Annotated in this window: 212 protein-coding genes, 1 tRNA gene and 1 pseudogene (2 of these 214 running past the window's edge); 99 read left to right on the top strand and 115 right to left on the bottom strand. The window is 69.8% G+C overall.

What is annotated here, in order from left to right; translation table 11 throughout:
* Positions 1-428, bottom strand: the 5' end (the start) of a protein-coding gene (gene fbaA / locus AB0L91_RS10285) for a class II fructose-bisphosphate aldolase (protein WP_355274735.1). Its footprint begins 610 nt before the window's first position; the window shows 428 of its 1,038 coding nt (coding positions 1-428); the start codon lies at positions 426-428; its stop codon lies off the left edge, out of view.
* A 167-nt stretch (positions 429-595) separates the two neighbouring features.
* Here fbaA and AB0L91_RS10290 point away from each other — a divergent pair, with 167 nt between their 5' ends.
* Both AB0L91_RS10290 and AB0L91_RS10295 read left to right on the top strand, forming a co-directional pair.
* On the top strand, positions 596-1,258 hold the full coding sequence (locus AB0L91_RS10290) for a VTT domain-containing protein (protein ID WP_365011234.1): 663 nt from the start codon (positions 596-598) through the stop codon (positions 1,256-1,258).
* Positions 1,259-1,262: 4 nt separating this feature from the next.
* Complete coding sequence (locus AB0L91_RS10295) at positions 1,263-1,961, top strand: DedA family protein (protein WP_355274738.1); 699 nt, start codon at positions 1,263-1,265, stop codon at positions 1,959-1,961.
* A 3-nt stretch (positions 1,962-1,964) separates the two neighbouring features.
* On the opposite strand, the gene AB0L91_RS10300 is transcribed toward AB0L91_RS10295, so the two are convergent.
* The 3 genes from AB0L91_RS10300 to AB0L91_RS10310 all read right to left on the bottom strand — a co-directional run bounded on the left by AB0L91_RS10300 (position 1,965) and on the right by AB0L91_RS10310 (position 4,283).
* Positions 1,965-3,056, bottom strand: a complete 1,092-nt coding sequence (locus AB0L91_RS10300; RefSeq protein WP_355275407.1) for a glycoside hydrolase family 76 protein — start codon at positions 3,054-3,056, stop codon at positions 1,965-1,967.
* A 200-nt stretch (positions 3,057-3,256) separates the two neighbouring features.
* Positions 3,257-3,940 (bottom strand): TrmH family RNA methyltransferase, encoded by a 684-nt coding sequence (locus tag AB0L91_RS10305; RefSeq protein WP_365008849.1) that lies wholly within the window; start codon positions 3,938-3,940, stop codon positions 3,257-3,259.
* Positions 3,941-3,965: 25 nt separating this feature from the next.
* Positions 3,966-4,283, bottom strand: a complete 318-nt coding sequence (locus tag AB0L91_RS10310) for a DUF4190 domain-containing protein (protein WP_365008850.1) — start codon at positions 4,281-4,283, stop codon at positions 3,966-3,968.
* Between the two features lie 84 nt (positions 4,284-4,367).
* Between AB0L91_RS10310 and AB0L91_RS10315 the strand changes: the two genes are divergently transcribed.
* A complete protein-coding gene (locus tag AB0L91_RS10315) occupies positions 4,368-4,814 on the top strand; it encodes a hypothetical protein (protein WP_365008852.1) in 447 nt (148 codons plus the stop codon).
* Here AB0L91_RS10315 and AB0L91_RS10320 read toward each other — a convergent pair.
* The 8 genes from AB0L91_RS10320 to clpB form a co-directional block, all read right to left on the bottom strand.
* The gene (locus AB0L91_RS10320) at positions 4,798-5,739 is read right to left on the bottom strand and encodes an alpha/beta fold hydrolase (RefSeq protein ID WP_355274747.1); all 942 of its coding nucleotides are present in this window, start codon (positions 5,737-5,739) and stop codon (positions 4,798-4,800) included. The genes AB0L91_RS10315 and AB0L91_RS10320 overlap by 17 nt on opposite strands.
* Positions 5,740-5,807: 68 nt before the next feature.
* Entirely contained in the window at positions 5,808-6,506 is a 699-nt protein-coding gene (locus AB0L91_RS10325; RefSeq protein ID WP_365008855.1) for a lysoplasmalogenase, read from the bottom strand.
* Between the two features lies 1 nt (position 6,507).
* Complete coding sequence (locus AB0L91_RS10330) at positions 6,508-7,566, bottom strand: beta-ketoacyl-ACP synthase 3 (RefSeq protein WP_357342224.1); 1,059 nt, start codon at positions 7,564-7,566, stop codon at positions 6,508-6,510.
* A gap of 68 nt (positions 7,567-7,634) precedes the next feature.
* Positions 7,635-8,198 carry an orotate phosphoribosyltransferase gene (gene pyrE, locus AB0L91_RS10335; protein ID WP_019049751.1) on the bottom strand — a complete coding sequence of 188 codons (564 nt, stop codon included), beginning with the start codon at positions 8,196-8,198 and terminating at the stop codon, positions 7,635-7,637.
* Positions 8,199-8,274: 76 nt separating this feature from the next.
* Positions 8,275-9,081: an SDR family NAD(P)-dependent oxidoreductase gene (locus tag AB0L91_RS10340; RefSeq protein WP_355274757.1), complete on the bottom strand. Its 807-nt coding sequence runs from the start codon at positions 9,079-9,081 to the stop codon at positions 8,275-8,277.
* A gap of 19 nt (positions 9,082-9,100) precedes the next feature.
* Entirely contained in the window at positions 9,101-10,216 is a 1,116-nt protein-coding gene (locus AB0L91_RS10345; protein WP_355274760.1) for a hypothetical protein, read from the bottom strand.
* 107 nt (positions 10,217-10,323) lie between these two features.
* Positions 10,324-11,109 carry a DUF5666 domain-containing protein gene (locus AB0L91_RS10350; RefSeq protein WP_355274763.1) on the bottom strand — a complete coding sequence of 262 codons (786 nt, stop codon included), beginning with the start codon at positions 11,107-11,109 and terminating at the stop codon, positions 10,324-10,326.
* A 62-nt stretch (positions 11,110-11,171) separates the two neighbouring features.
* On the bottom strand, positions 11,172-13,745 hold the full coding sequence (gene clpB / locus AB0L91_RS10355; protein WP_355274766.1) for an ATP-dependent chaperone ClpB: 2,574 nt from the start codon (positions 13,743-13,745) through the stop codon (positions 11,172-11,174).
* 208 nt (positions 13,746-13,953) lie between these two features.
* On the opposite strand from clpB, the gene AB0L91_RS10360 reads away from it, so the two are divergent.
* Positions 13,954-14,943: an NADP-dependent oxidoreductase gene (locus AB0L91_RS10360; protein WP_365008861.1), complete on the top strand. Its 990-nt coding sequence runs from the start codon at positions 13,954-13,956 to the stop codon at positions 14,941-14,943.
* A 7-nt stretch (positions 14,944-14,950) separates the two neighbouring features.
* On the opposite strand, the gene AB0L91_RS10365 is transcribed toward AB0L91_RS10360, so the two are convergent.
* Genes AB0L91_RS10365 through AB0L91_RS10380 form a run of 4 tightly spaced genes read right to left on the bottom strand, consistent with a single transcriptional unit; the run spans position 14,951 to position 17,982 of the window.
* Positions 14,951-15,709, bottom strand: coding sequence for an ESX secretion-associated protein EspG (locus AB0L91_RS10365; protein ID WP_365008863.1), 759 nt, complete (start codon positions 15,707-15,709; stop codon positions 14,951-14,953).
* A gap of 34 nt (positions 15,710-15,743) precedes the next feature.
* Positions 15,744-17,048, bottom strand: a complete 1,305-nt coding sequence (locus AB0L91_RS10370; RefSeq protein WP_365008865.1) for a hypothetical protein — start codon at positions 17,046-17,048, stop codon at positions 15,744-15,746.
* Positions 17,049-17,423 carry a hypothetical protein gene (locus AB0L91_RS10375; protein WP_365008868.1) on the bottom strand — a complete coding sequence of 125 codons (375 nt, stop codon included), beginning with the start codon at positions 17,421-17,423 and terminating at the stop codon, positions 17,049-17,051.
* Between the two features lie 10 nt (positions 17,424-17,433).
* Complete coding sequence (locus AB0L91_RS10380; protein ID WP_365008871.1) at positions 17,434-17,982, bottom strand: DUF3558 domain-containing protein; 549 nt, start codon at positions 17,980-17,982, stop codon at positions 17,434-17,436.
* Between the two features lie 123 nt (positions 17,983-18,105).
* Between AB0L91_RS10380 and AB0L91_RS10385 the strand changes: the two genes are divergently transcribed.
* Positions 18,106-18,414 (top strand): hypothetical protein, encoded by a 309-nt coding sequence (locus AB0L91_RS10385; protein WP_365008873.1) that lies wholly within the window; start codon positions 18,106-18,108, stop codon positions 18,412-18,414.
* On the opposite strand, the gene AB0L91_RS10390 is transcribed toward AB0L91_RS10385, so the two are convergent.
* Positions 18,404-19,012 carry a maleylpyruvate isomerase family mycothiol-dependent enzyme gene (locus AB0L91_RS10390; RefSeq protein WP_365008874.1) on the bottom strand — a complete coding sequence of 203 codons (609 nt, stop codon included), beginning with the start codon at positions 19,010-19,012 and terminating at the stop codon, positions 18,404-18,406. The two genes, AB0L91_RS10385 and AB0L91_RS10390, sit on opposite strands and share 11 nt — an antisense overlap.
* A 69-nt stretch (positions 19,013-19,081) precedes the next feature.
* Between AB0L91_RS10390 and AB0L91_RS10395 the strand changes: the two genes are divergently transcribed.
* Positions 19,082-19,522, top strand: coding sequence for a MarR family transcriptional regulator (locus AB0L91_RS10395; protein ID WP_365008877.1), 441 nt, complete (start codon positions 19,082-19,084; stop codon positions 19,520-19,522).
* Positions 19,523-19,579: 57 nt separating this feature from the next.
* Here the strand turns inward: AB0L91_RS10395 and AB0L91_RS10400 are convergent, their stop codons facing one another.
* Positions 19,580-19,747, bottom strand: coding sequence for a hypothetical protein (locus AB0L91_RS10400; RefSeq protein ID WP_365008878.1), 168 nt, complete (start codon positions 19,745-19,747; stop codon positions 19,580-19,582).
* Between the two features lie 271 nt (positions 19,748-20,018).
* Between AB0L91_RS10400 and AB0L91_RS10405 the strand changes: the two genes are divergently transcribed.
* On the top strand, positions 20,019-21,179 hold the full coding sequence (locus AB0L91_RS10405; RefSeq protein ID WP_365008880.1) for an FAD-binding oxidoreductase: 1,161 nt from the start codon (positions 20,019-20,021) through the stop codon (positions 21,177-21,179).
* A gap of 38 nt (positions 21,180-21,217) precedes the next feature.
* Positions 21,218-21,973: an FAD-binding oxidoreductase gene (locus AB0L91_RS10410; RefSeq protein WP_365008881.1), complete on the top strand. Its 756-nt coding sequence runs from the start codon at positions 21,218-21,220 to the stop codon at positions 21,971-21,973.
* On the opposite strand, the gene AB0L91_RS10415 is transcribed toward AB0L91_RS10410, so the two are convergent.
* The 6 genes from AB0L91_RS10415 to AB0L91_RS10440 form a co-directional block, all read right to left on the bottom strand.
* Positions 21,970-23,139, bottom strand: a complete 1,170-nt coding sequence (locus AB0L91_RS10415) for an FAD-binding oxidoreductase (RefSeq protein ID WP_355274800.1) — start codon at positions 23,137-23,139, stop codon at positions 21,970-21,972. The genes AB0L91_RS10410 and AB0L91_RS10415 overlap by 4 nt on opposite strands.
* A gap of 604 nt (positions 23,140-23,743) precedes the next feature.
* Positions 23,744-24,145 (bottom strand): helix-turn-helix transcriptional regulator, encoded by a 402-nt coding sequence (locus tag AB0L91_RS10420; protein WP_365008884.1) that lies wholly within the window; start codon positions 24,143-24,145, stop codon positions 23,744-23,746.
* Positions 24,145-25,326, bottom strand: coding sequence for a molecular chaperone DnaJ (gene dnaJ, locus AB0L91_RS10425; RefSeq protein WP_355274804.1), 1,182 nt, complete (start codon positions 25,324-25,326; stop codon positions 24,145-24,147). The genes AB0L91_RS10420 and dnaJ overlap by 1 nt, the downstream gene beginning before the upstream one ends.
* Positions 25,327-25,350: 24 nt before the next feature.
* On the bottom strand, positions 25,351-25,872 hold the full coding sequence (gene grpE, locus AB0L91_RS10430) for a nucleotide exchange factor GrpE (RefSeq protein WP_357344169.1): 522 nt from the start codon (positions 25,870-25,872) through the stop codon (positions 25,351-25,353).
* Positions 25,873-25,913: 41 nt separating this feature from the next.
* Positions 25,914-27,758 (bottom strand): molecular chaperone DnaK, encoded by a 1,845-nt coding sequence (gene dnaK, locus AB0L91_RS10435; protein WP_355274807.1) that lies wholly within the window; start codon positions 27,756-27,758, stop codon positions 25,914-25,916.
* A 262-nt stretch (positions 27,759-28,020) separates the two neighbouring features.
* Positions 28,021-28,488, bottom strand: a complete 468-nt coding sequence (locus AB0L91_RS10440) for a MarR family transcriptional regulator (RefSeq protein WP_365008888.1) — start codon at positions 28,486-28,488, stop codon at positions 28,021-28,023.
* 111 nt (positions 28,489-28,599) lie between these two features.
* On the opposite strand from AB0L91_RS10440, the gene AB0L91_RS10445 reads away from it, so the two are divergent.
* Genes AB0L91_RS10445 through AB0L91_RS10465 form a run of 5 tightly spaced genes read left to right on the top strand, consistent with a single transcriptional unit; the run spans position 28,600 to position 31,605 of the window.
* A complete protein-coding gene (locus AB0L91_RS10445; RefSeq protein WP_365008890.1) occupies positions 28,600-30,288 on the top strand; it encodes an MFS transporter in 1,689 nt (562 codons plus the stop codon).
* A 57-nt stretch (positions 30,289-30,345) separates the two neighbouring features.
* Complete coding sequence (locus AB0L91_RS10450) at positions 30,346-30,660, top strand: hypothetical protein (protein ID WP_365008891.1); 315 nt, start codon at positions 30,346-30,348, stop codon at positions 30,658-30,660.
* 31 nt (positions 30,661-30,691) lie between these two features.
* Entirely contained in the window at positions 30,692-31,030 is a 339-nt protein-coding gene (locus AB0L91_RS10455) for a type II toxin-antitoxin system RelE/ParE family toxin (RefSeq protein ID WP_365008892.1), read from the top strand.
* Entirely contained in the window at positions 31,030-31,308 is a 279-nt protein-coding gene (locus tag AB0L91_RS10460) for an XRE family transcriptional regulator (RefSeq protein WP_365008894.1), read from the top strand. The genes AB0L91_RS10455 and AB0L91_RS10460 overlap by 1 nt, the downstream gene beginning before the upstream one ends.
* 60 nt (positions 31,309-31,368) lie before the next feature.
* Positions 31,369-31,605, top strand: a complete 237-nt coding sequence (locus AB0L91_RS10465; RefSeq protein WP_357342198.1) for a hypothetical protein — start codon at positions 31,369-31,371, stop codon at positions 31,603-31,605.
* On the opposite strand, the gene AB0L91_RS10470 is transcribed toward AB0L91_RS10465, so the two are convergent.
* The 3 genes from AB0L91_RS10470 to AB0L91_RS10480 all read right to left on the bottom strand — a co-directional run bounded on the left by AB0L91_RS10470 (position 31,598) and on the right by AB0L91_RS10480 (position 38,699).
* Entirely contained in the window at positions 31,598-33,070 is a 1,473-nt protein-coding gene (locus AB0L91_RS10470) for a dynamin family protein (protein WP_365011237.1), read from the bottom strand. The genes AB0L91_RS10465 and AB0L91_RS10470 overlap by 8 nt on opposite strands.
* Before the next feature lie 83 nt (positions 33,071-33,153).
* A complete protein-coding gene (locus AB0L91_RS10475; RefSeq protein ID WP_365008897.1) occupies positions 33,154-34,992 on the bottom strand; it encodes a dynamin family protein in 1,839 nt (612 codons plus the stop codon).
* Positions 34,993-35,009: 17 nt separating this feature from the next.
* Positions 35,010-38,699: an IniB N-terminal domain-containing protein gene (locus AB0L91_RS10480; RefSeq protein ID WP_365008899.1), complete on the bottom strand. Its 3,690-nt coding sequence runs from the start codon at positions 38,697-38,699 to the stop codon at positions 35,010-35,012.
* A 283-nt stretch (positions 38,700-38,982) separates the two neighbouring features.
* Here AB0L91_RS10480 and AB0L91_RS10485 point away from each other — a divergent pair, with 283 nt between their 5' ends.
* From AB0L91_RS10485 to AB0L91_RS10510, 6 genes are all read left to right on the top strand, one after another.
* Entirely contained in the window at positions 38,983-40,782 is a 1,800-nt protein-coding gene (locus AB0L91_RS10485) for an Hsp70 family protein (RefSeq protein ID WP_365008901.1), read from the top strand.
* The gene (locus AB0L91_RS10490) at positions 40,772-43,273 is read left to right on the top strand and encodes a LuxR C-terminal-related transcriptional regulator (protein WP_365008904.1); all 2,502 of its coding nucleotides are present in this window, start codon (positions 40,772-40,774) and stop codon (positions 43,271-43,273) included. Before AB0L91_RS10485 ends, AB0L91_RS10490 begins: the two co-directional genes overlap by 11 nt.
* 43 nt (positions 43,274-43,316) lie before the next feature.
* The gene (locus tag AB0L91_RS10495; protein ID WP_365008906.1) at positions 43,317-44,426 is read left to right on the top strand and encodes a hypothetical protein; all 1,110 of its coding nucleotides are present in this window, start codon (positions 43,317-43,319) and stop codon (positions 44,424-44,426) included.
* A gap of 118 nt (positions 44,427-44,544) precedes the next feature.
* On the top strand, positions 44,545-45,906 hold the full coding sequence (locus AB0L91_RS10500; RefSeq protein ID WP_365008908.1) for a S1 family peptidase: 1,362 nt from the start codon (positions 44,545-44,547) through the stop codon (positions 45,904-45,906).
* Positions 45,907-46,061: 155 nt separating this feature from the next.
* A complete protein-coding gene (locus tag AB0L91_RS10505; RefSeq protein WP_355274836.1) occupies positions 46,062-47,324 on the top strand; it encodes a S1 family peptidase in 1,263 nt (420 codons plus the stop codon).
* Between the two features lie 91 nt (positions 47,325-47,415).
* On the top strand, positions 47,416-48,270 hold the full coding sequence (locus AB0L91_RS10510; protein ID WP_365008911.1) for an NRDE family protein: 855 nt from the start codon (positions 47,416-47,418) through the stop codon (positions 48,268-48,270).
* A gap of 57 nt (positions 48,271-48,327) precedes the next feature.
* Here the strand turns inward: AB0L91_RS10510 and AB0L91_RS10515 are convergent, their stop codons facing one another.
* A complete protein-coding gene (locus AB0L91_RS10515) occupies positions 48,328-49,026 on the bottom strand; it encodes a hypothetical protein (protein ID WP_365008913.1) in 699 nt (232 codons plus the stop codon).
* Between the two features lie 506 nt (positions 49,027-49,532).
* Here AB0L91_RS10515 and AB0L91_RS10520 point away from each other — a divergent pair.
* From AB0L91_RS10520 to AB0L91_RS10530, 3 genes are all read left to right on the top strand, one after another.
* Positions 49,533-52,730 carry a (Fe-S)-binding protein gene (locus AB0L91_RS10520; RefSeq protein WP_365008915.1) on the top strand — a complete coding sequence of 1,066 codons (3,198 nt, stop codon included), beginning with the start codon at positions 49,533-49,535 and terminating at the stop codon, positions 52,728-52,730.
* A gap of 170 nt (positions 52,731-52,900) precedes the next feature.
* Complete coding sequence (locus AB0L91_RS10525) at positions 52,901-54,079, top strand: histidine kinase (protein ID WP_365008917.1); 1,179 nt, start codon at positions 52,901-52,903, stop codon at positions 54,077-54,079.
* The gene (locus AB0L91_RS10530) at positions 54,076-54,726 is read left to right on the top strand and encodes a response regulator transcription factor (RefSeq protein WP_365008920.1); all 651 of its coding nucleotides are present in this window, start codon (positions 54,076-54,078) and stop codon (positions 54,724-54,726) included. The genes AB0L91_RS10525 and AB0L91_RS10530 overlap by 4 nt, the downstream gene beginning before the upstream one ends.
* A 4-nt stretch (positions 54,727-54,730) precedes the next feature.
* On the opposite strand, the gene AB0L91_RS10535 is transcribed toward AB0L91_RS10530, so the two are convergent.
* Both AB0L91_RS10535 and AB0L91_RS10540 read right to left on the bottom strand, forming a co-directional pair.
* Complete coding sequence (locus tag AB0L91_RS10535; RefSeq protein WP_365008922.1) at positions 54,731-56,296, bottom strand: alpha/beta hydrolase; 1,566 nt, start codon at positions 56,294-56,296, stop codon at positions 54,731-54,733.
* A 91-nt stretch (positions 56,297-56,387) separates the two neighbouring features.
* On the bottom strand, positions 56,388-56,912 hold the full coding sequence (locus AB0L91_RS10540; protein ID WP_365008925.1) for a YdcF family protein: 525 nt from the start codon (positions 56,910-56,912) through the stop codon (positions 56,388-56,390).
* Positions 56,913-57,143: 231 nt separating this feature from the next.
* On the opposite strand from AB0L91_RS10540, the gene AB0L91_RS10545 reads away from it, so the two are divergent.
* Both AB0L91_RS10545 and AB0L91_RS10550 read left to right on the top strand, forming a co-directional pair.
* Positions 57,144-58,466: a UDP-glucose/GDP-mannose dehydrogenase family protein gene (locus AB0L91_RS10545; protein ID WP_355274858.1), complete on the top strand. Its 1,323-nt coding sequence runs from the start codon at positions 57,144-57,146 to the stop codon at positions 58,464-58,466.
* 87 nt (positions 58,467-58,553) lie between these two features.
* On the top strand, positions 58,554-59,915 hold the full coding sequence (locus AB0L91_RS10550) for an Hsp70 family protein (protein ID WP_365008929.1): 1,362 nt from the start codon (positions 58,554-58,556) through the stop codon (positions 59,913-59,915).
* A 3-nt stretch (positions 59,916-59,918) separates the two neighbouring features.
* On the opposite strand, the gene AB0L91_RS10555 is transcribed toward AB0L91_RS10550, so the two are convergent.
* The 3 genes from AB0L91_RS10555 to AB0L91_RS10565 all read right to left on the bottom strand — a co-directional run bounded on the left by AB0L91_RS10555 (position 59,919) and on the right by AB0L91_RS10565 (position 64,215).
* Positions 59,919-61,196 (bottom strand): YibE/F family protein, encoded by a 1,278-nt coding sequence (locus tag AB0L91_RS10555; RefSeq protein ID WP_365008931.1) that lies wholly within the window; start codon positions 61,194-61,196, stop codon positions 59,919-59,921.
* Positions 61,197-61,658: 462 nt separating this feature from the next.
* A complete protein-coding gene (locus AB0L91_RS10560; RefSeq protein ID WP_218716750.1) occupies positions 61,659-62,912 on the bottom strand; it encodes a pyridoxal phosphate-dependent aminotransferase in 1,254 nt (417 codons plus the stop codon).
* 40 nt (positions 62,913-62,952) lie between these two features.
* Positions 62,953-64,215: an XRE family transcriptional regulator gene (locus tag AB0L91_RS10565; RefSeq protein WP_365008933.1), complete on the bottom strand. Its 1,263-nt coding sequence runs from the start codon at positions 64,213-64,215 to the stop codon at positions 62,953-62,955.
* Positions 64,216-64,417: 202 nt separating this feature from the next.
* On the opposite strand from AB0L91_RS10565, the gene AB0L91_RS10570 reads away from it, so the two are divergent.
* Positions 64,418-64,930, top strand: a complete 513-nt coding sequence (locus AB0L91_RS10570) for a hypothetical protein (protein ID WP_357342167.1) — start codon at positions 64,418-64,420, stop codon at positions 64,928-64,930.
* On the opposite strand, the gene dcd is transcribed toward AB0L91_RS10570, so the two are convergent.
* Both dcd and AB0L91_RS10580 read right to left on the bottom strand, forming a co-directional pair.
* The gene (gene dcd, locus AB0L91_RS10575; RefSeq protein ID WP_355274869.1) at positions 64,843-65,442 is read right to left on the bottom strand and encodes a dCTP deaminase; all 600 of its coding nucleotides are present in this window, start codon (positions 65,440-65,442) and stop codon (positions 64,843-64,845) included. The genes AB0L91_RS10570 and dcd overlap by 88 nt on opposite strands.
* A gap of 128 nt (positions 65,443-65,570) precedes the next feature.
* Positions 65,571-66,056 carry a hypothetical protein gene (locus AB0L91_RS10580; RefSeq protein WP_365008936.1) on the bottom strand — a complete coding sequence of 162 codons (486 nt, stop codon included), beginning with the start codon at positions 66,054-66,056 and terminating at the stop codon, positions 65,571-65,573.
* A 283-nt stretch (positions 66,057-66,339) separates the two neighbouring features.
* Here AB0L91_RS10580 and AB0L91_RS10585 point away from each other — a divergent pair.
* A tRNA-Gly gene (locus tag AB0L91_RS10585) sits at positions 66,340-66,413 on the top strand.
* A gap of 45 nt (positions 66,414-66,458) precedes the next feature.
* On the opposite strand, the gene AB0L91_RS10590 is transcribed toward AB0L91_RS10585, so the two are convergent.
* The 6 genes from AB0L91_RS10590 to AB0L91_RS10615 form a co-directional block, all read right to left on the bottom strand.
* Positions 66,459-66,899, bottom strand: a complete 441-nt coding sequence (locus AB0L91_RS10590; RefSeq protein WP_365008939.1) for a hypothetical protein — start codon at positions 66,897-66,899, stop codon at positions 66,459-66,461.
* A 204-nt stretch (positions 66,900-67,103) separates the two neighbouring features.
* The gene (locus AB0L91_RS10595; protein WP_355274879.1) at positions 67,104-67,601 is read right to left on the bottom strand and encodes a flavin reductase family protein; all 498 of its coding nucleotides are present in this window, start codon (positions 67,599-67,601) and stop codon (positions 67,104-67,106) included.
* A complete protein-coding gene (locus tag AB0L91_RS10600; RefSeq protein ID WP_365008941.1) occupies positions 67,594-68,112 on the bottom strand; it encodes an NAD(P)H-dependent oxidoreductase in 519 nt (172 codons plus the stop codon). The genes AB0L91_RS10595 and AB0L91_RS10600 overlap by 8 nt, the downstream gene beginning before the upstream one ends.
* Before the next feature lie 32 nt (positions 68,113-68,144).
* A complete protein-coding gene (locus tag AB0L91_RS10605; protein WP_365008943.1) occupies positions 68,145-69,431 on the bottom strand; it encodes an acyl-CoA dehydrogenase family protein in 1,287 nt (428 codons plus the stop codon).
* The gene (gene sfnG / locus AB0L91_RS10610; RefSeq protein ID WP_365008945.1) at positions 69,431-70,546 is read right to left on the bottom strand and encodes a dimethylsulfone monooxygenase SfnG; all 1,116 of its coding nucleotides are present in this window, start codon (positions 70,544-70,546) and stop codon (positions 69,431-69,433) included. Before sfnG ends, AB0L91_RS10605 begins: the two co-directional genes overlap by 1 nt.
* Before the next feature lie 90 nt (positions 70,547-70,636).
* Positions 70,637-70,954, bottom strand: a complete 318-nt coding sequence (locus tag AB0L91_RS10615) for a hypothetical protein (protein WP_355274888.1) — start codon at positions 70,952-70,954, stop codon at positions 70,637-70,639.
* Positions 70,955-71,090: 136 nt separating this feature from the next.
* Here AB0L91_RS10615 and AB0L91_RS10620 point away from each other — a divergent pair, with 136 nt between their 5' ends.
* From AB0L91_RS10620 to AB0L91_RS10630, 3 genes are all read left to right on the top strand, one after another.
* Positions 71,091-71,825 carry a crotonase/enoyl-CoA hydratase family protein gene (locus tag AB0L91_RS10620; RefSeq protein ID WP_365011239.1) on the top strand — a complete coding sequence of 245 codons (735 nt, stop codon included), beginning with the start codon at positions 71,091-71,093 and terminating at the stop codon, positions 71,823-71,825.
* Positions 71,826-71,997: 172 nt separating this feature from the next.
* A complete protein-coding gene (locus AB0L91_RS10625; protein ID WP_365008949.1) occupies positions 71,998-73,104 on the top strand; it encodes a DUF4185 domain-containing protein in 1,107 nt (368 codons plus the stop codon).
* A gap of 22 nt (positions 73,105-73,126) precedes the next feature.
* Positions 73,127-73,816: a class I SAM-dependent methyltransferase gene (locus AB0L91_RS10630; RefSeq protein ID WP_365008951.1), complete on the top strand. Its 690-nt coding sequence runs from the start codon at positions 73,127-73,129 to the stop codon at positions 73,814-73,816.
* Here AB0L91_RS10630 and AB0L91_RS10635 read toward each other — a convergent pair.
* Complete coding sequence (locus tag AB0L91_RS10635; protein WP_365008954.1) at positions 73,796-74,260, bottom strand: flavodoxin family protein; 465 nt, start codon at positions 74,258-74,260, stop codon at positions 73,796-73,798. The genes AB0L91_RS10630 and AB0L91_RS10635 overlap by 21 nt on opposite strands.
* Positions 74,261-74,303: 43 nt before the next feature.
* Complete coding sequence (locus AB0L91_RS10640) at positions 74,304-74,897, bottom strand: alpha/beta family hydrolase (RefSeq protein WP_365008957.1); 594 nt, start codon at positions 74,895-74,897, stop codon at positions 74,304-74,306.
* 231 nt (positions 74,898-75,128) lie between these two features.
* On the opposite strand from AB0L91_RS10640, the gene AB0L91_RS10645 reads away from it, so the two are divergent.
* On the top strand, positions 75,129-76,964 hold the full coding sequence (locus tag AB0L91_RS10645) for an acyl-CoA dehydrogenase (RefSeq protein ID WP_355275414.1): 1,836 nt from the start codon (positions 75,129-75,131) through the stop codon (positions 76,962-76,964).
* Positions 76,965-77,033: 69 nt separating this feature from the next.
* Here the strand turns inward: AB0L91_RS10645 and AB0L91_RS10650 are convergent, their stop codons facing one another.
* On the bottom strand, positions 77,034-78,167 hold the full coding sequence (locus AB0L91_RS10650) for a helix-turn-helix transcriptional regulator (RefSeq protein WP_365008959.1): 1,134 nt from the start codon (positions 78,165-78,167) through the stop codon (positions 77,034-77,036).
* Positions 78,168-78,281: 114 nt separating this feature from the next.
* On the opposite strand from AB0L91_RS10650, the gene AB0L91_RS10655 reads away from it, so the two are divergent.
* The 3 genes from AB0L91_RS10655 to AB0L91_RS10665 all read left to right on the top strand — a co-directional run bounded on the left by AB0L91_RS10655 (position 78,282) and on the right by AB0L91_RS10665 (position 80,801).
* Complete coding sequence (locus AB0L91_RS10655) at positions 78,282-78,614, top strand: Rid family hydrolase (protein WP_365008962.1); 333 nt, start codon at positions 78,282-78,284, stop codon at positions 78,612-78,614.
* A complete protein-coding gene (locus AB0L91_RS10660; protein ID WP_365008964.1) occupies positions 78,611-79,954 on the top strand; it encodes an FAD-binding oxidoreductase in 1,344 nt (447 codons plus the stop codon). Before AB0L91_RS10655 ends, AB0L91_RS10660 begins: the two co-directional genes overlap by 4 nt.
* A 133-nt stretch (positions 79,955-80,087) precedes the next feature.
* Complete coding sequence (locus AB0L91_RS10665; protein WP_355274908.1) at positions 80,088-80,801, top strand: helix-turn-helix domain-containing protein; 714 nt, start codon at positions 80,088-80,090, stop codon at positions 80,799-80,801.
* A 242-nt stretch (positions 80,802-81,043) separates the two neighbouring features.
* Here the strand turns inward: AB0L91_RS10665 and AB0L91_RS10670 are convergent, their stop codons facing one another.
* On the bottom strand, positions 81,044-82,024 hold the full coding sequence (locus tag AB0L91_RS10670) for a DJ-1/PfpI family protein (RefSeq protein ID WP_355274910.1): 981 nt from the start codon (positions 82,022-82,024) through the stop codon (positions 81,044-81,046).
* Positions 82,025-82,121: 97 nt separating this feature from the next.
* Here AB0L91_RS10670 and AB0L91_RS10675 point away from each other — a divergent pair, with 97 nt between their 5' ends.
* Positions 82,122-82,700 (top strand): cysteine hydrolase family protein, encoded by a 579-nt coding sequence (locus AB0L91_RS10675; protein WP_365008967.1) that lies wholly within the window; start codon positions 82,122-82,124, stop codon positions 82,698-82,700.
* Positions 82,701-82,754: 54 nt separating this feature from the next.
* On the opposite strand, the gene AB0L91_RS10680 is transcribed toward AB0L91_RS10675, so the two are convergent.
* The 6 genes from AB0L91_RS10680 to AB0L91_RS10705 all read right to left on the bottom strand — a co-directional run bounded on the left by AB0L91_RS10680 (position 82,755) and on the right by AB0L91_RS10705 (position 90,075).
* The gene (locus AB0L91_RS10680; protein WP_365008969.1) at positions 82,755-84,056 is read right to left on the bottom strand and encodes an acyltransferase; all 1,302 of its coding nucleotides are present in this window, start codon (positions 84,054-84,056) and stop codon (positions 82,755-82,757) included.
* Between the two features lie 44 nt (positions 84,057-84,100).
* Positions 84,101-85,648, bottom strand: a complete 1,548-nt coding sequence (locus AB0L91_RS10685) for a hypothetical protein (RefSeq protein ID WP_365008971.1) — start codon at positions 85,646-85,648, stop codon at positions 84,101-84,103.
* 181 nt (positions 85,649-85,829) lie between these two features.
* Positions 85,830-86,192: a hypothetical protein gene (locus AB0L91_RS10690; RefSeq protein WP_365008973.1), complete on the bottom strand. Its 363-nt coding sequence runs from the start codon at positions 86,190-86,192 to the stop codon at positions 85,830-85,832.
* Positions 86,193-86,868: 676 nt separating this feature from the next.
* Positions 86,869-87,357 carry a hypothetical protein gene (locus AB0L91_RS10695; protein WP_365011241.1) on the bottom strand — a complete coding sequence of 163 codons (489 nt, stop codon included), beginning with the start codon at positions 87,355-87,357 and terminating at the stop codon, positions 86,869-86,871.
* A 493-nt stretch (positions 87,358-87,850) separates the two neighbouring features.
* Positions 87,851-88,720: a MaoC/PaaZ C-terminal domain-containing protein gene (locus AB0L91_RS10700; protein WP_355274923.1), complete on the bottom strand. Its 870-nt coding sequence runs from the start codon at positions 88,718-88,720 to the stop codon at positions 87,851-87,853.
* Positions 88,720-90,075, bottom strand: a complete 1,356-nt coding sequence (locus AB0L91_RS10705) for a 3-oxoacyl-ACP reductase (protein WP_355274925.1) — start codon at positions 90,073-90,075, stop codon at positions 88,720-88,722. The genes AB0L91_RS10700 and AB0L91_RS10705 overlap by 1 nt, the downstream gene beginning before the upstream one ends.
* 171 nt (positions 90,076-90,246) lie before the next feature.
* Between AB0L91_RS10705 and AB0L91_RS10710 the strand changes: the two genes are divergently transcribed.
* On the top strand, positions 90,247-91,569 hold the full coding sequence (locus AB0L91_RS10710) for an acetyl-CoA C-acetyltransferase (RefSeq protein ID WP_355274928.1): 1,323 nt from the start codon (positions 90,247-90,249) through the stop codon (positions 91,567-91,569).
* Between the two features lie 65 nt (positions 91,570-91,634).
* Here the strand turns inward: AB0L91_RS10710 and AB0L91_RS10715 are convergent, their stop codons facing one another.
* The 4 genes from AB0L91_RS10715 to gnd all read right to left on the bottom strand — a co-directional run bounded on the left by AB0L91_RS10715 (position 91,635) and on the right by gnd (position 95,074).
* Positions 91,635-91,862 (bottom strand): hypothetical protein, encoded by a 228-nt coding sequence (locus tag AB0L91_RS10715; protein ID WP_365008978.1) that lies wholly within the window; start codon positions 91,860-91,862, stop codon positions 91,635-91,637.
* 112 nt (positions 91,863-91,974) lie between these two features.
* Positions 91,975-92,931 (bottom strand): alpha/beta hydrolase family protein, encoded by a 957-nt coding sequence (locus tag AB0L91_RS10720; protein ID WP_365011243.1) that lies wholly within the window; start codon positions 92,929-92,931, stop codon positions 91,975-91,977.
* Between the two features lie 129 nt (positions 92,932-93,060).
* Positions 93,061-93,762, bottom strand: a complete 702-nt coding sequence (locus tag AB0L91_RS10725) for a hypothetical protein (RefSeq protein WP_355274932.1) — start codon at positions 93,760-93,762, stop codon at positions 93,061-93,063.
* Between the two features lie 280 nt (positions 93,763-94,042).
* A complete protein-coding gene (gnd, locus tag AB0L91_RS10730) occupies positions 94,043-95,074 on the bottom strand; it encodes a phosphogluconate dehydrogenase (NAD(+)-dependent, decarboxylating) (RefSeq protein WP_355274933.1) in 1,032 nt (343 codons plus the stop codon).
* A gap of 337 nt (positions 95,075-95,411) precedes the next feature.
* Between gnd and AB0L91_RS10735 the strand changes: the two genes are divergently transcribed.
* A complete protein-coding gene (locus AB0L91_RS10735) occupies positions 95,412-97,280 on the top strand; it encodes a VanW family protein (protein ID WP_365008982.1) in 1,869 nt (622 codons plus the stop codon).
* A gap of 7 nt (positions 97,281-97,287) precedes the next feature.
* Here AB0L91_RS10735 and AB0L91_RS10740 read toward each other — a convergent pair whose 3' ends face one another.
* The 3 genes from AB0L91_RS10740 to AB0L91_RS10750 form a co-directional block, all read right to left on the bottom strand.
* A complete protein-coding gene (locus tag AB0L91_RS10740) occupies positions 97,288-98,589 on the bottom strand; it encodes a DUF5685 family protein (protein ID WP_365008985.1) in 1,302 nt (433 codons plus the stop codon).
* A gap of 131 nt (positions 98,590-98,720) precedes the next feature.
* Positions 98,721-99,320, bottom strand: coding sequence for a TetR/AcrR family transcriptional regulator (locus AB0L91_RS10745; RefSeq protein ID WP_365008987.1), 600 nt, complete (start codon positions 99,318-99,320; stop codon positions 98,721-98,723).
* 85 nt (positions 99,321-99,405) lie between these two features.
* A complete protein-coding gene (locus tag AB0L91_RS10750; protein ID WP_355274938.1) occupies positions 99,406-100,584 on the bottom strand; it encodes a glycoside hydrolase family 3 N-terminal domain-containing protein in 1,179 nt (392 codons plus the stop codon).
* 113 nt (positions 100,585-100,697) lie between these two features.
* On the opposite strand from AB0L91_RS10750, the gene AB0L91_RS10755 reads away from it, so the two are divergent.
* The 4 genes from AB0L91_RS10755 (at position 100,698) to AB0L91_RS10770 (ending at position 106,807) form a co-directional block, all read left to right on the top strand.
* Positions 100,698-101,165, top strand: a complete 468-nt coding sequence (locus AB0L91_RS10755; RefSeq protein ID WP_355274941.1) for a universal stress protein — start codon at positions 100,698-100,700, stop codon at positions 101,163-101,165.
* A 57-nt stretch (positions 101,166-101,222) separates the two neighbouring features.
* The gene (locus tag AB0L91_RS10760) at positions 101,223-102,338 is read left to right on the top strand and encodes an isochorismate synthase (RefSeq protein ID WP_365008990.1); all 1,116 of its coding nucleotides are present in this window, start codon (positions 101,223-101,225) and stop codon (positions 102,336-102,338) included.
* Positions 102,339-102,405: 67 nt separating this feature from the next.
* The gene (locus tag AB0L91_RS10765) at positions 102,406-102,576 is read left to right on the top strand and encodes a DUF2613 domain-containing protein (protein ID WP_181698846.1); all 171 of its coding nucleotides are present in this window, start codon (positions 102,406-102,408) and stop codon (positions 102,574-102,576) included.
* A gap of 52 nt (positions 102,577-102,628) precedes the next feature.
* The gene (locus tag AB0L91_RS10770; protein WP_365011245.1) at positions 102,629-106,807 is read left to right on the top strand and encodes an alpha-(1->3)-arabinofuranosyltransferase; all 4,179 of its coding nucleotides are present in this window, start codon (positions 102,629-102,631) and stop codon (positions 106,805-106,807) included.
* Here AB0L91_RS10770 and AB0L91_RS10775 read toward each other — a convergent pair.
* Entirely contained in the window at positions 106,804-107,988 is a 1,185-nt protein-coding gene (locus AB0L91_RS10775; protein WP_365008992.1) for an acyltransferase, read from the bottom strand. The two genes, AB0L91_RS10770 and AB0L91_RS10775, sit on opposite strands and share 4 nt — an antisense overlap.
* A 145-nt stretch (positions 107,989-108,133) precedes the next feature.
* Between AB0L91_RS10775 and AB0L91_RS10780 the strand changes: the two genes are divergently transcribed.
* Positions 108,134-109,327 carry a DUF3068 domain-containing protein gene (locus tag AB0L91_RS10780; RefSeq protein ID WP_365008995.1) on the top strand — a complete coding sequence of 398 codons (1,194 nt, stop codon included), beginning with the start codon at positions 108,134-108,136 and terminating at the stop codon, positions 109,325-109,327.
* A gap of 376 nt (positions 109,328-109,703) precedes the next feature.
* Here AB0L91_RS10780 and AB0L91_RS10785 read toward each other — a convergent pair whose 3' ends face one another.
* Positions 109,704-110,882, bottom strand: a complete 1,179-nt coding sequence (locus tag AB0L91_RS10785) for a polysaccharide biosynthesis protein (protein WP_365008998.1) — start codon at positions 110,880-110,882, stop codon at positions 109,704-109,706.
* 189 nt (positions 110,883-111,071) lie between these two features.
* Here AB0L91_RS10785 and AB0L91_RS10790 point away from each other — a divergent pair, with 189 nt between their 5' ends.
* Positions 111,072-113,324 carry a hypothetical protein gene (locus AB0L91_RS10790; protein WP_365009001.1) on the top strand — a complete coding sequence of 751 codons (2,253 nt, stop codon included), beginning with the start codon at positions 111,072-111,074 and terminating at the stop codon, positions 113,322-113,324.
* Here AB0L91_RS10790 and AB0L91_RS10795 read toward each other — a convergent pair.
* Positions 113,290-114,459: a glycosyltransferase family 4 protein gene (locus AB0L91_RS10795; protein WP_357342122.1), complete on the bottom strand. Its 1,170-nt coding sequence runs from the start codon at positions 114,457-114,459 to the stop codon at positions 113,290-113,292. The two genes, AB0L91_RS10790 and AB0L91_RS10795, sit on opposite strands and share 35 nt — an antisense overlap.
* A 155-nt stretch (positions 114,460-114,614) precedes the next feature.
* On the opposite strand from AB0L91_RS10795, the gene AB0L91_RS10800 reads away from it, so the two are divergent.
* Complete coding sequence (locus AB0L91_RS10800) at positions 114,615-115,487, top strand: class I SAM-dependent methyltransferase (protein WP_355274961.1); 873 nt, start codon at positions 114,615-114,617, stop codon at positions 115,485-115,487.
* On the opposite strand, the gene AB0L91_RS10805 is transcribed toward AB0L91_RS10800, so the two are convergent.
* The gene (locus tag AB0L91_RS10805) at positions 115,415-115,711 is read right to left on the bottom strand and encodes a hypothetical protein (RefSeq protein ID WP_355274964.1); all 297 of its coding nucleotides are present in this window, start codon (positions 115,709-115,711) and stop codon (positions 115,415-115,417) included. The two genes, AB0L91_RS10800 and AB0L91_RS10805, sit on opposite strands and share 73 nt — an antisense overlap.
* Before the next feature lie 211 nt (positions 115,712-115,922).
* Between AB0L91_RS10805 and AB0L91_RS10810 the strand changes: the two genes are divergently transcribed.
* Complete coding sequence (locus AB0L91_RS10810) at positions 115,923-117,371, top strand: aldehyde dehydrogenase (RefSeq protein ID WP_355274967.1); 1,449 nt, start codon at positions 115,923-115,925, stop codon at positions 117,369-117,371.
* Between the two features lie 4 nt (positions 117,372-117,375).
* On the opposite strand, the gene AB0L91_RS10815 is transcribed toward AB0L91_RS10810, so the two are convergent.
* Complete coding sequence (locus tag AB0L91_RS10815) at positions 117,376-117,555, bottom strand: hypothetical protein (protein WP_355274970.1); 180 nt, start codon at positions 117,553-117,555, stop codon at positions 117,376-117,378.
* Positions 117,556-117,846: 291 nt separating this feature from the next.
* Entirely contained in the window at positions 117,847-118,797 is a 951-nt protein-coding gene (locus AB0L91_RS10820) for a helix-turn-helix domain-containing protein (RefSeq protein WP_365009007.1), read from the bottom strand.
* Positions 118,798-118,911: 114 nt separating this feature from the next.
* Between AB0L91_RS10820 and AB0L91_RS10825 the strand changes: the two genes are divergently transcribed.
* On the top strand, positions 118,912-119,667 hold the full coding sequence (locus AB0L91_RS10825; protein ID WP_357342120.1) for a phosphohydrolase: 756 nt from the start codon (positions 118,912-118,914) through the stop codon (positions 119,665-119,667).
* Positions 119,668-119,720: 53 nt separating this feature from the next.
* Here the strand turns inward: AB0L91_RS10825 and AB0L91_RS10830 are convergent, their stop codons facing one another.
* From AB0L91_RS10830 to AB0L91_RS10840, 3 genes are all read right to left on the bottom strand, one after another.
* Positions 119,721-121,553: a phosphoenolpyruvate carboxykinase (GTP) gene (locus tag AB0L91_RS10830; RefSeq protein ID WP_365009010.1), complete on the bottom strand. Its 1,833-nt coding sequence runs from the start codon at positions 121,551-121,553 to the stop codon at positions 119,721-119,723.
* 252 nt (positions 121,554-121,805) lie between these two features.
* Positions 121,806-123,278, bottom strand: a complete 1,473-nt coding sequence (locus AB0L91_RS10835; RefSeq protein WP_365009013.1) for a hypothetical protein — start codon at positions 123,276-123,278, stop codon at positions 121,806-121,808.
* A complete protein-coding gene (locus AB0L91_RS10840) occupies positions 123,265-124,374 on the bottom strand; it encodes a hypothetical protein (protein WP_365009016.1) in 1,110 nt (369 codons plus the stop codon). Before AB0L91_RS10840 ends, AB0L91_RS10835 begins: the two co-directional genes overlap by 14 nt.
* 166 nt (positions 124,375-124,540) lie before the next feature.
* On the opposite strand from AB0L91_RS10840, the gene trmB reads away from it, so the two are divergent.
* From trmB to AB0L91_RS10855, 3 genes and pseudogenes are all read left to right on the top strand, one after another.
* Positions 124,541-125,374 carry a tRNA (guanosine(46)-N7)-methyltransferase TrmB gene (gene trmB / locus AB0L91_RS10845; protein ID WP_355274985.1) on the top strand — a complete coding sequence of 278 codons (834 nt, stop codon included), beginning with the start codon at positions 124,541-124,543 and terminating at the stop codon, positions 125,372-125,374.
* Complete coding sequence (locus AB0L91_RS10850; protein ID WP_365009020.1) at positions 125,371-126,093, top strand: NYN domain-containing protein; 723 nt, start codon at positions 125,371-125,373, stop codon at positions 126,091-126,093. Before trmB ends, AB0L91_RS10850 begins: the two co-directional genes overlap by 4 nt.
* Positions 126,094-128,610: pseudogene (locus tag AB0L91_RS10855) on the top strand (MMPL family transporter); the annotation flags it as partial. It lies immediately after the preceding gene.
* Between the two features lie 2,034 nt (positions 128,611-130,644).
* On the opposite strand, the gene AB0L91_RS10860 reads toward AB0L91_RS10855, so the two are convergent.
* The 5 genes from AB0L91_RS10860 to AB0L91_RS10880 all read right to left on the bottom strand — a co-directional run bounded on the left by AB0L91_RS10860 (position 130,645) and on the right by AB0L91_RS10880 (position 136,922).
* On the bottom strand, positions 130,645-132,270 hold the full coding sequence (locus AB0L91_RS10860; protein WP_365009022.1) for a DUF2339 domain-containing protein: 1,626 nt from the start codon (positions 132,268-132,270) through the stop codon (positions 130,645-130,647).
* Between the two features lie 859 nt (positions 132,271-133,129).
* Positions 133,130-133,795 (bottom strand): DUF1707 domain-containing protein, encoded by a 666-nt coding sequence (locus AB0L91_RS10865; protein ID WP_365009024.1) that lies wholly within the window; start codon positions 133,793-133,795, stop codon positions 133,130-133,132.
* A gap of 49 nt (positions 133,796-133,844) precedes the next feature.
* Positions 133,845-134,501, bottom strand: a complete 657-nt coding sequence (locus AB0L91_RS10870) for a response regulator transcription factor (RefSeq protein WP_218718521.1) — start codon at positions 134,499-134,501, stop codon at positions 133,845-133,847.
* A gap of 14 nt (positions 134,502-134,515) precedes the next feature.
* Complete coding sequence (locus tag AB0L91_RS10875; protein WP_355275002.1) at positions 134,516-135,694, bottom strand: DUF5931 domain-containing protein; 1,179 nt, start codon at positions 135,692-135,694, stop codon at positions 134,516-134,518.
* On the bottom strand, positions 135,675-136,922 hold the full coding sequence (locus AB0L91_RS10880; RefSeq protein WP_365009028.1) for an AI-2E family transporter: 1,248 nt from the start codon (positions 136,920-136,922) through the stop codon (positions 135,675-135,677). The genes AB0L91_RS10875 and AB0L91_RS10880 overlap by 20 nt, the downstream gene beginning before the upstream one ends.
* A gap of 72 nt (positions 136,923-136,994) precedes the next feature.
* On the opposite strand from AB0L91_RS10880, the gene AB0L91_RS10885 reads away from it, so the two are divergent.
* Positions 136,995-138,515, top strand: coding sequence for an adenylate/guanylate cyclase domain-containing protein (locus tag AB0L91_RS10885; RefSeq protein WP_365011246.1), 1,521 nt, complete (start codon positions 136,995-136,997; stop codon positions 138,513-138,515).
* Between the two features lie 4 nt (positions 138,516-138,519).
* Positions 138,520-139,602 (top strand): YbhN family protein, encoded by a 1,083-nt coding sequence (locus AB0L91_RS10890; protein ID WP_357342110.1) that lies wholly within the window; start codon positions 138,520-138,522, stop codon positions 139,600-139,602.
* A gap of 2 nt (positions 139,603-139,604) precedes the next feature.
* Here the strand turns inward: AB0L91_RS10890 and AB0L91_RS10895 are convergent, their stop codons facing one another.
* Together AB0L91_RS10895 and AB0L91_RS10900 are read right to left on the bottom strand one after the other, a co-directional pair.
* Positions 139,605-139,961, bottom strand: a complete 357-nt coding sequence (locus AB0L91_RS10895; RefSeq protein ID WP_365009031.1) for a DUF3054 domain-containing protein — start codon at positions 139,959-139,961, stop codon at positions 139,605-139,607.
* Between the two features lie 84 nt (positions 139,962-140,045).
* Positions 140,046-141,683: an NTF2-like N-terminal transpeptidase domain-containing protein gene (locus AB0L91_RS10900; protein ID WP_355275013.1), complete on the bottom strand. Its 1,638-nt coding sequence runs from the start codon at positions 141,681-141,683 to the stop codon at positions 140,046-140,048.
* 439 nt (positions 141,684-142,122) lie between these two features.
* On the opposite strand from AB0L91_RS10900, the gene AB0L91_RS10905 reads away from it, so the two are divergent.
* Positions 142,123-142,704, top strand: a complete 582-nt coding sequence (locus AB0L91_RS10905; RefSeq protein ID WP_365009034.1) for a hypothetical protein — start codon at positions 142,123-142,125, stop codon at positions 142,702-142,704.
* A 15-nt stretch (positions 142,705-142,719) separates the two neighbouring features.
* On the top strand, positions 142,720-143,169 hold the full coding sequence (aroQ, locus tag AB0L91_RS10910) for a type II 3-dehydroquinate dehydratase (protein ID WP_355275016.1): 450 nt from the start codon (positions 142,720-142,722) through the stop codon (positions 143,167-143,169).
* On the opposite strand, the gene AB0L91_RS10915 is transcribed toward aroQ, so the two are convergent.
* On the bottom strand, positions 143,166-143,612 hold the full coding sequence (locus AB0L91_RS10915) for a nitroreductase family deazaflavin-dependent oxidoreductase (protein ID WP_355275426.1): 447 nt from the start codon (positions 143,610-143,612) through the stop codon (positions 143,166-143,168). The two genes, aroQ and AB0L91_RS10915, sit on opposite strands and share 4 nt — an antisense overlap.
* Positions 143,613-143,792: 180 nt before the next feature.
* Here AB0L91_RS10915 and AB0L91_RS10920 point away from each other — a divergent pair, with 180 nt between their 5' ends.
* From AB0L91_RS10920 to AB0L91_RS10930, 3 genes are read left to right on the top strand one after another with little or no spacing between them, the layout of a single operon-like run.
* Positions 143,793-144,722: an ABC transporter ATP-binding protein gene (locus tag AB0L91_RS10920; RefSeq protein ID WP_365009036.1), complete on the top strand. Its 930-nt coding sequence runs from the start codon at positions 143,793-143,795 to the stop codon at positions 144,720-144,722.
* Positions 144,719-145,561 (top strand): ABC transporter permease, encoded by an 843-nt coding sequence (locus tag AB0L91_RS10925; protein ID WP_357342100.1) that lies wholly within the window; start codon positions 144,719-144,721, stop codon positions 145,559-145,561. Before AB0L91_RS10920 ends, AB0L91_RS10925 begins: the two co-directional genes overlap by 4 nt.
* Positions 145,551-145,787: a helix-turn-helix transcriptional regulator gene (locus tag AB0L91_RS10930; protein ID WP_232995771.1), complete on the top strand. Its 237-nt coding sequence runs from the start codon at positions 145,551-145,553 to the stop codon at positions 145,785-145,787. The genes AB0L91_RS10925 and AB0L91_RS10930 overlap by 11 nt, the downstream gene beginning before the upstream one ends.
* Before the next feature lie 52 nt (positions 145,788-145,839).
* Here the strand turns inward: AB0L91_RS10930 and AB0L91_RS10935 are convergent, their stop codons facing one another.
* A complete protein-coding gene (locus tag AB0L91_RS10935; RefSeq protein ID WP_357342098.1) occupies positions 145,840-146,766 on the bottom strand; it encodes an NAD(P)-binding domain-containing protein in 927 nt (308 codons plus the stop codon).
* 94 nt (positions 146,767-146,860) lie between these two features.
* Between AB0L91_RS10935 and AB0L91_RS10940 the strand changes: the two genes are divergently transcribed.
* The gene (locus AB0L91_RS10940) at positions 146,861-147,232 is read left to right on the top strand and encodes a helix-turn-helix domain-containing protein (RefSeq protein ID WP_365009041.1); all 372 of its coding nucleotides are present in this window, start codon (positions 146,861-146,863) and stop codon (positions 147,230-147,232) included.
* Between the two features lie 6 nt (positions 147,233-147,238).
* Here AB0L91_RS10940 and AB0L91_RS10945 read toward each other — a convergent pair whose 3' ends face one another.
* Positions 147,239-148,366, bottom strand: coding sequence for a glycerate kinase (locus AB0L91_RS10945; protein WP_365009043.1), 1,128 nt, complete (start codon positions 148,364-148,366; stop codon positions 147,239-147,241).
* Positions 148,367-148,449: 83 nt separating this feature from the next.
* Here AB0L91_RS10945 and AB0L91_RS10950 point away from each other — a divergent pair, with 83 nt between their 5' ends.
* Entirely contained in the window at positions 148,450-148,761 is a 312-nt protein-coding gene (locus AB0L91_RS10950; protein ID WP_355275028.1) for a GNAT family N-acetyltransferase, read from the top strand.
* On the opposite strand, the gene AB0L91_RS10955 is transcribed toward AB0L91_RS10950, so the two are convergent.
* Positions 148,755-149,516 carry a 1-acyl-sn-glycerol-3-phosphate acyltransferase gene (locus AB0L91_RS10955; RefSeq protein ID WP_365009046.1) on the bottom strand — a complete coding sequence of 254 codons (762 nt, stop codon included), beginning with the start codon at positions 149,514-149,516 and terminating at the stop codon, positions 148,755-148,757. The two genes, AB0L91_RS10950 and AB0L91_RS10955, sit on opposite strands and share 7 nt — an antisense overlap.
* 106 nt (positions 149,517-149,622) lie before the next feature.
* Between AB0L91_RS10955 and AB0L91_RS10960 the strand changes: the two genes are divergently transcribed.
* From AB0L91_RS10960 to AB0L91_RS10970, 3 genes are all read left to right on the top strand, one after another.
* Positions 149,623-150,261, top strand: a complete 639-nt coding sequence (locus tag AB0L91_RS10960; protein ID WP_365009047.1) for a YqgE/AlgH family protein — start codon at positions 149,623-149,625, stop codon at positions 150,259-150,261.
* Positions 150,262-150,329: 68 nt separating this feature from the next.
* Positions 150,330-150,839, top strand: a complete 510-nt coding sequence (locus AB0L91_RS10965) for a sigma-70 family RNA polymerase sigma factor (protein WP_365009049.1) — start codon at positions 150,330-150,332, stop codon at positions 150,837-150,839.
* The gene (locus AB0L91_RS10970; protein ID WP_365009050.1) at positions 150,836-151,534 is read left to right on the top strand and encodes a zf-HC2 domain-containing protein; all 699 of its coding nucleotides are present in this window, start codon (positions 150,836-150,838) and stop codon (positions 151,532-151,534) included. Before AB0L91_RS10965 ends, AB0L91_RS10970 begins: the two co-directional genes overlap by 4 nt.
* A 51-nt stretch (positions 151,535-151,585) precedes the next feature.
* Here the strand turns inward: AB0L91_RS10970 and AB0L91_RS10975 are convergent, their stop codons facing one another.
* From AB0L91_RS10975 to AB0L91_RS10985, 3 genes are all read right to left on the bottom strand, one after another.
* Positions 151,586-152,365, bottom strand: a complete 780-nt coding sequence (locus AB0L91_RS10975) for an ABC transporter permease (protein WP_355275035.1) — start codon at positions 152,363-152,365, stop codon at positions 151,586-151,588.
* Positions 152,362-153,321, bottom strand: a complete 960-nt coding sequence (locus tag AB0L91_RS10980; RefSeq protein WP_365009053.1) for an ATP-binding cassette domain-containing protein — start codon at positions 153,319-153,321, stop codon at positions 152,362-152,364. Before AB0L91_RS10980 ends, AB0L91_RS10975 begins: the two co-directional genes overlap by 4 nt.
* 119 nt (positions 153,322-153,440) lie before the next feature.
* A complete protein-coding gene (locus tag AB0L91_RS10985; protein WP_365009056.1) occupies positions 153,441-153,968 on the bottom strand; it encodes an EXLDI protein in 528 nt (175 codons plus the stop codon).
* A gap of 175 nt (positions 153,969-154,143) precedes the next feature.
* On the opposite strand from AB0L91_RS10985, the gene AB0L91_RS10990 reads away from it, so the two are divergent.
* The 5 genes from AB0L91_RS10990 to AB0L91_RS11010 are packed head-to-tail and all read left to right on the top strand — an operon-like array spanning position 154,144 to position 158,965.
* Entirely contained in the window at positions 154,144-155,817 is a 1,674-nt protein-coding gene (locus tag AB0L91_RS10990; protein WP_365009058.1) for a thiamine pyrophosphate-binding protein, read from the top strand.
* Complete coding sequence (locus AB0L91_RS10995; RefSeq protein WP_365009060.1) at positions 155,814-156,473, top strand: SRPBCC family protein; 660 nt, start codon at positions 155,814-155,816, stop codon at positions 156,471-156,473. The genes AB0L91_RS10990 and AB0L91_RS10995 overlap by 4 nt, the downstream gene beginning before the upstream one ends.
* A 2-nt stretch (positions 156,474-156,475) precedes the next feature.
* On the top strand, positions 156,476-157,489 hold the full coding sequence (locus AB0L91_RS11000; protein ID WP_365009061.1) for a 3-oxoacyl-[acyl-carrier-protein] synthase III C-terminal domain-containing protein: 1,014 nt from the start codon (positions 156,476-156,478) through the stop codon (positions 157,487-157,489).
* On the top strand, positions 157,486-158,529 hold the full coding sequence (locus AB0L91_RS11005) for an aminotransferase class I/II-fold pyridoxal phosphate-dependent enzyme (RefSeq protein ID WP_365009063.1): 1,044 nt from the start codon (positions 157,486-157,488) through the stop codon (positions 158,527-158,529). Before AB0L91_RS11000 ends, AB0L91_RS11005 begins: the two co-directional genes overlap by 4 nt.
* Before the next feature lie 4 nt (positions 158,530-158,533).
* Positions 158,534-158,965, top strand: coding sequence for a hypothetical protein (locus AB0L91_RS11010; protein WP_365009065.1), 432 nt, complete (start codon positions 158,534-158,536; stop codon positions 158,963-158,965).
* A gap of 45 nt (positions 158,966-159,010) precedes the next feature.
* Here the strand turns inward: AB0L91_RS11010 and AB0L91_RS11015 are convergent, their stop codons facing one another.
* From AB0L91_RS11015 to AB0L91_RS11050, 8 genes are all read right to left on the bottom strand, one after another.
* Positions 159,011-159,406: a hypothetical protein gene (locus AB0L91_RS11015; protein WP_365009068.1), complete on the bottom strand. Its 396-nt coding sequence runs from the start codon at positions 159,404-159,406 to the stop codon at positions 159,011-159,013.
* Between the two features lie 67 nt (positions 159,407-159,473).
* Positions 159,474-159,743 carry a hypothetical protein gene (locus tag AB0L91_RS11020; protein WP_365009069.1) on the bottom strand — a complete coding sequence of 90 codons (270 nt, stop codon included), beginning with the start codon at positions 159,741-159,743 and terminating at the stop codon, positions 159,474-159,476.
* Between the two features lie 69 nt (positions 159,744-159,812).
* Complete coding sequence (locus AB0L91_RS11025; protein ID WP_365009070.1) at positions 159,813-160,103, bottom strand: hypothetical protein; 291 nt, start codon at positions 160,101-160,103, stop codon at positions 159,813-159,815.
* 24 nt (positions 160,104-160,127) lie between these two features.
* Positions 160,128-160,409 (bottom strand): hypothetical protein, encoded by a 282-nt coding sequence (locus AB0L91_RS11030; RefSeq protein WP_365009072.1) that lies wholly within the window; start codon positions 160,407-160,409, stop codon positions 160,128-160,130.
* Between the two features lie 81 nt (positions 160,410-160,490).
* The gene (locus tag AB0L91_RS11035) at positions 160,491-160,982 is read right to left on the bottom strand and encodes a DUF3558 family protein (RefSeq protein WP_365009074.1); all 492 of its coding nucleotides are present in this window, start codon (positions 160,980-160,982) and stop codon (positions 160,491-160,493) included.
* 23 nt (positions 160,983-161,005) lie between these two features.
* Complete coding sequence (locus tag AB0L91_RS11040) at positions 161,006-163,456, bottom strand: hypothetical protein (RefSeq protein WP_365009076.1); 2,451 nt, start codon at positions 163,454-163,456, stop codon at positions 161,006-161,008.
* Positions 163,449-163,748, bottom strand: coding sequence for a hypothetical protein (locus AB0L91_RS11045; protein ID WP_365009078.1), 300 nt, complete (start codon positions 163,746-163,748; stop codon positions 163,449-163,451). The genes AB0L91_RS11040 and AB0L91_RS11045 overlap by 8 nt, the downstream gene beginning before the upstream one ends.
* A gap of 85 nt (positions 163,749-163,833) precedes the next feature.
* Positions 163,834-164,241, bottom strand: coding sequence for an SdpI family protein (locus AB0L91_RS11050; RefSeq protein WP_357342060.1), 408 nt, complete (start codon positions 164,239-164,241; stop codon positions 163,834-163,836).
* Positions 164,242-164,400: 159 nt separating this feature from the next.
* On the opposite strand from AB0L91_RS11050, the gene leuS reads away from it, so the two are divergent.
* Entirely contained in the window at positions 164,401-167,250 is a 2,850-nt protein-coding gene (gene leuS / locus AB0L91_RS11055; protein ID WP_365009080.1) for a leucine--tRNA ligase, read from the top strand.
* Positions 167,251-167,304: 54 nt separating this feature from the next.
* Here leuS and AB0L91_RS11060 read toward each other — a convergent pair whose 3' ends face one another.
* Complete coding sequence (locus AB0L91_RS11060; protein ID WP_365011249.1) at positions 167,305-168,096, bottom strand: polysaccharide deacetylase family protein; 792 nt, start codon at positions 168,094-168,096, stop codon at positions 167,305-167,307.
* A 262-nt stretch (positions 168,097-168,358) separates the two neighbouring features.
* Positions 168,359-169,048 carry an SDR family oxidoreductase gene (locus AB0L91_RS11065; RefSeq protein ID WP_365009081.1) on the bottom strand — a complete coding sequence of 230 codons (690 nt, stop codon included), beginning with the start codon at positions 169,046-169,048 and terminating at the stop codon, positions 168,359-168,361.
* 191 nt (positions 169,049-169,239) lie between these two features.
* Between AB0L91_RS11065 and AB0L91_RS11070 the strand changes: the two genes are divergently transcribed.
* Entirely contained in the window at positions 169,240-169,743 is a 504-nt protein-coding gene (locus AB0L91_RS11070) for a DUF6069 family protein (protein WP_357342054.1), read from the top strand.
* 54 nt (positions 169,744-169,797) lie between these two features.
* Positions 169,798-171,138, top strand: a complete 1,341-nt coding sequence (locus AB0L91_RS11075; protein ID WP_365009083.1) for a glycogen debranching protein — start codon at positions 169,798-169,800, stop codon at positions 171,136-171,138.
* Position 171,139: 1 nt separating this feature from the next.
* Here AB0L91_RS11075 and AB0L91_RS11080 read toward each other — a convergent pair whose 3' ends face one another.
* Positions 171,140-171,823 carry a pentapeptide repeat-containing protein gene (locus AB0L91_RS11080; RefSeq protein WP_365009085.1) on the bottom strand — a complete coding sequence of 228 codons (684 nt, stop codon included), beginning with the start codon at positions 171,821-171,823 and terminating at the stop codon, positions 171,140-171,142.
* A 160-nt stretch (positions 171,824-171,983) separates the two neighbouring features.
* Here AB0L91_RS11080 and AB0L91_RS11085 point away from each other — a divergent pair, with 160 nt between their 5' ends.
* Positions 171,984-172,724: a glycoside hydrolase family 25 protein gene (locus AB0L91_RS11085; protein ID WP_365009087.1), complete on the top strand. Its 741-nt coding sequence runs from the start codon at positions 171,984-171,986 to the stop codon at positions 172,722-172,724.
* 5 nt (positions 172,725-172,729) lie between these two features.
* On the opposite strand, the gene AB0L91_RS11090 is transcribed toward AB0L91_RS11085, so the two are convergent.
* From AB0L91_RS11090 to AB0L91_RS11105, 4 genes are all read right to left on the bottom strand, one after another.
* On the bottom strand, positions 172,730-173,161 hold the full coding sequence (locus AB0L91_RS11090; protein WP_355275067.1) for an AbfB domain-containing protein: 432 nt from the start codon (positions 173,159-173,161) through the stop codon (positions 172,730-172,732).
* Between the two features lie 162 nt (positions 173,162-173,323).
* A complete protein-coding gene (locus AB0L91_RS11095; protein ID WP_365009088.1) occupies positions 173,324-175,390 on the bottom strand; it encodes a PhoX family phosphatase in 2,067 nt (688 codons plus the stop codon).
* Positions 175,391-175,523: 133 nt separating this feature from the next.
* Positions 175,524-176,324: a hypothetical protein gene (locus tag AB0L91_RS11100; RefSeq protein WP_365009089.1), complete on the bottom strand. Its 801-nt coding sequence runs from the start codon at positions 176,322-176,324 to the stop codon at positions 175,524-175,526.
* A 41-nt stretch (positions 176,325-176,365) separates the two neighbouring features.
* Positions 176,366-176,875: a lipoprotein LpqH gene (locus tag AB0L91_RS11105; protein WP_365009090.1), complete on the bottom strand. Its 510-nt coding sequence runs from the start codon at positions 176,873-176,875 to the stop codon at positions 176,366-176,368.
* Between the two features lie 132 nt (positions 176,876-177,007).
* Between AB0L91_RS11105 and AB0L91_RS11110 the strand changes: the two genes are divergently transcribed.
* The 4 genes from AB0L91_RS11110 (at position 177,008) to AB0L91_RS11125 (ending at position 182,367) form a co-directional block, all read left to right on the top strand.
* Entirely contained in the window at positions 177,008-178,360 is a 1,353-nt protein-coding gene (locus AB0L91_RS11110; RefSeq protein WP_365009091.1) for a hypothetical protein, read from the top strand.
* Positions 178,360-179,439, top strand: a complete 1,080-nt coding sequence (locus tag AB0L91_RS11115) for a hypothetical protein (RefSeq protein WP_365009093.1) — start codon at positions 178,360-178,362, stop codon at positions 179,437-179,439. The genes AB0L91_RS11110 and AB0L91_RS11115 overlap by 1 nt, the downstream gene beginning before the upstream one ends.
* A gap of 172 nt (positions 179,440-179,611) precedes the next feature.
* A complete protein-coding gene (locus AB0L91_RS11120) occupies positions 179,612-181,126 on the top strand; it encodes a tetratricopeptide repeat protein (RefSeq protein ID WP_365009095.1) in 1,515 nt (504 codons plus the stop codon).
* On the top strand, positions 181,123-182,367 hold the full coding sequence (locus tag AB0L91_RS11125) for a CHAT domain-containing protein (RefSeq protein WP_365009097.1): 1,245 nt from the start codon (positions 181,123-181,125) through the stop codon (positions 182,365-182,367). Before AB0L91_RS11120 ends, AB0L91_RS11125 begins: the two co-directional genes overlap by 4 nt.
* A gap of 4 nt (positions 182,368-182,371) precedes the next feature.
* Here AB0L91_RS11125 and AB0L91_RS11130 read toward each other — a convergent pair whose 3' ends face one another.
* From AB0L91_RS11130 to AB0L91_RS11150, 5 genes are all read right to left on the bottom strand, one after another.
* Positions 182,372-183,442 (bottom strand): alpha/beta hydrolase family protein, encoded by a 1,071-nt coding sequence (locus AB0L91_RS11130; RefSeq protein ID WP_365009099.1) that lies wholly within the window; start codon positions 183,440-183,442, stop codon positions 182,372-182,374.
* Positions 183,443-183,572: 130 nt separating this feature from the next.
* Positions 183,573-183,869: a hypothetical protein gene (locus AB0L91_RS11135; protein ID WP_365009101.1), complete on the bottom strand. Its 297-nt coding sequence runs from the start codon at positions 183,867-183,869 to the stop codon at positions 183,573-183,575.
* Positions 183,870-183,964: 95 nt separating this feature from the next.
* The gene (locus AB0L91_RS11140) at positions 183,965-184,690 is read right to left on the bottom strand and encodes an amino acid ABC transporter ATP-binding protein (protein WP_355275086.1); all 726 of its coding nucleotides are present in this window, start codon (positions 184,688-184,690) and stop codon (positions 183,965-183,967) included.
* Entirely contained in the window at positions 184,687-186,477 is a 1,791-nt protein-coding gene (locus AB0L91_RS11145) for an ABC transporter substrate-binding protein/permease (protein ID WP_365009103.1), read from the bottom strand. The genes AB0L91_RS11140 and AB0L91_RS11145 overlap by 4 nt, the downstream gene beginning before the upstream one ends.
* Positions 186,478-186,548: 71 nt before the next feature.
* Complete coding sequence (locus AB0L91_RS11150; RefSeq protein WP_357342030.1) at positions 186,549-187,343, bottom strand: LLM class F420-dependent oxidoreductase; 795 nt, start codon at positions 187,341-187,343, stop codon at positions 186,549-186,551.
* A gap of 145 nt (positions 187,344-187,488) precedes the next feature.
* On the opposite strand from AB0L91_RS11150, the gene ugpC reads away from it, so the two are divergent.
* The gene (gene ugpC / locus AB0L91_RS11155; RefSeq protein ID WP_365009105.1) at positions 187,489-188,571 is read left to right on the top strand and encodes a sn-glycerol-3-phosphate ABC transporter ATP-binding protein UgpC; all 1,083 of its coding nucleotides are present in this window, start codon (positions 187,489-187,491) and stop codon (positions 188,569-188,571) included.
* 18 nt (positions 188,572-188,589) lie between these two features.
* A complete protein-coding gene (locus AB0L91_RS11160; protein WP_365011251.1) occupies positions 188,590-189,363 on the top strand; it encodes an NAD(P)-binding domain-containing protein in 774 nt (257 codons plus the stop codon).
* 20 nt (positions 189,364-189,383) lie between these two features.
* On the opposite strand, the gene AB0L91_RS11165 is transcribed toward AB0L91_RS11160, so the two are convergent.
* A complete protein-coding gene (locus AB0L91_RS11165; protein ID WP_365009108.1) occupies positions 189,384-189,920 on the bottom strand; it encodes a helix-turn-helix domain-containing protein in 537 nt (178 codons plus the stop codon).
* 93 nt (positions 189,921-190,013) lie between these two features.
* Between AB0L91_RS11165 and AB0L91_RS11170 the strand changes: the two genes are divergently transcribed.
* The 5 genes from AB0L91_RS11170 to AB0L91_RS11190 all read left to right on the top strand — a co-directional run bounded on the left by AB0L91_RS11170 (position 190,014) and on the right by AB0L91_RS11190 (position 193,736).
* Entirely contained in the window at positions 190,014-191,183 is a 1,170-nt protein-coding gene (locus AB0L91_RS11170) for a thiolase family protein (protein ID WP_365009111.1), read from the top strand.
* Between the two features lie 85 nt (positions 191,184-191,268).
* A complete protein-coding gene (locus AB0L91_RS11175) occupies positions 191,269-192,231 on the top strand; it encodes an o-succinylbenzoate synthase (protein ID WP_365011253.1) in 963 nt (320 codons plus the stop codon).
* Between the two features lie 81 nt (positions 192,232-192,312).
* On the top strand, positions 192,313-192,834 hold the full coding sequence (locus tag AB0L91_RS11180; RefSeq protein WP_365009114.1) for a hypothetical protein: 522 nt from the start codon (positions 192,313-192,315) through the stop codon (positions 192,832-192,834).
* A gap of 39 nt (positions 192,835-192,873) precedes the next feature.
* Positions 192,874-193,305: a MarR family transcriptional regulator gene (locus tag AB0L91_RS11185; RefSeq protein WP_365009117.1), complete on the top strand. Its 432-nt coding sequence runs from the start codon at positions 192,874-192,876 to the stop codon at positions 193,303-193,305.
* 8 nt (positions 193,306-193,313) lie between these two features.
* Positions 193,314-193,736: an organic hydroperoxide resistance protein gene (locus tag AB0L91_RS11190; RefSeq protein ID WP_355275434.1), complete on the top strand. Its 423-nt coding sequence runs from the start codon at positions 193,314-193,316 to the stop codon at positions 193,734-193,736.
* Between the two features lie 197 nt (positions 193,737-193,933).
* Here AB0L91_RS11190 and AB0L91_RS11195 read toward each other — a convergent pair whose 3' ends face one another.
* Positions 193,934-194,461: a TIGR04338 family metallohydrolase gene (locus tag AB0L91_RS11195; protein WP_365009118.1), complete on the bottom strand. Its 528-nt coding sequence runs from the start codon at positions 194,459-194,461 to the stop codon at positions 193,934-193,936.
* Between the two features lie 75 nt (positions 194,462-194,536).
* On the bottom strand, positions 194,537-195,334 hold the full coding sequence (locus AB0L91_RS11200) for a DUF2786 domain-containing protein (RefSeq protein ID WP_365011254.1): 798 nt from the start codon (positions 195,332-195,334) through the stop codon (positions 194,537-194,539).
* 199 nt (positions 195,335-195,533) lie between these two features.
* Between AB0L91_RS11200 and AB0L91_RS11205 the strand changes: the two genes are divergently transcribed.
* The 6 genes from AB0L91_RS11205 (at position 195,534) to AB0L91_RS11230 (ending at position 202,323) form a co-directional block, all read left to right on the top strand.
* Positions 195,534-196,811: an ABC transporter substrate-binding protein gene (locus AB0L91_RS11205; RefSeq protein WP_355275109.1), complete on the top strand. Its 1,278-nt coding sequence runs from the start codon at positions 195,534-195,536 to the stop codon at positions 196,809-196,811.
* Positions 196,812-196,895: 84 nt separating this feature from the next.
* Complete coding sequence (locus tag AB0L91_RS11210) at positions 196,896-197,834, top strand: sugar ABC transporter permease (protein ID WP_365011256.1); 939 nt, start codon at positions 196,896-196,898, stop codon at positions 197,832-197,834.
* 92 nt (positions 197,835-197,926) lie between these two features.
* The gene (locus AB0L91_RS11215) at positions 197,927-198,733 is read left to right on the top strand and encodes a carbohydrate ABC transporter permease (protein ID WP_255587778.1); all 807 of its coding nucleotides are present in this window, start codon (positions 197,927-197,929) and stop codon (positions 198,731-198,733) included.
* A 127-nt stretch (positions 198,734-198,860) separates the two neighbouring features.
* Complete coding sequence (locus AB0L91_RS11220; RefSeq protein ID WP_365009121.1) at positions 198,861-201,224, top strand: transglycosylase domain-containing protein; 2,364 nt, start codon at positions 198,861-198,863, stop codon at positions 201,222-201,224.
* Between the two features lie 203 nt (positions 201,225-201,427).
* A complete protein-coding gene (locus AB0L91_RS11225) occupies positions 201,428-201,889 on the top strand; it encodes a GyrI-like domain-containing protein (protein ID WP_355275112.1) in 462 nt (153 codons plus the stop codon).
* Between the two features lie 2 nt (positions 201,890-201,891).
* Positions 201,892-202,323, top strand: coding sequence for a GyrI-like domain-containing protein (locus tag AB0L91_RS11230; RefSeq protein WP_365009123.1), 432 nt, complete (start codon positions 201,892-201,894; stop codon positions 202,321-202,323).
* Between the two features lie 71 nt (positions 202,324-202,394).
* On the opposite strand, the gene AB0L91_RS11235 is transcribed toward AB0L91_RS11230, so the two are convergent.
* The 4 genes from AB0L91_RS11235 to AB0L91_RS11250 form a co-directional block, all read right to left on the bottom strand.
* A complete protein-coding gene (locus AB0L91_RS11235; RefSeq protein WP_355275116.1) occupies positions 202,395-203,504 on the bottom strand; it encodes an inositol-3-phosphate synthase in 1,110 nt (369 codons plus the stop codon).
* Positions 203,497-204,054, bottom strand: coding sequence for a PadR family transcriptional regulator (locus AB0L91_RS11240; protein WP_110037815.1), 558 nt, complete (start codon positions 204,052-204,054; stop codon positions 203,497-203,499). The genes AB0L91_RS11235 and AB0L91_RS11240 overlap by 8 nt, the downstream gene beginning before the upstream one ends.
* A gap of 152 nt (positions 204,055-204,206) precedes the next feature.
* Positions 204,207-204,998, bottom strand: coding sequence for a DUF1707 domain-containing protein (locus tag AB0L91_RS11245; protein ID WP_365009126.1), 792 nt, complete (start codon positions 204,996-204,998; stop codon positions 204,207-204,209).
* Between the two features lie 7 nt (positions 204,999-205,005).
* Positions 205,006-206,079 carry a DUF1707 domain-containing protein gene (locus AB0L91_RS11250; protein WP_365009128.1) on the bottom strand — a complete coding sequence of 358 codons (1,074 nt, stop codon included), beginning with the start codon at positions 206,077-206,079 and terminating at the stop codon, positions 205,006-205,008.
* Between the two features lie 123 nt (positions 206,080-206,202).
* Between AB0L91_RS11250 and AB0L91_RS11255 the strand changes: the two genes are divergently transcribed.
* The 3 genes from AB0L91_RS11255 to AB0L91_RS11265 all read left to right on the top strand — a co-directional run bounded on the left by AB0L91_RS11255 (position 206,203) and on the right by AB0L91_RS11265 (position 211,367).
* Positions 206,203-206,622, top strand: coding sequence for a DUF5318 domain-containing protein (locus AB0L91_RS11255; RefSeq protein ID WP_218718591.1), 420 nt, complete (start codon positions 206,203-206,205; stop codon positions 206,620-206,622).
* 777 nt (positions 206,623-207,399) lie between these two features.
* A complete protein-coding gene (locus tag AB0L91_RS11260; RefSeq protein WP_365011258.1) occupies positions 207,400-209,616 on the top strand; it encodes a transglycosylase domain-containing protein in 2,217 nt (738 codons plus the stop codon).
* A gap of 71 nt (positions 209,617-209,687) precedes the next feature.
* Positions 209,688-211,367 (top strand): glycosyltransferase 87 family protein, encoded by a 1,680-nt coding sequence (locus AB0L91_RS11265; RefSeq protein WP_365011260.1) that lies wholly within the window; start codon positions 209,688-209,690, stop codon positions 211,365-211,367.
* A 4-nt stretch (positions 211,368-211,371) separates the two neighbouring features.
* Here the strand turns inward: AB0L91_RS11265 and AB0L91_RS11270 are convergent, their stop codons facing one another.
* Positions 211,372-212,898 (bottom strand): TerD family protein, encoded by a 1,527-nt coding sequence (locus tag AB0L91_RS11270; protein WP_365009131.1) that lies wholly within the window; start codon positions 212,896-212,898, stop codon positions 211,372-211,374.
* Positions 212,899-212,928: 30 nt separating this feature from the next.
* Positions 212,929-214,290 carry a TerD family protein gene (locus tag AB0L91_RS11275; RefSeq protein WP_365009134.1) on the bottom strand — a complete coding sequence of 454 codons (1,362 nt, stop codon included), beginning with the start codon at positions 214,288-214,290 and terminating at the stop codon, positions 212,929-212,931.
* Positions 214,291-214,457: 167 nt separating this feature from the next.
* On the opposite strand from AB0L91_RS11275, the gene AB0L91_RS11280 reads away from it, so the two are divergent.
* The 4 genes from AB0L91_RS11280 (at position 214,458) to AB0L91_RS11295 (ending at position 217,737) form a co-directional block, all read left to right on the top strand.
* Positions 214,458-215,081, top strand: coding sequence for an AIM24 family protein (locus AB0L91_RS11280; protein ID WP_355275125.1), 624 nt, complete (start codon positions 214,458-214,460; stop codon positions 215,079-215,081).
* Between the two features lie 9 nt (positions 215,082-215,090).
* Positions 215,091-215,795, top strand: a complete 705-nt coding sequence (locus AB0L91_RS11285; RefSeq protein ID WP_357342010.1) for an AIM24 family protein — start codon at positions 215,091-215,093, stop codon at positions 215,793-215,795.
* Positions 215,796-215,799: 4 nt separating this feature from the next.
* Entirely contained in the window at positions 215,800-216,564 is a 765-nt protein-coding gene (locus AB0L91_RS11290; RefSeq protein WP_218718410.1) for an AIM24 family protein, read from the top strand.
* Positions 216,565-216,687: 123 nt separating this feature from the next.
* Positions 216,688-217,737 carry an alpha/beta hydrolase family protein gene (locus AB0L91_RS11295; protein ID WP_365009139.1) on the top strand — a complete coding sequence of 350 codons (1,050 nt, stop codon included), beginning with the start codon at positions 216,688-216,690 and terminating at the stop codon, positions 217,735-217,737.
* Between the two features lie 46 nt (positions 217,738-217,783).
* Here the strand turns inward: AB0L91_RS11295 and AB0L91_RS11300 are convergent, their stop codons facing one another.
* The 4 genes from AB0L91_RS11300 to AB0L91_RS11315 are packed head-to-tail and all read right to left on the bottom strand — an operon-like array spanning position 217,784 to position 223,684.
* Positions 217,784-218,587: an HAD family hydrolase gene (locus AB0L91_RS11300; protein ID WP_365011262.1), complete on the bottom strand. Its 804-nt coding sequence runs from the start codon at positions 218,585-218,587 to the stop codon at positions 217,784-217,786.
* Between the two features lie 38 nt (positions 218,588-218,625).
* Positions 218,626-221,217 carry a phosphoribosyltransferase gene (locus AB0L91_RS11305; RefSeq protein WP_365009141.1) on the bottom strand — a complete coding sequence of 864 codons (2,592 nt, stop codon included), beginning with the start codon at positions 221,215-221,217 and terminating at the stop codon, positions 218,626-218,628.
* Positions 221,214-222,425 (bottom strand): HpcH/HpaI aldolase/citrate lyase family protein, encoded by a 1,212-nt coding sequence (locus tag AB0L91_RS11310; RefSeq protein ID WP_355275134.1) that lies wholly within the window; start codon positions 222,423-222,425, stop codon positions 221,214-221,216. The genes AB0L91_RS11305 and AB0L91_RS11310 overlap by 4 nt, the downstream gene beginning before the upstream one ends.
* 41 nt (positions 222,426-222,466) lie before the next feature.
* Positions 222,467-223,684, bottom strand: a complete 1,218-nt coding sequence (locus AB0L91_RS11315) for a hypothetical protein (protein WP_365009145.1) — start codon at positions 223,682-223,684, stop codon at positions 222,467-222,469.
* A gap of 192 nt (positions 223,685-223,876) precedes the next feature.
* On the opposite strand from AB0L91_RS11315, the gene AB0L91_RS11320 reads away from it, so the two are divergent.
* Together AB0L91_RS11320 and AB0L91_RS11325 are read left to right on the top strand one after the other, a co-directional pair.
* The gene (locus AB0L91_RS11320; RefSeq protein WP_355275138.1) at positions 223,877-224,452 is read left to right on the top strand and encodes a TerD family protein; all 576 of its coding nucleotides are present in this window, start codon (positions 223,877-223,879) and stop codon (positions 224,450-224,452) included.
* A gap of 68 nt (positions 224,453-224,520) precedes the next feature.
* Positions 224,521-225,621: a DUF475 domain-containing protein gene (locus tag AB0L91_RS11325; RefSeq protein WP_355275140.1), complete on the top strand. Its 1,101-nt coding sequence runs from the start codon at positions 224,521-224,523 to the stop codon at positions 225,619-225,621.
* A gap of 71 nt (positions 225,622-225,692) precedes the next feature.
* On the opposite strand, the gene AB0L91_RS11330 is transcribed toward AB0L91_RS11325, so the two are convergent.
* Positions 225,693-227,081: a hypothetical protein gene (locus tag AB0L91_RS11330; protein ID WP_365009147.1), complete on the bottom strand. Its 1,389-nt coding sequence runs from the start codon at positions 227,079-227,081 to the stop codon at positions 225,693-225,695.
* A gap of 170 nt (positions 227,082-227,251) precedes the next feature.
* On the opposite strand from AB0L91_RS11330, the gene rpsF reads away from it, so the two are divergent.
* The 4 genes from rpsF to rplI form a co-directional block, all read left to right on the top strand.
* Positions 227,252-227,539, top strand: coding sequence for a 30S ribosomal protein S6 (gene rpsF / locus AB0L91_RS11335; protein WP_022565973.1), 288 nt, complete (start codon positions 227,252-227,254; stop codon positions 227,537-227,539).
* A 94-nt stretch (positions 227,540-227,633) separates the two neighbouring features.
* Positions 227,634-228,194: a single-stranded DNA-binding protein gene (locus AB0L91_RS11340; protein ID WP_218718404.1), complete on the top strand. Its 561-nt coding sequence runs from the start codon at positions 227,634-227,636 to the stop codon at positions 228,192-228,194.
* Between the two features lie 31 nt (positions 228,195-228,225).
* Positions 228,226-228,477 carry a 30S ribosomal protein S18 gene (gene rpsR, locus AB0L91_RS11345; protein WP_019050001.1) on the top strand — a complete coding sequence of 84 codons (252 nt, stop codon included), beginning with the start codon at positions 228,226-228,228 and terminating at the stop codon, positions 228,475-228,477.
* Positions 228,478-228,494: 17 nt separating this feature from the next.
* Positions 228,495-228,901 carry the 5' portion of a 50S ribosomal protein L9 gene (gene rplI / locus AB0L91_RS11350; protein WP_355275146.1) on the top strand. 46 nt of this gene lie beyond the right edge of the window, so 407 of the gene's 453 nt are visible here — the first part of the coding sequence; it begins with the start codon at positions 228,495-228,497; the stop codon falls past the right edge of the window.

Here is a 228,901-nt window from a genome sequence, read left to right on the forward strand (position 1 = left end):
ATCTCGAGGTTCTCGTCGATCGGGATGGCCGAGCCGTCCCACATGTGCGACTGGAACAGCGGGTTCAGGCCGTTGTTCACCCGCTCCTGCGAGATGGCCAGCAGCGGACGCACGTAGGTGTCCAGCTTGTCCTTGGGGCAGTGGTCGGTGTGCAGCGCGATGGTCACGTCGTACCTGGCCGCCACCACGTGCGCGAACTCGGCCAGCGCCACCGCGCCGGTGACCATGTCCTTCACGCCGAGACCGGAGCCGAACTCGGCGCCACCGGTCGAGAACTGGATGATCCCGTCGCTGCCCGCGTCCGCGAAGCCCTTGATGGCGGCGTTGATCGTCTCCGACGAAGTGCAGTTGATAGCCGGGAATGCGAACGAGTGCGCCTTGGCCCGGCCGAGCATCTCGGCGTAGACCTCCGGAGTCGCGATAGGCACAGCAGTGACCTCCGTGTGTGGGGAGCGAAAAACCAATTCTGTCAGGCGTCAGCCTACTGTGGGCCACTCATGTCACAGATTCGCCCGGTACTGTGGGGGCCGTGACTTTGCTGGCGGTATCCGATGCGGTGACGAACAACCTTGCGTTGACCCAGTTGCTGGACCCGATGTATCTGCTCCAGGAGACCTGGCTCAAGAACGCGGTCCTACCCGCCATCCTGGCGATCGTCTTCATCGAGACCGGTCTGCTGTTCCCGTTGCTGCCCGGTGACTCGCTGCTGTTCACCGGCGGCATGCTCGCCGCGCAGCCGAACCCGCCGGTCTCCATCTGGGTGCTCGTGCCGCTGGTGATCCTCGTCGCGTTCGCCGGTGACCAGTGCGCCTACTGGATCGGCCGACGGATCGGTCCGGCGATCTTCCGCAAGGAGGACAGCCGCTTCTTCAAGAAGCAGTACATCACCGAGACGCACGAGTTCTTCGAGAAGCACGGCCCCAAGACCATCATCCTGGCCAGGTTCGTGCCGATCGTGCGCACGTTCATGCCGGTGCTGGCCGGGGTGTCCAAGATGGACTACCGCAAGTACGTGGCGTTCGACATCGTCGGCGCGGTGCTCTGGGGTGGCGGCGTCACGGTGCTCGGCTACTTCCTCGGCAACGTGCCCTTCATCCGCGACCACATCGAGGGCATCTTCCTGCTGATCGTGTTCGTCTCGATCCTGCCCGCGATCATCACCGTCGGTAAGAAGGTGCTCGACAAGCGTCGCGGTACCGAGCCCACCGAGGACGCGCCCGCCGCCGAGCTGGCCGCTTCGGCGAACGAGATCCGCTGAGCAAGTGACCGCAGTACCGTCGACCCTGGCTCTGGGCAGCTTCGATCCACTGATCTCGGCAGGCCCCGCCGTGGTCTGGACGGTTGTACTCGTCTTCGTCTTCCTCGAATGCGCCTTCATCATCGGGCTGTTCCTGCCCGGTGACTCGATGCTGATCACCGCCGGCATCGTGATGGCCTCGCACGCCAACGGCGAAGCCCAGGTCTGGGCCTTGTCGCTGGGCACCATGGTGGCCGCGATCGCGGGTAACCAGGTGGGCTATGTCGTTGGCCAGCGCACCGGGCATCACCTGGTCGCGCGCAAGAACGGCCGCTATATCAACACCAGGAATCTGGCCAAGGTCACCGCGCTGCTGGAGAAACACGGCTTCCTCGCCGTGCTGGTGGCGCGCTGGATTCCCTGGGTGCGCACGCTGTGCCCGATGGTGGCTGGCGCGGCCGGGATGGACCATCGCCGCTACACCGTCGCCAGTACTCTCGGGGCGATCATCTGGGCCCCGGTGCTGCTGCTGATCGGCTACTACGCGGGCGAGTTCCTCGAGCAGGTGCCGTGGCTGATGCCCGCGGTGATCGGCACGATGATCGTCGGCCTGATCATCGGCACGATCCTCGGCCTGCGCCACTACCGCCAGGAGATGGCCAAGCCGGCCGAGGACTTCGATGTCGAGCGGGCGCCCAGCGTCGTCGGCGAGGCCGAACGCTGACGCTCACAGCCCGGCGGCGGTGACCTGGTAGGCGGCTTCCATCAGCATCCAGCCGGACAGCTGCACCGACAGGTCGCGTTCCGGCACGACCGAGGCCGTCACGGAGCCGCCCGCCGTGAACTTGCCCGCACCGGCCGTGCCGCCGGGTAAGCGGGCGGGCTTGCTCCAGTCGTGGCCGAACAGCGGTTCGCCCTCGACCTCGAGCCGGTTGGCCCAGGCCGCGGTGGCGGACGCCTTCACGATGGCCGCCGCGGTCCGCCGATCGGTCTCCTGCTGCTTGCCCTCGCCGGGCAGCATCAGCGCGACGACCGCCAGGTAGCGGGCCAGGATGCCGTTGAACAGGCCGCCGTCGCCACCGCCGCCACCGGAGATCACCAGGCGGGTGGTCATGTGCTCCTCGACGGCGGCCAGCAGGCGGCCGACCCGCGCGATGTGCCGCTCGTCGTCGTCGATGTGCACGGCCAGCTCGGTCTCCAGACCGAGCACGACGCCCTGGCAGTAGCTGAACACCGGCCGCTCGATCTCGCCGGACGGCAGGTGGATGCCGTCGAGGATCAGACCGGACTCGGGATCGCGCAGGGTGGCGTCGATCCAGTCGGCCATCTCCTGCGCGCGCTCGACCCGGCCCAGCCGCAGCAGCGCGATGCCCGCCGGGCCGTTGGCTGGCGCGTTGAAGAAGTCCGAGCGGACCCGCCACGGGATGCCGCCGCCGGTGTCCGGGTCCCAGGCGCCGTAGAGCTGCTGTTCGAGCGCGGCCAGGCCGCGCCGGGCCTCGGTCAGGTCCTGGGTGCGCTCGGCGCGTTCCAGCGCGATCGCGAGCCAGGCCATGTCGTCGTAGTAGCGGTTGGTCCAGCCGGTGATGTTGCGCATGCGGATGGCGCGGGCGATCGCGCCGATCCGCCTGCGCCGGGCGGGGGTGGGCACCCGGTTGGCGGCGTCGACCGCGATGTCGAGCAGGTGCGCCTGCCACCAGTAGTGCCAGCCGGCGAAGGCGCGTTCGCGCCGGGTGGCCGGCCAGCCGACGACACCCAATTCCGTTCCGGGACAACCCCACAGCATGCGCAGGTGCCGCGAGATGATCGCGGACTCGGCCATGTCGGCACGCTCGGACCACAGCGCCGGTGTCGGCACGGATCCGGCGCGATCAGTGGGCTGTGGGCGCCGGCCGCTGCGCGAGGTCATAGCACCATGGTGCCAGTTGCTGCCCGGTTTCCGCGCCCGTTCTGTTACCGATTCGAGGCTGATTCGATCACAACCGGGCCGATACACACATGGACACGGTCAGGAACCGACCGCTACCAGGCCAGCGAGAGGTCGGCGTGTTGCCTGATCCAGGCGTGCATGGCGATCCCGGCGGCGACGCCGGCGTTGATGCTGCGCGTTGAACCGAACTGGGCGATCGAGACCGTCAGCGCCGCAGCATCTTTCGCGTCGTCGCTGACGCCGGGCCCTTCCTGGCCGAACAGCAGCAGGCAGTCGCGGGGCAGTCGCGCGGTCTCCAGCGGGACGGCGCCGGGCACATTGTCGACCGCGACGACGGTCAAACCCCGCCCCGCGGCGAATCCGCGCAGCTCGGCCAGGTCGCTGTGGTGCACCAGGTGCTGGTAGCGGTCGGTGACCATGGCGCCGCGCCGGTTCCACCGCCGCCTGCCGACGATGTGCACCGCGGCCGCGGCGAAGGCGTTGGCGGTGCGGACCACCGTGCCGATATTGGCGTCGTGCCCGAAGTTCTCGATGGCCACGTGGAAGGGGAAGCGGCGCGCGTCGATGTCGGCGACGATCGCCTCACGAGTCCAGTACCGGTAGGCGTCGACGACATTGCGCCGGTCACCCTCGGCCAGCAGCACCGGGTCGTAGCGTTCGTCGGTGGGCGCCGGGGTGCCGTACTCCTGCTCCCACGGCCCGAGCCCGTGCGGATGCTCGCCCCATTCGGTCGGACCCGCGACCTCGACCTCGGGCGATGGCACTGACTCGTTCACCCGGAGAATGCTAGGTGGACCTCGGCTAGGCCGTTGATTCGGCTGCCCCCACGAGGACGAACACCACCACACTCGCCACCGTGACGAGCAGCCCCACCACGAGCACCGCGGTGCCGACGATCCCCATGATGTAGCCGGCGTACGCCTGCGAACGGCCACCGACCCGGCCCTGCGACGCGTCGATCTCCGCGAGCACGGAGCGGCCCTTCGCCCAGGCGAACGGCGCGAGGATGCCGCACAGCGCGAGTCCGAGGATGCCGAGGATCAGCGCCGTGGTCGCCTGCGGATGATCCGGCGGCGGCCCGTAGCCGGGATATCCCTGCGGCGGGGGCTGAGTGCTCATGCGCGAATCGTAATCCCGGACGCCCCGAAGCGGGCGGTGACGCGACCTATCCTGGAGGCGTAGGGCTCACGGGTGGTTGTCGGTATGGAGCACACGCGCATTGTTCAGGCGCTGACCTGCGTCGTCGCGATGTATCTGGTCGCGCTCGCGGTCTGGCTCGGCTGGCTCGCCCCGCGTACGCCGCCGGGCACGATGCCCTACCAGGTCCTCATCATGGTCGGGTTGTTCGGTTCCTGCGCCGGTATCGCGATGGCGATCGCGTCCATGCCGACCAGGGCCGACCGCAAGCTGCGCAGGCACGGGCTGGAGGGCTGGGCGCGCATCGACGGCATGCGCCCGCTGGCGCGCACCGATCATTCCAGTGAGCTCACCGAATTCGACGTCGAGCTGACCGTGCCGGGGTCGGCCACCTATCACGGGAAGATCGTGGTCGACGTGATGCCGGTCGACAAATCCCGGATGACGATCGGCCAGACCATCCCGATCCGCGTCGACCCGCTGAACAGGAACCGCATCATGCTTGTGCTGTAGCCCCCGGCGTCGGCAGGCCGACGATCGGTTTGCCGCGGCGCAGGGTGCGTTGCCAGCGCTGGAAGTCGAAGACGGCGGGTTCGGTGCTGTCGATGAAGGCGCGGATCAGTTTCACGAAACGGTCCGGGTCGTAGTGGTGCGGGAAATGTCCAGCGCCGTCGAAGATCTCGAGCATCGAGCCGGGGAACGCGCGGTGGGCGCGTTCGGCGTGGCCGGAGGGGATGACGGTGTCGCGGGTGCCGCCGATGATGAGCGTCGGCAGGTGCGCGGCCAGGTAGCCGCGGTCGAGCATGGTGATGGACTGTCCGTGCCGGTCGGCGGCGGCGCGAATGGTGCGCAGGAACGCGTTGCGCGCGCCGGTGTCGGACAGCTGGCCGTAGAGGCGAAGCACGTAGTCGACGTCCGGGCCGAGACCGAGGCCACCGAGCCCGTTGACCACCGGGATCGCCGCGCGCACGACGGTGCGCACCGGCCAGCTGGTCACCGCCATCAGTCCGGGACCGGCGCCGGGCAGCGTGGCCAGCCGGAACGCCGGATGCACCCCCGCGCCCATCCCCGCCGGGCAGACCAGCGCCAGCCGCTCCACCTTCTCCGGGAACTGGTAGGCGAACTGCATCGCGACGCCGCCGCCGAGCGAATGCCCGACCACGGTCACCCGCTCGAAGCCGAGCACGCTGAGCAGGTCACGCATGCCGTTCGCGTAGGCGGCGACGGCGTAGTCGGCCCGGGGCTTGTCCGATTCCCCGTGGCCGAGCAGGTCGGGCGCGAGCACGGTGAAGTGCTCGGCGAGCGCGTCGAACACCGGCGCCCAGGTCCCCGAGCTGTCGGAGATGCCGTGGATGAGCAACAGCGGCGGCCCCGACCCCGCCATCCGGAACGCGCGGCGATAGCCGTGCACCTCGATGAACTGCACTTCCCCGGTCATCTTCGAAGCGTGCGCGGCCGGTGTTGCCGCCCGAGGACGCCCAGGTAAGCGCTGTGTGACAGGGAGTATCAGGCACCGCGCCGAGGCGTGCCCACCTCCGGGTCGGTGAGGAGATACTGCGCGGCCGCATAGGTGGCCAGGATGACGCCTTCGCTGATCCGGCGGGTCCGGTCGTCACGCGCGAACAGGCGGCGCAGCACGATCAGGCCGTCCGACACCGTGAACAACAGCGCGCCGACGCCCAGCCTGCTGCGCGGGTCACCGTTCGGGATGTTCAGTCCGGCGACATTGCGCGCCCCGGGCGCCAGGGCCGGATCGGACGCCAGCGTCGCGGCGGTGCCGAGCGTGGCGCCGTAGGCGGTCAGCGGCACCGCGAGCACCGGGGCCTTGGCCCGCAGCAACCCGGCCGCACCCGCCCACGCCGCCAGCCGGGGCGCGGCGATCGCGGCACGCGGCCTGGCACCGCGCCGCCACCACAGCATCGAGTAGCCGGTCTGCATGACGGCGAACGAGGACGCGCCCGCGATCAGGCGCTTGTCGTCATCGGGGTCGATCAGCAGCACGTCACCGACGGTGGCCGCGGCCAGCGAGCCGAGCAGGATGCGGCGTTCGGCCGGATCCAGCTCGACCCCGCTGGTGACGGTGTCGGCCGCCAGCAGTGGCATGAGCAGTGGCTTGGTCAGCCATTGCAGCCGTTCGCGACCGGTGACGGCACCGAAGACGGTGACCGCCGCCGCCGCGAGATATCCGGCTCGCAGCGGTCGCACGTCAGAAGCTCGTTTCCTTCGGCGCGGGCGGCAGCGTGACGACCTGGCCCGCGTAGCTCAGTCCGGCGCCGAACCCGAGCAGCAGTGCCAGCTGCCCACCCTTCGCCTTGCCGGTGACCAGCATCTCCTCCATCGCCAGCGGGATCGAGGCGGCCGAGGTGTTGCCGGTGTGCTCGATGTCGTTGGCCATCGGGATGCCGTCGGCCAGGCCGAGGTTCTTCTTCATCAGCTCGTTGATCCGCGCGTTGGCCTGGTGCGGGATGAACACCTCGATGTCTTCCTTGGCCACGCCGGAGGCGTCCAGCGCCGCCGACAGCGCGCGCGGCAGCGTCACCGCGGCCCAGCGGAAGACCTTGGGGCCCTCCATGTGCAGCGACATCCGGCCGATCGGCTCGACCGCGGGGTCGGTGCCCTGCATGGCCTGGGCCTTGTTCATGTACGCGAGGAAGTCGACGTCCTGGGCGATGGCCTCGGCGTTCTCGCCGTCGCTGCCCCAGACCGTCGGCGAGATGCCGTTCTCCTCGGCCGGCCCGACGACCACGGCGCCCGCGCCGTCACCGAAGATCATCGCGGTGCCGCGGTCGGTCGGATCGAGGCCGACGGTCATCGTCTCGGCGCCGATCACCAGCACGTATTCGACCGAACCGGCCCGGATCAGGTCGGCGGCGACGCCGAGGCCGTACCCGAAGCCGCCGCAACCGGAAGTCAGGTCGAAGGCCGCGACGCCGTTGAGACCGAGGTCGGAGGCCACCGAGGGCGCGCCGTGCGGGGTGAGCTTGAGCCAGCTCGAGGTGCACAGCAGCACCGCGCCGATCTTGTCGCGCTCGATCGGGGTGTTCTTCAGGGCGCGATCACCCGCGGCGACGGCGATCGACCGGATGGTCTCGTCGCCGCTGATCCAGCGGCGGTTGTGGATACCGGTGCGCTCGAAGATCCACTCGGGCGTCGAGTCGAGCTGTTCGCACACTTCAGCATTGCTGACGATGCGCTGCGGTCGGTACGCACCGATCCCGAGCATCGCAACGTTGTCACGACTCTTGTTAACTGCAATGCTCACCACAGGTGACTCACACGTCCTTCAGACTTACCGGACGACCACATCGTCATCCAGGTTTGGCGTTGTTCAGGCTAACCCAGAGCAAGGTCATCGAGACCGAGGATGGACCGATACTCCAGTCCCTCCGCGGCGATGACCTGGTCAGCACCGGTTTCCCGGTCGACGACGGTGGCGACGCCGACCACGATCGCGCCCGCGTCGCGCAGCGCGCGAACCGCGGTCAGCGGCGAGTTGCCGGTGGTGGTGGTGTCCTCGACGACCAGCACCCGTTTGCCGACGATGTCGGGGCCCTCGATCTGGCGCTGCATACCGTGCGCCTTGGCGGCCTTGCGGACGACGAACGCGTCGATCGGACGACCCGGCGCGTGCATGACCGCCATCGCGACCGGATCGGCGCCCATGGTGAGTCCACCGACGGCGTCGAAGTCCCAGTCGGCGACCAGCTCGCGCAGCAGCGAACCGATCAGCGGGGCGGCCTGGTGGTGCAGCGTCGCGCGGCGCAGGTCGACGTAGTAGTCGGCCTCCTTGCCCGAGGACAGCGTCACCTTGCCGTGCACGACCGCGAGCTCGCGCACGAGCGCGGCCAGCTGGTCGCGATCCGCCTCGGTGAGCGCCTGACGTGCCTGGTCGATCATCGTTTGCGTGTCCTTTCGGTCATGAGCCGGGCCGGTGATAACGCTACGCGCTGCTTCTCGGCCCAGCGCTCATGCCCTAGGTCCGTCCGCGCGCGTTGAAGAGTCCGCGATTGAGGCGGGTCACCAGGGTGCGCGGGACGAACCCCGCCACCGCGGTGAGCACCTTGTACTGCACACCGGGCACGCTGATCACCTTGCCGGAATCCAGATCCTGCAGGCACCCGTCGACGACCTGGTCGACGTCGAGCCACAGGCGCTTCGGCAGCGAACCCATCTCGATGCCTGCGCGCTCGTGGAACTCGGTGTGCACGAACCCGGGGCACAGCGCCTGGACGCGGACACCGGTGCCCGCCAATCCACCCGCCAACCCCTCCGAGAAGGATACGACGTAGGCCTTGGAGGCCGAGTAGGTCGACCCCCGGCCGGGGATCAGGCCGGCCACACTCGCCACGTTCACGATCGACCCGCTCGCCGCGGCGATCATCGCGGGCAGCGCGGCCCTGCTCAGCTGGAGCACCGAGGTGACGTTGACGTCGAGCTGGGCCTGCAACTCGGCGGGCTCGAGCGTCCAGAACTCGCCCGAATGCGCGAAACCCGCGTTGTTGACCAGGAATTCGAGGCCCTGGGCGGCGCGCTCGGCGACCCTGGCGCGGTCCTCGTCGTCGGCGAGGTCGGCGACGAGTACCTCGGCGGAGGTCGCGTAGCGGCGGCCGAGCTCGTCGGCGAGCGCGCGCAACCGCTCCTCGTTCCTGGCGACGAGCACCAGGTCGTAGCCGAGGCTGGCGAGGCGGTGGGCGAATCCCTGCCCGATCCCGGACGTCGGTCCGGTGATCATGGCGACGGGACGGTGCACGCCGGGTAGTCGCACGGGACTATCGGTCATCGCTGGTCGATTCCACTGGTCACTTCGGTACCGGACCCTGATACGGGCGGAACCCCGGATGGAACGGCCCGCCGGGCTGTCCCGATTCGGCGTCGTCGCCCTGCGGCAGCGGCGGTTCCACGCGCGGCCGCGGTTCGGGGACGACGGCCAGCGACGGGCGCTTGGGCGGCTCGCCGAGGGGACGGCGGCCGGGCGCGGGCTGATCCTCGAAATCGGGATCGTCGAGGTCGGGGTCGTAGTCGTCGGCGGTGTAGGCGGGCCTGCCCGCCGGGCGACGGCCGTACTCGTAGTCGTCGGGCGCGGCGGCGGCCTGCGGCGCGGCGCCGCGCGAGCCGTAGCCCGGCTCGTCGCGATAGCGATCGGCGTCGTCGTCGAGGTCGTCGTCCGGGCCGGGGAACCGGGCGCGGCCGTGGTCGGAGTAGTCCTCGGCGACCGGGCGGCCTGCCGCGAACTCGCTCGGCGACCGCTCGTCGTCGAAGTCGTCGTCCTCGTCGTAGGCCGGTCGCGGGGGCGCGGTCAGCGGCTGGTCGGCGTTGCTGCGCGGACGGGTGAATTCGCTCGGTTCGGCGACCGGCGGCAGCACGTGCAGCAGGCCGGACAGGCGCAGCACCGCGTCGATCGCGGTCTCCCAGTCCTTGGCGCCGCTGCCGACGGGCAGCATGCCGAGGGTCCAGTTGCCCTCGCTCCACAGCATCTGCACGGTGTCGGTGAGCGACTCGATGAAGCCGACCATCCGCTGGTCGACCGCGTGCCTGGCGATCTCGGGATCGGTCGCGAAGACGACGCGGTCACCGATCGCGCCGAGCAGCTCCAGATCGTGGTCCTTCGGCGGCGACGCGGTCTTGAGCCGCATGTCGACGTCGATCTCGGAGCCGATCTGCCTGCGCACCGCCACCAGGGTCGCCGCGTCCTCCAGGTCGAACAGCACGAACTTCTCGCCCTTGCGGATGCCGGAGACCACGTCGACCGCGGAGAGGTAGCCGAGCTTGGCCAGTGCGCCACGACGCCACGTCGAGGCGAGCGCCGGCTCGACCGAGACGTAGGTATAGCCCTGGGACTTCGCCCAGACCTGGCGGGCGTGCCCGGTCCGCTGTCGCTGGACCCGATCGAAATACAGCAGTACGACCGCACCCACGAGTGCGATCGCCGCTAACCCGAACCACATAGCCGTCATCGTCGCCTAGCCTATCCAGCCGTCGCCGTGATCGCCCGGCAGTGCCGGGCTTTCGACGCGCGGGTCGCTCATCGGGGGCCGCTTGGTAACGCCGTACTGATGATGATCTTGGCGTGGATCGACCCGTCTGGGTTCTTGTCGCCCTGCACCATAACCATGTCGCCGACGGGCAGCTCGCTCGCCTTCGTGCTGGTCAGCGAGATCACCTGGGTGGCATCGTCGATCAGCACCCGGACCGTCGATCCGCCGAGGGTGCTCATGGTGATCTCGGTGCCGGTGTTGGCGGTGATGCTGCCCATCGTGGCGCCGAGATCGTCGCCACCGCCGAGGCCGGGCAGCCCGGGCAGGCCGCTCGCGCTGGGCGGCACGACGGGAGTGGTCTGCCGGTTGGTCGGCGGCACCAGCACCTGGCTGGTCGTCGCCCCCGATGCGGTGTTGTCGTCATCGGACTTGTTGCCGCTCAGCACCAGGCCGGCGAGCACGCCGCCGACCGCGATCAGCGCGAGCACGCCGAGGCCGAGCGCGATCCACAGGCCGGTGTGCCGCTTCGGCGGTTCGCCCTGGTCACCGTCCTGTGGACGGGGCGGATAGCCCGGTGGCGGGGCGCCGGGGTAGCTCTGGCCGTAGCCGGGGGGCGGCTGGTGCGGTGGTGGTTGCGCTGCGGGATAACCACTTTCGTAGGCGCCCCACTGCGCGTCGTGCGGAGGTAGTGCCTGCGTCGGGTTCGACGGCTGCCCCCACTCGTCGAAGCCACCGCCGCCGTACGGCTTGGTCGAATCCATGCCCGGCGAACCCAACCGTTCGGTCGGCGAATCCTCCGGGCGTTGCCCCCACGGATCGTTCGGGTTCGTCATGAGCTCCAGCGTAGGTCAGCGCGGTGCGTTGGGAGGTCCCTACGCACCGCGCTGTGGATTATTCACGAGCTGTGGACAGCCTCCCGGCCGACGACCAGCTTGTCGGCGGCGTCGTCCACGCTCACCCGCACCGTGTCGCCGTCGACGACCGCGCCGGAGAGCAGTTCCTTGGCCAGGCTGTCGCCGATGGCCTGCTGGATCAGCCTGCGCAACGGTCGCGCGCCGTAGGCCGGGTCGTAGCCGCGCACCGCCAGCCACTGCTTGGCCTCGTCGGTGACATCGAGGGTCAGCCGCCGCTGCGAGAGCCGCTTCTGCAACTGCCGCAGATTGATGTCGACGATCGACTCCAGCTGCTTCGCGTCGAGCGCGTGGAACATCACGACGTCGTCGAGCCGGTTGAGGAACTCCGGCTTGAACGCCCGCCGCACCGCCTCCATCACGTGCTCCCGATCGCCGCCCGCACCCAGGTTGGAGGTGAGGATGAGGATCGTGTTGCGGAAGTCGACCGTGCGGCCCTGGCTGTCGGTCAGCCTGCCCTCGTCGAGGACCTGCAGCAGGATGTCGAAGACATCGGGATGGGCCTTCTCGATCTCGTCGAACAGCACCACCGAGTACGGCCGCCTGCGCACCGCCTCGGTGAGCTGGCCGCCCTGGTCGTAGCCGACGTAGCCGGGCGGGGCACCGACCAGGCGAGCCACCGAGTGCTTCTCGCTGTACTCGCTCATATCGATGCGGACCATGGCGCGTTCGTCGGCGAACAGGAAGTCGGCCAGCGACTTCGCCAGCTCGGTCTTGCCGACGCCGGTCGGCCCGACGAACAGGAACGACCCGGTCGGGCGGTTGGGATCGGCGACCCCGGCCCGTGCCCGGCGCACCGCGTCGGACACCGCCTGGACGGCTTCCTCCTGCCCGACGACGCGCCCGGCGACCTCGGTCTCCATCCGCAGCAGCTTGGCGGTCTCGCCCTCGAGCATCCGGCCGACCGGCACGCCCGTCCACGACGACACCACATCGGCGATGTCGTCGGGGGTGACCTCCTCGTTCAGCATCACGTCGCCGTCCGGCGCCGCGCCGCTGACCTGCTCGGCCGTGGCGAGCTCCTTCTCCAGCGCGGGAATCCGGCCGTAGCGCAGCTCGGCGGCCTTGCCCAGGTCACCGTCGCGCTCGGCCCGCTCGGACTCCCCGCGCAGCGCCTCGAGCTGCTCCTTGAGCCCGCGCACCGAGTCGATCGCGTTCTTCTCGTTCTGCCAGCGCGTGGTGAGCTGGCTGAGCTTCTCGCGGTCGTCGGCGAGTTCGGAGCGCAGCTTCTCCAGCCGCTGCTTGGAGCCCTCGTCGGTCTCCTTCTCCAGCGCGACCTCCTCGATCTCGAGGCGGCGCACGGCCCGCTCCACCTCGTCGATCTCGACCGGGCGGGAGTCGATCTCCATGCGCAGCCGCGAGGCCGACTCGTCGATCAGGTCGATCGCCTTGTCGGGCAGGAACCGGGAGGTGATGTAGCGGTCCGACAGCGTCGCGGCCGCCACCAGCGCGGAATCGGTGATCCGCACGCCGTGGTGCACCTCGTAGCGCTCCTTGATGCCGCGCAGGATGCCGATGGTGTCGGCCACCGACGGCTCACCGACCATGACCTGCTGGAACCGGCGCTCGAGCGCCGCGTCCTTCTCGATGTACTTGCGGTACTCGTCGAGCGTGGTCGCGCCGACCAGGCGCAGTTCGCCGCGCGCGAGCAGCGGCTTGATCATGTTGCCCGCGTCCATCGCGGAGTCGCCGGTGCCGCCCGCGCCGACGATGGTGTGCAGCTCGTCGATGAAGGTGATGATCTCGCCCGCGCTGTTCTTGATGTCGTCGAGCACGGCCTTGAGCCGCTCCTCGAACTCACCGCGATACTTCGCGCCCGCGACCATCGCGCCCAGGTCGAGCGAGACGACCTTCTTGTTGCGCAACGACTCCGGGACGTCGCCCTCGATGATCCGGCGCGCCAGACCCTCCACGATGGCGGTCTTGCCGACGCCCGGCTCACCGATGAGCACCGGGTTGTTCTTGGTGCGCCGCGAGAGCACCTGCACCACGCGGCGGATCTCGGTGTCGCGCCCGATCACCGGGTCGAGCTTGCCGGCGCGGGCGGCCTCGGTGAGGTCGGTGGAGTACTTCTCCAGGGCCTGGTAGCTGGCCTCCGGGTCGGGATTGGTGACCCGCGCGCTCCCGCGCACCGTGGTGAAGGCATCGCGCAGCGCCTCGGGGCTCGCGCCGTGCCTGCGCAGCAGCTTGGCCACCTCGGAGTCGCCGTCGGCGAGGCCGACCAGCAGGTTCTCGGTCGAGACGTACTCGTCGCCGAGTTCGGTGGCCAGTCGCTGCGCGGCGGCCAGGGCGGCCAGCGCCTCGCGGCCGAGCTGCGGTGTGGTGGTCGCGCCGGTCGCGCGCGGCAGCCGGTCGACGATGTCGCCCGCTTCGCGCTCGACGGTCGCCGGGTCGACACCGATGGCCTTCAGCAGCGGGGCGGCGATGCCATCGGTCTGATCCAGCAACGCCACCAGCAAGTGCGCCGGACGGATCTCCGGGTTGCCTGCCGCCGAAGCGGCCTGAAGGGCGGCGGTCAGCGCCGCCTGTGTCTTGGTGGTGGGATTGAACGAGTCCACAGATCTCCTCCGGGGTAGGTCAGGTATCGACTGGTTCAACGCTCACAAAGTTGAGTCTGTTCCACTCAACTTCAACTTTTTCCGGCGGACACCGAATCGGTGTTCACGCTACGCCGCGACACCACCGAAGACGATCAATCACCGCACGTCGCAAGGCTGTCCGCCTAGGATTGCCGTGCCCGGACCACCCGAGAAGAGGAGCCGACCGATGCGCGCGATCGTGGTTCAGAAGTTCGGTGCCACTCCCGAACTCGCCGATATGCCGGTGCCGGAGCCCGGGCGCGGAGAGGTGCAGGTCGCGCTGGACGCCGCCGGCGTCAACCCGTTCGACCTGAAGATGGCCGACGGCATCCTCGAGGGCAAGATGCCCACCGACTTCCCGATGATCCTCGGCGTCGACGGCGCCGGCACGATCTCGGCGGTCGGCGCAGGCGTGCGCTCGTTCGCGGTCGGCGACCGGGTGGTCGGCAAGTTCCTCACCGCCCCCGCCGGGCACGGCAGCTGGGCGCAGTACGCGACCCTGCCCGAGGACGCCACGCTGGTGCCCATCCCCGACGGCGTCACCTCGGTCGCGGCCGCCGCGCTCCCCGTCGCGGGCGTCACCGCCCAGGACCTCGTCGACACCGCGCAGATCCGGCCCGGCCAGACGGTGCTGATCGTCGGCGCGACCGGCGGCGTCGGCTCCTTCCTGGTCCAGCTCGCCAATATCGCGGGCGCGCACGTCATCGCCACCGCCCGCGGCGACGCCACCGACCAGGTCGCCCGCCTCGGCGCCGCGGAAACCATCGACTACACCCAGATCCGCCCCGCCGACCCCAACCTGGTCGACCCCGACCCCGCCACGAAACGCGACTCCAGCATCACCGGCGCCGTCCGCTTCACCCACCCCGACGGCATCGACGTCCTCTTCGACCTGGTCAGCAGCCCCGCCGACTTCGCCACCCACGCCACCCTCGTCCGCCGCGGCGGCCGCGCCTACTCCACCACCTGGGCCGCCGACGAGAACGCCCTGCGCGAACACGACATCACCGGCGGCAACTTCGAATCCAAGGGCCGCGGACCGGAACTCAGCCGCCTGCTCGCCCGCGTCGCCTCGGGCGACGTGGTCGTCCCCGTCGAAGCGACCGTCCCCCTGGAAGCCGCCCCCGCCGTCCTCGGCGCAGGCCGCGCCCGCGGAAAAACCGTCCTGGCCATCTGATCGGTGGTCAGTGGGGGCGGTAGGTGCCGGTGCGGGCCTTGGTGGCGGTGGTGGTGAGGATCGAGGCGAGGGTGGTGTGGAGGCGGGTGGGGGTGGTGGGCTTGGCGATGAAGGTGGATTCGCCGTAGAAGACGTAGCGGCCGTCGTTGGTGAGGTCGTGGAGCTGGAAGTCGTCGCGGCCTTCGGTGTGGCGGTTGTCGACGCTGGCGTGGGCGTAGACGCCGATGTGGGTGAGGGTGTCGGTGGGTTTGGCGAGGAAGGTTTCGAGTTGTTCGCGCGGGGTGGGGTTCCAGCGGTCGCGGACGTGCGGGCGGGGAGCCGCGAGTTCGGCTGCGGTGACTTTGATTTCGCGGCCGGTGCCGGGGCCGACCTTGGGGAGGGTGGACAGCACGGCGGCGGCCAGGTCGTCGGGGGCCATCAGGTGCAGGGCGATGTCGCCCGGGTCGGATTCCTCACCGGGCGCCTGAACGGCCAAGGCGGCGTAGGTGTCCCGGGTTCCGCCGTGCGCGCGGATCGTTCGCGTGCTGCCGCACGCGCCCGCCACCTCGACGCGCGCGTGCGGCGCCAGCAACGCGGCCATGGCGGCGTCGAGGTCGCTGTCGAACTCGGCCATCATGTTCTCGGCGGCCTTGCCGCGCAGCCGGAGGATCTCCGCCCGGGATTCGACGCCGACGTAGCGGTGGTGCAGCGGGTACGGCAGGACGTCGCGGCCCGCCGCTTCCCACAGGGTGCGGAAGTCTAGAGCGGTGAGATGCCAGGTACGCACGGGAGATCTACTCTGTTCCATCAGGTTTCGCGATTCAGTCGGCGCCGATGACGGGCGGCACCAGCTTGGGCAGGTTGTCCAGACCGGTGAGTTCGTCACCGTGTTCCTGGGTGACCAGGTAGTCGGGAATGCCCCTGGTGGATTCGTCGTCCTTGCCACCACCCCTGGCGCCAGGGGCGCCCATGCCCGGCATGCCGGCCCGGCCCGCGGCACCGCTGCCCGCGCCCGCCGCCCGCGCGCCCGCTGTCGTGGTGCCCGCGGCCGCGCCGCCACCGGGGACCGCGCTGCCCGGCGCGGGCGAGCCCGGCGAGCCGGAGCCGGGAGTTCCCGCGCCGCCGGGTGATCCGGACGGTGAACCGGATCCGGGTGTGGTTCCGCTCGGCGTCGTGGATGCCGGCGTGGTCGCGCCGGGGTCGGTCGACTGGGGTGCGGTCGACTCGTCGTCGGTCGTCGTGTCGTCGCCCGCGGTCGTGTCGTCGGTGGTGGTGTCGTCGTCGGCCGGGGTGGTCGACGCCGGAGTCGTGGCCGCGGGGTCGGTCGCCGGTTGCCCGGTGCCCGGGGTGGTCGAATTCGGGTTGTTCGAGTTCGGCCTGGTCGACCCGCCGGTGTCATCGGGATCCCCGCCGCCGTTCTCGACGGTCTTCGGAATGGGTATGACCGGAACCTTAGTATCGGATTCGATAATCACCGGGGCGTAGACCGATGTCAGGACGCGAACCGCCTCGACCCGCGCATTCTCCTGTGCGACATCATCATTGCGCCAGGCGCGGCCGGTGAAGAGGCCACCGAAATTGTCCAGACCGCTGCGATGTTCGGGCTCGAACGGAACCAGCCGTTTCGTCGGTTCGAGGCCGGTGCGCAGTTCGTCCAGCTTGCTCCTGGTGAGCGCGGCGGCGGTGGTGACCTTCTTGCCCGTGGCGTCGTAGGCCGCGACGGTCTGCGCCGCCGCGGTCGCTGCCGCGCCGGACCAGACATCGGGTGCCATGCCCCGGGTGATCTGCTTGCGGAACTCGTCGAGCGAGGTGCTGTTGCGGGTGGAGATCTCGTTCCACGCGCTGATCAGATCGTTGACGGCGTCGAGGTCGATCTTGTCCACCTTCGCCCGCAGCTGGGCGACGGGGCCCTGGAAGTCGTCGGTCTTCGTCACCATCGCGGGACGGAATTCACCGTCGAACCCGAGTTCGGCGGCCCGCTGCCGGTTGGTCGTGCGCTGGTCGTTGTACCGGTCCTGGATGTCCGCGATGTCGGAGGCGTCGAGTTCGCCGTCGTCGCCGAACGGGGACATGACGAAGTTGCGGAGGCCGCCGAAGAGGTCGAGTCCGGCGATATTGGGCTGCATCTACTTCACCTGCTCGGTGGTGTAGTCGAGGGCGTTGGCGTTTTCGATGTCCTGGCCGGTGAGGTGTTTGAAGGAGAGGGAGAAGACTTCGCGCAGTTGTTTGACGGCTTCGATGTCTTTCATGATGACGGCGTCGACGGAATTGTCGTCGCCGGTAGCCTGCCGGAGGAACTGCTTCTCCAGCTGCCTGGCCATGTCGAAGTCGCCGAAGCCGCTGACGGCCTGCGCTCGAATAGCCACGGCGCGTAGCGAATCCAGATCGGTGAGCCGCTTATCGCACGCCTTGTACATGTGGTACGCGGCCGCTTCGTCGTTCAGATAGACCTCGCCCGCGCGCGCCTTTCCGAGCAGATCCGAATACGGGGATTCAGCCATGTCCGCCCCCTCATCTCGGGAAGGTCGGAACGAGGGTCTCCCCCACGCGCGCCAAGGACACGCACGGATCCGTCAGCCCGTCCAGACTCGCGCGATTCAGGACCTGCAACTGCACGACGCCTTGCGAGACCGGGAACACGACGTTGCAGTCGAGCTTCTTCGACGCGCCTTCGACGCGGAACTCTTCCCCGGTTCGCCCGGCGATCGTGACGGTGCGGAAGTCGACATTGCCGGGCTTGGACTTGAACTGATCCACAGCCTTATTCGTGGCGTAGACGGTGACGGCGAACGTCGGCCCGTCCCATCCACAGATCTCCCACCCCGACTGCGAAACCCCGGCAACCCCCTTCTCCTCCGAGGCCGGATCCACCCCCGCTGCTGTCAGCGCGTCATCCGAGATCTCCGTACACGGGTTCCACAGCGTCGGCTTCGCCGTCGTGGTCGCCCCCTTCGACGAACTCTCCCCCGAGTCGCACGCGGCCAGCCCGACCACCGCAAGGCCCGCCACGATCAATGCTGTACCTGCGCGTTTCAATCCCCGCCCCTTCTCGCCGTCCACTGCTCTGACCTGGGAGATTAGCATGGGAAAGAGTGGTTGAGCCCGGCCGCGTAGGTTGGTCGACCATGAGTGGACTTCGACTTTCGGCGCCGTTCGACGGGCGCGATCCCGGGGGGCAAACCGGTGGTGAATCGGCCCGGGCTCGACCCGCTGATCCGCGATCGGGTGCTGGCCTATCTCGCGCACGCGCCGGTGGTTTTGAGCGCACGCGGCTATGACGCCGACGACTTCGACGCGCGGGTTCGGGATGTACCGTCGAACTTCCACACCGACGGGGTGTTCGTGTGGCCGGGGGCGGTTCCGCATTACCTGCGCAAGTACGGGGTGCCGCCGGAGCCCGCGTTGGTCCAGCACATCGTCGGCAAGAAATTCGAGATCGGGGAGGTCGGGGAGGACGCGCGGCAGGCGGCGGTGCGATTGGTCACCGGCTGACCCGGCGGCGGACCAGATCGCTGACGTCGCGGCCGGTGAGGAGCAGGAGCAGGTCGAGGGTGGTGCCGCGGAGCTCGGGTCCGGAGCCGACGGTCCAGGGCGAATCCTCGGCGACGAGGGTGACCTCGGCGAGGCGGCGCTCGGCCCAGAACGGCCAGCCCATGGTCCAGACCCGTTGGGCCGCAACGGCCGCCGCGGCGGGATCGACGGTGATGGTGCGACCGAGGGGCCGGGCGATGTCCTGGGCGTGCACGATGACGTCGTAGTGGATGTTGCGGTAGTTGGTGACGACGGGCAGGCGGCGGGAGTCGGCGACGGCCGACAGGTCGGCGGCGAGGTCGGGGGTGGCGTCGGCGTGGTGGACGGCGATGTCGTGATTGAGGCGGTGGAAGCTGCCGCGGGCGCGGGCCGCCTCGCGGAGCATGCCGAGGGGGCCGGGCGGTTGCGGAGCCAGCGCCACGTGGGCGGCGACGTCGCGGATGCGCCAGCCGTCGCAGAGCGAGGGGCTGTCCAGCTCGGCGGGAGTGAGGGTGGTGAGCAGGTCGACGATGGCGCGGCGCTGCTCGGCGATGATCCGCCAGTGTTGATCGACATCCACGGTCGGCCTCCAATTCGTCAGCCTTTCTGACTAATATAGTCAGTGAAGCTGACCGGATCAAGGAGCGGGATGACCGACGACGACGCACTCAACCTCGGGGTTCTGCTCTTCGTTCCCTATCGGGAGATGGAGCGGCGGGTGCTCGTCGCGCTGACCGAGAACGGATTCGCGGATCTGACGCAGGCGCAGGCGCGACTGGTCGCGCGGATCGGGCCGGAGGGGTCGCGGCTGACCGACCTCGCCGCGCAAGCGCAGGTCACCAAGCAGACCGCGGGGGTACTGGTGGATCAGCTCGTACGGGCGGGCTATCTGGCACGTGAGCCCGACCCGAGCGACGGCCGCGCCAGGCTGCTGCGGCTGGCGGAGAAGGGGCAGCAGGCAGTCGAGGTGGCGAATCGCGCGGCAGTCGAGGTGCAGGCAGAATGGGTCGCGCACCTGGGGCCGAGGCGTGCCGCCACCCTGCGAAAGTCCCTCGTCGCACTGCGGGAGATCACGGACTCGTACCGTTAGATCCAATGCCCGAGTCGGCCCCGATCCAGCAGGCCGACAGAGTGCCGAATCGGGCCGTCAGTAGTCGAGGCGCTCGGCGCCGAAAGCCGCTTCGATCTCCGCACGCTCCTCGGACGCTTCACCGACGTCAGTGAAGCGCGCGAGACGCGCTTTCAACTCAGCCGTGCCGATGTCGCGCTGTGGGCGGATCGGGCCTTGCTCAGCAGGGGTGAACAGCCTGGTCACATCGCCAATCATCGCAAGTGATGCGCTGTGTTGCTGGAGGTCGTGCGGGCCGCACGTGGATCGAGGTTCGGGCCCGAGCAAGATCACCGACCCATATCGATCACGGCGACAGCGTGCCAACCCGCGATCGACGGCTTACGATCCGTCCGGCGAATGGGACGGTGACGAGCATCCCTGCACCCAGCGGCATGTTTCGGGGGATACTTGAGGAGGTGCCCGTCGCGAGGCGGGGCCACATCGCAGCAATTTCAGGGAAAGGGAGCTTGACGACGTGGATGCGCGTTCGCTTGCGCTGGTCCGCGCCGATTTCCGCGGGGTGTCGGAGACGCCCGGTGGTGCAGAGCGGCTGATCAGCGCTTTCTACGGTCACCTGTTCGCGCAGAACCCGGCGTTACGGGAGCTGTTCCCCCCCGCCATGGACATGATGCCCAAGCGTCTGGCCACGGCGCTGCAGTATGTCCTGGACAATCTGGAGGACTTCGAGCGCGCGCAGAAGTTCCTCGAGCAACTGGCCCGCGACCACCGCAAATACGGGGTCGAGGCGGACCACTACGACATGGCGGGCCGGGCGCTGCTGTCGGCCCTGCGTTCCTTCCACGGCAACCGGTGGACCAAGGAACTGCACGAGGGCTGGAGCGATATCACCATCCTCGTCTCGGCCTCGATGGCGATCGGCGCCAACGAGGACAAGTCGCAGCCGTTCTGGGGCGCGACGGTGGTCGGGCATCGCAAGGTGCTCGACGATCTGGCCATCGTGCGACTACAGGCCGACGGGCCGATTCCGTTCAAGGCCGGTCAGTACGTGCCGGTGCAGGTGCCGCAGCGGCCGAACATGTGGCGCTACTTCTCCCCCGCCATCCCCGCCAACCCGTACGGCGAGATCGAGTTCCACGTGCGCCGGATCAGCGGCGGCTGGGTGAGTCCCGCGATCGTCAACGACACCAAAGTCGGCGATCGGTGGAAGATCGCCGGTCCGCTCGGCGGCCTGCACGTCGACCGGGAATCCGGGCGCGACGTGCTGTTCATCGGCTCCGGCACCGGGATCGCGCCGCTGCGCGCGCAGCTGATCGAGATGAGTCAGCGCGGGATCAATCCGCGCGTGCACTTCTTCGTCGGCGGCCGCTTCCCCGGCGACCTCTACGACGTCGACAACATGTGGCAGCTCTCCCAGTCCAACCCCTGGCTGACCGTGGTGCCGGTGTGCGAGGAACGCGACGATCCGTGGTGGTATCCGCAGCGTCCCGCGTCGACGCCGACCGGCATGTACCGTCGCCTGGTCGGTAATCTGGGTGCGGTGGTGACCAGCTTCGGCGCGTGGGCCGACCGGCAGATCCAGCTCGCCGGCTCGCCCCGGATGATCGCCGACACCCGCCGCGCCCTGATCCGGGCCGGCACGCCGCCGCAGATCATCGCCGCCGACCCGGTCGGCTGAGAACCCGTCCCGCACCACCCGTTTCGCGAAAGAGACCGATGAGCGAGATTCCCGCCCCGGCCTGGACGGCGACTGTCGTCGGCCACCACCGTCTGCGCAACGACATCGCCGTGATCCGGCTGATCGGCGACTTCGTGCCGTTCGCGGCGGGCGGTTCGGTCGAGGTGGAGGTGCCCCAGCATCCCGGCGTGCGGCGCAGGCTCTCCCCCGCGCTGCCGCCCTCGCTGGACGGCAAGCTGGAATTCCACGTGCGCACGGTGCCCGGCGGCTGGTGCTCGAGTTCGATCGTCGCCGACACCAAGCCCGGCGATCAGTGGCGGATCAACGCACCCTACGGCGTCTTCCACGTCGAGCCCGAGACCACCGAGGTGGTGATGATCGCGGGCGGGACCGGTCTGGCGCCGATGCGCGCCCAGATCCTGGAGCTGGCCCGGCGGGAGAATCCGCCGCGCACGTACCTGTTCTACGGTGGCCGCTCCCCGCGCGACCTCTACGCCTCGGACATGCTGTTCCTGCTGTCCGGTGAATTGCCCTGGCTGACGGTGATTCCCGTGGTCGAGAGCCCCGACGATCCGTCGATCCGCGACGAATGGCACGAGCACTCCCGCGTCGACATCGGCTTCGCCCCTGCCGAGATGCTGCACGGCACGCTCGCCGACGTGGCCGCCGCGCACGGCCCGTTCGGTCAGCAGCAGGTCCTGGTCTGCGGCTCCCCCGCCATGGTCCGCACCACGGTCGACCGGCTGATCGAATCCGGCACTCCCCCGGCGAACATCACCGCCGAGGGGGCCTAGAACAGGGGGTCGTGGCGGATCGACTTGGCCTGGGTGCCCGCGGCCATCAGGCGGAACTTGGTGGTCTGGACCATGGAGGGCGAGCCGACGATCTGGACGTCGCGGTCGGCCCAGGGGCCGTAGCTGGCGACGACCTTGCCGATCTGGCCGGTCATCCGGGGCTCGAGGCCGGGGAGTTCGGCCTGGGGTTCGCCGGAATCGTAGAACCACCAGGGGTTCTCGTCGCTCTCGCTGACCGGGGTGACGGTGAGCCACTTGTTGGCGATGGCCAGCTGGCTCAGGACCTGCAGGTCGTAGAGGTCGCAGGGGTGGTGGCCGCCGACGAACAGGTGGACCTTCGGGTTCACCCGGCGCTGGGCCATCGCCATGATCTGCGCGCGCAGCGGCGCGATGCCGGTGCCGCAGCCGACCATCAGCATCTTGCGCTTGGTGTTGCGGGGCACGCCGAGCCCGCCGAGCGGCGATCCGAGCAGCCACTGGTCGCCGACGGTGGTGTGCGAGACCATGGCCGGGCTCACCCAGCCGCCGAGCACGCTGCGCACGTGGAACTCGATCTCACCGTTGGCGTTCGCCGGGTTGGCCGGGGAGAGATAGCGCCACATCCGGGGCCGCGCGGGCACCTGGACGCTGAGGTACTGGCCCGCCGCGTACTGCATCGGCTGATCGAGCTGGACCCGGATGACCGCGAGATTGCGCAGCACCTCCCGGCGTTCGACCACGGTCGCGCTCCAGGCGGCGGGCGTCGTCTCCTTGTCGGCGGCGCTGATCATCGCGCCGCTGATGGTGGCCAGACCCTCGTCCCAGGCGCTGGCGACCTCGTCGGTCCACATCTCGGTGCCGGCGAACTGGCGCATGGCCGACTTCAGCGAGTTGGCGACCGCGACGTAGTGCGCGGGTTGCACGCCGTACTTGCGGTGATCGCGCCCGAGCTGGGCCAGGAAGGGAAGCAGCTTGTCCGGCTCTTCCAGCCGGTCGAGCGCGTAGGAGATCGCCTTGACGAGCCGGTCACGCTGGGAGTCCATGGCGGCCGGGAAGTAGTCGCGGACGCCGGGATAGTCCGTGAACAGGATCGAGTAGAACGACCTGGCTAGCTTCTCGGGCCCACCGTCTTCCGCAGCAACCGCCTTGAACGTAGTTCGGATCAAAGCGACAGTCCGCGAATCCATATGTGTCACAACCTCGTTTCGCCATCGAACGCTAGCCGCGCCGGCGAGTGACGGGCTGGGAGGACACTCGTCAGCAGCCGATGCGAGAAGTCTAGGCGAGGTTTGCCAGCTTCGTAATCGTACTCTTAAACATCACGAGTGTAATTCTCTAAAAACCATACGGTACTCATCAGTATCACCTGAAAACATACCTCAAGATCGTTAAAGACGGGTGAACGCTACCTCACACTTTGCTGATCTTGCCCGCAAAAGCATCAATCCCGCACCGATGTGCCTGGTAGAGCGACCCTTCCGCTACGAATCCGCAGCCTCGAAATCCGACGCGCCGTGCCGCGACACGCGGGAAGGGTGGGTCGGAGCGCCGGGTTTCTCCTGCGGAAACAGGCTCCGATTGGTCCGAATTCAGCGTCCTTCCAGCAAACTTCCGTGATGGTTCCGAGATATATCCCCACCTCACAGCGTTGCACCGGGTGACAGCCGGAGCAAGATCACGAATAAAGAGGTTGCTGGAGAATCACCAGCCGATCGCCGGGGATTGACCGAGCCCTCGGCCCGCGACCGCGGGAGCGGATCGCGAACCGGGGGCCCGGTCGAAACGTGGAACTCAGCGCCGGTGCCGTGGCTGCCAGACCACGAGCGCGGTGCTGCGCTGGGGCGGTGACAGGTCGGGCCGGTAGCCCGCCCGCAACTGCTCCAGCTCGGCGCTCATCTCCTCGACGCGCTGTTGCAGCGCCTCCACCTGATTGGTGAGCTCGATGATGCGCTTGATGCCGGCGAGGTTGACGCCCTCGTCCTGCGACAGCCGCTGCACTTCGCGCAGCAGCTCGACGTCGCGGGCCGAGTACCGGCGTCCGCCACCCGAAGTGCGTTGGGGGGTGACCAAACCCAGCCGGTCGTACGTGCGCAGCGTCTGCGCGTGCATACCCGCCAGCTGAGCCGCCACCGAGATCATGAAGAACTCGGCACGCGAGGTCCCACCCGACGCGGACTTCGGATTATCCGACATCAAGCACCCGCCCATCCTGCACGCGGATCGAAGCCACCGGCCCGCTCGGCCTCCTGATAGCGCTTGAGCGCATCGGTGGCGTCGGAGTCCAGGTTCTGCGGAACCGCGACCTTCACCGTGACCAGCAGGTCACCGGCGCCGCCCGCCGCGCCGCGCTTGGGCACACCACGACCGCGTACCCGCAGGATACGCCCGTCGGCGGTACCCGGCGGCACCTTCACGCCGACCCGGCCGTCCAGCGTCGGCACGGAAACAGTTGTCCCCAGCACCAATTCGCTGTAGCTCACCGGGAGCACCAGGGTGAGGTCGTCGCCCTGACGGCCGAACACCTTGTCCTGGCTGACGTGCACGGTCACGTAGAGATCGCCCGAGGGCGCCCCACGCAGGCCCGCTTCGCCCTGCCCGGCCAGCCGGATCTTCTGCCCGTCACTGACCCCCGGCGGGATCCGCACCGTGATGGTGCGGGTCCGGTTCTGGATGCCGGTGCCCGAGCAGTCGGTGCAGGGGTCGTCGATGATCGACCCGGTGCCGCGGCAGTCGTCACAGGGCTCGCTGAAACCGAACGCGCCCTGATTGCGGCTGACCACACCGGAACCGTTGCAGTGCGGACACACTCGCGGGCTGGTGCCCGGCTTGGCGCCGCTGCCGTGACACGTGGTGCACGGCGACGGGCTGGTCATCCGCAGCGGAACGGTGACGCCTTGGGCCGCCTCGCGGAAGCCCAGCGTCGTCTCGGTCTCCACATCGGAGCCACGGCGCGGGCGGCTCGCGCCACGCGCGCCGCCCCGGTTGAACAGCCCGCCCAGCAGATCGCCGAGCCCACCGTCGCCCGCACCGGCGCCGCCGGCCTGGCCGAAGATGTCACCGATGTTGAAGTCCTGCGAGAAGCCGCCGCCTGCGCCGGGGGTGAACCCGCCGCCGCCGTAGCCGCGCCCACCGCCGCCCGCGAACAGGCGACGCGTCTCGTCGTACTCCTTGCGCTTGGCCGGATCCGACAGCACGGCGTTGGCCTCGCTGACCGCCTTGAACCGCTCCTCGGCCTTGGTGTCACCCGGGTTGGAGTCCGGGTGCAGGTCGCGGGCGAGCTTGCGGTAGGCCTTCTTGATCTCGTCCTGCGAGGCGCCGGAGGAGACACCCAGCTCCTTGTAGAAGTCCTTCTCGATCCACTCCCGTTGGCTCACCGGGCATCTCCTCCTCTCGAGTTGTTATTGAGTGTCGCCGTCGGCATCCGAATCCGATGCCCCCACGGCCTCGGCATCGGTTACCCCGACCAGCGCGTGCCGAAGCACCCGGTCGCCGAACCGATAGCCCTTGCGCATGACCAGGCCGATCACCGGATCCGCGCCCGAACCCTCGTGCTGCACGGCCTCGTGCAGCGTGGGGTCGAACGGGTCACCGACGCCACCGAATTCGACGAGACCCTGCTTGGTCAGCGCGGTCTCCAGCTTGTCGGCGACGGCCTTGAGCGGGCCGGTCTCCAGGTCGCCGTGCGCCCTGGCCCGGTCCAGATCGTCGAGCACACCGAGCAACTCGGTCACCACGGCGGCCTTGGCCGCGTCGATGTTGGCCTGACGATCCCGCTCCACCCGGCGGCGGTAGTTCGCGTATTCCGCGGTCAACCGCTGCAGGTCGGCGGTGCGCTCGGCCAGCTCGTCGCTGACCGGCGCTTCGGCCTCGCCGTCGGTGGACGGCTCCGCCGCCGCGTCGGCGGCGGAGTCGGCATCGATGACGATGTCTTCGATCAGCTCCTGCTCGGAGTTGGCCTCGGTCACTTCTTCTCCGTGTCGACCGGCTCGTCCACGACCTCGGCGTCGACGACGCCGTCGTCATCGGCGGGGCCCGCGCCGTTGCCCTCGGCGGCGGCGTCGGCGGCCTGCGACTCGTAGAGCGCCTGGCCAAGGGCCTGCGACTCGGTCGCCAGCTTCTCCACCGCGGTCTTCACGGCCGCGATGTCGGTGCCGGCCAGGGCGGTGTTCGCCTCGGCGATGGCCTCTTCCACCTTGGACTTGATGTCGGCCGGGACCTTGTCCTCGTTGTCCTTGATGAACTTCTCGGTCTGGTGCACCAGCGACTCGGCCTGGTTGCGGGTCTCGGCCTCCTCGCGGCGGGCCTTGTCCTCGGCGGCGTGCGCCTCGGCGTCCTTGACCATCCGGTCGATCTCTTCCTTGGACAGGCCGGAGCCGTCCTGGATCTTGATCTTGTTTTCCTTACCGGTGCCCTTGTCCTTGGCGGTCACGTGCACGATGCCGTTGGCGTCGATGTCGAAGGTGACCTCGATCTGCGGCACGCCACGCGGGGCCGGGGGCAGGCCGGTCAGCTCGAAGGAGCCGAGCAGCTTGTTGTGCGAGGCGATCTCGCGCTCGCCCTGGAAGACCTGGATCTGGACGGACGGCTGGTTGTCGTCGGCCGTGGTGAAGGTCTCCGAGCGCTTGGTCGGGATGGTGGTGTTGCGCTCGATGAGCTTGGTCATCACGCCACCCTTGGTCTCGATGCCCAGCGACAGCGGGGTGACATCGAGCAGCAGGACGTCCTTGACCTCACCCTTGAGCACACCGGCCTGCAGGGCGGCGCCGACGGCGACGACCTCGTCCGGGTTCACGCCCTTGTTCGGCTCACGGCCACCGGTCAGTTCCTTGACCAGGTCGGAGACGGCGGGCATCCGGGTGGACCCACCGACGAGCACGACGTGGTCGATGTCGGCCACGTTGATGCCGGCGTCCTTGATCACCGACTGGAACGGCGCGCGGGTGCGGTCCAGCAGATCGGAGGTGATCTTCTGGAACTCGGCGCGGGTCAGCTGCTCGTCGAGGAACAGCGGGTTCTTGTCCGCGTCGACGGTGATGTAGGGCAGGTTGATCGAGGTCGACTGGCTCGACGACAGCTCGATCTTGGCCTTCTCGGCGGCCTCGCGCAGGCGCTGCATGGCCATCTTGTCCTTGGTCAGGTCGATGCCCGAGGACGCCTTGAACTTGTCGACCAGCCAGGACACGACGCGCTCGTCCCAGTCGTCGCCACCGAGGTGGTTGTCACCGGAGGTCGCGCGGACCTCGACGACGCCCTCGCCGATCTCCAGCAGCGAGACGTCGAAGGTGCCGCCACCGAGGTCGAAGACCAGGATGGTCTGCTCTTTGTCGCCCTTGTCCAGGCCGTACGCGAGCGCGGCCGCGGTGGGCTCGTTGACGATGCGCAGCACGTTCAGGCCGGCGATCTGGCCGGCTTCCTTGGTGGCCTGACGCTGGGCGTCCTCGAAGTAGGCCGGGACGGTGATGACCGCGTCGGTGATCTCCTCACCGAGGTACGCCTCGGCGTCGCGCTTCAGCTTCATCAGCGTGCGCGCGGAGATTTCCTGCGGGGTGTACTTCTTGTCGTCGATCTCGACGTTCCAGTCGGTGCCGATGTGGCGCTTGACCGAGCGGATGGTGCGGTCGACGTTGGTGACGGCCTGGTTCTTGGCAGGCTGACCGACGAGAACCTCACCGTTCTTCGCGAAAGCGACGATCGACGGGGTGGTGCGCGAGCCTTCCGAATTCGCGACGACGACCGGCTCGCCGCCTTCGAGAACGGAGACGACAGAGTTCGTGGTCCCGAGGTCGATTCCGACCGCACGAGCCATAGTGATTCCTCCTGTTTGACGAACTTGGGGGTAACAGTCTCAGTAACACTGAGTGTGGTGGGCTCAATCCTGCCCTCGAGATCCATCCCGAGTCAACCCAGACTTGAGTGACACACGCTCAATGTTGTCGATCTGCACAACCAGCAGCTGCGGCGATTCATTCCCGCCGCCCGAAAAAACTTCCCGACCCCGGGCCATTCTTGCGCCGACCTCGCTCAACCGCAGCACCCGACACCACATCGTGACCGGCTGGAGACCTCCGTCAGCGAGTGAGGCCGGGGTGGATGCCGGGACGCAGGCCGTTGCCCGCGGCGGTGCGCTGGAGGAGGTCGAGGAAGGCGGCCCGCTCCGCGGGGGCGAGAGGGGCGAGGAGTTCGGTGTCGAGGGATTCGACGACGGCTTCGGCCCGCGCCAGGAGGGCGTGGGCGGCGGGCAGGAGGTAGACGGCGTGGGCGCGGCGGTCGGTGGGGTGCCGACGGCGTTCGACCAGGCCGCGGGCCTCGAGATCGTCGACCAGGGTGACCATCACGTTGCGGTGGATGTCGAGCGCCTCGCCGAGTTCCTGCTGGGTGCGGCCGTCGTGCTGACCGAGCAGCTTCAGCATGCCGAAATGCCGGGGCTTGATATCGAGCGGGGCGAGCAGGTCGGCGAACCGGTACGCGGTATGGAAGCCCAGCTGACCGACGAGGAAGGCGGCGTGGGCGGACAGCGGGGCGGCGGCATCGGTCACACAGCGAGGATACCCAATCCATGCACGAGTAGTGATTGCACTCTTGTGTGATTATCACTTGAGGTGCATAGTTTGAGAGGTCTCCACCACCGACCAGAAGAGAGACCTCCCGTGACTTCCCCAACCACCACAGCGGACCCGCGCCGCTGGATCGCGTTCGCGGTGGTGCTCGCCGCCGGGTTCATGGACCTGCTCGACGTGACCATCGTCAATGTGGCGGTGCCGAGCATCCAGAGCGATCTGCGGGCCGAGTACTCGCAGATCGAATGGATCATCGCCGCCTACGTCCTCGCCTTCGCCGCCGTCCTCATCACCGGCGGACGGCTCGGCGACATCTACGGCCGCAAACGCGTCTTCCTGCTCGGCATGGCCGGTTTCACCCTTGCCTCGGCGGCGTGCGGACTCGCCATCGACCCGGATGTGCTGATCGCGGCCCGATTCGCGCAGGGCGCGATGGGCGGGCTGATGGTGCCGCAGATCCTCGCGATCATCCAGACCACCTTTCCGAAGGAGGAGCGGGCCAAGGCGATCGCCGTCTACAGCGGCGTCGGCGGCTCGGCCTCGGCCGTCGGGCTCGCCCTCGGCGGCATCCTGGTGCAGGCCGATCTGTTCGGCCTCGGCTGGCGGACGATCTTCCTGGTGAACATTCCCGTCGGCATCGCCGCGTTCGTCGCGGCCTGGTTCGTGATGTCGGATTCGAAGTCGCCCGCCGCGCCCAGGCTGGATCCGGTGGGCATGGTGCTGGCCATGGCCGCGGTGCTGCTGCTGGTGTTCCCGCTGGCCGAGGGTCGCAGGCTCGGCTGGCCCGCGTGGACCTTCGCGATGATGGCGGCCGCCGCCGGCGTGTTCGTGGCCTTCCTCTTCTATGAGCGCTCGCTGACGCGGGCCGGGCGCTCGCCACTGGTCGATCTCGGACTGTTCCGGTCCCGGCCCTTCGCCGTCGGCCTCGGCTCGTGGCTGCTGTTCTGGATCGGCATGGGCGGGTTCTTCCTGGTGTGGACGCTGTTCATGCAGGCCGGGCTCGGCTGGACACCGATGCGCGCCGGACTCACCGCCGTGTTCTTCGCGGTGGGGGCCGGAGTTGGCGCCGGAGTCTCGGTGGGCGTGCTGGCCGCGCGGTTCGGGCGCCGGGTGCTGATCATCGGCGCGCTGATCAACGCGGCCGGGTTCGGGATCTACGGCGCGATGGCCGTGCGCTACGGCAGCGAGTTCGCCTCGTGGCAGATGGTGTTGCCGCTGATCGTCACCGGCGCGGGCTTCGGCATGGTGGTCGCCCCGACGATCGACCTGCTGCTCGGCCAGGTGCCGCTGCGCGAGGCGGGCTCGGCGTCCGGACTGCTCAACACCGGGCAGCAGCTGGGGACCGCGCTCGGTGTCGCGCTCGTCGGGGTGCTGTTCTTCACTGTGCTCGACCATGATTCGGACCGGGGCGTAGCGGCGGTGACGCCGCAGATCCGCGCGGAGCTGGCCGCCGACGGCGTGCCGGTGTCGGTGCAGGATCAGATCGTCGCCGGGTTCGGGGCGTGCGTGGGCGACCGCTCGGCCCAGGCCGATCCGACCGTGGTGCCGGACAGCTGCCTGCCACCGACGAATTCTCCTGGTGGCGAGGAGGTCTCGCGGCTGCTCGCCGACGCCGGGGCCGAGGCCAACGCGGTGAACTTCGCCGAGACCTTCCGGTACACGCTGTATTACGGCATGGGCATCCTGCTGCTGGTCTGCCTCGGATTCTTCGCGCTACCGAAGGAGGCCAAACTGGAACAGCGCCCACTCGACCCCGAACCGGAAATCGTCACGGTATGAAACCCAGGGTGGGCGTGCGGGACAGCGCGCCCACCCGCTCCCGATCGGAGGAAGCACATGTACACCGTGGATCTGCTGATCGTCGGCCGCAGCCGTCGCGTCGTCGACACCGCCACCGCCTACCTCGCCACCGTCGACATCCACGCCATCGGCGCGACCGAGGACGACGAAGCCCTCGCCATCCTCGACCGGGAGCGGGTCCGGATGTTCGTCATGGGCGGCGGTGTGGAAACGGAATCCCGAAAGACACTGACAGCCAGGGCCGAGGAACGCGGGACGGCGATCATCGCCGCGAAGCGCGCCGGACGAGAGGTCGAACAGTACCTCGCCGAGGAAGTCGTCCCCCTACTCCGGGGCCAAGCTCACCGTTGACCGATATACAAGTTTTTATATACTTGGTTCGGTGAAGCGAATCGAGTTCGTTGGCACAGCGCTCGACGACCTGCGCGAGTTCCCGCTCGATGCACGACGCGGGTGCGGCTACCAACTCGATCGCGTCCAACGCGGCCTCGAACCGACGGACTGGCGGCCCATGCGGTCCGTCGGCCTCGGGGTATGCGAGATTCGGGTTCGCGAGGATTCCGGCGCCTACCGCGTCATCTACCTCGCGAGACTCGCTGACCGCATCCTTGTGTTGCACTGCTTTCAGAAGAAGACTCAGAAGACAGCGGCTTCTGATCTGGCCCTGGCGACGAAGCGGTACGCACAGGCCGATGGTGCGAGCAGGAAGGGAGAACGCTGATGGCGAACGAGACGTTCGACAGCGTGTGGGATGCGATCGAGGACACCCCACAGGAGGCCGAGAACATGCGGCTGCGGTCACGACTGATGAGCGCGTTGACCGAACATATCGAGGGGTCGGGCTGGACACAGGTCGTCGCGGCCGAACGACTCGGCGTGACCCAGCCGCGAGTCTCCGACCTGACCCGGGGAAAGATCGACCTGTTCAGCCTGGACGCACTGGTGAACATGGTCGTGGCCGCCGGGATGCACATCGAACTGAGCGTGCACGCTGCCTGAGGCAAGTGCCCCGGGGATTGGGGGCAGGGCGTGGGTGGGTTGGTGGGTTAGTTTCGGGGGATGTGGAAGCGTGGGATCTGTGGGTTGCTGGTGAGTGGTGCGGTGGTTTTCGGGGGCGCCGGGGTGGCGTCGGCGGAGACCGGGGTGGTGGCCGATGACGGGTGCACGTTCTCGTCGGTGGGTGGGTCGTGCAGTGACCCGGGGCCGGTGGGGCACGCGTTGATCGCGGTCAGGGAGTTCGCCAAGAGCCTCGGTTACGGGACCGGGAGTTCCTCGGGGACCGCGTACTTCATCTGACCGGGCGGGAGAGTTCGGCCAGGATTCCTTCGGCGCTGCGGGCCGCCGCGCGGCAGGCGGTGGCGGTGGCCTGATCGGCCAGCGGGTGCGCGGCCCTGGTGCGCCAGGTGCGCACCGCGCTGAAGGCGGTGGCGCGGACGGTTTCCAGGTCCACGTCGGCCGGGAGGCCGAGTCGCAGGTGGGCCGCCACGCCGGCGCCGCCGAGGATACGATGCAGGTCGGCGAGAACCGGTGCGGGCAGCGGGAGTTCGTCGGTGCGCAGGCGGCCGAGCAGACGCAGTTCGGTGAAACCGTGCACGTCGGCGAGCCGGGCCCGCACCCGGGGGCGGAGCTGGTCGGCCTCGGTGCCGGAGTAGGCGACGAGGATCCGGTCCAGGGTGCTCAGCGCCGAATGCGCCTTCAATTCCTCGGCGCGCTGGCCGAACTGGACCTCGAGCACCGAGCGCAGTTCATCGATACCGCTGCGCGCGGCCAATTCCGCGGCCAGCGAGGCGGAATCCCGCACACCGAGGCGAATCAGCATGGTGGCCATGCGGATACCGAACAGGCCGAAGCGATCCGCCAGCTGCGCCCGCAGTTCCGGCGCCACCGGCAGCGCGATATCGGCGCGGGCGAACCGGTCCGCCGAGAGCAGGGCGACACCGAGATCCTCCGCGGGGACCGTAGCCAGCGCCTCGAACGCGGCGAACTCCGGCTGCCGCAGGGTGGACGCGGCGAACGCGAGCAGCCCAGCCACCGGAATCACCGCCTGGCACAACCCGGTTCGCTCCAGCTCACCCGCGAAGCGGGCCGCCACATCGCGCGCGGAATGCAACGCGTCGATGCGGCCCGCGCCGATCTCGTCGGCGCGCGACACCACGCCGATCACCCCGAGCGGTCCGGCGCCACCGGCACCGGCGCCGATCTGTTCGAGGAACTGCACGTCGGTGGCGTCGAGGCGGCGCAGCAGGTAGACCACGGCGTCCGCGCCGGGCGCCGTGATCGCCGACCCGCGCGGGTCGGTCCCGGCGGCGGCGGGTGTGAGCAGCCGCGCGGTGCGCAGCGACACCTCACGCGACAGCGACGAGGTGCCGGGGGTGTCGATGATCGTGGTCTGCGCCAGCGCGGCCGACGGCCAGCCGACCTCGAGATGATCGACCTCGCGGGGGCGCCCGCCCTCCCAGTTCAGGGCGTTCAGGTCGAAGGTGAGGCCGTGCGCGCCGCTGCCGCGGCGCACGATCACATTGGCGCGGGCGCCGTCGGCCGCGTGCGCGGTGACGGTGGGGGTGGCGCCGTCGCGGTACCAGGTGACCACGCGGGTGCATTCCGTGGCGTCGGTCGGGGCGACGGCCTGCCCGACCAGCGCGTTCAGCAGCGTCGACTTGCCCGCCTTGATCGAACCGGCCAGGGCGACGCGCAGCGGCTCCCGCAGGCGGTACTCGCACTCGGCGAGCAGGGCGCGCGCGTACTCGTCCCGGCCGAGCATCCGCGCCGCCGCGCCGACCAGCTCGTGCGCCTCGGCCAGAATCCTGGGTGCGGCCTGCGGTGCGGCGGTGTCGAAACGGTGGGTCACCCAGATACCGTACCGTCGGCCCGTCCCAGCTCGGCTTGCATGGAATCCGCGTAGCGGCGCAACTCCGCGACGGCGGTCAGCTGGCGTTCGAGCACGACGGTGCGCTCGGCTCGGTGCGTCGCGGCCATCGTCGCCGCGTCCTGCGCGGCCCGCAGCGAGGCATCGATCGAGCGCAGGGTGCGCTCGGCAACCCCGGCGAAGTGATCGCGCAGGGCACGGTGGATGCGGTGCAGGCGGTCCTTGGTGTCCTTGCTCGCCTGGAACGCCACGTCGTCGAGGAAGCGGCGCACCTCCGCGTTGCCCTCGATCCGGCGGCGGGCCAGGCGCGCGGTCTTGTCGTCGCGATAGGCCTTGCCGCCCACGATCAGGCCGGCGCCGAGAGAGATCGGGTTCAGCATCGCCAGACCGGCGAAGGTGGTGGCCAGGCCGACCATCAGGACGCCGCCGTAGGAACCACGCATGCCGACCAGCACCTTGCTGGCGAAACCGATGTCCGGTTCGAGGTCGGCCAGGGAACCCGAGCCCGCCAGATTGCGCTCGTCGTCCATGCCGGTGTGGACATCGGGCAGGTCGACGGCGCCGACCTCGGCGAAGTGACCGGCGATGCGTTCGGCGAGCAGTTCGGCCCGGCGATGGGTGAGCAGCAGGTTGTCGCCCAGCGCGGTGTCGACGGCGCCGGTGAGCCACTCGGCGATCGCGCCCCAGTGCCTGCCGGGGTCGTGGTCGTCGATCCACTCCTGACCGGTGCGGGCGACGCCGCGCAGGCGCTCGCGCAGGTCGTGGTCGACGTCGCCGACGAGGTCGGTGATGCCGTCGGTCAGCGTCTGCTGCCAGCTCGCGGTGCGGCGCTGGAGATCCTCGGCGGCCGCGCGCGCCGCCTGGAGCTCGGTGACGGCGGCCGAGCCGAGTGCGGGATCACGCAGCGCGACCAGCTCGCTGCCGAGCGCGAGTGCCAGATGTTCGGCCGCCGAAGACAATTCGCGGGCGACCGCCTGACGGGTGGCGACCTGATCGCGGGCGACCACCCGGTCGCGCAGGAAGCCGAAGAGCGCGCCGAAGCCGGACTCCGCGCCGAGCTGCGCGTCCTGCAGGCGCAGCGCGTGCGCGCGCAGCAACGCCGACACCGGGATCAGCGAGACGTCGGTTTCCGCGCGGGTCAGGTGCGCGCGATCGGCCTCGAGCACCTGGTGCCAGTGCGGATACAGGTCGGTCTTGGTGAGCAGCACCGCGACCGTGGGGCACAATTCGCGGATCTGCCGGAGGAAAGTGAGCTCGGGGGCGGTGAGCTCGGTGGAGGCGTCCGACAGCACCAGCACCGCGTCGGCGGCCGCCGCGATGCCGAGAACACCTGCGGCGCTCGCATTTCCGTGACCACCGACGCCCGGGGTGTCGATGAGTACGACGCCGTCGGCCAGCAGCTGGTTCGGCAGTTCGGCCTCGATCCGCACCACCTGCTTGCCCTGGGCCAGCCGGCTGCGCGGATCGACGACGCCGATCTCGTCGAACGGGATCTCCACCCGCGACTCGTCGACGCCCGGCGCGGTGAGGACCAGGAACGCGCGCTGCTGCTCGCCGTAGGCCAGTTGCAGCGGGAGGACGGTGGTGGTGTCGTCACCGACCCGGCACACGTCCAGCCCGAGCAGCGCGTTCACGAACCGGCTCTTGCCCTGGCCGAGCTGGCCGGTGACGACGATCCGGTGCCGCGGATCGCGCACCCGGACCGCGACCTTCTCCAGGCGCCCGACCAGGTCGTCACGACCAGCGGCGCGGGCCGCTGCGACGGTGTCGGTCAACACCGTCGTCAGCGGCACCGCGTTCGGTGCGAGAGTCCCCATCGCAGCGCCCGTTTCGCTCAGTGGAACAGTCCGTCGGTGTGGGTGTCCACACCGGTCTCGGCGACAGTACTCGACTCGCCGAACAGCGACGCGTCGCCTCCACCGAGGGCCGAACCGTGCAGGCCGGAGCCGAACGCACTGGACACATCGACCGAGGACCAGGTGTCGGCCGCGGTCGTCACCGCCCCCTGCGCGGTGCCGCCGAGCGCGCCCGACGTGTCGGTGTGCGATGTTCCGGTGAGGTCGCCGGTCACGGCGGTGCTGCCCTGGGTCGCCCCGCTCACCGTGCCGCCGAGCTGCGCGCCGGTGCCCGCCGCGCCGGACAGGCCCGCCTGCGTGCTGCCCGCGACCGAGCCGGACAGGCCGGTGCTCGCGTCCACCGCGCCGCCGAGGCCGGACTGGGCACCGCTGGCCACCGAACCCGTCAGGCCCGTGCCCGCGTCCACCGCGCCACCGAGGCCGGACTGCGCACCGCCGGCCACCGAACCCGTCAGGCCCGTGCCCGCGTCCACGAAGCCGCCGAGACCGGCCTGCGCGCCACCGGCGGCCGAACCCGCAAGGCCGACACCGGTTTCCGCCAGACCCGACAGGCCGGACTGGGCGCCACCGGCCACCGAGCCCGTCAGGGCCGTGCCCGCGTCGACCGCGCCGCCGAGACCGGCCTGCGCGCCGCCAGCGGCCGAACCCGCAAGGCCGACACCGGTTTCCGCGAGGCCCGACAGGCCTGTCTGGGCGCCGCCGGCCAGGCCGAGGCCGGAATCCACGGCGCCGCCGAAGCCGGCCTGGGCGCCGGTGGTCAGGTCGGTGCCGAGGGTCGCGGCGGTGTCGAAGCCGGCGCCGGTCGTGGCGGACAGGCCCGTTTCCAGACCGGAGGAGACCTCGCCGCCGCCGGTGAGCAGTCCGTCGAGCCCGAAGCCGCCGCCCGCGCCGCCGGTCAGGCCACCGATCAGGCCGGTTCCGGCCGACGCGGCACCGCCCAGCCCGGTCTCCAGACCGGTCCCGAATTCCGCACCGGCGCCGACGGCGCCGTCGAGACCGGTGATCGCGGTGGTGGTCGCCGCCGCGCCGAGGCTGCCCGCGGCCTGCGCACCGGCCGAGGCTGCCGCACCCAGCCCGCCCGCCGCGGTGGTCGCGCCGCTCACGCCGGCGTTCAGCCCGCCGCCGAGCTGCGCGCCCGCCTCCGCGCCGAGACCGGCGGCGCCGTCCACCAGGCCGTCGACGCCGGCGGTGAAGTCACCACCGGCACCGACGGCCCCGGTCAGAGCCGTGTCCAGCCCGGTGCCGAGCGCACCACCGGCACCGGCCGCACCGGTCAGCGCACCGTCGAGTCCGGCACCCGCCGCACCCGTCAGCGCACCGCCCACACCGGCGCCCACATCCACAGCTCCGCCCAGCCCCGCCGCGAGATCGGTGCCCGCGCCGACCGCCCCGGTCAGCGCACCACCGACCCCGGCGTCGACCGCACCGCCCAGCCCCGTCTCGAGACCGGCACCCGCACCCAGCGCACCCTCGAGACCGGCGCCCACCGACCCGCCCACACCGGCGGCGACATCGGCTCCGGCGCCCACCGCACCGTCGAGACCGGCACCGACGGCACCGCTCAACGCACCGCCCGCACCGGCGGCGAGGTCAGCACCCGCGTCGACTGCGCCACCGAGACCAGCACCGACCGCGCCGCCCAGCCCGGTCTCGAGACCAGCGCCCGCACCCAGCGCTCCCTCCAGGCCCGCACCTACGGCACCGCCCACACCGGCGGCAGCATCGGTTCCGGCGCCCACCGCACCACCGAGACCGGCACCGAGCGCACCGTTCAGCGCACCGCCCGCACCGGCACCGAGGTCAGCGCCAGCATCGACGGCACCGCCGAGACCTGCACCGAGCGTGCCGCCGAGCCCACCGCCGACGGCGCCGTCCAGCGCACCACCGAGTCCGGCACCGGCACCCAGCGCACCTTCGAGGCCCGCACCGACCGAACCGTTCAGGCCAGTCGCGAGATCGGCGCCCGCACCCAGCGCCCCGTCGAGACCCGCACCCGCGCCCAGGGCACCTTCGAGACCGACGCCTACCGCACCGTTGAGGCCGGTCGCGAGATCAGCGCCCGTACCGAGTGCGCCATCCAGACCGGCGGCAAGATCAGCACCCGCGCCCACAGCACCGTTCACAGCGCCGTCGAGACCGGCACCCGCGTCGATCGCACCGTTCAGCGCGCCGCCCGCACCGGCAGCGAGGTCAGCACCGGCGCCGAGTGCGCCGTCGAGACCCGCACCCGCACCCAGGGCACCCTCGAGGCCCGCACCGACCGCACCGTCCAACCCGGTCGCGAGATCAGCACCCGCACCCAGCGCTCCATCGAGACCCGCGCCCAAGGCACCCTCGAGGCCCGCACCGACCGCACCGTTCAGGCCGGTCGCGAGCTCCGCTCCCGCACCGAGTGCGCCATCGAGACCCGCGCCCACACCGGCCGCACCGTTCACGGCGCCACCGAGACCAGCGGCAAGATCAGCACCCGCGCCCACAGCGCCATTCAGCGCACCGTCCAGACCCGCACCGGCACCAGCCGCGCCATTCAACGCGCCGCCAAGACCGGCCGCAAGATCAGCACCCGCGCCCACAGCGCCATTCAGCGCACCGTCCAGACCCGCACCGGCACCAGCCGCGCCATTCAACGCGCCGCCAAGACCCGCGGCGAGATCAGCGCCCGCGCCTACCGCACCGCCCAGACCAGCGCCGGCCCCGATCGCGCCGTTCAGCGCGCCGTCGAGACCGGCAGCGAGATCAGCGCCCGCACCGACAGCGCCGTTCAGCGCACCGCCGAGGCCCGCACCGGCACCAGCAGCACCGTTCAGCGCGCCACCCAGACCGGCTGCGAGGTCGGCGCCCGCGCCTACTGCGCCGTTCAGGGCACCGTCCAGACCCGCGCCGGCCCCGATCGCGCCGTTCAGCGCGCCGCCGAGACCGGCCGCGAGGTCGGCGCCCGCGTCCACCGCGCCGTCGAGACCGGCGCCGATCGCGCCGCTCAGGCCCGCGCCGGCGCCGATCGCGCCGTTCAGGGCACCACCGAGACCGGCGGCGATGTCGGCGCCCGCGCCTACTGCACCGTTCAAGCCTGCGCCGATCGCGCCGTTGAGGCCCGCGCCCGCACCGATCGCGCCGTTCAGGGCACCGCCTAGGCCGGCGGCGAGGTCGGCGCCCGCGCCTACGGCGGCGTCGAGGCCGATGCCGGTGCCGAAGGCGGCGGCGATGTCGGTGGCCAGTTCGCCGCCGACGTTCACGCCTGCGCCGATGTCGGTGTCGATGTCGACGTTCGCGCCGGTGACGGCCGACAGGGCGGCTTCCAGGCCCGCGCCGACCTGGGCCGCGGCGCCCGCGACGGCCGAGGCGGCCGCGCCCAGGCCGACGTCGAGGCCGATGCCGAGCTGGGCGTCGGTGGCGGTCGCCGCTGTCACGGCGGCGGCCGCGGTGGCCGTCGAGGCGAGGGCGGCGGTCGTGCCGGCCGCGGCGCCGGCCGCGACGATCGCCTGCAACTGGGAGCCGCCGCTGACCAGCGCGGATTCCGCCACCATCGGGGCGACGGCGGAAATATCCTCGGGCGTCACGTCGAGCCCGGCCACAGTCAGGGCCTGGCACGGGTTCGCGCAGTAGCTCGCGGCGGCCTGGGGGTCGCGCAGCAGGTTGAGGATGAATTCCAGAATCGCATTCGGTGTCATCGAGATCAGCTCCTCCAGATCATGGGCGATCCGTTGTCGTCGGAATGTCTTTCACGCTAGGTCCGCGAGCCGTTACAGGTAACGGGGCGAATACCTAGTTCACGAGGGGCGTCCCCCATTAGGGGCGCACCGCCGATTAGGGGAATTTCCCCGTACTTCCCCCGGCACAGGTAACAGCTGTCCCCTAGCAACCGACAGTTCGAGTGGGACGCCGACCACCCCGGCGATCTCGCTGTACTCACCTTTTCCGGTCCGCCGGAAGTCCTGCGAACGGGGTTGTCCAATGACAGAGCGGCTGGCGCTCGGCATTACCGTCGGGGCCGCGAATTCGGTCGCCGCGGCCACGACGGCCGACGGGTCCGGAACCACCGTTCGCGCGCACCACAGTGCCCTGCTGCTCGGCGCCGACGGCTCGACCGGCTTCGCCGACGCCGCCCAGCACGGGCGCGGCGTGGTGGTCGACGACTACCTGTCCCGCGTCGGCGACCCGGTAGACCTGCTGGCAGAGGACGGTTCCAGCCACGACGCGGCCGATCTGGTCGCCGCCGCGACCCACGCGCTGGTCACCGAGCTGGCGGGCCGGGCGAGCACCGAGGCGACCATCGTGGCCTGCTACCCGGCGTGGTGGTCGGAACCGACCGTCGAGACGACGCGAGCGGCGCTCACCCGCGCGGGCCTGCCCGAGGTGACGCTGGTGCCAGAGCCGATGGCCGCGGTGCGCCGCTACGAGATGGAGAACGGTCTGCTCGACGACGGCGCGCTGGCCGTCTACGACCTGGGCGCGAGCGGCCTCACGGTCACGGTGTTACGCACCGGCGACCAGGCGGGCATGCTCGGCGCACCCCTGCACAGCACGGCGATTGCCGGTACGGAATTCGATCTGCTGACGATGCGCTATGTTCTGGCTAACGCGCTGGACGGTCAGGATATCGATCCATTCGACCCCGTTGTCGAGGCGGAATTATCGGCCTTGCGAGCCCGCTGCAGAAATGCGAAAGAAGAGCTCTCCAGAATTACCGCGACGGTGATCCCGGTGGGTCTGCTCGGGGCCGCGCACACCGCACAGGTCCGGCTGACCCGCGGTGAACTCGAAGACCTGCTGCGCCCGACCCTGTTCGATTCGATGAACCTGCTGCACGACGCGGTGCGCCGCGCCGGACTCGCCATGGGCGATATCAGCCGGGTGCTGCTCACCGGCGGTGGCGGGGCGATCCCGCTGGTCGCCGAGCTGATCTCGACCGAGTTCGGGCTGCCGGTCGCCGCCTGCGCCGACCCCGCGTCCTGCACCGCGCACGGCGCGGCCGAAATCGCCCTGGACGTGGCCGCGGTCTCCGTGCCCACCGAGGCCATTCCCGCCGCCGTCGTGGCGCTGCCCGCGGTGGCGGCCCCGGTCGTCGACGACATCGCGCTCCCGGCGGACGAACCCGCCCCCACCAAGATGTTCACCGCCAAACGGGCGGCGATCATCGCGGCGGCCGCGGTGACGATGGCCGCGCTGGCCACCGGCACCCTCGCGCTCGGCGGGGTCACCACCCCGTCCACGCCGAGCGGGCCCGTCGCGACGACGAGCGGGGCGCCCGTGCCCGGTGCCACCGCCGCCACCAGCACGGGTGGCGCGTCCGGTGCGGTCAACGGCACCGACTCGACCGTCGCCGACCCGACCCGTCCCGGCGCACCGAGCACCGCGACGCCGCCGGGCCAGACTCAGGCGGGCACCACGCAGCCGGGGACGCCGGGCAGCTCTCCCGCGGCCGCGGGCAGCCCGGCACCGGCAGGCACGCAGGCGGGCGACAGCCCGGCACCGGCCCCCGCGGCCGGACAGCCCGCTCCGGCCCCCCAGCAGCCCGCCGAACAGGCCCCTGCCCCGGCACCGGCTCCAGCGCCCGCTCCGGCCCCAGCGCCCGCCCCCGCCCCGGCCCCGGCACCGGCACCGGCGCCCGCCCCGGCACCCACCAGACCGACGATCCCGCCCATCAAGGTGAACCCCGGCGACCTGCTCGACGGCGTTGGCGGCGCGGTCGACGAAACCCTCGAGACGGGCACCCAGCTGCCGGGCCAGATCCTCGGAGGAAATGGTGGCTGACATCGCCCTCGACTCCCTGCCCAGCGCGCGCACCGTCATCCGCGAACTCGATACCGCCGACAAGCAGCCGGTGCTGCTGATGATCCGCGGCCGGGCCGGAACCGGAAAGTCCGTGCTGCTCAACGCGGTTCGCTCACATCTGCGCGATCGCGGCATCCCGATGACCGACTCGGTGCACGACGACGCGACCGACCGGGCCGTGCTGATCGCCGACAACGTGCACCGATACAGCGCCGTCGACCTGCGAAACCTCTGCGCGGCCATCGAATCCGGCCGCCGCTCGGTGGTGCTGGCCACCCAGCCGCGCCCGCACGATCCCCGACTACGCGCCCTGTCCGACATCGTCTCCCGGCACGGCCGCACGGTGGAGCTGCGCGCGCTCGGCAGCGCCGACACCGCGTCGTTCGCCAGGGAACTCGGGGTGGCGGTGTCGCAGCCGCTCGCGCTGCGCATCCATCAGCTCACCGCGGGCATTCCCGGCGGCGTCGTCGCGGCGCTGGCCGCCGCTCGCACCGCCCCGCTGGAAACCTGCGTGACCGCCGTCGACGAGGCGATCACCGCGTGGACCCGATCGATGCTCGACGCGGCCGAACCCGAGCTGCTCGACACGCTCGTGATCGCCGCCACCGGAACGGGTTTGGACGCCACCGAACTCACCGAGGTGCTCGGCGTCGACACCGCCACCGCCCACGATCTGATCGACCGCGCGCGAGCGGGCGCGCTGGTCACCGACGCCGATCTGCTGCTCACCCCCGCCGTCGGCCCGCTGCGCATCCTGCTCGGCGACCGCCGCTATGTCGAGGTGCAGCGGCGCCTGCTCGCCGCGCGACTCGACGCGGGCCTGCTGCGTGACTGCACGGCGCTGATCCTGGCCGAGTCGGGCGTGGTCGACTCGCGCCTGGCCGAATTCCTGTGCCGCACAGCGGAGAAATCGGGACAGCCCGCGCGCTACTACGCGGCCGCGGCCGCCGCGGGTACCCCGGTCGAGTCGATCGCGCTGCGCTGGGCCGAGGCCGCCGCGCGCGCGGGCGACGCCGACACCGCGCTGCGGCTGGCCCAGCCACTGCTCACCGCGGACGGCATCGCCGCCACCGATCTCGTTGCCGCCGTGCGCATCTGCGCGGCCGTGCTCACCCGTCGTGGTCTGGTGAGCCGCGCGGCCGGGTTGTACACCTGGCTCGGACCCGATCGGGTGGGCGCCGACTGGGCGCCCGCCGCGATGGTGCTCACCCTGGCCGGGGAGACCGCGGGCGCGACCCGGATGGCCGCCGCGGCCCAGCTGTGGCCACCGACCGAGGCCGACGCGGGCGCGCGGCTCATCGCCGGTGCCCTGCACGAATCCCTCGACCCGCACGGAACCGGAACGGCCGCCGCGATTTCCGCGCTGATCCAGGCGGGCAACACCGACACCGACGACCGTTACCTCCCCTGCTCGGCCGTCTCGATCGCCACCCTGCTGTGCCTGGGCACCGGCGAACCCCGCCGCGCGGGTGACGCGCTTCGCCGCGCCGCCGGCCGGGGCGCGGGTACTCAGCTGCCCGTGCTCACCGCCTGGGCCGCGCTGCTCGGCGGCGACGAGCAACGCGCCGCGAACACCCTCGCCGAGGTCGACATCGCCGCGCTCGAACCGCGCGATCAGCTGCTCGCGCACGCGCTGGCCGTCGGCCTGGCCCGGCGCGGCGGCGACCACGCGGCGCTGACCCGCGCGTGGCAGGCCGCCAGCCCGCTGTTCGACGAACTGGAAGCCGACCTGCTGAGCCTGCTGCCGATCGGCGAACTGTGGCTGGCGGGCCTCCGGTTGCGCGATGTGCGCCGGATCGAACCGCTCGTCGACGCGGCTCGCGGATTGCTGCGCAAACTGGGCCGCGCGCCCGCCTGGACCAACCTGTTCCACTGGTACGGCGTCCAGGCCGCGCTCGCCGACGAATCGCCCAGCGACCTGCTCCCGCACGCCCACGCGCTCAAGACCGCCGCGGCGGCGGGCGACCAGCAGGCCGCCGCGCTGGCCGACGCGGGCCGCACCTGGGTGCTCGTGCTGCGCGGTCAGGTCGTGGCCGCCGAGGTGCAGGCCGCGGTGTCGGCGCTGGCCGAGTTCGGTCTCACCTGGGACGCCGCCCGCCTGGCCAGCGAGGCCGCGCTCGCCGTCGGCGACTCCGCCACCGCGACCACCCTGCTCAAACTGGCCCGCTCGGTGCGCGTGCGGGCGCAGCCGGTGGAACAGCCACTGCCCGCGGCCCAGCCGCTGCCGCAGGGCACGGAGCAGCCCGCCCCGCGCCCGCCCGACACGGCCGCGCTCAGCGATCGCGAGCGGGAGGTTGCCGAGTTGGTGCTGCTCGGTCTGACCTATCGGGAGATCGGCGCGCGGCTGTACATTTCCGCCAAGACCGTGGAGCATCACGTCGCGCGAATCCGACGCCGGATAGGCGCGCGCTCACGATCCGAATTATTGTCAATGCTCCGCGCCATGGGACACGGTTCACTGCTGGTGTAACACGACGCGGCCTGTCGTCGTCGCCCGAAGCGAGGTAAACCGGATGGCCACTGGGGTCGGCCTGCGCATCGCCGATGACGAGTGCATCGCGGCGGTGGTCACCGAGGACGGCACGGTGCGGCTCGTCGAACGCGACGCACTGCTGCACATGTCCGACGAGGGCGACGCCGCGCTCGGCGGACCGGCGCCCACCGGGCACGCGCACTCGATCGCCGGTTTCGTGCGCGCGATCGGCGACCCGGCGGGCATCGATGTCGACGGCGGCGAGGCCTACCGCGCCGAGGACCTGCTGGCGACCGCGATGTTCTGCCTGATCGACCTCACCACCGAGCACCTCAGCGGCCCGGCCGAGTTCTACGCGACGCATCCGGCGCAGTGGACGCCCGAGGTGGTGCGCGGCGTGCGCGAGGCGCTGGACTATCTGGGCCTGAAGTCGGTGGCGCTGCTGGGCGAGGACGAACTGCCCCCGCCCGCCGACGGCATCGATCCCGGCCGCTCGTTCGCGACGTCGGCCGCCGAGGCCGCGCTGGTCGCGGTGCTGGCGACGCCGGCGGGCGCGACGCCGCCCGATCCGATCGTCACCGAGAACTCCCTCGTCGTCACCGACGTGATCCCCGCGCTCGCCAGGCCGGCGGCGACCGCGCAGGCCTATTCGGCGGCGATGCCGGTGACGGCGCAGCCGACGAAGGCGCTGGCCACCCCGACCTCGGCGCTGCCGGTCGTCGCGGTGGAACCGCCGGAACCCCAGCGCAGCCGGACGCCGCTGCTGATCGCCGCCGCCGCGCTGATCGGGCTGCTGCTCGGCGGCGTCGCGGTCTCGGTGATGCTGCGCGGTAGCGACACCACCCCGCCGCCACCGATCTCCGACGCCCGCCCCGATTCGCTGACGGTGACCCCGACACCCGCGCCCGCGCTGCCCCCGCCGCCGCCGGTCGTCGAACCGAGCACGCGCGCGCCGGTCGTCACCACGACGCCCGAGCCCGAGCCGGAGCCGTCGACCAGCACCGAAGCGCCGCCGACGACCACGCCGGAACCGACGACCACCGACCCGTCGACCCCGCCCGGCCGCAGCACGACCCGCCCGCTGCTGCCGTTCCAGACGTACCCGCCGGGGTATCTCCCCTCGCCCATGCGGATTCCCGGATACAACTGATCCGGTGCGGGGGTACGGTAACCGCGCCCTCCGCGCGCCCGTGCCCTAGAGTGATGCGCTGATCGACATCACAGCCGCCGGCGGTGGTCTCGATCACTCGTGCCGACGAAGGGATTTCATGCGCAAGTTGGTGGCGCGTCGCGCCGCAGTCAAGGCAGCCTCCGCCGGTTTCGCCGCGACTGTTCTCCTGGCACCTCTGTTCGGCCCCGGCGTCGCGACCGCGGAACCTTCGGCGCCCCTTCAGCTTTCGGCCGACGCCTTACCGGCCGAGCTGGTGACGGCACTCTCGCGCGACCTCGGGATGACCCCGACCGAATACCTCGACCGCGCCGCCCGCGCGCAGCAGCTGCGCGACTACGCCAGCGACTTCCGTGCCGAGAACCCCGACACCTTCGCCGGCGCCTGGATGACGCCGGAGGGCAAGGCCGTCATCGCCGTGACCAACGCCGAGGCGGGCAAGATCGCCGCGGCCGACGGCTACCAGACCCACCTCGCCCCGATCTCGGCCGGCGGCCTCGAGGGCGCGCTTGTGCAGCTGGCCCAGTGGATCGCGAGCCTGCCGCGCGAGATCTCGGCGCCGATCAGCTCGATCGCCATCGACGCGCTCAACAGCCAGCTGGTGCTCAACATCGCCAACACCGGCCCCGGCCACCTGCTCAACCTGCCGACCCTGATCGCCACCATCAAGGTCGTGCTCTCCCCCGGCGGCGGCGGTCCGGTCGAGTACAAGCCGATGGGCGGCGACACCTACATCACCGCGACCAAGGACCTGCACGACACGACGCTGCGCGGCGTCGACGTCTGCTCGTTCGGCTTCAACAGCACCGATGCCGCGGGCAACGCGCTCAACATCTCGGCGGGCCACTGCAACCCGAACGTGGACAACGGCGGCACCGCGCCGGTCTACGTGCCGAACGTGCGCGACATCCCGAACAGCCCCGAGGTCGGCTCGTTCGCCAAGGCCGTGCTCGGCGGACCCGCCGCGCTGGACTACTCGGTGATCAAGCTGAACGAGCGCGCGGTCAACGCGGGCATGGACCAGCCGCGGGTGCGCGGCGCGAACGGGACGTCGCTGTACATCACCGGCACCGCCGAACCGGTCACCGGCGCCCCGGTCTGCAAGACCGGCCAGTCCTCCACCTTCACCTGCGGTTTCGTCTCCGCCGACCATGTGGAGACCCAGCTGTTCACAGCCGAGGGCGTCAGCAAGACGATCCGCGGCTTCGCCAGCAGCGCCTGCACGCTCGGCGGCGACAGCGGCGGCGCGATCGTCACCGGCACGCTGGCGCTCGGCATCACCAGCGGCTCCAACGCCGCCGAGGCGCCCAACTGCACCGAGGCCAACACCCAGCTGGCCCCGTACGGCGGCACCGCCTCGCTCGGCGTGCCGATCCGGCCGATCCTGGCCGATATCGAGGCCACCTCCGGTGGGGGTCTCGGTAGTGGAATCGCAGTGCGTACCAAGCCGAACGCAGGCTGACCTCACAACAAATCGCCGGACCGGACCGGGTGAGCGAAATCTCTTGCCCGGTCCGAGTAGGCATAACCCGCTCCAGCCCATATAGTTCGATCATGCTCCTGCCACGTATGGGTCGCACCCCGTCCGCGCGAAGCTCGAGAAGAGCTCGGAAGTCCGTGATCGCCGCTTCGGCGGCGATTCTGCTGTTCGGCCCCACCATGGCAGTCGCCGACGCGCAGCCCGCGCCCGCTGCCGACCTGCCCGCGCAGCTGATCGAGGCGGTCACCCGGGATCTGAAGATCTCCCCCGACGAGTACCTGCGCCGCGCCGATGTCGCGCAGCAGGTCGCCGCGTTCTCCACCACCGCGCAGCGCCAGTTCCCGCAGGCCTTCGCCGGCGCGTGGCTCAACGACGCCGGTAACGCCGTCGTCGCGCTCGCGCAGGGCCCCGGCGCCGACCAGGCCCGCGAGGCCGCCCAGTCGGCCGGTTTCGAGGTCCGCAACGTCGCCAAGAGCGAGTCCGCGCTGCGTGGCGAGAAGACCGCGTTCGAGAACTGGCTGGCCGCCGCGCCGCCGGAGGTCGCCAACCTGGTCCGTGGCGTCGTCATCGACACCGTGAACAACGCCATCGCGGTGCGCGTGGAGCAGGCCGGCCTGCCGCTGCCGAGCTTCATCGACCCGTCCCGTGTCGTCGTCACCGCGCCGCCGGTGGCGGGCGAGCGCGTCGACCTGTCGGCCACCCCGGTCGCCGGCGACGGCAACGGCGCCCTGGCCGGCGGCGACGGCTTCGCCTCGGTGATCGGCCGCAGCTCGCTGCGCTGCTCGCTCGGCTTCAACGGCACCGACCGCGCGGGCAACGTCATCAACATCTCGGCGGGCCACTGCAACCCCGACATCGGCTCGGCGGGCACCGGCAACGCCGCGGCCGTCTACGAGCTCAACGGTGATCGCGCGGGCGCCCAGCTGGGCACCTTCCAGAAGTCGGTGCTCGGCGAGCAGGACTACTCGATCATCCGGATCAACGACAACGCTCGCGCGCGCTTCGAGAACAACCTGGTCCGCGTGCCGGGCAACGCCCCGATCGCGGTCGACGGCGTGGCCACCCCGGTCGTCGGCGCCCCGGTCTGCAAGTCGGGTTCGCGCACCGGCTTCAGCTGCGGCATCATCAACGGCGTCGACCAGACCGTTCAGGTCGGCGACCGTCAGCTCACCCAGAGCTTCTCGGCCAACATCTGCGCCCTGCCCGGCGATTCGGGTGGCGCGATCGTGACCGGTCGCCTCGCCCTCGGCATCTCCAGCGCGTCGTCGGTCGCCGACTACCCGATCTGCGAGATCCCGAACATCATCGGCGCGATCACCGGTGACGTCCCGCAGCTGTTCGCGCAGCCGCTGAGCGTCGTCCTCTCGGACAATCCGGGCCTGGCGGTCCGCACCAACTGATCGCGGGTCACACCGCAGGCACAGAGCAGCCTGAAAAGGCCGGTAGCAGTGCGCTACCGGCCTTTTCGGTGTCCAGGGCATGCTTGGGGTCATGTGTCTGGTTCTGCTCGCCTGGCGAGCGCACCCCGAGTACCGGCTGATCGTGGCCGCCAACCGGGACGAGTTCTACACCCGCGCGACCGAGTCGCTGCGCTACTGGCCGGAGGAGCCCGGGCTGCTGGCCGGGCGTGATCTGGGCGCGATCGCGGTGGGCACCTGGCTCGGCCTGCGCACCGACGCGGCCCGCTTCGCCGCGGTCACCAATGTCCGCGATCCCCGGGACACTCCGGCGCGCCCGCGTTCCCGTGGGGCGCTGTTGATGGACTACCTGCGCGGCGCGGACCGCCCGCCCGAGTATCTGGCCGAGGTGGCCGGGGCCGCACCCGACGCCTACGTGGGCTACAACCTCCTGGTCAGCGATCTGCGCAGCCTGTGGTGGCAGTCGAACCGCAGCGGCGTCGGCCCCACCGAGCTGGCGCCGGGGCTGCACGGGCTGTCCAACGCGGCGCACGTGGCGACCGTGCCCGGATCCGTCCACAGCGATCCCCAGGCCCGCCCGGCGGTGCTCGGTGTCGGCGCCCCGCCGCTGTGGCCGAAGGTCGACAGCGGCCTGACCGGCCTGCGCGACATCGTGGCCACCGCACCGGATTCCGTCGACGACTACTTCACCCTGCTCGCCGACCGCACCGAGGCGCCCGACGACCGCCTGCCGCACACCGGCATCCCCCTGGAATTCGAGCGGTCCGTCTCAGCGCGCTTCGTCGCCCACGATCTGCACGGCACCCGCGCGAGCACCGTGCTGCTGATTCGCGAGGACGGTCGCTACGCCATGGCCGAGCGCACGTTCGGCCGCCACGGGGTCACCGGCGGTGCGGAATCGGTGTCCGGGGAGCTGGTCCTGGACTGAGAAACGCGGAAGGCCCCGCTCCGGATCGGAGCGGGGCCTTCGCGGTACGGCGGTGGATCAGTTGGCCGGAGCGGCTTCCGGCGCGGGGGCGGCGACAGCCTTCGGCTTCTCGGCCCACACGGTGGTGCCCTCGGGCGCCTGCATCACGCTGAGCAGCTCGACGCCAGCGGCCAGCATGGTCGGGCCGCCGATGGCGATCATGCCCAGGATGCCACCGACAGCGGCACCCAGCGGCAGGCCGGCGAGGCAGCCGACACCGAACAGCGGCAGACCGAAGACGCAGCCGACGAGGGCGCCGATGGCGGTGCCGACGAAGGTGCCGATGGCAGTACCGATGCTGAACTTGCTGGCGAAGTCGTTGATCGCCTTCTGGTTCTCCTGCGCGGAGGCGATCGGCGAGGCCTTGAGGACCGGCTTCACGCCGACCGGCTCGGTGCCCACCTGCAGACCCTCGGGCTTCTCCGGGGTCAGCTCGAGGACGGTGCTGTCCTTGGTGACGGCGGACTTGGTCGGGATCTCGGTGCCGTTGACGGTGAAGTCGATCGGCAGCGACACGACCGTGGCACCGGTGGTGTCCTTGATCTCGGCGACCTTGGTCTTCGGCGCTTCGGGGGTCTCGCCGTCCTGCTCGACGATCGCGAAGGTGCCGTTCTGCAGGGTGGCGACGATGGTCTTGTCGACCAGCTTCACCGAGTACTTGATGTCCTGAGCCGCGGGAACGGGCTCAGCGTGCGCGGTCCCCAGCGACACGGTCATGGCGCCGATAACCAGTGCGGCAGCCGCAGTGGTCCTACGGAAGTTCATTAAGGTTCCAATCCATCAGGTGTGGTGCGGCGTGCGATCCGCGACACGCGAGACTCGTCAAGCAGGGACACACCGTGAGGTGTCCCTTACTTCTCCCCGAGCAGTGTGAAGACCGGCACAGCAGACAGAACAGCTGGAGCCTAATGGACCGAATCCGCTGAGGCCAGAAGGAATCTCGACAGCCGGAGTAAGCCTGTCCTTAGCTTCGTCGCAGATCACGCACGGTTTACGGTGTTCACCAGCAGCCCTAGGAACCTTTCGGCAAACATTTATGTGACATTGCTCACAGGCAAAACCTAGGTCAAGCCGCAGTAAACAAGGTCAGAGCGCAAATGCCGATCCTACGGTGGACACCGGTAGTTACTGGCCGGTAACTTAGCGCCGGTTACGATACGAGCCAACCGGGTGAGTCCGTCTCACCCAAGACCCTCGTGTTGCCTCTAAAGAAAGGTCGCGACATGAATGCCCTGACAATCACGTTGGGCACGATTGGAGCACTGCTCAGCCTGTTGTGTTGGGCGTCGTTCCTCAGCGGCGCGTGGAAGATCGGCAAGGCCGTGACGATCGGCCAGTCCGCGCCGGATCGGTGGCGACCGTTCTTCCCGCGATTCAAGACCATGATCGTGGAGTTCATCGCGCACACGCGGATGAACAAGTTCCGCACCGTCGGCTGGGCGCACTGGCTGGTCATGATCGGCTTCCTCGCCGGTGCGCAGTTCTGGTTCATGGCCTACGGGCAGACCTTCGATCCCACCTGGTCGTGGCCGTTCATCGGCGAGACCTGGTGGTTCCATCTCGGTGACGAGATCCTCGGCGTCGGCACCGTCGTCGGCATCGCGACACTGATGATCATCCGCCAGCTGAACCACCCGCGCCTGCCCGCGCGCCTGTCGCGCTTCAGCGGCTCGAAGTTCGGCCCGGCGTACTTCGTCGAGTGGGTCGTGCTCACCGAAGGCATCGGCATGGTGCTGGTGAAGGCCGGTGTGCTGTCGCTGACCGGGCACTCCACCTGGACCGACCCGATCACCGGGCAGATCGCCAAGATCATCCCGGCCAACGTCACGCTGATCTCGATCTTCGCGTTCGTCAAGCTGATGTCCGGCATGGTCTGGCTGTTCGTGGTCGGCCGCAACATCACCTGGGGCGTGGCCTGGCACCGGTTCTCGGCCTTCCCGAACATCTACTTCAAGCGTGAGGCCGACGGCGGCGTCGCCCTGGGCGCGGCCAAGCCGATGATCTCCAACGGCAAGGTCCTGGACATGGAGAACGTCGACCCCGATGTCGACAACCTCGGTGTCGGCCGCATGGAGGACTTCTCCTGGAAGGGCTGGCTGGACTTCAGCACCTGCACCGAGTGCGGTCGCTGCCAGTCGCAGTGCCCCGCCTGGAACACCGGCAAGCCGCTCTCGCCCAAGCTGCTGATCATGTCGCTGCGCGACCACGGCTACGCCGCCGCGCCGTACCTGCTGGCCGGTGGCCGCAAGGATCCCGGCGGCGACGAGATCGGTCTGGTCGACGCCGACGGCAAGCCGGACGATGCGAAGCTGGCCAAGATCCCCGAGGCCGCGCGCCTCGAGGCCGAGCGCCCGCTGATCGGCGGCGAGGACGTCAACGGCGTCATCGATCCCGAGGTCCTGTGGAGCTGCACCAGCTGTGGCGCCTGTGTCGAGCAGTGCCCGGTGGACATCGAGCACGTCGACCACATCATCGACATGCGCCGCTACCAGGTGCTGATCGAGTCGGAGTTCCCGTCCGAGCTCGCCGGTCTGTTCAAGAACCTGGAGAACAAGGGCAACCCGTGGGGCCAGAACTCCAAGGACCGCCTCAACTGGATCAAGGAAGTCGACTTCGACATCCCGGTCTTCGGCAAGGACGCCGACAGCTTCGACGGCTACGAGTACCTGTTCTGGGTCGGCTGCGCCGGCGCCTACGAGGACCGCGCCAAGAAGACCACCAAGGCGGTCGCCGAGCTGCTCGCCACCGCGGGCACCAAGTTCATGGTGCTCGGTGCCGAGGAGACCTGCACCGGTGACTCGGCGCGCCGCGCGGGCAACGAGTTCCTCTTCCAGCAGCTGGCCATGCAGAACATCGAGGTCATCAACTCGGTGTTCGAGGGTGTCGAGCAGTCGAAGAAGAAGATCGTCGTCACCTGTGCGCACTGCTTCAACGCGCTCAACAACGAGTACCCGCAGGTCGGTGGTACCTACGAGGTCGTCCACCACACCCAGCTGCTGAACCGCCTGGTGCGGCAGAAGAAGCTGGTGCCGGTGGCCTCGGTGTCGCAGAACATCACCTACCACGACCCCTGCTACCTGGGTCGGCACAACAAGATCTACAACGCGCCGCGTGAGCTCATGGCGGCCTCGGGTTCGACCCTGGTCGAGATGCCGCGCCACGGCGAGCGGTCCATGTGCTGTGGTGCCGGCGGCGCCCGGATGTGGATGGAAGAGCAGCTCGGCAAGCGCATCAACGTCGACCGCGTGGACGAGGCACTGTCCACCAACCCGACCAAGATCGCGACCGGCTGCCCGTTCTGCCGCGTCATGCTCACCGACGGTGTCACCGCGCGTCAGGAGCAGGGTCAGGGCGAGGGCGTCGAGGTCGTCGACGTCGCGCAGCTGATGCTCGACTCGATCACCCGGGTCGACGCCGCCGAGCTGTCGGCGAACCTGCTCGTCGTCCAGGAGCCGAAGGCCGAACCGGAGCCCGAGCCCGAGCCGGAACCCGCGCCGGTCGCCGAGGTGGCCGAGGACGCCGCCCCGAAGGCCGCGCCGGCCGGTGGTGGCCTCGGCATGAAGGGCGCCGCCAAGGCGCCCGGTGGCGGACTGGGCATGAAGGGTGCCGCGAAGGCGCCCGGTGGCGGACTCGGCATGAAGGGTGCCGCCAAGGCGCCGGGTGCGCAGGCACCCGCCGCCGAAGCCGCGCCCGCCGAAGCCGCACCCGCCAAGGGTCTGGGCATGAAGGGTGCCGCGAAGGCGCCCGGCGGACTCGGCATGAAGGGCGGTGCGAAGGCGCCGGGTGCGAAGGCAGCCGACGCGGCGCCCGCCGCCGAGACCGCGGCCCCCGCGGCCCCGGTCAAGGGTCTCGGCATGAAGGGTGGCGCCAAGGCGCCCGGTGGCGGACTCGGCATGAAGGGTGGCGCGAAGGCCCCCGGCGCGAAGGCTCCGGCCGCTCCCGCCGAGGCCGCGGCGCCCGCCGAAGCCGCACCCGCACCGACCGCCCCGCCGGTCAAGGGTCTCGGCATGAAGGGCGGTGCCAAGGCTCCGGGTGCGAAGGCTCCCGGCGCGAAGGCCCCCGCCGCCGCGGCTCCGGCAGCAGCAGCGGCCCCGGCCGCCGAAGCTCCCGCCGCGGAGCCGGTCTCGGCCCCCACCGAGACCAAGCCGACGGTCGCCGCCAAGGGCCTGGCCATGAAGTCCGGCTTCAAGCGCCCCGGCCCGAAGGCCCCCGGCGCCGCAGCCCCGGCCACCCCGGCCCCGGCTGAGCCGACGGCCCCGGCCGAGCCGACGGCCACCGCCGAGCCCGAAGCCACGGCGGAACCGGCCACCCCGGCCGAGCCCACCAACGGCAACGGCACCCCGCCGGTGGCCCCGCCGACCGCCAAGCCCGGCGGCCTCGGCTTCAAGTCCGGCGCGAAGGCCCCCGGCCGCAAGAACTGACAACTGAACACAGCGAGAGGCGCGGATTCTTCGGAGTCCGCGCCTCTTCGCTTCTCGGGTGGACCCCGATCCCGCGGACCGGTTCGTGCATCAGCACCATGGTCGCGCTCCCCCGGGAAATCGTTCCGAGGGTAGAGGTGGTGGCCGACAGGTCGACCTAGGGTGAGCGAATGGTCGATGAACGAGTCGCGGTCTGGCTGCGCGCGCAGACGGCGCACGCGGACGCGGTCATCGTGATCGCGCTGATCACAGTGTGTTTCCTGGCCGGAGCGCTGGTCGACGCCGGGGCGGACTACTTCGCCTTCTCGGTGGCCCTGCTGATTCCGCTGACCTGGCGGCGGAGATGGCCGGAGTGGTCGGCCGCTGTCGTCGCGGTGGTGGCGCTCGTCCAGTGGGCGACGGTCCAGGCCACGACCGGCGCGTTGCCCGCCGATATCGCCGTGCCGCTCGCGGTCTACACCCTCGCGGCCTATGCCGATCGGTGGGCGAGCCGCGCGGGTCTCGTGGTGGGGTTGGCCGGGGCGGCGCTGGGCGGCTGGAGTTGGCCGCAGCTTCCGATGCCGGTGTCGGCGCATGTGCTCGTCGGGGTGTCCTTGGCGGGCGCGGTCGTCGCGGCATGGCTCGGCGGCGCCTGGCAGCGTGCCCGTCGCGGCGAGTTCGAGGCGCTGGCTCGGCAGACCGCGCTGCTCGAGCGCGAGCAGGAACAGCGGACCCGGATGGCGGTGCTGTCCGAGCGGAACCGGATCGCCCGCGATATCCACGACATCCTCGCGCATTCGCTGGCCGTGATCGTCGCGCAGTCCGACGGTGGTCGCTACGCGGCGCCGGCCGAGCCGCGGCGCGCGGTCGAGGCGCTGACCGCCATCGGTGACCAGGGCCGCGCCGCCCTCGCCGAAACCCGCCGCGCCATCGGCATCCTCCGCGAGGACGACCGCGACGAGCCCGATCCCGCCCCGGCACCGGGGATCTCGGACTTGCCCCGCCTGGCCGGCGACCTGAGCGACGCGGGCCTGCCGGTGGATCTGACCGTCGACCTGGCCGGGGAGCCGCTCGACACCGGTGTGAGCCTGGTCGTCTACCGCCTCGTCCAGGAAGGTCTGACCAATATCGTCAAGCACGCCGGAGCCGGTGCGCGCGCGGAGGTTTCGGTGCGCGTCGACGATGCCTGCTTGCAGGTCAGTGTCCGGGACGACGGGCATGCCGAGGGTAGGTCCGCCAGTGCCGGATACGGCCTCGTCGGCATGCGCGAGCGCGTCGCCGCCTACGGCGGCAGCATGGAGTTGCGCCGCCGCTCCGACAGCGCCGGGCATCTCCTCCAGGCCCGCATTCCCCTGGCGGTCCACCGATGATCGGGGTGCTCCTGGTCGAGGACCAGGCACTGGTGCGGGCCGGGTTCCGCATGGTGGTCGATTCCCAGCCAGACCTGCGGGTACTCGGCGAGGCTGCCGATGGCGCCGCCGCCCTCGCCGCGGCCGAGCGGCTTGCTCCGGATGTGGTCGTCATGGATGTCCGGATGCCGGGCATGGACGGCATCGAGGCCACCCGTCGGCTGACGGCCGCGCGTAATCCACCCAAAGTGCTGGTCCTCACGACCTACGACCTCGACGATTACGCGGTCGCCGCCGTGCGCGCGGGCGCGAGCGGATTCCTGCTGAAAGAGGCTCCGGCGGAGGTCTTCCTGTCCGCGGTGCGCAGCGTGCACGGCGGTGACGCGGTGCTCGCCGCGTCCACCACCCGGCGCCTGCTCGATCGGCTCGCCCCGCCGATCGATCCGGCGGCGCGACAGCTGGTGGCCGCCCTCACCGGCCGCGAGCGCGACGTACTCACCGAAATGGCCAGGGGATCGTCCAACGCCGAGATCGCGGTGGCGCTCGACATCGGCGCTGGCACCGTGAAAACCCATGTGCGCCATATCCTCACGAAGCTGTCGGCGCGAGACCGGGTGCGGGCGGTCATCATCGCGCACGAAGCCGGACTCGCCCGCGGGCCGCGGTAGCCCGTCACTCCCGTCGGCACAGGATGTCGGCCGCGGGCAGGACGCCGTCGAGCAGATACCGCTCGACGGCGGTGTCGACGCAGCGCGAGGGCTCGAACAGGTACACGCCGTGCCGGAACACGCCGGTCATCGTCACCGAGCGCGAACCGGACAAAGCCTCGCGCAGTGCCCGCTGCCCGGCGATCGGTGCGACCGGATCCCCCTCGGCGCCGACGAGCAGTGCCGGGGCCGAGGTATCGATCTCGGTGGCGGGTTCGGCCGGGCGCGTCGGCCACACCGCGCACGGGGTGAGGTGACGGGCCAGGGCGCCGAACAGTGGTTCGGCGGCGCGATGCTCCTCGATGTCGACGTAGTGGGCTTCGACATCCCTGGCGGCTCGATCCGCGCATTGATTGGCGACTGTCGCGCTGAAACCGAATTCGGGGATCACCTCGGTCTCGGCGTAGACGGCGAGCTTGGCGACCGAACTCGGCGGCAGGTCGACGACCAGACCGCGCGACGCGTCGGACAGCGCGCGCACGAGCGCGCCGAATTCGGTGTACGACTCGTCGGTGTCGTCGACGGTCAGCAGCAGGCCGGGAACCATGTCCGCCGTGAGCGTGATCCCGGCGACCATCGGAGGACGCTCGGCGATGCGGGCGGCCAGGGCGTCCACTTCGGCGAGCACCGCCTGCTGTGTCGTACCGAGGCCGAGTTCCGGGTCGTGGTCGGCGGCCCAGCGGGCCCAGTCCGCCAGCGCGGCCGCGGTGGCCGGTGCCGTGGCGCGGGTGAGATCGGGGCCGGGCGCCCGCGGGTCGAGGGCGCTGTCGAGCACCATCCGGTCGACATTGTCACCGAACATCTGCAGGTAGACGGCGCCGAGATAGCTGCCCCACGACCAGCCGAGATACGACAGCCGTTGCTGGCCGAGCAGTGTCCGCAGCAGATCGAGGTCGCGCGCCACGGCGCGGGTCGAGGCGTGCGGCAGCAGTTCCCGATGCGGTGCGCACCGCTGCGCCAGATCCCGCGCCACGTCGACGGTGCGGTCGAACCCGGCGCGGTCGGTCGGCGCGCCCTGTGCGATGGCGAGATACTCGCCCGTCGGCCAGCCACACTCGAGCGGACTGCTCGCACCGAAGAATCGCGGGTCCAGCGCGACCAGGTCGTAGCGCTGCGCCAGTTCCGGCGCGGCCGGATAGCCACCCTCATGGCCCTCGACCAGCATCGACACCCCCTCGCGTGACGGGCCGGGTCCGCCGGTCTCCACGACCAGGGTCCCGAGCCGCCGGGCGGGATCGCTCGCGGGACGCAGCGCGACCGCGATCGTGACCGTCGGCCCGAACGGACGCGCGTAATCCACCGGCGCCTGGAACTCCCCACACCGCGCGCCCACCGCGGCCAGCCCGCGCCCCACCGCGTCCTCCGGCGAGGTGTCGCAGTCGTGCCATTCGATCCGCTGGTTTCCGATCCGATCCGGCAGCGTTCCGTGCGACGGTGCCACCTGCTCGGGTGCCGCACAACCGATCACCGCTGCCGCGGCACACCCCGTCGCGACCGCGGCCGCGCTCCGTCCACTGGTGAAGATTCCCATGGTCGAACGGTATTTCCGCCCCGCCGTCGCCCGCGTCTACCGGCTGAGTGACTTTGTCGGCCGCGCGTTCCACCGCCGGGAAGAGGCCACCTCAGCAGTCGGCGAACCAGGCCTTGACGTACCCCGCCGACTGATAGGCGTAGTCCCAGGCCCAGCGGGCTGGGGAGAGATGGGGTTTCGGGTCGACGAAGAGGAGTTCGCCCGGCCAGCAGCCGCCGAGGATGTAGCGGGCTCGGGAGATGTGCGGGGTGAAGGTGACGACGATAACGCGGGACCAGCCGGCGCCGAGGCGGGCCAGTTCGCGGCCTTCGCCGAGGGTGGTGCGAGGGCTGGGGTCGAAGCAGATGACCTCGAAGCTGTAGCCGCCGTGGCAGATCCGGTTCACCATCGGGCTGTGTTCATAGGGGTTGGAGACGAGGACGCGGGGTGCGTAGCCCTCGGCCGCCAGTCGCAAGCCGAGCTGTTCGCGACCATCGTGCGCGCCGCCGAGGACCAGGATCGCGTCGGCGGGCAGCGGCGCGTCGACGCGCGGGCGCACATACACCGGCCACAGCGCGGCCACCGCGACGATCACCGCGAGCAGCAGCGCACCGAGGACGACAACGGACCGGCGCACCGGCCCGATGCTAGCGACGCGCCACCACCCCACCCCACCGACACGTCCACACCCGCGGACACCCTGCACACCCACGATCCGAACCTTGCACCCCAACAGCACCCATCGCCGCAGGTAGCAGCCCCGCGAAAGCCACCGACCAGCCGATGTCTCCCCCTGTACACCAGATGTTGCGCCCGCTCTTGCCTCGCTGACGCGGCGTAGCCACGCGCGCGGCTTACCAACAGAACTATGCGATGCACAGTCTTCGGAACGGGGTACCTGGGGGCCACGCATGCCGCGTGTATGGCCGAGCTGGGGCACGATGTGGTCGGGGTGGATGTGGATCCCGGCAAGGTGGCCAAACTGGCCGACGGTGTGGTGCCGTTCTACGAACCCGGTCTGGACGAGGTGCTCCAGCGCAACCTCGCCGCGGGCCGCCTGCGGTTCACCACCGACTACGAGGACGCCGCGGCCCACGCCGACGTGCACTTCCTCGGTGTCGGCACACCGCAGAAGAAGGGCGAGTACGGCGCCGACCTGAAATACGTGCACGCCGTGGTCGACACGCTGGCGCCGATGCTGGAGCGCCCGGCGATGATCGTCGGCAAGTCCACCGTGCCGGTCGGCACCGCCGCGGCCCTGGGGGAACGAGCCCGCGCGGCCGCGAACGTCGACGTCGAGGTGGCCTGGAACCCGGAGTTCCTGCGCGAGGGCTTCGCCGTGCAGGACACCCTGCGCCCGGATCGCCTGGTCCTCGGCATCGACCACGCCCGGGAACGATCGACCTGGGTCGAGGAGCAGATCCGCGAGATCTACGCCGAGCTGATCGCCGCCGAGATCCCCTTCCTGCTCACCGATCTGGCCACCGCCGAACTGGTGAAGGTCTCGGCGAACGCCTTCCTGGCGACCAAGATCTCGTTCATCAACGCGGTCTCGGAGGTCTGCGAGGCGACCGGCGCCGATGTGACGATGCTGGCCGACGCGCTCGGCTACGACGCCCGCATCGGCCGCCGATTCCTCAACGCCGGACTCGGTTTCGGCGGTGGCTGCCTGCCCAAGGACATCCGCGCGTTCATGGCCCGCTCCGGTGAGCTGGGCGCCGACCACGCGGTCGCGTTCCTGCGCGAGGTCGACAACATCAACATGCGCCGCCGCACCAAGGTGGTCGACATGGCCGCGCGGGCCTGCGGCGGCTCGCTGCTCGGCGCGAACGTGGCGGTCCTCGGCGCCGCGTTCAAGCCGGAGTCCGACGACGTGCGCGATTCGCCCGCGCTCAACGTCGCCGGGATGATCCAGCTGCACGGCGCGGTCGTCACCGTGTACGACCCGAAGGCGGTGGAGAATTCGCGCCGGGTGTTCCCGACGCTGAACTACGCCACCTCGGTCGCCGAGGCCTGCGATCGCGCCGACGTGGTCCTCGTCCTGACCGAATGGAACGAGTTCACGGCCTTGACCCCGGCCGATCTGGATCCGGTGGTGCGGACCCGGTCGATCATCGACGGCCGCAATTGCCTGGACCGTACTGCCTGGCGGGACGCCGGGTGGGTGTACGCCGGACTCGGTACCCCGTAGAGTGGCGATCCAAGCGGGGGCTGCCGGGCATCGTCCCGAGTGTGCAGGCTCCGCATGTCGTGCAGTAGGGAACGAGATGGGCAGCTGATGAGCGCGGTATTGGGAGTATCGGTGGGCGCCGGCACGGTGCGCCTCGCGCGCCCGCAACACGGTGGTCCCCACGGATTCGTCCCGCCGTATTCCTTCGAGCTGCACACCATTTCGATGCCCGAGCATCAGGCCGAGGAATCGGCCGCCGACACGATCGCCGCGACGCTGGCCGCCGCGCCCGAGGTCGCGGCCACCACGGTCACCTTCCGCAGTGAACCGCAGGCCAGGGCGATCCGGGCCGCGATGGCCAGGCGGCAGCTCACCAACTATCAGCTGGTTCCCGAAGCGGTTGCCGCCGTGCACTTCGCGCACGCGACCACCGATATGCGCGAGGTGTCCACGCTGGCGGTCTACGACCTGGGCAGTTCGGGTCTGACGGTGAGCGTCGTCAACGCCCGCACCAGCGACGTCTACCAGTGCGAGCGGATCAGCGACATCAGCGGCGACTACCTGGATTCGCTGATCCGGGAGCAGCAGATCGCCTCGGGCCGGATCGCGCATCCGGCCGACCCAGTGGGCCTGGCCGAGCTGGACGCGCTGTGCCGGGCCGCCAAGGAGCAGCTGTCGAGCACCAATGCCGTCGCGCTGCCCAGCGAGCAGGGCCTGGTGCTGCTCACCCAGGAGAACTTCGAAGCGCTGATGATGCTGGCGATCGAGTCGTCGGCGCGGATGACCCGCGATGTGATCATCCGCGCGCAGCATCCGGTGCAGGCGATCATGGTGATCGGCGGCGGCGCGCGGATTCCGCTGATCGCCCGGGTGCTGGAACGCACGATCGGGGTGCCGGTGATCGTGCCCGCCGAGCCGGAGACCGCGCTGGCCCGTGGCGCCGCGCTGCTCGCGCGGCCCGCGCAGGTCCAGCAGGCGCCCGCGAGCCCGGCTCCCGCCCCGATGACCGAGAGCGACGACGCGACACCGGCCTGGCTGACCGCGCCCGCGCGCCGCCGTCGGCCGCTGAGCGCGCTGACCAGCCGCAACGGCAACAATCGCCGCGAACTGAACGCCGCAGTGCTGACGGTGAGCTCACTCGTGGTGGTCGCCGCGATCGGCCTCGGGCTCGGTTACGGCCCCGAGGTGCTCGAGCGCGGCAATTCCAGCGACGGCTCCCAGGCGGTGCCCGAGTCGACCGCGCCCCGGCCGACGCTGGCCGGCCCGTCCTCGGCGGCCGCCCCGACCACCGACGCGGTGCACGCGACGGTGGCCGCGCCGCCGGTGACCCGACAGGACTCGCAGCCGACCACCTCGACCCCGCCGCCGCAGGGCCCCAACACCATCACCGTGGTGCCGGGGCTGCCGCCGATCATCGTCCCGACGATCCCGCCGGTGGTGTTGCCCGGCTTCCCGCCGGCGGGTCAGTAGCGCTCAGTTCCTGGCGTGCCGGGCCCGCTGCGGCGGCGCGGCGACCTGCTTGGCGCCGAACGGCCGGGCCAGCAGTACCGCGATCAGGGTCGTCAGCGGCACCGACAGCGCCAGTGCGATGCCACCGACCGCCGACCGCGCGATCTCGATGGCGACGGCGTCGCCGGTGAGCACGTCGTTGATGGACCGTCCGGCGACGCTGAACAGCAGCAGCAGCGGCAGCGCGCCACCGGCGTAGGCGAGCACCAGGGTGTAGACGGTGCTGGCGATGTGGTCGCGCCCGACCCGCATGGCCGCGGTGAAGATCTCCCCGCGGGACGCGCCTTCGTCGAGCGCGGCGAGCTCGAACGCCGCCGAAGCCTGGGTGATGGTGACGTCGTTGAGCACACCGAGCGAACCGATGATGAAGCCGGCCAGCAGCAACCCGGTGATGCTGACGTGCTGGATGTAGGTGGCCACGTTGGTGTTCTGCTCTTCGGACAGCCCGGTGAGATTGGTGATCTCGAGCGCCACCCAGGACAGCAGCGCCGCGACGAGCATCGAGGCGAGCGTGCCGAGCAGCGCGGAACTGGTGCGCAGGTTCACCCCGTGGGCGAGATAGAGCACCACGTAGAGGATCAGCGCGCCCGACACCAGCGCCACCGGGATCGCGGGCTTGCCGTCGAGCAGCGCGGGCAGCAGGAACATGACGACGACCGCGAACGCGAACACGAGCCCGAGCAGCGCCCGGAACCCGCGCCACCGCGCGACCACGCAGATGACGATCACGAACGCGAGCACGATCACCAGCAGCGGCAGCCCGCGCGAGTAGTCGTCGAAGTCGTAGATGGTCGTGCCGCTGGGGTCGGCCGCGCGCACGATCCGGATGTCGTCGCCCGCCCGCAGGTCGGGCTGGCCCGGTCCCGGCGCGATTTCGAACAGCGTCTTCTTGCCCTCGTCCGGCCCGGAGCGGATGTCGACCACGCTGCGCTGACAGGTGTAGGAGGCGGCCCGCGGCTCGACCGGCTGCCCGGTGAACACCCGCCCGTTCGACGGACTCCCGCACGGCCCGATGTCCTGCAGCACCACGGTCCCGGCCTCGGTCTGCACCGCCCCACCCGACACGGTCTGCATCGGCAACGGAATCTCGACATGCTGCGCGCTCGGCCACAGCATCGCGGTCGCCACCAGCACCACCACCCCGATCACCGCGAGCAGCCCCACAACGACCTTCGCCGCCGTATCCCCGATAGCGATGGGCCCCGAATGATCGTGATGGTGATGGTGGTGATGATCGCTCACCGCCAAAGCTTAAAGGATGTCGTTTTCAAGAACGACCCGACGCAACCCCGCCATCACGCGAGAACATGGGTAACTCACCGGGAACGGGCTAACGAAACCCACCCACCAACCGTCGGCCGCCAACGCAAACTCCCCGGGACTCGGTCTGGCCTGAATCCCGGGGAGGCGGTACTGCGCTGTGGGGGCGGCGGAGAGCAGGGGGATGTCTCCGCCGCCCGCAGGCAGGCGCCCAGGGGGGTAGGCGCGCTTACCTGAGGCTCTCGATTGTCCAGGGGGGGTAGACAACCGGGCCGGGCGCCGAAGCGCCGAGGACTACTGTACACAAAACTTGGACTTTTGCACTAGTAGCTCTTCAAAATCTCCGAGATTCCGAACTCGGAGTCTGTTTTGGTCTATCTATACAGATGACCAGGTTGCCCAGGCCCCTGAAACTCACTGGTCACAGCCCCGTGCGGTGAGGACTCACTGACGGTAACTGGCGAGGAAGTTGCCGAACCGCTCGATCGCCACCGCCAGATCCCGCGCCCAGGGCAGGGTCACGATCCGCAGGTGGTCGGTGTCGGGCCAGTTGAACCCGGTGCCCTGCACCATCAGGATCTTCTCTTGCAACAACAGATCGAGCACAAGCTTCCCGTCGTCGTGGATCTCGTGCACATTCGGATCCAGTCGTGGGAAGGCGTACAGCGCGCCCCGCGGCTTCACGCAGGACACCCCGGGGATCATGTTGAGCCGCTCCCACGCCACGTCGCGCTGCTCGAGCAACCGCCCGCCGGGCAGGATCAGGTCCTCGATGCTCTGATGGCCGCCGAGCGCCACCTGGATCGCGTGCTGGGCGGGCACGTTCGGGCACAGCCGCGAGGAGGCCAGCAGATCGATGCCCTCGAGGAAACCGGCCGCGTGCTCCTTGGGTCCGGTGATGGCCAGCCAGCCGGAGCGGTACCCCGCCACCCGGTACGCCTTGGACAGGCCGTTGAACGTCAGGCACAGCAGGTCGGGCGCCAGCGAGGCCAGCGAGATGTGCTTGGCGTCGTCGTAGAGGATCTTGTCGTAGATCTCGTCGGCCAGCAGCAGCAGGCGATGCTTGCGCGCCAGGTCGACGATCTGCTGCAACACCTCCGCCGAGTACACCGCACCCGTCGGGTTGTTCGGGTTGATCACCAGCAGGGCCTTGGTCTTGTCGGTGATCTTCGATTCGATATCGGCGATATCGGGCTGCCAGCCGTTGGCCTCGTCGCACAGGTAGTGCACCGGGGTGCCGCCGGCCAGGCTGGTCATGGCCGTCCACAGCGGGTAGTCGGGCGCCGGGATCAGCACCTCGTCGCCGTTGTCGAGCAGCGCCTGCATGGTGACGGTGATCAGCTCGGAGACGCCGTTGCCCAGGTAGACGTCGTCGACGTCGAGCTCGGGGAAGCCGGGCACCAGCTCGTACCTGGTGACGATCGCGCGCCGCGCCGACAGGATGCCCTTGGACTCGGAGTACCCCTGCGCGTACGGCAGCGCCGCGATCATGTCGCGCATGATCACGTCGGGCGCCTCGAACCCGAACGGGGCGGGATTGCCGATGTTCAGCTTGAGGATGCGGTGCCCCTCGGCCTCCAACCGCGCCGCGTGTGCGTGTACCGGCCCACGGATCTCGTAGACCACGTCCTGCAGCTTCTTCGACTGCTCGAGAACGCGCGGCGGTACATGCGGCGATTGAGGACTCACCCGACCAATGGTGCCATCCGCCGCAAACCGGTTTCCGGCGCACCGCCCCTCATCTGCCTGGTGGCAGGCCCGCGGCGCCGGTGGCGCCGCAGAATTCCTCGATCCGCTCATCGAGCTGGCGGGCTTCGAGCGCGTCGCGATAGGCGGGCGCGGCGATCCGGCGCCGCACCCCGGTCAACCGCTCGCCGAGCTGGGCGATGCGGCGGTCCTCGGGCAAGCCCAGGACCGGGCGCAGGGCGTCGGCGGCGCCGTCGATGCTGCCGTTGATGAGGTGGGCCGCGGCGTTGTCGACCCGGGCCAGTGACTCGGCGCCGTAGGAGCGCTGCAGGGCGGGACCGCTGGAGTACAGGGTGATGGCCCGTTCGGTGGCGGCCAGCGCCTGCTCGGCGCGGCCGAGCTGGATGCAGGTGGCGCCCGCGTAGTAGGCGGCCTTCGGCGCGCCGAAGCCGAACACGCCGCCGATCTCGTCGTGCAGTTCGTCACGGCGGTCGCTGACCACCGTCTCGGCGGCACGCAGGCACCGGTCGGTCTCGGCGTCGCTGCCCAGCCGCGCCCACACCCTGGCCTCGATATTGAGCAGCCGGACCCGGGCCAGGCCCTGCCCGGCGAATTCCTGGCCGCTGCGCGCCAATTGGACCGCGTTGCGCGGCCGGTCCGACCAGTTCTCGATCAGCGCGTGCATGCCGCGGGTCCACGCGCGTAAGCCGTTGTGCCCGCTGAGTTCGGCGTATGCCCAAGCGGCCCTGATCTGTTCGCCCGCGGCGTCGAGGTACCCCAGGTCGGTGCTGGCGTTGGCCATCAGCCCCGACAGGGTGCCCGCGAGCAGGTAGAGGTGACTGGTGTCGCCGGGCTTCTGCTGCCCGTCGAGTAGTCGGTACACCCGGCGCCGCACCCGCAGCATCTCGACCATCATCGGCGCGGGCGCGGCGTGCACGTACTCGTTGGCGATGCGCCGGACGTCGGCGTCGAGTTGTGCCAGCGTCGTCGCGCCCACATTGGTGCTCTCCGCCGCGGCCGCGTGTTCGCTCGCCTCGTGCGCAGCCGCCATGATCAACTCCCTCTCCGACATCACCTCGGACACAGCGCCTTTGATCGCACCGGCGTCGACGAAAGCGAGCAGGTCGGCGTCGGCGCCGGTGGGCGCCAAAAGAGTAGAGAAACGTGCGCGGACGACGTCGTCGGACCGAGCCAGCGACGTGTCGAGCGCGGCTTGATTCACCGGCCGCGGACGCACCCGCGCGCCACCGGCCTCCCATTTCGAGACCAGGCGTTCGTGCACGCCGAGATGAGCCGCGAACTCCCGGATGCTCATTCGTTTGGCATCGCGAAGAGCTCTGGCCTCCCTGCCTGTCCACTCCCCGACCACGGCGTCACCTCATCCGACGGACTACTGCCTCCAGAGTACGAGTGCGACAGTGAGACACACCACATCTTCGCGGAATCGGTTGCCTGAGGCAGTGAAAGGGCGGTGCGGGGCAGTGGTCGCGCGCACGCGTAGCAGCGATCCTGGAAAGGTGGAAGCCAGAACTGTCGATGACTGGGTGTCTTGCTACCAGCGCGAATTCGGGCTACCCGTTCGCGAGCGCGGTGGCTTCGTGATGCTGCCGATCACCGATCGGCTCTGCGTGGTGCATCTGCCGACCACGCGGGCCGAGTCGGTGCTCGCGACCTTACGGGAGCAACGCCGGGCCGGTCCGGTGCTGGCCAGGCAGATCCGCTGGAGCCTGCTCACCGAACCCGACGCCCGGCCACCGGCCGAGGTGATCACCGAGCTGGCGGGTCTCGATATCGATATCCCCGGCGTCGGCAGCGCGGTCATGCTGCCGACCAGCCTGGGCCGCTGGAGCCGCGAGGGCTGTCACTGGGTGCGTCCGCCGAGCCGCGAGGACGTGCTGCCGCCGCTGTCGCTGGTGCTGCACCTGGCGCTGGCGGTGACCCCTCAGCGGGTCTCGACGGCGCTGAGCGAGGCGGGCGGCAACGGGAAGTTGAGGTACGACCGCGACGGCGTCGGCCCGCGCTGCCCCTGATACTTCGAGCCCGCCGCGGCGCTGCCGTACGGGTGCTCGGCCGGGCTGCTCAGCCGGATCAGGCACAGCTGCCCGATCTTCATCCCCGGCCACAGCGTGATGGGCAGGTTCGCCACGTTCGACAGCTCCAGGGTGATGTGCCCGCTGAACCCCGGGTCGATGAACCCCGCCGTCGAGTGGGTGAGCAGCCCGAGCCTGCCCAGGCTCGACTTGCCCTCCAGCCGCCCGGCCAGGTCGTCGGGCAGCGAGCACACCTCGAGGGTGGACCCGAGCACGAACTCGCCAGGGTGCAGCACGAACGGCTCACCCGGCTTGGGCTCGACCAGGCTGGTCAGCTCGTCCTGCTGCATGGCCGGATCGATGTGGGTGTAGCGACTGTTGTCGAACACCCGGAACAACCCGTCCAGGCGCACGTCGATGCTCGACGGCTGCACCATCGAATCCAGCATCGGTTCGACACCGAGACGCCCAGCGGCGATCTCGGCCCGGATGTCACGATCGGAGAGCAGCACGCGCCCAGTGTAAGCAGCCTGATGCCGCAGGTAGACCGCCCCCACCCCCGGAGCGCACGGGCACCCGCGTCGGTGGCCTCGGCGAATCGATGTCACCGGCGAGACCACCGACAGCGGAATGCCGGGCGTTACTGCGTCGGCTGGACGATGCCGCCGGGGCCGGTGGGCGGGGACTTCACGGTCGGGTTGACGATGCCGCCCGGTCCCGACGGCGGCGGCGCCACCGTGGTCGGGTTCACGATTCCACCGGGGCCGGTCGGCGGTGGCGCATCGGTGGTCGGGTTCACGATCCCGCCCGGCCCGGTCGGCGGGTTCGGCGCGGTGGTGTCGTCCGGCGTTGTCTCCCCGCCATCCGGCCCGGCCCCGTGATTCGGGTTGGTGCAGATCGTGCCCTCACACGGCACCCAGGTGCCGTCGCCGTTCGGATTGGGCATCATGCCCGGCCCCGGCGTCTGCTGCCCCGAGCCGCTCTCGGCCGTGGTGGTCGTCGGCTTCGCGCTGGTGGTCGACGTGGTCTTGCTGGTGGTGCCGGTATCGGACCCGGAATCATCCGAGCATCCCGCCCCGAGCACACCCAGCGCCGCGATCACCGCAACGAACAGAACCCGCTTCATACAGTCAGCCTTTCGTCGACCCGGCCCACCCGACCCGACACCGAGCCGAAACCTCGAACCGGAGAACCTGTTCCGCCGCACCACACGGCAGAACCGGGCCCCGCACGCAACGCTGACCAACTGTGCGGACCCGTCGACGCACTGTAGAACGCCACCCCACCGAAACGGCCCGGTTTCACCCGCCCGTTCGTCAACACCGGTCGACGCCGACCCGGCCGAATCAAAGAGTTGACCGGCACACGAGCCGGTCTGATAGAGTCGCGAACGCGTTCGATGAACGCACGCCGATGTAGTTCAATGGTAGAACTTCTGCTTCCCAAGCAGACAGCGCGGGTTCGATTCCCGTCATCGGCTCCAGCACGAAAGCCCCCAGGTCACCCGGGGGCTTTCGTCGTTTCCGCGCTATTGACCCTTCAGGGCTCGGTCGGCGCGGCTGACCAACGCCGCGGTGGTGAAGGTGCCGATGGTGAGGGCGACCATCAGGATCTTCGCGGGCCATGGCCCTTCGATGACGGCGCCGACGGTTCCCATCAGGACGAGGCCACTAGCGGTGACCAGCATCGTCATTGCCCTGGTGGTTCCGTTGATCTCGCCACGCAGAATCCGCCGCGACGCCGTGAGCAGGCTGAGGGCGAGAATCCCGGGCAGCAGCGCGACCACGCAAACGACGATCAGGTACTGGCGATCGACCAGGCCGGCCACCACGAGTCCGGCGGAGCAGGCCGCGAGCACGCTACCCAGCGCGATCCCGGCGGAACCGGCGAGGCGGGTCGATCGCCGAACCGCGGGCTGGTTCGCGTAGGGCGACGGCACGCCCGCCCGCATCGCATCGATCTGAGACATACGAAAACCCCCGTGTGACAGTTGAAATGGCGGGTGAGAACGGCTTTCCGCAGCTCGTGCCGACTGTCCGAATCCCCCCGCCCGAAGGCTACCGTCCACGATCACCCGCGAACAACCGATACCGAACACATTGTCCGAGCGTTCGAGGCAGCACCGCCATCGACGAAGGCCCCGATCGTCGGATCAGGGGCCTTCGTCGTCGAATCAGCCCGCGTGCAGCGTGCGGAACTTGCTGCCGTGGAACACGAGTGGATCGAGGTCCTCGCGGGCGGCGACGCGGTTGACGCGCAGGATGACGACGAGATGGTCGCCCGCGGGGACGTGGGTTTCCGGGACGCCTTCGATCCAGGCGGTGGCGCCGTCGATGAAGACGGCTTCGCCGGTGCCGCGGTGCAGGGCGGTCTCGCGGAAGCGGTCGCCGTTGCGGGCGCCGAGGGCCTTGGCGGCCGCCTGCTGGTCGGTGCCGAGCAGGCTGAGGCCCAGGTGGCCCGCGCCGGCCAGTTTCGGCCAGGTCGACGAGGAGTTCTGCACGCAGAACGAGACCAGCGGTGGGTCGAGGGAGACCGGAACGAAGGTGCTCACGGCCAGGCCGTGCGGTGTGCCGTCGATCTCCGCGCACACCGCGACGACCCCGCTGGGGAAGTTCGCGAAGGCGCGGCGCAGGCCGGTGCCGTCGGCAGGAAAGTCCAAGAGCTCACGCATGATTCGTCGCCTCCACCGGCTGTCCGAGCAATGCCGTGACGACGGGCGCCCAGCGTTGGGCATACGCCTCGATGACGCCGTCCTCGGCGAAACCACGATCGGCGAGATAGAGCCCCGGCAGCGCCGCGGTCCCGCCGATCTCCACCAGCACCGGCTTGAGCAGCAGGTCGGGCGCGAGCGCGTGGGCCGGCCCGGCGCCGAGCATCACCGGCACGGTGACCACGCCCGCCAGCCCGGTGCCGCCGTCGAACTGTTCGAGGAACAGTTTCAGCAGCCCGGTGTAGGTGGCCTTGAAGGTCGGGCTGGCGAAGACCACCAGCTCCGAGGCGGCGACGGCGCGCGCGGCCGCGGTGACCTCGGGGTCGCCCCAGCCGAGCAGGCCGGGGCCGAGGGTCACGAGATCGATCACCTCGGGTTCGGCGCCGGGGCGCAGCGCCCGCGCGACCCGCACGGCCGCGTCCAAGGTGCGAGACGCCGGCTTCGGATTGCCGACGACGACGGTCACTGTCACTGGATGTACCTCACTCTGTCTTTCGTCCGTGCTCAGATGACGCCGTGCAGCGGCGGCGGCCGATCGTGCAGCACCGCCCGGCCGATGTGCTGGTACTTCCAGCGCACCGGGTCGTGCAGGGTGTGGGTGCGCGCGTTGCGCCAGAAGTGGTCGAGCCGATGCCCGGCCGCGGCGCTGCGCGTGCCACCCACTTCGAATATCGCCGCCGACGCCTCGTTCGCAGCGCGATCGGCGAGGACCTTGGCGGTCGCGACCGCGATCGACGCTCCCGCCGCGTCGTCGGGGTGCTCGCCCGCGTCGGCACGCCCGCCCGCATCGGCCTGCCCGGCCGGGGGACGAGCCGTGTGCCCGGCCGCCGAGGTTCCGCGGATCGCCACGTCGACCGCCGCACCCGCGACGACGAGCGAGGCTTCCGCTGCCGCCACCGACACGGCCAGCTCCCCGAACCGTTGCACGACCAGCGGATCGTCGGCGGCCCGCGCGACCTCGGCTTCGAACCACGGCCTGCTCTGCGTGCGCACGAACTCGGCGGCGGCTTCCAGCGCGCCCCGCGCGATGCCCGCATCGATCGCGGCATGCAGCAGTTGGGCGAACGCGCCGTAGCCGGTTGGCGCATGCACCGCGGCAGCGCGGGCCACCAGCTGGTCGGCCCCGACAGTCACTGCGTCGAACTCGACGGTCCCGCTGCCGGTCGTCCGCTGGCCCAGCGCGTCCCAGTCGTCGACGATGCGCACGCCCGGTTCCAGCGCGGCGACGAAGGCCACGTACTCCCCCGGCTCCAGACACGAAACACCCTGCGGGTCATCGAGTCTGGTCAGCACCGCGAGCACATCGGCGAACAGCGACCCGGTGCAGTAGTACTTGGTGCCGTCGACGACGAACCGCCCGTCGACCGGACGCACCGTCGTGGCGATGTCGGCGACGGTGGCCCCGCCCCGTTCGGACTGCGCGTTGGCGATGCGCGCGCCGGCGAGCACCCGCCCGAAGTACTCCCGCTGCTGCGCGGGAGTTCCCGCCAGCCGCAACAGGTTCAGATACACGAAGTGACTGTGCGGCACCTGCGCGATATTCGGATCGGCGCTCGCCAGGATGCGGAACACCTCGGCGACCACGCTCGGCGGCAGGTCGGCGCCGCCGAAGGCCGCGGGCACCGTGATCGCCAGCAGCCCACTGGCCGAGAGCTGATCCAGTTCCTCGTGCGGCAGCCTGCGCGTGTGATCCCGCTCGGCCGCGCCGCGCGCGAAGTCGGCGGCGAGTTCGGCGGCGATCGCCAATGCCTGTGCGGCCGTGGTGATCCGCTCGGCGGTCACCACGGTCATCAGCGTCCCGCCGCGACCGGGGTTGCGGCGGCCTCCAGCTCACGCACCAGCGGCAGCACCTTGGCGCCGAAGTACTCGATCTCCTCCTGGAAGTGCAGGAATCCGGCCAGGATGAGGTCGACACCGAGCGCCCGGTACGCCACGATCCGCTCCGCGATCTGCTCGGGCGTGCCGATCAGCCCGGTGCGGAAACCGTCGTTGTACTGGACCAGGTCCTCGAAGGTGGAGTCGGCCCACATGCCCTTGCGATCGGCGGTCGAGGCCCCGGCCTGCCGCACGGCGTCGCGGAACCCCTGCACCGCAGGCTTGTTCGCCTTCTCGACGATCTCGCGCAGGGTATCGCGGGCTTCGCGCTCGGTGTCGCGGGCGATGATGAAGCCATTGAGCCCGAACTTCACCTCGCGGTCGTTGTCCCTGGCGACGGCGCGCAGATCGTCCAATTGCTCGGTGACACCGTCGAAATCCTTGCCGTTGGAGAAGTACCAGTCGGCGTAGCGGCCGCCGTTGCGGCGCGCGGCGGTGGAGTTACCACCCTGGAACAGTTCGGGATTCGGCCGCTCGGGTGTGTTGAGCGGCTTGGGCTTGAGGGTGAAGTCGCGGATGCGGTAGAAGTCGCCGCCGTAGTTCACCGCGTCCTCGGTCCAGATCTTGCGGATCACCTCGAGGAATTCGGCACTGCGCCGGTACCTTTCGTCGTGCTCCAGCCACGGCTCGCCCAGCGCCTGGAACTCACCGGCGAACCAGCCGGACACGACGTTGATCGCGAACCGCCCACCGGAGAGGTGGTCGGCCGTCGCGCCGAACTTGGCCAGCACGGCCGGATGCCACAGCCCAGGATGGACCGCGGCGATCACCTTCAGCCGCTCGGTCGCCCCGAGCAGCGCGAGGCTGAACGAGGTCGACTCGTGCTGGTACTCCGCGCCGTAGGACGCGGTGTAGCGGACCTGGGAGAGCGCGTAGTCGAAACCGTTGCGCTCGGCGGTCTGCGCGAGCTTCTTGTTGTATTCGAAGTCCCAGCCGGTGCGCTGCTCGATCTCGCTGGTCACCAGACCCCCGCTGACGTTGGGGACCCAGTAGGCGAACGAGACCTGGTCGGCGATTCTCTCCGTTGTCATGGCGGCTCCTTCTCGTCGGCGTTTCCAGTGCAACACCGGTGTGGGAGCCCGACGAGGGTTTGAATCGCCGCGATCGATACGGCCCGCGGCTCAGCGGCCCAGGTGCACGCAGTTCTCCGCGATCTTGGACTGCGCGGCGCCCACCTTGGCGGCGTCGTCCTGGCCGAGCAGCTTGGCCGGATCACCGGACTGCGCGTTGGACACCATCACCCGCAGCCCGTCCTGCGACATGCCCGAATCCAGGAAGACCTGTGCCGCGCAGTCGGCCAGCTCGGGATTGGTCAGCCCCTTGTCCTGCAACGACTTCGACAGCTCCGCCTGGGTGACCGCGGGCGCCTCGTCGCCGCCGCCACAAGCAGATAGCACCGGCACGGCGAGCAGCGCCGCGGCGAGCAAACAGATCCGCACTCTCGAGTCCTCTCGATCGGCGCGCATCGGCCGATGCGCAGCCGTGGAGGATCATGCCGCACCGCCGCCGCGAGGGCCACACCGTCCTGCCCACGCAGAACTGACTCGCGAGTAAGGTAGCCCCATGGGAGACCACATCACCGTGCGCTTCGACAGCGATCGCGCATATATCGCCTTGAACCGGCCGGGCAAACACAACGGACTGACGCTGGAAATGCTCCGCGATCTCGTCGCCGCGGCCCGAAAAGTGGCCGAGCACAAAGAGACCCGGGTCGTCATTGTCAGCGGTAACGGTCCCAGTTTCAGTAGCGGACTCGATATCGCGGCGGCCACCCGCGATCCGCTGGCTATCGTCCGGGAATTTCTCCCGCGACCGTGGCGCGGAACGAATACTTTTCAGGAAGCCTGCTGGGCCTGGCGCCGCCTCGACGTGCCGGTGATCGCCGTGGTGCACGGGCGCTGCTACGGCGGCGGCCTCCAGCTCGCGCTGGCCGCCGACTTCCGGATCGCCGCGCCGACGGCGGAGTTCTCGGTGATGGAGGCCGCCCACGGCCTGATTCCGGACATGTCGGGCGTCGCCACGTTGTCGCAGCTCATCGGCATAGACCAGGCCATGCTGCTGACCATGACCGCCGACCCGATCGACGCCGCCCACGCCGCCCGGATCGGCCTCGTCACCGAGGTCGCCGACGACCCGCAGGCCGCGGCCGCCGCCCTCGCCGACCGGATCACGGCCCGCGATCCGCGCGCCGTCGCCGCCGCCAAGCGCCTGTTCGACCGATCCTGGCAGCGGAATTCCCGCGCGACCTTCGCCGCCGAACGCGCGGCCCAGGTGCCATTGCTCCTGCGTAAGGCCCTGAATCGTAGCTAGTGACAGGCAACTGATCATTTGTTCATGCCGAGCCACGATCCGATGTACCACACCTCACACCGATCGGCTGTTAGCATCGCTGCGATTCGCCCAATAGTCGAAATGTGGTCCCCGACACAGGTGAACCTGAAGCGGGCTCGAATTTCGGCGTGACCCGGAGGCTCCGACAACCGTGAAGAAGACCGGTTCCATCCTGCTTGCCGCGTTCGCCGGAGCCACGGCCATGCTGGTGAGCGGGGCGACGCCCGCCGTCGCGAATCCCAACGCGATCAACCCGATCCCGGTGCTCAACGGAACCAACGGCCTGCCCGCCCTACACGGGCGCACGCAGGCCGTCTTCCAGGTCACCGGCATGGCGAGCCCGAACAACACCCAGAACTACAACGTCCTTGGCACCGACCTCGGGATCATGTGGGACAACGGCCGCGGCGAGATGCTGACCGCCTTCGGCGACACCGCGGGCATCGGCTTCCCCAACCTGCTGGCGGGCAGCACCTGGGCGTGGCGCTCGAACATCCTGGTCCGCAGCCACACCAAGGACCCCGCGGGCGGCGTGTTCTTCGACAGCGTGGTGCGCGATGTGGTCGGCCAGGCGCGCGACCTCATCCCCAGCCCGAAGATCCCGTTCCTGGAGATCAGCCGCATCCCGACCGCGGGCATCTCGGCCAACGGTGTGCAGTACATGTCGCTGATGTCGGTGAAGACCTGGGACGCCCCCGGCGAGTGGACCACCAGCTTCTCCGGCCTGGCCGCCTCCGCCGACAACGGCGAGACCTGGGCCGACCTCGGGCACACCCGGCGCCCCGACGAGGGCGGCAACACCAACTTCCAGATGAACGCCTTCCTCAAGGACGGCGGCTTCGTCTACGAGTACGGCACCCGTTCGGGCCGCAACAACGACGCCTTCATCGCCCGGGTGCCGGAGGCTCAGATCGAGAACCTCGGCGCGTACGAGTACTGGGACGGCGGCGGCTGGAAGCTCAACGACGTGAACGCGGCCGCGCCGATCATGGGCGGCGTCGGCGAGCTGTCGGTGATGTACAACGAGTACCTCGGCCAGTTCGTCTCGCTGACCACCGACCCGTTCAACTCCGTGGTGATGCGCCGCGCGTCGTCGCCGGAGGGCCCGTGGAGCGCCCCGGAAGTCCTGATCGACGCCCGCGAACTCCCCACCGCCTACGCCCCGTCGATCTTCCCGTACCAAACGGGCCGCGACCTCTACTTCATGACGACCATCCACACCCAGTACAACGTCGTCCTGATGCGCACCCGGCTGTAGCGCCGCCCCATAGACTGGCGGTATGGACGCGGCGGAATGGGATGCCAGGTATGCCCATAGCGAATTGATCTGGGGCGCACCGCCGAACAGCACGGTGGTCGAGTACGTCTACGGCCTCGACCGCCGGATCCAGCTGCTGCCCGACGAACCGGGCGGCACCCCGCCCGCGCTGCCCCGCGCGCTGGACCTGGCCTGTGGCGAGGGCCGCCACGCCCTGTGGCTGGCCACGCACGGCTGGCAGATCGACGCCGTCGACTTCTCCCAGGTGGGGATCGACAAGGGCCGCACTGTCGCGGCCCGGCTGTCCCGCTCGGTCCGCTCGCGGGTGAACTGGCACTGCGCCGACATCACCGGGCTGGCCGACGCGGGCATCACCGGGCCGTACGAGCTGATCCTGATGGTCTTCGTGCACCTGCCCGCCGACCAGCGCGGCGCGTTGCTGCGCGAACTCGCGGGCATGCTCTCCCCCGGCGGAGTCCTGCTGGTGCTCGGTCACGACACCAGGAACCTGACCGACGGCTACGGCGGCCCGCAGGACCCGGCCATCCTGTTCACGCCCGACGACATCCGCGCCGAGCTGGGCGCCGCGGGCGAGCACCTCACCATCCGCATCGCCGACGCGGTACTACGGCCCACCGAGGGCCCCGACGCCATCGACGCGCTGGTCCTGGCCGAACGGGACCTGCCGGAATCAGGCGAACCGACCGCGTAGCTGCTCGGCGAAGCCGCGCGCCGAGGTCAGATCGTCGGGGCTGGGGCGGCCCTTGTTGAGCCCGCCGACCAGCGCCAGCGGACCCATCGTGTCGAGTCCGCGACAGGCGAACCCGCCCACCACCTCGAAGCCCTTCTCGGTCAGCTGGTCACCGAGATTACGCAGGTAGGGCCGGAATTTAGGCTCGGGCAAGCCGCTGGTGGCGAAGACGAACGCCTCGCGCCCCTGCCCGGCGGGCAGCGCGTCGACGAACTCGCGCAGGCGCGCGTCCAGGGCCATCCAGTACACCCCCGACCCGAATCCGACGAGGTCGTAACCGGCGAGTTCGGCCGCGGTGATCTCCGACGGGTCGACCACCCGCGCGTCGAGCACCGACCCGATGGTGTCGGCGACCTTCCTGGTGTTGCCGTGCGACTTGGACGTGCAGACGATGAGCGCCTTCATGCCGTGCCCCCTGCCTCGATCGAAGCGTGCTTGCGCGGCCAGCCTAGCGCCAGCGGGCGAACCAGGGTTCGACTGTCGCGGCGATCACGTCGAACCCGGTGCGGAACGAATGTGCCTGCTTGGGGATCACTTTCACCTCGGCGGCATCGGCGGGATCGGGCACGCCGAACGGGTCGCTGCCGCCGTTGATCACCACGACCTCGATGTCCCCCGGCGCGAGCAACTCCGCCCGCCTGCTCTTGTCCGGCTTCCCGGGCGGATGCAACGGGAACGACAGCGCGATCACCCCGCGCGCGCCGACCGCCACGGCGGTGCGACACGCCACGCGCGCGCCGTTGCTGCGACCCCCCTGAACAATCGGCACCCCGGCAAACCCGGCCCGCAGCGCGGCCACGATCTCGAGCCACGCCTCGTCCTGCTTGTCCGCCGACCCCGGCGCCCGGCGCCCGGCAACCCGGTACGGCTGCACCACCCTGGCCACCGCGCCACCGGCTTCGATCGCCGAATCACGTACTGCCAGAATGTCTTTCGCATCGACGCCACCACCGGCGCCGTGCGTGATCACCAGCAGGAAAACCGGGTCGGCGACCTCGTCGAGCTCGATCTCGGCGGGTCCGGCACTCGTCTCGATGCGCACACCTCACGGTAGCCCCGCCGTCGCGGCGAGCAACGTTTCGGCGCCCGTGCGTGTTTTTCACGTCACATTGCCCCCAGCCCCTTTGCCGAGACGATTACTCACCGGTAATATGGTCTATAAGTTACCCGCGAGTAGCATGCGGAAAACCGGCACGCTACCCGGTGGACGTCACACGGGCGGGAACGGCGCACAACCGACCGCACCAGAACTCAACGGAGAGTGAGTACTCACATGGGCCACTACAAGGCAAACGTTCGCGACCTCGAGTTCAACCTCTTCGAGGTCCTCGGCATCGACAAGCTGCTCGACGCGGGCACCTTCGGTGACCTGGACACCGACACCGTCAAGGAGATGCTCTCCGAGGTCCGTCGCCTGGCCGAGGGCCCGCTGGCCGAGTCGTTCGCCGACGCGGACCGCAACCCGCCCACCTTCGACCCGAACACCCACACGGTCACCCTGCCCGAGTCCTTCAAGAAGTCCTACAAGGCGCTCGAGGACGGCGAGTGGGCCAAGGTCGGCGTCGTCGAGGAGCTCGGCGGCCTGAACGCTCCCTCCGCCATCACCTGGGCGCTGTCCGAGATGGTGCTCGGCGCCAACCCGCCGATCCAGATGTACGCCGCGGGCGCCGGCTTCGCCCAGGTGTTCTTCAACAACGGCACCGAGGAGCAGAAGGGCTGGGCGGCCAAGATCGCCGAGCGCAACTGGGGTGCCACCATGGTGCTGACCGAGCCCGACGCGGGCTCCGACGTCGGCGCAGGCCGCACCAAGGCGGTCAAGCAGGAAGACGGCTCGTGGCACATCGAGGGCGTCAAGCGCTTCATCACCTCGGGTGACTCCGACGACCTGTTCGAGAACATCATGCACCTGGTGCTGGCTCGCCCCGAGGGCGCCGGCCCGGGCACCAAGGGCCTGTCGCTGTTCTACGTCCCGAAGGTCCACTTCGACTTCGAGACCGAGACCTACGGTGACCGCAACGGCGTGTTCGTCACCAACGTCGAGCACAAGATGGGCATCAAGGCCTCGGCCACCTGTGAGGTCACCTTCGGCGGCCACGGCGTGCCCGCCAAGGGCTGGCTGGTCGGCGAGGTGCACAACGGCATCGCGCAGATGTTCGACGTCATCGAGAACGCCCGCATGATGGTCGGCACCAAGGCCATCGCGACCCTGTCGACCGGTTACCTGAACGCGCTGGAGTACGCCAAGACCCGCGTCCAGGGTGCCGACCTGACCCAGATGACCGACAAGGCCGCGCCCCGCGTGACCATCACCCACCACCCGGACGTGCGTCGTTCGCTGGCCACCCAGAAGGCGTACGCCGAGGGCCTGCGCGCGATCTACCTCTACACCGCCGCGCACCAGAACCCGGAAATCGCCGAGGCCGTCTCCGGTGCGGACAAGGACGTCGCGTTCCGCGTGAACGACCTGCTGCTCCCGATCGTCAAGGGTGTCGGCTCCGAGCGCGCGTACCAGTACCTGACCGACTCGCTGCAGACCTTCGGTGGCTCCGGCTTCCTGCAGGACTACCCGATCGAGCAGTACATCCGCGACGCGAAGATCGACTCGCTCTACGAGGGCACCACCGCGATCCAGGCGCAGGACTTCTTCTTCCGCAAGATCGCCCGCGACCGCGGTGTGGCCCTGGCCCACGTGGCCGGCCAGATCCAGAAGTTCATCGACGCCGAGGGCGCCAACGAGCGCATCAAGGGTGAGCGCAAGCTGCTCGCCACCGCGCTCGAGGACGTCCAGACCATGGCCGCCACCCTGACCGGCCACCTGATGGGCGCCCAGGAGCAGCCGACCGAGCTGTACAAGGTCGGCCTGGGTTCGGTCCGCTTCCTGATGGCGGTCGGCGACCTGTTCATCGGCTGGCAGCTGCTGCAGCAGGCCGAGATCGCCCTCGCGGCCCTGGACAACGGCGCCACCGGCTCCGACGTCGCCTTCTACACCGGCAAGGTCGCCTCGGCGCAGTTCTTCGCCCGCAACGTCCTGCCGGAGCTGACCGCGACCCGCGCGATCCTGGCCAACCTGGACAACGACATCATGGAACTGGACGAGGCCGCGTTCTGAGGTTGACGGTCTGACCGATTCCTGAACGGCCCGGAGTCTTCCGACTCCGGGCCGTTCGTCGTTTCCTGACTATCCGGCGAACCAGCCCGAGGGGCCGACTTCGGTGCCCATGCGGGGGACGTACTGGTCGAAGTAGACGCGGGCGATGAGTTCGCGGCGGCTGCGGACGCCCGCCTTCTCGAAGATCGACTTGAGGTGGTCCTGGACGGTGTAGGCCGAGACGTGCAGGGCCGCGGCGATCTCCTTGGTCTCCACGCCCTGGAGGACGAAGCGGGTGACGTCGTGTTCGCGCGGGGTCAGGCCGAAGGCGGCGACGACCAGGGTGACGATCTCCGGCGGGCGCGCCTCCTCGATGGTGACGACGACATCCCCGACGGCGCCGTCGCGCCCGGCCAGCGGCGACGCGTGCAGCACCAGCCACACCCCGGACGGGGTCCGCACCCGCGCCCTCGGCATCGCGGCGCCGGGCGTCCCCAACATCCGCCGCGCCGCGCTGACCAGCGAGATCACCAGGCTCAACGGGTCACCGCTGTGCACCGACGACCGTAATTGCGCGAAGCGCTCCTCGGCGCCGAGGCTGATCTGGGACACCTCGTCGTTCGCGTCGACGATGACGACGGCCGGACCCGCGGTCTCGGCGCCCAGCTCCGGCGCGTCGGCGAGCCGCGTCAGCACGCCCGCGCGCACGCCACGGGCGAACGCGCCGGACAGCGAGGCGAGGTAGTCGACCTCGTCGTCGACGAAGGCCGGGTCGTCGGTGCCGCGGAACATCGCCAGGCACCCCCACGCGCCCGAAGCGTCCCGGAACACCAGTCGCGCTTCGTCGGCGAAGCCGTAGAGCGGGCGCATCAGCCGCGACATCCGCTCGCAGCGGTCGATGTCGTCGCCGAGGACCGCGTGCATGCCGATCGCGCGCCGGTCGGAGACCGCGAGCGAACGGAACGATGTCGCGTCCTCGGTGCCGTACTCGATGAGGCCGAAGAGCCGGTCGTGCTCGTTCGCCGACACCAGCGACCCGTACTTGCGCGCGCTGGTGAGCATCATCGTCGCGGGATCGTGGGTGCCGACGCACGCGGCCACCGCCGGTACCGCCCGGCGCACCGCGTCGGTCGCCTCGACGAGGAATTCGTCGAGGTCGAGACCGGCACGCGAGAGCACATCCAGATCACTCCGCACGCGCTCGGGGAGAAGCCGGCTGCGCATGTCCTCAGTATGCGCCGCAGACCATAGGCCGCCATATCCCAGAAGGCTGGGATATCCGATTCCCCACGCGGCTGGGATGGCCCCGACCAGGTCGAACGCGCGAATCTGGAGCGCGTGACCATCACCATCGAGACGAACTCGGTCGACGAGTCGGGCCGCCTCGTGCACGCCGAGGACGCCGCCGCACAGCTGTGCCTGGCGTTCGAGCGGCTCGAGTCGGCGCTGGCCGCGCACGGGCTCGGTGCGTCATCGATCGTGCGTCTGCGGGTCAGCGCCCGCGCTCCCGCCGACGCCGCCGATCTCGCCGACCTCGTCATGGAATGGCTCGACGGCGCCCTGGTGCCCGTCGACCTCGTCGATGTCGCGCACCTCGCGCTACCCGGCACGCTCGTCGAGCTCAGCGCGCTCGTGATCCCCACTCCCTCCGATCCGAAGGACCGACCATGAACCCGACCACGACCGCCCTGCGCGACCTCGTGCTCCTGCCCGGCGACCCCGGCTACGACGCGGCCTGCGCGCCGTGGAACCTCGCCGTCCGGCAGCGCCCCGCCGCCGTCGCGGTGCCGCGCACGGTCGACGAGGTCGTCGAGATCGTCCGGGCCGCCACCGCGCTCGGCCTGCGGATCGCGCCGCAGAGCACCGGACACGGGGCCGCCGCCCTCGCCGATCTCCAGGACGTGCTGCTGCTCCGGCTGCACGAACTGACCGGCGTCACCGTCGATCCGGTCGCCCGTCGCGCGCGTGTCACCGGCGGCACGCTCTGGCGCGATGTGCTCGCGGCGACGGCACCGCACGGACTCACCGCCCTGCACGGCAGCGCCGGTGATGTCGCGGTGGCCGGGTACCTGCTCGGCGGCGGCCTGTCGTTCTACGGCCGCGAACACGGTCTGGCCAGCTCGGCTGTGCGCGCGATCGACATCGTCACCGCCGACGGATCACTGGTGCGAGCGACCGCCGAGGAGCACCCCGACCTGTTCTGGGCCGTGCGCGGTGGCGGTGGCGGTTTCGGCGTCGTGGTGGCGATCGAACTCGATCTGCTCCCGCTCGCCGACGTCTTCGCGGGCATGCTGCTGTGGGATATCGAACGCGCGCCCGAGGTGCTGTCCGCGTGGCGGGACTGGACCGCCGCGGTCCCCGAATCGGTCACCACCTCGGTGCGGCTCATGCGGTTTCCCCCGCTGCCCGAGCTGCCGCCGTTCCTGTCCGGACGTGCCCTGGTGGTGATCGACGGCGCCGTGCTCGAAGCCGACGACCGCGCCGCCGAACTGCTCGCCCCGCTGCGCGCGCTGGCCCCCGAACTCGACACCTTCGCCCGCATCCCGGCCGCCGCCCTGCTCGACGTGCACATGGACCCGCCCGGCCCGACCCCCGCGGTCAGCGATCACGCACTGCTCACCCACCTCCCGCAGGCAGCCGTCGAGGCCCTGCTCACGGTGGCGGGCCCTGGCGTGCAGACCCCGCTGATGTTCGCCGAACTCCGTCACCTCGGCGGCGCGCTCGCCCGCCCCCAGGACGCCGCGCTGACCCACCTGGCCGGCGCGTACGCCCTGTTCGCGGTGTCGCCCGCGCCGACCCCGGAACTCGCCGCGCTCGGCGAGACCGTCACCACCGGCGTCGTCGCGGCGCTGCGGCCCTGGGCGGCGCCGACGTCGTTCCTGAACTTCGCCGACCGCCCGATCGACCCGGCCACCGCCTTCGGTACGACCGAATGGCAACGGCTCCAGCACATCCGCGACACCTACGATCCGGCTCGGGTCTGGGTCGCCGCGCACGCCGTCGACGCGTAGCCGAGCTCACGCCGGTGCCGCGCGGACGAGGGGTTCGCGCGGCATCACTCGTGACCTGTTTTCCTGATCTCTCCCTCCGAACCCGGCGTACCCTGGGAATTGCCGTCGGTCGGGGTGAGGCTCGGGGGTCGTGATGGGTGAAAGTACCGCGCTCAGTGTGTATTTGCGGGAACGCCGGATGGCGGCGGGCCTCGCGCGAACCGAGCTGGCCGCGCGGGCGCAGATGGCGCCGCTGCTGATCAGCCAGATCGAGTCGGGCGCGCTTGTCCCGAATTCCCCTATGCTCCAGCGCCTTTTCGATTCCCTCGATGTGCCGCTGTGGTATCGCAAGCACATCCTCGTGCTCGGCCTGCCCGCCCTGGATTCCGGCACCCCACCCGCCGCGCCGACGGCGGAGGACCTGACGGACCTGGCCAGCCTCACGCATCCGGCGTGCTTCCAGCGCTTCCCCACCATGGACGTGCTCGCCGCGAACGCCGAATACCAGCGCCTGTTCCCCGGACTCGGCGCCGGGGTGAACGCGCTCGAATGGATGTTCCTCGACCCGACGGCCAAGAAGGTGTTCATCGATTGGACCACCGAGGCCCAGCTGCTGGTGCACGCGTTCCGCATGCTCGCCCCGCTGGCGCCGACCCAGCGGGTCACCGCGATCACCGAATCCTGCGGTCAGTCCCCCGACTGGGACCCGATCTGGACCAGCGACGTGCGCCCCCAGGACATCGCCCGCCGTCACCTGCGCATCCGGGAACGCAGCACCGGCATCGAACGCCGCCTGCTGCTGCGGATCTACGACCCGGCCTTCCCGTCCCGCCCGTGGTGGCTCTACCGCCTGATCCCCGCCAGGTAGATCACGGAAAACGGCGCCCGTCGCATCCGACGGGCGCCGTGAAATCCCAGGTAGCTCAGGCTGCCGAACCGCTGGCGAACGCGAGCAGGATGGGCAGGATCTGGACCAGGCTGTCGAACATTTTTTCTCCTTCTAGACGAATACTGAGTTCCTATCACGGCAGAATTACGCGAAACATAATTCAAATGAACGTGAGGAGAACTCGTCGTCACAGGGCGAGCGGTCACGCTGTGCGATAGCGGTCAGCCGAGGCGGAACCTGTTCCGGTATTCGGTCGGGGTCGTGTCGAGGCGGCGCCGGAAGGCCCGGGTCAGGGTGTCGACGGTATTGAAACCGCAGGTGGTGGCGACCCGCGCGAGGGTGTCGTCGGTCGTCTCCAGCCGGTGCCGCGCCACCTCCACCCGCGCCGATTCGAGATAGGCGGCGGGCGTCATGCCGAGTTCGGTGCGGAAGATCCGGGTGAGCTGACGCTCGCTCACATGCGCCTGGTCGGCCAGATCGGTGACGGTGAGCTGAGTACCGATATTTCCGGAGATGTAGTGCCGGAGATCGTCGATGCGGCGCGTGGTCGACACCGGCTCCAGCGACACACTGAATTGACTCTGCCCACTCGGCCTTTTCAGATACATCACCAATTGCCGCGCCACCCGCAACGCCAGCTCGTCGCCGAAATCGTCGGCCACCAGCGCCAGCGTCAGATCGAGGCAGGCGGTGAGTCCCGCTCCGGTCCAGATGTTCTCGTCGCGGATGTAGATCGGATCGGCGTCCACCTCGATCGCGGGATGCTCGGCCGCGAGTTGCTGCGCGGTCGACCAGTGCGTGGTCGCGCGCCTGCCGTCGAGCAGCCCGGCGGCCGCGAGAATATGCGCGCCGACACACACCGAAGCGACCCGCCGCGCGTCCTTCGCCAGCACCGTCACCGCGTCGACGACCCCGGGATCCACCAGTGCCCGCACCCGGCGGCTGCTGTCGGTCTCCACCGCGCCCGGCACGACCACCGTGTCGATCCGCCGCGCCGCGACCTCGGCGAAGGTCACGTCGGGCAGCACCCGCACCCCCGCCGACGTGGTCACCGGCGCCATCGTCTCGGCGGCCAGCACCACCTGATATCCGGTCGGCTCGTCCATCTCCCGCTGCAACAGCGAGAACACCTCCGGCGGCCCGGTGACATCGAGCAGGTCGACGCGATCGAACAGCACGATCACCACGAGCCGATCAGCCACCCCACACCTCCATGTCCGAATCTGCAGGTTACATGACATTGCCGACATTCCCGCCGCTCCCTAGCGTGGAACGCATCCCCGATAGAAAGGCTTTCCGATGGCTTCGACCACCCTCCGCCAGCTCAACGGTTTCGACGAGACCCCGGCCGCCCTGGCCGACTCCACCCTGATCCTGATCGACTACCAGAACACCTACACCCAGGGCGTCATGGAGCTGACCGAGTGGAAGCCCGCCCTCGACGCCGCCGCCGAATTGCTCACCAGGGCACGCGAATCCGGTGCGACGGTCATCCACGTCATCAACGACGGCGGCGCGGGCACCCCCTACGACATCACCGCCGAGATCGGCCGCATCCACGACGCGGTCGCCCCGACCGAAGACGAGCAGGTCGTCGTCAAGACCGTCCCCAACGCCTTCGTCGGCACCGACCTGGGCGACCTCGTCGACACGGCGGGCCACGACACCGTCGTCATCGCCGGCTTCATGACCCACATGTGCGTCACCTTCACCACCGAGGGCGCCTTCCTCCGTGGCAACAAGCCCACCGTGGTCGCCGACGCCTGCGCCACCCGCCCCCTCGCCGACGTCACCGCGAGCCAGCTCCACGACAGCGCCCTCGCCACCCTCGCCGACCTCTACGCCGTGGTGGTGCCGACCGGCGCCGCGCTGCGCTGACCAGCCCTGGACGAACGACTCCCGCCCGGACCACGGCGGGAGTCGTTCGCCGGTTCAGGCGATCGGCGCCGGGATCGGCCGGGTTCGCGCGTCCATCCTGGCCATCACCCGATGACCGAGACGCAGGAAGGGTTGCTCGATCTTGTGGAAGGTCAGCGTGGCCAGGCCGATCGCGACGACCATCCACGTGCTCCAGGTGAGCCAGGCCGCATTGCCGCCGAAGATCGACTCCGGCCACTTGGGCACGGCATTGTTCACCAGGCCGTGCACCAGATACAGCGAGAAACTGATCCGTCCGAGGAACAGCAGCGGCCGGGGGAAGGAATACCGGCGCAGCAGCAGCATCACCGCGAACAGCAGATAGGCGACCACGATCGTGAAGGCCGGACCTACCAACCCACCCCATTCCGCGGTACCGGCGGAATCCGAGACGGGCTGCTGAACGAATCGCGGTGCGAGCAACAGACCCGCGGCGATCCCGAACACTCCCCAGCCGACCCAGGCCGAGATCTCGCCGGCTGTCATCCGATAGAGCACCGTGCCGACGAACATCGTCGCGAAGATCGCCGCGGAATACCCGGACGCCCCAGGCTGATTGAGCACCAGCGGGACAGCGAGCACCGCGATCAACACCGCCACGCCCGCCGAATTACCCCGAGCGGCCGCCCGGTACCCGAAGAAGACCGCGACAACCACCGTCACCGCCGCGACCATCAGTCGAGTGGCGAGGTTCGCGTCGGGCCCGCCGACCAACGCGGTCGGCAGGAACAAGGCCGCCAAGGGAATCGCACCGATCGCCAGGCTGGCCACCGGCACCGATCGCCGGTTGAGCCCGCCGAGGAACAACAGCGACACGAACGCGTAGAAGGCCAGCTCGTACGAGAGCGTCCACGCGACGATGAGAATCTCCGAATAGTGCCCGGCGAGAAACAGATGCGCCATCGTGGCATTCGTCGCGAGATTCCACACCGGGTCGACCATGAAGCCCGGCGGCCCGCCGTACATGCCCACGTAGTGCAGCACCACCGCCGCGATCAGGAACACCCAGAACAGCGGGAACAGCCGGAAGAACCGACCCACCCAGAACGCCCCGAGCGACCGTCCGCGCTCCAGCGACGCCGGGATGATGTACCCGCTGACGATGAAGAACGCGAAGACCCCGAATACGCCGAAATTGAAGTACTGGCCGACGAATCGGGCGTACGACGGCCACAGCGGGTCCGTGAAATGCTCGATCACCACCGCCAGCGCCGCGATCCCGCGCAGCGCGTCCAGAAACTCGAACCGACCACCGCGGGTACGTCCTCGCTGTTCGACCGCGTCGGCCGAATCAGCGTCCCCCTCGACAGATTTCATAACTCCCCACCACTGGACAATCGAATCGGATCACACACACAACGTCACCCCACCGCGATCACCCAGCTCTGCTGACTACCGACCGCCTGGCCGATCTCGCCGACGAGCAGCCCGGCGGGCGCGTCGACATTCTTTCTCGTCACCACGACACGAGCACCCGTCGCCAATTCGTCGGGAGTGCAAACGAACGCGGCGGTGACCAACAGTTCCATCATCGGGGCATCGTCGGCGCAGACCCGCACGCCCTCGCGAGCCCCGGCCAAGACGAGCGGAACGACCTCGGCCCACGCCTCGTGCGGTCGGCGCTCCAGAACGATCGGCCGACCATCCGCGGCCGCCGCCATCGCGTCCAGAGCGGCCGGAATGCCGATCATTTCGTGTCGCCGATTCGCCAGCGAGTTCGTCAGCCCACTCACCACGAGCCCGACGACGAGCAAGCCGGCGACGGCGTATTTCAGCCATCCGAGCCGCTGGGTGAGGCCGATCAGGGCAAGCATGATCATGAAAAGCGGGATCGCGTAGGAGAAGTACCCGATGTACGCCTCCTCGATCTGATCGATGCCGATCATCGCGTAGACCGTCATCAGCGCCGCGGCCGCCGCGCAGAATGCCACACCACTCGCCAGGAACTTCTCGCCGCGCGCCAGCCGCGCGACGAGCGCGAACAGCACGACGAAGACGATCAGGCCGACGATGCGGTTCGGCCCCCAGAACTGCACGGTGTAGGCCAACGCCGTCCACGGCAGATGGATCCCGTGCCCACCCCCGTACCCGACGTACTTCGGGAATTCCCCGGGGAAATTCACGATCGTATTGAGCAGGATCGGCGCCGCGAATATCGCCGCGACCCCACCGAACCGCCACCAATCCCGCTCGGCGACCGCCAGTTTCCCGCGCCACGCGAGGTACAGCGGCGCCCCACCGAGCAATGGCACGAAGAACAGGAACTCCGCGTGCCCGTGGATCAGCAAGCCGCCCGCGAGCGCGACGATCCACAGGTGTTCGGTCCGCCGGGCCACCACCGAGGACACGGCCACCAGAAACACCAGGAACGGCGCGAAATACACATAGGGGAACCAGAGACCACTGAGCAGCTCGCGATACACGGTGAGGAACACCAAGCTCGCCCCACCGAGCCCCGCGACCAGCGTCCACGACGGATACCAGGCGTAGACAATCCACAATGCCAGCGCTACCAGCGCGGCATTGAGCAGCAGAATGGCGACCGCTTGCCCGTTCCACGGTGACGGCACCCACCGCAGCACATCGTAGAAAAGCCACTCCCCGAACGCCTGCACGTAGATGAACCCGGGCCCGGGATGATGGAATCCGACCCGGGAATAGTTCCCGACCAGCAGCTCGAAATCCTTCGCGGCGAGCACCTGGATCGAAACGGTCGCCGCGTCACCCTCCTCGAACACCACCCGGGTGAACAGGTCCCGGCTGCTCACCAACAGTGCCGTGGCATAGGCGATCCAGGCGGTGAGGAAAACCCACAGGGAACCGAACCAACCACGCCCGGAGGGTAATTCTCCGGTGGTCGAGGAGCGCACCGCGTCCTGTTCCACGGTGAGCGACTGCGGTGCCGACATGGCACTCCCCCCATCGAATCAATCATCCGGCGCACACCGACCGAACACGGGTGCGCCCGACCGCACAGTAGGGCCTGTCACCCGTGCGCACAAACGGACCGAAGCAGAGGGTGTACCGCATCGACCGAGCAAGAATCGAAGGCCACGCACCGCCGGTACGTGGCCTTCTCGTCGATGACGACTACGCGCCGGCGCCCGTGCCCGGGTCGGTGCCGCCGCCGGTGCCGGGGTCGGTCGGGTCGGGGGTTTCGGCGGAGCCGGTGGTGAGGGCCTTCAGGATGGCGGCGAGGCTCTCGGCGGAGCCGGTCTCGGGCTCGGCGATCGGGGTGACGCGGGCGGCGGGCGTGGTTTCGGTGCCCGGGTCGGTGGGGTCGGTCGGGTCCGTGGCGCCGGCGGAACCGGTGGTCAGCGCCTCGAGCACGGCGGCGAGGCTATCGGCGGAACCGGTGCTGGGCTCGTCGGCGGCGGTGGCGATGCCGGTGCCGAACATGGCCATTCCGGCCGCGAGGACGAGACCGAAACCGAGCGTGCGGATCTTCTTCATGAAGTGAAACCCCTTGTGATGAATGGTGATTGTCGACCTCCCTGCCGACTGGAAGTTTCTAACACGTGTGTCAGTCGGCACCACAGCCCCGAGTTTTCGGGACATTCGCCTGTCGGATGCTGAAAGATTGCCAACGCCAGTCATTCTGCGGATCGACACCATGCGATCCCTCAGATCAATTCATCGGTGCGCAGGCCTCGCGGACGGAGTGATCGGCCTCGAATGTCACGTAAGCACTGATCAATCGATCGAGGCGCGGGGCTACTCGCGAGGAAACAACAAGGCGAGGCCATGAAGGCCTGGCGTACCAGCGGTGAACTCATCTGATTTCCCCGCTATCACTCGGTTTACACCATGATAGATATCACTTCTCGAACCGGTAACGGTTGGCGATCTCAATACGATTGCGCGCTGCCATCATTGGACATCGAGATCGAGCGGCCGATTCCATACCGGCAGGGAATGTGCTGCCACGCCACCTGTTTTCTGCGTGATGTCTGCGATGTAGCCAGATTCCACCCAGGGGAATGCTGTGCGAAAACACAGCCGCGCAGGCCTCACCCGTCCCCATGTCAAAGTGACGAATCAGGGCAGTGGAGCACGAATCCAGCTCTCTACCCGCTGAATACAGATCGGGCGGCCCGGAGAGTTCCGGACCGCCCGATGTCGCCTGCCGCTACGACGGGCAGTTGACCGTGTATTCCCACTGCGTGCTGTCGGGGCCGCTGACCCGGACGGTCACCGTGGTCGCGGTGCCGCCGGGGAGGGAGACGACGGCGGAGCCGGTGCCCTGGTTCAGGTTGTCGCCGACGTAACCGGTGTCGAGCACCTGACCACCTTCGTAGAAGACCTGGATCCGGTCGGGGATGTTGAGGGTTTCGTAGGACAGGACGAAGGACGTCGGGCCCGCCACGCCGAGCTGGTGCGTGGTGGTGGTGACGCCCGCGCCGCCGGACTTGGTCGAGCGATTGCAGGGCTGCACGCTTTCCGACGAACCACCCGAGCTGCCACCGAGGATGCCGCTACCGGTGTCGAGTAGGTCGCCGAGAATGCCACTGCCGGTGTCGATCACACCACTGCCGGTCGAGCCGCTGCCGGTGTCGGCGCCGGCCAGGCCGGGCACCACCATCAGCGACCAGGCCGCCGTCGTCATCGCGATAGCCATCGTCTTCTTCACAACGCTTCCTCCACACCACTTCGAGCCAACGGATCATCAGGTGAAATGCGCTGGGCGGCCGCAGGATCGCCGCCCGATCGGGGAGTCGAACATCCCAGGTTTGCCAGCCCCGCAGACTGGGCACAGCAGTTCTAACACGCGTTTCCGGGCACGGGAACGCACCGGAATCGGGGCAGCGGACTGTTCGGATGCCGGAGGGTAACCGGAATTTCCGGCCCGGAATATTGGCATCATGGCAACACCGGATCGCCCGCCCAGCAGGCGTCAGGCAATTTCTTAGCTCGGAGAAGAAAGCACCGGTCGGTAGACCAAGTGGCCGGGAAAAGCGAAGTGCCGCAACTGATCAGCGAACGCGATTCGCGAAAATGAGTAATCTCACAGCGAATTCGCGTAACGGCGGATTCGCGGCCACCGATCGGGCCGCCGAAAACGGAACGGGCCGCACCTCCGGAAAGGGGGTGCGGCCCGTGGGGTACCGAGGTCAGCGCAGGGTTGCGGTGAGGTGGGGGTAGCCCTTCTTGGGGTTCAGCATGGAGAGGTCCCAGCCGGAACCGACCTGCTCGGCGTAGATGTTGACCGAGGCGGGCAGGAAGACCGGCTTGCCGAATTTGACCGTGTAGGTGGTCTTCTCGGGGATGCGGCCCTCGACGGTGCCGAGGATGTTCGCGGCCGACCACATGCCGTGGGCGATGGTCTTCGGGAAGCCCATGGCCTTGGCGCCCAGTCCGGAGACGTGGATCGGGTTGTGGTCGCCCGAGGCGGCGGCGTAGCGGTTGATCATCTTCTGATCGACGCGCTGCACGCGCAGCGGCGGCGGGGGGACCTCGTCGGCGGGCGGCGCCGACTTCGGGCCGCCCGACAGGGAGGTGCGCTGCTGGTGCAGGAAGGTGGTGACCTGCCGCCAGACCAGCTCCCGGCCGACGCGGATCTCGGTGATCGCGTCGACCAGCAGACCCTTCGGGTGCTCGCGCAGGTTCTCGATGTGCGCCGTGAAATCGAGCGGCTCGGCGACCGAGATCTCCCTGGTGCGCTCGATGACGTTCTCGAAATGCACCGCGCCGACCGCGCTGAACGGGAAGTCCCGCGCGACGACCAGCTGCATCGCCAGCGGGAACGCCAGGATGAACGGGTAGGTCAGCGGCAGGGTGTCGCTGAAGCGCAGGCCCGTCGCGTGGCAGTACGCCGCCAGATGGTCCGGGTCGACCTGGAAACCGTCCAAGACGACGCGGCGGTCGGGCAGGGTGGGCTTGCGACCCGACAGCGGGGCGGGCAGCGGGACGGCGCCCAGCGCCGCCTTCGCGTACAGCCCGCCGTTCTTCGGAACCTCGGAGAGGGTGATCGTCTGGGTCATCAGGCGCCGATCAGGCTCTGACCGCAGACGCGAACCACGTTGCCGCTCACCGCGTTCGACGCCGGGCTGGCGAAGAAGGCGATGGTCTCGGCGACGTCGACGGTCTGGCCACCCTGCAGCAGCGAGCTCATCAGGCGACCGGCCTCGCGGGTGCCGACCGGGATCGCGGCGGTCATCGCGGTCTCGATGAAGCCGGGGGCCACCGCGTTGATGGTGATGCCCTTCTCCGCCAGCAGCGGGGCCTCGGCGTCGACCATGCCGATGACGCCGGCCTTGGAGGCGCCGTAGTTGGTCTGGCCGCGGTTGCCCGCGATGCCGGCGATGGAGGACACGTCGATCACGCGGCCGCCCTCCTTGAGCACACCCTTGGCCACCAGGCCGGAGGTGATGCGATGCGGGGCAGCGAGATTGACGTTGATGACCGAGTTCCAGCGGCCCTCGTCCATGTTCGCGAGCAGCTTGTCGCGGGTGATGCCCGCGTTGTGCACGACGATGTCGATGCCGCCGAACCGCTCGGTGGCGAACTCGGCGAGGCGCTCGGCGGCGTCGGGGGCGGTGACGTCCAGGGCAAGGGCGGTGGCGCCGACCTTGTTCGCGGTCTCGGACAGGGCCTCGCCGGCGGCGGGGATGTCGGCGACGATGACGGTGGCGCCGTCACGGGCGAAGACCTCGGCGATGGTGGCGCCGATGCCGCGGGCGGCACCGGTCACGACGGCGACCTTGCCGGCCAGCGGCTTGTCCCAGCTGGCCGGGGCGACGGAATCGGCCTTGCCGACCCGGATGACCTGGCCGTCGACGAAGGCCGACTTGCCCGACAGCAGGAAGCGCAGGGTGGACTCGAGGCCGGTCGCGGCCGCGCCCGCCTCGGGGTGCACGTAGACGAGCTGGCCGGTGGCGCCGCGCAGCAGCTCCTTGGCGACCGAGCGGGTGAAGCCCTCGAGCGCGCGCTGGGCGATCTGCTCGTCGACCGAGCCGACGAGTTCCGGCGTGGTGCCGATGACGACGACACGCCCCGAAGGTGCGAGGTTGCGCATCGCGGGCTGGAAGAATTCGAACAGCTGCGAGAGCTTGTCGATGGAATCGATGCCGGTGGCGTCGAACACCAGGGCGCCGTACTTGGTGCCCGAGTCGAGCGAATCCGCGACGGTGTAATCCGCGAGCAGCGCGCGGATCGGCTCGGCGAGGCGGCCCTTGCCGCCAAGCAGGACCGGGCCGGGGAGCGCGGGCTCGCCGGCCTTGTAGCGGCGCAGCTCCGCCGGCTGGGGCAGGCCCAGCTTGCTCGCCAGGAACGCGCCGGGGGCGGAGTGGATGAAGGATCCGTAGAGGTTGGGTGCACCCTTGCTCTTGGCTGCCACTGTTCCTACCTTCTCTGTGCTCGACGTGTTGTATGACCGTGCTCGCCCAGTGTCCCCCGTGTGAATCACATTTGCGGGTACGGTGTCGACAACGAACTTACTCCAGAGTAAGTTTAATGTAAACCGATACGCCCGGCGTACCCGGAACCGACGAGACCATGGAGAACTCGAGTGACAAGCAAAGCCCGCTCGGCGAAGACCCCGGCCAAGACCGCGAAGACCCAGCGCCCGGTCGCGATCGTTGGCGGTAACCGAATCCCGTTCGCTCGCTCCGACAAGGCCTACGCGAAGGCCTCCAACCAGGACATGTTCACCGCCACCCTGGACGGACTGGTCAGCCGGTTCGGTCTGCAGGGCGAGCGGCTCGGCATGGTCGTCGGCGGCGCTGTGCTCAAGAAGGTCGGCGAGCACAGCCTGATCCGCGAGAGCGTGCTCGGCTCCAAGCTCTCGCCGTACACCCCGGCCCACGACCTGCAGCTCGCCTGTGGCACCGGCCTGCAGTCGATCGTCACCGTGGGTGACGCTATCGCGCTCGGCCGGATCGAGTCGGGCATCGGCGGCGGCGCCGACACCACCTCCGACGCGCCGATCGGCGTCAGCGAGGACATGCGCGAGTGGATGCTCACCGCCAACCGCGCCAAGACCAACAAGGACCGGGTCAAGCTGGTCGGCCAGCTGCGGCCCTCGATGCTGGGCATCGAGATCCCGCGCAACGCCGAGCCGCGCACCGGGCTGTCGATGGGTGAGCACGCCGCCATCACCGCCAAGGAGTTCGGCATCGCCCGCGAGGCGCAGGACGAGCTGGCCTACCTCTCGCACAAGAACATGGCCGCCGCCTACGACCGTGGCTTCTTCGACGACCTGATCACCCCGTTCCTCGGCCTGACCCGCGACGACAACCTGCGTCCCGGCTCGACCGTGGAGAAGCTGGCCACCCTCAAGCCGGTGTTCGGCACCAAGCTGGGCGACGCCACCATGACCGCGGGCAACTCCACCCCGCTCACCGACGGCGCGTCGGCGGTGCTGCTGTCGAGCGAGGAGTGGGCCGCGCAGCGCAACCTGCCGGTGCTCGCGCACCTGGTGGACTCCGAGGTCGCCTCGGTGGACTACATCCACGGCCCCGACGGCCTGCTGATGGCGCCCACCTACGCGGTGCCGCGCCTGCTGGCCCGCAACGGCCTGACCCTGCAGGACTTCGACTACTACGAGATCCACGAGGCCTTCGCCTCCGTGGTGCTCTCCACGCTGGCCGCGTGGGAGTCCGACGCCTACTGCAAGGAGCGCCTGGGCCTGGACGGCGCGCTCGGCTCGATCGACCGCAGCAAGCTCAACGTCAACGGCTCCTCGCTCGCCGCGGGCCACCCGTTCGCCGCCACCGGCGGCCGCATCGTCGCCTCCACCGCGAAGATGCTGGCGGAGAAGGGCTCCGGCCGCGCGCTGATCTCGATCTGCGCCGCGGGCGGCCAGGGCGTCGTGGCGATCATCGAGCGCTAGTCACGCGCTGAGACGACGACGGCGGGTGGTTTCCAGGATCGGAAACCACCCGCCGTTTCACGTTGTCAGCGGCACATCGGGTTGGGGTGGGGCTGGGTGGAGCCCCAGGGGCCGCAGACGAGGAGCTTGAGGAGGCCGAGGGGGAGGTCGATGGCGGCGGAACCGGTGCCCGCGGAACCGGATTCGGCGATCACCGCCGGGGCGGCGGGGGCCGCGACGGCCGGGGAGGCGCCGGCGGCGATGCCGGCGATGGCTGCGGTGGCGACCAGGATGCGGACCATACGACGTTGCATGACAAGCCTTTCGAGAACAAATGATCTGAGCTAACAACATCATCGTTGGGGTCAATGTGCTTGTTATCCAGAACTTTTCGGGGCTTGACGCCGCGATACTCGACCGATCGTTCTAGTTGGCGCCGATGGCGGCGGCGATCATCGGCCAGGAGTTGTGCAGGTCCTGTTCCCAGTACTTCCAGGTGTGCGTGCCCGCGGCCCGGAACTCGGTCTGGGCGGGGATGTTCAGCTCCTGGAGCCGGGCCGCCAGGCGCTGGGTGCAGACGTTGGCCGCGGCCTCGATGGCGCCGCCGAGCAGGATCTGGTCGGTCATGCCGATGACCTTGCCGGGATTCGCGCCGGCCGGGAGGGTCTCGGCGACACCGGGCAGGCCGGTGGCGCTGGAGAGGTAGATGGCCTTGCCGCGCAGGCGTTCCGCGTTCAGGTACGGGTCGTTGGCGCGCCAGGCCGGGTCGTCGGCCTCGCCCCACATATTGGCGGGGTCGGCGCCTGCGCGGGCGAAGACGATGTCGACGTAGGCCCGGCCCATCGGGTCGGCGACCGACGCGCACCCGCTGTAGGCGCCGACGGCGCGGTAGCGGTCGGGGGCCGCGATGGCCAGGTTCAGCACCGCGGTGGCCGACATCGACAGTCCGGCGATGGCGTTGACGCCACTGGCGTGCAGCGTGTCGTCGATGATCGGCGGCAGTTCCTCGGTCAGGAAGGTCTGCCACTTGTTGCGGCCGAGCTTGGGATCGTCGCGCTGCCAGTCGGTGTAGTAGGAGAACTTGCCCGCGGCGGGGGTGATCACGTTGACGTTCTTGTCGGCGAAGAACTGCACGATATCGGTCTGGTTGTACCAGTTCGCCTTGTCCTCACCGCCGCCCGCGCCGTTGAGCAGATACAGCGTCGGCCGCGGGACCGAGGTGTCGGCCGCGGTGATGACCTGCAGCGGGATCACCCGGTCCATCGCCGCCGAGTACACGTGCAGCACCTGCTGCCGCTGCCCGGGCCGCTCGATGTGGTCGAGCCGGGAACCGTCGGCGCCCGCGGTGCCGATCGAGGCGACCGAGAGCAGCACCAGCGCCATGGCCGACACCGCGACCGCGCGGGAACGGGAGAACACGAACATCAATCCTCACTACAGATGGGGCGGCCCGAGGACCCAGAGCGCCGGGACGGCAGCGCGAGACCGTCCCGGCGACCAGGTGCTACGCGATCAGCTACCGATCAGATTGCGCAGCACGTCGGAGATGACGTCGCTGAGCGAGCCGGTGGAGCTCAGCTGGCCGTCGGAGGAGCCGAGGCCGTTGTCGCCCAGGCTGCCGATCACGGTCTCGCCCGCGTTCGCGCCGCGCGCGGTGAAGCAGGCGGTCAGACCCGGCATCTCGTTGCTGACACCCACGGTGCCCGCGACGCCGACGCCACCGCTGGTGATCTGCTGACCGGCCTTCACGCTGTCCGGCACCGGGTAGGTGATGGTCAGGGTGACCGGGTTGCCGGAGTTGACGAACCAGCCGGTGCTGGTGACCTTCCAGCCACCGGCGTTCGGCTCGGGGGTGACGTCCTCGGTCACCTGGCCGCCGATCGCGTGGTAGGCGGTGATGGTGGTCTTGGTCGGCGCCCCGAAGCCGACCGGCGGGAAGTCGGTGATGGTGTTGACGTAGGGATTGCCGATCCCCGTGGTGCCGACGACCACCTTGTAGGTCACCGAGGTGCCGACACCGATCTGCTCGGCGCTGGCCGTCTTGTCGTAGACGTGCGTGATGCCGACGGTGCTGGCATCGCGCTTCTCGGCGTGGCTGGTGACCGAGCAGGAGCCAGCCGCGACGGCGGTGCCGGAACCGAGAGCGACACCGACACCGGCGACGACCAGAGCGGTGGTGGCGACGCCCGCGGTGATACGCGAAGTCCGGATCATGATTTTCCTCCAAGCCCCGGCGAAGTCGGCCGGGACGAATTCCTCATCGAGTGGTCTATCCCCCTCTGACCAGAAGGTATCCGCTGGACTGGACGGTTGTCCTGGAAAATCAGAACGTGTTCTCATCTTTGTGGAAGATTACCGTTTCACTCTCGAGGAGGGGTCACCGGGGGTAGCATCCGAGGTTTTTCGGCATCGGCGAATCCGTCCGAAAAGCGCACACCGACCCTCCGCCGGGGCAGCGAAGGGCTGGCAAACGTCGTCAATACCCCTGGACGGACTACTTCCCCGGGAGCTCGTTGTGGCCGCCGAACGCCTTGCGCATCGCCGAGAGCATCTTGTCGGCGTAGAGGGCCTCACCCCGCGAGGAGAAGCGCTGGAACAGGGCCGCCGACAGCACCGGGACCGGCACCGCGGTGTCGATGGCGGCGTCGATCGTCCAGCGGCCCTCGCCGGAGTCCGAGACGCGACCGCTGTACCCGTCCAGGTTCGGGTCGGCGTACAGGGCGCTGGCGGTGAGGTCGAGCAGCCAGGACGCGACGACCGAGCCCCGGCGCCACACCTCGGTGATGTCCGGGATATCCAGGTCGTACCGGTAGTACTCGGGGTGCTCCAGTGGGGTCTCCTCCGCCGAGTGCTCGCCGTCGCCCTGCGTGGCGCCCACGTTGGCGTGCTGGAGGATGTTCAGGCCCTCGGCGTAGGCGGCCATCGCGCCGTACTCGATGCCGTTGTGGACCATCTTCACGAAGTGGCCCGCCCCGGCCGGGCCGCAGTGCAGCCAACCCTGTTCGGCCGGGGTCGGCGCGCCGGTGCGGCCGGGCGTGCGCGGCGCGGCCTCGACGCCGGGCGCGATGGACTCGAACAGCGGCTGGAGGTAGCTCACCTGCTCCGCCTCGCCGCCGATCATCAGGCAGAAGCCGCGCTCCAGGCCGAACACGCCACCCGAGGTGCCGACGTCGAGGTAGTGGATGCCCTTGGGCGCCAACGCCTTCGCGCGCGCGATGTCCTCGTGGTAGCGGCTGTTACCGCCGTCGATGATGATGTCGCCCGGTTCGAGCAGCTCGGCCAGATTGTCGATCGCGGCGCCGGTCGCGCCCGCGGGGATCATCACCCAGACGACGCGCGGGGCGTCGAGCATGGCGACGAATTCCTTCAGGTCGGTGCTGCCGTCGAAGCTGTCGCCGAGCTCGGCCTTCAGCTCGTCGATGTGACCCTGATGGCGTTCGTGACCGACGGCGGTGTTCCCGTCGCGCACGATGCGACGCACGATATTGGCACCCATCCGGCCGAGGCCGATCATTCCCAGCTGCATCAGTTCTCCCTCGTTGCGCGCTACCTGGTGTCGAGTCTCACGTGCGATTGTCCCGCGCGAGGGCCCGGATCGGCGCGGTGGCGCCGCCGGAGGCCGCCGAAACTGCCCGGAAAAACGGCTGTAACGCCCCGGAACGGGCCGCGATAAACAGATCGGCTCCGTGTAGTTGCCAGACCCCCGACCCGGCAACTACGCGGAGCCTTCCTGCTGTCCATCCACTGTTGCCAGGGTGCCGAGGACGACGAACACCGTTACCCTTGGCCGAGGCCCCGCAAACATCTGGGGCCGGGCGCACCTGATCCAGGACGACGCCATAACACCCAACGGAAGGACCTCCGTGCCCAGCGAGTCGAATGTCGGCGGACCGGCCGACCGACCAAGGGGCGAGGTCGGACTACGCAAGCTGCTCGAAGCAAATCGCACTTTCGATGCCGACGTCACCGCCGCCCTGCCCACCCAGCCCCTCGCCACCGTGACCCGTGACCGCTGGTCGCCTGCGCCCGCCCCGGCGGCCCCGCAGCCGCCGACCGGCTCCGGCACCCCGCAACTGGCCAAGCGGATCGGTATCGCCGTCGGCGCCGTGTTCGCCGTCGGCGCCGCCGCCTACCTGGCCGACCTGGCCCTGAGCAACGGCGAGGTGCCGCGCGGCACCGTCGTCGCCGGGGTCGACATCGGCGGCATGGACGAGTCCGAGGCGAACGCGCTCCTGCACGCCGAGCTCGGCCCCAAGGCCGAGCGACCGCTGCCGGTCCGGATCGGCGACGTGCAGGCCAGCATGGTGCCCGCCACGGCCGGCCTGCAGGTGGACTGGGACGGCACCTGGGACGCCGTCGGCGACCAGCCGCTCAACCCGGTGAGCAGGCTGATCTCCCTGTTCGGCACCCGTGACGTCGCGGTGGTCAGCACCGTCGACGCGGCGGCGCTGGATCAGCAGGTGGCCGGTTTCCAGGCCCACGACAACCCGACCGTCGAGGGCACGGTGCGGTTCGTCAACGGCAAGCCGGTCGCGATCGCGCCGGTGCCCGGCCGGGTGCTCGACACCGCGGCCGCGCGCACCACGATCACCGAGCGCTGGGCGTCGAGCAGCGAACTGGACCTGCCCGTGGTGGCCGCGCCCGTCGCGGTGCGCACCGAGGCCGTGCAGGCCGCCCTGCGCGATATCGCCACGCCGGCGATCTCCGCGCCGATCACGGTGAGCAGCAAGGACATTCGCGCCACGCTCACGCCGGAGCAGATCGCCGGGGTGCTCGGCTTCGTGCCCGACGGGAACGGCGGCCTGGCGCCGAAGATCGACAACGACGCCGCGATCGCCCTGCTCGCACCGCAATTGGCGGCCTCCGAGGTGGAGCCCAAGGACGCCACCTTCACCGTCGGCGCGGGCAAGCCGACCGTGGTGCCCGCCGTGGTGGGCAACAAGGTCGACTGGCCCAAGACGCTGGAGAAGCTGCCCGCCCTGCTCACCGCCACCGGCAACCGCACCACCGAGGCGGTGTACCAGCGGATCGAGCCCAAGCTCACCACCGACGCCGCCAACGCACTCGGCATCACCGAGATGGTCGGCCAGTTCACCACCGGCGGCTTCAGCGGCCCGTCCGGCGTGAACATCCGCACCGTCGCCGCCAAGGTCGACGGCGCGGTGGTGAAGCCGGGAGATACCTTCTCGCTCAACGAGTTCACCGGTCCGCGCACCGCCGCGGAGGGCTACGTCGAGTCCGGCATCATCGACAAGGGCAGGCCGAGCACGGCGGTCGGCGGCGGCATCAGCCAGTTCGCCACCACGCTGTACAACGCGGCCTACTTCGCCGGCATGGAGGACGCGGGCCACACCGAGCACAGCTACTACATCTCGCGGTACCCGGCGGCGCGCGAGGCCACCGTGTTCGACGGCGCGATCGACCTGGCGTTCCGCAACACCACCGCGACCGGCGTCTACATCCAGGCGGTCGCGACGGGCTCGGACATCACCGTGCGCCTGTGGGGGACCAAGACCGTCGACGTGGAGTCGATCACCGGCGAGAAGTCGAAGCCGACCGAGCCGCAGGAGATCACCCTGCCCAAGGGCAAGGACTGCATCGCCTCCGAGGGCGCGCCCGGGTTCACCATCTCCGACACCCGGGTGATCACCGATCGCAAGACCGGCGCCCAGGTCTCCCGGCACACCCGGACCGTGAAGTACGACCCGATCCCGATCGTGAAGTGCGAGTAAGGGTTTCCTAGCAGTTGCAGTCGCAGCTGCAGCAGTCGCCGCACCCACAGTCCTCACCGCAGCAGTTGCCGCAGCAGTCACCGCAATCGCAGCATTCGCCGCAGTCGCAGCGCTTGGCCCAGGCGTCCTTCTGCTCTCCGGTGCAGGGACTGGTGTGGTCGACGCAGCACGCGACGCCCGTGCAGTAGACGCCCAGGATCAGCCCGCCCGCCTTCAGCGGACCGGGCCTCCTGGTCGGCCGCTGCCCGGGCGGGGTCGGGAACTGGTACGGCGAATGCTGCTGCGCGACAGGCGATGTGCGGCAGACATGGCCGACGGCCAGTCCCAGGCCCTGTCCCAGGCGGCGCAGCAGTGCGGACAGCGGGTCGAGCAGCGCCCAGCGGACGGTGGGCAGCTGGTCGAGCTCCGCCTCGGCGGCGGCCGCGCGGATGCGGGATTCGCTCTCGCGCAGCAGATCATAGGCGCGCGGCATGTCGGTTCCGGTGGCCGCCAAGGGGTTGAAGCGGCCGCGCAGGCGGTCGCGTTCGAGGTCTTCGATGGCGTCGGCGAGGTGGGCGATGCGGCCGACGTGGCGACCGATCTCCTGCAGGGCCGCAACGTTTTCCGGGCGGCCTGCCAGGGTGGCGGTGTGGCCGAAGAGGGTGGCGGCACAGAGCTGGGTCGGGCCGGTCAGCTCGTCGAGGGTGATCGGCGTGGTACTCGAGTCGTCGGTGCGAGCCATGGTCGGCCCATGCGGCTTCGCGGGCGACGACGCGGCGCCGACCCACCCCGCCGCCTGCCGAACGGCGACCGCCGCTTCGGTGACGCGGCCGGGGCCGTTTGCCGCGGCGAGCGCCTCCAACGCAGGCTGACTGTCGATAGCCGTGAACAACGGGCCGACGTCGAGGCCGATCCGGTCGGCCTGCGCCTGGGCGGCCGCCGACCAGATCCCGGCGACCCGCCCCATCGGACGGCGAGCGAGCCGACCAGCGTCGCCGTCGTCGACGTGGTCGCGAATCTTGGCCGCGCCCAACAGCAGTGAGGCCGTGGCGGCCAGCTGTACACCGGGCGCGTCGGCCGCGACCACCGAGGCCCGGCGCATCCCACGCAGCGGGCACGGCCCGGCGGTGGTGCGGGCGTCGGCGTCACCGGACTGAGCCTCGGTGAGCACACTCAGCACGATGGCGTCGGTGTTGGTCGCCGCGCGCGCCAGCTGTCCGTGCCCGTCGCGCAGGCCGAGGCACAGCCCGCACATGTGCGCCTGCCACTGCCCCGGATCGATGCCGTATTTCGCCGCGCCGTGCGCACACGGCTTCAACACACCGAACACTGCCACCCCGTCTGTCGTGGAACTCCCGGGCGCCCGCGCCGCGGCCCCGCCCGGTCCGACGATGGCCGCGCCTCAGCGCCCGCTGTCGAGCACGATGGCAGGTCGGACGAGCGCGAGCAACCGGTGGCGGGCTATTCCGCCTTCTTGCGACCGGCCAGGCCGCGCCAGGCCAGATCGTCGAGCAGGTCGACGGCCTCGGCCACCTCGATCCGGCCACTGGCGACCCGGTCGGCGATCGCCTCGCCCGCCCCGATCACCGCGGCCGCGACGACCTCGAAATTGGTGCCGGGATCGGCGTTCTTGGCACTGGACTCGAGCAGTTTGGCGGTGAGCTCGATGACGCGCTCGCGCGCGTTGTCGATCTCGGACGCGAAAGCTTGCTGACCGATTGCCTGCCGATAGAGCACCTGCCACGACTGCCGGTTGCGGTCGACGAAGTCGAGGAAGCCCTCCAGCGCCGTGCGCACCTGCTCGTGCGGGGTGAGTTGCGGGTTGCCCGCGGGCGCGACGGCCTCGATGAAGCGCAGGCCCTCGCGCTGGATGCAGGCCCGGAACAACTCGTCCTTGGAGCCGTAATACAGGTAGAGCATGGGCTTGGAGATTTTCGCCTCGGCGGCGATGGCATCCATCGAGGTGTCGTGGAAGCCCTTGCGTGCGAACACCTCGACGGCGGCGTCGAGCATCTGTTGCTCACGAACCGCCCGGGGAAGTCGCTTCGTTCCGCCCGCCATCCACTCTCCTACCGCAGGGTGAACCCCTATATTACTCCAAGGTAAGTTCGCCCGTGCCCATTTGCCGCACAGTCGCCGGACCGCCTCAGCAGCCCAGCTGTACGCCCTTGTAGCGCGCCATCCGCAACACGGAGGCGTCGACCCGGTCGGCGGGCAGTTTGCCACTCGCCACCGACTGTTCCAAACGGTCGAGCACCTGGGGCACCGCGTCGGTACTGATCCACAGGGCATTGTCGGCGCCGGCGACCAGCGCCGCCTCCACCGCGTCGGAGATCGACATGCGGGCGGTGATGGCCGCCATGCCGCCGAGATCGTCGGTGAAGATCGGGCCGTTGTACGGCGGCGCGCCGTAGCCGGTGCCCTCGCGCAGCAGCGACATCACGGCCGGGCTGATGCTGGCCGGGACGTCGGGCTCGGTCAGGCCGGGCACGTCGAGGTGGCCGACCATCACGGCCGCGCCGGAGTTCACCAGATTGCGGAACGGGACCAGGTCCTTGTTCTGCAGCTCCGACAGCGGCGGCGTCCGGACCGCGCCGGTGTGCGAGTCGCCCGAGCCGGAGCCGTGGCCGGGGAAGTGCTTCATGACGGCGCCGAGGCCGACCTCGTTGGAGGCGCGGATGTAGGCGCCCGCGTACTCGGTGACGACCTGCGGGTCGTCGCTGTAGGAGCGGTCGCCGATGACGCTGTCGGCGGGCTGGCTGCTCACGTCGACATCGGGGGCGAAGTCGACGGTGACGCCGAGGTCCTTGAGCGCCTTCGACCTGGTCAGCGTGTTCTGGTAGTGCTGCTCCGGCGTCTGGGTCTGCGCGATCTCCCTGGCCGAGGGCGCGACGCCGATGAGGTTCTTGGCGCGTGAGACCCGCCCGCCCTCCTCGTCGATGGTGACCATCAGCGGCGCCTTGGCCAGCGCCTTCACCGCGTCCAGCTGGGTGTTGTTCAGCAGGCCGGGATCGGTCCAGCTGCCGATGAAGATGCCACCGACCTGCTCGGTGCTCACCACGTTCGTGGCGTCGGCCGAGCCGGTGATGCCGACGGTCAGCAGCTGCGCGAGTTTCTCGCGCTGGGTGAGTTTCGCGAGATAGTCGGCGCCGCAGGCGGATTGCGCGGGCGTGCCGGTCACCGGCGAGGTCGGGTCACCCCCTTGCGCGGCGGAGGGGACGCCGGTGCCGCTCGCCGTCGGTGTCGTCTCGGTCGACGATCCTCCCGAACAGGCGGTGGCGACGGCGGCTAGGACTGCGAACACGACCACAGGCGATTTCCGCATGCGCTCCACGGTAGTCCCGGCCGGGCCCGACCCGCGGCACCGGATCCGATTGGACCCGGTCGGGCGGGGGTAATCTGACTGCACAAGACGCTGTACCAGCGCAGGAGGTCGTCATGGCTTGCGATCGGATGCTCATCGCCTACGACGGTTCCGAACACGCCAAGCGGGCCATCGAGTACGCGGGCCGCTTCCTCACCGCCGAGCGCGCCATCCTGCTCACCGCCTGGGAACCGATGGTGCGCCAGGCCGCCCGCATCTCCGGGCTGGCCGGGGTGATGCAACCGGACTGGGTGCCCGACGAGGAGATCGAGGACATCGCCTACACCGATGCCCGCAAGATCAACGCCGAGGGCGTGCACCTGGCCGAACTGGCGGGCATCCACGCCGAACCGCGCACCGCCGAGTGCACCACGACCATCTGGAACGCGATCGTGGACTGCGCCGACGAGCTCGACGTCGACATCATCGTCGCGGGCACCCGCGGCGCCACCGGACTGCGCGCGCTGCTGCACAGCAGCGTGGCCGAGGCGGTGCTCAAGCACGGCCACCGGCCCGTCCTGCTGGTGCCGCCGGAGCACTGAGAGTTCGATCGCTCCCCCGTTCCCGGCCACGGTCGGCGCGGCTATGGTCGAACCACCATGAACCGATTCCTGCTGGCCCGCCCCGACGGGGTGCTGCGCGCGGCGGGGGTGCGCGCCGGCTACCCCGACCCGCGGCAAGCGGTCGACACGCTGCGCCGGTGGACGGCGCCCGGCAGCGGGACCGGTCCGCGGCTGATCGTCGGCGCGCTGCCGTTCGACCCGGAGGAGCCCGCGGCGCTGTGGCAGCCGGAGACCGCGCTGCACACGGCCGGACCGTGGCGGCCCGCCGCACTGCCCGCGCTGCCCGCGGTCCGGGTCGTCGCCGAGCTGCCCACCGCCGCCGAGCACGTGGCGCGGGTGACGAAGCTGGTCGAACAGCTCGGCGATCCCGGCACCGAGCTGCGCAAGGTGGTCGCGGCGCGGACCCTGCTGATCGAGGCCGACGCGCCGCTGGAACCGGAGGTCGTCGCCGGTCAGCTGCTGACCCGGCATCCCAACGCCAATGTGTATGCGGTGGACCTGACGGCGGCCGGGCGACCGGGCGAGACGCTGCTCGGTGCGACGCCGGAGGTGCTCGTCGCGCGGCACGGCACCCGCGTCAGCCTGCATCCGCTGGCGGGCACGCTGCCCCGGCTCGCCGATCCGGACGCCGACGCTGCGCAGGCCAGGGAACTGCTGTCCAGCGCCAAGAACCACGACGAGCACGGGTACGTGATCGAGTGGATCCGGCAGCAGCTCACCCCGGTCTGCCAGGAACTGCACATCCCCGACGCGCCCGAACTGCTGAGCACCGAACAGGTCTGGCATCTGGCCACCCCGATCCACGGCGTGCTGCGCGACCCGTCGACCACCGCGCTCGACCTGGCGCTGCTGCTGCATCCGACACCCGCCGTCAACGGGACGCCGTTCGCCGCCGCGCTGGCCGCGATCACCGCCGACGAACCGCGCCGCGGCTTCTACGGCGGCGCGGTCGGCTGGTGCGCCGACGACGGCGACGGCGAATGGGTCGTCGCGATCCGCGGCGCCGAGCTCGCGGCCGACGGGCGCACGCTGCGCGCGAGCGCGGGCGGCGGGATCGTGGCGGCGTCGGATCCGGCGGCCGAGCTCGCCGAGACCACCGCCAAATTCCGGACACTGCTCGGCGCGCTGCATTGCGACGTGCCCGATCACTGACCTGGCGGCCGACACCTGCTAGGTTGGCCGAGGTACTACCCCGACGTCGAGCGTATTGGAGTGCGCGATGAAGTTTGCTGTTCCGGCTGTTGCCAGCGCGGTCGGCGGCGCCCTGCTGAGCGCAATCGCCGTCTTCGCGATCACGGCCGCGGTGCAGCAGAACTCGGCGCCTTCGATCGACCGCAGCGGTGACAAGGATTCCTCGCTGCTCAACGCTCCTGAATACGGCAGCCGCTGAGTCCGACGCCCGCGCGTCACGCCCCCCAGCGGGGCACCCGGACACGGCTCCACTGGGTTGGCGCTGGTTCGTCGGCACGGTCGTAGCCGCCTTCGTCCTGACGTTCGCGCAGGCGCCAGGGCTCACCGTCGCGGACACCAAGTACGACCTCGCTCAGAACCCGCTCGGATTCCTCGCACGGGCATCGCACCTGTGGAGCAGTCAGGCTCCGATGGGCCAGGTGCAGAACCAGGCCTACGGCTACTTCTTCCCGCACGGCACCTTCTTCTCCGCCGGTCATCTGCTGCAGCTGCCCGCGTGGGTGACCCAGCGCGTCTGGTGGGCGCTGCTGCTGCTCGCCGGGTTCTGGGGCATCGTCAAGCTGTGCGAGACGCTGGGGATCGGCGCGCGCGGGTCGCGGGTGATCGCCGGTATCGCGTTCGCGTTGTCGCCGCGGGTGCTCACCACGCTCGGCTCGATCTCCTCGGAGACGCTGCCGATGATGCTGGCGCCGTGGGTGCTGCTGGCACCGGCCGCCCTCGGGGTCGCGGTACGGAACCGGCGGGATGCGGGCGGGCCCGGTGCGGCAGCGACCAAGGGGAACAGGCGTGGCGGTGTGCTCTCACCCGCCGGTAGCGCGCTCGCACTGGCTCTGATGGGCTCGGTGAACGCCGTCGCGACCGTGGCCGCGTTCCTGCCCGCCGCGCTCTGGTGGGCCTCCTACCGGCCGAATCGGCGCTGGTGGCGGTTCACGGCCGCGTGGGTTCCGCTGCTGGTGCTGGCGACCTTCTGGTGGGTGGTGCCGCTGCTGCTGCTCGGCAAGGTGAGCCCGCCGTTCCTCGACTACATCGAGTCCTCGGGGGTGACGACGCAGTGGGCCTCGCTGGCCGAGGTGCTGCGCGGCACCGACAGCTGGACCCCGTTCGTCTCGCCGGAGCGGATCGCGGGCGCGGTGCTGGTCACCCAGCCCGCCGCGGTGCTCGCGACCGGGCTGCTGGCGGCGGCGGGCATGGCCGGGCTGGCGCGGTCGTCCATGCCGTACCGGGGGCGGTTCACGCTGATCCTGCTGGTCGGACTGGCCGGTATCTGCGCGGGCTACGTCGGTGCGCTCGGCGGTCCGTTCTCCGAATCGGTGCGGGTGTTCCTCGACTCCGGCGGCGCGCCGCTGCGCAATGTGCACAAGCTGGAACCGCTGATCCGGCTGCCGCTGGTGGTCGGCCTCGCCCACCTGCTCGGCCGGGTGCCGCTGCCCGCCTCGGTGCCGCTGCGCGAGTGGCGCAACACCTTCGCCCATCCGGAGCGGGACCGGATCGTCGCCGTCGCCGCGCTGATCCTGGCCGCGCTCACGCTGGCCACCTCGCTGGCCTGGACCGGCAAGCTCGCGCCGCGCGGCGCCTACGACCGGGTGCCCGCGTACTGGACCGACACCGCCGAGTGGCTGGCCGACAACGCCGCCGACACCCGCGCGCTGGTCGTGCCGGGCGCGCCGTTCGGCAGCCAGATCTGGGGCCTGACCCGCGACGAACCGCTGCAAGCCCTGGCCGAGACGCCCTGGGCCGTGCGCGACTCGGTGCCGCTGAATCCGCCGGGCACCATCCGCGCGATGGACTCGGTGCAGCGGCTCATCGCCGACGGCAGGCCGTCGACCGGGCTGGCCGCCACCCTCGCCGATCAGGGCATCGGAGTCCTGGTGTTGCGCAACGACCTCGACCCCGAGACCTCCCGCTCGACCCGGCCGATGCTGGCGCACCGGGCGATCGAGGGCTCGCCGGGGCTGACGAAGGTGGCCGAATTCGGCGACCTGATCGGGCCGCGCGCGGCCGACGCGGGTCTGGTCGTCGACAACGACCTCCAGCCCGCCTACCCGGCGATCGAGATCTATCGGGTCGACGTGCCCTCGCCGGGCACCCCGGTGTCGGTGCGCGGCGGGACCGGCGCGCCGCCGGGATTCCCGGGCGCGTACACCGTGCCGCTGGACGCCGTGCCCGTCGTCCAGGGTGGTCCCGAGGTGCTCGAGCGCATTCGCCGCGACACCGGAAACCACACGGCCCCGGTGCTGCTCACCGCCGACGCCGCGCGCGCCGGGCTGCCGCCGAAGCCGGTCCTGCTGACCGACACCCCGATGGATCGCGAGTCCGATTTCGGCCGGGTCGACAACCACAACTCCGCCGTCCGCGCCGCCGACGACGCCCGCCGCACGCACAACCTGGTGCCCGACTATCCGGTCGAGGGCACTCCGCTCGTCCAGGGCGAATGGTCCGGCGCGAAGGTGACCGCGTCCAGTTCCGCCGCCGACGCCACCCAGATCGGCGGCGCCGCGCCCGGCAGCTCGACCGCCGCCGCCGTCGACGGCGACCCGAGCACCGCCTGGATCAGCAACGGCGCCGAACCCGCGCTCGGCCAGTGGCTCCGGCTCGACCTGGACCAGCCGATCACCGTCGGCTCGCTGCGGTTCACCACCACCGCCGCCGCGCTCGGCGACCCGGTGAAGTGGGTGGAGGTCCGTACCTCCCGCGGCACCGTCTCGGCGCGGATCACCGAACCCGGTGCGCCGGCGACGGTTCCGCTGCCCGCGGGCGAGACGGACTGGGTGATGATCACCGCAGCGCGCACCGAAACCGGTACCAGCGGTGGCCAGTTCGGGATCAGCGAACTCACCCTCGACGACTACAGCGTGCGCGACGCCCCGGTGCGGGTCGACATCCGGCACCGGGTCGTGCTGCCCGACGTCGCGCCGGGCACCACCGTCACCGGCTGGGACCTCGGCCAGGAATTCCCCGGCCGCAGTGCCTGTTTCGACGGGCCCGACCGGGTGCATTGCAGCAAGGGACTCGGCCTGCCCGCCGAGGAGCCCGGTGTCTTCGGGCGCACGCTGGCCGTGCCCGAACCACTCACCGCCACCACCGACCTGACCGTGCGCACCCGGCCGGGCCCGGCGCTCGAGGCCCTGCTCACCGACCACACCCGACCGGTGGCGCGCGGCAAGGCCGACGTCGGCGACCTGCGCGGTGCGGCCTTCGCCGCCACCGACGGCGATCCGAAGACCACCTGGACCGCGCCCGAGGCCACCGTCCGCGGGCTCGCCGGGGCCAAACCCACCCTGGTGCTGGAGCTTCCGGAACCCGCCGAGGTCACCGGGCTCGACATCACCACCGCGCTCGGCGGGCTCCCCGCGACCGCCACCGCCGTCATGGTCAACCTCGGCAACGGTCCGCAGGTGCGCGAACTGCCCGAGCGCGAACACGGCGAACCCGCGCGGATCTCGCTGTACCCCACCGTCACCGATCGCGTCGAGATCAGCATCCAGAGCTGGAACGAGGTGCTCGACCGCACCGCGCTCGGCTTCGTGCTCACCCAGCCGACCGGCCTCGCCGAGGTGGAGGTGCTCGGCCCCGAGTATCCGGCGCACGCGGCAGGCGACCGGCTGGTCACCATCGGCTGCGAAGACGGTCCGGTGATCGCGATCGGCGGTCGCACCGTGCACACGACGATCACCGCCACCGCCGACGAACTCCGTTCCGGCGCACCGGTGTCCGCGCGGGCCTGCGCGCAGGACGCGGCCGATCTCGAGCTGCTCCCCGGCCATCCCGATCTCACCGTCGCGCCGACCGAGCTGTTCACCGTCGACCGGTTGCGGCTCGTGCGCACCGATCCGATCGCGCCCGCGCCCGCCGATCCGGGCACCCAGCTGCTCGTTCTGCCGCTGAGCACCAATGTGGGCTGGCAGGCGCACACCGCCGACGGGCGCGCGCTGTCACCGGTGGTCGTCGACGGGTGGCAGCAGGCGTGGCTCGTCCCGGCGGGCACGACCGGGGAGATCACCGTGTCGTTCCCGGCCGACCGCTGGTACCGGCTCGCCATCTTCGGTGGGCTGCTGCTGCTGATTCCGCTGGTACTGCTGGCGATTCCGCGGCGGCGGGAGGTGCCCGACGCCGGGCCGGCGCCGGTGACCTGGGGTGTGCGCTGGGCCGCCGCGGCCGGGCTGACCGGCGTGGTGACCGTGGTGTCGGGGCCAGTAGGCGCGGCGCTCACGCTGCTCGCGCTGGCCGGTAGCCGGTTCCGCCCCGCGCTGACCGCGCGGACGCTGCCGTGGGTGGCCGGGCTCGGGACGCTGATCTCGGCGGGCGCGCTGTCCACCGGAACGTGGCGTTCGGGCAGCCCCTATATGGGCGGGTCGCTGTGGGCGCAGGCACCCGCGGTCATCGCCGTGATCGCGGTCGGTGTCGCGGCGCTGCCACGTCGTCGGCGTTAGCGCGACGCGGCGACCGCCTCGGCCCGCGCGGCGCGGCGGGCGGCCGCGGCCTTGTCCCAGCGCCGGGCCAGCCGCCGCGCCGGGTCCTCGATCAGCGCGAAGCTCGCGGCGGCCAGCGGCAGGGTCAGCGCGGTGGTGAGCACGAGGACGTAGCCGAAGTTGCCGTTGAACGGCAGCAGGCCGAACACCGGGAACACCATGGTGAGCACCACCAGGTGCCACAGGAAGATGCCGTAGGACCAGCGGCCCAGCGTGGCGGCGGTCGGCGACTCCAGCCAGCGGTGCGGCGCGGCGTCACCGGGACGCAACACCAGCGGGGCGAGCAGGCCGAACCCGATGATCGTGCCGAGCACCATCTTCATCGCGTACTGCCACGGCTCCGCCCGCTCCAAGCCGGCCGGGCCGCCGAACTCGGTGGCCGAGAGCAGGAAGGCGGCCAGCGCGATCGCCCACATCAGCGGTTGACTGGCGAACGGCGCGCGCCACCAGGCCTCGGGCCGCACCTGGTAGATCAGCTCGGCGAGCAGCATGCCCGCCGCGAACCACGGCAGATAGCCGGGCAGCCAGTTGTCGGCGTGGATGGCGTCCGGGGTCGGGACGGGCCACAGATTCCAGGTCAGCGTGACCGCCATCAGCGCGCAGATCACCGGGACACGCCAGCGCGCTGCAGCGCCGCGCAGCCGCACGATCGCGAAGGCCAGCAGCGGCAGCACCAGGTAGAACGCCACCTCCACCGACAGGCTCCACATCTGGGTGAGCCCCTCGGTCAGGGTGAGCGGCACGAACACCTGCAGCAGGAACAGGTTCGACACCCACACCCGGAGGTTCGCCGACTGCGCCGCGCCGGGCAGCAGCACCAGCACGAACACCACCACCGCCCAGTACGCGGGGACGATGCGCATGAGGCGATGCAGCAGATAGCGGATCGTGCCGGGGGCGGTGCCGAGCCCGCGCGCTGCGGCCGCGTGCGGGCGCCACAGCAGATAGCCCGACAGCGCGAAGAACACCGCGACCGCCATGTCGAAGCGCTCCAGGATCGGGCCGATGACCGCGATCCCGCTCGCGCCGGTCTGGAACGCGACGTGGGTCAACAGCACACCGAGTGCCGCCATTCCGCGCATCCCCTCGAGGGCGGGATTGAAGGCGCGGGGCGGTGAAACGGGGGCGGTAGCGGTCGTCATCACGCTCCAGTCTGCCGTGTCGGCGATTTACCGGGCGCAGCACGGCACACTGCGCGGTCGGGCTGTTAGTGTCGGGGCTCACGAGGGCTAGGTGCAATACCAGACCACCGGAGGATCCGGTGTTCGAACGACGAGGAGAGTTTGCATGGCACTGAGTGCCGGTACCAGAAGGACGGTCGCCTGCGTGCTCGTGGGTCTGGGCGCGGCATTACTCGTCGCCGCGCTGATGATCCCCACCTACACCGTGAGCAAGGTGGCCAAGACTCCGCTCGACCTCGAGATCACCACGATCGCCGAGAACCAGAAGGGCGAGGACAGTCTCGTCCTCGACTCCAAGTCGCTGACCACCGGCGACGGGCCCGCCGTCGTGAACAAGGACGTGCCGCTGGTCTCGCAGCGCTTCGTCACCGTCGAGGAGCCCTCCGACGCCGACGAGATGACGCTGCAGGCAGGCCAGACGCTGCGCCGCACCGACGTGCAGGGCGACACCGGTCTGCTCACCGCCACCATCGACCGGGTCACCATCGACCGCGTGACCGGCATGCCGGTCGACACCGAGCCCAACGGCTCGATCGCGGTCACCGTCAACAAGGACGGCAGCGTCATGGAGCCGGTGCAGCACACCGGCCTCGGCTACCGCTTCCCGATCGGCACCGAGAAGAAGACCTACCCGTACTTCGACATCAACGTGCGCAAGGCCTTCGACGCGAACTTCATCGAAGAGACCGAGATCAACAGCACGAAGGTCTACCACTTCCAGATGACCGCGCCGGTCACCAGCACCTGGGACGTCGTGCAGTCGCCGACCAACCGGCTGACCCTGCCCGCGTCGAAGTGGGGCGTCACCGACGTGCCCGCCGATCAGCCGGTCACCATGACCCGCTACTACACCAATGTGCGTGACCTGTGGGTCGAGCCGCAGACCGGCACCGTCATCAAGGGCGGCGAGTCGATCCACCTGTTCTACGCCCGCTCGGCCGACAAGCCCGAGGTGACCGCGCTCAAGTCGCACATCGTGTTCGACGAGAACACCATCGAGTCGCAGATCGCGATCGCCAAGGAGAACACCGACAAGCTGTCGCTGTTCGGCCGCGTCGTGCCGATCGTGTTCGGCATCCTCGGCGTGATCGCCCTGCTCGCCGGCCTGTTCCTCGGCCTGCGCGGCGGCGGGAGCACCCCGCAGCACGCCAGCCCCCGCGGCGCCCGTCCGACCCCGGCCCCCACCGCCGCCCCGGACGACACCTCGAGCTGGGACGCCGACGACGCGCCGACCACCCAGTTCAACCGGGGTGACTACGACGCGCCGACAGAGCAGATCGATATCAACAAGCGTCCTTGAGTTCCCGCGCACGGCCCCGGTCATCACGACCGGGGCCGTTGTCGATTCCGAGCCTCGCTCACGTCGTTGTCCACAGATGATGTGGATGCCTGTGGAACCACGCGACTTTCGTTCCCGGGCTACCCGGAGCCCGCACCGGTGCGCCGCGATCGGGAGCGATGCGGGCCGAGGCCTGGGGCTGCCGCGATGCCAGACTACGAGTTTGTGGCGACGGCGGGGCCGGGCCTCGGCGACACACAGCCGTGCCGATGACGCGGCAGGCCGGGCGAACAACGCTGCCGGACTACGAGTCCCTGCCTGTGGCGGCGGTGGGGCCGGGGCTCCGCTACGAGGCGGGGCTGATGACTCGGCAGGCCCGGGCCAAAACGCTGCCGGGCTACGAGACGCTGCCTGTCGAGACGGTGGGGGCGGGGTTGTGGATAGTCGCGCGGGCGGCGGTGCGCAGGACGACGACGGCGACGATCAGGGTGGTGACGGCGGCGACCGAGACGGCGGTGGTGATCAGGGCGCCGATGGTGCGGGCGAAGGTGAGCATGAGGGTCACCTCGAGGACCAGGCCGATCCAGGTGACGGCGGCCAGGGCGGTGCGTTCGACGGCGATCGCGGACAGCAAGGCGCCCTGGAGGACGGCCAGGATCGCGCCGTGCAGCGCGAACAACCACAGCATGCCCTGGATCGGCGCGTAGTCCTGCCCGGCGAACAGCGGGGCGAGCGGGGCGGCCAGCGCGGCACCGAGCACCGCGACCACGCCGATGATCGACAGCACCGACAGCGCGTCACGGATCGCGCGGGCCGAGTGCGTTGGCTGGGCCATGCGCGGATACAGCACGACGCCGACGGCCTGGGGCAGCCAGAACGCGATCTTCGTCGCGATGGTGCCCAGCGAGTAGCGGCTCGCGTCGACATCGTCGAGCACGATCCGCACAACGATCAGGTCCGCCGAGGACAGCGCCATCAGCGCCGCCTGCACCTGCACGGCCCGCAGCACCGGCAGCACCCCGATCGTCCGGCCGTCCGGGCACGGCGTCTGCTCGCGCGCGGTCGATCGGGCGATGCGGCCTGCGATGATCGCCGCGCAGACGATGCCCGCCGCGCCCGCCCACAGCGCACCCGCCGCACCGCCGCCGAGGGCGAGGGCGACCAGTGCGGGCGCGACGCGTGCCGTTCCGGCCATCGCGAGCACGGCGGCCAAGGCACGGAAGTGGTTGCCGCCTTGCAGAATTCCCTGTTCGCCGGAGAGCACGACCAGGGCGGGTGCCGCACCGAGCGCGGCGGCGGCCGCCCACACCCCGACGTGCAGCAGCCCGGCGACCACCGGCACCAGGACCACCGCGACCGCGGCGACCAGCGCGGCACACCGCCACTGCATCGCCCGCACCGCGCGCAGATCCGCCCCGCGGACCACCTCGCGCGCCACCACGTTCTGCATGGCCAGCGCGGGCACGGCGCACAGCAGCTGCACGGCGAGCAGGCTCGCGAACTCGCTGTACCCGGCGACGCCGAGCCAGCGGCCTGCGAGCAGTTGCAGCAGGTACCCGGCGACGTTGGCGGTCATCGCGCCTGCCGTCACCCAGGTCAGGTCAGCAACGACAGGGGGGCGACGGACCGAGGACACGCCTCATCGTCGCACCTCCGCGCCCTTCGTATCACCAGTACCCCGAAAATGTGAGTCCGACCGGACTCACCTTGGTGCCGCCAGCCCGCCGGGCCCGTGGCCGATCGACGGAACGTAAGGTGCACTGGCGTGACGGGAGACAGGCGGGCGAGGGCCGCGGTGGCCGGATATTGCGCGCTGCTCGCGCTGATCATCCTCGGACCGCTGGCCGGCTCGGGCTACCTGCTGCTCCGCGACGCCGTCAGCACCCCGCGCTCCTATCTCACCGATTCCGCGCTCGGCCTCGGCGCCGCCGCGCCTCGCGCTGTCCCCCAGGACGCGCTGCTCGCCGTGCTCTCCCCGCTGATCGACGGTGGTCTGCTGGTCAAGGCGATCCTGATCGTCGCCCTGTGGGCCGCCGGCTACGGCGCCGCGGTCCTCGCCCGCGAATTCCTCACCGCGTCCACCCCCGCCCAACTCGTCGCCGCCACCATCGCCCTCTGGAACCCCTACGTCGCCGAACGCCTGCTCCAGGGCCACTGGAGCCTGCTCACCGGCTACGCCGCCCTCCCCTGGATCGCCCTGGCCGCCGCCCGCGTCCGACAAGCGACGCAGCCCCGCAGCCAGGTGTTCTCGGGCAGGAGTGCGACGAACGGCATCCAAGCCGACGGGGCATCCTCCGGCAGGAACGCAGTACACGGCACCACGGCCGACGGCAACACGTCCTCCACGAGGAACGCGGCGATCGGGGCCTGGGCTGCGCTGACGGCGGGTTTCGCGGCGGCCGGGCTGACGCCGACGGGGTCACTGCTGGCCGCGATCATCGGGCTCGCGCTGGTCGGGCGGCGGGCTTTCCTGCCCGCCACGGTCCTGTGGGTCCTCACGTGCGCGCCCTGGCTGACCGCGACGGCGCTCGGCTCCGGCGCCGAACCATCGGATCCGGCGGGCGTGTCGGCGTTCGCGGCCAGGGCCGAGCCGTGGCTCGGCACCCTGGGCAGCCTGGCCGGGCTGGGCGGGATCTGGAACAGCGAGGCGGTGCCCGCCACCCGGACGACACCATTGGCGCTGGTCGGCACCGTGTTACTGCTCGGCATCGTCGCGCTGGGCGTGCGCTCCGTGTGGGCGCTGGGCCGCAACGGCCGGGCACTGCTGGTCATTGCGGCAGTGGCGATCGTGCTGCCCGCACTCGGTGCGACCGGCCCCGGTCTCGCGGTCGGCGAGTGGCTGGTGGTGCATGTCCCCGGCGCCGGCCTTTTGCGCGACACGCAGAAGTACGTCGCGCTGGCGATGCCCGCCTACGCACTGTGCGCGGCAGCCGCGTGCGGAACCGCCCTCCGCTGGGCCCGCCGGACAGCATCAGCACAACCGGGTCCAACGACAAGCCAGGACTTCCAGCACGCCGGTCCGGCGGACTCGTCCCTCGCCGGACCGACGAACTCCGTCGAAGCCGATCCGACGGAGTCGACCCACGCCGAGCCCACCGGCTCGATCGACGCCGGTCCGGCGGATGCCAGCCGGGCTGCACCGTCACACTCCATCCACGCCGATCCAGCGGACGCGAGCCAGGCTGCACTGACACACTCCATCCACGCCGACTCAGCGGACGCGAGCCGGGCTGCACTGACACACTCCATCCACGCCGACTCAGCGGACGCCAGCCAGGCTGCGCTGACAGGCCCGGTCGATGCTGCACCGGCGGCCTCGGACAACGCCGCTCCCGGGAACACGGACAACGCCGCACCGACAGCAGCCACCGCACGAACCGAACGCGGAACCGCCACTGTGGCCGCTCTTTTCATCGCCCTGCTGATCCTCCCGCTGGCCGATCTGGCCTGGGGTGTCGGCGGCGAGATGCGGCCGGCGCACTACCCGGCGGGGTGGGCGCAGGTTGTCGAGCGCATGGACGCGCCCGGCGATGTGGCCGTTCTCCCGACCGGCATGTTCCGCCGATTCCCCTACAGCGGAACCGCTCCCGTGCTCGATCCGGCGCCGCGCATCCTGCCGAACGACGTGCTGCAAACCGGTGAGCTGCGGGTCCGGGGCTACGCCGTCAACGGTGAGGGCAACCGGGCGCGCCGGGTCGAAGACGCGCTGCTCAGGGGCGCGAGCCCGGCCGAGATCGCGGCACTCGGGGTCGGCTGGATCGTCGTGGAGCGCACCACTCCCGGCCCGCTCGGCGACTCCGGGAAGACCCTCGCCGCAGCGGAACTGGCGTATCAGGACGCGGATCTGGCCCTGTACCGGCTGGCGGACCACGCCCCCACCGACATCGCCACGCCGGCGCAACGGTGGATTTCCGCGGCGGCGCACCTGCTGTGGGCGACGCTGCTGATCGGCGGACTGCTCACCGCCGCACTGCTTCCGCGCTTCAGTCCCGCGCGGGCGGGGCGACCAAACCGGTGACGAACGCGCCACGGGCGGCGGCGGACAGCACCTCGTAGACCCCGGAACCGGTCTGCTCCCAGGAGAATTCCCGCGCGCGGGCTCGCGCCTTCTCGCCCATCATGAGCCGGGTCTCCGGATCGGCCAGCAGGTCGGCGGCCGCCTCGGCCAATGCGGGGGCGTCGTCAACGAGCAGTCCGGTGACGCCGTCGACGATGGAGTCGGTGAGGCCGCGCGAGCTGCGGTAGCCGATGGTCGGCACGCCGTGCTGGGCCGCCTCGATGACGGCCAGGCCCCAGCCTTCCTTGCGCGACGGCATTACATGCACCCACGCGGTCGACAGGATCTCGTGCTTGCGCTGTTCGTCGACGTGGCCGTGGAAGGTGACGGCGTCGGCGATGCCGAGCTCGTCGGCGCAGGCGCGCAGGTTCGGCGCCCACCAGCCGTCGCCGATCACGTCGAGGTGCACATCGGGGAAGCGCCCACGCAGGGCGGCGACGGCGGTCAGCGCGTCTTCGATCTGCTTGTGCGGAACCAGGCGCGACAGCACGGCGATGCGCGGATGGGTGGCGCGGGTGCCGTCGGCGCCGGGGACGACCTCGGCGGGCACCGGCTCGGCCCCGTTGCGCACGACGGCGATGCGCTCGCGGTCGACGCCGAGCACCGCCAGTTCCTCGGCCGAGGGCAGCGAGACGGTCAGGTACTGGTTGTCGCGGTGCACGCGCGGCGAGAGCCGCGACTCGATCCACCAGCCGATCCGCCCGACCAGCTTGCCGGCGACCGGCCACTGCTCCCGGTGGCCGTGGTGCACCAGCACCACCGAGGGCACCCCGGTGGCGGCGGCGAAGAAGGGGATGCCGTTCTGGGTGTCGATCACGACGTCGGGGCGCACTCCGCGCAGCGGCCCGATCCCAAGCCGACCTGCGACGATGGCGGCCAGCGCCCGGGGATAGACGGTGAAGCGACCGCCCGCGCGGCTGATGTCGATGCCGTCGATCCGCTCGCGGCGCGCCGCGCCCGGGTAACCGGCCGTGCGCAGGGTGACCTTGATCCCGCGGGCGGCCAGCTGGGCGCCGACCTGCTCCAGGTACCGCTCGCTGCCGCCGCCCTGCGGGTGCCCCGTGTCACGCCAGCACAGCAGGAGGACTTCACGCACGGTCGGGGCTCGCAATCGGTTCGGTCGAGGACAAAGGTCGGCACCCACCCTAGCGGGTGTGGTCTGCGCGACACATCTGTATCGGCACGTCCGTCCCGCTGTGTCCCGCCGGACCACGCGATCGGCCCCGGTGACGCTGCCCATAAACTCTGGCCGTGCCGACCGCATCCCTGCCGAGAACCGAGCAGCCCGTCCAGCGCCGCGACCAGTCCAGGTTCGCGCGCCGCGCGACGCTGCGCCGCTCCCTGCGGCTGCTCACCAGCTTCCGGTTCGAGCAGTCCGACCCGGCCAGGTTCTACGGCGGCATCGCCACCGACAGCGCCGACCTGATCGGCGACTTCTACGCCGACATCACCGGTCGCGACCTCACCGGCACCGTCGTCCTCGACGTGGGCGGCGGCCCCGGGTACTTCGCCGACGAGTTCACCGCGGCGGGGGCGCGCTACGTGTCGGTCGAGCCCGATCCGTCCGAGATGCACGCCGCGGGCCTGCGGGTCTCCGGGTCGGTCCGCGGATCGGGCATGGCACTGCCGTTCCGCGACGACGCCTTCGACGTCTGCTTCTCCTCGAACGTGGCCGAGCATGTGCCGCACCCGTGGGTGATGGCGGAGGAGATGGTGCGCGTGACCAAGCCCGGCGGCCTCATCGTGTACTCCTACACGGTGTGGCACGGGCCGTTCGGTGGTCACGAGACCGGCCTCTGGCACTACCTCGGTGGCGAGTACGCGGCCCGCCGGTACCGCCGTAAGCACGGCAGGGAACCGAAGAACAGGTTCGGCAGGTCACTGTTCGCGGTGACCGCCGCCGACGGTTTGCGCTGGGCGGCAACGACTTCAGCCGACGTCCGGACGGTCTTCCCCCGGTACCACCCGCGCTGGGCGTGGTGGCTGGTTCGAGTTCCGGTGATCCGCGAGCTACTGGTGAGCAACCTGGTGGTCGTGGCCACCAAGGGCGATCAGGCCAGCCAGCTCAATCGACGCGACCGGCGGACCGGCTCGGGTAGCGCGGCCACCCACGGCGACTCCTGAATCGCCAGGCCCACCGTCTCCAACGTGGTCAGGCCGACCTGATCAGCCAGCGCCCCGACCATCGCGACCGCCTCAGCGGCCTGAATGGCGGCAGTTGCCTGCTCGATCGTGAGCGTCCGGCCGGGCAGGAATGACACAACCCATCCCCCGCTGCCTACACTCTTCGCTTGATGGTCGGTCTGGTCGCTGGTCATCAACGATCGGCCGATCACTTGCACAGCCATGAGTCGGTCTCCCCAATTCGCTGTAAAGGTCTGATGAATCGAGCGAGCTGATCAGTAGCTAAAGCATCCCCTTTTCAACAACAGAACGCAATAGTGCGTTTACCCGAAAAGCGAACCGACAGGTTGGAATTCGCCCTGTTCACAGTCGTTGCGGCACAGCGAATTAGAACGTGTTGCAGACAACCCGGCCACAAAACTGTAACGTGTTCTTATGCACTACGACAGTCTGTTCATCGGCGGGAAGTGGACCACCCCTGCCGGTAGTGACCGCATTTCCGTGGTCTCACCCGCAACGGAGGAGACCGTCGGCAGCGTGCCCGCGGTGACGAAGGCCGATGTGGACGCCGCGGTCGCCGCGGCCCGCGACGCCTTCGACAGCGGACCGTGGCCATCCACACCGCCACTGGAACGAGCAGAGGTGCTCACCAAGGCGGCCCGACTGATCGAGCAGCGTTCGCCCGAGTTGCTCGCCGCGCTCACCGCGGAGATGGGCGCGCCTTCGTTAGCCGCCTTGACGCTCAACCAGCTTCCGGCCGTCGCCGCGCTGGACGCCTGGGCGGCGCTGGCGAAGACGTTCCAGTGGAACGACACTCGCACCGGCCTGTTCGGAACCTCGCGCGTCTCACGGGAACCGCGCGGCGTCGTCGCGGCGATCACCGCCTGGAACGTCCCACTGTTCCTGGCCGCCAACAAGCTCGGCCCCGCCCTGCTGGCCGGCTGCACCGTGGTGCTCAAGCCCTCGCCGCTGACCCCGCTGACGGCCAACATCCTCGCCGACATCTTCACCGAGGCCGGTCTGCCGGACGGCGTGCTCTCGGTCCTGCCCGCCGACGCCGCGGAGAGCGAGTACCTCGCGAGCCACCCCGGCGTCGACAAGGTGACCTTCACCGGCAGCACCGCGGTCGGCCGCAAGCTGGCCGCGATCGCGGGCGAGCAGCTCAAGACGGTCTCGCTGGAGCTCGGCGGCAAGTCGGCCGCCATCGTGCTCGAGGACGTCGACCTCGCCGCCAGCATCCCCGTGCTCGCGTTCTCCGGGTTGATGAACAGCGGACAGGGCTGCGTCGCCCAGACCCGCATCCTCGCCCCGCGCAGCCGCTACGACGAGATCGTCGACGCGCTGGTCGCGCACGTCAAGACCATGCAGGCGGGCGACCCGACCGACCCGGCCACCCAACTCGGCCCGCTGATCAGCGAGAAGCAGCGCGAGCGGGTGGAAGGCTACATCGCCAAGGGCAAGGAAGAGGGCGCGCGCCTGGTCCTCGGCGGCGGCAGGCCGGCCGGCGTCGAGCGCGGCTGGTTCGTCGAGCCGACGATCTTCGCCGACGTCGACAACGCGAGCACCATCGCCCAGGAGGAGATCTTCGGTCCGGTGCTCTCGGTGATCCCGTACGAGACCGAGGAGGAGGCGATCGCCATCGCGAACGACTCCGACTACGGCCTCGCCGGTTCGGTGTGGACCACCGACATCGACCACGGCCTCGAGGTCGCGGCGAAGGTGCGCACCGGCACCTACGCCATCAACTGGTACGCCTTCGACCCCACCGCGCCCTTCGGTGGGTACAAGAACTCGGGCATCGGCCGCGAGAACGGCCCGGAGGGCCTGGACGCGTTCTGCGAGCAGAAGTCCGTGCTGATGCCGATGGGCTGGACGGCGGAGTAGTAGTTCAGTTCTCCGGCATCTGCACCCGCAGTACCGGCTGTCCGGCCACTTGACCGCGGGGTGGCAGGTCGACCACGTCGACCCGCCACCCCGGCGGCAGTGCGCTCTGCAAACGTCCCGCCACGCGTTGCAGCGGGGTACTCGAGTAGGTGTCGGACCCGTATCCGGTCACCACATCGGTCATGCGTCAACCACCTCTCAGCGTCGATCTCATCGGGACCGCATCGGCGGTGCTGGAGTCTCGAAAGGGAGTTAGCTCGGATGGTGCGACGTGCGGAGGAGCCTGACCAGGAATATAAGTCACGACTCCCACCCAACGGCAGCGACCCTCTGACATCGACAGATGTACCCAGAATCGAGTCGGGGAAATCGTCCACGCCGGAATCTGTCCGGAAACTCATAGTTCGCTTGTCCAGTTCATCACCGCCCGCCGCCCCGAAAACCGCGGCGAAATCGGGATTCTGACGGAACCGTGTCAGTGCCGCAGCGAGCGCCGATAGGCCGAGGGCGTGAGCCCGGTGGCGACGCGCAGATGATCACGCAACGCCGTCACACTGCCGAACCCGGCGCGCTGCGCAACCGCCTCCACCGGAAGGTCGGTGCGCTCAAGTAGTTCCCGCGCGCGGCCGAGCCGTTGCGCGTCGAGCCAGGCGCCCGGGGTGGCACCGACCTCCGCCTTGAAGCGGCGGATGAACGTGCGCTCACTCATCAACGCGTGCGCGGCCATGGCCGAGACATCGCGGGCGGCTTCGGGATTCGCGGCCGCCCAGGTCAGCGTGGCGGCCAGGCCGCCGTGCGGATCGGGGCCGCCCATCGGCTTCGGGATGTACTGCGCCTGGCCGCCCTCGCGATGCGGCGGCACCACATTCCAGCGGGCGAGGTCGGCGGCCGCCGCCGCACCGAGTTCCCGGCGCACCAGGTGCAGGCACAGATCCAGGCCGGCCGACAGGCCCGCCGAGGTGAGGATGTCGCCGTCGTCGACGTAGAGGGCCGTCGGGTCGAGTTTCACCGCCGGATAGAGCTCGGCGAACTGATCGCAGTAGCCCCAGTGGGTGGTGGCCGGGCGGTCGTCGAGCAGCCCGGCCTGGGCGAGCACGAAGGCGCCGATGCAGATGCTGGCGATGGTCGTACCGCGATCGGCCGCCGCGCGCAGGGCGTCGAGCACGGGTTCCGGCGTCGGCAGCGTCGGCAGGCCGATGCCGGGGACGACGATCAGATCGGCCTCGGCCAGGAGTTCCAGGCCGTGTTCCACCCGCAGGTCGAAGCCGTTCGGCGTCCACACCGGACCGGGCCTGACCCCGCAGGTGCGCATCGCGAAGCCCACCGGTTCGCCGGTGACGCCGGGTCCGTGCCGGAACGTCTGCACCGCGCAGGCCAGGTCGAACGTCATCACCCCGTCCAGTGCCAGCGCGGCGACCTCGATCATCTCTCCAGTTTGGCACGCATCCACGCATTGCTGGCATTTCCGCCACTTCACCGGCCGGATCCACTCCGCGACACTCGACGGACATCGCGAAACACGCGTCGGAGGAGACCGATCATGCTCACCGTGACACCCGCCCTCGACTGGGAGTGGGCCACCAGCACCGGCGGGAATCTGACCGCCGCCCAGCGCCGGGCGCTCACCGTGCGCCTGCTGCGCACCGTGCCCGCGATGGTGCCGGGCCGCGTGCGGCAGGCACTCGGCAGGCGCGGCTCGGGGCGGCTGGCACTGGCCGAACTGCGGCTACCGGACACCGCGCTCGCTCGCGCCGCCGAAGCCGAAGCGCGCGAACGGCTTTCGGACACGATGCTGGCGCACTCGTACCGCACCTACTTCTTCGCCCGCGCCCTCGCCGAGCTCGACGGCGTCGACCACGACGACGAGATCGGCTACGTGGCCAGCCTGCTGCACGACCTGGAACTCGAACAGCCGACGCCGGGCCGGTGTTTCGCCGTGGTCGGCGGCGAGACGGCGAACGCGTTCGCGGTCCGGCACGGCGCGCCCGCCGAGCGCGCGGCGGCGATCGGCGCCGCGATCGCCGCCCACCTCAACCCGGACGCGGCCGAGAACCTGGCCGATCCCGGCGGTTTCGTCTCCGCGGGCGCCTCGGTCGACGTCCTGGGCCGACGGCTGGCCGATCTCGACGCGGGCTTCGTCGACGACCTGCTCGTCCGCCACCCGCGCCAGGACTTCAAGCGACACCTCGTCGCCTGCTTCACCGCCGAGGCCGCCGCCGTCCCCGACGGCCGCATCCACTGGCTCACCGGCGCCGGCTTCCTGCCGATGATCAAGCTGGCGCCCTTCGCCGAATAGACGAAACCGCCCGTACCGCATGCGGTACGGGCGGTTCGCTGTTGCGGGGCGGATCAGCCCAGGCGCTCCTTGAGGGCCTCGAACTCGTCACGCACGCCCGAGGGCAGCTTGTCGCCGACGAACTGGAACCACTCCTCGATCGACGGGATCTCGTTGCGCCACTCCTCGACGTTCACCGCGAGCGCCTCGTCGACGTCGCCGACGACCACGTCGAGGCCTTCCAGGTCGAGGTCGGAAGCCGACGGGACGTTGCCGACCGCGGTCGCCTCGGCGCCCGAACGGCCCTCGATGCGGCCGACGATCCACTCCAGCACGCGGGAGTTCTCACCGAATCCGGGCCACAGGAAGCGGCCGTCGCCACCACGGCGGAACCAGTTGACGTAGAAGATCTTCGGCAGCTTGTTCGCGTCGGCGTTCTTGCCGAGGTTGATCCAGTGGTTGAGGTAGTCGCCCACGTGGTAGCCGAGGAACGGCAGCATCGCCATCGGGTCGCGGCGGACGGTGCCGACCTTGCCCTCGGCGGCGGCGGTCTGCTCCGAGCCCATGGTGGCGCCCATGAACACGCCGTGCTCCCAGCCGAACGACTCGGTCACCAGCGGGACGGTGGTCTTGCGGCGACCGCCGAACAGGATCGCCGAGATCGGCACACCCTGCGGGTCGTCCCACTCGGGGGCCAGGATCGGGCACTGCGACATCGGGGTGCAGTAGCGCGAGTTCGGGTGCGCGGCCAGGGTCTCCGACTCGCGGAGGTTCCAGTCGTTGCCCTTCCAGTCGATCAGGTGATCGGGCTCGCCCTCGAGGCCCTCCCACCACACATCGTTGTCGTCGGTCAGGGCGACGTTGGTGTAGACGGTGTTGCCCGCCTCGATGGTGGCCATCGCGTTGGGGTTGGAGCTGCGGTTGGTGCCCGGCGCGACGCCGAAGAAGCCGAACTCCGGGTTCACGGCGTAGAGCCGGCCGTCCTCGCCGAAGCGCATCCAGGCGATGTCGTCGCCCAGGGTCTCCGCGCGCCAGCCCGGAATGGTCGGCTGGATCATCGCGAGGTTGGTCTTGCCACAGGCGCTCGGGAACGCGGCGGCGACGTAGTAGTTCTTGTTCTCCGGCGAGATCAGCTTGAGGATCAGCATGTGCTCGGCCAGCCAGCCCTCGTCGTGGGCCATCGCCGAGGCGATGCGCAGCGAGTAGCACTTCTTGCCGAGCAGGGCGTTGCCGCCGTAGCCGGAACCGAAGGACCAGATCTCACGGTCCTCGGGGAAGTGGGTGATGTACTTGGTGTCGCTGCACGGCCACGGCACGTCGGCCTCGCCCTCGGCGAGCGGGGCGCCCACCGAGTGCAGCGCCTTCACGAACGGCTTGTCGGCGCCCAGCTTGTCCAGCGCGGCCTGGCCCATGCGGGTCATCACGCGCATCGACACGACGACGTACTCCGAGTCGGTGATCTCCACGCCCAGCTTGGGGTCCTCGGCACCGAGCGGGCCCATGCAGAACGGCACCACGTACATGGTGCGGCCCTTCATCGAGTCGCGGTACAGCTCGGTCATGGTGGCGCGCATCTCGGCGGGGTCGACCCAGTTGTTGGTCGGACCGGCGTCGGCCTCGGTCTTGGAGCAGATGTAGGTGCGCGACTCGACGCGGGCGACGTCGGACGGGTCCGACAGCGCCAGGAACGAGTTCGGCTTCTTCTTCTCGTCGAGCTTCTTGAAGGTGCCCGCCTCGACCAGCTGGGTGGTCAGGCGATCCCATTCCGCGTCGGAGCCGTCGGCCCAGACCACGCGATCCGGCTGAGTGAGCTCTGCGACTTCCTGTACCCAGGCGAGCAGTTCACTGTGCTCGGTCGGCGCCGTGCCGTCGGATCCACGAAGACCAGGAATGGTCGCTGAGGTCATGAAAACTCTCCTGAGATGGGCGGTTCTTCGATGCGAAGTCCATCGATCGCCACCGGGCGGGAAGGCGTCCGCAGCGAACCAACCACCGCACAACCCCAAATGGACGGCGTACAGCGACGTCCATGGACGGAGGCCGCGCATCGACTGGCACGGAGCGGACGCCCAGGTTCCTGGTTAAAGGTTAACGCGATATGACGATCGATATTGAATCGGGTTGGGAATCCGGTTCACTGTTAACTACCCACAGGTCGATCACCCAATCACGGCCTCGGCGCGATCCAGCGCGGCGAGGTCTCGCTCGCACGCCGCCAGCTGCGCCGGGCGCTCGGCGACGAGGCGTCGCGCGAGGGTGTCCAGCTCGCCGACCCGGCGGTCGACCGCGACCGCGCGCGCCGTCGATTCGCGGATGACGTGCTCGGCCAATTCTGCCTCGACATCCACCAGAACCGCGGCGACACGCTGCTCGAGCTGGGCTTTCACATTCACCAGCGCCTCGGCCACCCACTGCGAGAGGTGATTGCGCTCGGCCAGCTGACCCCGCGCGCGCACCACCCAGTAGGCCGCGCCGGCGCCGAGCAGCAGCGTCACCGGGACGCTCGCGGCGTCCAGCGCGGGCACCAGCGACAGCGGCGCGACGACCAGTCGACCGAGGCCGACGCCAGCCGACGCGCCGAGCGCGATCATGAGGTGATCTTCGACACCACGGTGTCTCGGCTCGGGATCGGGGCCGACCTGCGGGGCCGGATCGTGCCTGCGTGCCGCGGGCGGGGCGGTGCCCACCCGGCGGGCAGTCTCGATCACCCTGGCGTCGATCGCGGTGTCGACCGCCACCGACAGCTCGGCCACGGCGTGCCGCAACCGCTGCGGGTAGGCGCGCAGCTCGGCGCGGTCGCAGCGGTCGAGCTCGGTGCGCGAGCGGGTGTGCAGGGCGCGCACCAGGGCGCCGACCTCGGTGGTCAGGTCGACGCGGGCCAGCTGGACCTGGCTGCGCACCGCGGACAGCCCGGTCTGGCGGCCGCCGTCCCGCTCCGCCAGCAGCGCCACCCGTTCCTCGCGCAGCCGGGTCGACTCGGCGCCCGCCCGCAGCGCGGTGACCTGCTCGGTGATCCTGGCCCTGGTGTCGGCGAACACCCTGATCAGCACGACCGAACGACGCACGGTGCCGTCGGTGGGCCGGTGCGCGGTCGCCGCGGCCAGCGCGGCGTGCAGACCGGCCAGGCCGGAGCGGTCGAGCAGGGCGGAGTCGTCGGCGGCGCGGGCCGCGGCGGACAGGCGGGCCGAGACCGGCAGCACGGGCAGGTCGGTGATGCCGCGAGCCGCCAGCAGGGCGAGGCTGCGTTCACGGGTCGCCTGCCAGTCCTGATAGGCGTGGAAGCCGTTCATGGCGAGCACGATCCGCTCGCCCGCGGCGCGCAGGCGGTCGATCACGGCGAGCATGTCGGCGCCGAGCACGCTGCCCGCGTCGAAGACGATCAGGGCGGCGACGGGATCGGCCGACGCGGTGACGGCGGCCGGGTCGGTGAGGTCGACGCGCGGTTCGAACCGGGCCAGTTCGGTCCGCAGCAGGGTGGTGTTGGCGTCGTCGACCGCGTAGAAGGCGACGGTGGACCCGGCGCCCGCCTGCGCCATCGCCCGCAGCAGCGCGGCGCCCTGCGGGTTCCAGCGCTCGACGACGGCGGCGAGCTCGTCGGACAGCGGCTCGTCCGGTTGCTCAGAGCCCGGCACTCGTCATCCGTTCCCAGGCGCGCACATAGCCGTTGTGTACGCGCAGGGCGGCGCGGCGGGCGGCGGGCGGCATGTCGCTGGAGACCACGGCCCGCCAGCGGGTGGCGCGGGCGAGCGCCTCGTCGGCGTCGGCGGGCGCGGGCGAGGGGTAGCCGGCGGCCAGGTGGGCGACCTGCGGGCAGGCCAGTCCCGCGCACAGTCCGGCCCACAGCGCGTCGTCGCCGACGAGGTACTGCTCGATCAGCTCGCGGGCGCGGCCGCCGTCGGCGGGCACGGCGCGCGCGGCGAGCCGGACCAGTTCGTCGAGCAGTTCGCCGCCGCGCACCGCCTCCACCTGCTCGTAGCGGCGGTGCACGAGCCGGTGCAGCGGGTCGACGCCGCCGGCCGAGTGCAGGATCTGGATCAGCGCGGCCGAGGTCAGGTCGGGGTCGGCGCGCAGCGCGGTGAGCGCGCAGTCGACGCCGTAGAGGTCCCAGTTGGCGATCAGCCGCCTGCGCGCGTCCTGGTCGGAGCCGGTGCCGATGAACAGGTCGGCCGACAGCACCGACGGCACATCGGGGCCGACCGCGAGCCTGCGCAGGTCGGACAGGTCGGCGGCGTCCACCGCGCCCGCCCTGGTCCGCGCGGCCAGCGAGGCGACGACGGGCACGATCGGCAGCCCCAGCTCGCGGGCCGACCGCTCGGCGGCCGCCACCGCGTCACCCCAGCGCGCCCCGACCGCGTCGGCCTTGTTCAGCACCACGACCCCGCGACCCGCCGGCACCGTGGCGAGCACGCGGTGATCGGCGGCCTGCGGCGCACCGGCGAGGACATAGATGACGAGGTCGCCGTCGAGCACCGGGTCCGGCTGATCGGGCTGATCGACCGGCGCGGTCTCCTCCGCCGACAGCAACGCCAGCGCCCGCAGCACGGTGGTCCGCCCGCTCAGCGCCCGCCCCGCGACCTGGATGTGCAGCGGTCGGCGGCGCCGGGCGACCGCCGCGGCCAGCCGCTCGGCGATCGCCGGATCGGTCCCCCGCCCGGCCCCGATGGCCCCGATCAGCTGGTCGAGCTGGTCGGATGCCCGTGACTGTGCGGATTCGGTGGCTGTCGACATTCTGCACACCCCCTTTTCGGAGGGCATTCTGTCAGATCCGGGTGGCGGTGGCCGTCGCGAACCGTCGGCCGACCTGGGGCAACACCGCCGCTACACCGCACGGATCGCCGGTGCGCGGTCCGGACCAGCGCACGCGCCTGCGACGTAGCTCGGCGCATGCTGGACAATGGACGGCGTGAACGACGCCGCCAACCACCCTGTCGAGTCGGCGCCGGGGCAGCCGTCCACCGGCTCGACCCATCCCAAGCTGTCCGAGATACCGCACGAGGCGGGCCGCCGCTCGACCACGGGCTCCCGGCTCTACCCCCGCGTCACGAGCTTCCGCTCGCGGCGCGGCGCGCTGACGCCGAATCAGCAGGTCTCCTGGGAGCGCACCTGGCCGGTGATCGGCCGCGACGTCGCCAACGAGCCGCTCGACGCCGACACCTGGTTCGGCCGCAGCGCGCCGCTGGTCATCGAGATCGGCTGTGGCACCGGCACCGCGACGGCCGCGATGGCCCAGGCCGAGCCGCACCTGAACCTGATCGGCATCGAGGTGTACCAGCCGGGTCTGGCCCAGCTGGTCTGCCAGATCGAGCGCGAGGAGATCGGTAACATCCGGCTGCTGCGCGGCGACGCCGTCGACGTGCTGGAGAACATGGTTGCCCCGGAGTCGCTGACCGGCGTCCGGGTGTTCTTCCCCGACCCGTGGCCCAAGGCGCGCCACCACAAGCGCAGGCTGCTGCAGGCGCCGACCTTCGCGCTGATCGCCAGCAGGCTGAAGCCGGGCGGCGTGCTGCACGTCGCCACCGACCATGCCGATTACGCCGAGCACATCCTGGAAGTAGGCTCGGCGGAACCGCTGCTCACCGGCCTGAACGACACCACCGGCGGCGACAGCGCCGCCAACCGCGTCACCGCGCCGATCGGTTTCGAACGGCCCGTCACCAAGTTCGAGGGCAAAGGCCTGCGTGCCGGTAGCGCCATCAACGAGTTCATATGGGGGAAGATCGACAGATGAGCGTGAGTGAGATCGCCACCGAGATGCCGGAAATCGCCCAGGGAGCAGCCGGCAGCGAGGCGTTGAGCAGTTCCGGCTCCGATGTCCGACGCGTCCTGCTCGTCTGGGACGCGCCGAACCTCGACATGGGACTCGGCGCCATCCTCGGTGGTCGTCCCACCGCCGCCTATCGCCCCCGTTTCGACGCGCTCGGCCGCTGGCTGCTCGCGCGCACGGCCGAGCTGTCGGTCGGCGCGAAGGGCCGCGTCGAACCCGAGGCGACCGTCTTCACCAATATCGCCCCCGGCACCGCCGATGTGGTCCGGCCGTGGGTCGAGGCGTTACGCAACGTCGGTTTCGCGGTCTTCGCCAAGCCCAAGATCGACGAGGACTCCGACGTCGACGCCGACATGCTGGCGCATATCGCGATGCGCGAGCGCGACGGCGGTCTGGCGGCCATCATGGTGGCCTCGGCCGACGGTCAGGCCTTCCGCGAACCACTGGAAGCCATCGCCGCCAAGGGAATCCCCGCTCAGGTTCTCGGTTTCCGTGAGCACGCGAGTTGGGCGGTGACTTCCGATACTCTCGAGTTCGTCGACCTCGAGGACATCCCGGGAGTATTCCGGGAGCCGCTACCGCGGGTGAGCCTCGATTCGCTGCCCGACGAGGGTGCCTGGCTGCAGCCGTTCCGGCCGCTGTCGGCACTACTCACGTCTCGCCCTGGTCAAGGAGTCGCTTAAGTGTTCACCCGCTGGGGCGATCTGGTCTATCGGTTCCGTTTCGCCGTCATCGTGGTCGTCGGTGGGGCGATGTTGGCGCTGGGTGCCTACGGCATGGGCCTCGGCCCTCGCCTGTCGCAGAGCGGCTGGTTCGATCCGGGCTCGGAGTCGGTGCAGGGCGCGCAGATCGCCGACGGCTCGTTCGGGCGCGACCACAACGCCGACGTGATCGTCATGTACAACGCCCCAGAGGGCAAAACGATCGATGACCCCGAGTTCGCGCAGAAGGTCGTCGGCAGTCTGACCACGATCCTCGCCGAACATCCGGATCAGATCAGCAAGATCAACGGCACCTACTGGAAGGTGGGCGACGCGCCCGCCGTGCCGTCGGCATTCGGGTCCAAGGACAAGAAGCACGGCTTCGCCGCCATCGCCCTCGTCGGCGACAACGACACGGTCATCATGGCCAATTACCGTGCCGTGCAAGATGTCTTCGCCATTCCCGGCGTCGATGTCGAAGTCTCGGGCCTGCAGCCCATCGCGGTCACTCTGACCGACACCATGGATCACGACGTCAAGCGGATGGAAGTGCTGGCCCTCCCCGCGGTGGCGATCCTGCTGTTCTTCATCTTCGGCGGCATCGTCGCCGCCGCGTTGCCGCTGATCATCGGTGGTTTGACGGTTCTCGGCGCCACCGGCGTCGTCATGGCGTTGACCAACTTCGTCGAAGTCAACTTCTTCGTCACCGCTGTCGTCTCGATGATCGGTCTCGGCCTCGCGATCGACTACGGCCTGTTCATCGTCAGCCGCTTCCGCGAAGAACTGGCAGAGGGCTACACCACGCCTGCCGCCGTCCGGCGATCGGTGATGACCGCTGGACGAACAGTGGTGTTCTCCGCGACGATGATCGTCGCCAGCGTCGGCGGCATCCTGATCTTCCCGCAGGGATTCCTGCGCTCGGTCGCCTACGGCACCATCGCCGCCGTCTCGCTGGCGGCGCTGACCGCCGTCACGATCCTGCCCGCGATGCTGGGCATTCTCGGCCCGCGCGTCGACATGCTGGGACTCAAGTGGTTCCGCAAGACCAGGACCGCCGAGGAAGTCGAGAACGGTTTCTGGGGCAACCTCACCCGCTGGGTGATGCGGCACCCGCTCAAGATCGCGATCCCCGTGACGGTCGGCCTGTTGTTGCTGATCATCCCGGTCAAGAATCTGGCATTCGGCGGGATCAATGAGAAGTACCTGCCGCCGGACAATGAGACCAGGGCCGCGCTCGAGCACTTCTACCAAGTCTTCCCGCAGAAGAAGACCGACCCGATCCAGCTGGTCTTCGTCTCCGACAACACGGTGGCGATCGGCAAGGTCTGGAAGGAGGCCAACCAGGCTCCCGGGCTGGTCGGCCCGTTCGAAGTACCGACCAAGTCGCCGACCAATCCCGAGGTGTTCCGCACCTCGGCGACCCTGGTCGATCCCACCGGCGGTGCCGAACCGACCATCGACTACCTGCGCTCGATCGAGGTTCCCGACGGCGTCACCATGTACGTCACCGGTCAGCCCACGCTCATGGCCGACAGTATCGACACGCTGCTCGAGCTGATGCCGTGGATGATCCTGATCGTCCTGTTCACCACCTTCGTGCTGATGTTCCTGACGTTCGGCTCGCTGGTGCTGCCGATCAAGGCCGCGCTGATGAGCGCGCTCGGACTCGGCTCGACCCTGGGCATCCTCACCTGGATATTCGTCGACGGCAACGGTTCCGGGATCCTCAACTTCACACCACAGCCGATCAGCGCCCCGGTGCTGATGCTGATCATCGCGATCATCTACGGCCTGTCGACCGACTACGAGGTCTTCCTGCTCTCCCGCATGGTGGAGGCACGCGCGCAAGGCGCGTCGACCACCGAGGCCGTGCGGATCGGCACCGCCCAGACCGGCCGCATCATCACCGCCGCCGCGCTGATCCTGCTGGTGGTGACCGGCGCCTTCGCGTTCTCCGACATGGTGATGATGCAGTACATCGCCTACGGCATGATCGCGGCGCTGTTCATCGACGCGACCGTGCTGCGCATGCTGCTGGTGCCCGCGATCATGAAGCTGCTCGGCGACGACTGCTGGTGGGCGCCGAAGTGGATGAAGCGGATCCAGGAGAAGATCGGGCTCGGCGAGCCCATTCTCGACGACGAGCGGCCGCAGAAGGGCGCCGTGGTCGACCTGGTGAAGACCACGCCGATCACCGATCCGCCGACCATGCAGATGACGGTGGTCCCCGACAGCAAGCTGGCCAAGACCCCGCGCCGCCCGCGCACGGTCGCCGAGATCGAGGCCGAGGCGCCGACCGCGCACCTGGACAAGATCACCGAGCACACCGACCCCGCCGAGCCGGCGCGGCCGCGGCCGCCGATGTCGCCCGATCCCACACGTCCGCGCGCGCCGATGCTGTCGGGCGAGCCGACCCGGGTGCTCCCGGTGGTCAAGCCGGGCGCCGAACCGCCGAAGCCCGAACCGGATTCGGCCCAGAAGGCGCCGGAGGCCACGCCGCCGTCGATGTTCACCACCGGTGAGCCGACGCAGATCCTGCCGGTCGTCAAGCCCGGTGCCGAACCGCCGAAGCCCGAACCGGGCCCCGATCGTCCGGGCCGGGACGCGCCGCGCGGCGAGGTGGGTTTCCGTGCGCCGGAGGCGAATTCCGCCGCGCCCGCGACGCCCGGCGATTCCGGGGTGATCGGTGGCGACAGCACCGGACCCGCGATCGACGGCGTCATCGGTGGACGCGATCTGCCTGCCTTCGCTCCCGCCCCGGCACCCGATCGTGGTCGGGGTGCCGTCCCCGGTCCGGCTCCCGCTTCCGGCTCGGCTCCGGCACCTGGCTCGGGTCCGGCCGCTGGCTCGGCTCCGGCCCATGGCTCGGCTCCGGGCGCTGGCTCGGCTCCGGCTCCCGGCTCGGCTCCGGCTCCCGGCTCGGCTCCGGCCCACGGCTCGGCTCCCGCACCTGGCTCGGCTCCGGCCGCTGGCTCGGCTCCGGCTCCTGGCTCGGCTCCGGCCCACGGCTCGGCTCCGGCACCTGGCTCGGCGCCTGCTCGTGGTCAGGGTGGCGCTCCCGGTCCGGCCGCCGCCCGTGGTCAGGGTGCCGTTTCTGGTCCGGCTCCCGCTTCCGGCTCGACTCCGGCCCACGGCCCGACTCCGGCCCACGGCTCGACTCCTGCCCCGGCCGCTGGCTCGACTTCCACCACCCCGGGCGCGGCGCCGAGCCGCGATACCCCGCCGCCGCGCGGATCGGCGCGGGTGCAGCCGCCGAGCGGCTACAGCCCGTCCGCACCCCGGGTGTCGACCCCGGGTGAGGCACCCGGATTCGGCGCGCCCGCAGAGGATTCCGACGCGCGGCCGAGCATCGTGCCGCCCGCCCGGCCGAGCATCGTCAACCCGCAGCCGCGTGGTGTGGTGCCGCCGCCCGCGCCGAGCATCGTGAACACGCCGCCGCCCGGTGTCGTGCCGCCGCCGGCGCCGGGCATCGTCACCCCGCCGCCGAGCATCGTGTCGCCGACGCCGCGACCGGTCGAACCGCCCGCGGGCGGGACGTTCAGCGGATTCACCCCGCTGACCGGCTTCGAGCCGACGCCTCGCGAGGAGGCGGCGGAACCGGAGCCGCGCAGCACGGCGTCGGCGAGCGACGATCTGTCGGTGACGCCGGGCGCGCACCGCGCCGAGTCGCCCGCGAACGACATCGCGCGGCCCGAGCAGGACGACGAGCCGCGGGGTGTCTTCGGCACCTCGGTTCCCGTCGAACCGCAGCAGCCGACCTCGCCGTGGAACGGCAGCCCGGCCGCGCCGAGCGGATTCACCGCCCCCGACTCGGACAGCGGACCCCGGTTCGCCCCGGTCACGCCGTCGCCGGAGCAGGACTCGGCGCGACCGGAGGTGCGCCCGCAGGTGGCCCCGCCCGGTTTCACCGCCGTCCCGTCCGGCGAGGTGACCCCGGCGACCGAGCCGATGCCGCAGACCGAAACCGCCGAACCGCCGTCGAACCCGAGCCGGTGGCAGGCCCCGGACGGCTTCACCGCCGTGCCCGCGCCGACGGCCGCCGCGCCCGAAGCGCCGGCCACGCCGGAGCCCGCCGCGGACGACAGTGCCACCAGCGCACCGGATCTCGACGAGCCACAGGCGGACAGCCGCAACGAGATCGAGAACTGGATGGCCCAGCTGCGTTCCTCCCGGCGCGGCACCGCCGCCGCCGAGGAGGGTCGGCACAGCGGCAACGAAGGGCGCACGGTCAGCGTGAACGAGCTGCTGCGCCGTCGCGAGGACGACTCGAACTGAGCCGAGCCGCGCTCGAACGCGAGGAAACCCACGGCGATCTTTCGCCGTGGGTTTCCTCGTTCAACGCTCGATCGAGCCGTAGACCGGCCGACGGGGTGGCCTCAGACGTTCAGATCGGCTGAGTCCCTTCCGGTTTCGCGCTGCCTTTCGGTCGCCGATAGAGATCCGAGAATGGTCTTCACCTCACGGAATCAGGGAGCGCGCTCGCGCCGGCACCTCCCGCACCGCCCGACCCCGGTGGCGAAAACGTACCGCCCGCTAGCTGTTCGGGCGGGTGGGCGCCGCGTCGGCGAAAGCACGCGCGTAGCGAGTTCCGGTGAGCAGCAGGAGCATTCCGACCACCAGGAAGGCGGCCACACGGACCAGACCGGACAGTGTCGACAGGTCGAACAGGAACAGCTTGGCCAGTGCGGCGGCGGCGACCAGCAGGCCCGAGACCAGGCAGACCTTGGCGACGGCGGGCGAGCGGGACAGCCTGCGCAGGCCGTAGAACAGCGCGGCCGTGGCCGCGGCCATCCACACGATGGTGGCGATGCTGTGGCCGAGGATGAAACCGTCCGGCCCGCCGAGGGATACGCCCAGCGAGACCGACGCGACCAGCACGTAGTAGAGCCCGGCGACACTCACCGCGATCCACACCCCGGTGACGAGCGCCTGCTCACCCCAGCCCCGCACCCGGGGCACCGTCCACGCCACCATGGCCGCGACGCCGAGCCCGAGGACGGCGGCACCGGCGGTCGCGAGGTCGAGGCGCTGGTCGGCGAGGCGGTGCAGCGCCAGGGTTTCCGGCGTGGCCATCGCCAACAGCACCAGTCCACCGAGTGCGGCGAAGGCGATGCCGAGGCCCGCGCTGACCCGCGTCCGGCTCGTCGCCGCGACCGCGAGGAAGGCCAGGGCCACCGTCGCGAGCGCGATCGGCAGCAGCCGCGGCTCACCGCCGGTCCCGGTGACGCAGGTCAGCAGCAGGGCGACGGCGCCGGTGAGCGCGGCGACCAGCGCGGTGTGCCGGGGAATCCCGAGGCGCTCGGCGAGCCCGGCGACCAGCGTCGTCGCCGCCAGGCCGAGCAGGATCGCGGCCTGCGCGCCGGTGATCGCCGCGGTTACCGGGCGGTCGAACAGCAGTGCGGCGGCGAAGACGGGCAGCGCGGTGAGCGCGATCGTGACGCTCGCGGTGATGTCGCCGGAGCGGCGCCGGACCACCAGCAGCGCGCCGATCAGCCCCACCACCGCGCAGGCGACCGCCGCTGCCAGCAGCCCGCCGCGCTCCTCGACGACCTCGTCACCGGCGATGGCGGCCGACAGCCCGCTCAGCGCGATCATGCTCAGCGCGGCCAGCGCCACCGGCAGGGTCCGCGCCACGTGCAGCACCGGCCACTCCCGGCGCATCTGCACCGGCACCCCCGCCGCCTGCAACACCACCAGGAACCCCAGCAGCAGGAGCTCGGTCGTCAACACGGGCGACAGCACCGCCGCGCCAAGCACCACCCCCACCGCCAGCGGTTGCGACTGCCACCGCATCGCGATCCCGACCCCCGCCGACGCGACCCCCAGCGCCACCGCGAGCCCGATCCCCGGCGCCACCCAGTGGTAGTACCCGGTCACCGCGACCACATCCAGGTAGGCACCGGCAATACCGGTGGCCACCAACGCGATTCCGCCGACCCGCCCACCGGGCCGCCCGAACACTCGCCACCCGGCCGCGACCAACCCGACCGAAAGCGCTCCCCCGGCAACAACTCTCGCTACCGGCCCGAAGAACCCGGCCTGCGCCGCCAGCACCAGCAACATCAGCACACCGATGAGCGTCACCCCGACACCCGCCACGGCCAGCGCCCGCGAAATCACCCCTTCCCGCTGCCACCACGGCGTCCGCGGCTCCCGCACCACCGGCGCCGCCCATGCCCCACCGGGCCGCCCCGCCCCATACCCCGACGCCCGGTTCCAGCCCCCGTACGACGGCGGAACATGCTGCGCCCCAGCCATTTGCCGCCCCTGCCCATACCCCGGCGCCCACGGCGAATGCCCCACCCCAGCACCACCGGACACCCCACCGACGAACTGCCCGCCCGGGCCGAACCCACCCACCGGCCCGGCAACTCCGGCGGGGGCACCGGTCGACGCGGCCGCAGGGGAAACTCCCGGAACCGATCCAGCTCCAGCGCTTGTGGGAGCACCCCACGGCGGAACCGCCGCCGGTGCATCACGAACCGCGCTGTCAGCGACCACACGATCGCCAGCCTCCGCGGCAACCGCCCTTCCTGGCGTATCGCCCGGTATCGCCACATCTCCGGCAACGCCTTCGCCCGAGTCGGACGCACCACCGTCCGTCGCACGGGTAGGCGAGGTGGTGATGCCGGTAGCAGCCGGAGCCCCGGATGCCGCATCGAGCATCGGCCCAGCCGGGATCGGATCGGGCGAAGGCGCATGCGGAGTCACTGTTGGGCCCGGATCGGGCGACACCGAACGAGGAGTTGGCGCCGGTGCCGCCACGAACCCGGGGTACACCGCGGTCCCCCGACCCGGCGCGGGCGCACCCGCGATCTCCCCCTGCAACTGTGCGCGCAGCACCTCCAGGTCACCGCCGAGCTGCCCCATCCGGGCACCCAGCGTGGTGAACTCGCCCGAGAGGCGGGCGACGAGCGCGGGATCGATCGAAGTACTCATGTCCTCATCGTCGGCGCGCGGGCGGCGCGGGACATGAGTAGAAACCCCTGCCGGGGTGCCAGTTCCTACCCGAAAACGGTCAGGAGCCGAGGAAACGGCGCCACTGGACCATGAGCGGGTACTTCGCGGTGACCGAGCCGAAGCGGACACGACCGTGCACGACCAGGTGCAGCGGGCCGATCGGTGGACCGGTGCGGACCTTGTTGGTGACGCCGGAGCCGATGAGTTCCAGGCCGTTGAGGTCGACGGTGGCGGCCGCGGGGACCAGCAGGGTGAGCCCGCTGAGGTAGTCGTCGACCTTGATCTCGACGATCTGGGTCTGCATGACCGCCTCGGTGAAGTCCAGGGTGACGCCCGAGAGCAGGTTGTTCAGGTGCAGGACCGGCGGCACCTGCCAGGGTCCGCGGCGGTGCACACCGGAGAGGCGGCTGCGGATCAGGCCCGGGATCGAACCGCCGGGCGGGACCGGGCGCGGCCGCGGCATCGCGGCGGGCTGCGGCGCGCCCGCCACCCGCATGCCGGGCAGGTCGACGAGCACGGCGTTGAGTTCACCGCGGGTCTTCGCGGCGAGCGCGGTGTCCATGCGTTCGGTGAACTCGCCGAGCGAGAGCATGCCGAGGCCGACGGCGCGTTGCAGCAACTGGCCGACGTGCTCGCGTTCGGCGTCGGAGACGCGCAGGTCCCGGTCGCCGACGGGGCCGGCCGTCGTGGCGCCGGGTACGAAGAGGGATTCGGGACCGCCCATGTCATCGAGGGTAGCGACGGCGGCACCCCCGGCACATCAGGGCAAACCCCTATTCGAGTCCCTGTTCGATGGCGTACCGGGTGAGTTCGACCCGGTTGGCGAGCTGGAGTTTCCGCAGCGTCGCCTGCACATGGTTCTCCACGGTGCGATGGGAGAGATTGAGCCGCGAGGCGATCTGCTTGGCGGACAGACCCTTGGCGACCATCCGCAGCACCTCGGTCTCCCGCTCGGTCAGCGAAGGGCGATGCGGTTCGTCGGCGGCGGGCGGCGCGGTCGCCATCCGGCGATACTCGCCGAGCACGAGGCCGGCGAGGCCGGGCGTGAACACCGGCTGCCCGGCGGCGGTGGCCCGCACCGCGTCGATCAGCTCGGCGGCCGACGCGCTCTTGACCAGATAACCGCTGGCCCCGGCCTTGATCGCGTCGAGCACGTCGTCGCGTTCGGCCGACGCCGAGAGCACGAGCACCCGGCTGTGCGGGGAGACCCGCAGCACCTCGGCGGTGGCGGCGGCGCCGTTGCCGTCGGTGAGCTGCATGTCCATCAGCACCACGTCGGGCTGGACCGCGGCCGCGCGGCGGGTGGCGGTGCCGACCCCGTCGGCGGTCGCGGGGACGGCGAATCCGGCCTCGGTGAGGTCGCGGGAGACGCCCTCGCGCCACATCGGGTGGTCGTCGACCACCATCACCGTGATCGCCTGGTCCGTCATCGCGGCTCCTTCGCTCAGCGCGCCGGGTGGCGCGGAATCCGGAATTCCCATTCGGTGCCGAAGTCCTCGCCCTCGGTCAGCAGTTCGGCGGTGCCGCCCAGCGCCTCGACCCGGCCGACGATGGAGCGGGAAACCCCCATCCGCCCTTCGGCTTCGGCCGCGGCGAGCCGCCCCGCCGGGATGCCGATCCCGTCGTCGCGCACGCTCACCACCAGCATGTCACCGGTGTCCTCCAGCAGCACATAGGCTTTCGCGTCCGGCCCCGCGTGCAGGTCGACGTTCGACAGCGCGGTGGCCACGGCGGCGGCGATCTCCTGCGCGGCGGTCCTGGCGATCAGCACCGGGTCACCCGGTGTCGCCACCGAGACCTCCGGCGTGGCCCGTGCGGTGAGCATCGGCCGCAGATCCACCTCGGCCGCACCGGAATCCGGCTGTTCGGCCTGTTCGGACAGCAGGACCCGCAGCGCCACCTCCTGCTCCCCGGCGCGCTGCGCGAGTTCGGTCGCCGGTCCGCCGATCTCGGTGCCGCGGCGCTTGATGAAGGCCAGCACTTGCAGCACGCCGTCGTGCACTTCGCGGGCCAGCCGCTCCCGTTCCTGCGCGGCGGCGGTGATCCGCAGCGCCCGCTCGAGCTGTCCCTGGGCGCGGCGCGCGGTATTGGCCGCCAGGCCGAGCGCGAGGCCGACCGAGACGAGCACCGGCGCGGTCGCGTCGCCCCACACGTCCTGTCCCCACTGCTCACGCACCGTCACCACCACCGCCGACATCCCGAGCCCGGCGAGCACCCCGGCGACCGGGCCGCGCAGGATCGCCATCGAGATCACCGAGTTGGCGATCCACAGCGTGGTCGGCAGCGTCTGATGACCGTGGTACCAGTCGTAATCGGCGACCAACCGGGTGGAGGCGATCAGCAGGATCGTCACGACCTGGTCGCCGAAGACCACCCAGCCCCGGATCCGGCCGGTCGCGGTGGGGAAATACCACTGCGACAGCAGCAGCGCGGACGTGCCCGACCAGATCGCCATCAGCGCGATCAGCACCCAGCTCAGCCGCGGGTGCTCGTAGTAGGACACCGACGCGATCTGCTGGCCGATCGCGTACAGCAGCGTGACCAGCCGGAACGCCTGGGCGGCCCGCCACAGGGGCGCGGTCGCCGCGTCGGCCGAGCTCAGCTCAGCTGTGTGCGTCCGCATCGCCGGGCTCCGCCTCGGTCTTGTTCTCTTCCTTGCGCAGCGTGCGCGCGATGTCGAACCGGCCCGGCTCCGGTTTGTCCGGCTCGGCGGCGAACATTCTTCGGTCGTCGCCGACGAGTTCGCCGTAGACCTCCTCCGGACTGTCGGCGAGCAGATAGCGGATCGCGGTATTGCCGACGGCGATCAACGGCACGGCCAGCAGCGCGCCCGCGATCCCGCCGACCACCAAACCGGCGGTGATCGCCAGGACGACGGCCAGCGGATGGATGCTCACCGCCCGGCCGAGCAGCAGTGGTTGCAGCACATGACCCTCGAGCTGCATCACCGCGATGATGATGCCGAGCACGATCAGCGCCGTCACCGGCCCCTTGGTGACCAGCGCGATGAACACCGCGACGAACCCGGCGAAGAACGCGCCGATGATCGGGATGAACGCGCTGATGAACACCAGCGAGGCCAGCGGCAGCGCCAGCGGGACGTGCAGGATCGCCAACCCGGCGCCGATGCCGATCGCGTCCACCGCGGCCACGACGACGGTGGCGCGCACGAACCCGACCAGCGTGCCGAAGCCCAGCTCACCGGCGGTGCGGACCTTCTCCCGGTGCGCGGTGGGGATGATCCGGGTGACGAAGTGCCAGATCTGGTCGCCGCCGTAGAGGAAGAAGATGAGGATGAACAGGATCAGGAACGCGCCGGTGAGGATGTGCCCGATCGCGGTGGCGGTGGTCAGCGCGCCGCTGGTCAGGCTCTCGCGGTTGTCCTGGATGGTGCGCACGATGGTGTCGCCCGCGCTGCGGATCTGCTGATCGCTCAGGTGCGGCGGGCCGTTGATCAGCCAGTCCTGCACCTTGTGCACGCTGTTGGTGACCTCGTTGGACAGCCCGGGCACACCGTCGACGAACTGCTCGACGACGAAGGTCAAGATCCCGGCGAGCAGGCCGATCGACCCGACCAGCGCGACGAACACGCCGAGCGAACGCGGAATCCCGACCCGCTGCATCCAGTCGACCAGCGGCGCGAGCAGCGCGGCCGCGAGCAGCGCGATCGCCAGCGGAATCACCACGGTGGCGAACTTCTGCACCAGCATCCCCACCGCGAGCAGGGCGGCGAAGATGATCAACAGCCGCCAGCTCCAGGCGGCGGCTTTGCGGACCAGGGGATGGACTGCCTCGGCGTCCGCGCGCCACGGCACGGACGTGGGCCCGGAATCTACCTTCTGGTCGGTCACCCGAGAGAGCCTATCGGTCCGAACGCTAGATTGGTGGTCGTGTCGGCGCCCCTGGAAGCGGTCAAACAGACCATGCGAACGCGCTGGCCGCTGTATCTGACCTCGGTACTGCTGGCCAATGCCTTCGGCGCGGTCCTGGTGTGGGCCTTCATCCAATACGGCCTGCCCGTCCCCGAGGGCGATCCCGGTGGCGTGCGCCAGACCGGCTTCCTCGCGCCGGTGCTGGTCTTCGGCTCCGCCGCCGTGCTGAGCATCGCCGGTGCCGCGCTGATGCTGCGGCCGGTGATGCGCTGGCAGATGCGCGGCGGCCCGCCCAGCAGGCAGGAACAGATGGCGGCGCTGCACGTGCCGCTGCGCCAGTCGATCCTGCACCTGGTGCTGTGGATCATCGGCGGCGGCATCCTCGCGGCGCTGATCATCGTCGAGTCGCCCGAGCTGGCGGGCGCGGTGATCGTCACCGAGTGTATGGCCGCCACCATCGTGTTCGGCTTCACCTACATGCTCGGCGAACGCATTCTGCGCCCGGTGGCCGCCGAGGCGCTGACCGAGGGCACCTTCGACCACACCCTCACCCCCGGCGTCGGCACCAGGATGGCGATGACCTGGGGCATGGGCACCTTCGCGCCGACCATCGCGATCGTGCTGCTGTGCGTCACCCAGATCTCCTCCGATGTGAAGTTCTCGGCGAAGTCGCTGGCCATCTCGATCCTGCTGCTGTGCGGCGTGGTGATCATGCAGGCGCTGGCGCTGTCGATGCTCACCGGCTCCTCCATCTCCGACCCGGTGCGCCAACTGTCCCAAGCCATCAACAGGGTGCAGGGCGGCGCGCGCGACGTGCAGGTGGAGGTCTACGACGGCAGTGAGATCGGCCTGCTCCAGGTCGGTTTCAACCGGATGATGGAAGAGGCGGCCAAGCGGCGCAAGCTCCAGGAGCTGTTCGGTCAGCACGTCGGTGAGGACGTGGCCCAGCGCGCCCTGGACTACGGCACCGAACTGGGCGGTGAGACCAGGTTCGTCGCCGTGCTGTTCGTCGACATGGTCGGGTCGACCGCCGCCGCGGCGGAGCGTCCGCCGACCGAGGTCGTCAGCCTGCTCAACGAGTTCTTCCGGGTGGTGGTCGACGTGATCGACCGCCACCACGGTTTCGTCAACAAGTTCGTCGGTGACGCGGCGCTGGCCATCTTCGGCGCGCCGCTGGACCGTCCCGACGCGCCGAGTGCCGCGCTGGCCGCCGCCCGCGACCTGCGCGAGGCACTGCGCGAGGTGACCAGCCTCGACGTCGGCATCGGCGTCTCGGCGGGCCTCGCGGTCGCCGGAAACATCGGCGCCGCGAATCGTTTCGAATACACCGTGATCGGCGACCCCGTCAACGAGGCGTCGCGGCTCACCGAATTGGCCAAAGATCAACCCGGCCGCGTTCTCGCTTCGGGCAGCGCGCTCTACTTCGCCGACGAAAGCGAGCAAGACCATTGGGAAACCGGCGACGAGGTGCAACTGCGTGGCAGACGCAGGAAAACCCGCCTGGCCTGGCCGAAACCGCCGAGCGCCGCACCCGGAGCGGACGAGGAAGAACAGCTCCGTTCGTTAGGCTGAGACCGTGACGGCCGACGGCGACCTAGCAGGCGATCCCGCCTCGCCTCCGGCCGAGCGCCGCCGCCGGTTCCGGTGGGTGAAATGGGTGCTCGGCGCGGTGCTGCTCGCGCTGCTCATCGGCGAAGGCGTCTACCTGTGGCCGCGCCTGCACGAATCGTGGCGCACGCTGACCGAGATCCACTGGGGCTGGCTCGTGCTGTGCATCGTGTTGCAGGCGATGTCGATGAGCGGATTCGGCCGGGTGCAGAAGCAGCTGCTGCACGCGGGCGGGGTGGACGTCAGCCAGGGCAAGTCGGTGTCGGTGGTCTACGGCGCCACCGCCATGTCGGTGACCCTGCCCGCCGGGCAGGTCTTCTCCACGGCGTTCACCTACCGCCAGACCCGGCGCTGGGGCGCGAGCCCGATCGTGGCGTCCTGGCAGCTGGTGTTCTCCGGCGTCGTCGCCGCGGCCGGGCTGGCGCTGCTCGGCATCGGCGGTGCGGCGCTGGTCGGCAATCAGATCGGTCCGAAGCTCATCGGGTCGGTGGTGATCCTGGCCGTGGTGCTGATCGCGGGCAACTACCTCGCCCGGCATCCCGGCACGCTGGAGGCGATGCTGCGCCGGGTGCTCGCGCTGGTGAACCGGCTGCGCAAGAAGCCCGCCGGTCACGGCATCGCCAAGCTGGGCGAGATCCGGCGCCAGCTCGAATCGGTGGACCTGGGCAAGAAGGACGCCGCGCTGGTCGGGCTCTGGGCGCTGGTGCACCGGTTCGCCGACGTGGCCTGTCTCGGCGCGGCCTGTTACGCCGTCGGCGCCGATCCCAAGTTGTCCGGCCTGCTCATCGCGTTCACCGCGGGCAAGGCCGTCGGTTCCATCCCGTTCGCGCCGGGCGGCATCGTCTACGTCGACGCGACCCTGATCTACGGTCTCACCGCGGGCGCCGGCCTGCCCGCGTCACAGGCGGTGGCCGCGGCGTTCGTCTACCGGCTGGTCAGCTTCATCCTGGTCGCCATCGTCGGCTGGATCGTGTTCGCGTTCCTGTTCCGCACCCCGCAGGCCGACGACGAGGAATACGAGGAAGAGTTCAAGCAGCAGCGCCGGATCTGAGCTCAGCGCAGGGCGCTCAGCGCGGCTCGCCAGCCCAGCAGGAACAGGGCCAGCACACAGCTCGCGACGATGATGAAGCTCACCGCCACGCCCTGACCGCTGACCGCGCGCAGCACCATCCCGCCGACCAGGGTGCCGAGCCAGATCAGGATGCCGCTGGGCCACAGCACCGTCGCGTCGAAGCGGGTGCCGCGGGCGACGAGCACCGCCAGCGCCCAGCCGATCAGCAAGCCGATTCCGAAGGGCCACACCGTTTTCACGAGACCGGCGATGACCGCTTCGTCGTGACTGCGCCTGCCGATCGCGCAGAAAACGATCACCAACAGGGCATCAGCGGCGAACGGCGCGAATCTCCTCACGCAAGCAGCCTAACGGTTCGTGATCTTCATCGAGCCCGCGCCGAGCCCCACTGATCAGTGCACACTCTGCACGTGCAGCCGCGCTCACGGCTCCGGCGACGCCAGCGATTTCAGCAGGACGGCCGCCAGCCGCGAGGTCGCGTCGCCGCTGTCGGCGTCGGCGATGTGCACCGCGAACACCAGGTCGCCCATGGTGGCCAGCAGCCAGCCGTCGGGGCCGCCGGTCGCCGCGAAGGCGGTGACATCCCGGAAACCACGCAGCGCAGCGGTTTCCGGCTTGCCGATGCCCTCCATCATCAGGCCGCGCAGCCGGTCGACCGCGGGCTGGGTGAGCGCGGGCACCGGCGTGTCGGTGGTGCTCGGCTTGCCGTTCTCGATCATCGGAGGCACCACCGAACCGCGCGAGATTGCGGCCGCGGCGATCGCCATGCCGAAGGGGCTGACCAGCACCGCGTCCGATCCGGCGCCCTGCCGGACCTGCTCGGTGCTGCGGCCGGGGGCGCTGATCCGCCCGGTCACCTCGTCGAGCCCGTGCACCTTGAAGTCGACGCCGACACCGAGCGCGGTGGCCGCCTCCGCGGCCTCCTGCACCGAGACATCCTGCGGCGCTTTGTTCTTCGCGGCCGCGGCGACGGTGCGGAACAGTTCCATGGTGCCGCCGGCCGGGTACAGCCCGGTGAACGCGATCGGGCCCTTCTCGGTGGCGTAGCTGTTCTGCGCGACGGCCACCACCGCGCCGGTCGACGGCTGGATCGCGACCACCGAGGCCGGCGTGCCGACGCTGACCACCGCGTCCTCGGCCGCGCGCTGCAGGCGCTGATCCATGGTCGCGGAGATGTCGGGCCCGGCCGGGCCCTGGTAACCGGCGACCTGGTTGACGAACCGGCCGTCGGCCTCGAAGATCTGCACACCCCAGCCGGAGGTGGTCTCCTGGCTGTCCTTCCACACCTCGCGCAGCGCGTCCAGCATCGGCGACCAGGTGCGGCGATCGGCGGAGATCAGTTTTGGCTGCTTCTCCATCACCACGCCGGGCACCCGCGCCATCCGCGGTTCCAGGATGGCGAAATCGCCCTCGCGCAGGTTCACCGCGACGACCGGCTGCCCCTGCGACGCGGCCAGCTGCTGCATCAGCGACGGCCCGGTGATCAGCGGCGCGACCGGTTCGATCGCGTCGGCGAGCGCGTTCGTCGACCCCACCAGGTCGCCGGTGCGGCTCGGATCGATCTTGATGACATTGATCGTCTGCTCGGTCATCAACAGCTCACCGGGCAGATCGACCACGCGCGGCGGCGGCTTGGCGGTGGTCCGCACCAGCTTCACGGTGCGATTGTTGGCCAGCTGCGGCATCACGACGGCCGGGTCCCAGGAGATCCGCCAGCCGATCGCGAGCTTGCGGACGGTGCCCTGCAGTGTGTAGGTCCAGTCCTTGTGCTCGCCGAAGTTCCAGGCGACCTCCATGCTGAAGATCGCCGACTGCCGGTCGAGGTCGATGACCTGGCTCGGCTCGTAGTCGACCTTGCCGGTCGCCAGACCCTCGAACATTTGCTTCATGGTTGCCGAAGCGGCGGCGGGGTACGAGGTCAGGTCGGCGGCTTTGGTGTAATCCTGCGCGTCCAGCAGATCGGTGAACCGCTGGACAACCGACTCCGACTCACTCGGCTTCCCACCCACTCCGCACGAGCACAGCGCGATGGCGAGGGTCGCAACCCCCGCGATCGCCATTGCGCCCCGTGCGCGAAAGCGGCGGGATCCCCACACATCCATATCGCCCACTCTTCACTCTTGCCACTCCGGTAACAAATCCACCGTACCGGAAGTTGACCCGTCTCCGATGCCCCGGTAACACGGGACGCTACCCGACCTCAGCACCTAGATTGTGCCCGAAATCTCGCCCCGATGAGGGTCTGATTTCGAACCTCGCCCTGCCAGTGGCAACATCTGGCGCGCTAACCGTACCGACCGGCGCGCCGAGTTGTGCGGATCTCGCATTGTCCGGCGATTCAACGTCGGGGTACCCAGCCCGGCCGGCGCTCAACCCGACGCCCCCGACCCGGACCGACCGGGAACACTCGCGTTCACGCAGAGCATAAACCGCTACGCATATATCGGCGTAATCTTGTAATCATCGCAACGTGCGCAATAGAGATAGCAGGTGATTTCCATGCGGAACGCCCATCGCGAACGCGGATTCGGCCGACCCGGCGGTTGGCAGCAAGCGGACCTGCCCGACCCGGCCGACGCCGCCGACTGGTTCGCCGGACGATTGCCCGACGACTGGTTCACCGGCCCGCCCGAGATCGAGATCGACCGTGACGAGATCGTGGTCGTCGGCGAACTGCCGGTGCCACAGCCCAAGTCGGCCGACGCCGACGCGCCGCCGGTCTCGGCGGCCACGAAAGAGGGAGCGCTGGCCCGCTTTCGCGAGTCCACCCGCCCGGCCAGGATGCGGATCGCCGACGAGGCCCAGCGCCGCTACGGGCGCAGCGTCGCCTGGGGCGTGAAGGTAGACGGCGAGCGAATCCTGTTCACCCACCTCGCCGTTCCGGTGATGACGCGGCTGCGCCAGCCCGAGCGCCAGGTCCTCGACACCCTGATCGACGCAGGCGTGGCCCGTTCCCGCGCCGACGCGCTGGCCTGGACGGTGAAACTGGCGGGCAAGCACGCGGAGTCCTGGCTCGCCGAACTCCGCGAGGCCATGCGCAAGGTCGACGACCTGCGCTCGGAGGGCCCGACCGGCCTGTGAATTAAGGTGGCCTGCATGGCAGACACCGTGCAGGCCACCGGCCCGATCCTCGTGCTCAACGGGCCGAACCTGAACATGCTCGGCACCCGCCAGCCCGAGATCTACGGTGCCGACACCCTCGACGACGTCATCGCCCTGTGCGAACGGACGGCCGCCCGGTTCGGGCGCGAGGTCGTGACGTTCCAGTCCAATCACGAAGGCGCGCTGATCGACCGGATCCAGCAGGCCCGCGGCGAGGTGTCCGCCATCGTGATCAACCCCGGCGGCCTGACCCACACCTCGGTCGCGCTGCGCGACGCCCTGGTGATTCCCGAGGTGCCGATCGTCGAGGTGCACATCAGCAATGTGCACGCCCGCGAGGAATTCCGGCACCACTCGTTCGTTTCCCCGATCGCCACCGCGGTCATCGCGGGCCTCGGCATCCAGGGCTACGCCGCGGCCATCGAGTTCTTGAGCAAAGACTAGGCCAGCCGGAAGACCGGGAATCCCGGTGCGATAGCGGCGAGTTCGGCATCGGTCGCGTTCTTGTCGACGCCCTCGAAGAACTTGCCGACCTCCCAGCCCCACTTCTCCAGGTAGAGGCGCAGCAGCGGGACCTTGTCGGCATCGGCGATCTCGGTGGCCGTGAAGGATTCGACCTTGCGGCCCAGCCGCAGTTCACCGTCGCCGGCGACGCGCAGGTTGCGCACCCACTGGGTGTGCCCGCGCGGGGCGACCAGGTAGCGCGCGCCGTCGGCGGCGGTCATCACGTTGACCATGGTGGTGCGCCATTCGCCGCTCTTGCGACCGCGCACGGCCAGCAGCCGCGAGCCCATGACGCTGATCCCCAGCTTGGGCAGCAGGTTGGCGATCTTGTTCATGATCGGGTCGAAGCCGGTGGGGCCGAGGTAGCGGGTCGCGTTGTCCATCTTGATCACTCCTGAACTGTGAGCACTGCTCTCTGTTGAATACAAGCATGCGCGCTCGGCGTCAGCATGTCAAGAGCAGTGCTCTCATTTTCCGAAACACCCGATTCGGCCGAAGTATTGCCGCGATGAAATGTAGTACGTATGCTACATCTCATCGAAGGTTGATGACTGGGAGGACTCATGACTTCGAGTAACAGCGTCGTGCTCGACGTGCGACAACTTCGGATGCGCTACGACGACACCGACGTCCTGCACGATGTGACATTTCAGGCCGCGCGCGGCGAAGTACTCGTCATGCTCGGGCCCAACGGCGCGGGCAAGACCACCACGATCGAGATCCTCGAGGGGTTTCGCAGGAGGTCGGCCGGCCGGGTCGACGTGCTGGGGACCGATCCCGAACACGGTGACGAACAGTGGCGCGCACGCATCGGCGTCGTGCTGCAGTCCTGGCGTGATCACGCGAAATGGCGTGTGCGCGAACTACTTCAGCATCTCGGCTCGTACTACGTGCCCTATGCCACCGCGCGCACCCCACGGCCGTGGGACATCGATGAGCTCATCGAGCTGGTCGGCCTGACCGAGCACGCGAACGCCAAGATCTCCACCCTCTCCGGCGGTCAGCGCCGCAGGCTGGACGTGGCGATCGGCATCGTCGGCAAGCCCGACCTGCTGTTCATGGACGAGCCGACGGCGGGCTTCGATCCGGCCGCGCGCCGCGACTTCCACGATCTGGTGCACCGGCTGGCCGATCTGGAGGACACCACGGTGCTGCTCACCACGCACGACCTGGACGAGGCGGAGAAACTGGCCGACCGGCTGCTGATCCTGGCCGGCGGCCGGATCATCGCCGACGGCTCGCCCGACGAGCTGTCGCGCTCGGTCGCGGGCGAGGCCCAGGTGAGCTGGACCGTGGACGGTCAGCGATTCGTGCACACCACCACCGAGTCGACCAAGTACGTGCACGAGCTGTTCAAACAGCACGGCGAGGCCATCGGCGACCTCGAAGTCCGCCGGGCCTCCCTGGAGGACACCTACATGGCCCTGGTCCGCCGCGCCGAATCCGGCGACGCGGGCGCACCGGTGCACACACTCGCGGAGGTCACCCGATGAACGTCACCGCCATTCGCGCCGGTCTCGCCCGCGGCGGGATCGAATTGCGCCAGCTCTACACCAACGCCCCCGATCTGATCGGGCAGTTCCTCACCCCCGCCCTCTCGCTCGCGGTGCTGTTCCTGCTGCGGAACAAGATGTACGGCGAGAGCGGGCTGTCGGTCGCCGAGCTGGCCGTGCCCGGTCTGCTCGGCGCCATCATCGCGTTCAACGGCCTGTACGCGATCCTCAATGTGCTCGTCCTCGACCGCGAGGACGGCACGCTGCTGCGGGCCAAGGCCGTGCCCAAGGGCCTCAACGGCTACTTCGTCGGCAGGATCACGGCGGGCGCGGGCGCGGTGCTCGCGCAGGTCGTTATCGTGCTCGGTGTGGGCATGGTGATCATCGGCGGTTCCTCGCTGACCGACGCGGGCGCGATCGCGACCTTCGCCGGGATACTGGCGCTCGGTCTGCTGGCCGTGCTGCCCTTGGGCACGATCCTGGGCAGCCTGCTCGACAGCCGCTCGTCGTTCCTGCTGACGATTCCGCTGATGGGCCTGGTCGCCATCTCCGGCATCTTCTATCCGATCACCGCGCTGCCCGGCTGGCTGCAAGCCGTCGGACAGGTGTTCCCGATGTACTGGCTCGGCCTCGGCATGCGCTCGGCGCTGCTGCCCGCCGACGCCGTCGCCGTCGAACTCGGCCAGTCCTGGCGGCACCTGGAAACCGTTGCGGTGCTCGGCCTCTGGGCGGCGGCCGGGTTGCTGATCGCGCCGGTCGTCCTGCGCCGGATGGCGGCGCGCGAATCCGGCTCGGCCATGGCAGCGCGCAGGGACAAGGCGATGCAGCGTGCCTTCTGAGGTCATCTACAACCGCATCGCGATGCTGCGCGCCGAGCGCGGCATCTCGCGGCGGGACCTAGCCGAGGCGCTGGGTGTGCACTACCAGACCGTCGGCTACCTCGAGCGGGGCGAATACAGCCCCAGCCTGCATCTCGCCCTGCGGATCGCGGCCTATTTCGAGGTGGCGGTCGAGGTGGTGTTCGCCACCGAACCGTTCCCCCGGCTCGGCGCCGAGACCGCCTGACCACCCGAACCGTCCGGTGCCCGCGGGCCCGGACGGTTCCGGCGTGTCCGGCTCAGGCCGCGCCGCGGATCAGCTCGAAGGTCGACACCGGCTTGCCCGCCGCCTCGCTGGCCTCGACCGCCCTGCGCCAGTACGACTGGGCCAGGTGCGAGAAGCCCGCGTCGACCCCGACCTCCTCGCTGGCGTCGATGATGTGCTGCGCACCGGCCACCATCATCTTCAGCGAGGCCAGATCGGCCCAGCCACCGTTCTGGTTGGCCGCCGAGAACTCCTCCATGAAGTACGGGTAGGCCTGGCTGGACCGGATCGCGAACGGCACGAACTGCGCGATGTCGTGACCGGACTTCGCGATCACCGCGGTCGCCTGGTCGAAGGCCAGCAACCAGGGGTGGAAGGTGATCAGCAGCGCCTGGTAGAAGACCTGCGCGAGGCCGTCGTCGGCGCCCAGGTACTCCTGCGGGCTGAGCGGGCGAAGCAGCTCGGCGTGCGCGTCGAACACCTCCCGCGGACCGCTGTAGAAGATGTAGGACGCGGGGTGCTCGATATTGTCGCCCGCCGACATCACCCCGCCGGAGAGGAACTGCGCGCCCCGCTCGCGCACCCAGGCCGCGCCGGCCCTCGCCTTCTCCGGCGAGTCCGAGGACAGGTTGGCGATCACCTTGCCCGCCAGGGCTTCCGGCGCCTGCCCGAGCACGTCGTACATGGCGGCGTAGTGGGTCAGGCTCAGGACCGACACCTCGTTGGCGGCCAGCGCCTCGGCGACGGTGGCGGCGCGCTTCGCACCGAGCGCGACCATCGCGTCGACCTTGTCGGTGCTGCGGTTCCACACGGTGACCTCGACACCGGCCGCCAGGAAGGCGCGGACCATGGCCTGGCCCATCGGGCCGAGGCCCAGGACGGAGACGGAGCGGGTGGACTGTTCGGACATCTGATGCCCCTTCGGTTCTCGATGGTTCGATGGTTCGGCGCCGGAATCCATGGTGGTCGGCGCGGGTATCGTCGGGAAGACCGAACGTCGGGGTGTGGTTGCTTACCCCGAGGTCCGAAATACGGTCGGAAGGGGTGCACCAACGATGAACAGTGACGCAGATCACGATGTGTGCGGCATGAGCCTGGCGATCGACGTCGTCGGCGGCAAGTGGAAGCTGCACCTGATGTGGGTGCTCGGCGCGGGCCCGCAGCGGTTCGGGCAGATCCGGCGGATGCTCGACGGGGTGAGCGAGAAGGTGCTCACCGAGAACCTGCGCCAGCTGGAAGCCGCGGGCGTGGTGCACCGGGAGATCTACCCGGAGATCCCGCCGCGCGTCGAGTACTCGCTGACCACCCTGGGCGACACCCTGCGGCTCGCGCTGGAACCGCTGGAGGCCTGGGGCGACACCCACCGCGCCGCGCTGGCGGCGAACACCCGCCCGAGCGCGCCCGTCGCCACCGCGGTCGGGCTGTAGCGGGTCTCACCAGTGGTCGAGCGCGATCCGTTCGCCGACGCGTTCGAGCAGCGCGGCCGCGTTCGCGATCGATCGCGCCGGGTTCGGTTCCAGGTCGGCCAGGGCGTAGCAGCCGGCGAACCCGGCGGCCCGGATCTCCCCGGGCGAGAGCATCGTCCGGCCCACCGCGGCGACCACCGGCACCCCGGCCGCCTTGGCCGCGGCGGCCACCCCGACCGGCGCCTTGCCGTGCATGCTCTGGTGGTCCAGCGACCCCTCACCGGTGACCACCAGGTTCGCCCCGGCCACCAGCGCCGGGAATTCCAGCAGCTCGAGCAGCACATCGATGCCGGGGCGGACCTGCGCGCCGAGCACGGCCAGCGCGCCGAACCCGGTACCGCCCGCCGCGCCGGCGCCGCCGATCTCGGCATAGCCGGTGCCGAGGACGGCGGCCCAATTCGTCAGCGCCGCTTCGAGATTCACCATCCGGCAGGCGTCGGCTCCCTTCTGCGGCGCGTAGACCGCCACCGCGCCCGCCGGCCCGAGCAGCGGGTTGTCCACATCACAGGCCAGCGTGAACCGCGCCTTCGCGATGGCCGGATGCAGCGCGGCGCGATCGACCGACACCACCCGGCTCAGCAGCGCGACGACATCGAATCCGGCCGCGTCACCACGCAATTCGCGACCGTCACGGTCGAGCAGGCGCAGGCCGAGCGCTTGCAGGAACCCCGCGCCGCCGTCGGTGGACGCGCTGCCGCCGAGCCCGAGGACGATCTCGCGGGCGCCGTGGTCGAGCGCGTGCGCGACCACCACCCCGAGCCCGAAGGTGTTGGCCCGGATCGGCTCCAACCGGCCACCGGGGAGTTTGACCAGGCCGACCGCCGCGGCCAGCTCGACCACCGCGGTGTCGCCGTGCACGGCGTAGACCGCGGTCGACGGCTCCCCGGTCGGGCCGGGTGCCGGGACGACGACGCGTTGCCAGCCCGCGGCGGCGAACGCGTCGACCATGCCGTCGCCGCCGTCGGCGACCGGCACACAGCGCACGTCGACGGACGGCGCGGCCCGGCGGATCCCGGCCGCCAGCGCGATGGCGACTTCGGGCGCGGTGAGAGAACCCTTGAACTTGTCGGGAGCGAGCACCACACGTGCGGTCATCCCGACATTGTCCGGGCTCGGACCGAAACCCGCCATACACAGACCCCGCCGTCGAATGTCGCGGACCGGGGTAGTTTCGACGCATGGCGACCGAGGTCCGCAACAACGCCGCGCTCGAGCGGTTCGAACTCACCGCCGACGGGGTACCCGCCGGCTATATCGAGTACCAGGACACCGGGGCCGAACGCGCCCTCGTGCACACCGAGATCCATCCCCGCTTCGAGGGCCAGGGCCTGGCCAACGTGCTCACCCAGGCCGCGCTGGACGCCAGCCGCGCCGAGGGGTTCGGCGTGCTGCCGCTGTGCCCGGTGGTCCTGCATTTCGTCAAGACCCATCCGGCCTACATCTCGCTGGTGCCGCAGCGGGCGCGGGAACTGTTCGGGCTGCCTCAGTAGCTCGCGACGGCGGCGTCGACCGCCAGTTGCAGTTCGTCCTTGACCGTGCGGGCGATGTCGGCGGGCCGCTGCGGGAGTTCCAGCACCGGATCCCGGAAGTAGAACCGGGCGGAGACGACCTCAGCGGCGGTCGGCTCGACCTTCGGGTCGGGCCGCGGCCCGTAACTCATCGCCAGGGCGACCAGCGCGGGCGGCGCGTCCAGCTTGGCCGCGCGGAACGCGATATGACCGATCCCGCTGCCGACGGACTGCACCGTCGCCGGGTCGACGTCGTTGCAGGTGCCCTCGGGGAAGATCGCCAGGTGATCACCGGCGGCCAGGCGCTGCGCGCAGACGTCCATCATGCGCTGCCCCGCGGCGTTGACGGCCCTGATGCCGTGGTCCTTGCCACGGAACACCGGGATGCCGCCCATCATGTCGACCTTGCGGCGCTGCTCGGGATCGACGAACAGTTCGTCCTTGGCCAGCACCCGCATCCGGCCGATCCGGCGGCGCAGCGGTGAGCGCCACGCCGTCGCGGCGACGGTGTACGGATCGCTGGTGGAGAGGTGATTGATCGCGAAGATCACCGGGCGACCACCGCGCACCAGCGCCTTCAGCCGCTGCTCGGCGCCCTCGGCGAAGGCCACCCGCGGGCGGAACCGCCGGGCCAGCACGGCATAGGACGCCAGCGCCTGCCAGCGATTCTGCTGATGTCGCTGGTAGTAGTCGTACACGGCGTCACTGTTTTCGAGAAGGACCTCGGGCGAGTGCATGCCGCGACCCTACCGGGCGGGCCCGCAGCCGGTCGGACCAGAAAATTTCCGGTGCGTGGCGGTCCGCGGGGAGCGCGCGACACCGGTCCAATGCGATGATGACTCGGTGGCACGCGGAGACGACCCGGACGAGCGACGGACTCGCGACGGGCACGGCGACGACCGGCGGCACGGGCAACCGGCGGTGGGCGTCCGCGCGGGCAACCTGCTGGTGTCGGCGATCGACCTGGTAGAACCGACTTTCCGGCGGACCGTGGTGTACGTCATCGAGCACAACGACGCGGGCAGCCTCGGCGTGGTGCTGAACCGGCCGAGCGAGACCCCGGTCGCCGATGTCCTGCCCGCCTGGGCCGAGCTGGCCGCCCAGCCCACCGACCTCTACATCGGCGGGCCGGTCAAACGCGACGCGGCCCTGTGCCTGGGCACCCTGCGCACCGGCGCCGACATCTCCGAGGTGCGCGGCCTGCGCCGGGTCGACGGCCGGGTGGTGCTGGTCGACCTGGACGCCGATCCGGCCGAGATCGGCCCGCTGGTCGAGGGCATCCGGATCTTCGCCGGGTACGCGGGCTGGTCGATGGGCCAGCTCGACGGCGAACTCGACAACGACGACTGGATCGTGGTCTCGGCGCTGCCGTCGGATCCGCTGGCCACCGACCGGCACGATCTGTGGGCGAGCGTGCTGCGCCGCCAGCCGCTGCCGCTGTCCTTGCTCGCGACGCACCCGATTGAACTCGAACGCAACTGATCCCGTTACTCCTTCGACAGATCAGGAGTGACACCATGAATATCGACGAGCAGTGATCCGGACCGCCGATGGACGACGGTCGCGACGAACTGATGCGCGCGCTCTACGCCGAGCACGCTCCCGCACTGTGGCGCTTCACCCTGGGCCTGGTGCGCGATCCCGGCCGGGCCGAGGACATCGTGCAGGAGACGCTGCTGCGGGCCTGGCAGCGGCCCGCGGTGCTGGAGCAGACCGAGACCTCACCGCGCGCGTGGCTGTTCACCGTGGCCCGTAATCTAGCCGTCGACGAACACCGCAGCGCGCGAGCTCGCCGGGAGTTCGGCACCGACACACCGCCCGAACAGGTGAGTCCCGACCAGTCCGACCGGGCGCTGGACGGCTGGCTCGTCGCCGACGCGCTCAGCACGCTGAGCCAGGATCATCGCGAGGTGATCGTGCGGGCCTACTACCGCGGTCTGGGCATGCAGCAGATCGCCGATGAGCTGGGCATTCCGCCGGGCACGGTGAAGTCGCGGCTGCACTACGGCATGCGCGCCATGCGCTTGGCCTTACAGGAGATGGGGGTGACGAACCGATGACCGATCTCTTCGACGAGTACAGCACCTGGGACGCCGCCTACGTCCTCGGCTCCCTGGGCGCCGACGAGCGCCGCGAGTACGAGACGCACCTGCACGACTGCCCGCACTGCACCGAGGCGGTCGCCGACCTGGCGGGCATGCCGGGCATGCTCGCGCTGGTCGATCGCGACACCGCGCTGTCGATGATCGAAGCCACCGACCCCACCGCCGCCCCGGCCCCCGACCTGCTCCCCTCGCTGGCCGCCGCGGCCGAGAAGCGGCGGCGGCGTAATCGCTGGATCGGGATCGGCAGCGCGGTCGCGGCCGCCGCGGCCGCCGTGGCGATCGCCATCCCGGTGACGGTCACCGTCGCGCGCTCGGACACCCCGGCCGAACAGGTCGTCGCCGCCCAGCAGATGCGGGCGGTGGAGCAGACACCGGTCAGCGCCGAGGTGAAGCTGGTGCGCGACGGCGACCGCACCCGCCTGGTGATGACCTGCCGCTACGCGCCGAGCAGCTACGGCTCCGGCTACAGCTGGACCTACGGCCTGGTCGTCACCGCGGGTGAGCAGCGCTTCGAACTCGACCAGTGGCCCGCGGGCCCCGGGACCGAGCTCACCGTCGACCGCACCATCGACGCGCCCCCCGAGTCGATCAGCAAGGTCGAGATCACCTCGATCAACTCGGGCCGCACGATCCTGGAGGCCCAGATCTGAGCACACGCGAAAGCCCCGGAGGGAATCCCTCCGGGGCCTTGCGGCGTGAACTCAGCTCTGCTTGCTGAAGATGGACTTCGACCACAGGTAGCCGCCGCCGGCGATCACGGCGCACCAGCCCAGCGAGACCCAGCCGTTGACGCCGATCTCGGTGCCCATCAGCAGCCCGCGCAGGGTCTCGGTGATGGGGGTGAAGGGCTGGTACTCGGCGAACTGGCGCAGGCCGACCGGCATGGTGTCGGTGGCGACAAGGCCGCTGCCGAGGAACGGCATCATCACGATGGGAAACGGTGCGTTGCTGGCGCTTTCGGGGTTGGGCGAGAGCAGGCCGAGCGCGATGGCGAGCCAGGTGAAGGCGAAGGTCACCAGGGTGAGCAGGCCGAAGGCGGCCACCCATTCGACCAGGTTCGCGTTGGGCCGGAAGCCGATCAGCAGCGCGACGCCGGTCATCACGGCCATGCCGCCCAGCGCCTGGATGAGCGCGCCGAACACGTGCCCGGTGAGCATCGAGGACTGCGAGATCGCCATCACCCGAAAGCGATTCACGATGCCCTTGCTCTTGTCGGTGGCGATCGAGACGGCCACCGACACCGTCATGTACGCGGGCAGCAACAGCAGCATGCCCGGCGCCAGGTAGTCGATGTACTCGCCGCCGGAGGACTTCTCCAGCGCCCCGCCGAAGACGTAGTTGAACACCAGCAGCAGCACGGTCGGCATGATCAGGATGCCGAAGACCATGCTCGGGTAGCGCTTGGCGTGGATGATGTTGCGCCGCAACATGGTCATGGTGTCGGCGAAGGCGTGCTTGTTCGCCACGGTGGTGGTGCTCATGCGAGGGACTCCTGCTCGATGGTGGCGCGGCCGGTAAGGGTGAGGAAGACGTCGTCGAGGTTCGGGGTGTGCACGGAGATGCCGCCCGCTTCGATGTTCTCGGCATCGAGCAGGTCGAGGACCGCGCGCAGCGAGCGGACGCCGCCGTCGCTGGGGACGGCGAGGGTGAGTCCGTCGCCCGCGTCGAGCACCCGCGCGGAGGGGCCGAGCGCGTACTGCGCGGCGGCCAGGGCCCGCTGATCGGCGAAATCGATGCGGATGTGCCCGCCGGGGATCAGCCGCTTCAGTTCGGCCGCGGTGCCCTCGGCGACGATGCGGCCCTGGTCGAGCACCGCGATGCGGTCGGCCAGCTGATCGGCTTCCTCGAGGTACTGGGTGGTGAGGAAGACGGTGACGCCGAGATCGTCGACCAGGCCGCGGATGATGTCCCAGATGGCGCGGCGACTGCGCGGGTCGAGGCCGGTGGTCGGCTCATCGAGGAAGATCACCCGCGGATTGCCGACCAGCGTCATGGCCAGGTCGAGCCTGCGGGTCATGCCGCCGGAGTAGGTGCTGGCCGGCTTGTCGGCGGCCTCGACCAGGTCGAAGCGCTCCAGCAGCTCGGTGGCCAGGCTGCGGGTGTCGCGCCGGGGCAGGTGGTTGAGATCGCCCATCATGTGCAGGTTCTCGCGGCCGGTGAGCAGTTCGTCGACGGCGGCGAACTGCCCGGTGACGCCGATCAGCTCGCGGACGCCGTCGCGTTCGGTCACCACATCGTGGCCGCCGACGGCGATCTCGCCGCCGTCGGCGCGGATGAGCGTGGTGAGGATCTGCACCGTGGTGGTCTTGCCCGCGCCGTTGGGGCCGAGCAGGGAGAAGATCGTGCCCTCGGCGACGGTGAGGTCGATGCCGTCGAGGACCGTGTGCTCGCCGTAGGCCTTGCGCAGGCCCCGAGCCGTGATGGCCGAGTTGACCATGGTCGTCCCTTTCCAGAGAATTTCATTCATTACTGCGAATAAGTGCATGAGTTATCGACACAGCCCCTAGGGGCTGCGGTTGCTGGTGTGGTGTGTGGTTGTGTCCGGCAGGGCGGGAACTAGATGTCGAGTTCCTCGATCTGCGGGTGGGACTGGATGTCCTCGACCTTGCGGTAGAGCTTGTCGGGGATGCGGCCCTTCAGGTCGCCTACCGCGTCGACGACCTCGTACTCGTAGTCGCCCCAGTCCCAGGGCCGGTCGCCGATGCCGAACATCCGGCGCCAGTACTTCCAGTCCTTCATGTCACCGGCGGCCTCGCCGGTCGGGTAGTCCTTCCACAGCGCCGTGTGCGTGTGCAGCACCAGCTTGCCCTTGCGACTGCGGTAGACCTGCTGGTGCAGCACCCGCTCGTCCCCGACATCGCGCCATTCGCCGAGCAGCGTGCCCTGGAAGCGCACCTGCCGCACGCCGTCGCGACCCACCTGCAAGACGATCTCGTCGAAGCCGGCCTGGCGGCCTTCCTCCAGGTCGATGAACCGGCGCAGCGCGGCGACCACCGCGCCGGAGATGTTGCCGCCGACGAGCTCCTGCGCCCGCTGGAACAGGGGCAGATCATCGTCGGCTACGTAGATCGTCTTGTTGGGCATGCACTCACTATACGTAGATGTATACGTACACACAAGGGGTGGATCTCACCCACCCTCTGAACCGGGGTCGAAGCCACGCCGTATTCCTCGTGTACGCGACGTTCCGTCCGCCGGTACCCGCTGGTCAGACCGGGTGCCGACCGATGGACGCAGCACGCGAGGAAAAGGAGGGCCGATGCCGGACAGAGTGGTCGACTACCTCGTCGACGCGGTATCCGGACTGGGGGTCACGCATCTCTTCGGCGTCGACGGCGCCAATATCGAAGACCTGTACGACGCGATCTTCGACGCGGGCGGGCGCCCGGCGGGCATCGTCGCCAAGCACGAGTTCTCGGCGGCCACCATGGCCGACGGATACGCGCGCAGCACCGGCGGTCTCGGCGTCGTGGTCGCGACCTCCGGCGGCGGGGCGATGAACCTGGTCGCCGGGCTCGCCGAGTCCTTCGCGTCCCGAGTCCCCGTGCTCGCGCTGATCGGCCAGCCGCCGACCGCGCTGGAAGGCCATGGGGCGTTTCAGGATTCGAGCGGACTGGCCGGGTCGATCGACGCCACCGCGTTGTTCTCGGCAGTGAGCCGATACTGCGCGCGCGTCACCGACCCGGCCGAGCTGCCCGACCGGTTCGCCGCGGCCGTCGCGGCCGCCGAGGGTGGCGGGCCCGCCGTGCTGCTGATCCCCAAAGATGTCCAGCAGCAGTCGATGCCGGACCCGGTGCCGCGACCGAGCCGGGTCGAGGCCGCCGCGGCGCCGATGCTCGACGCCCTCGTCGACGAGCTGGCCGACGCTCGGCGCACCGGCAAGATCGTCATCATCGCGGGCGATCAGGTCGCCCGCGACGACGCCCGCGCCGAACTGGCCGAGCTGGTCACCGCGCTCGACGCCTCGATCGGCCTCGCGCCCGACGCCAAGGATGTCTACCCGAATACCGGTCCGGGCTACCGCGGCGTCGCGGGCAGCATGGGGCACGCCGAACTCGCCGAAGCGCTGGCGACGGCGAGCGCGTGCCTGCTGATCGGCACGCGGCTGCCCGTCACCGCCGCCGCGGGCCTGGACGCGGCACTCACCGACGTCACCGTCCTCAGCATCGGCGCGCTGCCGCCCTACCCGGCCGCGCACCACACCACGACCACCGACCTCGCCACGACCATCGGCGACCTGCTGACCCGCGTCGACGGCACCCCCACCCACACCGATCCCCCGGCCGACCCGACCCCGATGACGGTGCCCGACGCCGCGGGACCCGGTCTGCGCTACCGCACCGTCGTCGAAGCCGTCCAGCGCGAATTGCCCACCGGCGCCGATATTTTCGCCGACGCCGGTAACACCGGGGCCAGCGTGGTGCATTACCTGAGGGTGCCCGAGGGTGGACGGTTCGTCGTCGCCCTCGGGATGGGCGGCATGGGCTACGCGTTCGGCGCGGGCATCGGCTCCGCCTTCGCCCGGCACGACGCCGCCGACGGCCCGCATCGCACGATCGTGATCGCCGGCGACGGTTCCTTCTACATGCACGGCATGGAACTGCACACCGCCGTGGAGCACGACCTGCCGATCACCTTCGTGGTGTTCAACAACAACGCGCACGCCATGTGCGTCACCCGCGAACAGCTCTACTACCGGGATCGCTACAGCTTCAACCGATTCCACCCCGCACATCTGGGAGCGGGCATCGCCGCCATGTTCCCCGGGCTGCCCGCCCGCACCGTCGACGAACCCGGTGACCTCACCGCCGCCCTGCGCGACAGTTTCACCGCCACCGGCCCCTCGTTCCTCGAAATCCTCTGCGACCCCGACGAAATACCGCCCTTCCTGCCCTTCCTGTCGACTATCGACGCCTCGAGGAGTACCCCGTGACAACCAGCGCCCTGCCCGCACTCAGCGATATCCCCGACGAGGTGATCCCCGGCGTCCTGCGCATCGAGAATTCCGATCGGGAGGCGACGACCCCGATCATCATGGACATGCTCCGGTCGGTGTATCCGCACGACCAGATCTACGGCGACTTCTGCCCCGTGCAGACCTATATCGCCGCACCGCCGCGCGAGGTCTTCGAATACCTCGCCGACACCCGCTCGCTGGAGGAATGGACCTACAGCCTGCGCGGATTCACCGAGACCGACGAACCGGGACTGTGGCTGTCCTACGACCGGCTCGGCGACGCGACCAAGTGTTTCACCAGGACCGTCGCCCACGCCGACGCCATGACCGTGGACTACCACTGCGCCTGGGACCAGTCCGCGCACCTGTGGATGATCTACCTGATGCGGGTCGTCGACGCCCAGGTGGTCTTCAACAAGCCGGGGTCGGTGGTGCTGTGGATCAACTGCAAGCACCCCTTCTACGACGAGAACGGTTATCCGGAGACCGCGCCGCCCAAACGGCCGGTGTGGGTCGGTGATTTCTGGGAGATGTTCTCCGCGGGCCACCAATTGGAGCTGGACAACCTCAAAGCCATCTGTGAATACCGCGCGGCTCACGGGCTGCCGATCAAGCCGGAGTGGATGCAGTGAACATGCCTCATGTGAGTCTGGTCGACGTCGCGAGTTATCTGCCCGGCGACCCGGTCCCGACCGAATACTTCACCCAGTTCTCCCGTTCGGAGCGGATGGCCAAGAACGTGATGTTCCGGTCGCCGACCGGCCGTCATCACATCACCCGCGACGAAACCGCCGTCGATATGGCCGAAAAGGCCTTCGCCCCGCTGCGGGAACGCCACGGCGACGAGCTGGTGGCCGAGATCGACATCATCATCACCCACACCCAGCTGCCCGACAATCCGGTGCTCGGCGCGGGCCCCGAGCTGGCCCGGCGCCTCGGCGCGACGCCGTCGCACGTCCTGGACGTGCACAACGGTGGCTGCGCGGCGTTCGTGCACATGATGGCGCTGGCCCGGATGATCATGGCCACCAGCGACGCCAAGACCGCGCTGATCGTCGCCGCGCAGAACTGCGCGGGTCCGGTGTTCACCCAGCCCGACATCCGCAAGCTCGCGCAGGCGCCGGTGCCCGGCGACGGCTGCGGCATCGGGCTGCTGCGCAAGGACGATTCGGCGCCGATCCTCGACATCGAATGCCGCACCTATCCCGAGTTCGCCGGTGACATGGACTTCTCCACCAACGGTCCGCGCAAGTACTGGGAGCCGGGCGAGGGTCAGGGCTGCGTGAGCTTCACCGAATCGAAGATCACCAAGGTGTTCGCGCGCGGGAACCGGCTCGTGCCCGAGGTGGCGCTGGCGGTGTGCGATCACATCGGGGTGAAGGGCCGCGACATCGACACCTTCGTCACCAATCAGCCGAATCGGCTGTTCCTGCGCAATTGGCACGACGCGCTGGAGCTGCCCGCCGAACGTCATCCCGACACCTTCGACCAGTGCGGAAACCTGTTCGCCGCGGGCATTCCGGTGACCCTGGATATCGAGAACCGGGCGGGCCGACTGCGCAACGGCTCGGTGGTGCTGCTGTCGGCGTTCGCGCACGCCGGTGATTTCGCCGGCGCGGCCGCCGTGCGCTGGGGCGCGGCGCGATGACCACCCGCCTCGCGGAACCGACGATCCCCTCCCGCCGGTTCCGTACCTCGGCCACGCCGATGCTGTTCGACCTCTCGCTCAGCGAGAACCCGTTCCCACCATTGCCTTCGGTGGTGACGGCGGTGAACGACACGCTCGCCCAGGCGAATCGGTATCCGGAGTTCCTGCCCGAACAGCTGCCCCGGATCATCGCCGAGCGCCTCGGCGTTCGGCCCGAACAGGTGGTGGTCGGCGCCGGTGCCACCGGGGTCGCCCAGCAGGTGATGCGGGCACTGTCCGGCGGTGAACTCGTCACCAGCACACCCACTTTCGACGGGTACCAGATGCTGGCGGACATGACCGGGATGACGCTGGTCCCGGTGCCGCTCGACACCGCGGGCGAACAGGATCTGACCGCGCTGCGCCGCGTCGTGAACCGGCGCACCGCGCTGGTGGTGCTGTGCAGGCCGCACAACCCGACCGGAACGGTGCTCGACGCGGGCGCGGTGCGCTCGTTCCTGTCCGCGCTCCCCCGCCGGGTACCGGTGCTGCTGGACGAGGCCTACGTCGAATTCCTCGACCCCGCCGACCGCCTCGACCTGCACGCCCTGCTGAATCGCTACCCGAATCTGCTGGTCCTGCGGACCTTTTCGAAGGCGTACGGACTGGCGGGTCTGCGGATCGGCTACTGCGTCGGCCGGGGCGAGCTGATCGATCGGATTCGCCGTCAGCAGCTCCCCTTCGGCATCGGCACCGCCGCCGTGGCCGCGGTCCGCGCCGCCTACGCCGCCGACGACGAGCTGCACGACCGCATCCAGCGGATCAATCAGGAGCGCGACGCTCTCCGAACGGTGTTGCACACCTGCGGCATCGATGCCTATCGCAGCCACGCCAACTTCCTGTATCTCCCCGGGCCCGGCGTGGCCACCGCATTGCGGAGGGCGGGCATCAAGGCCAAGTCCTATCCGGACGGCAGCGCCCGGATCGCGGTCGGCGATCCCCTGGCGGGCCGGGCCGTGCACGCGGCCCTGATCGGCCTGCGCACAACGGTCGGCCGATAGGCGGATGACCTGGTGGCACCCCCTTCGCCACCAGGTCATCCACCGCCGAAGTCAGCTACCCCCACCGCAACTGCTCGAACTTCCCCCACCGCAGCTGCTGGAGCTACCGCTGCTGCAACTGCTCCAGCTGCTCGACCCCGAGTCGCTGCCACCGGACCAACTGCTCGACCCGGAGTCGGTCCAGCCGCTACCACTGGACCAGCTACCGCCTGCCCGCTGTCGCGTCCGGTTGCGCACCTGCCGGTTCCGCCGCTGCTGGGGCGATTCGGTCGCCGCCCGGACGATCGCCACGATGATCAGCACCGGCACCATCACGAACATCGCGATTCCGATGATGACGATGACGCCCGCGAAGACGGTCACGATCAACTCGCTCATGGATCCACCCCTTTCGGCCTGGTGTGTCGATACCGAAGGTAGGACCACCCCCTTGTAATCCCCTTTCGACCGACCTGCACCCCCGGCCGACGAGTCGGCAGGCTCAGCCGCCGCCCCCACCACCGCCGCCACAGCCGCCACCGCCGCCGCCGCAGCCACTTCCACCGCCGCCACAGCCGCCGCTACTGCCACCACCACCATCGCCGCCGGTGGTGTCCCCGAGATCGCTGCCGTTGCTGCCTCCGCCGCCTCCCTGGCTCACGCCACCGACAGTGGCCGTCCCACGAGTGCGCCCGGCGGACTCACCCGCCCGCCACCCGGCAGCGCGCTGTCCGGCCCCCGAGGCCAACCCGAACATCGAGCCCTCGCGACGGACATCGCGGATACCGCCGACCAGAATCACCCCGGCGATGGCGAACAGCGGAAGACCGGCCATGAGTGATTTCCCGACCACCGTCGCACCGATCACGGCCAGCAACAACGCGGAGACGAAGAACATATCGAACCCCCCAATGAGTTCTGATCCAGTTGTACCCCGGGGTGATTCCCCCGAAACGGCGGCAGTCTCAGCCGCCGCCCCCGCAACCGCCGCCACCACATCCGCCGCCGCCGTCCCCGCCGTCGAAGAAACCCGCGAACCAGGCGCCGCCGGCGGCCTGACCGGAGCGGCGCCGCTTGCGCTTACGGGACTTCGTCGGGCGGAAGGCGATACGGAAGATTCCGTAGCAGGCCAGTGCCAGGGCGACGGCGAACATGGCGAGAGCGGCGATCACCGAGGTGCCGCTCACCACCGTCGTGCTGAGGGCGACGACGAACGCCGCGACGATGTACCGCATGACACGGCCTCAGCCCTCGCTGCCGGGATCGGCAGCCACGAACATTTCCATGAGATCCCCCCGGATCGATCAATCGCTACCGCCACCGCAGCCACCCGACGACGCACCGTCGTCGTGACCGCTGTCCTCGTCACGCAACTTGCGCAGAGTGCGCGACGCGCTGGTCAGCCCGTCGGCGCTCGCGCCCCACACCCAGCGCGCGGGTTGGCCACGCCGGGCGACCCGGCGCGGACGGTGGCGCACACCCACGATCACCAGCAGGACGGCGGCGACGCCGAGCAGCGCGATACCGGCGACCGGTACGAAGCCGAGCGCGATCGCGCCGACGAGAACGAGCAGCACCGCCGCACCGAGCACCATGGCAGACCCTCCGACCGCGCGCGGTCAGCTACCGCCGCCGCACCCGCCACCACCACAGCCGCCGCCACCGCCACCGTCGCCATGGCCCGAGTCACCACCACCACCGGCGATCCAGAAGCCACCCGCGCCCGCCGCCCCGGACCCAGCGCCCCAGCCCCGCCCCGCCGTGGAACCACCACGCGAAGCACGCACCCAGCCGACGACGAGCAGCACCACCGCGAGCACGAGCAGCCCGATGCCGATGCTCGCCGAGACGATGGTGGTGACGAGGCCGATCAAGGCCAACAGCAGAGCGGAAAAGATCAACCGCATGATTCCCCCCGGAAATCGAGTCCTGCCTCCGTTGTACCGGAGGAGCCGCAGTACGGCCACCGGCGCTGCCTGGCGTCACACTCCGCTGGGAAGCTGCGGCACCAGCTCTTCAGCCAAGGCCATCAACGGTTTACACGGCTCGCCCGCTGGGTCGCCGCTCGCACCGAGCGCCAGTATGCCGCCTGCAATCTCGACGTCGAGTCGACAGAAGCGCCGCTCGAGTGGGAGGGCAAGGATTCTGGCGCGACGCTGAGCGACCTCGATCGGAGCGAACGAATGCGGAGACTCGCGACCGAGCTCATCCAACGGCGCATTACTTACCTGCACCGTGAGATCAACGGTCGGACCTGAGTAGGAACACCCGATGGCGGCATAGCTCTCCACCGGAGATGTCAATCCTTTCGAATCTTTGGTTAGCCCGTGCCCGACCAGAAAGCTCTCCGGCATCTGCCGACAAGGATTGAAGATATTATCGAACATGTACTGCGTCGAAGTAGTGTCCTTCGGCGCCGCCGTTTCTCCTCCGCATCCACTGACCGTCAAACATGCCAGAGCCACGGCGCCCACGGCCCGCACAATTCCAACCATTGCTACTCAGCCGGCTTTCCGGTGACATAGTAGGTCATGTCACCAGGCTTTTGCACAAGCCCTGTAACCGTATGGAAGGAGTGTTCGTTGGAGTAGGACTCGGTGAACGCCAGTAGGTTCCGCTCGTCGAGAAAGCTGTTCAAATTCCTTTGTGCCGGTGTAGCGATGAGCGGAGCAACATCTATCGACTGACCATCGGACCCGATGTATTCAGCGGGCAGCTGACCGTTCGAGTGCAGTGTCGTGAAGAGCTGCTGGATAATCTTCTCTTTCGCCTGGGCAGATGATTCACTCGCCTCGGGGTAAGCCGAGTATTCTCTCTCCGGCTCGGGGTTGAACTTCTCCATCGCGGCATTGTAGCCTTCATCTTTGGCCACTTCGAGAACCTGATTTCCGATCACACTGATCGGCGTGGTGCCGGGAAGTTCGATATTATCCAGCGTCAAAGATTTGACGATGTCGCCGACCTGTTGACGTGTCTCATAGGTCTCGAGCTTAGCCTGATAAGTATCAGCATCCGTCTTTTCGGTCTGATAGGTCAACGCATTCAGTGATGCATTGGTGATTCGCGCGTCGAGACTTCCCAAGTCGGGTGCGTTAATGCTCAACCATCGTTGCGGATCACCGCCACCTTCGGTCACGGCACCGTTCAACATGTCGGCTTCATAAGTCTGCCGAGCGAACTCGAGGCTGAACCGCCCACCCTCCGACTGACTCCCAAGGAAGAGTAGGCGATCGGCATCCAGCTTGGAGAAAGTGACGTTGGCTTGCTCTCCCGGAGTGAGTGGATCATCGTATATCGCGGTCTTTGCTGCGTCCGGGCTGACAAATGTCTCCATGTTCGTGGCAAGCACATGCGAAAGGCCGTCCGCCAGTTTGGGATTCGTATTGAACGCGTTGGCGTTCTGTTCGAAAACGGTGCCGCCGTCACCGGACTTCAGTTTCGAGTTGCCCGTATCATCCGTTTCGGTCGGCGCGAACACATCGGGCAGCTCCGACAGCGCCTGCTTGGCAAGCAAACCTTCCTGCCCCGGCTTCTCCGTCCCGTCCGCAATCCAGTCATACAGACCAGCGGCCGTCTGACCATCATCCTCCCACTCGTGCTGGAAGATCGTGGAGGTGAACTTGTCCGGGTCGTAGTCCTTCGGGTTGAACGACTGATCGGTGGCACCGAAAGACAGGTCGCCCGGGATTTCCTGGCCGGTATTGAAGTCCTTGCCAGTGAGCAGGGCGTAGCTGGCCTCGTTGCTCCGGGTGCTCGATTCCAGGAACTGACGGCTCGCGTTCTCGACCTGATCCAGCTCGCCTTCCTTGAAGCCGGGCGGGTAGCCGTTCCAGTCGTCCTCGCTGTCGGCGACGAATGCAGCGAGGCTGGCACTCTGCCTACCGAGCTCGATGCCCATGGTCTGACCCGGTTCGTAGCCTGGGTTGGCCTGGGTGAGCAGTTCGGCCAGCGCGGCCTGCTGCATCATCTGATCCTTGACCGGCAGCTGCCCGTCGATGGCGAGGTTGTCGCGGTCCTCGTAGCGGCCGGAGATGAGTTCGCGCATGCCGGTCGGCAGGTCGGCGTAGGAGCCGCGCTGGTTGCCCGAGCCGATCTTTTCGTTCGATACGACCATCAGCGAATTGGCGAGATTGTCACGCTTGATCGCGGCGACCGGATCACCGGCCTGCTCGCGCTCGAGCAGGCGCTGGTTCAATGCGAGGACCCCGTCCTTGCCCGCCTCCTGGTACAACGCTTTGTAGTAGTCCTGCACAGCCGCCGGAACGGTGCTGACCTCCTCGCCGTTGGCGAGACGGCGCAGTTCCTCCGCGCTGAGCACGTGCTCCGGCATATTGGACGCGATCTCGTCGATCGCCGCCGTGTCACCGGTGCGGGCCGCATCGGCGAGCGCCTTTCCGTCCTGCTTGCCGAATCGCGCCGCCTGGTTGTCGGCGTCGGCGACGTCGAGACTGGAACCGAGCAGGTCACCGCCTGATCTGATCTCCAACGCCTGGTCACCGATCGCCTTGGCCAGTGCCTCCACTGCGTCTCGGAACGGGTTGTAGGCCCCCGTGATGGCGTCCTGGTGGGTGCGAACGACTTCGGCGTCCACGCCCTCCTTCTCCAAGACCTTCCAGCTCGCATCGACTTCGAGCGGGACGGCGGTCGCATCATTGAGCTTGACCAGCAGTGTGTCGCGGAAGCCGGAGACCGAGCTGATGCCGGAGTTGAGGACGTCGACGAGCTCATCGATCTCGTAGGCGAGCTTCTGACCCTGGGTATGGTCCTGGCCGACCCGATCGTAGGCGGCGTTGTAGGCCAGCCCCTGCCACGACTGCCCGAGGTTCTCGAAATGCTTTTTGGTGGAATCGAATTCGGTCATCAGCTTCGCCCTGGACTCGGCGAGCTTGCCGGTCCAGGTGGTCAGCTCACCTAGATTCCAGCGCCGTACCTCGTCGGGGCTAGGCATCGCGCACATCCATCTCGCGCAGCATCTGGGAGAACTGCTCGTCGGTGGTCTGCAGGTTGGTCGCGGCATTGCGCGACTTGGTAGCGACCTCGCGCAGGCGCTCGGCGGCGCGCAGATACGCGCCCTCGACGAACTCCGCGGCCAGCTCTACCGCGCGTGGGACGTCACAGCCTGGGATCGCCCCGGACAGCGCGCCGACGGAGGTTCGCACGTCGATGTTGTCGATGGAGTCCCCGCTGGTGGTCAGCGTGTCGGCCATGGCACGGATCTGATCGATATCGGCTTGAATCAATTGCTCCCCCTCATCCGGCAATCGCAGGCAGGGCCCAGTATGCGCGATGTCCGAAATGCCCGCCTTGTCAGGGCGGTGAGTGGGATCAGCTGGCGGGGGCGCAGGTGTCGCGGAGGGAGCAGCCGCCGCAGGAGGAGCCGCAGCCGCCGACGGGGGCGGGCGGGAGGAGGGGTTCGACGGCTCGGGCCGCGGCGTTGGCGCCTGCGCCCAGGGTGAAGATGGCGATCACGGCGACCACGACGGCCACGCCGAGGGCCGGGAGACCGCCCGCGACCAGGGCCACCAGGCCGCCGGCGAACAGCAGGGCGCCTGCGCCGACGGAGGTCGGGGCGGCGATGCGGTTGGCGATGCGGAAATTGTCGTCGCTGTGCAGGGCGGCCTCGGTGGTGACACCGAGGAAGCGGTTGCGGGGCAGTTTGCCGATCAGTCCGAGCACGCCGGTCACGATGGCGACCGCGGCCAGCGCGAACAGCAGGAGAGCGACGACGACCATTCCTGCAGGCTAGCGCACCACCGTCGGGGCCGGATCGAGCGCTCCCCGCCGAGGTGACCGCCCACACACCGCAGTGCCCGTGGGAAATCACCTGGCATCGACGTTCTACCCTGTTAGACGATGTTTACCGGGGATCGGCGAGAACAAGAAGGCAGGACCGTGCAGGACACTCGTGCAACCGAGAGTGACGTACCTCAGCACCGGTACAACGCCGAGCTGGCTGGGCGGATCGAGCGGCGCTGGCAGCAGAACTGGACCGAGCGCGGCACCTTCCACGCGCCCAACCCGGTCGGCCCGCTCGCCGGCGCGACGCCCGCGGACAAGCTGTTCATCCAGGACATGTTCCCGTTCCCCTCGGGCGCGGGCCTGCACGTCGGCCACCCGCTGGGCTACATCGCCACCGATGTGTTCGGCCGCTACCACCGCATGCACGGCCGCAACGTGCTGCACGCGCTGGGCTACGACGCCTTCGGCCTGCCCGCCGAGCAGTACGCGGTGCAGACCGGCGCGCACCCCCGGGTGACCACCGAGTCCAACATCGCCACCATGCAGCGACAGCTGGACCGGCTGGGCCTGGGCCACGACCCGCGGCGGTCCTTCGCCACCACCGACCCCGAGTACTACCGGTGGACGCAGTGGATCTTCCTGCGCATCTACAACGCCTGGTACGACCAGGAGGCCGGTAAGGCCCGCCCGATCGCCGAGCTGGAACAGCAGTTCGCCACCGGTGCCCGCCCCGTGCCCGATGGCGGCGACTGGAACGCGCTGTCGGCCGCCGAGCGCGGCGCGCTGCTGGACTCGTATCGCCTGGTGTACCAGTCGGATTCGATCGTCAACTGGTGCCCCGGCCTCGGCACCGTGCTGTCCAACGAAGAGGTCACCGCCGACGGCCGTAGCGAGCGCGGCAACTTCCCGGTGTTCCGTAAGCGCATGTGGCAGTGGATGATGCGAATCACCTCCTATGCCGATCGCCTGGTCGACGACCTGGACACGCTGGACTGGCCGGACAACGTGAAGTCCATGCAGCGCAACTGGATCGGCCGCTCGCGCGGCGCGCAGGTGCGCTTCGACGCGCCCGACGGCGAGCAGATCGAGGTCTTCACCACCCGCCCCGACACGCTGTTCGGCGCGACCTACGTGGTGCTGGCCCCCGAGCACGAGCTGGTCGACAAGCTGACCGCCGCCGCGTGGCCGGACAGCACCGTCGCCGCCTGGACCAACGGCGGCGCGGCGAACCCGGTGGAAGCCGTCGCGGCGTACCGCAAGTCGATCGCGGCCAAGACGGATCTGGAGCGCCAGGAGAACAAGGAGAAGACCGGCGTCTTCCTCGGCTCCTACGCGACCAACCCGGCCAACGGCAAGCAGGTGCCGATCTTCATCGCCGACTACGTGCTGAGCGGCTACGGCACCGGCGCGATCATGGCCGTGCCCGGCCACGACCACCGCGACTGGGACTTCGCCACCGCGCTGGAACTGCCGATCATCGAGGTGATCGACGGCGGTGACGTCACCGAGGCCGCGCACGCGGGCGAGGGCAAACTGATCAACTCCGGCTTCCTCGACGGCCTCGAGGTCGACGAGGCCAAGGCGACCATGATCGGGCACCTGGAGGCCGAGGGCCACGGCACCGGCACCGTCCAGTACAAGCTGCGCGACTGGCTGTTCGCCCGACAGCGCTACTGGGGCGAGCCGTTCCCGATCGTCTACGACGCCGACGGTGTCGCGCACGCGCTGCCGGAATCCATGCTGCCCGTGGAACTCCCGGAGATGGCGGACTTCGCGCCGGTCACCTTCGACCCCGACGACGCGAACTCCGAGCCGTCCCCGCCGCTGGCCAAGGCCACCGACTGGGTCACCGTGGAACTGGACCTGGGCGACGGGCCCAAGCGGTACCGCCGCGACACCAACGTCATGCCCAACTGGGCCGGTAGCTCCTGGTACCAGCTGCGCTACGCCGACCCGACCAACGCCGAGACGTTCTGCGCCGAGGAGAACGAGAAGTACTGGCTGGGCCCGCGCACGGCCGAGCACGGCGCGAACGATCCGGGCGGTGTCGACCTGTACGTCGGCGGCGTGGAGCACGCGGTGCTGCACCTGCTGTACGCGCGGTTCTGGCAGAAGGTGCTGTTCGACCTGGGTGACGTCTCCGGCAGCGAGCCCTACCGCCGCCTGTACAACCAGGGCTACGTGCAGGGCTACGCCTACACCGACGAGCGCGGCGCGTACGTGCCCGCCGCCGAGGTCGTCGAGCGCGACGCCAAGTTCTTCTGGACCGGCGCCGACGGCGTCGAGATCGAGGTGAACCAGGAGTACGGCAAGATCGGCAAGTCGCTGAAGAACGCCATCTCCCCCGACGAGATGTGCGATCTGTACGGCGCCGATACCTTCCGCTTCTACGAGATGTCGATGGGTCCGCTGGACACCTCGCGGCCGTGGGCGACCAAGGACGTCGTCGGCGCGCACCGCTTCCTGCAGCGGGTGTGGCGTCTGGCGATCGACGAGGAGACCGGCGCGGTGAAGGCCACCGACGCGGCCCCCTCGGACGAGACCCTGCGCCTGGTGCACCGCACCATCGCCGGCGTCGACGAGGATCTGGCCGCGCTGCGCGACAACACCGCGGGCGCCAAGCTGATCGAGCTGACCAACCACCTCACCAAGAACTACCCCGACGGCGCCCCGCGCGCGGCCGTGGAGCCCCTGGTGCTGATGCTGGCTCCGCTCGCCCCGCACATCGCCGAGGAGCTGTGGGAACGCCTGGGGCACACCACTTCCCTGGCCCACGGCCCCTTCCCGATCGCCGATCCCGCGCTGCTGGTCGCCGATTCGGTGGAGTACCCGATCCAGGTGAAGGGCAAGGTGCGCAGCCGGATCCAGGTGCCCGCCGACGCCGACCCGGCCACCATCGAGGCCGCCGCGCTGGCCGACGAGAAGGTCGTCGCGCTGCTCGAGGGTCAGGCGCCGCGCAAGGTGATCGTGGTGCCGGGCAAGATGGTCAACATCGTCCCGTAGTCGTGAACGACGAAGCGCCCCGGTTCTTTTCGGACCGGGGCGCTTTCGCGTGGATCAGGCCTGGACCTGGAGGACGTCGTCGAGCGTCACCAGCGCGAGGTTGCGCTCCTTGATGATGTCGACCAGCTGGCCGTAGCAGCGGGTCACCGGTGGGAAGTTCGCGTGACCGATGACGATCGACTGCGCCGCGAAGTATTTCTGCGCGCACTCGATCAGGTACTCCTCGGTGATCAGGCCCGAGTCCGACAGCGAGCCGTACCACATGGCGGGCACGGTGTAGCCGAGGTCGGCGGCGATCTTGTCCACGGTGGCGTTGTGATAGCCGAACGGCGGCCGGTAGAACGGGGTGCCGTCGACACCGAAGTTGTTGCGCAGGAAGGTCTTCGTGCGACCGAGCTGGTCGGCCACGGCGCTCTCGCCGATCTTGGTGAGCGCGGCGTGGTCCCAGGTGTGGTTGCCGAGCTGGATCTGGCCCGACTCGACCAGCGGGCGCAGCGCGGCGCGGTGGATCGTCCAGGACTCGTAGTAGCCGGTGACGAAGAAGGTGAAGCGGGCGCCGGTGTCCTTGGCCCACTGCACGTAGGCGCCGACCACCTCGGGGCTGGCGCCGTCGTCGACCGTGAGCGCCATGCTGGAGCCGGGACCGGGCAGCGCGGTGATGGTCTTGGCCGGGATGATCGACTTCGGCCCGCCGGGTGGCGGCAGGAGCTGCGGCTTGGCCGGAGCGGGCGGCACGGACGGCGGAGCGGGGATCTCGCCGGCCGAGCCCGCGTCGACGGCCTCGCCCTCGGCGGTCGCACAGCCGGTCAGCGCCACCGCGCCACCGGCGGCGAGCAACGCCAGCATTCGACGTCTGTCCACTTTCGACAACCCCTACTCGAAACAGGTGCACCGCGGAACGCCGGGCACGACTCACAAACAGCGGGACCGTACCCACCGAATCCGGCGAACAGCTGAACCGGCGGGCACTCGCGGGCGAACGGCGGCGGACCCCCGGCCGCATCGTTCACACGAGAAGCGAGGCTACCGAATCAGCCGCTTCCGCGCCGGGTCGGGCGCAGGCTGATCGCAAACACCGCCGTCACCGCAGGAGGGGCATCAGTCCTGGTCAGCGTGGTCGCAGCACGATTTCGGTGGGGTGCCCGTCGACAGGGGTGGCGATCGCGGTGCGGACCGCGCGCGCGACCGTCTCGGCGGTGAGGAATTCCTCGGGGCGGTACTCGCGGCCCTCGTCGGCGACGATCGCGCGCTGCATATCGGTGTCGATCCGGCCGGGGAAGATCGAGGTCACCCGCAGGGCGGGCTCTTCCAGGCGCAACGCGTCGGCGAAGGCGCGCAGGCCGAACTTGCTGGCCGCGTAGGAACCCCAGCCGGGATTGGCGCGCAGGCCCGCACCCGAATTGATCAGCACCACATGGCCGTTCGCGGCGCGCAGGGCGGGCAGCAGCAGCCGCGTCAGCTCGGCGACCGCGATCAGGTTCACCTCGAGCGTGGTGCGCCACTGCTCGACCGAGGACTCGGCGACGGTGCCGAGGTCGGCGATGCCGGCGTTGTGCACCAGCACGTCGAGCCGCTCGATACGCTCGGCCGCCGCGGCGACCGCCGGATAGTCGGTCAGCGGTACGGGCCAGCCGGTGGCGGTGGGCAGTTCGGCCAGGATCGGGGCGAGCGAGCCGGCCGAGCTCGCTCCGAGCAGCAGCTCGTGGGTCGGCGCGAGATCACGGGCGATCGCCGCGCCGAGGCCACGGCTCGCGCCGGTGATGAGGGCGGTCGGGGCGGGTGTACTGGTCACCGTCATGCGTCCCACGCTAACCGGCCGCGCCGGGCGCTCGGCCGCCCGAACACCGCACCAACGCCGCCGATCCACCGCCTTCCCGCCGCGCCCGGCGGCATTCCGCATTCCTGGCGAACCCGGCGAATCGACCGCCCGCGCTCGACGCCACCGCCGTTTCGGCGCAGATCAGCCGCCGACGCTAGTACCGTCGAACCATGACTGATCCCCGGTACAACTACGGACCAGCGAACCCGCAGTATCCCCAGGGGCAGGAGCAGCCGCCCGAGCCGAAGATCAATATCGGCAAACTGTGGGCAGGCGGCATCGGCACCGCCGTGGTCGCCGCGCTGCTGGCCGTCGTCGCGATCATGCTGGTGCGCGGAGTTCTCGGCATCGCGATCCTCGCGCCCGAGGGCGCCGGCGCCTACGGCACGGTGTCCACCACGTCCTACGCGGTGGCCGCGGCGGGCGCGGCGCTGCTGGCGACGGCCCTGCTGATGGTGCTGCTGCTGGCCATGCCGAGCCCGCTGACCTTCTTCACCTGGATCTGCCTGCTCGTCACCGCCGTCGCGGTGATCCTGCCGTTCACCCTGGTCGCCGATATGGATGCCAAGATCGCGACCGCGGCGATCAATCTCGTCCTCGGCCTGTGTATCACCACGATGCTCGATTCGGTCGGCTCGGCGGCGCAGAACGACCCGCGTCAAGTGGGGTACTGACCGTCACAGCCGTGCCGGGATGCCATCCGGCCTGGCCGGTCGCAGAATAGACAGATGACAGACCCAGGGTTCACCCCCACGCAGCTCGCGGCCCGCGCCGCCTATCTCCTGCGCGGCAACGACCTGGGCACGATGACCAGCGCCGCGCCCCGCCTCTACCCGCACATGTGGAGCTGGGACGCGGCGTTCGTCGCGGTGGGGCTGGCCCCGCTGAGCGTGGAACGCGCCGTCGTCGAACTCGACACGCTGCTGTCGGCGCAGTGGAAGAACGGGATGATCCCGCACATCGTCTTCGCCAACGGCGTCGACGGTTATTTCCCCGGACCGGCCCGCTGGGAATGTCGCAGGCTGGCCGCCAACGCGCCGGACGGGCCGGATACCTCCGGCATCACCCAGCCGCCAGTGCACGCCATCGCGGTGCAGCGCATCCTCGATCATTCCCGCAGGCACGGCCGCTCGACCAGGGCCGTCGCCGAGGAGTTCCTGAACCGCCGCTGGCCGGATCTGGTGCGCTGGCACCGCTGGCTCGCGCACGCCCGCGACCCCAAGGAGACCGGGCGCGTCACGCTGTACCACGGCTGGGAGTCCGGGATGGACAACTCCCCGCGCTGGGACCGCGCCTACGCCAATGTGGTCCCCGGCGACGATCTGCCGCCGTACCGACGCGCCGACACCGCCATCATCTCCGACCCCACCCAGCGCCCGAGCGACCGCGAATACGACCGCTACCTGTGGCTGGTCGAGCAGATGCGGCGGGCGAACTACGACGACTACCAGCTCACCTCGGTGATGAGCTTCGCCGTCGAGGACGTGTTCGTCTCGGCGATCTTCGCGCTGGCCTGCGAGGTGCTGGCCGACATCGGCGAGGAGTACAAGCAGCCGCACGCCGACGTCCGCGAGCTGCACGGCTGGGCCGACCGATTCCGCACCGGCGTCGTGGCCACCACCGACGAACGGACCGGCGCCGCACGCGATTACGACGTGCGGCTGCAACGCTGGATCGGCACCGAGACGCTGGCGATGTTCGCGCCGCTGCTCTCGGGTGGGCTGCCGAGGTCCGCCGAGCGCGCCCTGCTCAACACGTTCGAAGGCCCGCGCTTCTGCGGCCACCCGGACCTGCGCTACGCGCTGCCGCCGTCGACCTCCCCGGTGTCCAAGGACTTCCGCCCGCGCGAGTACTGGCGCGGCCCGGTCTGGCCGGTGATGAGCTGGCTGTTCTCCTGGGCGTTCGCCCGCCGCGGCTGGGCCGAACGCGCCTACATGCTGCGCGCGGAGGGACTGCGCCAGGCCAGCGACGGCAGCTTCGCCGAGTACTACGAACCGTTCACCGGCGCGCCGCTGGGCAGCATGCAGCAATCCTGGACCGCCGCTTCGGTTCTCGACTGGCTCGGCTGACTCAGTACTCCCCGCCGACGGCCTGCGGTTCGACGGTGATGCCGAGCTCGCGGGCCAGGGTCGCGGCCAGCGATTCCAGGTCGCCGCCCTGGATGGTGGCCCCGCGCAGGGCGGTCAGGCCGTAGACGCCGGTGAGGTCGCACTCCTCGAACCGCAGGTTCTGCTGCGGCCTGGCGTCGCTGAACCTGGCGCCGGTGAGGTTGCAGCGCTCGAAGCGGACATGGCGGAACTCGGTGCGCTGGAAATCGGCCTGGCGCAGGTCGCAGTCGCGGAAGACGACGGTCCGCAAGCGGGATTCGGCGAAGGAGGCCAGGTCGGCGCGGCTCGAATCGATGAGCACGTCGCGCAGCACACCCGCCGTCCAGGACAGGCCGGTGAGCCTGCCGCCCGCGATCTCGGTCTCGAACATCGAGGAGTCGTCGGCCTGCACATTGGCGAGATCGCAGACGCGCAGGGCGGATTCGCTGATGGTGGCCTGGCGCAGGGTGCTCGGGAAACGGACGCTGTCGAACAGGCAGCCCTCGGCGGTGAAGCCGTAGACGTGGACCTCGGCGAAGTCGGCGCCGCGATACTCCACGTCGGCCGAGGTGCGATCGTCGGCCGGGTCGTCGGCCGGGGTCGCCTGCCGCAGTCCGCCCGGGGTCGCCACCGCCGGCTCGAACCGCACCTCACGCTTGCGCGCCATCGCCCATCACTCCCGTCGTCGGATGTCGGCACCAAGATACGGGCACCCACCGACCGGTCCGGGCGGTCCAGACCGCTGACCGGGTGCTCTGCCAACTATTCGACAACACCTCATCAGTAACACTGGCCCCACCCGCATCAATGACCTACGGTCGAGGGCCATGGACACCAAGCGCTGGAGTTCGACGGTTCGCCGCAGTTGCACCGCGCTCTCGCTGGTCGCGCTGGCCGGGTTCGTGCCCGTGACCGCGCAGGCCGGGCCGAGCGGTCCCGATGTGTCGTCCTGGCAGCATGTGGACGGCCGGATGATCGACTGGCACGCGGTCCGCGCGGCCGGACACCAATTCGCCATGGTCAAGGCCACCGAGGGACTGCACTACGTCAATCCGTACTTCGTGCCGGACAGCCTGCTCATGCGCACGGCGGGCGTGGCCCGCGGCACCTACCATTTCGCCAGGCCGGAGCTGCCGCCCGAACCGCAGGCCGCGCTGTACGCGGCGACGGTCCTCGGCCAGAACGGCCCGCTCGACCTGCCGCCGGTGCTGGACCTGGAGACCTCGGGCGGCCTGCCACCGGACGCCCTGATCGACTGGACTCAGCGCTACCTGAACACGGTCCAGGCCCTCACCGGCCGAGCCCCGATCATCTACACGTACCCGAACTTCTGGAAGACGGCGATGGCCGACACCAGCCTGTTCACCCGCTACCCCCTCTGGATCGCCGACTACCGCGGCGAGGCCGAACCAGAAGTCCCCGGCAACTGGCCCACCTGGACCTTCTGGCAGACCACCGACCGCGGCAGCATCCCCGGCATCGGCGGCGCCACCGACCTCAACCTCTACAACACCACCCAGGGCGACTTCGCCCGCTTCGCCAACATGCCCAGCTTCGGCAGCAGCTGACTCGATCAGACGTCGACTCGTTTGAAGGTGGCGTCGGCGGCGAGCTTGGGCGCCTTGTCGTCGACGAAGACGTGGAAGTTGCGGTGCCGGATGAAGCGGCCGGGGAAGTTGACCGATTCGTACGAGCGCCAACCCTGTTCCGGGTCACCGGAGAGTCCGTTGCGCCTGCGGAACGAGGAGTCGTTGCGGAACAGCTGGGACCCGTCGTCCGCGGTGAGCACGATGCGGAAGTCGCTGTGGCGCAGGAACTTGTCGGGAAAGTTCTTCGACCGGAAGCGGACGATCGAGAATCCGTCCCCATCCTTGCGCAGGAACTCCTCCTCCCAGGCGAAGTCGTCGGCGAAGCCGGGCGAGTTCAGCTCCATCAGCTCGCCTTCGAAGTTCTGATGACGGACGAAGAATTTCGGAAAGTTGAACGACTGCAGCCGAATCGCCATGGCCGAATCCTTTCGATGGAAGTGCGACGAATGCGGGATTCAGTGTCGGCGGCGAGTGCGGTCGGGGCGCGAGTAGGCGGCTACTCGAAACCAGCGCCCGGAGATGACGAAACCGCTACTCGCCCAGTCGAGTAGCGGTTTCATCAGCGGGACGGGATTCGGCTAGACGCCGATGCGGCCGCCGTTCTTCTTCCACACGACCGCCACGGCCGGGCGGGGCTGGGCGGCGCCGCCGTCGGGCCAGTGCGACTGCGGGTTGTCGGGGGTGGCGTCGTCGGCCTCGCCCGGGTGCTGGACCGAGACGATGACGCGCTGCTCGGTGACGATCGGGCCGCAGGTCTCGGCGCCCTTGGGGACGGTGAGGAACTGCTTGGTCTCACCGCGATTGGGGCCGTCGAGGATCACCGAGAACAGGCCGTCGTTGGTCTTGAGGGCGTTGCCGTCGGTGGAGATCCACAGGTTGCCGTAGGGATCGAAGGCCAGGTTGTCCGGGCAGGAGATCGGGCTGACCTTGGTCTTGTCGAAGCCGGCGAAGTAGGTGTCGGCGGCGGCCGGGTCACCGCAGACCAGCAGCAGCGACCAGGTGAAGTCGGTGCCGGTGTGGTTGTCGGTGAGCTCGAGGACCTGGCCGTTCTTGTTCAGCTTGCGCGGGTTGGCCTCGTCGACGCCGGCCACCTTCTCGTCCTTGGCGCGGTTGTCGTTGTTGGTCAGCGCCACGTAGACCTTGCCGGTGAACGGGTTGGCCTCGAAGTCCTCGGGGCGGTCCATCTTGGTGGCGCCGACCTTGTCGGCGGCCAGGCGGGTGAACACCGCGACCTCGGCGGCGGACATGCCGTCGACGTGCGACTTGCCCTTGCCGTCGGCGCCGGTCTCCAGCAGTGGAATCCACTGGCCCTTGCCGGTGAAGCCCTTGTCGGAGGGGACGGTGCCGCTGCCGTCGATCTTGTCCGGGTGGTCGCCGGTGAGCTTGGCGACGTAGAGGGTGCCCGCGTCGAGGATGGTCAGGTTGTGCCGCATGGCCGAGGCGCCGGTGCCGGACTGGATCTTGCGCGAGGACACGAACTTGTACATGTAGTCGAACTTCTCGTCGTCGCCGGTGTAGGAGACGACGTCACCTTTGTCGGTGACGTAGATCGACGCGCCCTCGTGCTTGAGCCGCCCCATCGCCGAGTGCTTGATCGGCGTCGAGGAGGCGTCCCACGGATTCACCTCGACGACGTAACCGAAGCGGTTGGCCTCGTTGGGTTCCTGACTCAGGTCGAACCGCTTGTCGGTGCGCTCCCACTGGTTGGGGGTGCCGCCCTTGGGGAAGCCGTAGCGCTTGACCCGGCCCTGCGGATCGGAAGCCTTGTCGCCGTTGGCGAAGTAGCCGTTGAAGTTCTCCTCGCCGGACAGCACGGTGCCCCACGGGGTCACGCCGCCCGCGCAGTTGGCGAAGGTGCCGAGCACCTTCGTGCCCGCAGGGTCGGCGCCGGTGACGGTGAACGCGCTGCCCGCGGCGGGGCCGGTCAGCGTGAACTCGGAGTCGGCGGTGATGCGGCGGTTGTACTTGCCGAAGACCGGGGTCAGCTTGCCGGTGCCGGGCTCGCCCTTGACCTCGACGACGGCCATGCCGTGCGCGGCCTTGGTGATCGCGATCTGCTCGTCGGTCGGGTTGGCCTTGTCGTAGCCGCGGAACATCATCGGGCCGGTGGTGTACTCGTGGTTGACCACGAGCAGGTAGCTGTTGGCCTGGCCCTCGATCGGCAGCAGCGCGGCGAAGTCGTTGTTGTAGCCGAACTGCTTGGCCTGCGCGGCCGCGGTCTGCTTGTCGAAGTCGAACGCGGGGGCGTCGGCGAAGAGCGGGTCGCCCCAGCGGAGCACCACCTGCTGCTCGTAGCCGTCCGGGATGACCAGCGCGTCTTCCTTGTTCGGCGCGACGGCGGTGAACGCCGTTCCGGTGCCGGGGGTTCCGGCCGGGGTGGGCGCCGGGGTGACGGCGGCCTCGGAGGCGTCGTCGCCACAGGCGGCGAGCGCGCCCGCCGCACCGAGGGCGAGCACGGCGGCGGCGCCGCCCTTGATCAGGCCGCGACGGTTCAGGCCACTGACGATGTCACCGAAGTAGGCGCCCTCGGACGTGTTCGGCGGCTCGTGGAAGCAAGCGTTGCCACACTTGTATTCACAGGTCAGGGCGGCGCGTGCCGACTGGCCGTCGTGCTTGACGAACAGGGCGAGCGGTTTCGGACTCACGGTGACTCCTGAGTAGGTCGGACTTCGCCGCACGGTAGGCAGTCCAGGCGAGCCAGCGGGAACGCGAAGATGAACACACGACCAAAACTCGGCGAGTGCTGTCCTCGCCGAGTTCGGGTGGGTTCGATTGTCATCAGGCGTTGACCGGCAGGGAGATCACCACCTCCTGCTCGTTGCCGGGCAGGTAGTGCACCTGCAGGATCCGGCCGACCTGCACGTGGCCGATGGCCGTCGGCGGCAGGAACTTCTCGGCGCTGGTCTGGAAGGTGCTGCCGTCCGGCCGGGTGACCACCAGACCCAGGATGATCTCGGTGTAGCCGCCACGGATCCGGCCGGGGACGTCGAGGCTGCGGACCACCGCCTGAGCGGCCAGGCCGCGCTCGGCGATGTCGAGCTTGCCGCGGGTGGTGATGCCCTTGCGGATGAGCGATTCGTTCATCGCCCGCTGCGCGGCGCCCGCGTCGCCGGAGCGGTCCACCTCGACCTTGTCGGTGCGGCCCGGCAGATACCGGACCGGCAGCACGACGCCGGGCTGCAGCAGCGCCAGCTCGGTGAGCGGCACGATCATCTTGGCGTGCGAGTCGAAGACCTTCCCGTCGGCGCCTTCCACGCGGAATTCGATCCGCACCTGCGGCTGATCGTTGACCGAGACCCCGGTCTGGCGGAACGCGGTGATGGTGCCGATGCCCACCTCACCGTGCCGGAACTCGCCGCTGTTGCGGCCGGTGAAGGCCTCCATGATGCCGTCGCCGGTGAAGGCGAAGACCATCGGCACGATGGTCAGGGCGATGATCGGCAGCGCCATCTGCGGGCCGACCCAGCCGAGCATGCCGCCGGTGAACTCGTCGGGGGTGTAGGTGAGGCCGTAGTAGAGGTAGTAGCCGATGGACAGGACACCGAAGGCGACCGCGGCCGCGCGGAGCTTGGATTTCATGATTCCTCCTCGTGAAGTGGTGCGACCGGGTCGCGAACGGATCAGGCGATGGTGGTGCAGGCGAAGGTGATGTCGAACTTCGCGGTGGTCGGGCCGGCCAGCGGGTTGGTCATGTCGGCGCTGACGCCCTCGCCGGTGATGCGGAAGGTGTTGCCGTCCTTGGCGAGCTTCGCCGAGCCGCCGGGCTGGCCGTTGCCGTAGCCGACCGCGTAGGGCAGGCCGTTCGAGCCGCCCTGGGTGCCGCCGATGGCCACCGCCTGGACCGCGTCGCCCTCGACCGTGGCGCTGACCGACAGGTTGCCGTAGGTGGCGTTGGCCAGGTCGGTCAGCGACAGCGCCAGCACGCCGCCCTGCTTGGCGCAGATGGTGTCGAACTTGGCGGTGAATTCCTTGCCGTCGACGCTGGCGGTGGACTTGCCCGCGGCCGGGGCCGGGGCGGCCGAGCCGGTGCTCGACGGGGTGGAGCTGGTGCCGGAGTCGCTGCAACCGGTGACGAACAGCGCGGTGGCGGCGGCGGAGGCGGCGAGGGCCGCGATCAGCTTGGTGTTCATGGTGTTTCCGTTCTCTCGGTCGATCGGGCCGGTTGTCGTTGACCCGTTGAGAGAAAGGTAGAAATCCTCGCCGACCTACCGATCCCAACTTTTCCGGGCGCCACCCGCCGGAAATGTCGTTAACCTGGTCGAATGCGAAGACCCCGCGCCCTGGTGCTCGACGAGGTGTGGCGCGGGCTCGACGGTGTCGACGCCCTGAGTGGGCCCCAGGGCGGCCCGCTGCGCCGCACCGTGAAGCTGATCCTCGATCCGCTGGTCATCCGGCCGGTGCAGCATCCGCTGTGCGCCGGGACTGTGCTCTCGGCCGACGGCGCCACCCTGCTGACCTCGCTGGTCCTGGCCCGATCCGACGTGCTGCGGGCCTGCGCGGACTGGTTCACCGTGCTCAAGCAGGTGCGCCGGGCACTGCGGATCACCGAGGGCAACGCCCAGGACCTGTACTTCCAGCGCTGCTTCGAACTCGCGACCGTGCACGGCCCGCCGGGCCCGGACGCGCGGGCGCGGGCCGAGGCGATGCTGCGCGAGGTGCACGAGAGCACCGGCGGGCGGACCACGGCGGCCTTGAAAGACCATGTGACCGACCCGAATCGGCTGGTAGAGCTCACCGCGCTGGTCGAAGTCGCCTGGAACCGGCGGCCGCTGTCGGATTTCGGGGTGCGCGATCTGGCACCGGCGCTGACCGAACTGCTCGAGGCCAGCACCCTGGCCCGCGACGGTGATCCCGCCGACGCGGGCCCACTGCTCGACGAGCTGATCGAGGACCAGGCGGGCACCCATCGCGGCATCGCGCTGTGGCGGGCGCATCCGGCGCACGGCGCCGACGACCTCGGACTGACCGTGCACACCTGTCCCCAGCGTCCCGACCTGGGCGCGTCGGCGTCGACCGCGAATCTCGGACTGCCGTTCGACCGGACGATCTACGAGCGGGTCTTCACGGTGCTCCAGGGCAGCGTCGACCGCACCGATCTGCCGGACATCCCGGAACTGGTGACCACGGAGATCTCGCGCGGCTGCTCCCCCTGGGCACTGCTGGACGAATCACTGCGGCTCGCGGCGGCGGTGGGTTGCGAACTGGCGCTGGGCCTCTCGCCGATCGGCACCGCCGACGGGGCGAACCCGAACCTCGCGGCGGCCACGGACCAAGGCGATCCCGCGACTTCGCGCGCGCACGACATCGTGAACAAGCGGTGGCGGCGGGAAGCGTACGTGCTGCAAGCGCGTCGGTACGCAGTGCACGGACCCGGCGCGACCGGCCCGCTGGCCACCGTGGCCGCCGAGCTGCGCACCCCGTGGCGACCGTATCTGCGCAGGTTGTGGGTCCGGCTGCACGGCCGCGACGTGCGGGAGATGCCGGTCTACGAACCCGGTGAGCTGTGGGATCTGCTCGACGGCGTCGCCCGGTCGGTGATCCTCGACCATCGCGCCCGGGTGAAACAGGCGCTGACCATCCTGGGTCAGCCCGTGGCGGAAGCGAGGGCGAGCTGATGACCGCGATCCACGTCGCACGCGCGGCGGAGCTCGTGACGCTGCTGCCGCCGGGCGCTCCGACGGTGCTCGATGCCGCGCCCGCGCTGGATGTCCTCGTGCTCGAGGTGGCGGGCGGCCACCTGACCTGGAGCCTGCTCGCCGGGCCCGACCTGCCCGCCGCCGTGCTGGACGATCCGGACGCCGCCCAGGACTGGCTGTGGGCGGTCTACGGCGAGGAGGTCGCGCTCGCTGTCGCCGACGCACACGAACGCCCCGCCGTCGTCGACCCGGCGCTCGCTACGAGCGTGCCCACGGCCGCGTCGCTCCGGCCGGACCTCGCCGCCGCGCTGCGGCGACTCGCCTACGCGCACTGGGCCTCTCGATGGTGGCCCGCGTCGACCGTCGACGGCATCCCCGCGCTCGACCCGGCGCTGCTGGCCGCCGATATCGACGAACTCACCGAGGCGTGCGATATGGCCCTCGACATCGAGCCGCCGACACCACTCGACCGCCCGGCCGGATTCGGAGTGCTCGACCGTCTGTCAGCATCGGATTACGCCGACGCCGGGCCGCGACCGGAGTCCGCCCGCGCGGACGATTACGCGCTCGCCGCCGGCGGCACCGGCAGCACCGGCGGCCTCGTGTTCGCGCGCGGCAGCGGTGAATGCGACTGGCGCCGGTGTCCGCCCGGCATCGTCGACGCGGGTGGCGGCGCGGTGTCCTGGCAGGTTGTGCGGGCGGAGGGCGTGTCGACGGTGCGGGTCAGCGTGGTCGCCGCGCCCGGTGGCCCGCCCGAGGTGCCCGCGCATCTGCGCCCGCATGCCCTCGTCACGGCCGGTGCCGAGGTCGCGGAGGTGGCGTTGCGGCACCAGGGCGACGCCTGGATCGGCACGGCGCGAGTCGGCGAGTTCGTCGGCAGCGAACTGGCCGTCGACGTCTTCGTTCCCGGTGTCGGACCGGCTGGCCCGCACCCGGACGAGACGCCTGCGCGCGGACTGATACGGGATTTCGCCCGGCAGCGACTGGCCGGATCGTCGACCGGCGAACCCCTGCTGGGCGCTGAGTCCGCTGCCGCCGCAGATGATTCGGATTTCTGATGCTCGCGCAGCGCACCGCCGATCATCCGTCGAGCCGCCGCGTCGCCCTGCTCGGCGCGGCGCGGCGCGCCCTGCCCTCGTCGGCCGGTGACGCGCAGACTGTCCGCCGAGGTCGAGCGGCGGCAACGACAGCTGAACTCGACGACCGTCCCCGATCGAGGCGAGGGAGCAGATGGCAGCCGTAGGGAAGACCTCCGACAAGGACGACGCCCAGCTCACCGAGGGATACGCGGCGTATCAGCGTGGCGATCTGGTCGGCGCGCTGGCGATCTTCGAGCGGGTCGCCGATGGCGCGGCGCCCCGGCTGCGCAGTGCGGCGCTGATCAATGCCGCGAGCATGGCCGACGAGATCGGCGAGCATCGACGCTCGGTCGAGCTGTTCCGGACCGCGCTGGCCGTGCTGCCGGAGGACGCGGCGCACCAGCGACCCGCCGCCCTGGTCAACCTCTCGCAGGCGCTCCAGCACCTCGGTGAACTCGACGCCGCGCAGCAGGCGCTGGAAGAAGCGCGCGAACTGCTCACCGGCACCACCGACCAGGGCATGGTCCGGGTGGCCTGTCTGCTCTCGCTGACCGCGGTGGCGCTGCATCGTCAGCAGTGGGCGCACGCCGCCGAGCTGGCCAACGAATCACTCGGCGTCACCGAGCGTTTCGCGCCCGAACTGGCGGGTCATCCGCTGATGAACCTGGCCGTGAGCTCGTTCGAGACCGGCAGGCACGAGATGGCCTTCGACTTCGCCCGCCAGGCGATGACCGCCTTCGCCGCCACCGGCGATCCGGCGGCGGTCGCGGAGGCGTCGCAGAACCTGGCGATCATGCTGGTCCGGGCGGGCCGCTACGACGAAGCCGAGGAGCCGCTGCGGTCCAGCCAGGCGTTCTTCGAAGGCGCCGAGCTGGGGCACTGGTCCGGAATCGGCTACAAGACACTGGGTTTCCTCGCCGAGGGCCGCGGTGACTACGACGCAGCGCGGGCCGGTTACCTGCGCGCGCTGGAGCGTTTCGACAGCACCGGCGCGGTCATCGACGCCGCCGACGTCCGCTTGCGGCTGGCCACCACGCTGTTCGCTCTCGGCGACCCGGCAGGCTGCGAGGAACTGCTGGCCGCGGCCTTCGCCGAGTACTCGGCGCACGCCCTCGGCCTGCACTGCGCCCAGCTCGACTACTGGCACGCGGAACTGCTGCACACCGCGATAGAGCATGCCGCGCAACCGGATCCGGCCCTGGTCACGCGGGGCGTCGGACTCGCGGTGCCCGCCGCGCTGGCCATCGACGCGGTGCGCCACACCCTGCCCAACGGCAACCAGCGGGAGCACTGGCATCGCGCGGTCGCCGAACCGGCCATGCGGCTCGCCTTCCGCTTCGCCGTGCTGTCCGGGGACGGGCAGCTGGTCAGCGATCTGATCGATACCCAGTGCGCGGGAACCGGTCTCGACCCGGCCGCGTTCGACGACGCGCTCACGCCGACGCTCGGTTTCGAGCTGCTCGACGCACCCGACGAGGAGACCGTCGCCGCCCCCGCGCTCCAGCTCGGCACCGCGCTCGCCGAGGTCGCCGCGGCCGCGGGCATTCCCGTCGCGCCCCCGCCGAGACTGTCCGATCACGGTCGAATCGTGCTGTCGGACTTCATCTCCTATGCCGAGCGGCGGTACGCGCGACCGGTGCGCGACGACCGGGTGATCGCGCTATGAGCGCCCCCACCGCCCTGATCAGGATGGCCGACGCGGGCGATGTCTACGTGTCGTGGCGCTGGCACGACGACACCGCCGCGCGCGGCGTCGGGATCCTGCCCAGAGATCAGGTCCGCGAGGTGCTGGAACTGCTGGCCGACGCGGTCCCCGATCCCGGGCGGCCCGACGAGCTGCGACGGGTGATGACCGAGGGCGCGCTGGCCGACCCCGACGCGGAAAAGGAACTGGCCCAAGCTCTTTCCCGGGCCCTGCTGCCGTATGGGCTCGCCGTGCAGCTCTACGAGCTGTCCCAGCGCGGCATCCGGCCGCACCTGCGGATCCAGCCGTCCCCGCGCCTCGCGCAGGTGCCGTGGGAGATCATCGCGCCCGATCCCGAGCTCCGGCTGCTCGATATCGCCGATGTCAGTCTGCTCGCACCCGCCTCGGTGGTGCACGCGCCGGAGCGGGTCGTGCACCACTGGGCCGACACCGCCGAGCTACCGGTCGTCGCGGTGCTCGATCCACGGGTACCCGGCTACCGGGCCGATTCCGAACTGGGCTCCGTCCTCGGCAGGCCGAGCGCGGAAACCCTTGTCGCCCAGCATTTCGGCCGCTACGACGGCAGGCTCCTGCCGCACGTCGGTGATCCCGTCGACCTGTTCCGCCGCACCGATACCGACCGCGAATGGCTGTCGGCGGTGCTGCGGGCAGGCGCGAGCCGACTCGTCTACGTCGGCCACGTCACCGCGCCGCCGCCGGAGTCCGGGGAGAGCGAGCACGCCGAACTCCACCTGAGCTGCACCGCCGAGGCCCGCGGCCTGGCGACCCCGACCCGCACCCATCGCCCGCTCTCGGCCAAGGACCTGCTGCTCGGCACGCACACCATCGACCCCGTGCCGACGGCCGGTCGCGAACTGTGGCCGATGCCGAGCCGGGTCGCCCTCATCGCCTGCGAAAGCGGTGGTGACCTGCGCTTCACCGAGGCGCTCGGGCTCACCACCGCCGCGCTGTCGGCCGGGGCGGAGCTGGTCACCGCGACCCGCTGGCCGCTCCCCACCGACCACGCCTTCCACACCCTCACCAGCGCGACGGGCCATCCCCTGCAGGCCGCCATCTGCGCCGTTGACACCGCCCACGATTCGTCCACACCCATCCCCACGCTGCTGACCTGGCAGCGCGCACAGCTGGCCGCGTGGCGTGCCGACCCGGCCCCCGAGAATGCCCCGCTGCTGTGGTCGGCCTTCGCCACCGTGACGGACTGAGCGCCTACTCGGGCAGGCCGAGCCCCACGGCGAGCACCGGCCACGACCGGTGGAACGCGTCGCGCCAGTAGCCCCACGAGTGGGTACCGGTGGCCTGGCGGTCGAAGGTGGCCGGAATGCCCAGATCACCGAGCTTGGCCTCGAGGTTACGGGTGCACCAGTTGACCGCGGCCTCGATGACCCCGCCGACGATGAGCTGGTTCGCCAGGCCGACCGGCGTCGGGTTCATCATGTACGGGTCGTCGATACTGTCGTGCGGGCCGGGCAGACCGGACGCGTCGGAGACGAACAGCCTTGTCCCGCGCAGCTTCTCGGCGTGCAGGACCGGATCGTTGGCGGCCCAGGCCGGGTCGTCGTCGGCGCCGTACATATTGCGCACGTCGCCGCCGCCGTAGGTCTCCACCACCAGCTTGGTGAACTGCTGACCGATCGGATCGGCGATCTGCGCGCACCCGCTGTACCCGGCGACGGACTGGTAGAAGCCCGGCCTGGCCTCCGCGAGCTGGAGCACTGCGGTGGCGGTCATCGAGTTGGCGGCGATGGCGTTGACGCCGTTGGTCCCCAGGGCTCGGTCGACCAGCGGCGGCAGCTCGTCGAGCAGGAAGGTGCGCCACTTGTTGCGGCCCAGCGTCGGATCGTCGCGCTGCCAGTCGGTGTAGTACGCCCAGGCGCCACCGATCGGCATCACCACATTGACGTCCTTGGTGGCGAGGAAATCGCCGACGTCGGTGTTCTGCCACCAGGTCGCCCGGTCCTCGCCGCCGCCCGCGCCGTTGAGCAGGTAGAGCACCGGTCGCGGCTGCGAGGCGTCCTTCGGGCGCTGCACCTTGATCGTGATTGCCTTGTTCATCGCGGCGGAGAAGACCAGCATGCTCAGATCGCGCTCGCCGATCCGGCTGGAGACGATGTGCGAGCCGTCCGCGGTGGTCGGCGTCGCGAGCAGCTTCTTCGACTCGACGATCGGGTCGCCGCCGCCCTCGGCCAGGCCGGTGCCGACGCCGAGGACGGCGGCGCAGACCGCCAGCACGCTCGCGGCGGTCCCCAAAGCCAGTGCGCGCCTGATTGTTCTGACCATCCGCCGAGCTCTCCCCAGAAAAACATGAATCGGCAGACATTCAGCTGACCGCCAGGACACCGAACAGTATCCGGCGGAGGATCGGCCGTCGAGCCGACAGTATTACGGGCGCGCGAGCGCGCTCAGCGGATCAGTGGTCGTCGTAGTGACCGTTGTGCGCCGCGTGCCGGTGGCCGTCGTGGATGTAGTCGACATGGTCGCCGTGCGGGACCGCGACATGCCCGCAGCCGGGGCCGTGCACGTGGTCGTGGGCGGAGTGCTCGACGTGTGCGGCGGTCTCGCACTCGTCGAAGTGGCCTTCGTGTTCGCGATGCAGGTGGCCGTCGTGGACGTAGTCGACGTGGTCACCGTGCGGGACCGCGACGTGCCCGCAGGTGGGGCCGTGGACGTGGGTGTGTTCTGGATGCTCGACATGTGCCGTTGTCATCGGTGCTCTCCCTGTACTCGTACCGGTCGATTCACACTGGAACACCTCTGACATTAACAGTTGCGCATTCGTTGCTGTAATCGCGTTCGAGCTGGTCAGAGGACCTGATCGAGGAAGCGGCGCAGGCGCGGGGTCTCCGCGTTGTCGAAGACGGCGTCGGGGGTGCCGGTCTCTACGACGACGCCCCGATCCATGAACACGACACTGTCGGAGACGCTGCGGGCGAAGCCCATCTCGTGCGTCACCACGATCATCGACATGCCGCCCGCGGCGAGGTCGGCCATCAGCGCGAGCACCCCCTTCACCAGCTCCGGGTCCAGCGCCGAGGTGGCCTCGTCGAAGAACATGAGCTCCGGCTTCATCGCCAGCGCGCGGGCGATGGCGACGCGCTGCTGCTGACCACCCGACAGCGACGCGGGCCGGGCGTCGGCCTTGTCCGCCAGCCCGACGATCTCGAGCTGTTCCAGCGCCAGCGCCCGCGCCTGCTCGGCGGAGAGCCCGCGCAGCTTGCGCGGGCCGAGCGCGATGTTGTCGGCGACCGTCTTGTGCGGGAACAGGTTGAAGTGCTGGAACACCATGCCGATGCGCTGGCGCAGCTTGTCGGGATCGTCGCGCAGCACCGACTTGCCGTCGAGCAGCACGTCGCCGGAATCGGGTTCGTGCAGGCGGTTGAGCACCCGCAGCAGGGTCGACTTGCCCGAGCCGGACGGGCCGATGACGGTCGTCGCGTGGCCCGCCTCGACGTGGATGTCGACCCCGCGCAGGATGTGGTTGTTGCCCAGCGTCAGATTGAGGCCGGTACCGGTCAAGGAGGCACTCATGCGCCACGTCCTTCCGTGATGACAGCCTGCTCGATCGGGTCGGCGGGCGTCGGTCTGCCGGTGCGCATCCGCCCGTCGATGTAGTTCACCAGGTGGGTGAGCGGGATGGTCAGCACGAGATACATCAGACCGGCCGCGACCAGCGGGGACAGGTTGCCGGTCTGGGCGTTGAGGTCGCGGCCGACGGCGAACAGCTCACGCTGGGAGGCGAGCAGGCCGAGGAAGTAGATCAGCGACGAGTCCTTGATCAGCGCGATGAACTGGTTCATCAGCGCGGGCAGCACCCGCCGCACGCCCTGCGGGATCACCACCAGCGTCATCGCCTGCCGGTAGCCGAAGCCGATGGCACGGGCGGCCTCTAGCTGTCCCGGCTCCACCGATTGGATGCCGGAGCGGAAGATCTCGCCGATATAGGCGGCCGCGAGCAGCGCCAGCGCGATCGCGCCGAGCCAATACGGGTTGCCGCCGGTGATGCCGCGGACGACGGGCCCGATGCCGAGGCCGATCAGCAGGATGATCACGACGGCGGGCAGGCCGCGGAAGATGTCGGTGTAGACGCGGGCTGGCCAGCGCAACCAGCGGGTGCGCGAGATGCCCATCACCGCCAGGATCATGCCGAGCACCGTGCCGAGCACGCCCGAGACCAGCGCCAGGATCAGCGTGTTCGGCAGGCCGGTCTTGATCAGGTCGGGAAAAGCCTTGCGGTACAGGGACCAGTCGAAGAACGTGTCCTTCAGCTGCTCGAGGGTGGACTTCTGCTGCACCTGCTCGGTCTGCCCCGGCTCCTGCTCCGCGGCGATGGCGGCGAAGTCCGGAAGTTGCGGGGCCGGCGCGGCTTTGGAGCCGGGCTTCCAGCCGGGCGGCAGTTCGCGCGGCACCCAGTCCTCGTAGAGGCGGGCGTAGGTGCCGTCGGCGATCACCGCGTCGAGCCCGGAGTTCAGCGCGTCGATGAGCGGCTGGTTGGTCTTGGCGACGGCGTAGCCGACGAAGTTGTCCAGGCTGAAGGTGTTCTCCGAGACCACGATTCCGTCGCCGGGCTCGATCGCGCCCTCGGCCTGCGCCGACGGGGCGACCCAGGCGTCGACCTGGCCGGACTTCAGATTCGCGTAGGCGGTGTTGTAGTCGGGGAACTTCACCGGGTCCAGCTTCAGCTGGTTCACCACGAACTCGTCCTGCACGGTGCCCTGCACGACCGCGATCCTGGTGCCGCTGTTCAGATCGCCGAAGCCCTTGATGGCACTGCCCTGCGGCACGACCAGCGAGAAGTAGCCGAAGTCGTAGCCGTTGGTGAAACCGACCAGCTCCCGCCTGGCGTCGGTGGTGGTGATGTTGGACGAGCCGACGTCGAAGCGCTTGCCCGAGACCTGCGCGAGCAGACCGGCGAACTCGGTGCCGGCGAACTCGACCCGCAGCCCGAGCTTCGCGCCGATCGCCTTCAGCAGTTCGTTGTCGAATCCGGTGAAGGTGCCCTGGCTGTTCACGCAGATGCTCGGCGGCGCGTCCGACAGGGTGCCGACGCTGAGCGTCCCGGGATTCAGCAGGCCGAGCTTGCCGGTGTCGATCGACTCGACCGACGCGGTGGTCGCGGTGGTGTAGCGATCGGTGCCCGCCGTCGCCGAGGAGGCGAGGTTGGTCGGCGCAGCCGTGGCCGCGCTCGCGCCGGGCGGGGAACACAGATCACGCGTCGCCGTGTCACCGCCGTCGCCGCAGCCGGTCGCCGCCACGCCGACGAGCAGTAACAACGCGGCTATCCGCGCCCGGGTTCGCACAGCACGCACACCTGCCATGGCGATAAACCCTAGCCGCAACCTTGCACGGCGAGGGTTACGCGCACCCCGCGTCGGGACGGATCAGCAGGTCAGGCGAGGCCTTCCAGGAGTTCGGGGTTCACATCGTCGCGCCATTCGATGGCCTTGCGCACGGTGCTGAGGTCGTAGTCGGGGCCGGAGACGCCGACGGTGAACAGCGTGACACCGGCGGCGTGCAACGCGTCAGCTTGCTCGCGGCCCTGCCACTGCACCGACCGCTCGATCCGGTCCGCGTCGGCGCCGATGTCGGCGGCGTGCTCGGCGAGGACCTTGTTCTTGTGCGCCAGCGTCGCCACATCGACGAAGGAATGCCAGATGTCGGCGTACTCGGCGACCAGCCGCAGCGTCTTGCGCTCGCCGCCACCGCCGATCAGGATCGGGATGTCGCGGACCGGCGCCGGATTCAGCTTCTTCAGCCGGGCGTCGATGCGGGCGAGGCTGTCCTTCAACAGGTTCAGCCGGGTGCCCGGGGTGCCGAAGTCGTAGCCGTACTCGTCGTAGTCGCGCTGGAACCAGCCCGCGCCGATCCCGAGGATCAGCCTGCCGCCGCTGATCTGGTCGACCGTGCGGGCCATGTCCGCGAGCAGATCGGGATTGCGGTACCCGCCACCGGTGACCAGCGCGCCGAGTTCGACCCGCTCGGTCTGCTCGGCCCACGCGCCGAGCATGGTCCAGCATTCGAAATGCGCGCCGGCGGGATCACCGGTCAGCGGGAAGAAATGGTCCCAGTTGAAGACGATGTCCACGCCCGCGTCCTCCGCGCGCAGCACCGCGTCGCGGATGAGCGCGTACTCGGGCGCATGCTGCGGCTGAAGCTGGACTCCGATACGGACCGGACGACTCATACCGTGCTCCTCGGCACTCGGGTGGGCTCCGTGCCCGAGGCTACCCGGAAATACCGAGCCGGTCCGGGTGGGCCGCTACGATCCCTGCGACCCTGTACTCGGATCGTCCGGCACGTTCCTGCCGGGATGGGATGTTGAACCACGCATGGCTACTGTCACCTTCGACCGCGCCACCAGGCTCTACGCCGGTGCGACCACGCCGGCCGTCGACGCACTCGACCTGGAGATCGCCGACGGCGAATTCCTGGTCCTCGTCGGCCCGTCCGGCTGCGGCAAGTCCACCTCGCTGCGGATGCTGGCCGGCCTCGAGGAGGTCAACGGCGGCCGCATCCTGATCGGCGACAACGACGTCACCAACGCCGAACCCAAGGATCGCGACATCGCGATGGTGTTCCAGAACTACGCGCTCTACCCGCACATGTCGGTCGCGGAGAACATGGGCTTCGCGCTGAAGCTGGCCAAGGTGTCCAAGGCCGAGCGCGACGAGCGGGTGCTGGCCGCGGCCAAGCTGCTCGACCTCGAGCAGTACCTGGACCGCAAGCCCAAGGCGCTGTCCGGTGGTCAGCGTCAGCGGGTGGCGATGGGCCGCGCGATCGTGCGCCAGCCGCAGGTCTTCCTGATGGACGAGCCGCTGTCGAACCTCGACGCCAAGCTGCGCGTGCAGACCCGCACCCAGATCGCCCAGTTGCAGCGCAGGCTGGGCACCACCACCGTCTACGTCACCCACGACCAGGTCGAGGCGATGACGATGGGTGACCGCGTCGCCGTGCTCAAGGACGGCCTGCTGCAGCAGTGCGCGTCGCCGCGCGACCTGTACCGCGATCCGGCGAACATGTTCGTCGCCGGGTTCATGGGCTCGCCCGCGATGAACCTGTTCACACTGCCCGTCGCCGACGGCGCGGTCACCATCGGCGGCTACCCGGTGCGGGTGCCGCGCGCGGTGGCCGACGCGGGCGAGGGCGAGGTCGTGCTCGGCATCCGGCCCGAGCACCTCGAGGTGGGCAACGGCGGGCTGCGGATGGAGGTCGACGTGGTCGAGGAGCTCGGCTCCGACGCCTACGTCTACGGTCGCGCGGTCTCCGACGGGACCAGCGGGCAGACCGGGGAAACCATTGTCGCGCGGGTGGATTGGCGCAAGCCGCCGGCCAAGGGCGAGCTGCTCCAGCTGGTCGCCGATCCCGAGCACGTGTACTTCTTCAGCGCGACGGACGGTCGTCGCCTGCGCTGAGCTGGACCGGGCGGGCGGCTGCCGCCGCTCGCCCGTCACACCCGATTCAGCTCTGCGCGTAGTCGCTCGGCGGGTGCCCTCACCTGGACCTATGCTGTTCGGGCCCGGTGCTCGCCGGGCTACTCGACAGACGAGGTAGCGGACATGCGCGTAGCAGTACTCGGGACAGGGCAGGTCGGCCGTCGGCTGGCGAGCAAGCTGGTCGAGGTCGGGCACACGGTGACGATGGGATCGCGCACGGCCGACAATGCCGACGCCACCGCCTGGGCGGCCGAAACAGGCGGCGCCCACGGCACTTTCGCCGACGCGGCTGCCGATGCCGATGTGATCGTCAACGCCACCTCCGGCACCGTCTCGCTGGCCGCGCTCACCGCGGCGGGGGCGGACAACCTGCGCGGCAAGGTCGTGGTCGACGTGTCCAACCCGCTCGACTTCTCCCAGGGCTTCCCGCCGAAACTCGTTGTGCCCGAAGCGGGCAGCGTCGCCGAGTCGCTCCAGGCCGCCTTCCCCGACGCCTTCGTGGTGAAGACGCTCAACACCACCAACAACCAGGTGATGGTCGACCCGGGCCGGATCCCCGGCAAGCACAGCATCTTCCTCAGCGGTGACGACGCCGCCGCCAAGAAGACGGTCACCGAACTGCTGCTCGCGTTCGGCTGGGCACCGGATCAGCTCATCGATCTGGGCCCGCTGCACACCGCGCGCAGCACCGAGCCCATGGTGCTGCTCTGGGTGAGCCTGTTCCAGGCCCTCGGCACCGAGGACGTGAATATCGGCGTCTTCACCGCCTGACCGAACGGCGGCGACCGCCGTCAGGGCGTGGCGTCCCTGTTCTTCTTACGCTCGGCGTCGCGGTAGCGGAGGTAGTCGGGGTTGACGCGGACGGCCAGTTGTTCGAGGGGGACCTCGGTGCCGTCCGCGCTGCGGAGTTCGGCGCGGACGGGTTCGCCCGTGGTGACGTCGACGCGATGCAGGGGTGCCGGGCCCGGCTGGAGGTAGGTGTCGCCCCACTGCCACAGGGCGACGACCGCCGGGAGCAGGTCGCGGCCCATGGGGGTGAGCACGTACTCGTTGCGGGTGCGCTTGCCTTCTTCCTGGTAGGGGCGCTTTTCCAGGAGCCCGGCCGCGGTGAGTTTGCGCAGCTGGCTCGCGGCGGCGGCGTCGGTGATGCCGACGCGGCGGGCGAAACCGTCGAAGCGGGTGGTGCCGTAGTAGGCCTCGCGCAGGATGAGCACCGCCGAGCGGGTGCCGATCAGGTCCATGGCCCGCGCGATCGAACAGCCCTCGGTACCCCACTTGCTCAGATCGGCCAGTGGCCCTTCCATCACGGCTGCCATGACCGACATCATACCCATCTCTGACTTGAGGAGATGATAGTTAGGGCCTACTCTGGCTATTGTTGGATAGAGCCAGCATTGGCTCACCGTCGAAAGAGGACTCCCATGCGAGACGCGGTCATCGTCGAAGCGGTACGCACCCCCATCGGGCGGGGCAAGCCGAACGGCGCACTCCACGACGTCCGTCCCGTCGACCTGCTCGCGCACAGCCTGCGCGCGGTGGTCGACCGCAGCGGCATCGACCCGGCCCTGATCGACGACGTCATCGGTGGCATCGTCACCCAGGTCGGGGAACAGGGTTCGAACATGACCCGGCGGGCCGCCCTCGCCGCCGGTTATCCCGAATCGGTGGCGGCCACCACCGTCGACCGGCAGTGCGGCAGCAGTCAGCAGGCCATCCACTTCGCCGCCCAGGGTGTGATCGCGGGCGCGTACGACATCGTCGTGGCGGCAGGCGTGGAGTCCATGGGTCGGGTTCCCATGGGCGCCAATCTGATCGGGGCCACCGACCTGTCCGGTGTCGCGTTCGCCGAGCGCTACCCGGACGGGCTGGTGCCCCAGGGGATCAGCGCCGAACTGATCGCCGCCAAGTGGGGGCTGACCCGCACCCAGCTCGACGAGTTCGCGCTCGGCAGCCACGAGAAGGCCGCCCGCGCGACCAAGGATGGACTCTTCGCCGCCGAGCTGGCGCCGCTGCACGGGCTCGACACCGACGAGGGCATCCGGGTGGGCTCCACCCTGGAGACCCTCGGCAAGCTGAAGCCCGCCTACTACGACCCGGCCATGGCGGCGCGCTTCCCGCAGATCGGCTGGGAGATCACGGCGGCCTCGGCCAGCCAGGTCAGCGACGGCAGCGCCGCGGTGCTGATCATGTCCGGCGAACGCGCCGCCGAGCTGGGCCTGCGCCCACTGGCCCGGCTGCACAGCTTCGCGGTCGCCGGCGACGATCCGCTGCTCATGCTCACCGCCGTCATCCCCGCCACCGAGAAGGTGCTGCGCCGGTCCGGCCTGACCCTCGACGACATCGACCTGATCGAGATCAACGAGGCCTTCTCCCCGGTCGTCCTGGCCTGGGCCCAGGAAACCGGCGCCGACCTCGGCAAGGTGAACGTCAACGGCGGCGCCATCGCCCTCGGCCACCCCCTCGGCGCCTCCGGCGCCCGCCTCACCACCACCCTCGTCCACGCCCTGCACCAGCGCGGCGCCCGCTTCGGCCTCCAGACGATGTGCGAAGCAGGCGGCCTCGCCAACGCCACCATCATCGAACGCCTCTGAACCCCCGCCCGTGTCGGCGCGCCCGACGCCGACACGGGCACGCGCGGGACTACCCGGGTTCTACGATCGGGGCGTGGGCGCCGAGATGTTCGTTTATGCGATTCCGCTGCGTACGCGGTTTCGGGGGATCACCGTGCGGGAGGGGATGTTGATTCGGGGGGAGTTGGGGTGGGGGGAGTTCTGTCCGTTTCCGGAGTATGGGGATCGGGAGGCGGTGGGGTGGTTGGCTACCGCGGTCGAGCAGGCGACGGTGGGGTGGCCCGCGCCGGTGCGGGAGCGGGTGCCGGTGAATTGCACGGTGCCCGCCGTCGATGGGGAGCGGGCCGGGCGGATCGTGCGGGAGTCCGGGTGTGCGACAGCGAAAGTGAAGGTCGCTGATCATCCCGGGTCGCTGGCGGAGGATATGGCGCGGGTCGCCGCCGTGCGGGAGGCGATCGGGCCCGATGGGGCGATTCGGGTGGACGCCAACGCGGTGTGGGATGTGGATACCGCGGTGCGGCACATCGGTGAGATCGACCGGGCCGCCGGTGGATTGGAGTACGTCGAGCAGCCGTGCCGGACGGTCGAGGAATTGGCCGAGGTGCGGCGGCGGGTGGCGGTGCCGATCGCGGCGGACGAGTCGATCCGGCGGGCCGAGGATCCGCTGCGCGTCGCGGTGGCCGGGGCCGCCGATGTCGCCGTGCTGAAGTGCACTCCGCTGGGCGGCGTTCGGCGGGCGCTGGCCGTCGCCGACGCGGCGGGACTGCCGACGGTGGTGTCGTCGGCCCTGGAGACGAGCGTCGGGCTGGCCGCCCAGATCGCCCTTGCGGGTGCCCTGCCGCAGCTCGAGTTCGCCTGCGGGTTGGGGACCCTCGCCCTGTTCGAGGGCGACCTCGTGGCCGATTCGCTCCGGCCGGTGAACGGCTGGCTGACCGTCCCGACCACCGCACCGGAACCCGACCCGGCCCTGCTCGACAAGTACCGACACCCCGACCCGGACCGCACGGCCTGGTGGCTGGACCGGTACGCACGCGTCAGCGCGCTGCTCGACGCGCCCGAAGCCGAGTAGTCGACTACCCGCGACCCGCCCGCGCGACGGCGGCAGGCTCGGAGCGTGATCACCCTGCACGCGGCACCGTGGAGGCGAGCGGTGGACGACGACGATCGAGGGACCGAGCTGCGCGCCCGGCTGTGGAACGACCCGGCGCCCGGCCGGGAGCCCGACGACCGCGCCTATGACAGCGCCGTGCTCGAGCAATACCGACTCTACGTGGAGATGGCCGACCGCGTGAGCGCGCGGCGCGGGCTGGCGAACTCGTTCTTCCTGACGCTCAATACCGGCATCTTCACGCTGGTCACCGTGTTCGGGAAGTCACCGCCCCCGGATACCGCGCGGTGGCTGGTGATCCCGTTGATCGCGGTGCTCGGGCAGTGTTTCGCCTGGTTCTACCTGGTGCGCAGCTACCGCTTGCTGAACGGCGCGAAGTTTCAGGTGGTGGGGGCGCTGGAGGAACGGTTGCCCGCGTCGCCGTTCTGGAAGGGCGAGTGGTGGGCGCTCGGGGAGGGGCGGGATCGGGCGCGGTATTGGCCGCTGTCGCATATCGAGCAGTGGGTGCCGGTGCTGTTCGGGGTGGCGTACGTCTCGGGGTTCCTCGCCGTCGTCTTCCACTGAATGGTTGTGCACAACTTAATTGTGGGCTACATTATTGACATGACCGATGGACTCACCCTCGACGAGCAGCTCTGCTTCCCGCTGTACGCCGCTTCGCGGGCGATGACGGCGGTCTACCGGCCGAAGCTGGAACGGCTCGGGCTCACCTATCCGCAGTATCTGGTGATGCTCGCGCTCTGGGAGCGCGACGGGCGCAGCGTCGGCGAGCTCGGCAAGACGCTCGAACTGGACTCGGGAACGCTGTCTCCGCTGCTCAAGCGACTGGAGGCGACCGGGTTCGTCGAGCGCCGGCGAGCGGCCGACGACGAACGTCGCGTCGACATCGTGCTCACCGAACACGGCCGGAACCTGCGCGCCGAGGCGTGCCGGATCCCGGTCGAGATGGCCCAGATCGCGGGACTGTCCACCGACGAGGTCACCGCACTGCGCGGACTACTCCGCAAACTCACCGACACCCTCACAGAGAAATGAGAGCTCCCATGCAGGTCCTCTACACCGCCGAAGCCCTGGCCAGCGGCGAAGGCCGCTCCGGCACCGCGCGCAGCACCGACGGCAAGCTCGACGTCGTGCTCGCGCCGCCGAAGGAGATGGGCGGCGACGGCGCGGGCACCAACCCCGAGCAGCTGTTCGCGGCCGGTTACGCCGCGTGCTTCCACTCGGCGCTGCGGCTGGTCGGCAAGAAGGCCGGCGCGAACGTCGCCGATTCCGCGGTCGGCGCGCAGGTGTCGATCGGCCCGAACGACAACGGTGGTTTCGGGCTGGCCGTGACGCTCGAGATCACGCTGCCGCACCTGTCCCGCGAGGAAGCGCAGGCGCTGGCCGAGCAGGCCCACCAGGTCTGCCCGTACTCCAACGCCACTCGCGGCAATGTCGAGGTCGACCTGCGGGTCGCCGAGGACTGATCCGCTCCCCGAATCCCGCCGGTGCCAGACGACCGGCGGGATTCGCCGTGTTCACGGCCCGACGCCACCGCACGCACACTCCCCACCCGCATCTGCGCTCATGTGGGTCGGCGGCAGTCGCGCAGCAGGCGATTATCGACGCGCCGCGGGGTATGCGCGCATCGACGACAGCGGATCGGGCAACGGTCGGATCGATCTCAGCCGAAGCGAACCCCGCAGCCCGCGAACGTCGCACGGATCAACAGGGCCGCTTCGGGTCCGATGACGCCGTCCACCAATTCGACGTAGCGCGTGCAGAATTCGGGGCCGTGTGGCGCCTCGCCCGGCTGGGGCGCGAGATGGTGGGCGAGTTCATGCAGCACTACCAATTCGCGCAATGCCCACGCGGTCGCGCCGGTATGGAGCGGGACCGCCAGCACCGAGTCGGCGGGTTCGTAGTGGGCGGCCGACGCACCGGACCGCGCGCGGACCCGTACCGGCACCGCCGCCCTGTCCCACTGCGCGCGTACCCAATTCAGCGTCAGCACCTTGTCCGCGTAGGACTGCACCGACTCGACCGAGGCGAAGCGGCGCTCGACCGGCAGCGTGAGCTGCGACCCGTAGACCTCGACCGTGCGGTGCCCGAACTCCTGCGCGCGATCGAACACACCCCGGACAAGCTGCTCGGCGTCGTAGACCTTGGCCCGCTGGGCATCCCGGCGACGGCCGGGATCAGGCGATGCCACCGCGCCCGTTCCGGACGTTCGGACCGATCGCGGCGACGCTGCCCCGTCCCGGCGAACGACCGAGCAGGTGCGCTCTCATCGGCCGAGTTTCGCCCGGGCGGCGGGCAGTTCGGGTGCGGTGCCCAATCTCGCCGAGCGCCCGGCCCGATCACCGGCGCGGCGAGCGGCGGCCGAATGTCCGGTGGATGTCTGCGGCCCCCGCCAGGTGCCCCGCGCCTCCGAGGTGGCGGTGTAGAAGTCGGTGAGGGCTACTTCTTTGTCGCGCAGGGCCAGCGCGGTGCCGGTCGACGCGGCCGGGGCCTGCTCGGCGACGACCTCGGCCTTCACCTCGGCCAGGCGGGCGCCGACGCGGGCGGCGAAGGCCATCTGGAAGTTCAGCCGCGCGGTGACCCCGGCCACCGGCGCCTCCACCTTGCGGCGGACGGTGCGCCCGAAGCGCTTCTCGGCGACGATCTTGATCACCGTCGCCTCCCGGTACGCGCCGGACTTGATGTAGTGATCGGACGCGCGCACCATCTGGATCAGCAGGCTCGCGTACAGCGCCTCACAGGTGTCGATATCGGCCGCGAAACCGTAGGCGTAGACCTGCGCGGAGCTGCGGGCGACATCACAGCGCACATCGTTGGCGGCGGCGATCGCGACGAACAGCTGGACGTAGGTGCGCAGCCCTTTTCGCCCCGGTTCACCGATCGGGATGATCCGCTGCACCGGCGTGGACCTGCGCTCGCGGTCGGCGACGTGCGAACGCGCCACCGCCAGGTCGATCGAGGATTTCGTGGCCAGCCGCTGGGCCGCGGCCAGGAACGCCTCGGCCTCGTGTTCGTTGTCGGTGGCCTCGGCCTTGCGCAGCAAACCCCCGATGCGCGAGAGCATCCGGTCGGGCGTCGACGGCGATGGACTGGTCACCCCGTCGAGGGTAGGGCACCGCAGGCGACTGTGATCCGTTCGCGAACTGACCGGAAAGTATGTGATTGGACAGGACGATCGGACGTGGCATCCACCCACCATGTATGTTGACCCGTGCACCGCACGGGTGTGCTGCTGCTCACGTCTCGACCCTGGAGTGTCTGCGATGGCCTTGAAGTTTGTCCCCAGAGCGACGATGGCTGCTGCCTCGATTGCGTTGCTTACCGCATCGTTCGCCAGTGCCTGCTCGAGTGACAACGGCGGCAACGCGCTCGACCAGAACCTGACCGGCCGCGGCCCGATCACCTACGTCGAGGGTAAGGACACCACCGAGACCGGTGTGGTCAAGCAGCTCATCGACCGCTGGAACGCCGCCCACCCGAACGAGCAGGTGACGTTCAAGGAGCAGTCGGCCGACGCGAACCAGCAGCACGACGACCTCGCCGAGCACTTCCGCGCCAAGCAGGACGGCTACGACGTCGTCGCCCTCGATGTCCCGTGGACCGCGGAATTCGCCGCGAAGGGCTGGATCCAGCCGCTCAAGGACACCTTCGCCATCGACACCGCGCCACTGCTCGCGCCGACCGTCGCCAGCGCCACCTACAACGGCACCCTGTACGCGGCCCCGCGCAACACCAACGGCGGCCTGCTGTACTACCGCAAGGACCTGGTGCCCAACGCGCCGCGGACCTGGAGCGAGATGCTCGGCCAGTGCCAGGTGGCCCGCGACAACAACATCGGCTGCTACGCCGGTCAGCTCGCCCCCTACGAGGGCCTGACCGTGAACACCTCCGAGGTCATCAACGCCTTCGGCGGCAGCTTCGTCGGCGCCGACGGCAAGACCCCCACCGTGAACAGCCCGGAGTCGAAGGCGGGCCTGAAGGTCCTCGTCGACGCCTACAAGAGCGGTGACATCCCCAAGGAAGCCATCACCTTCAAGGAGGGCGAGAGCGCCAGCGCGTTCGAGTCCGGCAAGCTGCTGTTCCTGCGCAACTGGCCGTACCTGTACGCCCAGGCCAACGCCGACACCTCCTCGGTGAAGGACAAGTTCGGCGTGGCCCCGCTGCCGGGCAACACCGGCGTCGGCGCGTCCACCCTCGGTGGCTACAACGCCGCGATCAGCGCGTTCTCCAAGAACAAGGCCACCGCGGCCGATTTCGTGCGCTACCTGATCAGCGAAGAGGCGCAGCAGATCATCGCCTCGGGCGCGCTGCCTTCCGTGCGCGCCTCGCTCTATGACGACCCGGCCCTGATCGCGAAGATGCCGTACCTGCCCGCGCTGAAGGAATCCATCGCCAGCGCCGTGCCGCGCCCGGTCACCCCGTTCTATCCCGCGGTGTCGAAGGCCATCCAGGACAACGCCTATGCTGCCCTGAACGGCACGAAGTCCGTCGACGACGCTGTCGCCGGCATGCAAAAGGGCATCGAGACCGCCGGTTCGTAGCGGAGCGCGCAGCGGACCCGACCAGACCGTAGGAGAGTAGAAACGGTGTCGGATCCTTCGGGAGCCAAGCAGCGCGGGCTAGCGCTGGAACTGCGACAATCCGGCAAGGCGTGGCTGTTCGTCACACCCGTGCTCGTCGCGCTGGCCGTGGTCATCGGGTATCCGGTGGTCCAGGCGGTCATCATGTCCTTCCAGAAGGACTCCGGGATCGACCCGGCCACCGGCATGTTCGTCGAGGGCGGCGGCGCCGGGCTGAGCAACTACACGCACTGGCTGCTGCAGCAGTGCAACACGCTCAGCGGCACCGTCGCCTGCCCGACCGGCACGCTCGGCTCCCAGTTCTGGTCGGCGGTCGGGGTCACCCTGTTCTTCACGGTGGTGACCGTGACGCTGGAAGTGGTGCTCGGCCTCGGCATGGCCGTGGTGATGGGCAAGACCTTCCGCGGCCGGGCCCTGCTGCGCGCCGCCGTGCTGATCCCGTGGGCCATCCCCACCGCCGTCACCGCGCGGCTGTGGGAGTTCATGTTCCAGTACGACGGCGTGGTGAACCGGGTGCTCGGCACCCACATCCTGTGGACCTCCGACGTCTGGGCCGCACGGTTCGCGGTCATCATCGCCGACGTGTGGAAGACGACCCCGTTCATGGCGCTGCTGATTCTGGCCGGCCTGCAGGTCATTCCGGCCGACGTGTACGAGGCCGCCAAGGTCGACGGCGCGTCGGCGTGGCAGCGGTTCGTGCACATCACGCTGCCGCTGCTCAAACCCGCGCTGCTGGTCGCGGTGCTGTTCCGCACCATGGACGCGCTGCGCATGTACGACCTGCCCGCGATCATGACGCTGGGCAACCCCGCGACGAACACCCTGTCGATCCTGGTGGTCGAGCAGGTGCGCCAAGGTCCCAACAGCGCCGCCGCGCTCTCGACGATCACCTTCCTGCTCGTCTTCGCTATCGCGTTCGTGCTGGTGAAGGTGCTGGGCGCCAACGCCGTTCGCACGCAGGAAGAACAGCGGAAGGCGAACTGATGAGCATCTCGATGACGAAAGAGGCGCCCGTCGAGCGCGCGGAAGCGCCCGTGCAGCCGGTGTCGTTGCGCAAGCGGATCGGCACCGTGCGGATGTACCTCGGTGTGCTGATCGTGCTGGTGTGGGGTCTCGGCCCGTTCTACTGGATGACGGTCGTCGCGTTCCGCGATCAGGCCTACACCTTCGACAGCACCCCGTGGCCGACCCACGTGACGCTGGACAACTTCCGCAACGCCTTCGACACCAGTCGCGGCAACAACTTCGGGCAGGCGCTGCTCAACAGCGTGATCATCGGCGCCGCGACCACCGCGGTGGCGCTGCTGCTCGGCGTGCTGGCCGCGTACGCGCTGGCCCGGATGGCGTTCGCGGGCAAGTACCTGGTCTCCGGGCTGATCCTGTCGGCCTCGATGTTCCCGGCCGTCGTGCTGGTGACGCCGCTGTTCCAGCTGTTCACGGATCTGGGCTGGATCGGCCACTACCAGGCGATGATCATCCCGAACATCTCCTTCGTGCTGCCGATGACGGTGTATATCCTGGCCTCGTTCTTCGCCGAGCTGCCCTGGGAGCTCGAGGAAGCCGCGCGGATCGACGGCGCCACCAAGTTCCAGGCGTTCCGGCTGATCATGCTGCCGCTGGCGGCGCCGGCGGTGTTCACCACCGCGATCCTGGCGTTCATCGCCTCGATCAACGAGTACCTGCTGGCCCGGCTGCTGTCGGGCGAGAAGACCCGGCCGGTGACGGTGGCCATCGCCCAGTTCTCCGGCAACGATCCGCTGGTGCAGCCGTACGCGGCGATCATGGCGGCGGGCGTGATCGTCACGGTGCCGCTGGTGATCATGGTGCTGGTGTTCCAGCGCCGGATCATCTCCGGTCTGACCGCCGGTGGTGTGAAGAGCTGATCGTGCGGGGCGGCGCGTTCGCCGCCCCCACGCGCTCCTCCCGGGTTCCACGACACCCGGCGGGTAGAGTCTTCCTGTCCGATGGCACGTCGGTACAGGTGGGTTCTTCCCCTCGCTCCGGAAGGAGATGGTCGTGGCCTCCGAGGGCGGGCGCAGGCGTTCCGGATCGGACGCGCCGTATACCTCGATCGCCGGTTTCAAGGACCCGCTCGGCCGGGACCAGCCACCGCGCAAGGGCTCGGCGCGCCGCGCCCAGGCCGCCCGGCTGGCCGCCGACGGTGACGGCGAGGAACCCCGCGCCCCACGCACCAGGGGCCAGAAGATCCGGCGGTTGCTCCTGGCGCTGTTCGTGATCTTCGTCTGTGTGCCCGCGCTGCTGTTCTTCGCGATCTACTGGAGCTCGGAGATCCCCGAGCCCGCCGAGGTCGCGGTCGAGCAGCCGGCCACCGTGCTGGCCGCCGACGGCACCACCGTGCTGACGAAATTCATTCCGCCGCGCGGCAATCGGATCCCGATCCCGCTCACCGACGTGCCGATGCCGGTGCGCGATGCCGTGCTCGCCGCCGAGGACCGCAATTTCTACACCAACCCCGGCTACTCGACGAGCGGGTTCCTGCGCGCGGCCCGCGACAATCTGCTCGGCCACGACAACGCGGGCGGCGGGTCCACGATCACCCAGCAGTACGTGAAGAACGCCTTCCTTACCTCCGAGCGCACCGTCACCCGCAAGATGCGCGAGCTGATCATCGCGGCGAAGATGTCGCGGCAGTGGAGCAAGGACGAGATCCTCGCCGCCTACCTGAACACCATCTACTACGGGCGCGGGGCGTACGGCATCGCCGCGGCGGCGAAGGCCTACTTCGACAAGCCGGTGCCCGACCTGACCCTGGCCGAGGGCGCCGTGCTCGCCGCGGTGATCCGCTCGCCCTCGGTGCTCGACCCGGAGACCCACCTCGACCAGCTGAAGGTGCGCTGGCAGTACGTGCTCGACGGCATGGTGGAGATGAAGGTGCTCGCGCCGGGCGAGCGCGACGCGACCGTGTTCCCGGCGATCATCCCGCTGCCCGACCTCCCGGCCGAGCCGGTGCCGCTCGGGCCGGAGGGCCACATCCGCACCCAGGTGTTGCGGGAGCTGCGCGCCGCCGGCCTGACCGACGCCGACATCAACACCGGCGCCTTGCAGATCACCACCACCATCGACCCGGTGGCCCAGGCGGGCGCGGTCGACACCGTGCGCCAGCGGCTGGAGTGGCAGCCACCGGAGCTGCGCGCCGCCGTCGTCTCGATCGACCCGCGCAGTGGGGCCGTGCGCGCCTACTACGGCGGTGAGGCGGGCACCGGCTTCGACTTCGCGCAGGCGCCGTTGCAGACCGGGTCGTCGTTCAAGGTGTTCGCGCTCGTCGCCGCGCAGCGCCAGGGCATCCCGCCGACCAGGGCGATCGACAGCTCCCCCGTCGTCGACCGCGGCACCACCATCACCAACGCCGACGGCGACTCCTGCGGCCGCTGCACGCTCACCGAGGCGCTCAAGCGCTCGCTGAACACCAGCTTCTACCGGCTCACGATGACGATGGCCGACGGCCCGCGCTCGATCGCCGAGGCCGCCCATCTGGCGGGCATTCCCGAGCACATCCCCGGCCTCGACGTCGAAACCCTCACCGAGGCAGGCGAAGCGCCGCTGAACGGGATCGTGCTCGGGCAGTATCTGGTGCGCCCCGTGGACATGGCCTCGGCGTACGCGACGCTGGCCGCGTCGGGCGTCTATCACCAGCCGTACTTCGTGCAGCGCGTCGTCACCGGTGACGGCCGGGTGCTGATCGATCGTGGCCCGCCGGAAACCAGGGTGGGCAAACAACTTCCGGAACCGGAGCAGCGGATCACGGCGGGTATCGCCGACACCACCACCCAGGCGATGACCCCGATCGCCAACTACTCCAACGGGCACGGGCTGGCCGAGGGCAGACCGTCGGCGGCCAAGACCGGCACCACCCAGCTGGGCGAGACCAAGGACAACAAGGACGCCTGGATGATCGGCTACACGCCGTCGCTGTCGACGGCGGTGTGGGTGGGCACCGAACAGCCGCAGCCGTTGCGCGGCGGGCGCGGTGGCGCGATCTGGGGATCCGGCCTGCCGTCCGACATCTGGAAGCAGGTGATGGACACCGCGCTGGCGGGCTCACCGGTCGAGCAGTTCCCCACCCCGGCGATGACCGGTGGCGGCGGGCTGATCCCGGGACCGGCGCCCGCACCGGCGCCCGGCGGCAGCAACCCCTACGACATCCTCAACCCGCCGACGAACGCACCGCGCAGCCCGGCACCGGATCTCATCACCCCGCCGTCGACGACGCCACGCAACCCCGCGCCGGAGCTCGGCCCCGCGCCGTCGACCACACCGCGCAACCCGGCACCGGTGATCATCATCCCGCCCGCGCCACGCCCGGCCACGCCCGGCGAATTGTTCCCCGGACTCGGTGGTGACGGCGGTCGATAGATCACGGATTGGCCACCCGGACCACACACCCCGGCGGACATGGCAACATCGTTGGCCAGAGCGCGAACCAGCCCGACCAGTCGGCACCGCCGGTTTGCCGCGACGCGACAGCGCGTCGAACGATCCCGGCGCCAAACCTGTCATATCGATGCGGGAAGATATGCGCTCGAGCGACGACGAGACTAGACATAGGGGCTACGCAGGTGGATTTCAATGTCGTTGACCGTCCCGAGACGCTGATCGCGGGCACGGTGCTCCGCAGTCCGGCGCTCGCCGTGGAGGGGCCACGCCGCGCCAAGGTGGTGGAGGCGTGGCAGCACCTGCTGGCGAGACCGCAGTTACCGGGACCGATCGCGACGGGGTACGTCGATTTCGCGGCGGAGATCAATTCCTACCTGACCCACATCGTCGGCTACGAGTGCAAGACCCTCGCCGATCTCCAGGTCGGTGACGTGCTCGCCCGCATCCCGGCGGGCCGCTACGCCCGTTTCGTCGCCACCGGCGACAACCGCGGCGACACCATCGTCGCGCTGTGGCGCCAGATCTGGGACGCCGAGGCCGCCGGTGAATTCGAGCGCGCCTACGCGGGCGACTACGAGCAGTATCCGGACGAGCGCACGGTCGAGATCTACGTCTCGCTGACCGCGGAGCAGGGGGGCGAATAGCCATGGCTGTCGATTTCGAGATCGTCACCCTCGAGGACGGGCTGATCGCGGGACTCACCGTGCCGCTGGCCGGTCGCGAGGTGACCGCGCGCGACCTGGACCTGGTGAACTTCACCTGGGACCGGTACCTATCCAGGGAGAAGACGGTGCCGCGCGCCGCGGCCTACATCGGCCAGAACGACCACGCGGTCGCCGTGCTCGGCTACGAGGTCGCCGAGCTCGACGACATCGACGAAGGCGACGTGCTGACCCGCATCCCCGCGGGCCGCTACGCGAAGTTCGTCGTCTCCGACAAGCCCTACGACCTGCTGCGCACCGCGTGGGCCCAGGTCATCAAGGCGGAGAACGCGGGCACCATCACCCGCTCGCACACCGCCGAACTGGAGCGCTACACCGGCCCGACGAGCGTCGAGGTCTACGTCTCGCTCGACTGAGCGGGCACCACGAACACAAAGGCCGGGCCACACGGAATTCCGTGTGGCCCGGCCTTGTCGGTGCGCCCGAACTACTCGGCGCCGATGATGAACGCCTCGAGCTGGGTGCGCGCGACGTCGTCGGCGATCTGCTCCGGCGGCGACTTCATCAGGTAGGCCGAGGCCGGGATGACCGGTCCACCGATGCCGCGGTCCTTGGCGATCTTGGCGGCGCGCACGGCGTCGATGATGATGCCGGCCGAGTTCGGCGAGTCCCACACCTCGAGCTTGTACTCCAGGTTCAGCGGCACGTCACCGAAGGCGCGACCCTCGAGGCGGACGTAGGCCCACTTGCGGTCGTCGAGCCACTCCACGTAGTCCGAGGGACCGATGTGGACGTTGCGGTCGTGCACCTTGCCCGAGAGCGGGCCGTTGAGGTTGGAGGTGACGGCCTGGGTCTTGGAGACCTTCTTCGACTCCAGCCGCTCACGCTCGAGCATGTTCTTGAAGTCCATGTTGCCGCCGACGTTGAGCTGGTAGGTGCGGTCGAGCACCACGCCGCGGTCCTCGAACAGCTTGGCCATCACGCGGTGGGTGATGGTCGCGCCGACCTGGGACTTGATGTCGTCGCCGACGATCGGGACACCGGCGTCGATGAACTTCTGCGCCCACTCCGGGTCGGAGGCGATGAAGACCGGCAGCGCGTTGACGAAGGCGACGCCCGCGTCGATGGCGCACTGGGCGTAGAACTTGTCGGCCTCTTCCGAGCCGACGGGCAGGTAGGAGACCAGGACGTCGACCTCGGCGTCCTTCAGAGCCTTGACCACGTCGACCGCGGGAGCCTCGGACTCCTCGATGGTCAGCGCGTAGTACTTGCCGATGCCGTCGAGGGTCGGGCCACGCTGGACGTTCACGCCGGTGGGCGGCACGTCGGAGATCTTGATCGTGTTGTTCTCGCTGGCGAAGATCGCCTCGGCCAGGTCGAACCCGACCTTCTTGGCGTCGACGTCGAACGCGGCGACGAACTTCACGTCCTTGACGTGATAGGGACCGAACTTGACGTGCATGAGGCCGGGAACGGTGGCGTTCTCGTCGGCATCCTTGTAGTACTGCACGCCCTGCACCAGCGACGATGCGCAGTTGCCCACACCGACGATCGCGACGCGAACCTCGCCGGACCCAACCTTGTTGACATCACTCATGGCCGCTCTTTCCCTCTTTCTGTGGTGCCGCCTTCGTCGATTGCTCCGCCGCAATCAACTCGTTGAGCCAGCGCACTTCGCGCTCGCTTGATTCCAATCCGAGCTGGTGGAGCTGGCGGGTGTAGCGATCCAGCGAGCCGCTGGCCTTCTTGATCGCTTCCCGCAGTCCCTCTCGGCGCTCCTCGACCTGGCGTCGCCTGCCCTCCAGGATCCGCATCCTCGCCTCGGCGGGGGTGCGGCTGAAGAAGGCCAGGTGAACGCCGAAGCCGTCATCGGTGTAGTTCTGCGGACCGGTGTCGGCGAGGAGTTCGTTGAAACGTTCCCGCCCGACCGGCGTCAGCCGGTAGACGCGGCGCGCACGGCGCGCGGTCGCGCCCTCCGGAATCTCCTCGGCGATCAACCCGTCGGTCTGCATCCTGCGCAGCGTCGGGTAGAGCGAACCGTAGGAGAAGGCCCGGAACGCTCCGAGCAGGCCCGTCAGCCGCTTGCGCAGCTCGTAACCGTGCATGGGCGCGTCCAGGAGAAGGCCGAGAATCGCCAATTCGAGCACTGCCGACCTCACTCCCTGACTATGTCGGCCTGACAGACCGAGCGGACCTAACCGATGGATGCGACTACCAACTATATCGGAGCGATATAACAAGACATAGGGCAATGACGCACATCACTGCGTCATCGCTGGTGAGAGGGCCTGGTCAGGGGCTAGGGGGTGGACACGAGGACGGTCTCACCATCGAAGCGGACCTTCATATATCCGCTCTGGTTGAGCTCGTTCTTCACATAGATGTTGATCTCGGGCTCGGCGTACTTACCACCGCCGGGTGGATACTCGACCGACACGTGCACGACGGAGCCACCGGGCACCCGGGTGGACTGCGGTGCGCCGGACATCAGCCGGGCGTAGCGGGCCAGATCGATCGCGGCAAGGTCGAACGACTTCGTGTCGGGCTGTCGGTCACTTTGTGATCCGAACGGTTCGAAGTCACCGCGGTAGATCAAATCGTCCTCTTTGCCCGGCTTTCCGGCGGCCCGTTCGACAATCGCGTAGTCCGGGTACAGCGTGAGATCGTCGGCCACGGTGCTGCCGTATTCGGCACGGTAGGCGGCGATGAAGTGCGCGAATCCGTTGCCGGTGGTGAGGTCGGGCAGCGGGTCGCCGAAAACGGCGTCGCCCGTGGCGCGGACGACCAGGCCTGCGCCCGCGCCGAGCAGCGCGGCCAGGACGACCGCGCCGGCCGGGATCCACCAGCGCCGGGGTGCGCGCGGGACGCCGCGGGCGACGGGGCGCTGCGCCAGGTTGCCCGGGATCTGCAGGTCGTCGACGAGGCGATCGAGGGCGCCGAAGGTCTCGGCCCGCATGGCGGTCGCGGTGCGCTTGTCGTGTTCGGTGGCGGTCAGCTGACCGTCGGCCAGGGCGGCGTCGAGCAGGGCGCACACGTCGGCGCGGTCGGCGTCGCGGGCGCGCAGGTTCTTCGCCGGGGACGGGGTCTTCATCGCTCGGTCATCCTTTGTACGGGTAGGTCTTCAGCACTTCGCCCGACAGCGCGAGGACGAAATGCCCCGACTGGGCGACCTCGTTGCGCACGAAGATCGTGATCCCCGGCCGCCCCACCCAGCTGTCGTTCGCGATCCGGAAGTGGGTGACCGCGCCGTTGGGCACCTGGACGGTGGCGGCCGCGTTCGTCAGCGCGGCCCCGAGGGCCTCCGCGTTCACCTGCGCGAGATCGATGTCGATCTTCTCGCGCTGACGGGTGCTGATCTGCGCGTTCGACCGGCCGAAGCCACCACGGTAGGTCCAGTCGGCGGTCCAGTCGGCATTGCCGGACTCGCGCCGGACGGCCGAGGCGTGCTCGTCGTGCAGGACGGCCTCGTCGACGAGGGTGTCGCCGAACTTCACCCGGTAGTCGTCGCGGAACTGGACGAAACCGATGAGCGTGGTCAGCCGCGGTGTGGGGATCACCAGGGGTGGCGCGGCGTTGTAGTTGATCGCGTCGGCCGCGACCACGGCGGGTGGCGGGTCCTCACCGCGCACCGTCCAGACGAAGCAGCCGATTCCGACCACCGCGACCGCCGCGATGGTGGCGATCCGGAAGGTGTTGCGCGCCTTCGGCTTCACCGGTGCCACCGGCCGCTGCTGCAATTCGGCAACCAGGGTGGACAGATCACCGAGAGTGCGCGCTTCCGAGGCCAGTTCGGTGAACGCGGTGTGCTCGTCGGCGTCGAGCTGGCCGTCGGCGCGCGCCGCGTCCAGCGCCGCGGTCGTGCGGGCCCGGTCGGCGTCGCGGGCCCTGGTCCGCGCCGGGTACTCGCCGGAGTGTCTGCGGCCGAAACGCTTCCGCTCGATCGCGGCCTGACCGCCGAAAACCGCAGGTGACTGCAGGTCCGCGGTCAGTCTTTCCAGCTCGCCCAGGGTCCGCGCCGTCCCGGCGCGAGCCGTGCGGTCGTGGTACTCGTCGGCACCCAGCTGGCCCTCGGCATAGGCCGCGTCAAGCACGGTCGACACCTGCGCGCGATCGATATCACGCGCCCTCGTCACGGAATCGGCGGCGCTGCGCGCCCGCCCGGAATCAGCCATCGTTCTGGCTCGCCTCACCTGCGTAAATACCCGGGCCGACCCCGGTATCGGGAGTTTACGACGAGAGCGCGGATGCAGCGGTGCCACCGGCACCGCAAATCAATCCCGGCTACTCTGGTGATCGTGCGAATTCAGCGGCAGGTAGTCGACTATGCGCTCCGGCGCAGGTCGCTGCTCGCTGACGTCTACGCGGGCCGGGTCGGTGTCGCCGAGGTGTGCGACGCGAATCCGTACCTGCTCCGGGCCGCCAAGTTCCACGGCCGGGGTAGCGAGGTGACCTGCCCGATCTGCCGGAAAGAGCAGCTGACCTTGGTGTCGTGGGTGTACGGGGACGGACTCGGCCAGGCGGCCGGCTCCGCGCGGACGCCCGAGGAGCTGATCCGGATGGCAGAGTCGAGCGAGGAGTTCTCGGTGCATGTCGTCGAGGTGTGCCGCTCGTGCAGCTGGAACCACCTGGTGCAGTCGTATGTGCTCGGTTCGGCGCCCGCGCCGGCCCGGCGCCGGACGAGTTCGCGAGCGGGGCGGCGTTCTGCGGCCGAGTGACGGGGCTGCCGAGCACCGCTCGAGGCGCCACAGTTCGGGGTGCAAGGTATCCGCGCCGGTTCTCCGGCGCGGATGTCGTGTGCCGGTTGAACCTTACGAGTTATGGAGATCTGGTCAGTGAGTTCGCCCTACGAGTCCTCCCCCTTCGGCGATGATCCGCACGGCGGCCGTCCGGCTCGGGGTTCACAGCCGGGTCTCCCTCCCCAGCCGGGTAACCGGCAGGGCCCGCCGCCGCGTCGCCCGATGCCGCCCGCCGGGCCGGGCCCCCAGAACGGACGCGGTCCCGCGCCCGGTGGCCGTGGTCCGCAGGGCGGACCGCCGCCGAACCGGCAGGCACCGCCGCCGGGCGGCATGCCGCCGCGTCGTCCCGGGCCGCCGCAGCAGCGCCCCGGTGGCCCGCAGGGCGGACCGAACCAGGGCGGACCGAACCAGGGCAGGCCGCCGCAGGGCAGGCCCGCGCAGCCGGGTCGCCCCGCCGGGCCGCCCGCGGCCGGCGCCACCCAGAAGCTTCCGCGTCCCGGACACGACGAGTCGACCACGCGGGCGAGTCATCCCGACGGCGGCAGGCCCGTCCGTGACGACCTGAACCGGGGCCCCCGAACGGGTGCCTCGGCCGCGACCGCGCGCCCCGGCGCCGGTCGCCGTCCCGGTGGGCCGAACACCGGCGAACGCCGCGCCACCGGTGCAGGCGGCACCCCACCGCCGAGTGGGCCACGCAACCGCCGCGATGGTGGCGGGGGCGACGACGGCTCCGGTAAGGGTGGTTCGGTGAGGAAAATGCCGTGGCGGGCCATTCGCCGGACCATGTACGTGCTGATGGCGCTCGCCATCGTCGTACCGAGCGCGGTGTTCCTCGTCGCCTACACCACGGTTTCGGTACCCAAGCCGGGCGATCTGGAAACCAACCAGGTCGCGATGATCTACGCCAACGACGGTTCCACCGAGATCAGCAAGGTGGTCCCGCCGCAGGGCAACCGCACCGAGGTCTCGATCGATCAGATCCCGCCGCACGTGCGCAATGCCGTGATCGCGGCCGAGGACCGCGACTTCTACACCAACCCGGGCTTCTCGGTGTCGGGCTTCGCCCGCGCCGCCCGCGACAACATCCTCGGTAAGGAAAGCGCCGGTGGTGGCTCCACCATCACCCAGCAGTACGTGAAGAACGCGCTGGTCGGTGACGAGCGGTCGATGACCCGAAAGATGCACGAGCTGGTCATCTCGGCCAAGATGGCCCGCCAGTGGAGCAAGGAAGACATCCTCGCCGCCTACCTGAACACCATCTACTTCGGTCGTGGCGCGTACGGCATCGACGCGGCGGCCAAGTCCTACTTCGGCAAGCCGGTGCAGGAGCTGACCGTGGCCGAGGGCGCGGTGCTGGCCGCGACCATCCAGCTGCCCTCGCTGCTCGACCCGGAGAAGAACCCCGAGGGCGCCAAGACCCGCTGGAACTACGTGCTCGACGGCATGGTCAGCGGCAACAACCTGAACGCGACCGAGCGGGCCTCGATGCAGTACCCGCAGGTGGTCACGCTGGCCTCGCTCAACGAAGGCGACCAGGACGAGGGTCCGGGCGGCCTGGTGAAGAACCAGGTGCTCAAGGAGCTGTCCGCGGCGGGCATCAGCGAGCAGCAGCTCAACACCGAGGGCCTGCAGATCACCACCACGATCGACCCCAAGGCGCAGGCGGCCGCGGTCAACGCCGCGCAGTCCAAGCTGCAGGGCGAGCCGGAGAACCTGCGGACCGCGGTGGTCTCGGTCGACCCGCGCACCGGCGCGGTGCGCGCCTACTACGGCGGTGAGGACGGCCAGGGCTTCGACTTCGCCAACGCCGGCCTGCCGACGGGCTCCTCGTTCAAGGTGATCGGCCTGGCCGCGAACCTCGAGCTGGGCATCCCGCTCTCGCAGCTGTACGACAGCTCGCCGATCACCGTCAACGGCATCCAGATCGGCAATGTCGAGGGCGAGTCCTGTGGCATGTGCACCATCGCCGAGGCGCTCAAGCGGTCGCTGAACACCAGCTTCTACCGCATGCAGCTGGACATGCAGAACGGCCCGCAGAAGGTCGCCGACATGGGTCACAAGCTCGGCATCCCCGAGGAGCTGCCCGGTATCGGCAAGACCCTGACCGAGCCCAACGGCGCAGGCCCGAACAACGGCATCATCCTCGGCCAGTACCAGTCGCGGCCGCTGGACATGGCGTCGGCCTACGCCACGCTGGCGGCCTCGGGCATGTACCACGCTCCGCACTTCGTGCAGCGGGTCGTGACCGCCGACGGTCAGGTGCTGCTCGATCGCGGCGAGCCCGCCGGTGAGCAGCGGGTGAGCGCGGCGGTGGCCGACAACGTCACCGCGGCGATGAAGCCGATCGCGGCGTACTCGCGCAACCACAACCTGGCGGGTGGCCGCGAGTCGGCCTCCAAGACCGGTACCCACCAGCTCGGCGACACCGGCAACAACCGCGACGCCTGGATGGTCGGGTACACCCCGTCGCTGTCGACCGCGGTCTGGGTCGGCACCGAGCAGGGCGATCCGCTGCGCAACTACGGCGGCGGCAGTATCTACGGTTCCGGTCTGCCCTCCGACATCTGGAAGGCGACGATGGACGGCGCGCTGTCCGGCACGTCGAACGAGTCGTTCCCCAAGCCCGCCCCGATCAAGGGCCAGGCGGGCGTGCCGGAATGGTCGGCGCCCTACACCGCCCCGTCGACCACCGCGCCCACGCTCGCCCCGCCGGTGATCGTGCCCTCGCAGGTCGAGATCCTGCCCGGCATCCGGATCCCGGTGCCCGGCGTGCAGCAGCCCGCCGGTCAGCAGCCCTCGCAGCAGACCCCGGAGACGACCACCGGCCCGCTGCCGGGTCAGCCGACCGCGCCCGCGGACGGCTCCCCGCCGACCAACGGCAACAGCAACGGGAACAGCAACAGCACCAGGCCGGGCGCTGGCGCGAACGGCACCGAGGGCGGCGGAGGCACCACGCCGACCAGATCCCGGTAGCCTCGGATGTCGTGACCGATCAGCAACTCGCGGACCAGCCGGCGTCGAGTGGTACCCGGCCGGGCCGCGAGGTGCAGTACGTCGCGCCCGCCCAGCTGGCCCCCGACCTGCGCTCGATCGATGCCCGAGACCGGCCCAGCCGCAACGATTCGCTGACCGCGCAGCTGTCGACTGTGATCGGCGGCCCGGTCGGCGATCACGCGCTGATCGGCCGGGTGCGGTTCTGGACGCCGCTGCGGGTGATGTTCGCCTTCACCGTGGTGTTCCTCGCCCTCGGCTGGACGGCGAAGGCGGGCTGCATCCAGCAGACCTCCGACGGCGCGGGCGGGCTGATGCTCGACTGGAACAACGGCCGCCAGTACGTGGCCATGTGCTACTCGGACACGGTGCCGCTCTACGGCGCCGAACGGCTCAACGAGGGCGCGTTCCCGTACAAGAAGTCCTGGACCGAGTCCACCCCCGACGGCGGCACCGAGACCAGATACATGGAGTATCCGGTGCTTTCGGGCCTGTACCAGTACGTGGCGATGCAGCTCGGCAATGTCTGGGACCACCTGCCGCTGCCGGGCGCGCTGTCGGTGGTGGTGTATTTCAACGTCGTCGCGCTCGGGCTGTCGGTGGGCTGGCTGATCACCGTGTGGGCGTCGTCGCGACTAGCCGGGCGGCGGGTCTGGGACGCGGCGCTGATCGCGGTGTCGCCGTTGGTGATCGTGCACGCGTTCACCAACTTCGACGCGCTGGCAACGGCTTTCGCGGCCACCGGCCTGCTGGCCTGGGCGCGGCGCAAGCCGGTCCTGGCCGGCGTGCTGCTCGGTCTCGGCGGCGCCGCGAAACTGTATCCGCTGCTCCTGCTCGGCCCGATCCTGGTGCTGTGCCTGCGCGCCGACCCGATGCAGCGCCAGCCCGCCGCCCGCGCGGGTCTGCGCCTGCGCGACGTCGACGGCATCGACAGCGCCCGCACCTGGATCAGGGAGACCCCGGCCAGGACCCATCTGTTCGCGCTGCGCCCGGTCGGCGCGGCCGTGCTGGCCATCCTCGCCGCGGCCGGGACCTGGATCGCGGTGAACCTGCCGATCGCCGTGCTGTACCCGGACGGCTGGCGGGAGTTCTTCCGGCTCAACACCACCCGGCACGCCGACCCGGACTCGATCTACAACGTGATCACCTCGTTCACCGGCTGGGGCGGGTTCGACGGTGAGCTCGCGCACGGCGAACCGCCGACGGTGCTCAACAGCGTCTCGCTGCTGCTGTTCCTGCTCGCCTGCGCGGGCATCGCCTATCTGGCGCTCACGGCGGCCCGCCGGCCGCGCGTGGCCCAGCTGTGCTTCCTGGTCGTCGCCGCCTTCCTGCTGACGAACAAGGTGTGGAGCCCGCAGTACTCGCTGTGGCTGGTCCCGCTGGCCGTGCTCGCGCTGCCGCATCGGCGAATCCTGCTGGCCTGGATGACGATCGACGCGCTCGTCTGGGTACCCCGGATGTACTACTACCTCGGCGAGGACGCCAAGGGCCTGCCCGAGCAGTGGTTCACCGGCACCGTGGTGCTGCGCGATCTCGCCGTCCTCGGCCTGTGCGCGCTGGTCGTGCACGAGATCCTGCGCCCGCAGGACGACCTGGTGCGCCGCGACTTCGTCGACGATCCGGCGGGCGGCGTGCTGGACCGTGCCCCCGACCCGCTGCTGCCGTGGCTGCCGGAGTTCCTGCGCCCCCGGCAGGCGTGCACCAGCTCGCGGCCCGCCGCGATGGTCGAGTGACCGGCTACATCCGCAGGTAACGCGCCTGGAGTTCGGGTTCGGCCGGGAGCATGTCCAGGTCGAGTTCCCAGGCGTTGCCGGTCCACGGATCGAACAGCGGGGTACCCGGCACCGTGGGCAGGTGCCTGCACGATTGCGAGAGCAGCGTGAGCGGCCCGTCCCCGAAGTCGCCGGAACCGCTGCCGACGATCACCAGCGACAGCCCGATCAGGTCGCCACGCACCATCAGCTGGCCGAGGCGCACCACGTCGGCGGCCTGGTAGCCGTGCGGGAAGTCGGCCGCGACGAGAATCCGGTGCTCGGCGGGCGGCACGGCTTGGCCACTGTTGTAAGCGATCTCGGCGAGCTCGGCCGCGTGCGCGAGTTCACCGAGGCGCGCGGGGATGTCGGCGTGATCGCCGATCACCGGTCCGGCGAGCAGCGGCGCGAGCGGCGCGGCGAGGCCGCGCAGACCGCCGGTGAGGTCGATCAGGTCGACCCGGGTCGGCTTGTCCGGCTGCGCCGCGACGAGCCGGGCCACCAGGGCGCCGACCACGCGGGACGCGGCGGCGCTGGATTCGGTGTCGACCCACAGCGGCCGATTCAGCGGCACCGGAACGCAATACGGCACGCGCAGCGCGCCGCGATCGAGGGCGTACAGCTCGCCGAGCCGGATGCCGTCGCTGCGTACGGCTTTCGTGGTCCAGGCCGGGGCCAGCCAGGACGCCAGCGCGGCGGGCATCACCGCGTCGGCCTCGGCGATCTCGCGACCGAGCTGGTCGCTGTCGCGCCGATGGTTCCCGTCGGCGACCCCGACCAGCTCGTCGTGACGGCGCTGCGCGGCGGTGCGCGCGGCGTCGGCGGCCGGGGTGTTGCGGGTGGCCGGGTTCGACACCGCGTCGGACAGTTCCTGATCCAGCCGGTTCGCGGCGTAGTCGCGAGCGGAGAGCAGGGCGGCCGCCGAGCGGGCCGCGTCCTCGAAGATCATCCACATCCGCTGCAGGCCGTGGTCGACCTCCAGCGGCACCCCGGGCGAGGCGGGGGCGGCGGGCCGCTCCACCGTCTCGGTCGGCGCGGTCGCGCGCGGGGTCACCGGGGCGGGCACGCCGTGCGCGGGCAGCAGCTGCGCCGCCCCGCCGTCGTACCCCTGACCCAGTGCGCGCAGCTTCCAGCCGCCACCGCGCCGATACACCTCGAGGCAGATCAGCGCGCTCTCCCCCGCGGTCGGCGCGACCACGAATTCGGCGGTGGGCGAACCGTTCTCGGTGAGCGTCGCGGTGACGCCGCCGAGCACGTGCCCGGCCGTGACATAGAGCAGCACGGCGTTCGCGTCCGACCTGACCTGCGTCAGCGCGAGTTCCACCGCGCCACCGGTGAAGGTGACGCCGGGAGCCGATGGCCGCGACGCGCACACGTGATCGTGCTCGTCGCGCACCCGCAGGTTCTCGTCCACCACCAGCGCGCCGAGTTCGACGGTGCCGGTGGTCTGCGCGGTGAAGCGCACGGTGTCGGCGGAGAGTGCGGTGTTCTGCCCCGCCTTCAGGTGAATCACGTCGTCATGCCTGCTCTGTGTCGTACGGCCTTAGTCTTTGCCGAGGAACCGGCCGAGCTGCGGCACGGCCTCGCCGGGATGCTTGGCCTGGAAGCCCTCACCCAGCGCTTGCATCTTCCAGTCGGCGCCGACCCGGTACACCTTGGCCATCGCCATCGCCGTGAACGGCATGCCGCCCGCGAGGGTGTAGCGAGCGAGCTCGCCGTTGTTGGCGCCGTCGATCAAGCGGCAGAACGCGTTCTGCACCTGCTCGAAGGTGTGCCCCTTGTACGAGGTGACGATGAACAGCAGCGTGGAGATGTGGGCGGGAATCCTGGTGAGGTCGACCAGGATCATCTCGTCGTCGCCCTCGCCCTCACCGGTCAGGTTGTCACCCTGGTGGCGCACCGAGCCGTCCTTGGACGACAGCTGGCCGTAGTAGGCGACGTCGACGAGGTTGTTGTCGGCGAACAGGCAGACCGAGGCGTCGAGGTCGATGTCGACGGTGCGGTTGCCGAACATGCCGCGGGTGCGCACCGGGTCCCAGCCGAGGCCCATCTTGACGAAGGTGAGCGCGGCGCCGCCCTCCTTGCGGAGCGTGACGCGCTGCCCCTTCTGCAGGCTGACCGGGCGATCCTTGCTCAGGCTGACCTCACCGGCCGGCTGCTGCGGCGGCGCGGCCTGCGCGGGCGGCGGGTAGCCGGGGCCGGGACCGGGCGGCGGCGGGTACCCCGCGCCGGGCGGCTGCTGCGCCGGACCGGGCGGCGGCGGGTAGCCACCACCGGGCGGCGCGTAGGCGGGGGCCTGCTGCGGCGGGTAGCTCGGCGCGGCCTGCGCCGGGTAGGCGGGCGGCGGCGGAGCCTGCTGCGGCGGCGGGGCCTGCTGCGGCGCGGCGGCGGGCGCGGGCGAATCGTCCACCTGCACACCGTGATCGGTGACCAGCGCGGCGAAGCCACCGGCGTAGCCCTGGCCGACCGCACGGACCTTCCAGCTGCCTTGACGGCGGTACAGCTCCAGCGCGATCACGATCGACTCGGCGGCGAGCCCGTCGATCCGGTACTCGAACAGCTGGTTACCGGCGGCGTCGGAGACGATCGCGGTGGGCGGGGCGAACCGGCCGAAGTTGCTGTTCGCGTCGTCGAGGGTGATGACCGCGCGGATCTGGTCGATGTCGGCGGGCACCGCGGGCAGCGAAACCGCAAGGGAGGCCGCCTGACCCGCCGGTCCGGGGCGCAGGTCGACACCGGGCCCGCTCGGCTGGTTGTAGAAGACGAAGTCGGCATCCGTGCGGACCTTGCCCTGCTCGGTCACGAGCAGCGCGGACAGATCGGCCGGTGCCGTGAGCTGGAGCGAGATCACCACGTCACTGACGGCCAGTGGACCGTTCTGGCCCTTGGCGAGTGTTGCAGACAAGTTCGACCCTTCGCTTGTCGGTGCGGTCGTCTGCCACTCTACGAGAAAGCGGCGACGAGCGTCCGCGCTCCGCAGCCACGGCGCGTGCCCGATCGATCGGTTAGGGTGTCCACGCAGTACGTATCGGGCATTCCACCCGCCTGTTCAGAGGGGACCCCAGGGCCGTCATGGCGCAGCTGTTCGAACAATCGAAGAAGGTGATCGAGGCCCACCTCGCGGGGACCAGTATCCGCGCGATCTCCGGCTCGATGGTCGCCTACGAAGGCAATGTGCAGTTCAAATCGGCCGGGTTCGGCGGCGGCGAGGGCGTGCTGTCCGGCCTCAAGCGCCGCGCCACCGGCGAGAAGCTGTCGCTGATGGAATGCACCGGCAACGGCCGCGTCTTCTTCGCGGTGAACGGCCAGAACGTCACCGTGGTCGACCTGAACAACGACACACTGCAGGTCGAGTCGCAGCAGTTGCTCGCCTTCGCGGGCAATCTGCGCACCGACGTGCGCTTCGCCGGCGTCGGCGGGATGTCGGCGGGCAGCGGCCTGTTCACCACCACCGTCAGCGGGCAGGGCCAGGTGGCGCTGCTGTCGGCGGGCGGCCCGCTCATCCATCTCGAGGTCTCGCCGCAGTACCCGCTGATCGTGGACCCGGACGCGTTCGTCGCGGCCCGCGGCAACCTCAACCAGTCCTTCGTCACCGATGTCTCCTGGCGCACCATGGTCGGCCAGGACGCGGGCGAGGCCTTCTCACTGCGGTGGGACGGCCAGGGTGTCGTGCTGATCCAGCCGGCGGAACGGTAGGCAACGGCGATGTTCGAGAAGATCAACGGCAAGGTCGTCAAGGTCGACGTCGGCCAGGCGGGCGGCGTCGTCGCCCGGACCGGCGCGATGCTGTTCTACCAGGGCCAGGTCGCGTTCGCGCCGCACCAGATCCCCGGCGCCGGTCCCGGCATGGGCGGCGGCGGCCTGATGCGGATGGCGGGCGCGATGATGGCGGGCGAGCACGAGCGCACCATGCTCGCGCGCGGAAACGGCACCGTCCATTACGGATTCGCCGGGCTCGAGGTGCACGTGGTGCAGATGCAGCAGGGCGCGGTGCTGCGGGTCGAGGCGTCGCGCCTGCTGGCCAACACCGCGGGGCTGCAGTCCTCGGTGGTCTCGGTGGCCAGTTCCGGTGGTGGCGGCGGTGGCGGTGGCGGCGGCCTGATGGGCGCGCTGCGTGGCGCGGCGGCGGGTGTCGTGACCGGTCAGGGCATGTTCACCACCCAGCTCAGCGGCCAGGGCGCCGCGGTGCTGCTCGCGCACGGCGGGTTCCTGGAACTGCAAGTGGGCGGGCCGAATCCGGTGATCGTCGACCCGCAGGCCTTCGTCGCGGCATACGGCAATGTGCAGACCGAGCTGAAGTCGGCGATGAGCTGGCGCGACGCGGTCGGCCGTGGCGCGGGCGAGGCGATGCAATTGCATTGCCACGGACAGGGTGTCGTATTCGTGCAGGCCTCCGAAGAGAAGTTGTGAGCCGATGAGCCAGATCCATTCCCCGATGACTCTCGGTGCCAGCGACAACATTCCGGGCAACAGCTACGCCTACTGCATCGACCTGACCGGCCCGTGGTTCATGCGCAAGGGCGCGATGATCGCCTACTACGGTCAGATCCAGTTCCAGATGCTCACCCACGGCCTGCAGGGCAACCTGATGCACATGGTGAGCAGCCAGTTCTCCGCGCCACTGTTCGCCGGTGACTACGTAGTGGCCGAGGGCCACGGCAAGCTGATCATCGGCGACCGCGGCTACGACATCAATTCCTACGACCTCGAGGACGGCAACCTCACCATCCGGGGCGCCAACCTGCTCGCCTTCGAGCCGGGTCTGGCACTCAAGCAGTCGATCGTGCCCGGGTTCCTCACCCTGATCGGCACCGGCAAGTTCCTGGCCTCCTCCAACGGCCCGGTGATGTTCGCCGAGCCGCCGCTGCGGGTCGACCCCGAGGCGCTGGTCGGCTGGGCCGACTGCCCCTCCCCCAGCCACCACTTCGACCAGGGCTGGATCGGCAGCTTCCTGGCGGCGGGCGCGGCCAGGATGGGCGCGAACTCGGGCGAGGAGCGCCAGTTCGACTTCACCGGAGCCGGCACCGTGCTGATCCAGTCGTCGGAGAAGGTGATGAGCGACCAGGCCCTGGTCCGGACGATCGAGGGCCAGCTCCAGAGCGGCATCACCGTCGGCGGATTGCAGCGCATCCAGGGCGTGATCGCCCAGCAGCTGCAGGGCCAGCAGCAGCACTACTGAGTCCACCCCCGCAATTCTGAAACGAGAACGCGCCAAAACCTGACGGCGGGTCCCACCCGGCCGCTACGGTGGGCACCGCCGAGAGAACGGGTCGGCACGAGCTCGATCAGAGGAGTGGGCGCAGTGCAGCGTCGCAGCATCCGACGGATCGTGGCGGCGGCACTGTGCGCCGTCACCGCGTCGATCATCACCGGCATCCCGGCGACGGCGGCGCCAGCCACCGCACCCGGCGTCGACATCGACGCGGTGACCGCGCCCAACGGTTCCTTCATCGAGAAGATGGAGGTCACCGACGCCCGGCACCTGCGCCTGTACGTGCACTCCGCGGCGATGGACAAGACCTTCCCGGTCGACATCCAGCGCCCGGCCGACACCTCCGCCCCCAAGCCCGCGCTGTACCTGCTCAACGGCGCGGGCGGCGGCGTCGACCGCGCCTCCTGGCAGCTGCGCACCGACGCGCTGAGCTTCCTGGCCGACAAGGACGTCAACGTCGTCCAGATCATCGGCGGCGCGTGGACGTTCTACACCGACTGGATCAACCCCGATCCGGTGCTCGGCGTGAACAAGTGGCAGACCTACATCGCCGAGGAACTGCCCCCGCTGATCGACGCGGCTCTGGGCACCAACGGCGTCAACGCCATCGCGGGCCTGTCGATGTCGGGCATTCCGGTGCTGAACCTGGCGATCGCCAAGCCCGGCCTGTTCCGCAGCGCCGCGGTGTACAGCGGGCTCACCCAGGTCAGCGATCCCGCGGGCCAGCAGGCGGTGAAACTGACCGTCGAGCTGTACGGCGGCGGCGACGCCGAGAACATGTGGGGCCCGGTCGGCGGACCGCTGTGGGTGGCCAACGACCCGCTGGTGAACGCCGAGAAGCTGCGCGGCACTCATCTTTTCGTCTCCACCGGCACCGGCATCCCCGGCATCCACGATCAGCCGGGCGGTCCGTTCCGGATGGAGAAGCCCGCCGACACCCCCAAGACGGTCGCGCTCGGCGCGCTGATCGAGGGCGCGATCTTCGTGTCCTCGCACAACCTGCAGTCGCGGCTGGATCAGCTGGGCATCCCCGGCACTTTCGTCTACCGCGACACCGGCACCCACTCGTGGGGCTACTGGCAGGACGATCTCAAGACCTCTTGGCCGGTGCTGGCGAAGGGCCTGTTCCCCGAGTCCTAGCGTCGACGAGACCCGGGTGCCGCTGCGGCACCCGGGTTTTCGCGTCTCAGACCGGGTCGGCGGCCAGCGCCGCGCGTTCGAGTGCGGCGTGGAACCACTCCAGGATCTCCACCCCGGCGAGAATTCCCGCGGTCGTGGTCACCGTGAGGTTCGACGCCGTGAAGTCCAGCTCCTCCAGCTCGCCGTGCCGTGGCCGGATCGCGGCGTCGGCCGCGGCCAGCATCGGCGCGTCCAGCGCACCGTCGCCCGCGGTGAACAGCGTCGCGCCCGTGCTCAACGCACCGGCGTCGGTCAGCCTGCGACGAACCTCGGCGACGGCCAGACTCTTGCAGACCGCGTCCGGCATCGTGTAGATCTTGCGGCCCTGCTGCGAGGCCGACCAGCCGCGCGCGCGGCACCAGGCGTCCCATTCGGCGAGGAAGCCGGTGGGCACCGCCTCGGGACGAACCACCAGGTAGCAGAACAGCCCGTCGGCCTCCCGGTACTTGGTGACCCAGGAATCGTCGATGCGGGAACGCCATTCGGCGCCGATCTCGGCGAGGGTGGCACCGGACGCGCGCACCTTGTCGTCGATCCCGGCGCGCCAGGTCGGGTCGGGCAGGCCGTCGACCAGGATGTTGCCGCCGTTGCTGGTGATGGCGTAGCGCCACGGCGCGCCCGGCAGGTCGATCCGCTGGAACTGCTCGATCGTGCGGGTCGTCGTCGGGATCACCGGGGCGCGGGCGGCCAGTTCGGACAGCAGGGTCACGGCGGTGGTGGTCATGTACGACAGCGGTTCGCCCTCGTAGTACTCCACACACAGCTTCGCCACCGCGTCGGCGCCGCCGAACCCGTTGCGCGAGTAGATCATCGTGCGATCGAGGTCGGTGGCGAACAACGCGTCGGAGGTCACTGATCCAGCTCCTTGATCAGGCCCATGCAGCTGTAGGCCAGGTCGGGGACCACCTCCACCGGGACATTGCGCGCGGCCGCGAGCAGGCGGATGTGGGCGTGCTCGGGAGCATCCGCTTCGCGAACCAGCACCCGCCACGGTACCCGGCGCAGCAGCACGCGGGTCGTCTCGCCGACCCCCGGCTTCACGAAATTCACTGTCGCGACACCATATTCGGCCCGTACCCGCTCCACCGATGCCCAGCCCGACCAGTCGGGGGTGCGGTCGGAGGCCTGGATCGCGGCGACCGCGGCGGGCACCTGATCGCGCACGGCGCCGAAGGCGGCCGTCACCGCGTCGAGCAGCTGGTTCGAGACATCGACGTCGGCGAGTTCGCGATAGAACTTCGCGCCGTGGAACTCGCCGGGGCCGATCAGGGTGTCGTTGAGAACGGTGCGCGAGACCAGGCCGGACACCGTGGAATTCAGGCACGCGGAGGCGATCAGGAAATCGTCGCGGGTGCCGTAGGTGCGCACCGAGTTGCCCGGATCGGCGAGCACGACCAGCTCGTCGTCGAACCGGGCGCCGCCGGCGGCGTGATAGGCGTCGAGCGCCTCGGTGAGCTCCTTGGTGATGGCGCCCTTGCCGGTCCAGCCGTCGACGAACACGATCGAGGCCGGATCATGGTGCCGGGCCAGGTAATCCAGCGCCACCGCGTCGATGCCGCGATCACGCACGATCGACACCGCGTAGTGCGGCACGGTCAGGCTCGGCCTGCCGACGCCACTGGCCAGCCACCGCCGCATGAGCACACCGACCGGCGTACCCGCCCTGGCCAGCGACACCAGCACGATGTCCTCGCCGCGCTCGGCGACGACCAGCTCGGCCACCGTCGCCACCGCGAGCGCCAGCCGCTCCGCACTCTCGGCCAGCACCCGGTCGAACAGCTCCCGGTACTCGGCGTCGGGCTGGTATTCGACGGGCAGCGATTCCGCGTAGTGGGCGACACCCGCCTGGATCCGCCGTTCGCGCTCGGCGACATCGGCTTCCAGGTCGGCGCCGGAGAGATCCTTGATCAGCCACGACACCTCGTCGGCGGCGTAGGAGCCGAAGTCGGGGCCGTGCAGCGGTACGGGGAGCGCATCCTGCTCTGATCCGGCGGCGCCCTCGATCGCACCCGCGCCCACTGCCACGGCAGCTGGGTTCACCGCGTCCGGGCGCGCACTCGGCGCGCCCGTGGTGGCGGTCGGCGTCAGCGCGCCGACCGCCGAACCAGCGCTACCGTCCTCCGCGGATGACGCCCTGACCGTGTGCAGCGTTCGCGGGTCCGCGCCGGGAAGCACCGCGATCAGCACGTCCGCGCCCGACGCGGTGAGCACGTCGACCAAGCCGTCGGGGGCGACGAGTTGCTCGGTGTCGGCGGGCGGATCGATGACGACCAGCAGCACCGGCGCCGCGTCGCTGTCTCGCCACTGCGCGTTGTACAGGTAGCGCTGTGCGGTCGCGTCCGGCTCGGGCGCGTGGAACCGGAAGCCGCGACGCAGCGGGTAACCGGGCTCGTCGAGCACGTAGGCCGGTGAGCGCGTTGTGGTTTGGAAACGGGTGGGGACGCCGCCCTCCGCCAGCTCGGCGGCCAGCCGCAGCGGCAGGTACATGAGCTCCTCGTGGCCGAGCACGATCACCGGGCGACCGGCGAACTCGGCGTCGAGGCGCGCCAGCACCTGCCCGGTGGCGGCCTTCAGCGCGACGTCGAACGCGGCGACATCGGAGTTCAGGATGCCGTGCCGCCCACCTTCGGGAACATCGGCGGGCCAGGACAATTCGATCCGGCCCGACGAACCACGCTGGGCAGCGCGCGGATTGAGCTCCGGTTCCGGCAGCGCGGTGACGGTCTCGATCAGGCTGTCGGGCAGTTCGGTGCGGCCCGCCGCCAGGCACACGGTGTCGATGCGGGCGCCGAGTTCGGCGGCGAACGCCTCGAACTTGACGCGGTCGTCGGCGGTGCGCATGTCGACCAGCGAGGCGAGCACGTAGTGCGAGCGCGGCGCGAACGCGTGCAGGGCGCGCACCGCGTCGATGGCGGTGTCGCCGGTGGAGATCTCGTCGTCGACCAGCACCAGCGGCAGGTCGTTGACGAAGATGTCGGCGGGCGCGGGCTGGAGCAGGTGCGAGGTGGCGTGCGAATGCCCCTCCTCGAACCCGGTCAGCGTGGTCGCCCGCTCGACCTCGCGGCGGGTGGAGTGCAGGTAGCAGCCCGCGCCGATCCGCGCCGCCACGCAGTGGCCGAGACCCGTCGCGGTCTCGGCGAAGCCGAGCACGACGGGTTCGCGGTCGCCGAGCACCGCGCGCACGAGGTCACCGAGCCGGTTGCCCGCGCCGATCACCACGCGCGGGTCGGTGGGCAGATGCTTGCCGAGCACGGTCGACACCAGCAGGTGCGCCCGGCGCGGATTGCGGCGCAGGCCCGGCTGGACCAGCGCGGCGATCGAGAGCTCGCCCGGCAGCGCGTCCTCGGCCGCCGACGCGGCGAACGACTCGCCGTGCCGCAGTTCGATGCCCAGATTCGCGGTCGCCCACGGTGTTTCGAGATCGAGGCCGAACGTGCTCATTCGGCGATCATCGCTGTCAGCAAATCCACGAAGGACACTCCCTTGTTCGCGACCCCGAACGCGCGAGCCCGGACCAGGGTCTGGCGGGCCCAACTGCGGTGCGGGCGCATCTCGTTCATCTTGTTGCGGTACTCCGAGGCCGCGACGCCGCCGACGTCGGCCTCCATGATGTGCAGCGCGTCGGCGTACTCCTCGTGCGTCACCACCGACAGCGCGTGCACCGCCGCCACGTGCGACGGGTGGATCACCGTCTTGCCCTGGATGCCGTTGGCGCGGTCCAGGGTGATCTCGCGCAGCAGGCCGTCGAGATCGCGGCTGACCAGGTACTGCCGGAACGGCACCGCGTCGGACTCCTCGAACGGCGCGGTCCGCAGCAGCGGCCGGAACATCCGCTCGTGATCGGCGAAGTACTCCCACACCGGTCCGGTGATGATGAAACCGGTGCCGTCGGCGCGGCCCAGGTAGTTCACGATGTCGGCGATCACGTCGGCGACCACGCGCACGTCGTAGATCGTGAGATCGCGGTCGCGGCGGATGCCGAAGGTCGAGCACATGTCGGTGGCGCCGATGCGCACCGCGAGCAGCTGGTCACGGTGTTCGGCGAGCAGCTCGGCGATCCGCGAGAGCTGCTCGTCGCGGGTCTGGCGATGCACCAGGTTCGCCGATTCGAGCACCGGCATGCCGTAGATCGGGCGGTCCAGTGTGCGCCGGGCGTCGTCGAGGGCGGCCAGGTAGGCGGGCCCGGTGACGGCGTCGAACTTGGGGAAGACGAACCCGGTGAGCACCTCGGCGCCCGGCCCGAGCGCGCCGACCAGCTCGGTGACGGTCTGCGGATCACGCACCCGGACGAACAGCATCGGGTTCGGTTCCTCGCTGCGCGCGAGCAGATCCAGCGTCGCCACCGCGTGCTGCTTGGCGGCCTCCACCTGGTGGTCGGCGACGGCGTCCTCGAGGTCGATCACCATCGAGCAGACGCCGCGCGCCGCCCGTCTGCTGATCGTGGCGGCCAGATCGGGGCGGGTGGCGGGCACATACAGCGTCGCGCCGAGCGCGGTCGCCAGTAATTCCCGGTCGTCGGTGCCGACGATCGGCTCCGGTTCGACCAGGAAGAGTTCGCGGGACCTGGGCCCGCACAACTGCCGGAAGTGGCGCAGCGGAACCTGCTTACGCAGGCAAATCTCCGGCGCGACGGCGTACCCCGCGGTCATTCCCCCCACCTCATTTTCCGGGCCATCTCATGTCTGTGTTCCTACGTGCTGTCGGTTCGTGCGGTTTTTCTCATGCGGTCGACCACGCCGGCGATGAACGCCGCGACGGTATCCAGTTCGGACACGTACGCCCAATAGTCTGGATGACGACCCGTCAGTCCGGAAATGATGCGGTCGAGACGTTCGGCCTGCGCGTCGAGGACCGAGCCCCACTCGCCGACCAGTCCACGGTCGACCGCGAGCATCTGCGCGTCCCGCAGCCGGAATCGTACGGTGCGGGCGTGCGCATCGGGGTCGGCACGCACCTCGCGCAACAGTTCGAGGCGCCGGGTGACGGCGTCGACCAACTGCTCGGCCTCGGCGAGATGCTGGCGCGCGGTGGCGGTCAATTCAAGGGCGGTCTCCGGGTCGTGATCGGCAGCCGCGACACGCGCGCCCACCAGCGCCGTGTCCGCGGCGTCGATGCCGCGCCGGCTTTCCCGCTCATTGTTGGTCAAGTCCGCCGAACTCGCAGCGTTGAACTCCCGCAGCAGGGCCGAGTAGGCCGGGCCGAGCGCGTCTGCCCGGTTGCGGACGGCGGCCAGCCTGGTCGTCACCGAGGCGATCGCGTTCGCCGCGGCCGACGCGCGAGAAGGGGCTTGCGCCAACGCATCCGACAGCTCCGCCGTCGCCTGCTGCACGTCCGCCGCGACCGTGCGCGCGGCCGCCACCGCCGCCAGCGGATCGGTCGTGGACGCTGTGATCAGAGCCTCATTCAGTCGCCTTACACCGGCCTCGATCGAGGGGTACGACGCGTAGCCGGACGACGCCGCCGACGCGAGCGCGCGCTCGGCCTCACCGCGCACCTGCGCCAGCAGCTGAGGCACCGCCGAGCGCACCCGGGCCGCCTCGGCCAGCTCCGCGCTGCGGGCGTGATAGAACTCGTCGACCCCGCGCGCGGCCTCGTTGAGCTGGCGGACCAGCGCGTCGGCCCTGGCCGGGCCGTCGGCGACCGGCGTCCCGGCGGCCTCGGCGGCGTCGAGTTCGTCGGTGAAGCTCAGGTACGCGCCCGCCGCGGCGTAGCACCGCGCGCGCACCGGGTCCCAGAGCGCGCCGACCCGGCGGTCCGGGAAGACCTGATCGCTGGCCACCACACCCGCCTCCGCCGCCGTCTGCCGTCGATCCATGTCGAGGAAGGCGGCCGACGCCGCGGCGCGCGCCCCACTGATCCACTCATGGTCCGCCCCCGATCTGAACCAGCCGCGTCTGCGAGGTGTCACCGGCACATCCCCTTTCCGAACCGCGCGGCGACCCGCCCACGCACTGCCCCGATGGTAGGAGATTCCCCGCGTTCACCAGGGCTCCAGCTCGTTCCTACGCAAGATCCGCGAAACCTATTACTGTCGTAGCCGTACCCGGCGATTCGGACATGCTGGGAAACGACACACCGGACTAACCGAAGGGATTCCCGCATGGGTGTCAGTCTGTCCAAGGGCGGCAATGTCTCGCTGACCAAAGAGGCCCCGAACCTGACCGCGGTCGCGGTCGGCCTCGGCTGGGACGTGCGCACCACCACCGGCACCGACTTCGACCTCGACGCCAGCGCGATCGCGACCGGCGCCGACAAGAAGGTCGTCTCCGACAAGCACTTCGTGTTCTTCAACAACCTGAAGTCCCCCGAGGGTGCCATCGAGCACGCCGGCGACAACACCACCGGTGAGGGCGAGGGCGACGACGAGGTCATCAACGTCGACCTGGCCAACACCCCGCCGACCATCGAGAGCATCTTCTTCCCCGTCTCGATCTACGACGCGGAGACCCGCTCGCAGTCGTTCGGCCAGGTGCGCAACGCCTACATCCGCGTCGTCGACCGGGCCAACGGCAACGAGCTCGCCCGCTACGACCTGTCCGAGGACGCCTCCACCGAGACCGCTATGGTCTTCGGCGAGCTGTACCGCAACGGCGCCGAATGGAAGTTCCGCGCCATCGGACAGGGCTACGCCTCCGGCCTGGCCGGTATCGCCCGCGACTACGGCGTCAACGTCTAGTCATCGTCGCGAACAGGGGGCTCGTCTGAAGGGCCCCCTGTCCGTGTGACACAGAAAGGTCCCTCCGCGTGATTACGCGCATCTTCGGTATGTCGGTCGTCATCACGGTCCTCTCGCTGGTCGTCGCCTTCCTCTACGGTGGCCCGACCGCGCTGGCACTGTGTGCGATCCTCGGTATTCTCGAGGTCTCGCTGTCGTTCGACAACGCCGTCATCAACGCCACCGTCCTGGAACGGATGAGCGAGTTCTGGCAGCGGATCTTCCTGACCGTCGGCGTCATCATCGCCGTGTTCGGCATGCGACTGGTGTTCCCGCTGGCCATCGTGTGGATCACCGCCGGGCTCGGTCCGATCGAGGCGTTCGATCTGGCCCTCAACCCGCCGCCGGACGACGCCGCCTACTTCCCCGACGGCAGCCCCAGTTACGAAACCCTGCTGACCGACGCGCACCCGCAGATCGCGGCGTTCGGCGGCATGTTCCTCGCGCTGCTGTTCCTGAACTTCATCTTCGAAGAGCGTGAGATCACCTGGCTGAGCTGGCTGGAGCGCCCGCTGGCCAAGGCGGGCAAGCTCGACATGCTCTCGGTGGTCGTCGCGGGCACCGGCCTGATCCTGACCGCCGAGTTCCTGGCCAAGGACGAGGATCGCTCGACCGTGCTGGTCGCCGGCCTGCTCGGCATGATCGTCTACATCGCGGTCGACGGCCTCGGCTCGATGTTCCACACCGAGGACCTGGAGAGCTCCGGCCCGTCGACCCTGGTCAAGGCCACGGGCAAGGCCGCGTTCTTCATGTTCCTCTACCTCGAGGTCCTCGACGCGTCGTTCTCCTTCGACGGCGTGATCGGCGCGTTCGCCATCACCTCCGACCCGATCATCATCGCGCTCGGCCTCGGCTTCATCGGCGCCATGTTCGTCCGGTCGATCACGGTGTACCTGGTCCGCCAGGGCACCCTGTCGGAGTACGTGTACCTCGAGCACGGCGCCCACTGGGCGATCGGCGCGCTGGCCGCGATCCTGCTCGTCTCCATCGGCATCCACGTCGACGAGCTCATCACCGGCCTGATCGGTGTCGCCTTCATCGGCGCCGCGTTCATCTCGTCCATCATGCGCAACCGCAAGAACGAGCCCGACGCGATCGACGAGTCGAAGGAAACCGCCCCGGTCAGCTGATCGAGCAGCGGCAGTACCGAAGCGACAGCGGCGGCGGATCCCGGATCGGGACCGCCGCCGCTGTCGTCGGCTCAGGCGACCGGTTGCAGTTCGCGTGCGGCGGTGGCGGTTTCGACGGGCGCCGCGGTGCGGCGGCCGCGCAACGCCGCGCGCAGGAACAGGAAGAACAGGGCGATGAGCAGGGCGGTGCGGAGCCAGACGCCGAACTGGACGATGCCCTCCATCAGGTCGACGCCCTCGCCCTCGCCGAGCGCGGCGAAGTAGCGGAAGACGCCGATGCCGACCGCCGCGTCGGCGACGAGGTAGGCCGCGACCAGCGACCACGGGACCTCGAGCAGGACCAGGAACGGAATTATCCACAGGGTGTACTGGGGTGAGTGGACCTTGTGGAAAAGCATGAATCCGCACAGCATCGCGCCACTCACGCCGACCCACGGGAACGGCGAGGTGGGTGTCCAGCGGCGCAGGCCGAGCCACATCGCCAGCCCGAACGACGCCAGGATCAGCGCCGGTGAGGCGATGGCGACCATGTCGTGCCAGGTGGTGGTGGTCTCGGCGTCGCGGCCGAAGATCAGCGGGTGGCCCCAGTACCAGATCGAATTGGTGGTGATGTCGGCCTGGCGCAGCTGCTGGAAGGTGATCGAGGCGCGCCACCCGTCGACCCCGGCCACCATGAACGGCAGATTCACCGCCGCCACCGTGCCCATCGCCGCCAGCAGCGTCTGCGCGGCGCCCGCCACATCGAGCTCACGCAGCCTGCGCGGGCCGCGCGGCGCGCCCTCGGTGAGCACGTACATCGCCAGCGGGAGCACGAAGATGCCCGGATAGAGCTTGAGGCAGAAGCCCAGCGCGAGCAGCACCGCGGCGATGATCCCGCGGGTGCGCACCGACAGGCCGGTCAGCATGGTCATCACATAGACCGCGGCGACCGCCGTGCACACCACCGGCAGTTCCCAGTTGTGGAAGGCGTAGAGCACCAGCGGCGGCCCGATCGCCCACAGCAGCGCGGCCGGGCCTGCCAGCCGGGCCAGCATCCAGGCCGTGAGCAGGGCGAACGGGGTGAGCAGCAGCGCCGAGTGCCAGAGGAAGTCGGCGTCGTTGGCGACCCCGATCGCACCGGCCCACATGAGCACGCCGCTGAGCACCGGGTACTCCACCGCGCCGCCGGTGAGCGCGCCGTCCTCGGTGATCCCGCCGTCCACGTACGGGAAGACGTGGTTGTCGATCTCGCGGCCGAGCCAGAGGAACTGGATATCCGAGTAGCAGACATCCGAATCCTTGCGGACATCGAATATCAGGCTGCGACCGGATTCATCGATCGCACCGCCCGCGCACCGCGCCTTGTTGGCATAGGCCAGCGCGAGGGTGAGCCCGCACAGCAGCACGACGACAAATGTCAGCGCCGTGGCCCGCGCCGCGCCGCGTGCTGCGCGCTGCTGCGAGTCGGCGGCTGTGGTCATGGCGACCACAGTATGCGGCGACACGCCGATCACCCGTGCGTACCCGCGGCGAAGATCGATTTCGCTGCTCAGGGCCCGCTCATGTAGCCTTACCGGGTTGCTGACGCAACGAACCCTCCTGCCATGGAAAGTCCATGGCCGTTTCCTAGTCCACAGGAGGTGATTGGTCCGTGCGTCATTATGAAGTGATGGTCATCCTCGACCCCAGCCTGGACGAGCGCATCGTCGGGCAGTCCCTGGATAACCTGCTCAACGTCGTCAAGACCGAGGGCGGCAAGGTCGACAAGGTCGACATCTGGGGCCGTCGTCGGCTCGCCTACGAGATCGCCAAGCAGGCCGAGGGCATCTACGCGGTCGTCGAACTGACCGCGACCCCGGCCACCGTGAGCGAACTCGATCGCCAGCTGGGCCTGAACGAGACGGTGCTGCGCACCAAGGTTCTGCGCAACGACAAGTAGTCCGCAGAGCAAACTCTCGTTTTCGTCGGTGCCTGTCTTTAGGCTCTAGCGCGACAGCGAGACGCGGACTGCACCCCGAGCAGGAGGAACCCCCATGGCAGGCGACACGGTCATCACCGTCATCGGAAACTTGACGGCAGACCCTGAGCTTCGTTTCACGCCCGCGGGCGCAGCGGTGGCGAATTTCACCGTCGCTTCGACTCCCCGCGTGTTCGATCGCAATTCGAACGAATGGAAAGACGGCGAGGCCCTGTTCCTGCGCTGCAACATCTGGCGTGAAGCAGCGGAGAACGTCGCCGAGAGCCTGACCCGAGGCGCTCGCGTGATCGTGAGCGGACGGCTCAAGCAGCGCTCCTACGAAACCCGCGAGGGTGAGAAGCGCACGGTCGTCGAACTCGAGGTCGACGAGGTCGGCCCCTCGCTGCGCTACGCGACTGCCAAGGTCTCCAAGGCCGGTCGCGGCGGCGGAGGCGGTGGCTTCGGTGGCGGTTCCGGCAATGCCGGTGGTGGTGCAAGCGCAGGCGGCTACAACGCCAACAACGGCGGCGGACAGTCGGGCGGCGGAAACGCCGGCAACGACGATCCGTGGGGTAGCGCGCCCGCGGCCGGCTCCTTCGGGGGCGGCGGCCGCATGGATGACGAACCGCCGTTCTGAGGAACGGCACTCATAGTACGGAGAGAAGACCATGCCTAAAGCGCCCGCGCGCGAAAAGGTGCTGAAGAAGAAGGCTTGCACTTTCTGCAAGGAGAGCAAGTCCGGAATCGTCAATATCGATTACAAGGACACCACGCTGCTGCGTAAGTACGTCAGCGATCGCGGCAAGATCCGCGCCCGCCGCGTCACCGGCAACTGCGTCCAGCACCAGCGTGATATCGCTGTCGCCGTCAAGAACTCGCGTGAGGTGGCCCTGCTGCCTTACGTGTCGACCGCTCGCTGAGAAAGGGAGTCAGACAGATGAAGCTCATCCTCACCGCTGATGTCGACAACCTCGGTGCCCCGGGCGATCTCGTCGAGGTCAAGGACGGCTACGGCCGCAACTACCTGCTGCCCCGCGGCCTGGCCATCGTGGCCACCCGTGGCGCCCAGAAGCAGGTCGAGGGCATCCGCCGGGCGCAGGACGCCCGCAAGGTGCGCGACCTCGATCACGCCAACGAGCTGAAGCAGGCCATCGAGGGCCTCGAAGCGGTCTCGCTGGCCGTGAAGACCGCCGACAGCGGCAAGCTGTTCGGTTCGGTCACCACCGCCGATGTCGCCGCCGCCATCAAGGCCGCCGGTGGCCCCGTGGTGGACAAGCGCAGCATCGAGCTGCCGAAGTCGCACATCAAGGCGACCGGCAAGCACGGCATCGTGGTGCACCTGCA

This window comes from Nocardia sp. NPDC051833, assembly GCF_040681225.1.
Lineage (GTDB): Bacteria > Actinomycetota > Actinomycetes > Mycobacteriales > Mycobacteriaceae > Nocardia.

Coding starts and splice junctions, on each gene's coding strand:
- AB0L91_RS10290 (WP_365011234.1), top strand. CDS start 596: ATGTATCTGCTCCAGGAGACCTGGCTCAAGAACGCGGTCCTACCCGCC.
- AB0L91_RS10300 (WP_355275407.1), bottom strand. CDS start 3,056: ATGGCCGAGTCCGCGATCATCTCGCGGCACCTGCGCATGCTGTGGGGT.
- AB0L91_RS10310 (WP_365008850.1), bottom strand. CDS start 4,283: ATGAGCACTCAGCCCCCGCCGCAGGGATATCCCGGCTACGGGCCGCCG.
- AB0L91_RS10315 (WP_365008852.1), top strand. CDS start 4,368: ATGGAGCACACGCGCATTGTTCAGGCGCTGACCTGCGTCGTCGCGATG.
- AB0L91_RS10320 (WP_355274747.1), bottom strand. CDS start 5,739: ATGACCGGGGAAGTGCAGTTCATCGAGGTGCACGGCTATCGCCGCGCG.
- pyrE (WP_019049751.1), bottom strand. CDS start 8,198: ATGATCGACCAGGCACGTCAGGCGCTCACCGAGGCGGATCGCGACCAG.
- AB0L91_RS10340 (WP_355274757.1), bottom strand. CDS start 9,081: ATGACCGATAGTCCCGTGCGACTACCCGGCGTGCACCGTCCCGTCGCC.
- AB0L91_RS10350 (WP_355274763.1), bottom strand. CDS start 11,109: ATGACGAACCCGAACGATCCGTGGGGGCAACGCCCGGAGGATTCGCCG.
- AB0L91_RS10360 (WP_365008861.1), top strand. CDS start 13,954: ATGCGCGCGATCGTGGTTCAGAAGTTCGGTGCCACTCCCGAACTCGCC.
- AB0L91_RS10370 (WP_365008865.1), bottom strand. CDS start 17,048: ATGCAGCCCAATATCGCCGGACTCGACCTCTTCGGCGGCCTCCGCAAC.
- AB0L91_RS10375 (WP_365008868.1), bottom strand. CDS start 17,423: ATGGCTGAATCCCCGTATTCGGATCTGCTCGGAAAGGCGCGCGCGGGC.
- AB0L91_RS10395 (WP_365008877.1), top strand. CDS start 19,082: ATGACCGACGACGACGCACTCAACCTCGGGGTTCTGCTCTTCGTTCCC.
- AB0L91_RS10410 (WP_365008881.1), top strand. CDS start 21,218: ATGAGCGAGATTCCCGCCCCGGCCTGGACGGCGACTGTCGTCGGCCAC.
- AB0L91_RS10415 (WP_355274800.1), bottom strand. CDS start 23,139: ATGGATTCGCGGACTGTCGCTTTGATCCGAACTACGTTCAAGGCGGTT.
- AB0L91_RS10420 (WP_365008884.1), bottom strand. CDS start 24,145: ATGTCGGATAATCCGAAGTCCGCGTCGGGTGGGACCTCGCGTGCCGAG.
- dnaK (WP_355274807.1), bottom strand. CDS start 27,758: ATGGCTCGTGCGGTCGGAATCGACCTCGGGACCACGAACTCTGTCGTC.
- AB0L91_RS10450 (WP_365008891.1), top strand. CDS start 30,346: ATGTACACCGTGGATCTGCTGATCGTCGGCCGCAGCCGTCGCGTCGTC.
- AB0L91_RS10460 (WP_365008894.1), top strand. CDS start 31,030: ATGGCGAACGAGACGTTCGACAGCGTGTGGGATGCGATCGAGGACACC.
- AB0L91_RS10465 (WP_357342198.1), top strand. CDS start 31,369: ATGTGGAAGCGTGGGATCTGTGGGTTGCTGGTGAGTGGTGCGGTGGTT.
- AB0L91_RS10470 (WP_365011237.1), bottom strand. CDS start 33,070: ATGCTCGGCCGGGACGAGTACGCGCGCGCCCTGCTCGCCGAGTGCGAG.
- AB0L91_RS10475 (WP_365008897.1), bottom strand. CDS start 34,992: ATGGGGACTCTCGCACCGAACGCGGTGCCGCTGACGACGGTGTTGACC.
- AB0L91_RS10480 (WP_365008899.1), bottom strand. CDS start 38,699: ATGACACCGAATGCGATTCTGGAATTCATCCTCAACCTGCTGCGCGAC.
- AB0L91_RS10485 (WP_365008901.1), top strand. CDS start 38,983: ATGACAGAGCGGCTGGCGCTCGGCATTACCGTCGGGGCCGCGAATTCG.
- AB0L91_RS10490 (WP_365008904.1), top strand. CDS start 40,772: ATGGTGGCTGACATCGCCCTCGACTCCCTGCCCAGCGCGCGCACCGTC.
- AB0L91_RS10495 (WP_365008906.1), top strand. CDS start 43,317: ATGGCCACTGGGGTCGGCCTGCGCATCGCCGATGACGAGTGCATCGCG.
- AB0L91_RS10500 (WP_365008908.1), top strand. CDS start 44,545: ATGCGCAAGTTGGTGGCGCGTCGCGCCGCAGTCAAGGCAGCCTCCGCC.
- AB0L91_RS10510 (WP_365008911.1), top strand. CDS start 47,416: ATGTGTCTGGTTCTGCTCGCCTGGCGAGCGCACCCCGAGTACCGGCTG.
- AB0L91_RS10515 (WP_365008913.1), bottom strand. CDS start 49,026: ATGACCGTGTCGCTGGGGACCGCGCACGCTGAGCCCGTTCCCGCGGCT.
- AB0L91_RS10520 (WP_365008915.1), top strand. CDS start 49,533: ATGAATGCCCTGACAATCACGTTGGGCACGATTGGAGCACTGCTCAGC.
- AB0L91_RS10525 (WP_365008917.1), top strand. CDS start 52,901: ATGGTCGATGAACGAGTCGCGGTCTGGCTGCGCGCGCAGACGGCGCAC.
- AB0L91_RS10530 (WP_365008920.1), top strand. CDS start 54,076: ATGATCGGGGTGCTCCTGGTCGAGGACCAGGCACTGGTGCGGGCCGGG.
- AB0L91_RS10535 (WP_365008922.1), bottom strand. CDS start 56,296: ATGGGAATCTTCACCAGTGGACGGAGCGCGGCCGCGGTCGCGACGGGG.
- AB0L91_RS10545 (WP_355274858.1), top strand. CDS start 57,144: ATGCGATGCACAGTCTTCGGAACGGGGTACCTGGGGGCCACGCATGCC.
- AB0L91_RS10550 (WP_365008929.1), top strand. CDS start 58,554: ATGAGCGCGGTATTGGGAGTATCGGTGGGCGCCGGCACGGTGCGCCTC.
- AB0L91_RS10565 (WP_365008933.1), bottom strand. CDS start 64,215: ATGAGCATCCGGGAGTTCGCGGCTCATCTCGGCGTGCACGAACGCCTG.
- AB0L91_RS10580 (WP_365008936.1), bottom strand. CDS start 66,056: ATGAAGCGGGTTCTGTTCGTTGCGGTGATCGCGGCGCTGGGTGTGCTC.
- AB0L91_RS10590 (WP_365008939.1), bottom strand. CDS start 66,899: ATGTCTCAGATCGATGCGATGCGGGCGGGCGTGCCGTCGCCCTACGCG.
- AB0L91_RS10595 (WP_355274879.1), bottom strand. CDS start 67,601: ATGCGTGAGCTCTTGGACTTTCCTGCCGACGGCACCGGCCTGCGCCGC.
- AB0L91_RS10605 (WP_365008943.1), bottom strand. CDS start 69,431: ATGACCGTGGTGACCGCCGAGCGGATCACCACGGCCGCACAGGCATTG.
- sfnG (WP_365008945.1), bottom strand. CDS start 70,546: ATGACAACGGAGAGAATCGCCGACCAGGTCTCGTTCGCCTACTGGGTC.
- AB0L91_RS10630 (WP_365008951.1), top strand. CDS start 73,127: ATGGACGCGGCGGAATGGGATGCCAGGTATGCCCATAGCGAATTGATC.
- AB0L91_RS10635 (WP_365008954.1), bottom strand. CDS start 74,260: ATGAAGGCGCTCATCGTCTGCACGTCCAAGTCGCACGGCAACACCAGG.
- AB0L91_RS10645 (WP_355275414.1), top strand. CDS start 75,129: ATGGGCCACTACAAGGCAAACGTTCGCGACCTCGAGTTCAACCTCTTC.
- AB0L91_RS10650 (WP_365008959.1), bottom strand. CDS start 78,167: ATGCGCAGCCGGCTTCTCCCCGAGCGCGTGCGGAGTGATCTGGATGTG.
- AB0L91_RS10660 (WP_365008964.1), top strand. CDS start 78,611: ATGAACCCGACCACGACCGCCCTGCGCGACCTCGTGCTCCTGCCCGGC.
- AB0L91_RS10665 (WP_355274908.1), top strand. CDS start 80,088: ATGGGTGAAAGTACCGCGCTCAGTGTGTATTTGCGGGAACGCCGGATG.
- AB0L91_RS10675 (WP_365008967.1), top strand. CDS start 82,122: ATGGCTTCGACCACCCTCCGCCAGCTCAACGGTTTCGACGAGACCCCG.
- AB0L91_RS10680 (WP_365008969.1), bottom strand. CDS start 84,056: ATGAAATCTGTCGAGGGGGACGCTGATTCGGCCGACGCGGTCGAACAG.
- AB0L91_RS10685 (WP_365008971.1), bottom strand. CDS start 85,648: ATGTCGGCACCGCAGTCGCTCACCGTGGAACAGGACGCGGTGCGCTCC.
- AB0L91_RS10690 (WP_365008973.1), bottom strand. CDS start 86,192: ATGAAGAAGATCCGCACGCTCGGTTTCGGTCTCGTCCTCGCGGCCGGA.
- AB0L91_RS10695 (WP_365011241.1), bottom strand. CDS start 87,357: ATGGCTATCGCGATGACGACGGCGGCCTGGTCGCTGATGGTGGTGCCC.
- AB0L91_RS10700 (WP_355274923.1), bottom strand. CDS start 88,720: ATGACCCAGACGATCACCCTCTCCGAGGTTCCGAAGAACGGCGGGCTG.
- AB0L91_RS10715 (WP_365008978.1), bottom strand. CDS start 91,862: ATGCAACGTCGTATGGTCCGCATCCTGGTCGCCACCGCAGCCATCGCC.
- AB0L91_RS10720 (WP_365011243.1), bottom strand. CDS start 92,931: ATGGCGCTGGTGCTGCTCTCGGTCGCCTCGATCGGCACCGCGGGCGCC.
- AB0L91_RS10725 (WP_355274932.1), bottom strand. CDS start 93,762: ATGATCCGGACTTCGCGTATCACCGCGGGCGTCGCCACCACCGCTCTG.
- gnd (WP_355274933.1), bottom strand. CDS start 95,074: ATGCAGCTGGGAATGATCGGCCTCGGCCGGATGGGTGCCAATATCGTG.
- AB0L91_RS10745 (WP_365008987.1), bottom strand. CDS start 99,320: ATGGCGGGCGGAACGAAGCGACTTCCCCGGGCGGTTCGTGAGCAACAG.
- AB0L91_RS10750 (WP_355274938.1), bottom strand. CDS start 100,584: ATGCGGAAATCGCCTGTGGTCGTGTTCGCAGTCCTAGCCGCCGTCGCC.
- AB0L91_RS10755 (WP_355274941.1), top strand. CDS start 100,698: ATGGCTTGCGATCGGATGCTCATCGCCTACGACGGTTCCGAACACGCC.
- AB0L91_RS10760 (WP_365008990.1), top strand. CDS start 101,223: ATGAACCGATTCCTGCTGGCCCGCCCCGACGGGGTGCTGCGCGCGGCG.
- AB0L91_RS10765 (WP_181698846.1), top strand. CDS start 102,406: ATGAAGTTTGCTGTTCCGGCTGTTGCCAGCGCGGTCGGCGGCGCCCTG.
- AB0L91_RS10775 (WP_365008992.1), bottom strand. CDS start 107,988: ATGACGACCGCTACCGCCCCCGTTTCACCGCCCCGCGCCTTCAATCCC.
- AB0L91_RS10780 (WP_365008995.1), top strand. CDS start 108,134: ATGGCACTGAGTGCCGGTACCAGAAGGACGGTCGCCTGCGTGCTCGTG.
- AB0L91_RS10785 (WP_365008998.1), bottom strand. CDS start 110,882: ATGACCGCCAACGTCGCCGGGTACCTGCTGCAACTGCTCGCAGGCCGC.
- AB0L91_RS10805 (WP_355274964.1), bottom strand. CDS start 115,711: ATGGCTGTGCAAGTGATCGGCCGATCGTTGATGACCAGCGACCAGACC.
- AB0L91_RS10810 (WP_355274967.1), top strand. CDS start 115,923: ATGCACTACGACAGTCTGTTCATCGGCGGGAAGTGGACCACCCCTGCC.
- AB0L91_RS10815 (WP_355274970.1), bottom strand. CDS start 117,555: ATGACCGATGTGGTGACCGGATACGGGTCCGACACCTACTCGAGTACC.
- AB0L91_RS10820 (WP_365009007.1), bottom strand. CDS start 118,797: ATGATCGAGGTCGCCGCGCTGGCACTGGACGGGGTGATGACGTTCGAC.
- AB0L91_RS10825 (WP_357342120.1), top strand. CDS start 118,912: ATGCTCACCGTGACACCCGCCCTCGACTGGGAGTGGGCCACCAGCACC.
- AB0L91_RS10830 (WP_365009010.1), bottom strand. CDS start 121,553: ATGACCTCAGCGACCATTCCTGGTCTTCGTGGATCCGACGGCACGGCG.
- AB0L91_RS10840 (WP_365009016.1), bottom strand. CDS start 124,374: ATGTCGACAGCCACCGAATCCGCACAGTCACGGGCATCCGACCAGCTC.
- trmB (WP_355274985.1), top strand. CDS start 124,541: ATGGACGGCGTGAACGACGCCGCCAACCACCCTGTCGAGTCGGCGCCG.
- AB0L91_RS10850 (WP_365009020.1), top strand. CDS start 125,371: ATGAGCGTGAGTGAGATCGCCACCGAGATGCCGGAAATCGCCCAGGGA.
- AB0L91_RS10865 (WP_365009024.1), bottom strand. CDS start 133,795: ATGGGCGGTCCCGAATCCCTCTTCGTACCCGGCGCCACGACGGCCGGC.
- AB0L91_RS10870 (WP_218718521.1), bottom strand. CDS start 134,501: ATGACGGACCAGGCGATCACGGTGATGGTGGTCGACGACCACCCGATG.
- AB0L91_RS10875 (WP_355275002.1), bottom strand. CDS start 135,694: ATGCGGACGCACACAGCTGAGCTGAGCTCGGCCGACGCGGCGACCGCG.
- AB0L91_RS10885 (WP_365011246.1), top strand. CDS start 136,995: ATGCGAACGCGCTGGCCGCTGTATCTGACCTCGGTACTGCTGGCCAAT.
- AB0L91_RS10900 (WP_355275013.1), bottom strand. CDS start 141,683: ATGGCGATCGCGGGGGTTGCGACCCTCGCCATCGCGCTGTGCTCGTGC.
- AB0L91_RS10905 (WP_365009034.1), top strand. CDS start 142,123: ATGCGGAACGCCCATCGCGAACGCGGATTCGGCCGACCCGGCGGTTGG.
- aroQ (WP_355275016.1), top strand. CDS start 142,720: ATGGCAGACACCGTGCAGGCCACCGGCCCGATCCTCGTGCTCAACGGG.
- AB0L91_RS10915 (WP_355275426.1), bottom strand. CDS start 143,612: ATGGACAACGCGACCCGCTACCTCGGCCCCACCGGCTTCGACCCGATC.
- AB0L91_RS10920 (WP_365009036.1), top strand. CDS start 143,793: ATGACTTCGAGTAACAGCGTCGTGCTCGACGTGCGACAACTTCGGATG.
- AB0L91_RS10925 (WP_357342100.1), top strand. CDS start 144,719: ATGAACGTCACCGCCATTCGCGCCGGTCTCGCCCGCGGCGGGATCGAA.
- AB0L91_RS10935 (WP_357342098.1), bottom strand. CDS start 146,766: ATGGATTCCGGCGCCGAACCATCGAACCATCGAGAACCGAAGGGGCAT.
- AB0L91_RS10940 (WP_365009041.1), top strand. CDS start 146,861: ATGAACAGTGACGCAGATCACGATGTGTGCGGCATGAGCCTGGCGATC.
- AB0L91_RS10945 (WP_365009043.1), bottom strand. CDS start 148,366: ATGACCGCACGTGTGGTGCTCGCTCCCGACAAGTTCAAGGGTTCTCTC.
- AB0L91_RS10950 (WP_355275028.1), top strand. CDS start 148,450: ATGGCGACCGAGGTCCGCAACAACGCCGCGCTCGAGCGGTTCGAACTC.
- AB0L91_RS10955 (WP_365009046.1), bottom strand. CDS start 149,516: ATGCACTCGCCCGAGGTCCTTCTCGAAAACAGTGACGCCGTGTACGAC.
- AB0L91_RS10965 (WP_365009049.1), top strand. CDS start 150,330: ATGGACGACGGTCGCGACGAACTGATGCGCGCGCTCTACGCCGAGCAC.
- AB0L91_RS10970 (WP_365009050.1), top strand. CDS start 150,836: ATGACCGATCTCTTCGACGAGTACAGCACCTGGGACGCCGCCTACGTC.
- AB0L91_RS10975 (WP_355275035.1), bottom strand. CDS start 152,365: ATGAGCACCACCACCGTGGCGAACAAGCACGCCTTCGCCGACACCATG.
- AB0L91_RS10980 (WP_365009053.1), bottom strand. CDS start 153,321: ATGGTCAACTCGGCCATCACGGCTCGGGGCCTGCGCAAGGCCTACGGC.
- AB0L91_RS10985 (WP_365009056.1), bottom strand. CDS start 153,968: ATGCCCAACAAGACGATCTACGTAGCCGACGATGATCTGCCCCTGTTC.
- AB0L91_RS10990 (WP_365009058.1), top strand. CDS start 154,144: ATGCCGGACAGAGTGGTCGACTACCTCGTCGACGCGGTATCCGGACTG.
- AB0L91_RS11000 (WP_365009061.1), top strand. CDS start 156,476: ATGCCTCATGTGAGTCTGGTCGACGTCGCGAGTTATCTGCCCGGCGAC.
- AB0L91_RS11005 (WP_365009063.1), top strand. CDS start 157,486: ATGACCACCCGCCTCGCGGAACCGACGATCCCCTCCCGCCGGTTCCGT.
- AB0L91_RS11010 (WP_365009065.1), top strand. CDS start 158,534: ATGACCTGGTGGCACCCCCTTCGCCACCAGGTCATCCACCGCCGAAGT.
- AB0L91_RS11015 (WP_365009068.1), bottom strand. CDS start 159,406: ATGTTCTTCGTCTCCGCGTTGTTGCTGGCCGTGATCGGTGCGACGGTG.
- AB0L91_RS11020 (WP_365009069.1), bottom strand. CDS start 159,743: ATGCGGTACATCGTCGCGGCGTTCGTCGTCGCCCTCAGCACGACGGTG.
- AB0L91_RS11025 (WP_365009070.1), bottom strand. CDS start 160,103: ATGGTGCTCGGTGCGGCGGTGCTGCTCGTTCTCGTCGGCGCGATCGCG.
- AB0L91_RS11040 (WP_365009076.1), bottom strand. CDS start 163,456: ATGCCTAGCCCCGACGAGGTACGGCGCTGGAATCTAGGTGAGCTGACC.
- AB0L91_RS11050 (WP_357342060.1), bottom strand. CDS start 164,241: ATGGTCGTCGTCGCTCTCCTGCTGTTCGCGCTGGCCGCGGTCGCCATC.
- AB0L91_RS11060 (WP_365011249.1), bottom strand. CDS start 168,096: ATGCTGGCGTTGCTCGCCGCCGGTGGCGCGGTGGCGCTGACCGGCTGT.
- AB0L91_RS11065 (WP_365009081.1), bottom strand. CDS start 169,048: ATGACGGTGACCAGTACACCCGCCCCGACCGCCCTCATCACCGGCGCG.
- AB0L91_RS11070 (WP_357342054.1), top strand. CDS start 169,240: ATGACTGATCCCCGGTACAACTACGGACCAGCGAACCCGCAGTATCCC.
- AB0L91_RS11075 (WP_365009083.1), top strand. CDS start 169,798: ATGACAGACCCAGGGTTCACCCCCACGCAGCTCGCGGCCCGCGCCGCC.
- AB0L91_RS11080 (WP_365009085.1), bottom strand. CDS start 171,823: ATGGCGCGCAAGCGTGAGGTGCGGTTCGAGCCGGCGGTGGCGACCCCG.
- AB0L91_RS11085 (WP_365009087.1), top strand. CDS start 171,984: ATGGACACCAAGCGCTGGAGTTCGACGGTTCGCCGCAGTTGCACCGCG.
- AB0L91_RS11090 (WP_355275067.1), bottom strand. CDS start 173,161: ATGGCGATTCGGCTGCAGTCGTTCAACTTTCCGAAATTCTTCGTCCGT.
- AB0L91_RS11100 (WP_365009089.1), bottom strand. CDS start 176,324: ATGAAATCCAAGCTCCGCGCGGCCGCGGTCGCCTTCGGTGTCCTGTCC.
- AB0L91_RS11105 (WP_365009090.1), bottom strand. CDS start 176,875: ATGAACACCAAGCTGATCGCGGCCCTCGCCGCCTCCGCCGCCGCCACC.
- AB0L91_RS11110 (WP_365009091.1), top strand. CDS start 177,008: ATGCGAAGACCCCGCGCCCTGGTGCTCGACGAGGTGTGGCGCGGGCTC.
- AB0L91_RS11115 (WP_365009093.1), top strand. CDS start 178,360: ATGACCGCGATCCACGTCGCACGCGCGGCGGAGCTCGTGACGCTGCTG.
- AB0L91_RS11120 (WP_365009095.1), top strand. CDS start 179,612: ATGGCAGCCGTAGGGAAGACCTCCGACAAGGACGACGCCCAGCTCACC.
- AB0L91_RS11125 (WP_365009097.1), top strand. CDS start 181,123: ATGAGCGCCCCCACCGCCCTGATCAGGATGGCCGACGCGGGCGATGTC.
- AB0L91_RS11130 (WP_365009099.1), bottom strand. CDS start 183,442: ATGGTCAGAACAATCAGGCGCGCACTGGCTTTGGGGACCGCCGCGAGC.
- AB0L91_RS11135 (WP_365009101.1), bottom strand. CDS start 183,869: ATGACAACGGCACATGTCGAGCATCCAGAACACACCCACGTCCACGGC.
- AB0L91_RS11140 (WP_355275086.1), bottom strand. CDS start 184,690: ATGAGTGCCTCCTTGACCGGTACCGGCCTCAATCTGACGCTGGGCAAC.
- AB0L91_RS11145 (WP_365009103.1), bottom strand. CDS start 186,477: ATGGCAGGTGTGCGTGCTGTGCGAACCCGGGCGCGGATAGCCGCGTTG.
- AB0L91_RS11150 (WP_357342030.1), bottom strand. CDS start 187,343: ATGAGTCGTCCGGTCCGTATCGGAGTCCAGCTTCAGCCGCAGCATGCG.
- ugpC (WP_365009105.1), top strand. CDS start 187,489: ATGGCTACTGTCACCTTCGACCGCGCCACCAGGCTCTACGCCGGTGCG.
- AB0L91_RS11165 (WP_365009108.1), bottom strand. CDS start 189,920: ATGATGTCGGTCATGGCAGCCGTGATGGAAGGGCCACTGGCCGATCTG.
- AB0L91_RS11170 (WP_365009111.1), top strand. CDS start 190,014: ATGCGAGACGCGGTCATCGTCGAAGCGGTACGCACCCCCATCGGGCGG.
- AB0L91_RS11175 (WP_365011253.1), top strand. CDS start 191,269: ATGTTCGTTTATGCGATTCCGCTGCGTACGCGGTTTCGGGGGATCACC.
- AB0L91_RS11185 (WP_365009117.1), top strand. CDS start 192,874: ATGACCGATGGACTCACCCTCGACGAGCAGCTCTGCTTCCCGCTGTAC.
- AB0L91_RS11190 (WP_355275434.1), top strand. CDS start 193,314: ATGCAGGTCCTCTACACCGCCGAAGCCCTGGCCAGCGGCGAAGGCCGC.
- AB0L91_RS11200 (WP_365011254.1), bottom strand. CDS start 195,334: ATGCTCTCGCGCATCGGGGGTTTGCTGCGCAAGGCCGAGGCCACCGAC.
- AB0L91_RS11205 (WP_355275109.1), top strand. CDS start 195,534: ATGGCCTTGAAGTTTGTCCCCAGAGCGACGATGGCTGCTGCCTCGATT.
- AB0L91_RS11215 (WP_255587778.1), top strand. CDS start 197,927: ATGTACCTCGGTGTGCTGATCGTGCTGGTGTGGGGTCTCGGCCCGTTC.
- AB0L91_RS11220 (WP_365009121.1), top strand. CDS start 198,861: ATGGTCGTGGCCTCCGAGGGCGGGCGCAGGCGTTCCGGATCGGACGCG.
- AB0L91_RS11230 (WP_365009123.1), top strand. CDS start 201,892: ATGGCTGTCGATTTCGAGATCGTCACCCTCGAGGACGGGCTGATCGCG.
- AB0L91_RS11235 (WP_355275116.1), bottom strand. CDS start 203,504: ATGAGTGATGTCAACAAGGTTGGGTCCGGCGAGGTTCGCGTCGCGATC.
- AB0L91_RS11245 (WP_365009126.1), bottom strand. CDS start 204,998: ATGAAGACCCCGTCCCCGGCGAAGAACCTGCGCGCCCGCGACGCCGAC.
- AB0L91_RS11250 (WP_365009128.1), bottom strand. CDS start 206,079: ATGGCTGATTCCGGGCGGGCGCGCAGCGCCGCCGATTCCGTGACGAGG.
- AB0L91_RS11260 (WP_365011258.1), top strand. CDS start 207,400: ATGCCGTGGCGGGCCATTCGCCGGACCATGTACGTGCTGATGGCGCTC.
- AB0L91_RS11280 (WP_355275125.1), top strand. CDS start 214,458: ATGGCGCAGCTGTTCGAACAATCGAAGAAGGTGATCGAGGCCCACCTC.
- AB0L91_RS11285 (WP_357342010.1), top strand. CDS start 215,091: ATGTTCGAGAAGATCAACGGCAAGGTCGTCAAGGTCGACGTCGGCCAG.
- AB0L91_RS11290 (WP_218718410.1), top strand. CDS start 215,800: ATGAGCCAGATCCATTCCCCGATGACTCTCGGTGCCAGCGACAACATT.
- AB0L91_RS11300 (WP_365011262.1), bottom strand. CDS start 218,587: ATGATCTACTCGCGCAACGGGTTCGGCGGCGCCGACGCGGTGGCGAAG.
- AB0L91_RS11305 (WP_365009141.1), bottom strand. CDS start 221,217: ATGAGCACGTTCGGCCTCGATCTCGAAACACCGTGGGCGACCGCGAAT.
- AB0L91_RS11310 (WP_355275134.1), bottom strand. CDS start 222,425: ATGACCGCGGGGTACGCCGTCGCGCCGGAGATTTGCCTGCGTAAGCAG.
- AB0L91_RS11320 (WP_355275138.1), top strand. CDS start 223,877: ATGGGTGTCAGTCTGTCCAAGGGCGGCAATGTCTCGCTGACCAAAGAG.
- AB0L91_RS11330 (WP_365009147.1), bottom strand. CDS start 227,081: ATGACCACAGCCGCCGACTCGCAGCAGCGCGCAGCACGCGGCGCGGCG.
- AB0L91_RS11340 (WP_218718404.1), top strand. CDS start 227,634: ATGGCAGGCGACACGGTCATCACCGTCATCGGAAACTTGACGGCAGAC.
- rpsR (WP_019050001.1), top strand. CDS start 228,226: ATGCCTAAAGCGCCCGCGCGCGAAAAGGTGCTGAAGAAGAAGGCTTGC.